The organism is Oligella sp. HMSC05A10 (assembly GCF_001808335.1).
GTDB lineage: Bacteria > Pseudomonadota > Gammaproteobacteria > Burkholderiales > Burkholderiaceae_B > Oligella > Oligella urethralis.
Genome location: NZ_KV792927.1, coordinates 1 through 172,172, shown reverse-complemented (window position 1 = coordinate 172,172; position 172,172 = coordinate 1). Strand labels below are relative to the sequence as shown.

Genomic DNA, 172,172 nt, shown 5'->3' with positions numbered 1-172,172 from the left:
GTTTAATCGGTGCGCCTCCGGGCTATGTGGGCTATGAAGAGGGTGGTTATTTAACTGAAGCAGTACGTCGTAAGCCTTATAGCGTGGTGCTGTTGGATGAGGTTGAAAAAGCACATCCGGACGTCTTTAACGTCCTCTTGCAAGTGTTGGATGATGGTCGCTTGACCGACGGTCAGGGTCGTACGGTGAGCTTTAGAAATACCGTTATCATCATGACCTCCAACCTTGGTTCGGAGCATATTCAACGCATGCAGGATGAGCCTTATGATGCGGTTAAAGCGGTGGTATGGGAAGAGGTTAAGCAGTCTTTCCGTCCAGAGTTCCTAAACCGTATTGATGAGGTGGTGGTGTTCCACTCACTGGATCAGAAAAATATCCAAGCCATTGCTAAGATTCAGATTGATCGTTTGGTTGAACGAGTTCAAGCCATGGAAATGGATCTGCAGATCACGGATGCTGCTTTAGCGGTATTGGCGGAGGCTGGTTTTGATCCGGTGTTTGGTGCTAGACCGCTAAAACGTGCAATACAGCAAAAGGTTGAGAATCCACTGTCCAAGTTGATTCTTGAAGGTAAATTTGCTGAAAAAGATGTGATTGTGGTTGATGCCAAAGACGGTGAGCTTGTGTTTAATAAGGCTTAAAGCTATATGTATTTGATTTAAGACAAATACGTAATCAGGAAAACCCTTAATAGTAAATTATTAAGGGTTTTTTTGTATTCACAAGATAGGGAGTTAAGGTACACTATTATGGACTTCTGAATTACTTTTGCCGTCTAGTCATATTAACGTCATTTTAGTAAGTTAGAATTCATTTTGTTTTTTAGTTTTACGAGAGTTATACATGTCTAAAGAAAACGGCGTTGTTAAGTGGTTTAACAATCAAAAGGGTTTTGGTTTTATTAAACCGGCTTCAGGTGGTCAGGATTTATTTGTACATCACACGGATATTGATACCGAGGGTTACCGTACCTTAGAGGAAAATCAGGAAGTTAGTTTTGTCGTTGCTGATGGCCCTAAAGGTCCTCAGGCCAAAGAGGTGACCCCAGTCGCTAAGTAGTCGCTTCGCTGATTGCCTAGTGCGATAGCTTAGTCGATAGCCTTTATTAGGGCTGCTTATTTCACACCCAGCTTGGATTTTATCTGAGCTGGGTGTTTTATTTGAGATCTAATGATAGGATAGTCGCTGATTTCACTAGACACTATAAATGATAATTGTTATCATTTCATTTGTTTGGAATGATGATAAGCAGCCCTGAGCTTTGCTTGTTTAAAGAATATCTTTAGAAAAAAGTGCATCCGGAATCGAATTATATTTACCCTGAATCAACTTGGAAAATCCGCCTATTAAGTGCTGTTTGCGTGGGCGCTTTATTTGCTGGTGTTTATTCCTTGATTAGTTATAGTTATGCTTTCAATGTCCCCGAGCCTAAAGGGCAGGAGGAGATTGTAGAGGTCGCGTTCTTTGAGCCAGAGGCGCCAATACCTTTAGGTGAGCAGTTGGAAGAACCAGAACCTGAACCCGAACCAGAACCGGAGCCTGAGCCCGAACCAGAACCGGAGCCGGAACCGGAACCGGAGCCGGAACCGGAACACGAACCTGAGCCGGAACCGGAACCCATTGTTGAGCCCAAACCGAAACCAAAACCGAAACCAAAACCCAAGCCTAAACCTAAACCAGTGGAGCGGCCTAAACCACAGCCCAAGCCTCAAGCACCACAACAATTTAAGTCGTTAACGAAGACGACGAAACCATTCGGCACACCCACCGGTCAGCCTAATGCGAAACCGGCTGCCCCCGTGAGTGGTCAAGCAGTTAATGTCTCGGCTTTGAATTTTGCGCGTCGTCCAAACTTGCGGGTGGACAGTAGTCATGGCTTTGCTCGTGGGCAAACGGTAGCAATTCGAGTGCGGGTGACGGTGGACGAGAAAGGGCGGCTGATGGATGTCAATATTTTATCGGGCGGTAATCCTCGTTTAAATCGTGATCTATTGCGTCAATTGCGTCAACAACTAGCCTTTAAGCCACATGTGGTCAATGGTGTGGCGCGTAAGGCACGGGGTGATTTCACCATTAATATTCAAGTGAGATAGTTTTTCTTTTTATTTAATTTTGAAGTGCAAATTATGAACCTAGTCAAAACCATTTTAAATCAAATTGCGGAGCCGGCAGCGCAGGCAAGTACGGAAGCTACGGCTAAGGCAGCTGAACAGCTAACCACTCAACAGAATATGCTGCATTTTGTAGAGCAAAGTGATGTTGTCGGCAAGACGCTTTTTGTGATTTTGTGTTTGATGTCTTTGCTGACGTGGTATTTGATTTTTGTAAAGGGTATCTCCAATCGAATTCAGAGTATTCGTAGTAAGCGTTTTTTAAAGCGCTTTTGGAACGCCAAATCACTCGATGAAGTGGCCGCTGATCTTGAGCAAAACGGCTATAACAATCCCTTTGGACGTTTAGCTCACCATGCGATTAAGGCCAGTCATTATCATCAGCAATACGGCGGTTCACGCTTATCGGATATCGGTAGCAGTGCAGATTTTACGATTCGCAATATGCGCCGTGTGATTGATGAGGAAACGGCTCGTATGGAAAATGGTTTGACCGTGATGGCTTCGATCGGTGCGACCTCGCCCTTTATCGGTTTATTCGGTACGGTTTGGGGTGTTTATCATGCCTTAATTAATATCGGGATGTCGGATGGGGTCAATATTAACGAGGTAGCTGGGCCTGTGGGTGAGGCTTTGATTATGACCGGTTTAGGTTTGGCGGTGGCCATTCCAGCGGTGTTGGCTTTGAATGCTTTTGTGCGTAGAAACCGTGTCATGCTGTCCAAAATTGATAGCTTTGCACACGATGTGTTTGCCTTTGTTTCTACGGGCGCCACCATTCAAACGACGGATAGCTTAACTGTGTCAAAAGCTGTGGCCACACCGGTACAGACTCAGCCTCAATCTATAAAGGAATAGCTCATGTCATCATTCGGAGGCTTTAGTTCGAATCGCCAACAAATGGGTACTGTCTCGGAAATCAATATGATTCCCTTGATTGATGTGATGTTGGTGCTGTTAATCATCTTTATGATTACGGCGCCTTTATTAACACATGCTATTAAAATTGATGTGCCACGTGTTAGTAGCCAACCTGCAGAACAGGATCCAGAAAGCATTGATTTAGCGATTAAGGCGAGCGGTGAAATGTATTGGAATAATGAGCCGCTTGATATGGATCAGTTAAGCGAAAAAATGACGCAATTGGTCAAGGAGCAAGAGGAAAAAACCATCAATCTGCGCATTCGCGCTGATGGTGAGGTGTTTTATGAGCACATTGCTCAAGTGATGGCTACTGCCAGAAACACCGGTGTTAAGCGCTTGGGCTTTATCACCACACCCGATGTGAGTAAGGCCGATCAACGGGCAATTGAGGCCACCAAAGCGTCTACGCCCACAGCTTCTAGTGCTGATGCGGCTAGCTCAGACACAAATGCAACGCCAACAAGTGAACATCGCTCGGCCCCCTCAACCGCTGTGCCAGCATCAGGCGCAGCTCAATCGAATGCGGCCACAGCAGATGCTGTGCCCGCTAATTAGCGATTTTCTTCCTGTTTGAGATCGTCGTGGCTGTAAAACTTAACGCCGATCTCAATTTTTTCTCGACCGTTTTGGCGTCGATGGTGGTTAGTATCTCGTAGCGAGTAAATACAGCCACAATATTCCTGCTGATAAAATTCTTCCCGTTTACTGATTTCAATCATACGCGCAGAGCCACCCCCTTTGCGCCAGTTATAGGTCCAATAAATGAGCTCGGGATAACGGGCAGCAGCACGTTGACCGCAGTCATTAATCTGCTGCATATTTTTCCAGCGCGAAATGCCGAGTGAACTAGTGATCGTATCGAAGCCATTTTCAGCGGCATAGAGAGCAGTACGCTCAAAGCGCATATCAAAACACTCCGTGCAGCGAATGCCGCGCTCTGGCTCCCACTCCATCCCCTTAACACGCTCGAACCAATTATCCGTATCGTAATCGGCATCTATAAAATCAATGCCATGCGTTTGGGCAAAACGGATATTTTCCTCCTTGCGAATCTCATACTCACGCTTAGGATGAATATTAGGATTATAAAAATAAATGCTGTAATCAATACCCGAGGCTAACATGGCCTCCATCACCTCGCCCGAACAAGGAGCGCAGCAGGAATGTAGCAGAACCTTGTGACGCCCCTTGGGTAAGGCTAATTTGGGACGTTCAATCTCCGTGACGCGTGGGGTGGCGGGTAATTCCGGTTTAGCGATAATCTTATCGTCCAAACGCGGGCGATTGCTGTTAGTCATTAGAATTCACTCCGATGTAAGGTTTGAGCTTCTGAGAAGACATGCTCCCAAAGCTCACGAACGGCTTGACGTTCATTTTGCATAGATTGTGGGTCGGTACGGGCACGCTCATCGCCTTGTAAGCGCAGGCTATGCTGCTTGGCACGATAAACACGATAAATATCCGCAACCTGATGGGCCAAAGGCTCAGGTAATAGACCGTAATTACCAGCCATTTTGAGTAAGGCAATATTACCCAAGTTTCTAGTTAAGTCGGGGTAGCGGTGACTATAGGCAAGCACAATATATTGCGTGATAAACTCAATATCCACCATACCGCCTTGGTCGTGCTTCAGATCAAAAAAAGCACTGTGGTTAGGGTAGCCCTCATGGATACGTTGCCGCATATCGACAATACCTTGCTTAAGTGTAGCTAAGTCGCGCTGGCGTAGCAAGATGGATTGCCTAATCGCTTCAAATCGTTGCCCGATACTCGCATCACCGGCAGTAAAACGAGCGCGGGTAAGCGCCTGATGCTCCCATAACCAAGCCGAGTGCAGTTGATAGTTTTCAAAACCATCAATCGACACCGCTAACAAGCCAGCATTGCCATCCGGTCTGAGGCGCGTATCAATATCATAGAGACGGCCGGAGGAGGTCATGGTACTGAGCCAATTGGTTAAGCGCCGTGCAAAGCGCGTGTATATTTCTATCCCTTGCACCGAGGCATCATCGAATAAAAACACTAAATCAAGATCGGACACATAGCCTAACTCCTTGCCGCCTAAGCGACCATAGGAAATAATGGCAAATTTTGGTTGCGCCGGCATGCAGCTGTTGTCATAACGTTGGCATACCAGAGGCCAGACCCGGCGCATGCTTTCGGCCAATAAATTATCGGCCAATAATGATAGAATATCCGCCAAATGCTCTACTGTAATAATGCCTTCAAGATCTTGCGCCAGCAGTTGGAAGGTGACCTGTTTTTTCAGATCACGCATCAGATTCATCTGCAGCTCCATATCCGGACTACCGTCCTCCAACACGCTCGCATCTAAATCTAATCGCAGTTGCTGCATGATGCTATCAATATCAATCGGTTGTAACAGCTCTTGCCAGTCAATTAGCTTATCCAGCACAATCGGGTGGCGGGTGATATAGTCGGCAATCCAAGGACTGGTATCGAGCATGCGGATAATTCGCCCGAGTACTTCGGGGTACTCATCGAGTAAGGCCATATAGGAGCTGCGCTGCACTACATTTTCGATTAAATCCATCAGGCGAGAAAAGGTATTTAACGGTTGTTTGGCTTGGTGCACCGCTTGAATCATTTTGGGAATTAATGAGTCTAAGCGATGTTTAGCTGGTTGGTTGAGATTTTTGATGCGGTAGCTTTGCTGTAAGCTAGTGAGCATGGGCTCAATGGCCGTGATAAAGGCAATATCCTCAAAGGTACGAGCGAAGGCTTGTTGCTCGGTTGCCGTGAGTTCAGCTTGGCTTGCGAGGATCTTAGGGGCGCTAGGATGGTCCGTTGTTGGACCTTGGCTTGTTTCGTTAGCACTGGCGCTTGGCGTGTCCTTATCCACCCCCACGAGCCTAAAGGCGGCTTTGAAAATGCGGCTCACCTCAGCACGGTAGTGTTGTAGCTTGCTGTTAAACTCATTTAAGCTTAAATCAAATAGCGCTGCTAACTGACTGAGCTCCTCGGCACCTTGCGGGAGGAGGTGGGTTTGCTGATCGGCTTTGTACTGCAATAAATGTTCAATGCGTCTAAAAAAGCGATAGACCTCGTCCAACAGCTGCTTTTCATCCTCGTCAATAATGCCCGCTTGTAGCTCGGCTTCCAATGCCTTAAAAAAGCTTGCTTGTCTCAGCGAGGGCATTTGCCCACCACGTACTAATTGTGCCAATTGCACAATAAACTCAATTTCACGAATGCCACCTTCACCTAATTTGATATTGTCTTGGTTTCCAAGCAGGGCTCGGCCATTGTTGCGTTGATGCCAATCCTCACGAATCTGTTCGCGCAAGCTACGTAATGCCGCCAAGGTATCAAAATCAAAGTATTTTCTGAACACAAAGGGTGATTGGATGCTTAAAAACTGCTGAATATAATGCTGCTCGCGGCTATTCTTAAAGGCTTTGAGCGGGATAGCACGCGCCTTTAACCAGGCATAGCGCTCCCACTCACGACCTTGTTTCACTAAGTAACTACTGAGTGCCTCTAAACTCCAGGCCAAAGCACTACCGTCGCCATCAGGTCGTAGGCGTAAGTCACAGCGAAAGACATAGCCCTCAGCCGTATGATCCGAGAGGATGTTGGCAATGCGCTGGGTGACTTTGCTAAAGAATTCATGATGGCTAATAACGCGTTTCTCTGCGCTTGCCAGGGTCTGACCTTCAAGCGGGTAGAGCATGATTAAATCAATATCCGAGGAGACATTTAATTCCTTACCACCCAGTTTGCCCATGCCGATAATTAACATCTCCACGGCTTCATTACGTTTGGGATCAAAGGGTATGCCGTGACGCGTAATCAATTGCAGCATGGCGGCACGATAAGCAATTTGCACGGCGACATCGGCAAAGTAACTTATTGTACTTAGCACCTCTTCAAGCGGTGCTAGGTGGCAAATATCACGTACCGCAAGGGCGCAAAAAACGCGCTTGCGCACCTGGCGCAAAACGAGTTTGCAGTTATCAATAGACAGCAGCTCCGCAACCTTTGCATGCTCCTTTAGCTCACGAAGATCGCTATGCTTTAATTGCTGAAACTCATTTTCAGTGAATGTTTGCAGCTCAGAAAACGCTGCTTTTAAGTAATTATCAACAGTTTCAGCGCAGAGTGGCGTTTGAATATCCTGGGCTAAACGTTCGCCGAAACCCTTTTCGGCGTTTAAACGATTGGCTAGGTATTGTGACCAGCTAGTGGCTTTATTGATGAAATCATATGGATTATTTTGCTCTAGGCTCATAGCAATGCTTCTTTAAAACGAATCTCACTAGCATATAATATTAAGCTTTACGGCAATCTGCAGTATGATTGGCGTTCTCATTAAATTATCTTGGCACTTAAGAGTTAGTTTTGAAGCGGGCTTTTTCCAGCGTATTACGTTTTACTACCTATCTACTTGGCATCCTGATTGGGCTTTTTCTGCTTATCAGCATCGTCCTAGTAGGCTATGTTACGCCACGTCTAGATCAATGGCGGGAGCCGATTCAAGCGATGGTGCAAAAGCATAGTGGCATGCCGATTGAGTTTGGCGGCATCTCTTTGAGTTGGGATGGGATACAGCCGCAATTAATACTGAGTGATATCCATTTTCGTAATCCCGTTAAAGCGCATACTACCCAGGCATTGCCTCCCGCTTCGGCAGAGGAGCTGCGACTGAGTCTGGCGCTGGGACTTAGATTTTGGCAAGGTGAATTGCTTAGTGTTAGCCTGAGTAATTCTCAGCTACCGGTATTTATTGATGGCGCAGGTGATGTGTGGGTGGGGCAGCATCGTTTGCCAATGAGTGATGTTAGCTTTAGTAAGTTGCCCGAGGGGGCGCATGATACGGAGGCGCCTGATAGTGCGACCTTTATTGCGGCACTGAGTAATTTTCTCACCCAGGATTTTAGTGAGCAAATTGATTTATTAGGGCGGGATAAACTGTTTAAATGGCTAAAAAAGCTCTCGATTGAGAATTTAAGGCTCAGCGTGCGTGATGCTTCCACTGAAAATGCGGCCTTTGATTTTGAGCTGTTATTGAAAAAAGCGCAGCTAACGATAGAGAATCAGCGCATTAAAAGCGAGCTTGTGCTACATGCGGATAGGGTATCTGAGCATGACATTATTATCGATAGTCTGATTGATTATCATGACTTTGAAGTGCAGAAAAACCGTGCGGTATCAGGCCATTTAAGTGTGCATGCACGTGACATCGTGCCTGATCAATTATTACCAATGGCAATGGCACAGTATCAAATTGAGCAGCTAGTGGTGCGCCAATTTGATCTCAAGGCGCAATTGCATCAGGGGTTTTGGGAGCGTTTTGAGAGCGCCGTGCAATTAAGCGATTTTGTCATGCCCCAAGCCCAGTTTAAAGGGCTTGACCTGAGTCTACGTGGTGAGGTTGCGGATGCCTTAGCCGCTGTGAGTAGGCAGGGTCATCAGCATGCACCACTGCATTTTCAGACCCGGTTGGAAGATGCTCGGGTGCATGCGAGGGATTATTTTCGCCATGAGTTTGAATTAGCGCAAGTCAGTATCAATGGCGCCTATGAATTGGATGATGCAGCCTTACCCGTCTTGTCCGTGCAGGCACTACGGGTGGACGATCCAAATGTGCAGCTAAAAGCACAAGGCAGTTGGCATGCAGTGCCAGATCACGCCAGTGGGCATCTACAGCTATCAGGTGATATTCAGCAGCTGCAGGCAGCTTATTTGCCACGTTTACTCCCTATCGTGATTGGGGCGGATGCCTTGGATTGGTTAGATGGGGCTTTTCTTAATGGTACCTTGGAACATGGCAATTTTGAAATTGATGGTTTAGCCGACCACTATCCCTATGGACGCTATCCACAGTCTGGTGTCAATCGCATTATTGCGCATTTTAAGGATATGTCACTGGACTTTGACCATCAAGCCACAGGGGATAAATGGCCGGTGCTGCATATGGAGCAGGGTACCTTTCAGTTTTTAAATGATCGCATGGTGATTGATGCGAATCGTGGCTGGATGAATAATTCAGCAGCTGAGAAAAGCATTGTCTATGATAATTTGCACGCGACGATTGACTCCCTTGAAGCAGACACAAACTTGCAAATCACAGCGGTTGCAGAGAGTTCGGCTGAGCAATTTTTGGGGCTGATGAAGGAAACGCCACTCAGTGCCTTATTGAATCATGCCTTAGATGAAAGTGAGGCCACGGGTGAGCTGCGCGCCTCTTTGCAGCTAGGCATTCCACTCAAGGCGATGGACAGTGCCACGATTGAGGGTACGCTAATCGCACAGGACGCTAGCTTTAGATTCACACCGGCTTTTCCAAAGGCGACGGCAATGAACGGACGCTTATCCTTTAATGAACGCTATTTGAGCGTCGATAATGTCAAAGCGCAACTGTTGGGTGGTCCGGTGCAATTGAGTGGTGATATCGGTCGTGTTGGTCATGCGTTTACGATGCGTGGGCAATTGAGTGGTGAAGGGATTTATGATTACTATTCATTGCCAGGCCTACGTCAGCTTAAGGGTTTGACGCCCTATGAATTTAGATTGCAATTCTTAGATAAGGAGGCTTTTGATGCGAAGCTGACTAGCGATTTAATCGGGCTGGCCATTGATTATCCTAAGGTGTATGTAAAAGCGGCAAGCCGTGCAGCGCCCTTAGTGGTGCAGTGGCAACGTCGTCCGGCTCAGGCTGCCAATCAGTTTATTGATCGTATCAGTGCGGATTATGATAAAAAAGCATTGCAGCTGAGCAGTGAGTTTTTTAGTGATAATCGTCAGGGCTTAGCATTTAGCCGGGGTGCCCTTGGCTTTAGTGAAGTGCCGGTATTGCCGGAGCGCGGCTTGTATTTGCATGGTAGTGTTGACACAGTTGATGTAGATGCGCTTAGCGATTGGATTAAACGCTTTGGTTTTGCTGATAGTGGTGACAGTGAGTCTACCCTTAGTGGCTTTGATGTGCGGGCAAAGGAGCTGCTCGTGGGCGGATTGACACTGCCTGAGGTGCGTGTGAGCAGTCAGCTAAAAAGTGTTAAACATTTACCCTTATCCTTGTCAGGTCCCACCATCACGGGACAGCTACAGCTTCAAGAAAGTAGCACGGCTAAGGGTGCTTATGATGTGAGGGCGGATATTCAGCACTTGCATTGGCGCTTAAATGAGCAAGCCCCCTCGCTAGTGGATGAGACGGCGAGTAGCAATAGCCCCATTAAAAGCTCAGCTGATAGTCCTTGGAGGCTTAATAGTTTACATTTAAACATCAAGGACCTAGCTTTTTATCAATATCATTTTAGGAATATTGAGGCTCAAGGTGAGGCAGAGGATACACGCAATTGGCGTCTAGATAAATTAGCTATTCAAGATCAGGAGGCGCATCTTTTTGGGGCAGCCTATTTGCGTCAAGTCAAAGACAGACTCAATGCGGATATTAGCTTTAATATCAATGCCTTAAATACCGGTGCTGTATTTAAGGCTTTTGCGCCTGGTGAGGAGTTACTCACGGGCCATGGCGATATTCAAGGGAGCGCAACCGTTCGCGATGTCCTGAATTTTGAGACTGAGCAGATGGAATTAAATGTGCTAGGCGTATTGCGTGATGGCCATATTAATCATGTTAGCAATGGTGCAACGCGAATTTTGTCCTTACTATCATTGCAGGCCTTAAGTAAGCTACCCGAGTTGCATAAGATATTTAGTTCCGAGGGGAAAAATGCCATTAATTACAGCTATTTACGCTTTCATCTGGGGCTAAAAAACGGTGTCTTATGGTTGCCCGACTTTAGACTGGATAGTCCGCTCCTCGCCATTGTGGCGCAAGGACAGGGTAATTTAGCGAGTAAAGTCATTGATTTGGATGTGGTGGCAGTACCGCATCTGGATATTAGTGGTGCTGCCGTGTTAACTGGGGTCCTAGTTAATCCGGCTGTTGGTGTGGCGGCATTTTTATCACAATGGCTTTTACGAAGTCCCTTAGAACAGGGTTTAACTCAGCGCTTTAAGGTGGGCGGTACACTGGATGAGATTCATATTGATGGGGTGCCGATTGAGCAGTCTAAAGCGAGTGAGACCAAGACTCAGATGCTAGAGTCTGATTCGACACCGACCATACCGGCAAGGCCACAAAGTGATACTAAAGAGGATAAAGGCTCTGAACTGAAGCAAATTGAGTTACCCTCAAAGCCGATTGAATTGGTGCCGGATCATGTCAAGCAACAAGAGACGCCAATTATTATCAATTAGTGATGGGCATAATAAAGCCGATTATCATTGACCCAAAATTCGAGTCTTGATAATCGGCTAGCGTGCTGTGAAACAGCAATTTATTTGCGACCGAATAGCAGACGATCAAAGATTAAACCGCCAAACATACTTAAGGCAGCAATCGCAGCCCAAGGGGCGGCCACATTTTGAAAAGCAATTAAATACAAGGCGGTACCCGTCAACATACCAATCACGGCACGTAAGGCCAGATAGGCAAAGTTTTCATCACTAAGGCGGCAGCAAGCGCCATCCATCTCGGCAAATCGCAGCTCACTATCCTGGCAGAGGCAGTTCTTAGCCGCCATAATCAGGGCACCAATTGCTCCGAAGAACATGGATAAAAAGCTCACTGACCAAGTAATTAAGGTAATAAATAAAGAAAAAACAATCAGCGCAATCACAAAGGTGCCGCTACTGAATAAAGTCTTTTTAGGCGCAGCTTGCAGCAAATCCTGCGCTTCAGTCGATGCCTCAGCAGCTGGTGTAGGGTCTACTTGATTTTCACTCATAAAAACTCCTATATCTTTATAAAATGTGTGGTCAGTAATGATATGTCTATTGATAAGTAGATAAGCACTACAATATATAATAAGCAATGGGTGGCGCAGTGATCCAGCCCAGGCTATCAATCCTGCACTCAGCCTACCTGCATTTTACACAGAAAATTACAATGTTGCATTCATCGCCATGGTAAAAATCAATACTTATCGTGTTTGAGTGATTTCGACAATCTATTTTATCTGGAGGCTGAAATGAAGTTGATTAAGTATGTATTGCTAGCCAGTCTTTTGCTGCTTAGTGCCTGCAGCAGCTCAGGCACAGGCGTGGGCATTGGTGGCGGCGTAGGCATTGGTGGTAGTAGCAATAGTGGTATCGGTGTTGGTATTGGGGGCGGCATGCGCTTCTAGTGATGCGTAGCGGCGATTGATTAACCGATAGCGGATGTTTTAGACAGTTAGTGTGAGATTTATAGCCCTTTCATGCGTTTACAAGGTAGAATATAGGGTTAAAATTTTATAAATATCTCATCAAACCATAAAATTAAAGGTTGAAATACAATGGAAGTTCAAACTCTTGAAGGCCTAGCTCGTCAAGTTGATCTCGTGTTATCACTTGATGCTATTGAGGCTGAAGTAAAACAGGAATTACAAAAAGTAGCCCGTAAGGTCAAAGTCGATGGATTCCGTCCCGGCAAAGCGCCTTTAGCGGTGGTTGAGCGCTCGCACGGCCCAAGTATCCGTTATGATGTGATTAATAGACGCGTTGGTGAAGAGTTTGATCGCGTTATCAAAGAGACCGATCTACGTGTTGCCGGTTTCCCTGAGATTGTCGATAGCGAAGCTGAAAAAGAAGACGGTAAGTTAGCTTTTACTGCTAAGTTCGAGGTGTTCCCAACGGTTGAGATCCCTGATTTAGGCACACTTGAAGTGACTAAGTACACCAGTGATATCGGCGAGCAGCAGCTTGAAGATACCTTAGCTATTTTGCGTGAGCAGCGTGCTGAGTACAAGCCGGAAGAGGGTCGTGCTGCGCAGGATGGTGATCGCTTATTAGTGGATTTCGTCGGTAAAATTGATGGTGAAGAGTTCCAAGGTGGCCAGGCTGAGGACTTTAATTTTGTCTTAGGTCGTGGCATGATGTTGCCAGAGTTTGAAGAAGCGGCCAAGGGTCTTAAAGCGGGTGAGGAAAAGACTTTTGAATTAAACTTCCCCGAGGATTATCAGGGTCAGGAAGTCGCTGGTAAGACTGCTGAGTTTACGCTTAAGCTTAAGGAAGTGGCTGTGCCTGAGTTGCCTGAGGTAGATGCCGACTTTGCTAAGTCTTTAGGTCAAGAAGACGGCGATGTGGCTAAGCTACGCGAAGAAATTCTTGCCAATATCAAGCGTGAGGGCGATAACCGCTTATTACAGCGCACCAAGTCTAGTGTTCTTGACGCTTTAGTTAATGCCACTGATTTTGAAGTGCCGACTGCCTTGGTGAATAATGAGATTAATGAGCGTATAAACAGTTTACGTGAGGAGTTCGCTGCTCAAGGCATGAAGGACTTTGATTTCTCTCAGATTCCTACTGAAACCTTTAAGCCTGAAGCTGAGCGTCGTGTGCGTTTAGGTCTATTAGTCGCTGAAATTGTTGAGCAGGAAAAACTACAAGCAACCGCTGAACAGGTGCGTGCACGCATTGAAGAGTTTGCTCAAAACTATGAAAAACCTGAAGAGGTTGTTGCCTACTACCTGAGCGACCAAAAGCAGCGTGCTGGTTTAGAGGCCTTAGTGCTTGAGGATAATATGATCGATTTCATCTTATCTAAAGCTAAAGTCACCGAGGAAGAGGTGCCTTTTAAAGAGTTAATGGGACAAGCTTAATGAATCGTCAGTTTACTGATTTTTATGCTTCCATTCATGGTGATGAGTCCGTGCGTCCGCACGGACTCGGCTATATCCCCATGGTGGTGGAGCAGTCGGGTCGCGGTGAGCGCTCTTATGATATCTATTCACGATTACTTAAAGAGCGTGTCGTCTTTATGGTCGGCCCAGTCAATGATCAAACAGCCAACCTAGTGGTGGCGCAGTTATTATTTCTTGAGTCTGAAAATCCTAACAAGGATATTTCGCTCTACATCAACTCACCAGGTGGTGGGGTGTATGCCGGCTTAGCCATTTACGATACGATGCAGTTTATCAAGCCTGATGTATCCACGATGTGTACTGGTTTAGCGGCTAGTATGGGTGCTTTTTTGCTAAATGCAGGCGCCGCCGGTAAGCGTTACAGCCTACCGAATTCACGGATTATGATTCACCAGCCCTTAGGTGGTGCGCAGGGTCAGGCCACTGATATTGATATTCAGGCGCGTGAGATCTTAAGTCTACGCGATCGTTTGAACGCTTTATTGGCTAAGCATAGCGGTCAGTCGATTGAAGTGATTCGTGAGCATACCGAGCGCGATCACTACATGGATCCCGAGCAGGCCAAGCAATTTGGTATTGTGGATAAAGTGTTGCTTAAGCGCGAGTAGTTTTTTGGCACGATTTTTTAAGTAGATAGATTATGACTAGAAGTGGCTCATCTTCGGATAAGCATGTGAAGTGTTCTTTTTGCGGTAAAGGTGCAGATGAGGTTAGGCACCTTATCAAAGGCATTAATAACTCTTATATTTGTGACGAGTGTATCTCAATGAGTAGCGATTTAATTGCTGATTCGGTACGTCAGACGGTCCATGATGATATGGCAAAGGAGTTACCAACGCCGCAAGAGATTAAGGCCCATCTTGATCAGTACGTGATTGGTCAGGACAAGCCTAAGCGTAATTTGGCAGTCGCAGTTTATAACCATTATAAGCGGATTCGTCATCAGCAGAATCGCACCGAGGATGAGGTCGAATTGGCTAAGAGTAATATTCTCTTGATTGGACCTACCGGATCAGGTAAGACCTTATTAGCTCAAACCATTTCACGCTTGTTGGATGTGCCTTTTGTGATGGCTGATGCGACCACCTTGACCGAGGCAGGCTATGTGGGTGAGGATGTGGAAAATATCATCACCAAGCTTTTACAAAATTGCGATTATGATGTAGAAAAAGCAGAGCGGGCGATTGTTTACATTGATGAGATCGATAAGATTACACGTAAGTCTGAAAATCCTTCCATCACGCGTGATGTCTCAGGTGAGGGGGTACAACAAGCCTTACTTAAACTGATTGAGGGTACGGTTGCTTCGGTACCACCGCAGGGTGGACGAAAACATCCTAATCAGGACTTTATTCAAGTGGATACGACTAATATCCTATTTATCGTTGGTGGTGCCTTTGATGGTCTTGATCGGGTGATTCAGAATCGTACCGAGGAGTCTGGTATTGGTTTTGGGGCGGCTGTTCACGCTAAGGAAGAGCGTGCGACCGGTGAGTTATTCCAGTTAGTTGAGCCTAGCGATATCATCAAGTTTGGCTTGATTCCTGAGTTGGTGGGTCGTTTACCGGTGATTGCTGCCTTACAGGAATTGGATGAAGACGCCTTAGTACAGATTTTAACGCGTCCTAAAAACGCCATTATCAAGCAGTATCAGCATCTTTTCGCAATGGAGGGTGTTGAGCTTGAAGTGACGGATGAAGCGTTGACTGCCATTGCTAAGCGTGCGATTGAGCGCAAGACAGGCGCTCGTGGTCTACGCTCTATTGTTGAAAATAGCCTGTTGGATGTGATGTTTGACTTACCGTCTTATCAAGAAATTGCCAAAGTCATCTTGACTGAGGAGGCCGTGGCAGGTTCAGCTAAGCCAATATTGGTTAAGGGGCAACGTAATCTAGTCGCCGCTGACGATGTAGCTAGCTCAATCTCTGATGTATCGTAGCGATAGCATATTACAAGTTTTTTAAAATTTGTTTGACAAACGCAGTTTGGGGCTTGAACTTTCATGTTTAAGCCCCATTATGTCTGAATAATAGTCTTTTGATGGGACAGGAATATATGTCAAATACTAATTTATTACCCGAGTCACCAATTACCTTGCCCTTGTTGCCATTGCGCGATGTGGTGATTTTTCCACACATGGTGATCCCACTATTTGTTGGTCGCTCGCGTTCAATTGCAGCCTTAGAGGAGTCGGTGGCACATACGGATAAGCGTATAGTGTTGGTGGCTCAAAAGTCTGCTAATCAGGATGAGCCAGGCCCCGATGATATTTATCAGATGGGCGTGATTGCTAATGTATTGCAGCTATTGAAATTACCTGACGGTACGGTAAAAGTCTTGGTTGAGGGGATTCAACGTGCGCATTTGCAATCGATTGACGATAGTCAGAGTTTTTTTGCGGCTGATGCCCTACCGGTGCTACCCGACGAAGAGGAGCGCCCTGATCTTGAGGCCATGCGTCGCACCATCACAGAGCAATTTGAGCAATATGCCAAGTTTAATAAAAAGTTAGCGCCAGAGCTCGTGTCCTCAGTGGCTTCCACAACGGATGTACATCGCTTAGCCGATTTAATTGCTTCACACTTAGCAATGAAGCAAGAGCAAAAGCAAGAGGCTTTAGAGACTTTAGATGTTAATGCGCGTTTAGAGTTATTGCTGAACCATATCGAGAGTGAAATTGAAATTCTCCAGGTCGAGCGCCGAATCCGCAGTCGCGTTAAAAAGCAGATGGAAAAGAGTCAGCGTGACTACTATTTAAATGAGCAGGTCAAAGCCATTCAAAAGGAATTGGGCGAGGGCGAAGACGGTGCTGATATTGAAGAGTTGGAGCGCAAGATTGAAGCAGCGCGGATGCCGGCTGAAGCCCGCAAAAAGGCTGAGGGTGAATTAAAGAAATTGCGTCTGATGTCACCGATGTCGGCTGAGGCCGGTGTGGTTCGTAATTACATCGAGACCTTAGTCGGCTTACCTTGGAAAAAACGCAGCAAAATTAATACCTCCTTAGCTGATGCGCAAGCAGTGCTCGATGCGGATCATGCTGGTTTAGAGCGTGTCAAAGAGCGTATTTTAGAGTATCTCGCAGTGCAACAACGAGTGGATAAAATTAAGGCGCCGATTTTGTGTTTGGTTGGTCCTCCGGGCGTAGGTAAAACCTCCTTAGGCCAATCCATTGCCAAGGCGACTAACCGTAAGTATGTGCGGATGGCACTTGGTGGTGTGCGTGATGAGGCGGAAATCCGTGGTCACCGTCGTACCTATATTGGTGCGATGCCGGGTAAAATTCTGCAAAATATGAGCAAGGTGGGTGTACGTAATCCCTTATTTTTATTGGATGAGATCGATAAGATGGGGATGGACTTCCGTGGTGACCCGTCCTCAGCCTTATTAGAGGTATTGGATCCCGAGCAAAATCACACCTTCCAGGATCACTATGCCGAAGTGGATTACGATTTGTCCGATGTGATGTTCGTAGCCACGAGTAATACGCTGAATATCCCACCGGCTTTATTAGACCGGATGGAGGTGATCCGTCTTTCAGGTTATACCGAAGATGAAAAAGTGGCCATCGCAAGTAATCACTTGATTCCTAAGCTGATGACGAATAACGGTCTTAACGATGGTGAACTCCGCATTGAGGAATCGGCTATCCGTGATGTGGTGCGATACTACACGCGTGAAGCGGGTGTACGTTCATTGGAGCGCGAGATTGGTAAGATTTGCCGCAAGGTGGTTAAGCAAATTGTGAGTGCTGAGGCTAAAGCTAAGAGCACCGCGACAGCCGCCAAAAAAGCGACGAAGGCAGCCGCTAAAAAAGCAGCTAGACCTCAGGCTATTGTGGTGACAGCGGATAACTTATCTGATTTCTTAGGCGTAAGACGCTTTAGCTTTGGTTTGGCCGAAGCTGAGAATCAAGTAGGTCAGGTCACTGGTTTGGCTTGGACTGAGGTGGGCGGTGATTTACTGACCATTGAGGTTGCTGTGGTTAATGGCAAGGGTCAAATTCAGCATACCGGTTCTTTAGGTAATGTCATGAAGGAGTCCATGCAGGCCGCCCGTACCGTGGTCAGAGCGCGTGCGCAACGCTTAGGTTTTGCGGATGGCATTTTCTCTAAAAAGGATATTCATATCCATGTGCCAGAGGGAGCCACACCAAAAGACGGTCCTTCCGCCGGTATTGCCATTACTACCGCCTTGGTTTCTGCGCTCTCCGGTATCCCGGTGCGTGCTGATGTGGCAATGACTGGTGAGGTCACCTTGCGCGGTGAGGTACTAGCCATTGGCGGTCTTAAGGAAAAGCTCTTGGCAGCCTTGCGTGGCGGCATTAAGAAGGTGCTGATTCCTCAGGAAAATGTTAAGGATCTGCAGGAGATCCCTGACAATGTGAAAAGTGGTTTAGAGATCATTCCAGTTAAGTGGATTGATCAGGTGCTTGAGGAGGCCCTTGAGTATATGCCGACCCCTTTAAGTGATGAGGAGATTGAGCAATTGGCCGCTGAGGCCGCAGCGAGTGCTAAGGTCAGTGGTGCGACAGATGATGCGGAGACGAAGTTAAAGCATTAATGCCTCACTGATAGGGTTAAAAGGTCGAGCGAATCATTTTCCTCGACCTTTAATTTTTGCAGAGTTATTGTGGGGCAGGGAAGCTGCTATAGCTGCGGATATTCGAGCTACCGCTGGTATTGTTGTTAATAATCGGCGCTGGAAAGGAGCGATTGCCCGTTGGTGCCACGCTAGGTGCCGGGGCAGGGCGGGTTAAATCAGAAATCGCTGCTTGGTTATTAGGGCTGACAGGTGCCGGAAAGCTAGTTGAGCCGCCGCTATCCCGGTCAGGGAATGTTGGCTCAACGATAATCGGTTGTGGGAAGCTACCTTGCTGGCCGCTATCACCAGTATCCGAGTAGGATTGCTCATTGGGTGCGGTCACCACTGGCGAGCCTTGTGGGCTAGGTGGTGCTTGTGGTACTGGGGGCACGGCATTTTGCAAATGTGGGTTGTCATGAATTAACTGACCTGGTGTGCCCATGAGCTCGGCCTCATCATCGCTCGTTTCTTGCTCTGCTGCTTCCTCAGCTTGCTCTGCACTTGCAGGCGCAGTGACGAGGCTGTCCATCGGGTTTTCTGCTGCGGCTTCATCGGCTTCAGCTGGGCTAGTGTCATCCGCTGCTGCACTAGGAGCGTTTGCTTGCTCAACGGTGGTTTCGATTGCAGGCTCTTGATTGTATTTAGGGGCGCGATTCAGAACCCTATAAAAAGAGCTTAAAATAAAAAGAATAATTAAGGCTGAGATGCCGAGTAAGACAAGGGTGGATAGCGATTTTTTCATCATGCATTAAGTAAAAAATCGCCGGCATGCAGAGCCGGCTAATCGATTGAATTATAGTTGGATTTTAGCATACTCGTCGCATTCAATCGCTAAATCACGCGTTCCCGCAGCACAGTGCTGGACTAAGGAAAATAGCGTATTAACAGCCTTTAGGTTTAAAATTCTCTAGTTTAAGTGTTAAAATAGCGAGTGCTAATTTGTGCGAAGATCCTTTTTCTTTGCGGCGCGGATCCTTTGTGTTCGCGTTTTTGTGTTTTAAGGTTCATAATGATTCATATAAGCTTACCCGACGGTTCTATCAAACAGTTTGAGCAACCCGTTACTGTGCATGAGGTCGCTGCCTCTATCGGCTCTGGTCTAGCCAAGGCCGCCTTGGCCGGTAAAATTACCCCTAGCGCTGAGCAGCAGACGAGCAAGACGGAGAGCGAAGGCCGTTTAGTTGATACCAGTTATGTGATCGACGAGGATGTGGCCTTATCGATTATTACGGCCAAGGATGCAGAGGGTTTGGACATTATCCGTCACTCGACTGCGCATTTGATGGCCTATGCAGTACAAGAGCTCTATCCTGAAGCACAGGTGACCATTGGTCCCGTCATTGATAATGGCTTCTATTATGATTTTGCTTATGAGCGTCCTTTTACGCCTGAGGATCTAGCAAAGATTGAAAAGAAAATGCACGAGCTCGCTACCAAGGATGAGGTGGTGACGCGTGAGCTTTGGGATCGCCAAGAGGCGGTAAGTTTCTTTAAGAGCATCGGTGAGGACTATAAGGCTGAGATTATTGCTTCGATTCCTAGCGATGAGCCGATTTCTTTATACCGTGAGGGTGAGTTTATCGATTTATGTCGTGGCCCTCACGTACCTTCAACCGGTAAGCTCAAAGTCTTTAAGTTGATGAAGGTGGCTGGCGCATACTGGCGTGGTGACTCGAATAACGAGATGTTACAGCGCATTTATGGTACCGCCTGGGCGACGAAGCAGGATCAGGATAATTACTTGCAAATGCTTGAAGAGGCCGAAAAGCGCGATCATCGTAAATTAGGCCGTGAGTTGGACTTATTCCACTTCCAAGACGAGGCGCCAGGACTGATTTTCTGGCACGCCAAGGGTTGGCAAATCTGGCAGCAGGTCGAGCAGTACATGCGTCGTGTCTACGTGGATAATGGCTACCAAGAGGTGAAGGCACCGCAGATTCTTGATGTCTCACTGTGGAAAAAGACTGGTCACTGGGACAACTATCAGGATAATATGTTCACCACCGAGTCGGAGAACCGTGTCTACGGATTAAAGCCGATGAACTGTCCGGGCCATGTGCAGATTTTTAATTCAGGCTTACACTCCTATCGTGAGTTGCCGATTCGCTATGGTGAGTTCGGTCAATGTCACCGTAATGAGCCCTCTGGCTCACTGCACGGTTTGATGCGGGTGCGCGGCTTTACTCAGGATGACGGTCATATTTTCTGTACTGAGGAGCAGTTGCAGGAGGAATGTGCTAAGTTTACCGAATTGCTGCAGCAGGTTTACCGTGATTTTGGCTTTACCGAGGTATTATTTAAGGTAGCAACACGACCTGAAAAGCGTATTGGTAGCGATGAGGTATGGGATAAGTCCGAAGCGGCCTTGATGGAGAGTTTAAAGAAATCCGGTTGTGAGTTTGAAATTTCACCGGGTGAGGGCGCTTTCTACGGTCCTAAGATTGAGTATACACTGAGAGATGCTATCGGTCGTCATTGGCAGTGCGGTACAATTCAGGTAGACTTCTCCATGCCTAAGCGTTTGGGTGCGGAGTTTGTGGCTGCCGATGATACGCGCCAGACCCCGGTGATGCTACACCGTGCTATCCTAGGTTCTTTAGAGCGCTTTATTGGGATGTTGATTGAGCATTATGCCGGTGCCATGCCACCGTGGTTGGCCCCTGAACATGTTCGGGTCTGTACGATTTCAGGTCAGTACGATGACTATGCCATGGCAGTGGTAGCACGTCTCAAGGACATGGGTTTCCGTGCCTCGGCGGATATTCGTAACGAGAAAATCAACAAAAAAGTGCGTGAAAATGCCATGCAAAAAGTCCCTTATATTTTAGTGGTAGGGGAAAAAGAACGAGACGAGGGTACCGTCTCTGTACGTGCCCGCGGTAACCACAACTTAGGTGTGATGCCGGTCGAAGATTTTATTCAGCGATTAGCTGATGATATTGCTTTAAAGCGTGATGTGACCGTTTAAAGCAGCTAGTTTAATTAATAACGTATTAGGAGATATTAATATCGCAACTGATAAACAACACCGCACCAATGCGGATATTCGTGCCCCTGAGGTTCGTTTAATTGACGTTGAAGGTGAGCAGTTAGGCATTGTTAAGATTCAAGAGGCATTGCGCCAGGCCGAAGAGGTCGGTTTAGATTTAGTGGAAATTTCACCAAATGCTAAGCCCCCCGTTTGTCGTCTGATGGACTATGGTAAGTTCCGTTATCAAGAACAAAAGCGTCAACAAGAAGCCCGCGCCAAGCAGAAAGTAATTCAACTCAAAGAGGTTAAGTTCCGTCCGGCAACGGATGAGGGTGACTTTCAGGTTAAATTACGTAATGTCAAACGTTTCTTAACAGATGGTGATAAGGTCAAAGTAAGCCTTCGCTTCCGTGGCCGCGAGATGGCGCATCAGGAGCTGGGTTTACAGATGTTGCACCGAGTGCGTGATGAGGTGGTTGATCTTGGTACACCAGAATCGATGCCCAAATTAGAAGGGCGTCAGATGGTGATGATCCTAAGCCCAGGTGGCGCTAAGAAGTAGTTTAGCGTTTGGCTTTAATGCTGCCGACATTAAGCTATCTTGTCACAAGCGATTTTATGCGATTAGCCCTAGTCCCTACGTATTTTGTTAGGGACTAAGGCTTATTTTTTGCTATCCGCTTTTATAAGCGATTTGAGGACGAATTGTGCATATTTTATTTATTATTGACCCGATTGAGAAATTAAGCGCTTATAAAGACAGTTCTGTTGCCATGATGCGGGCGTTATTGGCACGTGGTCATCAGCTAAGCTATTGTTTACAAGGTGATTTGTACCTACTTAATGGTAAGGTCTTGACCTCAGCCCAAGGCATAGAGATTCCTGAGGATGTGGATTTGCATCAAGCACATTGGTGGCGTCTTAGCGGCCCAAGGGTAGAAGCTGAGCTGGCTCAGTTTGATGCTGTCTTAATGCGTAAGGATCCGCCTTTTGATTTAGAGTATTTATATAGTACGCATCTTTTTGATTTGGCGGCAGCGCAGGGAGCACGTATTTTTAATAGCGGTTCGGCTTTGCGTAATCATCCCGAGAAGTTAGCAATTGCTGAATTTCCAGAATACACCGCGGCGACCTTAGTGAGTCGCTCGATGGATCGTTTACGCGCTTTTTATGATGAGCATCAGGATATCGTTATTAAGCCTTTGGATGGCATGGGAGGGAGCGGTATTTTCCGAGTCAAGCCAAATGACGGCAATTTTAGTACGATGATCGAAATGCTGACTGGTAATGGCGCGCAGAGCATTATGGCGCAGCAATTTATTCCTGCCATTAGCGAGGGTGATAAGCGTATTCTTATTATTAACGGGGAGCCGATTCCCTATGTGTTGGCACGTATTCCCAAAGCTGGCGAGCATCGCGGTAATTTAGCAGCCGGTGGACGTGGTGTGGCGCAACCGATAAGTGAGCATGATAAGGCCATGGCCAAGGATGTGGCTAAGCGTCTGCATGGTCGGGGTTTATTCCTGATCGGTCTAGATGTGATCGGTAAGCATATCACGGAGATTAATGTCACTAGTCCAACGTGTTTTGTTGAAATTACGGAGCAGACGGATTTCCACGTGGGCAATCATTTTGCCGAGCAATTGGAACAAGTCCTATCATCCTAAGAGGTATCTTATGGTTCGTATTGCGATCATTGCCCATGAGCCCATGGCATCGGCTTTGCTGGATGTGGCTTTGCATGTGTTTCCTGAAACCACAGATATTTATCCCTTTGATATTCAGGCAAATTGCTGCCCAGATGCCGTCAGTGAGCTGATTTTTGATGCGCTTTATGACATGGATGTGCGCAAGGTCTTGATTTTGACTGATTTATGCGGTGCCACACCAGCTAATATCGCCGTGCGGATTGCTAGTAAGTTAAATGAGCATGCAGTACCCACTGAGTTACTCGGGGGGGTAAATGCCGGTATGGTCCTATCAGCGATTGCCTATCGGGCACATGCGTTATCCGAACTTACGCAAAAGGTGATTGAGGGTGGTATTAAGAGTATTCGTAGTTTGGTTGAGGCCAGAGCCGATTAATTGATTTTCACAAGCGAATCGTAACTATGCAGACAGTTGATATTGTTATTAGTAATAAATTAGGATTACACGCCAGAGCCGCAGCTAAATTGACGCAATTGGCATCGAGCTTTAATAGTGAGGTTTTTATTCGTCGTGGCGAGCTACGAGTTAATGCTAAAAGCATTATGGGGGTGATGATGTTAGCAGCGGGTAAGGGCGTGACCATCACGCTAGAGGTCGAAGGTGAGGATGCTGAGACTGCTGTGAGTGCGATTAAGCAGCTATTTGATGATAAATTCGGCGAAGGTGAATAGTCCTATGGTAGTTAAAAGCATCGTGCAGGAGTTTTAATGGAGAGTTTGGCCACAGGCAAAGCGACGCTATTGCTTAAAGGAAAGGGGGTCTCCAAAGGGGTTGTGATTGGTCGCGCCATTATCGTGGATGAGAGCGATTTAGAAATTCCCCATTACTATCTTAATGCCGCTCAGTTAGATGCCGAATGTGAGCGTCTCGATCGTGCCATTCAAGCGGTTTATGATGAACTGGATCAGTTACAGCGTGAGCTTCCTCAGGATGCGCCAAAGGAGCTTGCTCCCCTATTGAATGTGCATAGTTTATTAGTCAGTGACCCGATGCTGGCGCAAGAGTGTAAAGTCTTAATTCGTGACAATGCCTATAATGCCGAATGGGCCTTGAGTGCTCAGGGGCAGCATTTAGCGCATCAATTTGAGGCGATGGATGACGCCTATTTGCGTGAACGGGCCTTAGATATTCGACAAGTTATAGAGTTAGTTATCAATGAGTTGCAGGGTGGTGGTAATAAGCCCATGGATCTGGTTTCCAAGATTTCCGAAGGGGTTTCCACGATTGTGGTGGCACGAGATATCACTCCTGCTGAGATGGTTAAACTGCGTGCTGCACACTTTGCTGGCTTTATTACCGATATTGGGGGACCTACCTCACACACAGCCATTGTGGCGAGAAGTATGGGTGTACCAGCGGTCTGTGGTGCGACCAATGCGCGTCATCTCATTCATGATCATGATTTAATTGTGATTGATGGTGAAAGTGGTGATATTGTTGTTAATCCCTCAGCCGAGGTTTTACGTTTTTATCAGGCTAAAGAAGAGCGTCTACTTGAGGATCGTTCACAGCTTTGGGAAAATCGCTTATTGCCTGCCATGAGTCTTGATGAACAAACCATCACCATTCTCGGTAATATTGAAAATCCGGAAGAAGCAGGGGAGGTATTGGCTCAGGGTGGCCAGGGTATTGGTTTATATCGTACCGAATTTCTCTTTATGGGTAATCGTGAGGGCCTGCCCTCAGAGGATGAACAATATGAGGCCTATGCCTCTGTCTTAATCCAAATGCAGACTAAGCCAGTGACGATTCGTACCTTGGACTTAGGCTACGATAAAAATATGCAGGGTGAGTTTTCCTCTGCGGTGAATCCAGCCTTGGGGCTACGCGCCGTGCGTTATTGCTTAGCGCAGCCGGAGATGTTTTTGAGTCAGCTCAAGGCCTTACTGCGTGCCGCAAGGCATGGTCATCTTAAGATTTTAATTCCTATGATTGCGAATCATCAGGAAATAGTCGCTGTTAAAAATTTATTGCAAGAGGCTGCTCATCGTTTAAGGGCTGAGGGTAAGGACTTTAGCGAGGACTATGAGCTAGGCGTGATGATAGAAATACCTGCAGTAGCCTATGTGGTGGATTTGATCTTGGCTGAGGTGGACTTTGTTTCTATAGGGACTAATGACTTAATCCAATACATGTTGGCAATTGATCGCATTGATAGTGATGTGGCGCATTTATTTGATCCCTTACATCCGGCTGTGGTGCGGATGATTGCGCATGTCATTGATACTGGTTTGAGTATGAATAAGCCGGTGTCGATTTGTGGTGAAATGGCAGGCGATAGTTTGTATACGCGCTTATTACTCGGTTTAGGCTTAAAGGAATTTTCCATGAGCCCTAAGCAAATCCCTGAGGTAAAGCATATTATTCGCCAAAGTCATATTGCGCAGACGCGCCAGCGAGTCATGCGCAGCTTGAAGCAACACCCAAGGCTTGAGTTGGATGCGCATGGCTTTATTGTGTAATGGTCTGTTATGTAATACGGTCGTTGTGGCAGTATAGCTCATCGACTTGTGTCGGGCCCTTGAGCAAATGCTTAGATCGTTCTGTAACGGGCGTACCAAACTGCTAACTCACGCTGTTGCAATAAAAAACCGGAGTCTCCATTAAAAGAAATTCCGGTTTTGAGCTGTGAGCTTAGCGCCTAAATGGCGCTGGTAGCTATGCTATTAGGATGTTAGTAGCGACTCTTCCTTAAAGCGATGACCTAAGTGTACATCCTCCATGATGCCCTGAGGGTCCTTGCCAGTTAGTAAATAGTGCAAGGTATCGTAGACCGAGCGTCGTTCATGACCAAAGGGGAGGGGATCCTTGCCGCGGAAGAAGAGCCCTTTACGCAAGTCACCGTTAAAGGCGTCAATTAATCTGTCATCGATACAGAACTGACCAATTTTGGAAATACCGTCACGTAGACCACACACACTTAAGCAGTTCACATCATTACGACAACGGCGTTGATCCGCTTTGGCCGCACCCTGTAAACGCTCAACGTTTTGTAAATACTTTTGTAGGAAGGGAGTCATTACGGCACGAGCAGGTAAGCCGGCCACTGAAATAAACTCTACCACATCCTCAGGATTAGCGCCTACCAGGGTTTCTTTAAAGTTTTCGTGGGCATCACCCTCGTGCGTGACGGCAAAGGCCGTGCCGATTTGCACTGCATTAGCGCCCCATGTTTTTAGGGCAGTGTGGATTTTCTTAACCTTGGCCATGCCGCCTGCAAGAATTAAAGGGATTTTTTCACTTTCTAAGCCAAGATTTTTGAAAACTTCTAAAGTTTCCTCAATAACACGGCTGAACGTAAAGCGATCGTTACCTAGGTCGGTTAATTGCGTGGCACCTAAGTGACCACCAGCGTGGTTAGGGTGCTCAATCACAATGGCATCAGGTAGGCGATTTTTCTTCATCCAGCGCTTTAAGACAATATTAATACCGCGGGACTCGGACAAAATAGGAAATAAACAAACATCCGGATGGTCTACCGTCAGATCAGGAAGATCGGTAGGGATACCAGCGCCCATCACAATAGCATTTGCACCGGATTCGCATGCCTGCTTAACTAAAACCTCATAGTCGGTTACCGCCTTCATGACGTTAACCGCAATCATGCCTTTGCCTTCTGAGAGTGCTAAGGCCTTTTTAACCTCACGGTCAAGCGCAATAAGATTTAAACGTGTGTGCTTGTCCTTGTGTGCATCTCGATTAGACTCTTCAAGTAAGTCCGGATGAAGATGGCGTAAATCAATACTCGCAATGGTTCCAATCGCCCCTTGGCGTGCTACGGCACTGGAAAGGCTGCTGGCAGAAATACCCACACCCATACCTCCTTGAACGATAGGGAGTAGTTTTTTGCCGCGAATAATTAGTGGATCATAAGGGTGTTGCATCAAAGTTTTTACCTTTATTGAGAACCGACATATAAATAAGTTGCTAAGCGTTTGTCAATTGTTTGTATTGCTTTAATCTCAGTCTGCCTATTTTAGTGCTTTTGCTACGGTTCTACAGTAATTAGCGTCGTATCGTGAGAAAGAATCTACTCTCTAATACCCGACTAAAATAGTGCGATATATTAAGGCTATATTGTATCTTAGCATTTTAACGCTAAGTTGACGATATATATATTGGGAATTTATCGGCTTATCAGCCAAGGTGAGGCGAAGAATGGTGTAATAACAACGAAAAATATCAGGCGCTAAGTATGAGTTGATGCATTGTAGCTTTCATTACTTTAAAAGTAAATAAATATTGCTATTAATAAGCAATAGCAATAATCGTTTGAACTTATAGCATGCCTCATTAAAATTAATTCATCAAATGTTGTACTAACAATTTATCCTAGAGAGGGGATAGTTATGAAAGCCAAGAAATTAACCTTATTAGCCGCTATTTTATCTGCCTTTGCATTAACTGCGTGTGATAAAGCTGAGGATAAAGCAGCGCCAGCGACACCACCAGCCACTGAAGCGCCTGCAAGCACGACCGCACCTGCCACCTCGACAGACTCTACGGCCGATGCTACTAAACCGGACACAGAGATGAATCAAGCAGATAAAGCAGCGCAACCGAAGTCTGATACCGCTGAAAAAGTTGAAGAAAAAATCGAATCTGCTAAGGAAGCGACCGCAGAGGCTTTAGAATCGGCCAAAGAGTCCACAGCTGAGGCCCTAGATTCAGCGAAAGAAAGCGCTAAAGATATGATGGAGAGCGCCCGTGAAAAAACAGCTGAAGCCGGCGATAAAATTAAGGAAGTAAGCGCCGAAGCTAAAGAAAAAACAGCTGAAGCCGGTGAAAAAATTAAGGAAGCCACTGCCGAAGCCAAAGACAAGGCTGACGAGGCCCTTGAAAATGTACGTCAAAGCTTTAGTGGCGAGACCGGTGTTGATGCAAGCGTTGACCCTAAAGAGCCGATTGAGCCTAGCGTGACGACACCTGCTGCCACAACGGATATGAATAGTACACAGGAGTCAACACCTAAGCCTAGTGATAATCCAGACTTAGTGGGTCAAGTCATTAAAGAGCATGAAGAAAATAAAGAAAAGAAAATCGAGACTCAACCCGTTGAGCCAGCAGCAGCGCAACAATCAGAGGCTGAAAAAGCCTTAGAAGAGGTTAAGGAAGCCGGCGTTAAAGTACGCGATGCGGTTCAGGAAAATGTCAAAAAAGCGGAAGATGCTATTAGCAACAGCACCCAGGAATCTACTACAGCACCAGTTGAAACGGACTCCCAAGCAGGTACGGTAAAACCACAGCAATAGTGTCCGCATTCTTTTGATAAGATTAGGTCCCGAGTTGTGTTAAGTCGCCTCGGGACTTTTTTTCATTTAAAATGGACGTGATAGGTTTTTAAATAAGGATGTACGATGAAAGCTCAGTCATTTTTTGAAGAGTTCCAAAAGGGGATTCAGGATTTAATTGCTAAAAGCCCAGCCGCTGATATTGAGAAAAATGTCAAAGCCTTTATGGCGCAAGGTTTTTCCAGATTGGATCTAGTGACTCGTGAGGAGTTTGATGTACAGGTTGCGATGGTTGAAAAGCTCCGTCAGCGCATTACTGCCTTAGAAGCCTTATTGGCTGAAAGGGATCAACACGAGAACAAGACTTCGCCAACAGAGGATTAAGTTGTGACTGGCCGTTAGCTAGACACGGCGTTGAGGCATACAAAGCAAAGGGGCTGGATTTGATATCAGCCCCTTTACTTGTTAGTAGCTTGAAGACAATCAGTTATCAAAGAAGTTTAGCACCGCATCTAAACCACTATGATTGATGCTAAAACGCGCTGCTTCTTGTACCTTAGGTTTAGCCATATAAGCCACGGAATAATGCACCTGAGACATCATCGGTAGGTCATTGGAGCCGTCACCAATGGCAATACACTGCTCGGGACTGGCACCTAATTGCTCCATTAGCGCAGCGAGGTAATTTTTCTTGGCTGCACCATCCAGAATATCGCCTAACACGCGACCACTGAGTTTATTATCCAGTACTTCCAATTGATTAGCATAGGCGTAGTCTAGCTTTAGTCGCTCTTTCAGGCGTGAGGTAAAGAAGGTAAAGCCACCGGATACTAAAAGGGTGGTAATACCATGCTTTTGTGCTGTTTCAATCAGCCTTTCAGCGCCGGGGTTTAAGCGTAAAATATCGCTATAAATCGTTTGCAGGCAATCGGCTGAGGTGCCTTCGAGTAGGGCCACTCGTTTGAGCAGGCTTTCGCTGAAGTTTTTAATTTCACCACGCATGGTGGCTTCGGTGATTTCTGCGACTTCCTTTTTGCGCCCAGCACAACCGGCAATTTCGTCAATACACTCAATATTGATAAGGGTAGAATCCATATCCATGGCGAGGATCTTAATATCGCTTAGTGAACGCAGTTGATCCAGCACGGCCCAATCTACTTTGTGTTGTGTGCACCATTGCTTAATCTCAGCTAATTGAGATTCATTGAAACCGTTTAAACGAATAACATGATTACGCACCTGAATCACTTGCTCGGCTTCTGCAATGGCAGCGATTTGTTCACGCAACTGTGAGTCTAAAATCGGTGACTGTAAAACCAAGTATCTCATTGACGCTTTCCTTGAAGATAAGATGTGTTTAGTAATAGCTCATTCTAGCGCAGGCACAGTAAAGGAATATTAATTATGCCTGGCTAGCCTAATCTGGTAAGTAATTCTTATTTAGTTTGCTACCGCATTTTGCGGGCTTAGCTGCAAGCGACCCAGTATGGATGCGATTTCTTGGATGCGTTGCTCCAGTTTCCAAGCTGCTTTAAGCTCAATCTGAATTCGTTCCGGTCCTTTAAAATGAATGTGCTTATTTTTTTGCACCAAATCAATCAGGCTGAGCGGATCGACCTGAGAGGATTGATTAAAGGTGATAATGGCTTGCTCATCACCAATATCCACCACGCTAATGCTAAATGGCTCTGCTAGTATCCGTAGACGATGGGTAGATAGTAGGTTTTTGACCTCGTCTGGCAAGCTACCGAAGCGATCGATCAGCTCCTCTTGCAGATTGCGCAAATCTTTCAGTGAGGCGGCATGTGCCAGGCGCTTATAAATGGATAGACGTGCATTCACATCAGGACAATAATCGCTAGGTAGTAGGGCTGACGCGTGTAGTCTGACCTCACAGCTCTGATCAAAGGGGGATTCATAGTTTGGTTCTTTGCCATCTTTCAGCGCTTTAATCGCTTTATTCAGCATCTCAGTGTATAGCGAGAAGCCGATTTCTTGAATATTGCCGGATTGCGCTTCTCCGAGAATTTCACCCGTACCACGAATTTCCAAGTCATGCATGGCAAGGTAGAATCCCGACCCCAGTTCCTCCATTGATTGAATCGCCTCTAATCGCTTACGCGCGTTACTGCTTATGGCATCTTCGCCCGGTGTTAGTAGGTAGGCATAGGCTTGATGGTGAGAGCGACCAACCCGTCCTCGCAATTGGTGCAACTGGGCGAGACCGAGCTTATCTGCACGGTGAATAATGATTGTATTGGCACTTGGTACATCAATACCGGTTTCAATAATGGTGGTGCACAGCAAAATATTGTAGCGTTGCTGATAGAAGCCTTTCATCACCTGTTCGAGCTCACGCTCGGACATTTGACCATGGGCTACGCCGATACGTGCTTCGGGCAAGAGTTCCTGAAGGTGGGCGGCTCGGTTCATAATGGTGGAGACTTCATTGTGTAGAAAGTATACCTGACCGCCGCGTTTTAATTCACGCAAGCAAGCTTCACGGATGGTCGAATTGTCTTCACGCCGGACAAAGGTTTTAATTGCCAAGCGCTTTTCGGGGGCGGTTGCAATTACTGAAAAATCACGTACACCTTCGAGTGACATGCCAAGGGTCCGTGGAATCGGTGTCGCCGTCAGGGTCAGAATATCGACTTCAGCCCGTAAGGCCTTTAAGGCTTCTTTTTGACGTACACCGAAGCGGTGCTCCTCATCAATAATCACTAAACCAAGGTTTTTAAATTTCGTCCCTTTGGCTAGAATTTTATGCGTGCCGACCACTATATCCGTGGTGCCTTTGGCTAGACTCTCTAATACCTGTTGTGTTTCCTTACCCGTACGAAAGCGTGATAGTTCAGCCACCGTCACCGGCCAATCAGCAAAGCGGTTGGCAAAGGTTTGTGCATGCTGTTCGGCTAAGAGGGTGGTAGGGCATAACAAGGCGACTTGTTTGCCGTTCGCCACGGCAATAAAAGCGGCGCGTAAGGCCACCTCGGTTTTACCAAAACCCACATCACCGCAGACTAATCGATCCATTGGTTGGTCGGACGTCAAGTCCGCAATTACCGCCTCAATGGCTGCTGCCTGATCCGGGGTTTCTTCAAACCCAAAGCCATCGACAAAGGCTTGGTAGTCGCTTAACGGTAATTTAAAGGCCACCCCTTCACGGGAGGCACGGTGCGCATAGAGATTAAGTAGTTCTGCGGCAGTATCTCGCACTTTAATAGCAGCTTTTTTCTTGGCCCGATCCCATTGCCCTGAGCCTAGGGTATGTAAGGGTGCATTTTCGGGATCGGCGCCACCATAACGTGAGATCACATGGAGTTGGGAGACGGGTACGTAGAGTTCACTGTGATCGGCGTATTCTAATTTCAGCATTTCTACCGGCCCCTCATCACCAACCTCCATATTGACCAAGCCAAGATAACGCCCAACCCCATAATTAACATGCACGACTGGGTCGCCGGCGGTTAACTCAGCCAGATCACGCACCATAAAATCGACGTTGCTCTGTCTTTCTTGTCGACGACGTTGTAGGCGTGAAACGGCAGTTTCGGGATAAAGATCGCCTTCAGTCAGTAACACGATGTGCTCTTCGGGCAAACTAAAGCCCTGATAGAGCGGGGCAACCACTAAAGAAAAAGGAGCTAAATCCTTTTTGTTGGCGCGGATTTGTTCTAGTGACTGAATCTTGGCATCGGGTGTGAGCGCCTGTTCGCTTAGAAGCTGGAGCAGGGTTTCACGACGTCCAGGGCTATCGGCGCAGAGTATGGTACGAGTACCTGTTTGCAGTAATAATTGCTCTAGCTTATAAAAGGGCTGTTGAGCACGTGATTGTACTGCTACGTCCGGACTTGCTTTGATACTAGGATGCTCTGCCTCGTTGTTCCAGTGAATGCGAGCAAACTTGGCCAAACCAGCAAAGAACTGCTCAACACTCAGGTATAAATCCTCTGGCGCTAATATCGGTCGTTCACTATCGTATTTTAAAAACTCATAACGACTGCGGGTATCTTCATGAAAAGACTGAATGGTACTTTCAAGCTCACCCACAGTCAGGCAAATGGTACCCTCTGGCAAGTAATCGAATAGCTTGGCAGGCTCAGCATAAAAGAGTGGCAAATAATACTCTACCCCAGCAAAGGCAATGCCATTACTGATATCGCGGTAGGGGATAGCCTTTGAGGGATCGCCTTCAAAGCGTTCGCGGAATTTAGCGCGGAAGTGGTTACGTGCACTCTCATCCATTGGAAACTCACGCCCTGGCAGCAGTTTCACTTCATTGACTGGGTAAAGACTGCGCTGCGTATCCACATCAAAGGCACGGATACTATCGATTTCGTCATCAAATAAATCGAGACGGTAGGGTACGGCAGAACCCATGGGGAATAGATCGATCAAGCTGCCACGAATACTAAACTCACCGGCGGCAGTGACTTGGGCGACATGCTCGTAATTAGCTAAAATCAATTGCTCTTTTAAGGCTTGTTCCTTAAGGCGTTGCCCCTTTTTAAAAGAAAAAGTATAGGCGGCAATAAATGATACGGGCGCTAAACACGCTAGGGCGGTGGTGACCGGCACCACTAAAATATCCACCTCATGTTGACCTAAGGCATGGAGTGCCAGCAGGCGCTCAGAAATCAGATCCTGATGCGGGGAAAAAGCATCATAAGGCAAGGTTTCCCAATCGGGGAAGTGTAAACAGTTTAAACTTGGATTAAATACCTTGACTTCATTGACAAGGCGTTTGGCCTGAAGTGGATCGGCGCAGAAGACGACAATGGTGTGCTCGCTTTGTTGAGCCATTAAGCTCAAGAAGTAGGCGTCGCCTGAACCGGCAGGGCGAGGTGCGACATAGCGTTGGCCTACTTTTAATTGCTTTAAAAGGGATTCAATGGATTGTTCTAGCTGTGAGGGGCGATCCGAAGTTGCAGACATACTGTGGTGTGTTTATAAGCGATGAAAATTTCTTGGGTGAGTGGATTACGCTCTCTATCTAAAAAAATAGCAGGAGGGCGTTCAATGCTTTTAAAAAAGCGAGGCTTATATTTTAGTACAGAGCTCATCATGCTGTCGCTTGTTGTATGATGTTAGCTGTTTTAGTTGTGAGGTCGCATAAAAGAGTAAAAAATGAGCTTAATCGCATTAATTCCAGCTGGCGGTGTGGGTGAGCGCGCTATCGATGAGCAACATCGCACGCCCAAGCAGTACCGTAAGATTGTCGGTAAATCGTTGCTACAACATTCCGTGGAGGCTTTATTAAGCGATCCGCGGGTTGAAGGCGTGCATATTGGTGTGGCCCCAGCAGATCCTTTGATTGAGGCGGAAGCTGCACAGCTCGGTACGCAGGTGAGTATTCACCGTAGTGGGGGTGAGAGTCGGGCGCAAACTGTGTTACAGACCCTATTGGCTATTGAAGAGACCCGGGGACTAAGCCAGGAGGACTGGGTGTTGGTACATGATGCCGCACGTCCGGGCTTAGCCACAGCGGCTTTGACGGCACTCATTGATACCTGCTTAGCGCAACAGTGTGGTGGTATTTTAGCCTTACCAGTACCGGACACGGTAAAGCGTATGCTTGCGACTGAGGCTAAGGCGGCTGATGCGATTGCTCGGATTCAGGAAACGGTGCCGCGTGACGGTCTTTGGCTAGCCCAAACACCGCAACTATTTAAGGCGATTGAATTAAAAGAGGCATTGCAACGGGCTTTAACGGAGTCAGCGGAGATTACGGATGAAGCGAGTGCCATGGAGTATGTCGGTCAGCAACCGTTATTGGTTCGTGGTCACGCCGAAAATTTTAAAATAACGTGGCCTCAGGATTTCCATTTGATGGCGCAGTATTTAACACAGGATTTGGAGTAAGTAGTGAAGATTCGTATTGGACAAGGTTTTGATGTACATGCATTGGTGGAGGGGCGTCCCTTGATTTTGGGCGGTGTGACTATTGAACATACTAAGGGTTTAATGGGTCACTCGGATGCCGATGCCTTATTACATGCGATTACCGATGCTATTTTAGGGGCCGCTGGTTTAGGCGATATTGGACGTTTGTTTCCGGATACTGACCCGCAGTTTAAGGATGCGGATAGTCGGGTGTTATTACGTGCAGCCTATGCGCAGGTTAAGGCAGCCGGTTGGCGCGTGGTCAATGTGGATGCGACGATTCATGCACAAGCACCAAAGATCAAGCCACACGCAGCGGCCATGGTGGCGAATATCGCTGCCGATCTCGAGATTGCAGAAGATTGTATCAATATCAAAGGCAAGACCAATGAAAAACTAGGTCATATTGGTAGAGAAGAGGGGATTGCGGCCAATTGCGTGGTGCTGTTAATGGCACCTTAAACCTATACCAGAAAGGCTCGCGCTTCTTGCATAGCAGACAAAAATGCTCCGAGTAGATGAAATACTCGGAGCATGCTCGACGGAAGAGTTATGGCTGAGACTAGGGTTTATTCAGCACTGACTTCAATCGCCATTGCTGCTGCATTAACCACCGCAGCAATGCGACCAATGTCTTGCATTTGCTCCGTGGTCCAACCGGCTTCTTTGGCAATTTTGTAGTGTGAAGCGACGCAGAAATGACATTTACCGATAATTGAGGCAGCCAAGGCAAAAACCTCAAAGCGTACTTTATCAATACCGCCGTGTGTGGCATAGGCATTCATGCGTAGTTTGGCAGGCAAGGATTGTAATTGTTGATCGCCGGCCATTTCACCGTAAGGATAATAGACATTATTCATCCCCATCAGGGCAGCAGCCGTTAAGGCAGCATTGGCATCTTCTTCACTAAGCCCTTGTTTAAATTGTTCAACCAAGAACTTGCTTTTTGCTGCATAGGCACTAGCCAAAGCAACACCCAGGGCATCTTCTGGTTTTAAGGAAGAGCGGGCAATGGTACCGTCAATATTTAAACGAATGTCTTTAGCAAAATCAGGGATAGCTTTTTTAATCGTATTTAAGAATTCCATTTTGATCTCCAATCAATTGTCTTTGATAGTTCAGGCTCTAAGTAAAAGTACCTGAAACCCTCAGTTTTTGGGCAATAAAAAGCACCCACAAAATCTTGGAGCCTAGGCTCGCTATCAAGGGGTGCTAGGTTTAGTAGAGCGACTGAGAAACTCAGTCGCTATGGTGCAAAGACGAGGCGATTATAGCGTGTCGCCACCGGCTTGACGGTTGCACGCACATAGTTCGTCAGTTTGTAAACCGTCTAGGATACGTAAAACCTCTTCAGGGTTACGACCAACGTTTAAGTTGTTAACTGAAACGTGCTGGATGGTGTTGTCAGGGTCAACGATGAAAGTAGCACGGTAAGCAACACCATTTTCAGGGTCACGGATACCTAATTGGTCGATTAAAGAACCAACCGTATCAGCGAACTGATAGTGACCTAATTTGTTTAAATCAGGGTGCTCACGGCGCCATGCTAATTTACAAAACTCGTTATCCACAGAACCGCCCATCAATACCGCATCACGGTCTTCAAAGTCAGAAGCGATGTTGTTAAAACCTACGATTTCAGTAGGGCAAACAAAGGTAAAATCCTTAGGGTAGAAATAGATAACTTTCCATTTGCCAGGGAATGAGCTCTCAGTGATCTCTTCAAAAGCTGATACGCCATTTTCCTCGTGATTGTTAAAACCTGGCTTAACACCAACAACTTTAAATGCTTCTAATTTTTCACCAATCGTTTTCATAAATAAAATCCTCTTAATAAATAGGTTTAAGAATACTGCTGTCATCGCAGTCAAGAAACACTATTGCTTGACCTGATAGTTATAATTATACACTATTAACTATTTTTGTCTAATAGTATATTTCTATGGCTAGGTTTAGGTAACTCTATTCTACATAAGAGTCCATGGGGTTCATTTTGTAATAAACTGATGGTACCACCAGCGGATTGCAGGAGGCGTTTACAGATAGCAAGACCTAAACCGGCACCATTCACATTACTACGTGCCGTATTGCCGCGAGCGAAGGGGCGCATCAGACGGGCAATTTCTTTGGGGTTGACACCTACTCCCTGGTCCGCCACATCAATCAATATACTCTGTCCCTTGGGATATAGCTTGACGCTGATGTTCAGCTCACCATTGTCAGAACGACCGTAGCGGCGAGCGTTTTCGATGAGGTTGCCAACCACGCGAATAAGATTGATCTCTTTAATATTGGCATAGATATTCGGTGTGATTTCGTAGGTCAAAGTGCCGTCTCGGGATTCGGTATACACTTGATCGCGCTCACATAGTTCAAGAATGGGTTGCGAGATATTGATCGCCTCTTTGGGTGACTCACCGGTTGGGCGTGCGTACTCAAGTAGTTGATCGATACAATGTTCAATCTGATCCATGTCGCCATCAATGCCGCTGCGTGCCTCATCATCTAGGCCACTTAATTCTAACTCAAGACGCATGCGGGCTAGGGGCGTGCGTAGGTCATGTGAAATGCCTGCCAACATCACCTCGCGGTCAGATTCAGCAGCTCGTAAATCCACCGCCATCTGATTAAACGCACTAAAGAGTTCAACAATTTCTGTCGGACCGGAATCGGTTGCTAAGGCGGTTATATTTTCACCGCGAGCCACCTTTTTACTGGCATTAGCTAATTGCTTGAGTGGCTTTGTCAGCATACGAACAGATAAGGCAGCACCGAATAGGGCAATACCTAGGGTGATGAATAACCAGCTCAGCCCTTCATTGAGTAAGTTTGGCAAAAGCTCCTGTCGATACTTAACCAGTAGCCAGTAAAGCTCATCCTCTACCCTAAAGCCTATCCAAAGGCCCTGTTCACCACTGAGTTCAGAGGCAATAATTAAGTCGGGCGTATGAATTAGTTGCGATAAGCGACCTTTGAGTAAACTCTCAAAACGTGACTCGCCAAAGGGGGTATAGGGGTCGCCTGGTTCACGTGGGAAGACTTGCGTGTCACCCGGTGTGGCTAACTGGATAGTGAGGGCTGAACGATTTTCTTTGGCGGCGTATTGAATGGATTTTTGGGCAATATTTAAGGCGCTGGCCGCCCGTTCCGCGAGTTGGTCAGCACGGTGCTCTTCGAGCGCATTAACAATCACCATGCCCCACACCGAGAGACTTAAAATCATAAAGGCCGTGATGATCAAAAAGGCACGACCAAAAAGACCTAAGCGCAGTTGCGGTCTACTGATGTGGGGCTTGCTTGCTTTAGGCGTTTTGGACGGAGAAGCCGCTTCAGTTTGAAGCGGCTCCGTGGATGCATCCTTTAGGGTATTACTTCTCAGTACTGACATCGCCACCATCCGGGATAAAGACGTAGCCTAAGCCCCAAACGGTCTGGATATAAACAGGCTTGGCCGGATTAGGCTCAAGTAATTTACGTAATCTGGAGATTTGCACATCTAAGCTGCGATCAAACGCCTCATACTCACGACCGCGCGCTAACTCCATCAATTTATCACGCGATAAGGGCTCCCGTGGGTGACGGGCAAAGACCTTGAGCACGGAGAACTCACCGGTGGTGATAGGTATCACTTCATCACCTTTGTATAAGGTGCGATTTGATAGGTTAAGCGTATAAGGGCCGAAATCAATGGATTCGTTAGTCTGGCTCGGAGCACCTGGGTGCTCATCGGCAGCACGACGGCGTAAAACGGCATTTAGACGCGCCAATAACTCGCGCGGATTAAAAGGCTTAGGTAGGTAGTCATCGGCACCCATCTCTAAACCGAGAATACGGTCAATTTCCTCAGATTTGGCGGTCAACATAATAATTGGCGTCTGATCGCCAGCGCCGCGTAAACGTCGACAGATGGATAGGCCGTCTTCCCCGGGTAGCATCAGGTCTAAGATCAATAGATCAAAACGCTCACGCTGCCAGTATTTTGTCATTTCCTTGCCATCTTCGGCGACAAATACATTAAAACCCTGTTCGGTTAAATAACGACGTAGAAGATCGCGTAGACGGGCATCATCATCAACAACGAGGATTTTGCGAGGGGAAGTAGTTTGAGTATTCATCTGTTTATCTTTATAAAAATTCAAGGGAATAATCGATTAAAATTTAATCAGCTAGTGACTGCTTTACCGACCAGATCGACGCTTAAAACTAGGGCATCAATTTAAAAATCGGCTGATAAAACAGTAAATAGTTAAAATAAAATATGTTAAGCCTAATTGTAAATCACGACTTGGATTAGTGTCTAATGTTAAGCAAAACTTAGATGAAACAAAGCGTTGCAAGATGCAAGCGAGTTCTTGCGCTGAAGCCGTGATTTTTCAGTAAAATAGCATCATGAAAAAGTATCTCTTAGCCATCGAAAGTGCCGCCTCCGAATCCAGTGTGGCCATCGTAGAAGTGCATCCCCAGCTTAACTCAGAGGGTCTAAGCGTTTATAAGGTAGCCCGTGAGTGGCTGGCTTATAATCGTTCGGGCTCATTGGATCATGCCGAGCAACTCTTGCCCTTGCTTGATAGCTTATTGGCTGAGGCGGCGATTACAAAAGCGGAGCTAGCGGCCGTGGCTTTTAATCAGGGGCCCGGTGCTTTTACTGGTCTGCGCATTGCGTGTGGCTTGGCGCAGGGGATGGCATTGGGTTTGGATTTGCCACTGATTCTGATTGATTCCTTGCGTGCCACCGCCCAGTTGGCGCTAGATTATTTATTAGCGACTAAGCAGATAGCTTGCACTAAACAAGACACGGCGGACAATAAAAAAAGTGTGAATGTTGATTATGTTGTTACACTTTTGGACGCGCGCATGAGTGAAGCGTATATGGCGATCTACCAATTAAGACCTGTATCTGACCGTGAGCAGGGTACCTTCGATCTCAAGTTGGTGCAAAAGCCTAGTCTTATTGCTATTAATGATGTGTTGATGTGGTTGGATGGGCAGCGGATGTATGATGATCGTCGTTTGTTTTTCTGTGGTAATGCACTGGCGGTCTATGCTGAGGAGTTGGCAAGGAGTTTTGAGCAGAAAAGCTTTGATTTTACGGTGCTACCCGATCAAGTGACGGAGTGGCCTAGTGCTGGGGTAATTGCTCAATTAGCAGTTAATAAATGGCAGCGTGGTGAGGCGATTGAAGCACATTTAGCAGCCCCTATTTATTTGCGTGACAAAGTCGCCTTTACTGAAAAAGAACGTGCCGCCGGCCTGATTGGTAATCCCGCGGCCGCATTGCCGGAGGCTACTCAATCCCTTACTGAGGATGAGCTTGATGTCAAGCCGTCTGCAGCTCACAGAGCATTTCAGCTAGCGCATGAGCACTATCAGCTGCGTCCAATGCGTGAGGAGGATATCGCCGCTGCCTTGTTGATTGAGCAGACGGTACAGGACTACCCTTGGACCCGGGGTAATTTTAAAGATAGTCTTCGTGCGGCTTATCCTGCCTGGGTGATTGAGCAAAAGAAGACGAGTGTTGAGCAAGCGGATGCGTCACAACGGATTGTTGGCTTTGCCATTCAAATGTTAGCACCGGATGTGGCGCATGTGCTTTTAATTGCTGTGGAACCGTCCCTGCAAGGTGCGGGTTTAGGTAGTTTATTATTAAAGACTTTGGAGCAAAATGCCTTAGCGCATGGTCTGGATAAGCAAATTTTAGAGGTGCGTGATTCGAATCTACAAGCCCAGCGTTTTTATTTAAGACATCGTTATGCGGTGATTGGCAAGCGCAAGGGCTATTATCGTGAAGTTAGTGGTAGCAGTGAGGATGCCATTGTGCTGGAAAAGCAGCTTAGTCCGGAGGATGCTGCCCTTGACGCCTTTGAGTTGATGGTGAGCACTGAACCATTGGATAAGGCTGCGCCATGATTGCTGATAGTTTAAATCCGATACAGCAGCAACTACTGACAGAGTTAGGCATTAATTATCTGTGGGGCAGGAGTTTAGCGCCTAATTTACAAAGGGTGCCAACACAGTCTGTGCCCAAGTCATCCGCACAGGCGCTAGCGGCAGTGGATGTAGGCGTAGATACAGTACAGGTGGCGACGCAAGCAGCGGAGGCGGCAAGCGCTGAATCGGCGCAAGCGGCTGCTGAAACGGCACGCAAAATGTTGCAACAAGCACGACATCGCCTACCGGAGCTGGCAAAATCCTCACCAGTGGTGGCTACGCCAGCCGTAGCTTCAGCCAGGACAGCATCAGAGGGGGCAACGCAAGCACAAGCCGCTGTATCCAGCGCTGAGCTTAGTTTGCAGGAGCTATCTTGGCAAGCGCTCATGTCCTATGCGGCGGAGTGCTATGGTAGTGCCCTTAGCGAGGCGAGCCGAGCGGCAATTTTTTCAGCCGAAGCGCAGGAACCTAAGGCGGATTGGCTATTTATTGAGCAATTACCTAGTACCTCAAGCTATCATCAAGCAGAGGCTGCCTCAGTTGATGCGGATAGACTTTTTGAGGCGATGTTGAGTGCATTGGCATTGCAGCGGCATGAGGTTCAGCGCTTACCATTGTTGCTGTATGATGCGGTGCATGAGCCTCGTACTGGCAAGGATCCGACCTCTGCATTGTCGCTGATTTTTATTGAGCAACTTAAGCGTATCCGCCCTCGATGTATTGTGGCGTTTGGTGATGCGGCGGCGGCATTACTTGCGGTGGATAGTGGTTTACTGGCTTTAAGACGGCAGGAGCTCGTGTTTGAGCACCCAGCGCTTGGCAGTATCCCGGTAGTAGCAACCTTTTCACCGCAATATTTATTACTTCATAGCTCAGAAAAGGCGCAAAGCTGGCAGGATTTAAAACGTGCCCGTCGGCTTATTCGCGCTCGGGGCGAGTGCCAAAGCGCCTTTTAACTAATAATATGCTGCTGTTGCCCATGCGCTGTTGAACCGATCTCGGAAAAGACCTGTGGATAGACCTTTTGATTATGCTTGGCAAGCAACATCACTAAGCCCATCATCACCACCACAAGAGCACCAAAGATATAAATAATGGTATAAATCGAGTAGTTCAGATGCACCATGACGGCATAGGCACCTACCATTAATAAAATATTTAATTGCTCATTGAAGTTTTGTACTGCAATGGAATGGCCTGCAGATAACAGCACATGACCGCGATGCTGTAATAGGGCATTTAAAGGCACCACAAAATAACCGGATAAGGCGCCGACCCAGATAAGTAGCGCAATTACTTGCCAGCCAGGTTGCACAAAATTCATCAGGAGCACGCTTAAACCCATTAATACTCCCACGGGTAATACGCTTAGCGTTTGTTCTAGTCTCACTCTAGAGGCGGCGACTGCACCAATGACGGTACCTAAGGCAGCGACCCCCATCAACATGGCAGAGCCCTCCAGCGTATAGCCTAGATGCTCCTCGCCCCATTTAAGAACGACTAGCTGTAAGGTGGCGCCAGCACCCCAGAACAACGTGGTCACCGCTAAGGAAATTTGACCGACGGGATCCTTCCAGAGAATGCGTACATAACCAGTAAAAACACCGATTAGGCGAATCGGATTACGCTCCTGACGTGGATACTTAAAGCGAGTGTCGGGAATCATGAGATTGCAGAGGGCGGCTAATAAATAGATAAAGCCGACCACAACAATGCCCGCTTCCGCTGGTGAGGCCGCAAAGAAATCAATTAATTTGATGCTCATCAAGGCGTTGGCCACGCTGTCGCGTGTTAAAAAGCCACCCAACATCACACCCACAATAATGGAGATAACGGTGGTTCCTTCAATCCAGCTATTACCCTTGACCAAGTCCTTAGGTGGCAGTAATTCAGTGACAATGCCGTATTTTGCCGGTGAATAGGTGGCGGCACCAATGCCAACAATGCCATAGGCTAAACAGACGACGTAGGCATTGGTGAGATTACTAAAGCCAAGGAGTGGGAAAGCAAACATCATCAGACAGCCGATGAGCTTGATGGAGTTAGTGATAAACATCACTCGGCCTTTAGGAATGGAATCGGCAAAGGCACCGACAAAGGCCGCTAAAATCACATAAGCAAAGGCAAAGAACCACTTCATGACCGGCGTCAGCCACTCCGGTCCCTGTAGTTCCATAATCAGTGCGATAGCGACAATAAACAAGGCATTATCAGCTAGAGATGAGAAGGTCTGCGCTAGCATGACCGTGTAAAAACCTCTCTTCAACTCAACTCCACCTGATACTGTTGTTCATACAATAAATAAGCGCAACTCAATCTGCTTTACCGTCAATTCTTAAAATGATTACTGTAACATAGCTATAAAATGAAATTTTATATTGATGCCAAAAGTCAGGATAAAGTCAGCGAATATACCTTGTGCTGCGATAAAATAGCTCCTTTGCTAAAAAGCATTCATGCTATTTATCCGAAACCATTATTTTAGTCAAATTTAAAGCGGAATTTTTAAAGCGTGCGCCTTACTCAAATTAAATTAGCCGGATTTAAATCTTTTGTCGATCCCACCACCATACCCGTACCCAGTCAGTTGGTCGGGATTGTGGGACCAAATGGTTGTGGTAAATCTAATATTATTGATGCCGTGCGTTGGGTGCTGGGTGAAACGAGAGCCTCCGAGCTGCGCGGTGAATCCATGCAGGACGTTATTTTTAACGGCTCGGATGAGCGCCGGCCGGCAGGTCGCGCCTCAGTCGAGTTAGTATTTGATAATAGCGAGGGGCGGGCGGTCGGTCAATGGAGCGTGTTTGCCGAAATCTCTGTACGCCGTATTCTGACGCGTGACGGTACCAGTAGCTACTATATCAATAACCAACAAGTGCGCCGGCGCGACATTCATGATGTGTTTTTGGGGACTGGTTTAGGCGCCAGAGGTTATGCCATTATTGGTCAAGGCATGATTAACCGACTGATTGAGGCTAAACCAGAGGAACTGCGTACCTATTTAGAGGAGGCGGCAGGCGTTTCTCGCTATAAAGAACGTCGTCGTGAAACTGAAAATCGTTTAGCCGATACTCGCGAAAATCTGACCCGAGTGGAGGATATTCTTAGTGAGCTAGCTAATCAGCTAAGGCGCTTAGAGGCGCAAGCCGAAGTGGCTACACGTTATCGTAGCCTACAAGCCGAGGGCGAGCAAAAGCAATTTGCCTTTTGGTATTTAAAAGAGCAAAGTGCGATTGAGGAGCAGACCACTAAAAAATTCCAAAGAGAAGCGGCTCAAAGTGCGTTAGAGGAGGCCTTAGCCTCATTCCGACAAATAGAAAAGGAGTTGGAGTACCGGCGCCAAGCACATTATCAAGCGGGCGATGCCTTACATAAGGCGCAAACGGCCCTCTATGAGAATAATGCCCAAGTGGCCAGTCTAGAAGCGGAGATTCGTCACGCGACTGAATCACGCCAACGTTTAGAGAGCAATAAGCGTCGCTTACAGCAACAAATTGAGGAGTGGGATGCCCAGTTTCAGCATTGTGCCGTGCAGTTGGAAGAGGTAGCTGGTGAATTAGAAGAAACCGCAATTCACTACGAGGAGAGTCAGGCGCGCTTAGAGCAAATTCAAGAAGAGCTCCCGGCCATTGAGGAGCGGGTCGCGCAATTTGATAGGAATAAAGAGGAACTACGTCTAGACTTATCTCGTTTAGAGCAAAAGCAGGCCTTAGCCCAACAGCAAAAAAGCGATAGTGAGCGTCAACTAGCGCAGTTAAGTAGTCGTCGTGAGCGCCTGCTGCAAGAACAGTCAGCCATGGTTGCACCCGAACACCTTAAATTGGATACGCTCAAGGCGGAGCGTGATAATTCAGAGCATCAATTAGCCGAGGCGCAGGCACAGCTGATTGAAATTGAAGAGCGCTTGCCTGGTTATGATGAGGAACGACGTCAAGCGGCACAGGAGGCGCAACAAGCGCAGCAAGTCGTGTCAAGGTTAGAAGCCCGTTTAGAGGCGTTACAAAGTCTGCAAGCCGATGTGATGCAAAATAAAGAGCTTGAGCCTTGGCTTAAAAAGCATGGCTTGCAGGCTAGTTCTCCCTTATGGCAAAAGATCCACATAGAGGCTGGCTGGGATATGGCTTTGGAGTCTGTGTTGGGGGAGCGTTTAAGTGCCTTGGAAATACCAAGCTTAGATGCGGCCGTCTCATTGGCAGCGGATCAGCCACCGACTCGTATGATGCTCTATCAAAAGCCTACAGCCATGCCGTTCAATGAGCAACACCCTAGCTTCAAGCCTTTATTAAGTTTAGTGCGTTGTCCAGACCCTGATCTTAAGGGGTTGTTAGCGCTTTGGTTGGACGGTGTGTTTGTGGTTGATACGCTACAAGAGGCTTTATCCAAACGTGAGCAGCTTGCCCCAGGAGCGCGTTTGGTGGTGCAGCAAGGGCATGTCGTTGATAGCTACGGAATGTTATTCTATGCGGCGGATAATGCACAAGCAGGCATGCTAGCGCGGCAACAAGAAATCGATAACTTACAGCGTGAGATTAAGGCGGAGCGCTTAATCAGTGAGCAATTAAGTACGAGCTTACAGCAAGCGGAGCGTCAGTGGCAGCATGGCAATCAAGCCTTGGGACCGGCACGTCAACGTGTCTCTGAAATGAGCCGTTTTTTACATGAGCATCAATTGGCCTATAGTCAATTAGTGCAAAAAATCGAGCAAGCCGATATGTTACAAAAGCGGCTAACGACGGATTTAGACGAGTTAGCCTTGCAGCACGAGGAGTACGCTGCGCGTATTGAGGGATTTAGTTTGGATTTGGAATCCAACCAGGAATTATTAGAGCAAAAGCGTGAGGCTTATGCCACCTTGAATTTAGAGGCCGAGGCGAGTGTTGCGGCAATGCGCGAAATTCGTCAGCGCACGCAGGAGCTCGAGCGCGCAACACGTGAAATTGAGTTTGAACAACGTAGTCTTAAATCCCGTGCCGAGGAGTTAACACGTAATCAGTCCTTAGCCAAGCAGCAAAGTGAGCAATCGAAACTTGAGTTGGAGTCGCTCGAAGGGGAGTTATTCGATATTGATCAGCAAAGCACCCAAGCCGCATTACAGGAGCTACTCGCAATACGTAAGGAAAAAGAGGAGACTTTAGCTGCTAAGCGCATGGAGCTAGAGGCAATCGAATTGCGTTTACGCGAACAGGATGAAAAGCGTCTGCAACTAGAACTCTCGATTGAGCCGCGGCGCCAAGAGATTACTCAGCTGCAATTAGATGAGCAGGCGGCGCGATTAGCCGCAGAGCAATTTACCGAGCAATTGGAGCGACACGAGCTTAATCGTACAAGCTTGCAGCAATTTATTGAAGCCAGCCCAGAATTGGCAAAAATGGCTACGGCAGAGGCACAAGCCGAGTGGTTGCAGGCTGAAACTCAGCGTATTTCGCGTGCCATAGAGCGCTTGGGTTCGGTTAATTTAGCCGCCTTGGAGGAGCTAGAGCAAGCTCAGCAACGCAAGGCCTTTTTAGATGCGCAGCAAGCGGATTTGCAGGAAGCCATTGATACCTTGGAGGAGGCAATACGTAATATTGACCGCGAAACGCGTCAGTTATTACAGGAAACCTTTAATTTGGTTAATGATCATTTTGCACAACTATTTCCGCAGCTGTTTGGCGGCGGGCAAGCTAAGCTCGTGATGACCGGTGAGGAAATTCTGGATGCAGGGGTGCAGGTGATGGCTCAACCACCGGGTAAGCGTAACAGCACCATTCATCTCTTATCGGGTGGGGAAAAGGCGCTAACCGCAACCGCCTTGGTTTTTGCTTTATTTAAATTGAACCCCGCACCGTTCTGCCTTTTAGACGAGGTGGATGCGCCGCTGGATGATGCCAATACCGAACGTTATGCTAATTTGGTGAGCTCAATGAGTAAGCAGACGCAGTTCTTATTTATTTCTCACAATAAAATCGCCATGCAAATGGCGAAGCAACTGGTCGGGGTCACGATGCAGGAGCAGGGTGTGTCACGGATTGTGGCGGTGGACTTGGATACGGCAGTACAAATGATGGGTGCTGACTAAACAGTGCTTTGATGCAATAGCTTACACATCAACGGGCTAAAATAGGGCAAAATATACGATTAGCTCTTTCTTTTATATATTTTATATACTTAGGCACGGATTTCGATAGGATTTTTAAGGTTGACGCATGAATAGTTTGCAAATTACGCTGATTGTCATCGGCCTCGTCATTATTGGTCTGGTGTTACTTTATAATTGGTGGCAGGATCAGCAGGCACAAAAGCGTTTAAATCGTCATTTTAATCAAAGTGACTCCGACCCTTTATTGGATGGTCAAGAGGGTTTTGCTAATCCTAAAGCACCGTTTCAGTCCACTCCTCACGTACTAAGTAGCGAGCGAGATGGTCCTAGTCTAGGTGCGATGCAGGCTGCTGAGGATGAGGGTTCTACCGTATCCTTTGGTGCCGCTGCAGCGGATTCTGAGCCGCAGCTGGCTGAGATGCCGACAGCGGCTGGTGAGCAGAGAGGCTCAGCGGTAGAGCATACTGCTTCAGCCCCTGTACCTTCTGCTACTTCACAGCAAGCGCGAGCTTCGGCGATCGCCGAGATGAGTGAGACGGGGCCAGATCCAATGACGGAAGCGGTGGTGGACTTGCGCTTCGAGCGTCCGCTACTAGGTCGAACCATTATCGAGCAGGTGATGCGTTTTCCCACTGCTGATGATAAGGCAATTCGCTATTTTGCAGAAACAGAAGACGGTATGTGTCACGCAGTGATTCGTCCAGATGTGCCTTATGTCGCCTTGCAACTGGCGGTCTTGATGTCGAACCGCTTAGGTCCTTTGCAGGATGTGCATTGGTCTGCAGCGATGATGATCGCCGATGAGATGGCTCAGCAGTTTGATGCCGATTTAGAGGCTCCTAGCTTTAAAGATCTTGAGCAGCATGCCTTGGGCTTAGATGATATGTGCGCTTCCTTAGATGCACAGGTGGGATTAAGCTTATTACTTGAGGGACCGCAGCCGCTTAAGTCAGTGGCGGAAATTGCTCGTAAGCGAGGTTTTGTAGATTATAGACAAACCTTGGCGTGGTTAAATAATCAGGGTCAGGTGTGTTTTTATATGTTGTTTGATGGACTGGCACTGAGTCAGGTGGAGTCCGCAAGCGTTGAGCGTCTTGAACTGTTATTGGATGTGCCTAACAGCCCAGCCGATCGTCATGCCTTTGGCAAAATGGTGGGGGCGGCACGTGACCTCGCCGGTTTATTACGCGCAAGCATAGTCGATGATCAAAATCAACCGCTTGAGCGTGATGATCTAGTGGCGGCAGTGGATGAGCAAATTTATGAGATCTATCAAAAGCTTGATGAGGTAGGTCTGAGCGCCGGTTCTGAGCGTGCGCGGCGAGTTTTCTCCTAGGCTTATAAAGCGCATTAGGGCATTTGTTAAATATGATGGCCGCGGTTATTCCTTGACTGCGGCTTTTTTAATTAAATTTTATGGCTATGTCAGAGTTACAACAAGAATTAGAGCGGCTGTATCAAGAGATTATGGCGCATGATTATGCGTATCATGTCAAGGATGCGCCAACGATTTCCGATGCTCAATATGATAGTTTAGTGCAGCGTGTATTGGCCATTGAGGCTGAGCACCCGGAGTGGATTAAGCCTGAATCACCGTCTCAACGGGTGGGAGCAGCGCCTCTCACGATGTTTGAAACGGTCACCCATGCGGTGCCAATGCTCTCATTAAATAATGGTTTTAATGACGGTGATATAGTTGCTTTTAATCGGCGGACTAGCGATAGACTACGAGCGCAACATTTGCTGATGGCAGGTGAGGAAATTGAGTATTTAGCGGAGTTGAAGTTTGACGGTTTAGCGATTAATTTGCGCTATGAAAAAGGTCGGTTGATTCAAGGCACCACGCGTGGCGATGGCATGCAAGGTGAGGATGTGACCGAAAATATTCGCACAATTCGCAGTATTCCTTTAATGCTCACTGGCGATGAGATACCCGAGGTGCTGGAGGTGCGTGGTGAGGTTTTAATGCATAAAGCTGATTTTCATAAGCTGAATGAGGCACAGGAAAAGCTTGGCATTAAGCCTTTTGTGAATCCGCGTAATGCGGCTGCCGGCAGTTTGCGTCAATTAGACTCTAAAGTTACGCGCAGCCGTCATTTACGTTTTTATGCTTATGGCTGGGGTCAGCTTGAAAGTACTGTGGTCTTAGCCCAGACGCAATCCGGGATGTTGGAGCGATTACGTGATTTCGGTTTTGCTATTTCACCAGATCGAGCTGTGGTCAAGGGGGTAGCGGGGCTACTCGATTTTTATCAAGGGATTGAAGCCAAGCGTGCCGCGCTGCCCTTTGATATTGATGGGGTAGTGTATAAGGTGAATCGTTTAGCCTTACAGGAAGCGCTCGGTTTTGTATCACGGGCGCCGCGCTTTGCCTTAGCGCATAAGTTTCCTGCAGAAGAAATGCAGACGCTGTTGGAGGGCATTGATATTCAGGTCGGACGTACTGGTGCCCTGACACCGGTGGCCAGGTTAAAACCGGTGTTTGTAGGGGGCGTGACTGTCACCAATGCCACCTTGCATAATGAAGATGAGATTCGCCGTAAGGATATTCGGATTGGTGATACGGTGATTGTCAGAAGAGCAGGGGATGTGATTCCTGAAGTATTGGCGCCGGTTTTGGATTTACGACCTGAAGATGCGCAGCCCTTTACCATGGTTCAGGCATGCCCGGTGTGTCACTCTAGCATTGAGCGTTTACCAGGAGAAGCGGTATGGCGTTGTACTGGGGGGTTATTTTGCCGAGCGCAGCGAGTGCAAAGTCTGATTCACGCTGCGAGTCGCAAAGCGCTTGATATTGAGGGTTTAGGCGATAAACTGGCCGAGCTATTAGTTGAAAAAGAGATGGTTAAGTCATTAGCCGACTTATATCGTTTAACAGCAGCATCAGTCGCTAGTTTAGAGCGCATGGGGCCTAAATCTGCGCAAAATCTGATGGATGCCATTGAAAAGAGTAAAGGGGTCAAATTAGCTAATTTTATTTATGCCTTGGGCATACGCCATGTGGGTGAAACCACGGCGCGTGACTTAGCCACGCATTTTGGCAGTATCACGGCCTTAGCTCAGGCGAGCCGTGAGGACTTGCAAGCGGTTGAGGATGTGGGTCCGGCGATTGCCGAGTCAATTCAGCATTTTTTTGCTGAGGAGCATAATCAACAGGTGATTCATGAATTAGCTGAATTGGGCTTGAATCCGGTGTATGAGCTGCGCTCAGGGGTGGCCGCAACAGGCACTGCGGATGCAGCTTCAGCGTCATCGCCGAATCAAGCGGTGCTAGGTAAAACCTTTGTCTTAACGGGTGCCTTAAGTCATTGGACCCGCGATGAAGCGGCGGCATTGCTACGCCAAGCCGGTGCTAAAGTGACTTCTTCGGTGTCTAAAAAAACTGACTACGTGGTAGCCGGAGCGGATGCTGGTAGTAAGCTGCACCGTGCCGAAGAACTGGGCGTGACAGTATTGGATGAGAATGCTTTAAAGGCGCTATTAGGGTTTTAGTGCGAGCAGCAGCGGCTTAAAATGCAACATGCCTCCACCAATGTATATCGTAACCTGGGGAGGCATGTTGACTACCTGACTACTACAATCAGAGCAAGGATTAGCTAGTCACTACTTCTTTTTAGCTGCTTCCTCTTTTTGACCGTCATCGTTTGATTCAACCACGGTGGCCGCTTTGCGTAGCTCTTCAACATAGGCTTGTAGTTGCTGTTGTTGGATCATTTGCTTTAAGCCAGGGGTTGCTTCATCCTTGGTAGGAGGCTCTACACTACGCTCGTCTAAGACCTCAATAATATGCCAGCCGAACTGACTTTTAACGGGTTCCGCCACAATTTCTTTAGGCTTGGCTGCAACCACGGCATCGGCAAACTCAGGTACGAAGTTTTGTGCTTCAGCCCAACCTAGATCACCGCCTTCCTTGCCTGAACCATGATCAATGGAATTTTCTTTGGCAGCGGTGGCAAAATCAATTTTCTTATCCTTGATTTTTTTCAGTAATTCCTGCGCCTCTTTTTCTTCTTTGAGTAGAATGTGGCGGATATTGTACTCTTTGGTATTTTTGCTGTCGGCAACGAGCTCATCATAGGCTTTATTAATATCTGCCTCCGAGGGATTATGATCTTCCATCCACTTGGCAATAAGGGAGTTAATCAAAATCTCCTTGCGTGAGTTTTCAATCAATAGGCGCGTTTGCTCGTCCTTGTCTAAGCCTTGTTTGACAGCCTCTTGCGATAATACCTCACCCGTAATTAATTGGTCTAAGATCAGTTTGCGGTTTTCAGGTGTATCCTCCATGCCGCGAGAGCTCATGGCTTTGATCATGGTGTCGATTTCCGCTTGCGGAATGGGTTGACCATTTACCGTGGCGGCGTTTTGTGCATAGGCTGGAAAGGCTAAGGCGACTGCTGCCGCTAAAATAAAGCGTTTCATAGAACTCCTAGTGATGGTTAAAAATAAAAATAAACTTGATTAGATGTATTAATCGTTGCTGCCAACTAGCTTTAGCGCCAAGGCATGAATGGGGAAAGGCATCAGATCCTGTAGCTCAGCGTAGACTAGACGTTGGCGCTGAACCCGAGTGATGCCATCAAATTTGGCTGAGCGCATGGTCACCGTAAAGTGATTGGCACCGTCGCGGTTACCGGCATGCTGAGCATGTAGATGTGAGTCATTACTAACCTCTAACTCAATTGGCTCTAATACGGCTAAGCGCTGACGAATCATCTCGACGCGCTCCTCAGCTAAACTCGAATGTATTTGCTCATTCATCTCAAACTCCAAATGTATATCAATGGACAGCCCAAGGCGTCAAAAGTTCATTAACATGATAAATTAAGCTTAAAGCAGTAGGCTAGCGCTACTGCTCCTCGTCTCGCATATACTTGGCCAGTACTAAGGACTGCCCGATCACAAAGACAATTAATAATATGGTCAAACCAAATACTTTAAAGGTAGCCCATTGATCAATCGTAAAATAACCGGAAAAAGCCACAAATAAATTAAGTATACCCATGAGTGCAAAAAATGCCGACCAGCTATAAGCTAATTTTGTCCATACGGGTTCGGGTAGGGTGATTTGAGTACCCATCAAGCGTTTAATTAGATTGTTATTACTGATGAGCAGCGCACCCGCAATAATCAAAGCAAAGATCCAATAAAGCACGGTGGGCTTCCACTTAATAAAATTCTCATCCTGTAAATAAATGGTTAAGCCGCCAAATAACACGATCACAATTAAATTTAGCCAATGACTGGCTTCGATCCTTTGCCGTTTAACTTTTAACCAGATAATTTGCAATACGGTCGCTGCCATTGCTACCTTGGTTGCGATATAAATATCACCGAGTTTCAGGGCGACAAAAAAGAGGATAAGTGGCAGGAAATCAAAAATAATTTTATTCATAAGGGCGATGGCTAATTTTTGTTAAGCCTCATAGTGTATCAGACTGCGCTGCTCATAACGCTAGCTACGGCTGAGTTTTAGCTTGATTTTTAAAATAAGTCTTGGCAACGAGGTGTTAAATGCTACTTTCTTTGCAAATAGCCTTCGGGCTTTTATTATGGAGCAAAGGCTTTCTGTTAAACTTAACACTTTATTAACAAAAACCAAGCATTAAACGGAGTATACATGGGGACTTTTAAACTCAGCAAACCCGCTCTACTGGTGGCGTCTTTATTAGCTGCCGGCTCAGTGATGGCGCAAACGGTCAATATCGGGGTGTCAGTGTCGGCTACTGGCCCAGCAGCTTCTCTCGGTATTCATGAGCGCAATACAGTTGAACTTCTACCGACTAAGGTGGGTGAGGTGGAGCTCCGCTACTTCGTATTAGATGATGCGACCGACACTTCTCAAGCCGTGCGTAATATGCGTAAGTTGATTAGTGAGCAAAATGTCGATGTGATGGTGGGTAGCACTGTTACACCTGGCTCACTTGGGATGGTAGACGTTGGTGCTGAGATGAAGGTGCCCGTGATCAGTTTAGCGGGTAATGCCGTGGTGGTTGAGCCGCAAGAGGGCGCCAAGATTTGGGCCTTTAAAACCCCACAAAATGACGCTTTAATGGCCGCTGCAATTCGTAAAAATATGGAAAAACGCGGTGTTAAGACAGTCGGCTACATTGGCTTTGCGGACGCCTATGGCACCGGTTGGTTAGCCGAATTGGAGCGTGCTTTAGAGGGCTCCGAGATTAAGGTTGTGGCCAAAGAGAGCTTTGCGCGTAATGATACCAGCGTCACCGGTCAGGTGATGAAGCTGATCTCAGCAAAACCAGATGCGATTTTAGTTGGTACCGCAGGTACGCCAGGCGCTTTACCACAGCGTGAATTAATTCAGCGTGGCTATAAGGGAATAACTTATCATACCCATGGCTCGGCAAATGGCGACTTTTTACGTGTGTGTGCTAAGGCATGTGAGGGCGTGGTATTACCGGTTGGACCGGTGGTGGTGGCTGAGCAGTTAGACGACTCACACCCCTCTAAAGCCGGTGGTGTAGAATACGCCAAGCTCTATAATGCTAAATTTGGTGAAAATTCCATGAATAGCTTTGGTGCGCATATGTGGGATGCCTCGATTTTGATTAATTCTGCCATTCCTCAAGCCATAAATACTGGTGCCAAGCCTGGTACTGAGGAGTTTCGTGCTGCCCTACGTGATGCCTTAGAAAATCACCAAGAGGTCATCGGTGTGCATGGCGTGTATAACACCTCTAAAGAGGATCATACCGGTCTTGACGAGCGTGCTCGTGTCTTGGTCAAAGTTCAGGATGGTAAGTGGGTGTATGATCCTGATTTAGAATAAATGAGACCTTAAATGTGATTGGCCGGACTGCATGTGGTCCGGCACATTCACAAGTGTTTGCTTGAATTGTTACTCATCAACGTCTTAAAAAAACTTTTCAAGTATAGATATAATCGAGCTCCGAAGCGGAGTTGATTTAAGTTTACCGCTTTGATAAGCAGCAACTGTTAGACTAAGTACAATTATGAATTGGGAAATCGCCAAAATCCTGATGCAGGATGGTTTGGTAACCGGGGTTATCTACGCCCTGATGGCTGTCGCCTTGGTACTCGTGTTTGCCGTGACACGTATTATTTTTATTGCTCAAGGTGAGTTTGTTTCTTTTGGTGCCTTGACTTTTGCCATTATGGTAAATGGTCAAACGCCTGCCACTATCTGGCTCTTACCAGTATTCGGTACACTGATTTTCTTGATGGAGCTGTATCGCTTTTTAATCAAGCGTGCCTGTTCGGCACCGCAGCTTTTAAAAGCAGCCTTGCTTTATCTATTATTACCCTTTGCCTTGGCTTTGTTAGTGCCACCTATTTTAGCGACGCAACCCTCCATCTGGTTAAAGGCCTTATTGACACTGTTGTTGATTGTGCCGCTTGGCCCTATGGTTTATCGCTTAGTGTTTAAACCGGTATCGGAGGCACCAGGCTTACTGTTGTTAATTATTTCCATTGCCTTGCACTTTGCCTTTGTGGGCTTGGGCTTAGTCTTTTTTGGCGCTGAGGGTTGGCGCGTTTCTGAGCCGTTTTTCGACGGCACAGTCGAGTTTTTTGGTCTGTCGTGGAGCTATCAAAGTCTGTTTGTGATTGCCATGACCGTGTTTATTATTATTGCCTTGTATATTTTCTTTGAAAAAACCATCTATGGTAAGGCCTTACGTGCAACGGCAGTGAATCGTAAAGGGGCGCGTTTGATGGGCATCAGTACTGGCTTAGCTGGTTATATCAGCTTTTGGATTACGGCGCTAATTGGTGTGGTGTCTGGTATTTTATTGGTCTCATTTATTACGATTACCTATGAAACCGGTTTTATGATTGGTCTTAAAGGCTTTGTTGGTGCCATTATCGGTGGTTTAGTGAGCTATCCAATTGCGGCGGTGGCGGCCGTTGCGGTGGGCGTGATTGAGGCCTTTAGTACCTTCTGGGCAAGTGACTATAAAGAAGTAATTGTGTTCACCCTGATTTTACCCGTGTTGTTAATTCGTTCATTAACCATTCAAAAGCATGATGAGGAGGAATAAGATGGAGCAATTAAAACCTTCTCATACAAACACTAAGCTACGTAGGTTTAATCCTTTGGTGTTGCTGTTTATTCTGTTTTTACTGATCTTGCCACAGTTATCGTTTGTGCCGGAGTTCTGGATTAATCAGATGAACAGTATCGGGATTTCGGCTTTGGTGGTCTTTGGTTTAGTGATTTTGACTGGGTCCGCTGGCATGACTTCTTTTGGTCAAGCCGCCTTTGTCGGTATGGGTGCCTATGCCACGGCGTATATGACGGTGAGCCTGGGCTATTCACCCTTTTTAGGATTGGCGGTTGGCCTTCTAATCACGGGTGTGGTGGCATGGATGTTAGGGCAATTGACGCTGCGTTTATCGGGTCATTTTTTACCTTTAAGTACGATTGCGCTGTGCCTGGTATTTTATTATTTATTCGGTAATATGAGCTTTTTGGGGCGTCATGACGGTTTGCCAGGCGTGCCACCAATTCATATTTTCGGTATTTCACTGCAACCGGCAAGGAATAATTTTTATTTGATTTGGTTCTGCGTCTTAGTGGCTTTGTGGCTCAGTCAGAATCTTTTAAACTCACGTACTGGTCGCGCCATCCGCGCCTTAAATCGCGGTGAGTTAATGGCTCGTTCCTTTGGTGTTAAAACCCATCATTACAAGATGCTGGCTTTTGTCTATGCTGCGCTCTTAGCTGGTTTGGCCGGTTGGCTATATGCCCACGAGCAGCGGGCGGTGAGTCCCAGCACTTTTGGTCTGAACTACGGTATTGAATATTTGTTTATGGCCATTATCGGTGGATTTGGTAGTTTATGGGGCGCTATTTTTGGTGCCGCCATGATCTTGATTCTGCGCGATCAAATTCAAAATATTGCGCCTAAAGTCATTGGTAGTAATATCAATGTCGAGATGGTGTTTTTTGGCGTGATGATGGTGCTCATCCTGCAATACGCCCGTAATGGTCTAATTCCTTTGCTAGTGCAGTGGTTTAGACGAATCAAGGATGCACGTCAGACGGAGACGCAGGCAGAGGGTGGCAGTACGCGTTTAGCCTATGGGGTTGAGCGCTTACGCTTAGAAAAGCCAGTTACCCCTTTAGCACCACGCCCTGAGAAGCAATCTCAGCCGCTTGCTATGGAGCAAGCGATCTTGCAGGTGCGCGATATTCGTAAGGAATTTGGCGGGCTAGTTGCGGTTAATAACATCAGTTTTGATATTAAAGCTGGTGAAATTATGGGCTTAATTGGTCCAAATGGTGCTGGTAAAAGTACCACGTTTAATTTACTTACTGGGGTCTTAGCCTTGACTTCCGGTCAGGTTTTGTTCAAAGGTCAGGATATATCCAATTGGCCGGCGCACCGTATTGCCGAGTTAGGCGTGGCGAGAACGTTTCAACATGTGCAGTTATTGCCCGATATCAGTGTGGTCGAAAACGTTGCCCTAGGTGCTCACTTACGTGCCAGTAGCGGTGCGATTCGTGGGGCCTTGCACTTAGAAAGTGAATCCGAGCATCAGCTATTGGATGAGGCGATGAAGCAATTACGTCGTGTCGGGCTAGAGGACTACGCCTTATTGCCCGTGGGGGGCTTGTCACTAGGGCAGCAGCGTATCGTGGAAATTGCGCGTGCACTCTGTCTGGACCCAAGTTTATTATTATTGGACGAGCCAGCAGCGGGCTTACGCTATAAGGAAAAAGAGGAATTAGCGACGGTCTTATGTGCTTTGCGTGATCAAGGGATGAGCATTTTATTAGTTGAACATGATATGGATTTTGTAATGCGTTTAACTAACCATCTGGTGGTGATGGATTTCGGTACGCAAATTGCCGAAGGGACACCGGCACAGGTGCAAACGAATCCGGCCGTCTTGGAAGCCTATTTAGGAGGCGTGGCAGATGAGTAATTCTTCAGAATTATTATTAGATGCGCAGAATATCTCCGTTTACTATGGGCAGGTGCAGGCGGTTGAAGAGGTCAGTCTAAAAATGCACCCTAGTCAAATTGTTACCGTGATCGGGGTCAATGGTGCTGGTAAAACCAGTTTGATGAATGCCCTGATGGGTAATTTACCAACGAATGCGCGCAGTACCGGCGTGGTTAATTATTTGGGAGAAAATATCTCAGCGCTGGAGGTTGAGCGACGGGTCGGGCGTGGCCTCAGTTTGGTGCCGGAAACACGCGAGCTATTTAGCTCCATGACGGTTGAGGATAATCTCATCTTAGGCGCCTTTAGATTCCGCTCGGACAAGGATGGTGAGCGTCAATACAAGCTCAAGGACATTTATGAGCTCTTCCCACGCTTAAAAGAGCGGCGTAAGCAATACGCCGGTACCTTATCTGGCGGTGAGCGACAAATGTTGGCCTTAGGGCGTGCCTTAATGACCAATCCTAGCTTATTGTTGCTGGATGAACCGAGCTTAGGCCTGGCACCCCTGATTGTGCGGGAAATTTTCCAGATGATTCAATATCTCAGAGAGCAGGGCACCTCCATTTTGCTGGTTGAGCAAAATGCGCGTGCCGCTTTGCAAATTGCGGATTACGCCTATGTATTGGAAATGGGGCGTTTAAGCCTCAGTGGACCGGCATCCGAGTTGTTGCATCATCCTGGTGTGATCGAAAGCTATTTAGGCTTAGGTAGCAGCCAAAAAGCAGCAAATTAAAGTTAGCCCCGTTTATTCATTGATAGACGGGGTTTTGTTTGCCTGTTGAGCACTCACCCTCATTGATTCTGTTGTTGCCAAGCCACCGTGGCGGGTTTTCTAGCGAGCTCAAAAAAGGCCTTGATATAATCCAAGACGGTATCGCTTTCACGCGTACCTAAATGGATCTGTTTGGGAATGCCATGCTCCCCTAAACGAATGGCTTTGATTGGTAGCTTTTCTGCATATTCTTCTACTAACCATTTAGGTAGGGCCGTGACCCCACGCTCGCTAGCAACCATTTGCAGCATAATATCCGTGGTTTCAATCGTACGATGGCGTCTGGGAGCAACGCCTGCGGGGATTAAAAACTGTTTAAAAATATCTAAGCGCTCAATGTCCACCGGATAGCTAATCAAGGTTTCAGCGATCAACTGTTGAGGCTCAATAAAGTCGTGCTTGGCGAGTGGGTGATGTTTAGCCACGACCAATACCTGCTCATAATCAAACACCGGCTCAAACTGTAGCCCGGGTCGATACAGCGGATCGGGGGTGACCAGTAAATCAATTTCATAATTAAAGAGACCGGCGATACCACCAAATTGGAACTTCTGCTTTACGTCCAGATCAACATTTGGCCACGCCTTAAGGTAGGGTGAAACGATTTTAAGGAGCCATTGGTAGCAGGGGTGACATTCCATGCCAATGCGTAGCGAGCCGCGCTTGCCGTGGGCAAATTGCTGCAACCTCTCTTCGGCCAGTTTCAGTTGGGGTAATACACGATTTGCGACCGCTAATAAATGCTGACCTGCTTGGGTTAATTGCAAGTTACGGCCCTCGCGGCGCCAAATTTCAGTACCTAGTAATTGCTCCAGCTTTTTCATGCTGTGACTTAAGGCGGATTGAGTCACATGCAGCACTTCCGCTGCGGCGGTCAGTGAACCTTGTGCCTCAACTTGCTGCACAATGGCTAGATGAATACGTTCGATCATTTGCTATGAGTAAAATTCATGGATGTATAAGAATATACCATTTTACTTCATGTGATGTCGTGGCTACAATAACTTCATGAAAAATCGCCATAGCATTTTGGTGATACAAACATATTTGATTTAGGATTTGATAGCAATGAGTAAAGAATTTGAGTTTCACATTCATCGTATCCGCTTTGATGAAAATTATTTACCCTCCAGCGAGACGCGACTAACCACGAACTTTGCTAATTTAGCCAGAGGCGAGCACCGTCAACAGAATTTACGTAATGCCATTGAGATGATTAATCGTCGTTTTAATAGTTTGGCAGATTGGGATAATCCTCAGGGCGATCGTTATTCGCTTGAGTTAGATATTATTTCAGCGGAAGTGGATATTGAAGGTGATGGTAAGGTGTTCCCATTGATTGAGGTCTTAGCAACCACCGTGGTTGATCATCAGACGAATCAACGCATACCGGGCATTGTGGGTAATAACTTCTCTTCTTATGTGCGAGATTATGATTTTAGTGTGCTCTTACCCGAACATAACAAAAATAAAGAGGGCTTTAGTGTGCCTGACGCTTATGGTGAGTTACACGGTAATTTATTTAAGGCTTTTTTAAACTCCAAAGCTTATAAAGACAATTTTAAAAAGCAGCCGGTGATCTGTTTGAGCGTGGCTAATACCAGGACCTATCGTCGCACGGATAATGTGCACCCCATCCTTGGGGTAGAGTACTTGCAAGATGAGTTTTCCTTAACCGATCAGTACTTTGCCAAAATGGGTTTAACCGTACGTTACTTTATGCCTAAGGGCAGCGTGGCGCCATTTGCCTTTTATTTTTCAGGGGATTTGTTGAGTGATTATTCAAATCTAGAGTTGATTAGTACCATCAGTACGATGGAAACTTTCCAAAAAATATACCGTCCCGAGATTTATAACGCAAATGCGGTGGCGACGAAGATCTATCAACCTAGCTTGACCAATGATAATTACTCCCTTACCCAAGTGGTATATGATCGCGTTGAACGTACGCAATTAGCGATTCAACAAGGTAAGTTTACCGAAGAGTACTTTATCAAACCATATCAAGAGACATTGTCGCAGTGGACGGCTGAATACGCTGTTTAATGATCATTGAATAAAATTAGTAGCATTTAGGTTGTTTATTATGAAAAAGTTATTACCCACCTCAACTGCCGGTAGTCTTCCCAAACCTTCTTGGTTGGCCGAGCCGGAAAAACTCTGGTCGCCCTGGAAGCTAGCGGGCGATGAATTAGCAGCGGCTAAGCGCGATGCCTTACTCCTCACCTTAAAAGAGCAGGAAGTGGCCGGCATTGATATCATCAGTGACGGTGAGCAAACACGCCAACATTTTGTGACGACATTTATTGAGCATCTTGATGGGGTCGATTTTGAAAAGCGTGAAACCGTCCGTATCCGTGACCGTTATGATGCCAGTGTGCCCACGGTGATTGGTGAGGTTGCCCGTTCTAAACCTGTATTTGTGGAAGCGGCAAAGTTTTTACGTCAACACACTCAGCAGCCGATTAAATGGGCTTTACCGGGTCCTATGACCATGATCGATACCTTATATGATGCGCATTATCAGAGTCGCGAGAAATTGGCCTGGGAATTTGCCAAGATCCTGAATCAAGAGGCTAAGGAATTAGAAGCCGCCGGGGTGGATATTATTCAATTTGATGAGCCAGCCTTTAACGTCTTCTTTGATGATGTGAACGACTGGGGGATTGCAACCCTAGAGCGTGCCATTGAAGGCTTGAAATGTGAGACGGCAGTGCATATTTGCTATGGTTATGGCATTAAGGCCAATACGGATTGGAAAAAAACGCTTGGTTCCGAATGGCGTCAATACGAGGAGTTTTTCCCTAAATTGCAGCAATCGACGATTGATCTTATTTCCTTAGAATGTCATAACTCGCATGTGCCAATGGATTTGTTGGAATTGATTCGTGGCAAAAAAGTGATGGTAGGAGCGATTGATGTGGCGACTAATGTCATTGAAACACCGGAAGAGGTAGCTGCTACCCTAAGAAAGGCCATGCAATTCGTGGATGCAGAAAATCTTTACCCATGCACTAACTGTGGCATGGCGCCATTATCGCGTGAGGTGGCAAATGCCAAGTTGCGTGCGCTCAGTGCTGGTGCAGCCATTGTTCGTAATGAGCTGTAAGCAGCTGCATAGCTACACGCTTTAATTTAATTAGCCCGCCCTGTGCGGGCTTTTCTTATGCCTGGTGGGAGTGTTAACATAGCCCTTGCCAATGATTCGAGTTGCTAACGAATGGTTGTGCTGAGCTCTGCTTGCAGCGCTCGATCCTTTAATAGCAAGTTTGCTTAATTCCATAGAGGACATCATTATGATTTCAAACATAAAAAGACGCGATTTTTTTAAGGTCGGTGCTGCCAGCAGCGCGATGTTATTGCCTAATTTAGCTTTTGCTGCCACTACCAAATCGGATGCGGCGCCGGTTGCTCGAGTTAATGAAAAAGAGCGTACTTTTGAAGTGACATTAAATCATCAATTACAGGAAGCGGGTAAAGTTTCTAAACTTTGGGTTCCACTTCCGCTTAATAGCGAATATCAGCAGTTAAAAAGCTTAATTCAACATAGCGGTAATTATGATGAGTTGGTACAAAGTGATTTTGAGATTCCAACGCTGTTTGCTCAGTTTAGCGAGCATCCCGCATCCATTAGTAGTGTGTTTACCATCACCACGCAAGAGCGTAACACTGATTTTTCCAAGGTGAATTACGACGATAGCTTAGCTTTGCCGGCCGAATTGGCTGAGTACTTAGAGCCGACCAGACATATCCAAATTGATGGCATTGTTAAGGAAAAGGCAGAAGAAATCACCAAAGGGATTAAGGGTGATTTAGAGCGTGCCAAAGCAATTTATACCTGGGTATGTAATAACATGACCCGTGATGAGAGTATCGTCGGTTGTGGTGTGGGTGATGCCAAGGCCTTACTCGAATCGGGCAAGTTATATGGTAAGTGTACTGATATTAGTTCAGTCTTTGTGGCCTTATGTCGTAGTGTCGGTATTGCTAGTCGTGAGGTGTTTGGTATCCGTGTAGGTGAGAGTCGTTTTAGTCCAGCTATGGGTAGTGGTAAGGACGGTGTTGCTAATATTACCGGTGCTCAACATTGTCGTGCCGAGTTTTACTTAAAAGGCTACGGTTGGATTCCATGCGATCCGGGCGATGTAACCAAGGTGCGTTTAGCTGAAAAGCTCAGCAATGATGATAGTAAAATTGTTCAGTTGCGCGACTACCTATTCGGCAATTGGGAAATGTGCTGGATTGCCTATAACTGGGGCCGTGACTTTGCCTTAAAGCCGATGCCTGCTGAGCATCCGCTGAATAACTTCGGATATCCCTATGCCGAAGTGGATGATAATGTGCAAGACTACTACTCGCCCAAAGAGTTTGCTTATGAGTACAAATCAGTTGAGCTCTAAGCAAACAACTGATACGGCGACGCTTCAGCCAACTCAAAAAGTGCCTGATAAACCAGCTAAGCTCTGGTTATTAGGCGCTTTTATTAGTGCTGTGGGGGCGACTTTTTGTTGTCTCCCTGCGCTATTGTTATTGCTATTTGGCAGTTCTTTTGGTTTAGTCGCTGTATTCACCTCATTAGAAGCATTGAGACCTATCTTAAGTGGCCTAGCCTTATTGAGCTTTGCGGTGTATGTATGGGCTCGGTTTTTCAGAAAGCAATGCGCCTTAAGGCATCGCCTGACGCTGCGCAGTCTGTGTTTTATCGTGCTGCTGTTTTTAGGCTTGATGTTGTTATTGTTTTACCCTGAAATTTTGGGGTTATGGTATTCATATGAGTAAAGTGTTATTGAGCATTTTAGCGGCCCTTAGTATTAACGGTGCCGAGCAAAGTTATGTGATCAAGGTGGAGGGTATGCATTGTCCACTGTGTACTGCCATGGTGCGTAAAGCCCTGCTTAAGGTAGAAGGGGTTAATACGGTCAAAGCAAGTCTTAGCGATAAGATGGCAAGGGTCGAAGCCAATGAGGAGGTAACGCGCGAGAGCCTGTTGGAGGCGATTGCTACCACCGGTTATGAAGGTGTTTTTGTCGAAGAGTAACGATAGTCGCGCCAGGGATGGCTTTACTGTCCAAGGCTGATTTGATATGCCCAAATTCCCAAGAGTGTAAAAAGCAAGGAGCCGATCAGGTGTAGGGCGATACTAAGCAGGGCATAGGCGATTTTGCCGCTTTGTAGTAGGGTGACGATTTCCATTGAAAAGGTAGAAAAGGTGGTGAGCGCACCACAAAAGCCGGTAATCAGAAAGAGTTTATAGTTAACGCTAAGCGTGCTATTGGCAAAAAAAGACACGGCAAAGCCGATGATAAAGCCGCCGATCCAATTGACGACTAAGGTGCCCAAAGCCACATTGGCAAGGTAGTGGTTTAATTGTAAACTGAGGCCCCAACGCAGCCATGCCCCAAGCATGGCACCGATACCAACGGCTAATATTGATAGATACATCGCTTCTTCTGCCTATTGTTATAGTCATTTAAAATACCGTAACTTAGTCAAGGATTTTAGCCGACTTTATCGCCAGTCGGAACATTCTTGCGGTCGGGCTTGGCCGTCTGGAAGCAGGAATCCCATCCCTTTAGGGAGGGGAGGAAGTCAACCTTGTAACGCAGATTAAAAAAATTGAATTGCCCGTGTTAAATTATTTTATTGTGTTTGCGACAGGCTTTATTGCCGCCACGCTCTTGCCGGCACAGTCGGAAGCGGTGTTATTGGGCATGCTGCACTTATCGCAACAATCGGCCATGCTATTGGTGCTGTTTGCTACGGTGGGTAATGTCTTGGGTTCGGTACTGAACTGGTGGTTGGGTACGCAGCTTGAGCGTTTTAAGGAGCGTTCGTGGTTTCCGGTGTCAGAACAGCGTTTAGTACAAGCGCAAGACTATTATCAACGCTACGGGTCTTGGATATTATTATTTTCCTGGTTGCCGATTATTGGTGATCCCATCACCTTTGTTGCCGGGGTGCTGCGAGAGCGATTCTATCGTTTTTTAATCCTCGTCAGCTTGGCAAAGGGCGGGCGCTACGTTCTGATCAGTTTAGCCTATGTCTATGCCCAAGCTTAGGAGTATCACAATGTCTATCGTTAGTATTCAAAACCGTTTATTTGAGCTGCGGGATAGCAGTTATGCCGAGTTTCAACGCCAACTCGTGCCGACCTTAGCGCCAGAACGCATTATCGGGGTGCGACTGCCGCAATTACGACGTTTAGCCAAGACGCTGAGTCAGGAAGCATCAGAGCCGTTTCTACGAGCGTTACCGCATTCATACTATGATGAAAATATGCTGCATGCCATTTTGCTATCGGAAATGCGGGCGTTTGAGGAATGTCTAGCGGCAGTGGAACGCTTTTTACCCTTTATCGATAATTGGGCTGTCTGTGATACGCTATCGCCCAAGGTGTTTAAGGAGCATCGGCCCGAGCTGTTGCTACCTATCCGTCGCTGGTCAGTCGCAGCGCATGGCTATCAAAGACGCTTTGCAATCACTATGCTAATGCGTCATTTTCTGGATGAGGATTTTAAGCCTGCCTATTTAGCCATTCCTATGGCTATGTGCTCTGATGAATACTATGTCAATATGGCCATCGCCTGGTTTTTTGCCACAGCCTTAGCTAAGCAATGGGCATCGACCATTGGCTTGATTGAGGAGCAACGATTAGCCCCTTGGGTGCATAATAAAACCATACAAAAAGCCCGAGAAAGTTATCGCATTACAACCGCTCAAAAAGACTACTTACTGAGTTTAAAGCAAGCGCCTAGAAAACAATCAGCCGGAGGTCTTGCTCATAACTGATTAGATGTGGCCTATGGCAACTACTAATAATAGCCAAGGGCTAAGCGGCAGTAGCGAGAATTTGTTAAAGTTAAACTAGATTTAATTAATGGCCAAAGGGGAAACGTCATGAGATCAGCAAATTATTTTTTCAAAGAGGATGAGCTCATTGATCAGCAGTATAAGGTCAAATCCTTGATATCGATTAATGACTATGCCCAAACTTACCGCGTGCGTAATCCGGCCTTTGAGGCCAAGGTATTAAAGCTTTTTTTAAAGGAGGCAAATACTGAACTCTCGGTGCTTGAACGCTTGGATAGCCCGCATGTGGTCAAGCTGGATAGCGTCGGGCAAGTCCGAGTGAATGGCAGCGATTATCCCTATGCTATTTTAGATTATGTTAATGGCGATAGTCTTTTCGAGCGCACTGAACGGCAGGAGATGCTCTCATTTATCGGTGCTTATAATGTCTTTTTAGGCATTATCAATGCCTTGATTTATTTGCGACGTTTACATCCCACCGTGGATCATTATCGTATTTTGCCTAAAAACATCATCCTGAATCTAGCTTCCAATGCCTTTTTGCCCGTGTTAGCGAATTTTAGTTCCAGTGGTGCTAAGGATATTGACTATACGCCGGATGAGATGTTTTTTATCGCTCCGGAAATGCTGCACAAGCAACGGCATGAGAGTACGGACCTATATTCAGCGGCAGCGATTTATTATTATTTATTGCATGGTCATGCACCCTTTAGTAAGGAGATGAATGCGCCTGCTATGCAAGCGATACCATTCGAAGAGGCCTTATTTAGGCAAAAGCAGAGTTTAGTGGATTTTCATGTGGACTTATATGATTCCACGCGCTACATCATTCGCAAAGCCATGCACCCTGATCCAACAGCGCGCTATCAGGATCCAGCAGAAATTCGCCGAGATTTATACAAAGATCCTCACGATCCCTGTTTTAGCGAGTACTTGGCCGCACTTAAGTGAGTGGTTTAGCGCGCAGTTTACGTTTTTTTGAGAAGTCGATGGAAGAGCATACGCAAAAACTCGGTGTTTGGATAAGTCTCTATTGTGTGAGCGCAGTTATCACTGGGGTAGGGGCGTTTTTATTTGCCTTGATTGGTCTTAAAAATCTCTCCGAGGCGCCCGCAGGTTTTACTTTACTGATTAGTTTGTTATTTTTAACAGCCTTGATTCATTTATTTCTGGTGTATCGCCTACTGGGGGTTAAAACAGCAGCGACGATTTATATGGTGTGGGCCTTTGAATTAGCAAATATTATCCTGACCTTGTTGGGCTTATCTGCTGCCGGTGCGCCAGTGCTGCTTTATCTGCTCATTAGAGCTGCATTTTTGTGTTATTTCTTTTTATCAAAGCGGGTGAGAGCGCTGTATGGCTTTAGGTCTAGCAGTGTCGAGAGTATTTAAAATGCGCATTGGCTTGTCGATGAACCGGACAAGCTAAGCCATGCAGGAGCGGTAGTGATATGATGCTGTCACTAAGCTTATCGGCGCTTCATTCAAACACATTGGGCGAAGCTTTTCAGTTATAATCACATGGGCAAAAATGATAAATAGATAGTTGAGGCAACGTGGTCGAACGTAAAAAAATTCATACGCGCCAAATGAGCATTGAGTCTTATGAGCGAAGTGATGGTCTTTGGGATATTGAAGCCAAATTAGTTGATTTCAAAAGCTATGATTTTACAAAATCGGATGGTTCAATCAAAAAGGCGGGCGATCCAGTTCATGATTTAAATATCTGCTTGACGGTGAATGACGAGGGTTTGATTGTTGATGCCGGGGTTTCCTATGCTGCGGCACCCTATGGTGATGTTTGTCGCGCCATTGAGGAATCGTATCAGCGGCTGATTGGGCTCCATTTACTAAAGGGCTTTCGGCACAAGGTGCGTGAGCAGTTTGCTAAAACACAGGGCTGTACGCATATGAGCGAGTTAGCGGTGCTGATTCCAACTGTTTTTGTTCAAAGCTTATCACGCAAACGTATCAATGATGCGGTTGATAGCGGTCGACGTCCGTTTCAGCTAGAGGGCTGTCATGCTTATGCCTTAGGGTCACCCGTTGTAAAGGAGTTTTATCCTCAATGGTATGTGCCAACGGTAGATTAATTAGTTGTAAATCACGCACTTTATTTTTAGAATAAAGTTTTTTCAATTATTTCTTATAGGTCATCTATGAATATTCATGAGTATCAAGGTAAGGAACTATTAAGAAAGTTCGGTGTTAATGTACCTCGCGGTATTCCGGCTTTTACAGTAGAAGAGGCTGTCAAGGCAGCTGAGGAGCTTGGCGGTCCGGTTTGGGTTGTAAAAGCACAGATTCATGCCGGCGGTCGTGGTAAGGGCGGCGGTGTAAAATTAGCTAAATCAGTGGATGAGGTGCGTCAACTTGCTTCCGAAATCCTCGGTATGCAGTTAGTTACTCATCAAACCGGCCCTGAGGGTCGCAAGGTGAAGCGTCTGCTTATCGAAGAGGGTGCTGATATCAAAAAGGAGTATTACCTAGGTATCGTCACTGACCGTGGTACTCAGAAAAATGCGGTCATGGCTTCTAGCGAAGGTGGTATGGACATTGAAGAAGTAGCGGCCAAAACCCCTGAAAAGCTACTTAAGGTGTTTGTGGATCCTGCCACTGGTTTGACGGCAGAGGATGCTGAGAAATTAGCACGCGGTATTGGTGTGCCTGAAGCCTCGATTGCAGAAGCAGTGGATCAGTTCCAAAAACTGTACCAAGCATATTGTGAGACTGACGCTTCTTTGGCCGAGATTAACCCGCTTATCCTAACGGGTGACGGTCATATTCGTGCCTTGGATGCGAAGTTTAACTTTGACTCGAATGCTTTATTCCGTCAGCCTGAGATTGTGGCTTATCGTGACCTAGACGAAGAGGATCCGGCTGAGATTGAAGCCAGCAAGTTCGATTTAGCCTATATTCAATTAGACGGTAATATTGGTTGTTTGGTAAATGGTGCTGGTCTAGCGATGGCGACCATGGATACCATTAAGCTCTTTGGTGGTGAGCCTGCTAACTTCCTCGACGTTGGCGGTGGCGCAACCGCTGAAAAAGTGACCGAAGCCTTTAAAATCATGTTAAAAAATGACGATGTTAAAGCCATTCTAGTGAATATCTTTGGTGGTATTATGCGTTGTGATGTGATTGCTGAAGGGGTGGTTGCTGCCTGCCGTGCGGTTAACTTAAATGTGCCTTTAGTAGTGCGCATGAAGGGTACCAACGAGGAGTTAGGTAAGCAAATTCTTGCTGATTCCGGTTTGCCAATTATTAGTGCTGATACCATGGCTGAAGCCGCAACCAAGGTTGTAGAAGCCGCCAAATAAGATAGAGGATTACAAATGTCAATTTTAATTAATAAAGATACTAAGGTGATCACTCAAGGGATTACCGGTAAGACGGGTCAATATCACACTCGCCATAGCCGTGAGTATGCTAATGGTCGTGAGGCCTATGTCGCTGGTGTGAACCCTAAGCGCGTGGGCGAGGATTTTGAGGGTATCCCTATTTTTGGTACGGTAAAAGATGCTAAGGCTGAAACCGGTGCCACTGTCTCCGTGATTTATGTACCACCTGCGGGCGCAGCAGCTGCGATTTTAGAGGCGGTTGAGGCTGAGCTAGACTTAGTGATTTGTATTACCGAGGGTATTCCTGTGCGTGATATGTTGGAAGTTCGCAATAAAATGCGTGCTTTAAACAGCAAAACGCTGTTATTAGGTCCTAACTGCCCGGGCTTAATTGTTCCTGAGGAGTTGAAAATCGGTATTATGCCGGCGCATATTCATCGCAAAGGTCGCATTGGCGTGGTGAGCCGTTCCGGTACCTTAACCTATGAAGCAGTGGCTCAGTTAACTGAGCTTGGTCTAGGCCAGTCCGCTGCCGTTGGTATTGGTGGTGACCCGATCAATGGTCTAAAGCATATTGACGTATTAAAAATGTTCAATGATGACCCTGAGACTGATGCGGTTGTGATGATCGGTGAAATCGGTGGTCCGGATGAAGTTGAAGCCGCACGTTGGGCAAAAGACAATATGACTAAGCCTATTGTTGGCTTTATTGCTGGTGTGACTGCACCTGCAGGTAAGCGTATGGGTCACGCCGGTGCCTTAATTTCTGGTGGTGATGATACAGCCGATGCGAAATTAGCCGTGATGGAAGAGTGCGGTATTAAAACCACGCGCAACCCGTCTGAAATGGGTAAATTATTGAAATCGATTCTTTAATTTAGTCCTATCAGCTATGTTAACCCTAGTCGCTTAGTCGCTGACTAGGGTTTTTTTATGACGATTTACTGCTTTTATAAGGGCAGGCAACAGCTGCATACGTTATAATTTTCGCTCCTTTCCACGATTAATCGGATCACAGTTCATGTTCGAATTTATTCAAATGATTCACTGGGGTGCAGTGTTTCAAATTGTCTTAATTGATATTTTACTCGGTGGCGATAATGCCATTATCATTGCTTTAGCTTGTCGTAATCTCGATAAGCATCAGCGTATTAGAGGTATTCTGTGGGGTACGGCAGGCGCCATTTTCCTGAGAGTGATACTGATTTTCTTTGCCATGTCCTTATTGCTGATCCCTTATTTAAAAATTGTCGGTGCGTTGTTACTGCTATGGATTGGGATTAAGCTATTGATACCTCATGAGGAGCATCACGAGGTTAAGGCCAGTGCTAGTGTGTGGGGCGCGGTACGTACAATTTTGGTTGCGGATTTAGTGATGAGTTTTGATAATGTCATTGCGATTGCCGGTGCGGCACAAAACACAGCCGATCATCATCAGATGTTTTATGTGATTTTCGGTTTGTTGGTGAGTGTGCCAATTATTATTTGGGGTAGCTCTTTAGTGCTTAAACTCATCGACCGTTTCCCTTGGGTCGTGGTCTTCGGTGCTGCCTTGCTTGGCTGGATTGCCGGTGGTCTCGTGGTGGGTGATGTTGCTACGAAGAACTTCTTCTTTGAGGGTGAGACAGCACCTGCGGTAGTGAAATATAGCGCCGAGCTGATTGGTGCCTTATTGGTGGTGGGTATTGGTTTATTGTGGGCTCGTATGAGCAAAAAACCTAAGCAAGACGCTTAAAAACTCTCCTTAGCTTGTTAACTAACCATCATGTGTGTGGCTTTGCTATGATTAAAGTCTGACCATGATGGTTAGTTGTTTTTAGTTAATGCATTTTATTGAGATTACATTGAAGTTACCTGAAAAAATCGTCATTGCTACCCGTGCCAGTCGTTTAGCTCTATGGCAAGCAGAATTTGTTCAACACGCCCTGCAAACTCAATACCCTGGTTTAGTGGTTGAATTGCTTAAGTTGACTACCAAGGGTGATCAGATTATTGACCGTAGCTTATCTAAAATCGGTGGTAAGGGTCTTTTTGTTAAGGAATTGGAAAGCGCATTGTTGGATGGTCGTGCCGATTTGGCTGTGCATTCACTAAAGGATGTGCCAATGGCATTGTACGAGGAGTTTGCACTGAGTACGATTTTAAAGCGTGCTGATCCGCGTGATGCCTTTGTTTCCAATCGCTATGAAACCTTAGACGATTTACCTGAGGGGGCGGTGCTGGGCACCTCCAGCTTACGTCGTGAGGCACAGATTCGTGCCCTTTACCCTCATTTAGTGGTGCAGCCTTTGCGTGGCAATCTAGATACCCGTTTAGGCAAATTAGATGCGGGTTATTACGATGCCATTATTTTAGCGGCTTCCGGTTTAGAGCGTTTAGGCTTAGCAGAGCGGATTCGCTCCTATTTGACCGTGGATCAAAGCCTACCCGCTGCTGGTCAAGGGGCTTTAGGGATTGAGATCTTAGCCAGTCGTGATGATTTGCGTGAGCTCTTAGCCTTTTTAGCATGCGCAGAATCCACTGCTACCGCAACGGCCGAACGTGCTATTTCTCAGGCCTTGGGGGGTTCTTGTCAGGTGCCGATCGCTGCGCATGCGGTGGTAGAGGATAATCAACTGTACTTACGGGCCATGGTCGCCTTACCTGATGGTACTGCCTCTTTAACAACAGAAATTCGTGGTGATTTAGCCGATGCTCAGCAATTGGGTGGTAGAGCGGCCGAGGATTTATTAGCAAAGGGCGGTCGTCGTTTGTTGGATGAGGCTTTAAAGCAGAGTGCAGCACGCAGTTTTTAAGCGCTGAGTTCATGTCCTTTGATTTAGTCATTAATACCCGACCTGCTCACAAGAGTCGCGAGTTAGAGGCATTACTGGGGGATTTTAAGCAGTTAAATTTACCGGCCCTTAGCTTAGTGCCGCTTGACTTCCAACTGCCTGCGACTTGGCAGGCGAATGATTTTATCTTTTTTGTGAGTCAATTTGCGGTAGATTGTTTTTTTTCATACTTACAGCAGCATGCCATCGGGTGGCCTCCGCATTTATATGCGGCGGCAGTGGGACCGGTGTCGGCAGATGCATTACTAGCGCACGGTCTAGCGCCGGAGAGGGTGTTAGTCGCACCTCAAGGTGAGGCGGATTCGGAGTCTTTTTTGGATTGGTTCGAGGCCCATTATCAAGTGCCGAAGCGGGTGATGATTGTGCGCGCTGAGCATGGTCGGGATTGGCTTTATCAGCAATTACAACAGCGCCACGTTGAAACTAGTTTTTTAGCCGTTTATAAGCGCACCGCCGCGGTTTGGAGCGAGCAAGCAAAGCAGCCTTTGTTGGATTTGCTAAGCACCAAGCCTGAGGCCCGTGTTTGTTGGTTGATGACGAGTCGTGATAGCGTGGATGCAGTCGTTGCTCAATGGCAACAAGAGCCGCTGCTAGCGCAGTATGCTTGGCAACATGATTTTCTATTTTTTCATGCCCGGATTGCTGAACATTTGCAGCATATAAAAATGCAACTCGCCCCAGCGCAAAAGACGCCCTTACGGATGCATTTCTGCCAAGCTGATAATGTGAGCATTGTTGCGGCGCTTAAGCGTTTAAGCGCCAAAGGATCCTATGTTGAATAAGCCAAGCGTCGATCACTTCGTCCTGTTAGATGATATGGAAAGCGAAAGCGCACTCCTGTTGAGTGATTTTGCGACGCATTGCAGTTTTGATGCCGCTCAGTTGGCAGATGTGGACCAAAGGTTGCAAGTGCTTTGGGATCAGGGTTTATATACTTTTTTCTATATTCCTTATGAGTTCGGGGTGGCGCTACTTAATCAAGCTTCGGCGCCTGCAAGTGCTCAACAGCTACATATTTTCTGCTTTAGAAAAAAGGAGCAGCTAAGCCGTAGTGCCCGGCAGCAGCTGTTAGCGCAGTATGCTGATACGCCGGCAGGGATTGCTGAGCCAAGATTAGCCATCGATGCCGAGACCTTTGCTCAAAAAATTGCAGCCATTCATGCGAGTATCGAACGTGGTGAGGTGTATCAAATAAACTTCACCAGTCGTTTAGACTTTAAAAGCTATGGTCATCCGATCACGCTATACCGCCGCTTGTGTGAGCAACAGCGGGTCCCCTATGGCGCATTGGCTCATTTACCATTAGCGGAACAGCCGTGGCTATTAAGTTTTTCGCCAGAGCTATTTTTAGATATTCAGGCCAATGGTGTGGTGCGGGCTAAGCCGATGAAAGGAACGGCGCCTATCTTGAATGATGCGCATGATGAAGCGCGTGCCCTTGCTTTAAAAAACGATCTTAAAAATCGTGCTGAAAATCTGATGATCGTCGATTTATTACGTAACGATCTGGGGCGCATTGCGAAGCTTGGTAGTGTAAAGGTGCCTGCTTTGTTTGAGGTTGACCGCTTTGGTGCGGTGTGGCAAATGACGAGTACGGTGGAAGCGCAGATGCCAGCTGATATAAGCTTTTCCCACTTGCTTAAAGCTGCATTTCCTTGCGGCTCCATCACCGGTGCGCCTAAACATATGAGCATGCAATTGATTGAGGCGCTTGAACAAAGGCCGCGCGGGATTTATACCGGGAGCATTGGCCTACTTGAAGCCAATCCAGAGGCTAGCAAGGCAGCAGGCGAGTTGTCCTTTTACGGTCAACTCAATGTGATGATACGTAGTTTCCATCTGCAGGAGGCGGATGGGTATTATCAAGGTGCCATGGGGGTCGGTTCGGGGATTGTGATCGATAGTCAGGCAGCCACAGAATACGATGAATTATATTGGAAAATGCGTTTTTTACTCGGTTTAAGGCCGGAGTTCAGTATTTTTGAAACCATGCGCTGGGAAGCGGGGGCTTGTCAGCTGCTAGCACGTCATAAAAAACGTTTGCTAAGCTCGGCCAAAGCCTTGAATTATCCTCTGGATGCGCAGTCGTTGGAGCAGGCCTTGAGCTATTTTTATAAGCAATTACCTAAGCAAGGCAGCTATCGACTGAAATTGAGTCTATGTCCTGTTCAACAACGAGCCGTGGAGCAGCAAAATACATGGATTTATGCGCTAGATAATGACTTTTATTTAGAGGCAAGTCTTTTTAGCTTGGAGGCGCTTGAGTCTCAGCAGTGCGTTTTAGTGACTAAGCAATCCATTGTTAGCGGGAATTATTTGAGTCGTCATAAAAGTGATCAACGAAGTGTGTATGATGCGGTATTAAAACAGGCGTTGGCACATCAGGCCTTTGATGCTCTGATGTTTGATAAGCAGTTGAATCTGCTTGAAGGTGCTCGTAGTAATGTGTTTTTAAAAATCAATGGCCAATGGCATACGCCGACAGCGAAGCTACCGATATTGAACGGTGTAATGCGTCAAGAGATATTAGCGCAACCTATGCACTATTTGGGCGTGGATCATGTGGTTGAAGGCAGGCTTCACTATGAGGAGGTGATGCAGGCCGATGAGATAGTTTTAACTAATGCTTTGCGGGGCGTATTGCCGGTCAATCGTTTAATCATTTAAGCTTTATCAATTTTGCGCTCAGTAAATCGTGATAAATTGCATTAAAGCTTAATCCAAGCCTGTGATTGGTATAGAATCAAAAAGATAGTAAAATCTTAAATCACATGTGAACTGGTCTTCACTGACTTATTTCACGATAAAAATATTATTCCTATATTTAGGGTAACAACTCATTCATCAGAAGGAAGTGCACTATGGCAAAAAGTCGTAATCCCAATCATCAGGGCGGAGATAGCCCCGAAGAGATTCATCAAACTGCTGATGCAGACATTCTAGCTACTGATGAGCAAGTTGATGATCAGCCAGCAGTATCCACGGTGACAGAGGCAGATAGCTCACAGAGCGCTGAGCCAACGGCAAGCCCAAGCAAGAAAAAGGGAAGTAATGCTGTGTGGTACGGTGTGGCGGGTGTGTTAGTCGCTGCTGCCGTTGCTGGCGTGTATTACTCCAATCAGAGTGAGGTTAAGGGTTTAACACCGGGTACGGTGAATCAGGCCACACCGGATGCGAGTTCGATTCAAGAGGTGCCGGCAGATCCTCAAGGCTTAGAGCGCAGTGATCCGCCCTTAAGTGCTGACGAAGTACCTGAGCCAAGTGCTTCAGAATCATTTAACACCGAGATGGGTGAGGAGGAGTCAAAGGCTAACTTTATGGGTGCCCAGGCAACTGCACCAGCGCCTGCTGAAGCGACGGCGTCTGGCGCAGCGGCCGCTGAAAACTCTGCAGATGATGTAGCCAGTGCGGCCGATGTGGTGGCCCACCAAAGCGGAGATCAGCTGAGCACTGAGTCAGCTGAGACCACGCAGGATGAGTCTGTAGCGACGGCCGATGAGCAAGCACCTGCAGACGAGAGCACCGCAGTTGTGCCTGGTGAGCAGGGACCAGTGGTTAGCCCGGAGGTAGGTATTGGTGCCTTTGAACAAGAGGAACTGGCCAAGGGTGAGATGGATACCCAGGATATGACCGCAACGGACGAACCGAATGCTACGCAGACATCGGCGGCTGAGGCGCAAGCGCAAGTAAACGCGGCGGAAGCTGAAGCAGAGGATACGACCTCAACAACGGAGGACGCAAGCACCACTAATTCTTCAACAGAGCCAGCGTCAGAGCCAGCAGCAACAGAGCCAAGCACTGAGGCACCCGCTGATACATTGCCACCCCCAGCAAGTGATGAAGCTAGCAGCAGGCCAGCCGCTGAACATGCGACTTCTGACAGCGACAAGGCTGCCGCTGAGCCGATGGCCGATTCTGGTAACGATAAGGCTGCTACTGAGCAGATGGCCGATCCTACTGTTTTAGCCCAATTAGAGCGTGAATATGAATTACTTAATGTGCGTCAGCAACAGGAAATTCATCGCCTCCAAGAGGAATTGGCGGGTATGCAACAACATTTGCAAGTACAAAATACCAGTGCTGAGAATTTATTGTTGAATGACGTTTCTCGCCTAATGCAATCGGCAGAAAATGAATTGCGTTTTAATGGCAATGTGCCTAATGCGGTCTCAATTTTGACGGTAGCTCAGCGCTTAGCGGCGGAATCTAAAAATAAAATGTTAGAGGGTTTAGTAGGCGCCATCGGTGCAGATATCGTGGCCTTAAAATCTAATGAATCCGCTACCGTTGATGATATGTTTAAGCAGGTGCAACAAGTCGCCAGTCTGATTGATGCAGCGCCATTAAATACGCCTGATTATGCGTCCCAGAGCCAATTGATGCTACCTACTGCTAAAGCGTCTGAAGCGGCAGCGGTTGAAGCAGCAGCTGAGACGAGCGAAACGACGGCGCTGGATGCGGACGCCAAGTGGTATGATCGTGCCTGGTCTCAGACTAAGAGCTATGCCTCTAAAGCCTATGGTGCGGTTGCCAGTGATTTAGGTGACTTGGTGCGAGTAGAAAAGCTCTCCGATCCAGACTCTGGTTTATTGTCGGTAGAGCAAGCGGGTATTCTGCGTAATAATTTAAAAATGCAGCTTAGCTTTGCCCAGCAGGGGCTGATGAGTAGACAGCAAGGTGTGTGGCAAACCTCATTGATGACGGTGGAGCAAGCCTTGGATCAGTATTTCCGTGCCGATGCAGCTGAAACACAGCAAGCAAAAATGCTATTAACTGAATTAAAAAAGGCCTCAGTGCAACCATCTATGCCAGATATTTCACATAGCCGCCGCGCCTTATCAGAAACTTATGAACAGCTTCGTGTTCAGCGTTCTTTCCAGGAGTAACAATGAAAACAGTCATTAAATTACTCTTATTAATTGCGATTGCCGTGTTTGCAGCAGTTAGCCTGCAAGACACCAGCGGTTATGTCAGTCTAGTGATTAACGATGAGCGCCGTACGGTGAGTTTAATTGTCGGTGTACTGATTTTAGTACTGGCATTTTTTGTGGCTTATCTTATCCTACGCCTTATTTCACATCTATTGAATGCGCCGAAGCGCTTTGATGAGTGGCGTGAAAAGCGTCGTACACGTCGTGATTTAGGTCTACTGGAGCGCGGCTGGATGGGTTGGCTTGAAGGTCGTGTGGATGTGGCCGAAAAGGATTTTAATAAATTACATAGCAAAACGCATAGTGAGCAGCGTCAGGTCTTAGCCAGTTTGGCGGCCGCTAAAGCCGCTCATCAGGTTAATGATGAGTTAAAACGGGATGAGATGTTGGCATTAAGCTTGGAAAAGGCCGTCAGTTATCCTGAACTTTATGATGCAGCAGCCACGGTGAAGGCTGAAATCTTATTAGATCAGCGCAAAAGCGATGAGGCGATTCAGATTCTAGAAAAGCTTAATGAAGCGCATCCTAATCAGATCCATATTCGTAAACTGTTGCTACGTGCCTATAAGCAAGCGGGTCGTTTGCGTGAAGTGATCAAAGAAGCGCGTTATCTTCTTAAAAAGAAGAAAATCGATGTAAATTATGCTGAGAATCTGATTGAAACCTCGGCCAATACCATCATTGCTTCACCCTCTGAGATGCTGTGGGAGTCAGTCTATGAGCAACTCAGTAGCGAGGAACAAAGTAGTCCTGCGATTGCGATTTCTGCTTCACGCCGTTATGCCGATAGAAATGACTATAAGCAAGTGATGAAGGTATTAGAAAAGGCTTACGAGACTGAGTATAACCCATTGATTCTTGATGAGTATTTATCAGTCGAAGCCAAAGAATACCAAGCCCAACGCTTGTCTAAGGTACAAAAGTGGTTGGAGAATGATCCAGAAAACCCGGACTTATTGCGGGCAGCAGGTCATTTATGCCTATTAGAGCAATTATGGGGACAAGCCGAGCGCTATCTGACTAAAAGCTTGGCCAAAAAGGCTGATTCGCGTACCCATGCCTTATTAGGTACCTTATATGATCGTCTGTCTAAACCTGAAGAGGCGCTTAAGCATTGGCGTCAAGGTTCTTCTGCGGTGATTGTGTTGCCGGGTTCTGCTGCTTTACCTTCGGCAGACACCACGAACGATCCTTTGAATCCACCGGATATGAAGAACTTAGATGGACCGGACGATCATTTTATTTCATCACGGTCAAAACTGCAGACTATTAATAAAGATGAGATGCCAGAGGATAAAGCCTAAGCACGGCATCGCCTAATATATTCATTTTTTTATGTTTAATTGTAATTTGAGGTGAATTATGAGTTTAGTAAATGTGCCTGCTGGCAGCAAGACGCCTGATGAATTCAATGTGGTAATTGAAATTCCGATGAACTCTGATCCGATTAAGTACGAAATCTGTGAGGAAACCGGTGCGCTGTTAGTGGATCGCATTATGCTTGCAGCAATGCATTATCCTTTGAACTACGGTTATATACCGCAAACCTTATCTTTAGACGGTGACCCGGTTGATGTATTGGTTAAAACCCCGTATCCAATTCAAGCTGGTGCGGTAATTAAATGCCGTACCATCGGTGTCTTAGAAATGGAAGACGAAGCTGGTGTAGATGCTAAGCTAATCGCTGTGCCTGTAGACAAGCTTTATCCGGTTTATGCCTCCATTCAGTCGATTGAGGATTTACCAGAGCTTGAGCGTGCTCAGATTAAGCATTTCTTTGAGCACTATAAAGATTTAGAAAAGGGCAAATGGGTTAAAGTGACCGGTTGGAACACGGCTGAGGTTGCCAAAAAGGAAATCACTGCCAGTGTAGAGCGCTTTAATGCTAAATAAGCCATAGTAAGCATTAGGAGCTTATTAAATTGCAAAAGCCACATCCATTGGATGTGGCTTTTACTTTTGCCCTTAAGCTAGAAGACCTGTGGCATGTGTTAGTTAAAGGAGTAGGTTGAGACTTGCGCCTCAACCTATGCATTTACACTATGATTTTAAGGCATCCAGCACAGCCTGCATGGTGTCTTTCGCATCACCAAAGCACATATAGCTGTTTTCTTTAAAGAAAAGCGGGTTTTGAACGCCGGCATATCCGGTATTCATTGAACGCTTCAAGATGACGACGTTTTCTGCTTCCCATACATGGAGCACCGGCATACCAGCAATTGGGCTATTAGGATCCGTTTGTGCGGCAGGGTTGACTGTATCATTGGCACCGATCACTAGGACAACATCGGTATCAGCGAAGTCGTCATTAATTTCGTCCATCTCTAGCACGATATCGTAAGGCACCTTGGCCTCAGCTAATAACACATTCATATGACCCGGTAAGCGACCAGCGACGGGGTGAATCCCGAAGCGTACATTAACCCCCTGAGCACGCAAGGTCTCAGTGATTTGTGCTACTGGATACTGTGCTTGAGCGACAGCCATACCGTATCCCGGCGTGATAATGACGGATTTAGAGCCTTTAAGCAATTCAGCGACTTCCGTGGCGCTCAACTCACGATACTCACCGTCCTCTTCGCCAGCGGCGGCAGCCGTACCATCGGTACCAAAACCACCGGCAATCACGGAGATAAAGGAGCGATTCATGCCCTTACACATAATGTAAGAAAGGATAGCACCAGAGGAACCCACTAAGGCACCGGTAACAATCAAGAGATCATTGCCTAGCATAAAACCGGCAGCAGCGGCAGCCCAACCGGAGTAGGAGTTAAGCATCGAAATCACCACCGGCATATCGGCACCACCGATTGAGGCTACCAAGTGCCAACCAAAAGCCAGTGCGATAAGGGTCATCACAATCAAGGCCAAGGTCGAGCCGTCTGCCTTAATAAATGCAATTAAGAGCAAGAATGACAGAATGAGGGCGGCTAAGTTGAGCTTATGCTTGTGCGGTAGGGATAAGGGCTTACTGCTGAGCTTGCCGTTTAGCTTGCCAAATGCCACAATGGAACCGGTAAAGGTCACGGCACCGATAAAGATACCTAAAAATACCTCCACTAGGTGGATATTGTGCATCTCAGGCGATACGGCGGCACGATCCATGTAGCTGTTAAAGCCGACAAAGACAGCGGCTAAGCCCACAAAGCTGTGAAGAATCGCGATCAACTCAGGCATCTCAGTCATTTCAACGCGTTTGGCGCGGTAAATACCGATCGCTGCACCGAGTAGCATAGCGATTAGAATCCATGCAATGCCATGCGTTTGCTCACTGAAAATCGTTGTGAATAAAGCGATGCTCATACCAGCCATACCGAAGATATTGCCACGACGGGCAGTCTCTTGGTTAGATAGACCGGCCAAGCTTAAGATGAAAAATAATGCTGCAATAATATAAGCAGCGGTTACTAATCCTGCTGACATAATCTATTCCTTAGCCTTTACGAAACATATTAAGCATCCGTCGGGTCACATAGAAGCCCCCGAAGATATTGATGCTGACGAGGAAAACGGAGATAAAGGCCAAGAAACTGGCAAATCCGTTAATATTGGACATCTGAATCACCGCACCCACAATAATAATGCCGGAAATGGCATTGGTGACGGACATCAGTGGCGTATGCAATGCATGGGTGACATTCCAAACGACATAGTAACCAACTACGCAGCTGAGCATAAAGACGGTTAAGTGATTGAGAAACTCTTGTGGTGCATAGTGGCTTGCCCATAGGTAAATCAATACACCAATCACCAGTAAGGCGAGTTTTTGCCATAAAGGCTTAGGCGCTTTTTCAGGCTTGGTGGCTGGGGCAGCCGCTGGAGCAGCTTGCTGTTGTGGTGCTGCCGAAACCTGAATCGGTGGCGGTGGGAACATAAGCTCACCTGCATGGGTGACGGTCATATTACGAATAATCACATCATCAAAATCAAGCACCGCTTGACCGTCTTTGGCTGGGGTAATGAGCTTAGATAGGTTAACTAAGTTGGTAGAGTAGAGCTGTGATGACTGACCGGCTAAGCGATTAGGCAAGTCGGTGTAACCAATCACAGTGACATTATTGTCCGTTACAATGACTTCACCCGGCACCGTGTATTCACAGTTACCACCACCTAAAGCGGCTAAGTCCACGATCACAGAGCCCGGTTTCATGGAATCCACCATCTCCTTGGTGATGAGCTTAGGTGAAGGCTTACCGGGAATCGCAGCGGTGGTAATGATGATATCAACCACTTTTGCCTGTTCAGCAAAAAGCGCCATTTCGGCTTTGATAAATTCATCACTCATCACCTTGGCATAACCGTCACCGGAACCACCGGCCTCCTGTGGGAAGTCCAATTTAAGGAACTCGCCACCCATGGATTCAATCTGCTCGGCGACCTCTAAGCGAGTATCGAAGGCCTTAACAATGGCACCGAGTGAACCAGCTGCACCAATGGCGGCCAGACCGGCAACGCCCGCACCGATCACCAATACTTGAGCAGGCGGTACCTTGCCGGCTGCGGTAATTTGACCCGTAAAGAAACGGCCAAAATGATGGGCTGCTTCAATCACAGCGCGATAGCCGCTAATATTTGCCATGGAGGAGAGAACGTCCATTGACTGGGCACGTGAAATACGCGGCACCATATCTACCGCCATGGCGGTGATTTTTTTAGCGCGAAGTTTTTCCACTAGCTCAGGGTTTTGTGCAGGCTGCACAAAAGAGACTAGGATCGTCCCTTCATCCATCGCGTCAATTTCGGCGTCGCTAGGCGCATTGATTTTGTAAACGATGTCACTTTTAAATACATCGTCGCGACTGACTACGCTCGCACCGGCTTCGGTGTAGGCGGCGTCGTCAAACTTTGCAAGCTGACCGGCGCCACTTTCTACCGCTACGTCATAACCGAGCTTAATGAGTTGTGTCACAGTCGTCGGTGTGGCCGCTACACGGGTTTCACCGGCGAATTGCTCCTTAGGAATCCCTATTCTCATCAATTCATACCTCGTTAAGATTAAAAGAAATCAAATGGTAAACATAAAAACTATCTTTCCCTAATAAATGATCATACTATAGGATTGTGCTCTGATGAGAGCAGATGTAGCTTTAAGTTGCTTATTTTTGACTAAATGTAAATAGCCGATACGTGTTTAATCGGCCGCTTTATCAAGGCATAGTAGAGATGGTCGCTAAGCGCTTTCCTATGCCTTGATGGCGATTATTTAAATTAATCAAGCTGCGTTTTTTAAGCGTTTAATTAGAATTGGCACGAACATAAATAGGACAGCGATACTTAAGAGGATGATGGAGAGTGGGGTCTCTAAAAGTACCATTGGATTGCCTTGAGCTGCCGCTAAGGCCACGCGCAACTGATTTTCTGCCATTGGCCCTAAAATAAGACCGATTAAGAGTGGCGCAATTGGAAAGTCATAGACCCGCATGACGTAGCCCATTAGTCCAATAGCGACCATACAATACAAGTCAAACGTAGAGCCAGATACGCCCCAAATACCGATCATTGCAAAGATTAAAATGCCCGCATAGAGTTGCGGTTTGGGAATTAAGAGTAATTTTACCCACATGCCGATCAATGGTAGATTCAACACTAATAGCATGGCATTACCGATATAGAGGGAGGCAATTAGCCCCCAAATTAACTCGGGATTGGAGCTAAATAAAAAGGGTCCAGGTTGAAGACCATAGTTTTGAAAGGCTGCAAGTAAAATCGCCGCCGTCGCTGAGGTCGGTAGACCTAAGGTCAACAAGGGTACAAGCACGCCTGCAGCGGAGGCGTTATTTGCTGCTTCTGGTCCCGCGACGCCCTCGATGGCACCGGTGGTACCGAATTCCTCCTTGTGGCGGCAGAGCTTTTTCTCTAGTGTATAGGAGAGCATTGTTGGAATCTCAGAACCACCGCCCGGAATGGCACCCATGGGAAAGCCGATAAAGGTGCCTCGTAACCAGGGCTTCCAGGAACGTCGCCAATCCTCCGCACTCATCCAACGTTTACCCTTGTTGATGCCGGTAATCTCGTCCTTTTGTTGATGATAACGACTGGCCACATAAATCACTTCACCAACCGCAAAGAGTGATACCAACACCACCGTTAATTCCATGCCATCAAGTAAAGAAGCAGCACCGAAGGTCATACGCGGCTGACCGGTCATGTGGTCAATGCCAATTACGCCAAAGGCTAAACCGATAAAGAGTGAAATAAAGCCGCGAACCCGTGAGGTACCCATCACCACTGAGACCGAGGTAAATGCCAAAACGGTGAGGGCAAAATAATCCGCTGGCTTCATAAAAAACGCCAGTTCAGCCACGGTCGGAGCGGCAAAGGTTAACATCATGGTCGCAAAGGTACCAGCCACAAAGGAGCCGATGGCAGCAGTTGCTAAGGCAGCGGCAGCACGACCATGGCGAGCCATTTTATTACCCTCCAGCGCCGTCATCATCGAGCCGGCTTCGCCCGGGGTATTGATAAGGATACTGGTGGTGGAACCGCCATACATGGCACCGTAGAAGACACCAGCAAACATAATAAAGGCCGATACAGGCCCCACGGAAATGGTCACTGGAAGGAGTAAGGCGATGGTGAGGGCAGGGCCGATGCCCGGTAAAATACCAATCGCAGTGCCTAGCATCGAACCGACCAAAGCCCACACTAAGTTCATGGGCTGAAAGGCGACTCCAAAGCCTTGCAGCAGTAGATTAATCGTTTCCATCTAAACACCTATGAAGGGAAAGAATTCACCCAGCTGTAAACCTAGATAACTAAAGAGTAGCCAACTTAATGTGCCGAGTAGTAAACCACTGATAAGATCTAGTAGTAATTTGTGTGAGCCGAAAGCGCGTGCAATCAGTGTAAAGCTCAACATGGCGGTCAGTGGTAAACCGAGTAGGCTAATGGTCAGTGCTGGCATCAGGCAGCCCAAGCTTGCGGTCAGAAATGCGCGCTTATTCATGGGCGTGTCGCCGGCGGCGTTTTCCGTGTCTTGCGCTTCGAATTTTTCACCGCGAGCAATTTGTATGGTTAATAAAATGCCCAAAATGACTAAGCCCAGTCCGGCCAGATTGACAAAAAGTCCAGGACCGATACCAGCGTATTGGGCGGTGCTGGACAAGCTACCAGCACTATACAGGCAGATTGCCCCTAAGATGATAACGGCGGCGCCAAGCCACCAAGGTTTGCTGTTGTTATCTTGCATAAGAGATAGCCCTTGATTTAAATAAAAAAGGCCGGTCGCTGATGAAGTCGCCGGCCTTATGCAGAAGCTGATTATTTAATTAAGCCGGTGTCTTTGAGGACGCCGTTGATACGCTCTTGTTCCGCTTTGATGAACTCACCGAACTCGTCTCCGGCCAAGAAAAACTGATCCCAACCTTGAGTTTTCATGGTTTCTTTCCAAGCCTCGCTATTGTTTAACTGCTCGAAGCGGCTAATCCATTGGCGGTAGTTTTCCTCCGGCATATTAGGTGCGCCTAAGAAGCCACGCCAGTTAGCTAGCTCGATATCAAAACCTTGCTCTTTAAAGGTAGGCACATCAAGCCCCTCCATACGCTCGGCAGAGGTAATGCCTAAAATCCTAACCCGACCCATGTCGGCGAACTGTTGGAACTCGGAAATACCCGAAATACCAGCAGCTAAGGTGCCGTTAACAATGCCAGTAATGGTTTCTGTACCGCCGGCTTGTGGGATGTAATTAATCTTACCCGCATCGGCACCGCTCGCTTTAGCTAATAAGGCAAGTGCCACGTGATCAATGCCGCCGGCTGAGCCACCGCCCACAGGGACTGAGCCTGGGTTTGCTTTGAGTGCAGCAGCAAACTGCTCAAGGTTTTGGTAAGGTGAGTCAGGGCGTACGGCCAGTACTAGGAACTCGGCCGTTAAACGGGCCATGGGCTTGAAATCCTCTAATTTAATTGGGGAGTTATTCATGGTGATCGAACCCACCGTGATGGCCCCGAAAACCGCTAGCTCGTCAGGCTTGCCATTGGCCTTGTTTTTGAATTCAGCTAAACCGATCGTGCCACCAGCCCCGCCGCGGTTCGTGTAGTTAACTGTGCCAGTGTAGATACCAGCTTTATTCATGGCGGCCATGGCTTGACGGCCGGTCCCATCCCAGCCACCACCGGGGTTGGCGGGTAGCATCACGCTAACTTGAGCGTGTGCGGTGGCAGCTACTAATAGGCTACTTATTAGCGTAGCTTTTATGACTTTAGTATGGATTTTCATGGGACCTCCTAAGGTAACAATGAAACGAGTTTGGGATTTTATTTAAGAATTCATTATTGCGGTTTTATTTTGCCAGTGCTGTGTTTGTGATGGCTTTAGGGATAAACCCCTGTTTGGGCAGTTGAGACGTGCTAAAACAGGGGTGAGGATTGATGCTGTGTATCAGTGAAGTCGCTGGGATGAGTTTTAGACTTTGATACTGTCAGGGTTGAGTAGGATGGCGCGATCAACCTGATCAAGTTGAGTGTGCCCACAAAACGCCATACTCACATCCAGCTCATTGGCGAGGATGTTTAAGGCTTTTTCTACCCCTGCTTGGCCAAAGGCCGCTAATCCATATAAAAAAGCGCGACCAATCATGACGCCATCGGCGCCTAGGGCTTTAGCTCTGAGAATGTCCTGGCCCTGATAAACACCGCCGTCCATATAGACTTCCATCTGACTTCCATGTTGCGTCAAGCTCTCCACAATAGGCTCCAAAGCTGAAATGGAAGAGGGAGCACCATCCAGTTGACGGCCACCATGATTGGATACCACAATGGCATCGCCCCCATGTTGATGCGCAAGTAGTGCATCTTCTTTACACATAATGCCTTTTAGAATCAGTGGCCCGTCCCACACCTCTTTAATCCACGCAATATCATTCCAATTGAGTTGAGGATCGAATTGATCGGCAGTCCACGAAGCGAGCGATGAGGTATCGGCAACACCGCTGACATGGCCGACAATATTACCGAAACTGCGTCGTTTGGTTTTACTCATATGCCAACACCATTCGGGACGTCTTAGCAAGTCGAGTAAATTAAGCATGGTGGGTTTAGGTGGGGTACTTAAACCGTTTTTGATGTCTTTGTGACGCTGTCCCATTACTTGTAAATCAAGCGTCAGCACCAAGGCTGAACAACCCGCAGCCTTTGCGCGACCAATGAGCCGGCGCATAAAATCGCGGTCTTTCATCACATAGAGTTGGAACCAAAAGGGCTTTGTGGTGTTTTCAGCTACATCTTCAATGGAGCAAATGCTCATGGTTGATAGGGTAAAGGGTACACCAAATCGTTCGGCGGCTTTGGCGGCAAGAATTTCCCCATCCGCACGCTGCATTCCCGTCAGTCCGGTCGGGGCCAAGGCTAAGGGCATGGCATAGTCAGTGCCCAGTAATTTGCCTTTGATGCTGCGGTTACTTAAATCGCGAGCGACTTTCTGCAGAAATTTTAATTTTTGAAAATCGGCGACATTGGTACGATAGGTGCTCTCGGTAAATGAGCCGGTATCCATGTAGTCATAGAACATGCGGGGCACTTTGAATTTGGCCACTTTACGAAGATCGTCGATGCAGGTGATTTTATTGATATTGAACATAAGAATGGTTAATTACTTTTCAAATGGAAATTGTCACTTTAAGATTAAATTTAATACGCAGCAATGGCTTTGTCCAGAATAACTTGCTTTTTAATTTAAAATATCCTAGAATCAATGCTTCTCTAATAAGAGCAGTCGGGGCGTAGCGCAGTCTGGTAGCGCACTTGCATGGGGTGCAAGGGGTCGAAGGTTCGAATCCTTCCGTTCCGACCAATAAAATCAAGGGTTTACAGCATATCGCTAGTAAGCCCTTTTTTTGTTTTTGGTGTTTTATCTAAACATTTATCTAAACAAAGTTTTTTATAGAAACACCTGTTTCTGATTTGTTTTGTCTTTTATCTAACCGCTTTGGTATTTTTTCTATTCTCTGCGGTTAGAAAATAACTTTATTGGTTCCGACTAGTGGATTTTAGGCTTACAATCTGTGCTGTAGCCCTTTTTTATGGGTTATCGATAAGTTATCTAGTGCATGTAGAGTACGCTTAGGAACCTAATAATTGCTGCATTTGCGCATCAATCTCTTGAGCCTGTCTACGAAAGTTTTGCTGCTTTTCCCGACTCCGTTTAATAATTTCCCATAATTCACCAACTTTTTCCTTGTTGCCGTTGTTTTTGTAGTGAGTAGTCTGCTGTAGCATCTCTGTAATCATCTTTTCCAAATGCTCGACTTCGGCTGTTAAGTAGCTTAAGCGAACCGAGTAAGCATTTAGGCAATTAGCTTTTTCTTGTTGTTCTATTTGTTTTCGTAACGCATCTGCTTGCAATGTTTGGGCATCAGTGGATGCTTTTAATTCTCTACCTTGTAAAAGTATAGCAATCAGTCCTAGCACAATGGCTATTGAATTGAATAAACCATCCAGTGTACCCATGGCTTCACCAAGAAGAGCAAAGCTATTTGGTAACTCCAATTGTGTTAAAAAATCCGGCAACCACGCATTGGGTATAACGCCAGTCAATAATGCGATAGTTAGCAGCCACAGCACTATAAAGGCGGCAAAAACCAAAGTAATATAGAATCTCATATTCTCATGTCAATACTTATTTATTCCACACGCTTTTTACCAAGCGCCCAGTTTGGCTATAGATACCCACCTGCTCAATAAAGCGTTGAAAGTCGGTATTTTCACTGACAATACGGTTAACCGATTGCCAATCAATATTAGTACGTTCACGGGCAGGGATCAAGATTTGGCTGTCGAATAATGACTGGGTGTTTAATAGCAGTACGCCTATGCCATGTAGGCTGCCAAGCATTTGTAACTCTGGTTCAACGTCGTTATTTAAGCCCGTGGCGACCAAATAACCAAAATTTGCCCAAGTGGAATTAGATACCGCTTGGAAAAAGCTCTCTCGAACATTACCTTTAGTCAGGTGCTTTTTTACCTCAAAAGACCAAAGACGCACGGAGCTGTTGTTACCGTAGCGTACACAATCTTTCACAACGGGATCCCAATGTTGATCAAGCGGTTCTACGGCAACTACATCAGGGTGTAACCAGTGATTACCGCCGCTACCGTGGCTGTTTTTAGAGGTTTTTTCATTAATGCGCTGGCAGTAAAGACCATGTTCTTTATGCAAAAACTCAATTAGGAGAGGGTACAGTTCCTGCTCACTGTAACTGGGTGTCAGTACGGGCAAATCGATTTCTTGAGCGTTTTCATCAGCATCAATTTCATTATTAAGCTCATCTCTTTGTTGTGGATTTGCATCCCAGTAGTATAGACGTGGCCTAGGCTTGTCTTGCGTCGCAATATTGGCGCACCGTTTTTTAGCTTCGACTGTGCGCTCGCCACCAATTTCTGCGGCTAACTGAACTAAGAGTTTTTCTTTGGTATCAAAGCGAGGATTGCTTTGCTTTTCAGCCATTTCTGTGGGGTACCGCTTTAGAAATTCAGCTGCCAAATCACGGGCAGTAAACCGTTGCATTGGATTATCACGCAAGGTTTCAATAATCATTTCTACGCGAGTTTTGTTCATTGCACGTCCTTATTAACCAACTCTTTTCCTTAAGTAACTCCTTTATTGCCTCGGAAACTAGCCGCTCCTCAGCATAAAGCTTCTTAAGCCTCGCATTCTTTTTATGTAGGCGTTTTAGCCCATTAAGCATTGATGAGTCCATGCAGGCATATTTGAAACGCCATTTGTAAAAAGCAGATTGGCTCATGCCGTGCTCACGACACAAATCAGCAACGCTCATGCAGCCTCGTGATTTAAATTTAGTAGGTGACAACTATCCTGACATAGAGAGGTCTGACCTACATCCTGCCAGACTAGCTTTATCGGAGTGTCTAAATAGAGCGATTTAAACGAACTGTCCGTGAATAGCTTTTAAATTTTTAAATATCTACATTTTTGACTCATTGGAGCAAGCTGAGCTGTTAGTCACTCAAAGACAACAGCAGTAAAACCATGCGCAGTCTAACATGACTATAGCTGGTGTATCCTTGCAGCTTGTGTGAGTTTAAAGCTATATCATTACGCTAAAGAGTGTATTTAAGAATAGGCATATAATACTGTGACCTACACCTAGTAGATTGCAAAACACAGAACATGGCATTCTAACACTTTTTAAGTCAAAAACGTTAAAAATAACTAACCAAAATTCAATAATTTTGCAGCTCGATGTAAGCAGTCTACAAAGTCTTGCATCAAGTAGGTATTTAACTGATCTACCAAATAGATCATACCGATGGAGCCGGGATGAATAGTTTTGAGTTTTGCCATTTGTATGATGCTTATCAAGTTAGTTTTGATTAAAGAATGAACTACTGACTCAGAGGCTGCGGAGATGTAATCACTATTTTGCATCAAATTTAGATTCATAAAAAAGGAATTAGACTGGATGTAGTAATCGATAGTGTTGATACCAGCAATGGTTAATAGTCTATCTAGTTGCTTGCGAATAGGTGTTTCTTTAGGCCAGATGATCCATGGGTATTCTTTTAATGCAGTCCAGGGCACATTTTTTTGTTTAGCAAGGGGGTGATCATAGCGACCAATAATTTTGACATGATCCTCATATATAACTTCACTCATGGTCAAGGTGTCTGGTGAATAATTATCCAAGCGACCGACCACTATATCTAAACGGTCTGTATGCAATTGTGGTAAGAGCTCCTGCATCAAACCTTCTCTAACAACAATTTTGACATTAGGCTGTAATTGTTGAAATATTGTCACTGCTAAAGGAATTAATGTGGGGGCACAGGCGGGTGTAATACCGATTCTGAAGGTTCGTGATGAGCCTATCTTAAGTGCGTGCAAATCTTCTTCCACCCGTTCAAGATTTTTAAGAATACGGTGTGCATATTCAATAAAGATTAGCCCGGCTGGAGTGGGTTTCATGCCTTTGCCAGTACGTTCAAACAATTCTGTACCGCTTTCAGTTTCGATTTCATTCAGCCAACGGGATAAAGCGGGCTGAGTAATATGTAGGCGTTCTGAGGCCTTAGTAAGACTGCCCGTCTCATCAAGGTATACCAAGAGTTGTAAATGTTGGAATTTGAGATTCTTAAATATGTTCATAGGTTATGTTTTGGTATGCGGTTTCATTATATCTGTATGATAACAAATCACTGTTAAAAAGCTCCTCTAAGTACTAATATCTTCTTTATAAATAATGGAGTTAACAATGCAACTATATAGTTTCTTTAATAGTTCTACGTCTTATCGTGTACGAATTGCTCTGGCAATTAAGGGGCTTGAGTATAAATACCTGCCATTAAATATCCGTATAGGAGAGCAGTGGCAACAGTCATTTAATAGTCTCAATCCCATGATGGGAGTACCTGTGTTAGAGGATGAAGGCTTTCGTTTAACACAATCAATGGCCATCCTTCAATACCTCGATGAAAAATACCCTGAACCTAAACTGCTACCAACCGAGATAGAGGAAAAGGCTAGGATTCTGTCTTTTTGTAATATTATCGCTTGCGATATGCATCCAGTTAACAATATGAAGGTATTGAAGTATTTAACACAGGAGTTGGGAGTTAGCGAAGACCAAAAGAATCGCTGGTATCAACACTGGATTACTATGGGTTTTAACGGGGTAGAACGTCAATTAGAACAAAGCTATACAGGCACTTTTTGCTTTGGTGAACACTTAAGTTTGGCTGATGTATGTTTAATTCCTCAATATGCCAATGCGTATCGTATGGGTTGTGACCTCGATGAGTTTGTTTTATGCAAAAAAGTCTATGACTATTGCACGGAATTGGAGGTATTTAAGGAAGCAGCGCCGAAACAGCAACCGGACTTCATTTAATAAATTATGTGAGATTTTTACTATAAATATCTAAAAGGAGAAAAACTTGAATACCAATAAGCAAAAAGTCATCATTGCCGGTGGTGGCATTGGTGGATTAGCTGCCGCCCTAGGTTTGGCTGAGTTGGGTTTGTCGGTCGTTTTGATTGAGCGTGCCCCTGAGTTTAAAGAAATTGGTGCCGGTATTCAATTGGGTCCTAACGCCTTTGCTGCACTTGATGCACTGGGTGCGGGAGATTTGGCACGTTCCAGAGCAGTATATACCGATCAAATTATTATGAAAGATGCGGTGGATGCTAAGACGCTAGTTCAATTTGATACAGCTGAACGTTTTCGAGAACGTTTTGGGAATCCATACGGCGTGATCCATCGGGCTGATATTCATGGTTCATTATTAGAAAACCTTGAAAAGAAAAATAATGTCGAATTTTACCCTTCCACTGAAATTGTTGATTACGAAGAATTGGTAGATGGGGTGAACGTCTTTACAAGCAATAAGCAGGAGTTTCAGGGTGATATTTTAATCGGTGCGGATGGTGTGCGTTCGGTTGTCCGCCAAAAGTTGATTGGCGACCCAGCAAGAGTCAGCGGTCATGTAGTGTATCGTGCAGTTGTGTCACAAGATAGGATGCCAGAGGAACTTCGTGTGAATGCGCCTTTCCTATGGGCAGGTCCACATTGTCACTTAGTTCATTATCCGTTACGTGGTGGCAAAGAATATAATTTAGTAGTTACATTCCATAGTCGTGAACAGGAAGAGTGGGGTGTAAGAGAAGGATCGCGCGACGAAGTGCTGTCTTATTTCCAAGGGATTCATGATGTTCCGGCGAAGTTGCTTGATTTGCCCACATCATGGATGCGTTGGGCCACGGCTGACCGTGAACCAGTAGAACGATGGGGTAGTGATCGCGTACAAATTCTCGGTGATGCTGCACACCCCATGATGCAGTACATGGCTCAAGGCGCATGTATGGCCCTCGAAGATGCTGTTACGTTGGCAGAAGCAGTGCGTGAAAAAAACTTTAATTTTAAAGAAGCTTTTGCTTTATACGAGTCGCTACGTATTCCTCGTACTGCGCGTGTGGTGTGGAGTACGCGTGAGATGGGTCGAATTTATCACGCAAAAGGTGTTGAAAGACAGGTTAGAAACGGTCTTTGGTCGCACCGTACACAAGAAGAGTTCTATGATGCCATTAGTTGGCTTTATAGCTGGGATCTAAAAAATTGCTTGAAGCAATCTCAAGAATGGCAATTAAAGTAGGGAGAAAAACTATGAGTCAATTAGGTACATTAGACGAGTTACCTCAGGACTATCGAGATAGTCTTGAAAAAAACAATTTGGTGCCATTATGGCCGAATATGCGAGCTGTGTTGCCCCACGGTAAACCTACTCGTCATACTGAAACTACTTTGTGGCGTTACGAAGACGTTCGTCCACTTCTTATGCGTGCCGGTGAGTTAACCCCTATGGAGAAGGCTGAGCGTCGCGTCTTGGTTTTATCGTGTCCTGGTCACGGATTGGAGAATATGCAAGCAACCCCAAGTATTTACATGGGGATGCAGTTGATTTTACCAAATGAAAATGCACCTAACCATAAACACACACCAAATGCTGTGCGTATTATCGTTGAGGGTGAGGGGGCCATTACAGTAGTTGATGGTGAGCCATGCCGTATGGAACGGGGTGACTTGATTTTGACACCATGTGGTCAATGGCATGAACACACACATGCGGGGAGCGAACCGATTGTATGGTTGGATGTCTTAGATTTGCCGTTAATTTACTATTTAGAGTGTTCATGGGCGATTGAGGGGAGTTCACAAACGCTACACCGTGACAATGATACTTCAGACACAGAGTATAGTTCTGCCGGTATAGTCCCCGATATGGAGGGGATTTCAAAAAATCTCAAAACACCACAACTTCGCTTCCCTTGGAATCGAACGAAAGAGAGTTTGGATAAATTAGCTAAACAATACATTAATCATGACTATGCTTTAGTTCGTTACATTAACCCTGAAAATGGTGCAAGTGTGTTCCCGACCATTGGTTTCGGTGCGATTCGACTTAATCCTCAGTCGGAAGCGATACTACCTAAGCAAACATCGGGTCGTATTTTTCATGTTGTTGAAGGTCAAGGCACGATGCAATTGGCTGTAGAAAACAAGCTAGCATGGGGTGAAAAAGATACTTTGGTGGCACCTGGTTACGAAAATATCACTTTTACAAATACTGGTAATGAGGCGGCTTATTTGATTTTTGCTGACGAGATGCCATTGCACAACTATTTAGGCGTTTATTAAAGACTTTTTAAAAGGATATATTTATGACAATCTTCAAAGAAAGAGTTAGCCCTTCATTAACTGTTAAAGATAGCGAGATAAAAATTCCTATATATCGTATTTTCTGCGTTGGGCGCAACTATCATGCACATGCAGCTGAAATGGGTGTATCAGTTGATAAAACTAAGAACGAGCCATTTTATTTCTTAAAGCATCCAAATAGCTATGTGCCTAGCGGTAGTTCAATTGATTATCCCTTATCAACATCTAACTATCACTACGAAATGGAATTAGCCATCGTGATTGGTAAAGAAGGCGTGAACATTGAGCGAGAAAAAGCTTGGGATTATGTGTATGGATTTGCGTGTGCTTTAGATATGACACGTCGTGATCTGCAGTTGATTGCGCGCGAAACTAGCAGACCTTGGGATTTAGGCAAGGATTTCGAACAATCTGCTGTGATCAGCGAAGTGGTCAGACTTGATCCTGCTCAGGTTGAAAAATCACAAATCAAGTTAACAGTAAATGGTGAAACTAAACAGGACTCTACTATTGATTTGTTAATTTGGAATATTCCTGAGATTCTTGAGCACTTATCTAAGTTTTATCATTTGGAGCCAGGTGATGTGATCTTAACTGGTACTCCGGAAGGAGTAGGTCCCGTTGTAAGTGGTGACTGTTTAGAAGGTTCAATAACAAATGTTGGCTCAATTTACTTGAATATCAAATAGTTTTATAAAGTTTGAGGGATAAAGACTGACTCTATAAAGAGTCGTTCTCTGTCCCAAAACATATTAAGGAGACACAGATGAAAAAATGGTCAAATCTTGCTCTTGGTCTAATGATCGGTTTAGGCGTTGTTGCTAGCTCACAAGCTGCCACGTACCGCATGGCGATGGTAACACCTCCGACCCATAATTGGACTAAAGTATCTGAACAAATGAATACAGAACTAAAAAAGATTAACGGTGGAAAAAATCAAATTCGTATTTTTCCGCTTAGTCAGTTAGGCACTGATAGTCAAGTGATCACCACGATGCAAACTGGTGGTGTTCAATTAGCTGTACTCACTAGCACGTCACTTTCTACTCGTGTTCCAGAATTTAATGCATGGTCAATGCCTTTTATCATTGATGATATTGAGCATGCTTATGCAGCAGCAAAGTCAGATAGTGGACAGGAAATGTTGAAATTGCTAGAAACACAAGGTCTTATCGGTATTGGTTATACCTTTGCTGGAATGCGGCAAATATTAAGTATAAAACCCGTTCACAGTGTGGATGACTTTAAGAACATGAAAATACGCTCAGTCCCTTCTGAAGTATACAGTGAATTCTGGCGTAAATTGGGTGCGGCACCAACGGCATTAGATCCGGCTGATATCATTTCAGCACTTAACACTAATCTTTTAGATGCGGTTGATGCAGACTTTGATTTGGCAGTAAGCATGAAGTATCAGGAGCAAGCGCCGAATCTGGTGGTAAGTAATCATATGCCTTTCCCAGGTGTGATTGTAGCCTCAAAGCGCTGGTGGGATACTTTAAATGATAAGGATAAACAAGACATTATAACTGCCTTCGAAAACGTAGAGCGTTGGGGAGTAGATCAACAAATTGAGGCTGAAAAAAACAATCTTGAAAAACTACAAGAAGATGGTGCAAAGATCATGGATATTGATATTACGGCCCTAAAAGATGTTGGTAAGCAGATGGTCGAAGATTACTCTGCCAAGTATCCATTAATTAAGAAGTTTTACGAAGAAAATAAAAAATAAGTTCGAATTGAGCCGCTATGTTTAATCCAAAATCATATTTAAATAAAGTTAATGATTTAATCGCTAAAGCAGAAGCTGTTTTAATTGTTATTTTTATGGCTTTACTGGTACTTATCATGGTGGCTCAAGTCGCCTTGCGTTATCTCTTCAATAGCCCGCTTTTTTGGGCGGAAGAGATATCGCTGCAGTTACTTATCGTGATTACCTTTTTCGGCGTATCTTATTTGACTTACAAGAAAAATCTTTTGCAAGTCGATTTGTTGCAGCATTACTTGTCAACTAGGATGAAAAAAGTTGTTAACTTTCTGTTGCTTTTAATGAATTTTTTTCTCTTGTTGTTTTTAGCTTATTTATACATTAATTGGGTTGGTGAGCCGTTAGTCCGAGCGGATGTTTCAGGTACCACCGGTTTGCCGCGTTGGCATAACTATGGTGTGGCCGCAGTCGCTATTTGTTTTATGGCTTTTCATCAGTTTATAAACGTTTTTAACGCGATTTTCGGTCAGCCTGAACTGGCGAAAGACGTTAAGGGTTTGATATAGCACTATTAAAGGAACATCGTATTATGATTACCTTAATTGTTTTTCTTATAATTTTGCTATCGGGTATACCGATTTTTAGTGCCTTATTGTTCGCCTCTTTTGCTTTTATTTACGAATTTGATCTGACGTTTTTATATGAAAACACGTTAGCGGATCAACTCTACGGTGCTTTGAATAAAAACGGGTTGTTGGCAATTCCACTATTTATGTTAGTTGGGGAATTAATGAATCGTGGAGGTTTAACTGAGAAGTTGATACTTGCTGCTGAGGTTTTAGTTGGGCGTATCAAAGGGGGTCTAGCGTATGTCAATCTTTTAACCAATGCTATGGCGTCATCGATTTTAGGTTCGGCCACTGCACAGATTTCAATTATGTCTAGTACAATGATTCCAGAAATGGTGCAACGAGGCTATAAAAAAGACTTTTCTGCTGCCGTAACGATGGCAGGAGGGCTATTAGGTCCTTTATTTCCACCATCAATGATTATGATTATTTATGGGGTTATTGCCTATCAGCCGATTTCATCATTATTTTTAGCGGGTATTCTGCCTGGCATTTTCATTGTTTTTTTATTTGCTTTGATGATTTTCATTATTGGTTGTTTTGTTGAGCTACCACGTGGTGATAAAATCAGCTTTAAAGAGGCAATTGTACGTTTGGGTGGTGCGATTATACCTGGACTAATTCCTATTTCAGTTGTCTTGCTAATTTTATTAGGTGTGACCACACCGACTGAAGCAGGTGCCATTGCTTCTTGTACCGCCTTCGTTATAGGATTTTTTGTCTATAAAAATATTAAAATAAAGGAAATCGGTTCTATTCTACTAAATGTAGCGACTTCGACTGCTACTATTACGATCTTGATTGCGACAGCTACACTTTTGGGTTGGGCACTAGGTTTTGAAGGTATCCCTGATATGATAGTTGAGGCTTTGGTCGGATTAACTGATTCTAGCTTTTGGTTTTTAATGTTGGCGTATCTCGTAGTCATGCTTTTGGGGATGTTCTTAGAAAGCATCAGTGTGATGATCGTGTTATTACCGATTTTAATCCCCGCGATTGAGAGTTATGGTATTGATCCGATTCATTTTGGTGTTATGGTGACCGTTGCTACGGTAGTTGGTGTCGTGACACCACCAGTCGGTGCGGGTTTATTTATTACAATGCAAAACACGCATTTAAGAATGGGCCAGGTATTCTATGCCTTTATTCCATTTCTGATGATATTATTTGTCGGCATGGTGATAATTGCGCTTTGGCCTGAATTGTCACTTTGGATTCCTGAAATGACTCAAGCGTGGAGTAAGTGATTCACCACTTATTTGATCGACTTTGAGCACATAAATTATGTTTATATAAATATATCTGAGGTAGATTCAGATTTATTTTGAGAGCAACAAAAAAACGGCGTCTCATCTAACACCAGGCGCCGCTTTCAAACTAAGTACTCACTTAGGACCGCCATTTACTCATCATACACATCGTAATCGAAGTATTCCTTAGAGATTTTGTCGTAGGTGCCGTCGGCACGGATCTCGTCAAAGGCGCGATTGAGGTCGACTAGTAGCTCTTTGTCCTCCTGTCATCAACGTAGTGTCACCCTGAAGTTGAACCTACCCCATTCTTAACACAGCCCGAAAGTAGAATGTGCTTTCAGCCTGTAGTCAACAGGACTTAAACGATTTAAAGACTCATGAGGTCTTTCGGTATTGTAAATGGAAATCCACTGTTTGGTGCACCAACGAACTGTCGGTCAATAGCTTTAAAGTTTTTAAATATCTACATCTTTGACACATTGGAGCAGGCTGAGTTGTGCTTTAAACTCAAGACGATGAACTGCTATTATAAGATCCTATCTGCGACCCTAAATGGGTTAAAAGTAAAAATTCAATGATCGGACAACTATCCTGATATAGAGAGCTGGCAGAGCACTAAGCTTAAAAAAATAGGGGTGATGGTAAACTCACCCCCAATCCATCACCTAATATGTTCCGCCTCTTCAAACTTATCCACCGTTCTCAGTGGCTTAAAGCGCCAGGCCATGGCAGCAACCACCCCTAAGGTGCAGAGACCTCCAAAGACGGCAGCAGGCACGGCACCGATTAAAGCGGCGCTGGTGCCCGCTCTAAAGGTGCCCAATTCATTAGATGAGCTGATAAACAGCATATTGACTGCGTTGACTCTACCACGTAAGTAATCAGGAGTAGAGAATTGTACGAGTGCCGAGCGTATATACACGCTGATCATATCGCCGGCACCGGCAACCACCAGTGCAGCAAAAGACAGCCAGAAGATGGTTGAGAAGGCAAAGACCAGGTTGGCAATACCAAAGACGGCAACGGCCGTAAACATGACTTTACCGACATGGCGATTAAATGGTCGACGGCTCAGGTAAAGCCCGGTACCGATTTCACCAATGGCCATGGCGCTACGTAATAGCCCCAAACCGGTGGAGTCAACATGTAAAACTTCCAGCGCGTAAATGGGTAAGAGAGCGACGACGCCGCCAAGCAATACGGCAAATAAATCTAAGGTGATCGTGCCTAAGATAATCGGATGCTTCCAGATAAATCGTAGGCCCTCTGAGAAGCGTTGAAGTACCGTGGTGGAGTTACTTGCGGGGGCGCTATGTTGCTCACTGAATAAGATCGGCACAAAGCTTAATAAAAAGATAGCGATGACAAAAAATAGGCAACAAACGGCATAGCTCAAACCACCGATATAAGCATAGAGTAAACCGCCGAAAACGGGACCGATGATGGTGGCTACTTTCATTAACATGCTATTGGTAGCCAGTGCTTGAGCGAGTCGCTCACGCGGCACAATTTGCGGTAATAAGCTTTGTAGTGCCGGTCCGTTAAAGGCACGTCCCACGCCGAAGAGTAATAAAACAATGTAGAAAGCATAGACCTTATCGTTGTCACTATAAGAGAGCCAGACCAATAAAGCACTACAGACTGCTAAAACAGCTAAGCTAATAGAGAGAACTGTTTTACGATTAAATCGGTCAATGAGGTCACCGGCATAAGGCAAAAACACCAGCATCGGGATAAATTGAGCCAAGCCGACATAGGCTAATGACATAGGGTCGCGGGTGATTTCGTAGATTTGCCAGCCAACCACGATAGCCTGAATTTGCATGGCAAAGACGGCACACATACGTGCAATCAGAAAGGGTAAAAAACCAAGTGTCGCGAAAATATTAGAAGGCTTCAATTTAATACCAATAATGTGTTTTTTAATTTTTAATACGCCGAAAGTACATGTGCTAGCTAGGGGTAACCTCATCAAAGCGATCAACTTGTCTAAGCGTTTTAATGCGCTTAGTAATGAGTGCGACGACAACTAAGGTGCAAAGACTACCCAATACCGCCGTCGGCACAGTGCCTATGAGTGCAGCACTGGTACCTGCACGGAAGCTGCCGAGCTCCGTCGCTGAGTTTGAAAAGAGCGAATTAACGGCATTAACGCGTCCACGTATATAGTCTGGCGTGGCATATTGCATCAGCGCCAAACGCACATACACGCTCACCATATCTGCCGCACCGGCCACCATCAGGGCGGCAAATGATAACCAGAAGATACTTGATAGTGAAAAGACTAAGTTAGCACAACCAAAAATCGCTACGGCTATTAGCATGGCTTTACCCACATGTCGTTCAAACGGATAGCGACTTAGATAAATACCGGTAGCGATTTGACCAACTGCCATCGCACTTCTTAGCAGTCCGAGCCCGGCTGAATCCGTATGCAAGATATCTTGCGCATAAATGGGCAGGAGTGCAATAACTCCTCCTAAAAGCACGGCGAATAGGTCAAGACTCATACTACCTAAAATAATCGGCTGCTTCCGGATAAAGCGGATACCTTCAGAAAATCGTTGCCACACCTTAGTGTCATTGTTTGTCGGTGTTTTATGCTGATCGCTATATAGAATAGGTACAAATTTGAGTAATAAAATGCCAAAAAGATAAGCGATGCAGCAGACCAGATACGTCAACACACCGCCGGCATAGGCATAAAGTACCCCACCAATAATAGGCCCGCTGATGGTCGCTATTTTTACCGTCATGCTATTGGTTGCAATGGCTTGAGCCAAACGCTCACGAGGAATAATTTGTGGCAAGATGCTTTGCAGAGCAGGCATCATAAAGGCACGGCTGGCACCGAAAAGCAGCAATGCCACATAAAAACCCATCACATTTGCACTGTTGCTCAATGACATACAGACCAATATGCCACTGCAAAGCGCTGCAACAAACCAACTGATTGCAAGAATGGCTTTACGGCTAAAACGATCAATCACATCCCCTGCATAGGGTAGTAAAAGTAGCATGGGGATAAATTGTACTAAACCGACATAAGCTAAGGATAAGGGATCGCGAGTGATGTCGTATACCTGCCAAGCCACAACAATGGCCTGTATCTGCATGGCAAATACAGCGCATAGTCTAGCTGCTAGAAAAGGCAGGAAACCGGGCGTGGCGTAAATAGTAGTCGACTTCAAGTGATGACCTGATGAAGAGGCTATTTTTGATTTTGAGCTTAGTTACTTGATCTTAATCGATGATGGTCATTCTAGCCATCAAAAAACGGCACTTACAAAGTGCCGTTTTAAAACATTCGTTTATTAATTACTCATCATACACATCGTAATCGAAGTATTCCTTAGCGATTTTATCGTAGGTGCCATCGGCGCGAATCTCGTCAAAGGCACGGTTGAGGTCGGCTAGTAGCTCTTTGTCCTCTTTGCGCACAGCAAAGGCCGTACCCTTACCAAAGATGGCCTCATCCGCAGAAGTAGGGATAGGATCGCCTAGCACTTCGTAGTCCTGACCACGTGGGCCCTCTAAAAACTGATCAGCCACGCCGCTATCGGCAAAGACCGCATCTAAACGACCTGTTACTAAGTCATTGGCCGCATCCTCAAAGGTTTTATAACGACGGATATTTGCTTCAGTGAAGTATTTTGTCGCATAAACGTCTTGAATCACGCCTTGCTGCACGCCGATAGTGAGTCCCTTAGTACCTTCTTTGGTCGGCTCAGCCTTAAGACCTTTTTTACCAAATAATGGGTTAGGAATTGACCAGACTTTTTGTGTAAAGGCCACGGCACGCTCACGTTCGGGCGTCACACTCATGGAAGAGGCAATCACGTCAAATTTCTTAGCGCGAAGGGCAGGGATGATACCGTCCCATCCTTGATTTTGGAAAGTACATGTCGCCTTTAAACGCTCACACATCGCCTTAGCGAGGTCAATATCAAAGCCCACAATCTCACCGCTCGGCGTGGTCGATTCAAAGGGAGGGTAGGTCGCATCGCTACCAAAGCGAATCGTACGCTCCTGCGCCTGAGCGAGACTACTAGCAAGCGCAAAGCTAAGCAACGTAGCGCCAAATAGCTTTTTTGTGATTGTCATCATCAAGTCCTTTTTCCTTTTGTATAAACGATTTTAAAAGTGATTTTAAAATGATAGCCTTTTTTACTGACGGCTACTATAAGGGATAAGCATAAGATATTAGCAAATTATTCAGTGCGAGGCATGGCTGAATCAGGAGTTATTTCTTCAAGTTGAGTTTTCTTACGATTTGTTGCGTATTTTCGGTAAAATCACCTCATTCATTTAAGAGGACCTATGTTTGATTTTGAAGTGATTTGGCAATATATGCCAAGAATACTCCATGGCGCCTTGCTCACGGTTGAGATTGGTGTGCTCTCTGTGCTTTGTGCCATTATTATTGGCTTGATTGGCGCCTTGATGCGACTGTCGGGTAGTGTGGTGTTGGCGTCTATCGCCGGTGCTTACTCAACCATCGTGCGTGCAGTACCCGATTTGATTTGGATGTTGATGGTTTATTACAGTGCGCAATTAGGTCTTAATGCCATTACCTCCGCTTTGGGATGGTCTGATGTTGAGATTAGTCCTTTTGCTGCGGGTGTCTTTACCTTGAGCTTTATTTTTGGGGCCTATTTCACAGAAACCTTTAGAGCCGCTATTTTAGCGGTGCCGGGTGGGCAGATTGAAGCCGGTTATGCCTATGGTCTGACACCTTTTCAAGTGCTGTATAGTGTGACTTTTCCGCTGATGATGCGTTATGCCTTACCGGGCGTGCGTAATAACTGGTTGGTATTGACCAAATCTACCGCCTTGGTGTCAATCATCGGTTTAGACGATATGACGCGGGTAGCTCAGCAGGCGGGCAGTGCTACGCAATCCTCCTTTGCTTTTAATATTGTGTCCGCTCTACTGTATTTATTGATCACCTATGTTTCATTAAAAGTCTTTGTGTTTTTAGAAAAGCGCTATCAACGTGGTGTCTTAGTAGGGGGTTCTGATGAGTGATACATTAGCGCTTTTTCTATTAGCTCTGCGTACCTGTTTAGATGCTGTGCCAGTGACGATTATGTTGACCTTGGTATCGGTATCGATAGGCTTTTTTATCGCCTTGCCCTTATCAGTTATATCATTAAAGAATTGCACTCTGCTGGGTCGTTTAACCAATGGCTTTGTGTATTTTTTTACTGGTACGCCACTATTAGTGCAACTGTATATTTTTTATTATGGTATTCCTAGTTTGGAACCGGTGCGTGACTTAATGCAGCAACCGGGTTGGGAGTTTTTAAAATCCGGGTATATCTGGGTTTTAAGTGCTTTAACGCTCAATACCGCAGCCTACTCCACGGTGATTTTTGCCGGTGCGATTAAAAACACCGATCGTGGTGAGGTTGAAGCAGCTATGGCCTATGGTATGAGTAGTTTTCAAGCCATGCACCGAATCATTATCCCATCGGCCTTAAGACGTGCCTTGCCCGCCTATAGTAATGAGGTGATTATGAGTATGCATGCGACGGCCTTGGCTTCCACTGTGACCATTGTGGAGATTGCCGGTGCCGCCAGCTATTTTAATAGTACCTATTATGAGCCCTTTATCGCTTATTCTGCCGCCGCGGTTTTATATTTGATTTTAAATACGCTATTGGTGGTCGGATTTAGACAAGTTGAGAAAAAGCATTTGCTGCACCTTAAATATCGTCACGGTAGTAATTAAGATGCTATCAATTTCTTTAGAACATAAATAATTTACTATCTAAAGTGTGTGGGCGACTACTCAAGCCCACAAAAAAGCGTTACACTAGCAGGGTGGAGCAGTGTAGCTATTGCGCTGCGGAGTTTTTTAACTGAGGTATCATTTTTTGATACGGACGTTGCTATACGTTAATTGTCTGGAGGTTCGTTATGGTAAAGATTACTAGACGACAATTCTTCAAGGCTACCGGTACAGCAGCGGCAGGGTCCAGTCTGACACTACTTGGTGCGGCGCCAACGCCCGCTATGGCAGAAGTTAGACAGTACAAATTAGCGCGTATGACAGAAACGCGTAATACCTGTCCTTACTGTTCAGTGGCCTGTGGATTATTAATGTACGGTATTGGTGATGGTGCTAAAAACGCTATTGACACGATCGTACACATTGAAGGTGACCCGGATAACCCGGTTAACCGTGGTGCCCTCTGTCCTAAGGGTGCCGGTCTGATTGACTTTATTCACAGCCCGAATCGCTTAAAGTACCCCGAGTATCGTGCTCCGGGTTCAGATAAGTGGGTTCGTATGTCGTGGGAAGAGGCCATTGACAAGGTTGCTCGTCTGATGAAAGACGACCGTGACGCAAACTTTATCGAGAAAAATGAAAAGGGCGAAACGGTTAATCGTTGGTTAACAACAGGTATGTTAGCTGCCTCTGCATCGCCTAACGAGGTGGGTTATTTAACTCACAAAGTTATTCGTCCGCTGGGGATGTTAGCATTCGATAACCAGGCTCGTGTTTGACATGGTCCGACGGTAGCAGGTCTTGCTCCGACGTTTGGCCGTGGTGCGATGACGAACCACTGGGTCGATATTAAAAATGCCAATGTTGTATTAGTGATGGGCGGTAACGCCGCTGAAGCACACCCCGTGGGCTTTAGATGGGCGATCGAGGCAAAAACACGCAATAAGGCGACGCTTATCTGTGTGGACCCGCGCTTTAATCGTACAGCATCGGTAGCCGATATCTATGCGCCAATCCGTACGGGTACGGATATTGTGTTCTTGGGCGCAGTCATCAAGTATTTATTGGATAATAACAAGATCCAACATGAATACGTACGTCACTACACTGACTTTAGTTTTGTGGTGCGTGAGGATTTTGATTTTAATGAGGGTATTTACTCCGGTTATAACGAGGAGACTCGTACCTATGACCGTAACACGTGGGAATACGAGATTGACGAAGAAACGGGTTATGTTAAAACTGACCCGAGCTTGACCCATCCACGCTGTGTTTATCAGCTGATGAGAAAGCACTATGAGCGTTATACCCCTGAGATGGTTGAGCGTGTCTGCGGTACGCCTAAGGATAAGTTCTTAGAGATTGTCGAGATTATCTCTTCTACGCATGTACCAAATCGTACCTTAACCATTCTTTATGCCCTAGGCTGGACGCAGCACTCCATCGGTTCGCAAATTATTCGAACCGCAGCGATGATGCAGTTACTCTTGGGTAATATCGGGATGCCGGGTGGTGGTGTTAATGCCTTACGTGGTCACTCCAATATTCAGGGCTTAACCGATTTAGGTCTGATGACTGATCTATTACCTGGTTACCTTACCCTGGCCAAGGACGGTGAGCAGCGCTTTGATGATTACATTAAAGCGCGTGCGCATAAGCCGATGCGTGAGAATCAGTTAAGCTACTGGGGTAATTACAAAAAGTTCTGGGTTAGTTTAAGTAAGGCCTGGTTCGGTAAGGCGGCAACAGCAGCCAATGATTACTGTTATGACTGGTTCCCTAAACTCGATAAGCCGTATGATATGTTACGTGCTTATGAGATGATGACGCAGGGCAAGTTTAACGGTTATATCTGTCAGGGCTTTAACCCATTAGCGGCGGCACCTCACAAGAAAAAGCAATCTGAGGCCTTTGCTAAGTTGAAGTTTATGGTGGTGATGGATCCTTTACGTACAGATACCTCTGAGTTCTGGCGTAATGCAGGCGAGGAAAATGATGTCGATACGGCATCTATCCAAACCGAAGTGATTCGCTTACCGACCAGTTGCTTTGCTGAGGAATCGGGTGCGCTAGTAAACTCCGGACGTGTCTTACAATGGCACTGGAAGGGTGCTAACCCACCGGGTGAAGCCAAGAGTGATATTGAGATTATGGCCTTGCTCTATAATCGCATTCGTGAGCTTTACCTCGAAGAGGGCGGCGCTTTCCCTGATCCAATCCTTAACTTGGATTGGCCGTACAGCACACGTTTAGATCCTTCAGCTGAGGAGTTAGCTAAGGAGATGAGTGGTAAGGCACTGCTTAACTTAACGAGCCCGAGCGATCCGAGCATTGTGACGCGTAAGGCCGGGGAGCAGCTTGCTGGCTTTGCCGAGTTACGTGATGACGGTTCAACCGCTTGTGGTTGTTGGATTTACTCTGGTTCCTTTACCGAGCAGGGTAATATGATGGCACGTCGCGACAATAGCGACCCAACAGGTATTGGTCAAACCCTTAACTGGGCTTGGGCATGGCCTGCGAACCGTCGTATTTTATACAACCGTGCCTCGGCTGACCCTAATGGCCGTCCATGGGATAGTGACCGTGCGCTTGTTTACTGGAACGGTAGAGCCTGGGTAGGCGCTGACGTACCTGACTATAAGGCGGATGAAGCACCGGCTAACGGTATGGGTCCATTTATTATGAACCCTGAGGGTACAGGTCGTTTCTTTGCACGTAAGGGTATGGCCGAAGGTCCGTTCCCTGAGCATTATGAACCGTTCGAGACGCCACTGGCCGTTAACCCGCTGAACCCGAATGAGCCTCGTGCGCTTAATAACCCGGGTGCCCGTGTGTTTAAGCGTGACCTGGAAGATATGGGTAAGGTCGACGAGTTCCCGTACGTAGGTACCACCTATCGTTTAACCGAGCACTTCCATTATTGGACTAAAAACGTCAAGCTCAACGCTATTGCACAACCAGAGCAATTCGTTGAAATTGGCGAGGGCCTAGCTAATAAACTTGGCATTAAGGCCGGTGATCGTGTTAAGGTTTCTTCTAAACGTGACTACATCAAAGCAGTTGCTGTGGTGACTAAGCGTATTAAAACGCTCACGGTCGACGGTAAGGAGTTACATCAGGTTGGTATCCCGTTACACTGGGGCTTTGTAGGTGTGGCTAAAAAAGGCTTCATAGCCAATAGTCTAACGCCAGCGGTCGGTGACGGTAACACTCAGACGCCTGAGTTCAAGTCCTTCCTGGTCAATGTTGAGAAGATTTAATCTATATTTTTCTTAACGGACTAGGTAGGTAGTCCCTTAAAACTGCTCTACAATTAACCATCTGTAGGGCAGTTTTTTATTGGAGTATGACATTGCAAAAAATTCGTTCTAAAGATGAAATTTTAGATGATAGTTCCTTTGCTTTTCCGCGCATTATTTTGCCTGAAGCGAAGTCTGTTTTTAGCTCACGTGCTGCGCGTTTAAGGCAGCTCGCTGAGGATAATCCACTACGTGATTATTTATTATTAATTGCTGTGATAACAGAGGCTCAAGCCGAGGTGGTGACGCGTTATGCCTTGCCGGAGGTGAGTGAGGAAAGGATCGAATCCTCGCAAAAGTACGGTATGCCAGCGTTACAACCAGCCACGATTGAGCGTGATCCCGTGTGGTTAAAGATACTGGCTGATATTCTGCAGTATTTGGTTCAGGCCGATTCCGTTCCGGAGGTGGCGGTGACGGTCGCACAAGCGATGTTAAAGCAAATTGATGATGAGCCAGCGGTCCTCGAGGCCATTGCCGATCGCGTGTTAGCGGATGAGGATGCAGATCCGGCCATGGCACCGGTGATCATGGCGGCTTTGCAGGTCTATTGGACACAGTTAGCAATTGATTTGGGCGAGGACAATTTACCGGTGGTACAAAAGGAATCCGGCGTCTGCCCATGCTGTGGTTCTTTGCCTGTTAGTAGCGTGGTGCAAATCGGTGCTAATCAAGGCATTCGCTATTTAAGTTGTTCCCTATGTTCTACCCTTTGGCATATGGTACGTGTGGTGTGCTCTACCTGCTTAAGCACTAAGGATATTAGTTATTATCATTTGGAGGGGCAGTCGGAAGCCATTAAGGCAGAGGCCTGTCCGAGTTGCCATAGCTATCGGAAGATTTTCTATCAGGAAAAGGATCTGAATGTGGATCCAATTGCTGATGATTTGGCCACATTGCAATTAGATATCTTGATGGCCGATGAGGGTTTGGAGCGCAGCAGCGGTAATCCATTTTTATGGCAAGCGGCTGAAGTAGGCGAAGAAGAGTAGTTATTGAGGGTGTTGTATGACGCAGAGAGTTTCATTTAGAGATTTACCAGCGCTTGATAAGTTGTTAAGTAGTGAGGTTTTTAAGCCTTTGCTGGCGGCGTATGGTCATCAATTGGTGAGTCAGCAAGCGCGGTTGGTATTAGAGGATTTGCGTCAGAACATTCAGCAAAACAAAGCCTTAGTGATTGACTTAAGATCACCTCACTTGAGTCGTGATTTTGCGCAGCTGACAGCGCGTGCTTTACAAAAAAAGACGCAATCCCAGCTGCGACCAGTGTTTAATCTCACTGGGGTGGTACTGCATACCAATTTGGGTCGTGCCTTATTGCCCGAGGTAGCGATTGAGGCCGTGGTTGAGGCCATGCGTGAGCCGATGAATTTAGAGTACGATTTAGCCTCGGGTGGGCGTGGCGATCGGGATGACCTTATTGAGGAGCTGCTCTGTGAATTAACCGGTGCCGAAGCCGCGACAGTGGTTAATAATAACGCTGCCGCCGTATTGCTTATGTTAAATTCCCTCGCTGCTGAGCGTGAGGTGGTGGTGTCACGCGGTGAACTGGTGGAGATTGGTGGGGCCTTCCGAATTCCGGATATTATGAAGCGTGCCTATGTCAACTTGGTGGAAGTAGGTACTACCAATCGCACGCATGCACATGATTATGAGCAAGCCATCGCTGATAACACCGCCATGTTGATGAAGGTGCATTGCAGTAATTATGAAATTAATGGCTTTACCAAAGAGGTGTCGGTGGCTGAGGTGGCAGCCATTGCGAAGCAGCATGGCTTAGCGTGCACCGTTGACTTAGGCAGTGGTACCCTAGTCGATCTCAGGCAATGGGGTTTGCCAGCGGAGGTCACCGTGCGGCAAACCATTGAGGCCGGCGCTGATATTGTGACCTTCAGTGGTGATAAGCTACTCGGTGGTCCGCAAGCTGGTTTGATTGTAGGCCGTGCCGATTTAATTGCAAAAATCAAAAAAAATCCACTCAAACGTGCACTACGCGTTGGCAAAATCACGCTGGCGGCACTGGAGCCAGTGTTGCAACTATACCGCAGTCCGGAGTTATTGGCAGAGCGTTTAACTACGCTGCGTTTATTTACTCGCAGCCCAGATGCGATCAAGCAAAGTGCGGCAAACCTGCAACAGACGCTTCAACAATGGGTGGGTCCTGAGTTTAGGGTGACGGTAGAGGCCATGATGAGCCAAATCGGCAGTGGCGCCATGCCAGTCGAGTTACTACCTAGTTATGGTTTAGCCATGCGTTATGTGGGCGAGGGGCGTCCTGGTCGTCATTTACTGGCTTTAGAAAAGCGCTTACGTCGCCTCTCTAAACCGGTGATCGGGCGGATTGCTGACGATACATTATTATTAGATATGCGTTGTTTGGAAAGGCATCAAGAAGCGGAGTTTTTGGCGCAACTGCAACAGGATTTGACGAGAGTTTAATTCATGATTATTGGTACAGCAGGTCATATTGACCATGGTAAAACGACCTTAATCCGGGCTTTAACGGGGGTTGAAACTGATCGTTTAGAGGAAGAAAAAAGACGCGGGATTTCGATTCAATTAGGTTATGCCTATACTCCCTTAGCTAATGGCGATGTGCTTGGCTTTATTGATGTGCCGGGACATGAGCGTTTAATTCGTACCATGGTGGCTGGCGCCACTGGTATTGATTTTGCCTTATTGGTGGTGGCTGCCGATGACGGGGTGATGCCGCAGACCCGTGAGCATTTAGCGATTCTTTCTTTACTTCATATTACGGCTGGTGCCAATGTGATTACTAAAGCCGCTGTGGTTGATGGGGCTCGTATTGATGAGGTCAAGCAAGAAATAGAGGCCTTGGTCGCCGGTAGTTTTTTGGAAAAAGCACCGTTTTTTGTAACGGATGCCTTAGCTGAGGACCATCTGGGTATTGATGAGTTACGTGAGTATTTATTTAAAGAGGCTGAGGCGCGCGGTAATCAACAGGCTGAGGGTCTATTTCGCTTGGCAGTAGACCGCGTCTTTAGCTTAAGTGGGCAGGGTACTGTGGTGACGGGTACTGTGCATGGGGGTGAATTGGACTTACGTGTTCAAGTAGCCCAAGCCGCAGGTGAGGTGATTGATTTAAGGCACTTTCCCTCAGCTCAGTCGCTACGAGTTCGCTCTATCCATGCGCAGGATCAACCTTCGCAAACGGCGCGTGCTGGTCAACGTTGTGCCCTCAATGTCGTTGGTATGACCAAGGATACCATTGAGCGCGGTGATTGGATTGCTGATGCGCGTAGCTTCACGCCCTCGTTTAATATTGATGTGAGCTTGCAGTTGCTGCACTCATCAGAGCAAAGAATTCAGACGTGGACGCCCTTGCATTTGCATATTGCGGCAAAGCATTATTATGTGCATGCGGTGCCATTAAGTCAGGATAGGGTTGAGCCAGGACAGCGTGCCATGGTGCAGTTGGTGTCCACCGAGCCGATTTGCAGTATGACCGGTGATCGCTTTATTATTCGTAATCCGCAGGCGGCGCAAACCATTGGCGGCGGTCGGATTCTGCATCCTAATGCACCCGATCGTAAGCGTCGCTCGCCCGAACGCTTAGCGTGGTTAGCGGGGGTGGAGGCTTTTTTAAACGGTGCCAGTATCGAGGTATTGTTAAAATTAGCGCCCTATGGTTTAAGTGAAAAAACACTTTTACGCTTAACCGCTAAGTCTTTGGATAAATTGACCCAGCCACCAGGTGTGTTGGCTTTGGTGCCGGGTGGTGCACAAGCGCAGACGATTTGGATTTTAGCGGATCAATGGCAGGCTTTAGCTGAGCAGGTGGTGCAGCGCTTAGCGGCTTTTCATGAGCAGTCCCCGGACGAGGTGGGGGTAGAGCTGTTGCGTATGCGACGTATGAGCTTACCCAAGGTGAGCGATGGCTTATGGCAGTTATTAGTGCGCTCGCTAATTGAGCAAGGGCGGATTGCTCGCACTCGCAGTTTATTGCATTTACCAGATCATATCCCGGTGTTATCGGCGCAAGAGGCGCAGTTAGCCGAGCAGATTTTACCGATGGTTGAAGCGGGTGGTTCTAATCCGCCATGGGTGCGCGATATTGCTAAGCAATTAGGGGCAGAAGAGGGTGATGTACGACAGGTTTTACGTCGCTTAAGCCGTCAAGGTGAAATTTTCCAAGTAGTGCATGATCTTTTTTATCACCGTAAGTCATTACAGCGCTTGGCACAGATTGTACTCAGCATGGAACCTCAAGATGATATTGGCACGGCCGAGTTTAGAGACGCATCAGGGCTGGGACGCAAGCGCGCGGTGCAGGTGTTAGAGTATTTTGATCGGGCTGGTTTAACGCGTCGGGTCAAGGAACGAAGATTAGTTCGCAACCGCTCTTTAGATTGGTTATAATAGAGCGTTAACTTCGTCGGAAGGTATGCGTAACCGGTGTTGCGGCTGGGCTTCAAATCCAGTTGGGGATGTCAGACATTCCCAGGTAGGTTCGACTCCTGCTACCTTCCGCCAATTTTATTTCAGATGGTGAGTCTCATGGCTGAAAGTAATACGACGCAATCTAATCAATCCCCTCGTTTAACCTCTTTATCGCATGGCGGTGGCTGCGGTTGTAAAATCGCCCCCGATGTACTGTCTAATCTGATGGCGAGTATGCCGACGGGGCAAGCTTTTCCAAATCTTTTGGTGGGCAATGAGACGGTCGATGATGCAGCGGTTTTTCGTTTAAACGATGAGCAGGCATTGATTGCGACTACAGACTTTTTTATGCCGATTGTCGACGATCCTTATGATTTTGGTCGCATTGCAGCGACCAATGCCTTATCAGATATTTATGCCATGGGTGGCACGCCCGTGATGGCCTTAGCCTTGGTGGCAATGCCGATTAATGTTTTACCGCATGATCAAATTGCTAAAATTCTTCAGGGTGGTGCCGATGTGTGTCAGCAAGCAGGTATTCCGGTCGCTGGCGGGCACTCAATTGATTCGGTTGAGCCGATTTACGGCTTAGCGGCGATGGGTACAGTGCATCCTGAGCAGATTAAGCGTAACTCAAAGGCTAAAACGGGTGATGTGTTGATTCTCACCAAGGGGCTTGGGATCGGTGTATTTTCCGCAGCACTTAAGAAAAACGCCTTGCCTGAGGCTGCCTATCAATTGATGATTGCCTCCACCACTCAGCTGAATACACCAGGTGCAAAGCTTGGTCCTATGGCGGCGGTGCATGCGATGACGGATGTGACGGGCTTTGCTTTATTAGGTCATGCGGCTGAGATTGCGCGTGCTTCGGGTGTTGATTTGCATATTAAGCTAGCGCAAGTACCATTTTTAGAGGGTGCACGTGAGCTTGCCGAGCAGGGCTATATTACCGGTGCTTCTGGTCGTAACTGGCATGCGATTGGCGAGCGTGTCGAATTAGCTGAGGGCATGACGGATGTCGATCGTGCGCTCTTAACCGATCCGCAGACCTCCGGCGGCTTGTTATTAGCTGTAAGTCCGGAGGCGGTGGATGAGGTGTTGGCGCTGCTTAACGCGGAGGGCTTTAACTTAGCCAGTGTGATTGGTGAGGTGGGTGCAGCGATTGCTGAACCTAAGGTTAAGGTAGCCTAAAAACTATAAGCGATGTTATTTTCAATGGCGTTGCCCTAGTGTAGCATTAGATAAACTATGAAGATTGGTGTTATCGGCGGTGGTAATATGGCTGCCGCGATTATTGATGGCATGCTGCTGCAGGGTAGTTGTCAAGCTGATGAGCTATTGATTTCTGTCAATTCGGAAGCGTCCTTGAACAACTGGCGTGCCAAGGGTGTACAGCAGGTACAAATTGGTGCTAGTGCGGCTTTTGCCGATGCCGATATTTGGTTATTAGCGCTTAAGCCGCAGATGATGCAGACGGTGCTGCAGGAGTATCAGCCGTTTTTTTCGGCTGATAAGCTGGTAATTAGTGTGGCGGCCGGTTTAAGTACTGCCTCCTTAGCTTATTTTCTCACACAGCGTGACGATTCTATATTGAAAATCATTCGCACCATGCCAAATACACCTTCCTTAGTGGGTGAGGGTGTGATTGCGGCCTATTGTGCGGCCGCCGTGACAGCCGCAGAGCGCACTCGTTTTGCAGCGATGTTTAAGGCATGTGGTCGAGTAGACTTCGTTGCTGAGGAGACCATGTTGGATGCGGTGACGGCCTTAAGTGGTAGTGGGGTGGCGTATGTGTATTTATTTGCCGAAGCGCTGATTGAGGGTGCTATTGCTCTTGGCTATGATCAAGCAACAGCCCGTCAACATGCGATTCAGACGCTTAAAGGTGCGACTCAGATGATGGCGCAGTCGTCCTTGCCAATTGCGCAGCTTAGAGCCAATGTCACCTCTAAAAAAGGGACGACGGAGCAGGCCTTATCCGTATTCGAGCGTGAGGATCTAAAAGCCATTGTGGCCATGGCAATGCAGGCAGCCTATGAGCGCGCCAAGGAATTGGCCGTGGAATTAAGTCCTCATCGATCTTCTTAATTTTTATCGTTGGAGTTTTTTGAGCCTTATGTCGCAAGTACAAGATACGCACTTTAGTGGCATGCAATTTGAACCAATCAGACCGCATCAACGCCTGATTGCTTTAGCGATTATGTGTGCCTTAGTGGCAGCGTCCAATTATTTTGTGCAACCACAGTTTCATATTAATGATTGGTTAACCTTGGGGGCTGTTACCTATCCCGTGACTTTTTTAGTGACCGATCTGATGAATCGTCGCTTTGGTCCGCAAGCGGCACGTCGAATTGTGTACTGGGGTTTTGCTGCGGCATTGATTGTATCGATTTATTTGTCAACGCCGAGAATCGCCTTGGCTTCCGGTACGGCTTTTTTACTGGCGCATGTGCTTGATATTTTCGTGTTTCATCGCTTGCGTCAACAGGCTTGGTGGTTGGCGCCTTTATTAGCGGGCGTGCTCGCTTCGGTTATCGATACCTTTGTGTTTTTTGCTGTTGCCTTTGTGGGTACGGGCGTGCCTTGGTTTACGCTTACCCTAGGTGACTTGCTACTCAAGGTGAGTTTGTCGATTATGCTGCTGGCTCCCTTTAGAGCGTTGATGTGGAACCTCGGTACGGCAAAACCCAAAAAAAATATGGTGGTTAGCAGTGACTAGCCTGTTGTTTGCCGACGCTGTGCTATTCAGCGTGGCTTTAAGGGCTTAAGTCAAGTAAGGCGCCTTGATAGCGGTGTGGCTAATCGATGATAATCGAATACTTCGCTATCATGGCAACCAGTTCGCTTAGCTCATAATCCTTGCTGACATGAAATTCAGCTAAGCGGCCATGACTCGCAACCTTAGGACAAAAATCCTCAACTAGGTGGTAGCGAAAGCGTAGACTGTAATCATCAAATAATATCACCGTGCCAGCTTCCGCACAGAGCAGACTATATAAAAAACAAGCTACTCGGAAGCGACCATCAATCATAATCAGATCGACCTGCAGCCCTTTTTGTTGGGCTAAGCGCCAAGGCGCCAGCATATACTCATGGTAGTGTTTAATTTTCCTATCATCCATTGGCTTACCCCATTGGCCAACCGGACCAATATCGCAATAGATGAGCTCCACCTGCTTGCTATCGGGGAGATGCGCTTGTACCTTGTGAATCCATTCAGCCGAAGAGTCAACGGCGATAATTTGCTTGGCGCCTAATTCATGTGCATGCCAAGTACTGGCGCCAGCGCCGTACTCTACATAGCAATTCGCCTGAGCGACATATTTTTCAAATATTGCTAAGCCTTTTTTATCAAGATGAGGGGTGCTATGTTGATGGTCGCTAGTGAGTAGGCTAAGCACAGTGTATCCTTTTATCAATTGAGAGTCGCTGCTGCCCTATGGCGGCAAAATAGTATGTTTATAGCATAATCACATTTAAAAAATATGAATTTGCATTGCTCAGTCGCTTGGGTCGTGAACGCTCATTAAAAATCACAGGTATATTAATCCTTAGTTTTGTGTCAAAAATTAAGTGTTATTGCCAATAGTTTCTTAACTAATTACGTATTATGATTGCCTCTTGTTTTACTTATAAGGGCACGAACTTATGGATTTTCTGCCTCAGCTTATACAGCAGCTGTTTAATGGTCTCTCACTAGGAGCCATTTACGCCTTAATTGCGATTGGCTATACGATGGTCTATGGCATTATTGGTATGATTAACTTCGCGCACGGTGAAGTTTATATGATCGGGGCATATGTTGGTTTGGTTACATTGACGGCGATAGGGGTTAATGGCTTTCTGCCTTTGCCTTTATTGATTCTGTTTATGATTTTAGTTGCCGCCGTGGTGACCGGTGTCTACGGTTATACCATTGAGCGAGTAGCGTATAGACCGGCGCGTAATAGTCCGCGTTTAGTTTCACTGATCGCGGCTATTGGTATGTCAATTTTCTTACAGAACTGGGTAGCCCTTGGTCAGGGTGCGCGTGATATGGCGGTACCTAATGTCATTTCCGGCGCATTTCGCTGGGATATGGGCGTTGGTTATCCCGTCATGTTCTCCTACTCACGCCTGTTGATTATCCTGGTCGTCTTTGTCTTAATGATTGCGCTCACGCTCTATATTAAGAATTCTCGTATGGGACGTGCTTCACGTGCCTGTTCACAAGATATGCAGATGGCTAATCTACTAGGTATTGATACCAACCGTGTGGTTTCCTTTACCTTTGTGTTAGGAGCGATGCTAGCCGCGGTGGGCGGTGTATTAATTGCACTGGCGATCGGTAAATTAAATCCATTTATTGGTTTTATTGCCGGTATTAAGGCCTTTACTGCGGCGGTATTGGGCGGTATCGGTAGTATTCCTGGGGCGATTCTAGGCGGGCTATTACTCGGTGTGGTAGAAACCTTAGCGGCGGCTTACTGGTCTTCTGAATACAAAGACATTGTGGCATTTAGCTTATTAGTATTGATTCTACTTTTTCGTCCGACTGGACTCTTAGGTAAACCTGAAGTGGAGAAAGTCTAATGGCTGAAAATCTTAAAACTGCAATTTTTTCTGCTGTATTAACCGCCATTTTAACCATTCCTATTTTCGGTTTACAGCTCGTACGTCAAGGCGCAAAGACGCACATTGTTCCTAATTGGGAATTTGTGTTGATGGGTATTGCTGCGGTCTTTGTGGTGCAACTCTTCCGTCCTTATCTCTTTAAAAGCTTTGCCAAGAATAAGCGCGGCAGTGGTTGGGCGATACCGGTATTAAAGCCGCGGACGATTAATTTACTGATTCTATTAGTGGTTACCGCTGCTGCAATTTGGCCCTTTTTCAGTTCCCGTTCTAATGTCGATATTGCGACGCTTGTCCTTATTTATGTGATGTTAGGATTGGGTTTAAATATTGTCGTGGGTTTTGCGGGTTTACTCGATCTGGGCTTTGTGGGCTTTTATGCGGTTGGTGCCTATACCTACGCCTTATTATTCCATTGGGCTGGTTGGGGCTTCTGGTCGGCTTTACCCGTTGCCGGTGGCATGGCTGCCTTGTTTGGTTATCTACTCGGTTTCCCAGTACTGAGATTAAGGGGCGACTATTTAGCCATTGTGACCTTAGGTTTTGGTGAGATTATTCGTCTTTTATTAATTAACCTTAGCCAATGGACGGGTGGTCCGGATGGTATTGCCAATATCCCTAAGCCAACTTTGTTAGGTCATGCCATGACGCGTCGCGCGCCGGCTGGTGAGGAGACTTTCCATCAGATGATGGGATGGGCCTATGATGCGAATCATGTGGTGATTTATCTCTATCTATTAGCTTTGGCTTTGGCGGTGATTACCTTATTAGTTTCTAATCGCTTGATTCGTATGCCCATTGGTCGCGCTTGGGAGGCCTTACGTGAGGATGAGATTGCTTGTCGTTCCTTGGGTCTGAATCCGACCACGATCAAATTATCCGCCTTTACCTTAGGTGCGATGTTTGCCGGTTTCGGTGGTGCGTTTTTTGCAGCGCGACAAGGCTTAGTTAACCCCGAGTCCTTTACCTTTATTGAGTCGGCCTTAATCCTTGCAGTGGTGGTGCTGGGTGGTATGGGCTCACAAGTGGGCGTGATTCTTGCGGCGATCTTATTAACCGCCTTGCCTGAGATTGCACGTCAATTTGCCGAATATCGGATGTTGATTTTCGGTTTAGTGATGGTATTGATGATGGTATGGCGACCTCAGGGTTTATTACCTGCACAACGTGCCCATGTGGAGATTAAGTAATGAGTGATATTGTTTTAGAAGCTCGTGATATCTGCATGCGTTTTGGTGGTTTATTGGCAGTTGATCATGTTTCTTTTGAGGTAAGGAAGAATGAGATCTTTGCTATTATTGGCCCAAATGGTGCAGGTAAAACCACGGTATTTAATTGCGTCAGCGGTTTTTATAAGCCAACTAGCGGTAACATCACGTTAAACTCAAAGGATATCACCGGCTGGACTAGTCATATGGTGGCTAGACAGGGCCTCGTGAGAACCTTTCAAAACGTGCGTTTATTTAAAAATCTCACGGTCTTGGAAAATCTGTTGGTAGCGCAACACAATAAAGGCGCCGGTTTTCTGCGCGGCTTATTGAATTTACCCAGTCATCGACGCGCTGAAAAGCAAGCTTTAGAAAGGGCGGTTTTTTGGTTGGAGTTTATGGGTATCAAGGAATTCGCTAATCGCGAAGCGGGTAATTTAGCTTATGGTCATCAACGTCGTTTAGAAATTGCGCGTTGTATGATTACCGAGCCTAAGCTCTTATTGTTAGATGAGCCGGCAGCCGGTTTAAACCCACAGGAAAAGATTGAGTTAGCTAGTCTAATCAATCAGTTACGTCATGATTATGATTTATCGGTGCTATTAATTGAGCATGATATGGGCTTGATTATGAATATTTCCGATCGTATTTTAGCAATGGAGTATGGTAAGCCTTTAATTACCGGTACCCCAGAGCAGGTACGTAATGATCCTGAAGTGATTAAGGCTTATCTCGGAGAGTAATCATGGCAATGTTAAAACTGGATAGTATTAATTCGGGCTACGGTGCAATTCAGGCCCTGCACGATGTTAGCTTACACATAGATGAGGGCGAGATTGTTACCTTAATCGGTAGTAATGGTGCCGGTAAGACCACCACGCTCTCAACCATTTGCGGTAATCCACGCGTTCGCACCGGTAGCATCCATTTTATGGGTGAGGATATTTCAGAGCTACCGACGCATGCCATTATGCGTAAGGGGTTAGCGATTTCACCGGAGGGACGGCGCGTTTTTCCGGACCTGAATGTACTCGAAAACCTCCAGATGGGTGGTTTCTTTTTAAACCGTGAGGAGATTGAGGCTGGGCTAGAGCATGTATTTGAGCTTTTCCCTCGCTTGCGTGAGCGTGCCACACAGCGCTCTGGCTTGATGTCGGGCGGTGAGCAGCAGATGCTAGCTATTGGCCGTGCCTTGATGAGTAAACCCAGAATGCTGCTGTTAGATGAGCCTACCCTGGGCTTAGCGCCATTAATTATTGAGCAGATTTTTGAGATTATCAAAACCATCCGTGATGATGGTATCACGGTGTTCCTAGTCGAGCAAAATGCTAATAAGGCCTTACAAATTGCTGATCGTGGCTATGTGTTGGAGACGGGACGTATTGTGTTGCACGATACGGGTGCTAATCTCTTGCTTAATGATCAGGTTGGTAAGGCCTATTTAGGTCATTGATGGAGTCGCTTGCGGTTAAAAGCAAAAAGCCCACCTGATGGTGGGCTTCTTACTATATCGCTTAGTCACGCTTAGGCGTAGTCTGCTCGGTCATATCATGACCGGTGGTGATGTCGTCGCTTTCTGCTTCATGTGGTGCTGCTTCAGCAGTGCTCGTATCCACAGCATCCGCTCGCTCCTCATCCACTAGTTCCACCTCTTCAGCCTGTGCCACCGCAGTGGTTTGAGCGCTCTGTTCAAAGCCCAAAGCAGTGCTCGTGGTTGTGGATTTTTCTTTGGCCAGTTGATAGGTAGCACGCTCTTTAACCGCGCTTAAGAACATTTCAATATTTTTATGCTCAGGCAACAGCTTAGCCTCAGCCTCTAAACCTAATAAGATATAGGCTAAATCAATATCTGCCGCACAGAAGCGACTACCACAGGTCCAACCACTAGCTGCCAGTGACTGATCGATGTAATTTAGTTGACGCTGCAGTTCCGGCATAATGTGCGTATTCAGGTAGTTTAAGACCGTTTTTTTCATAATTGAGCGAGCAAAAAACGGTACCCTAGATTGGCCTAATTTATGAATGATGCTCTGTTGTTCAACTAGCGGCAAAAGTGTAGCTTCTAGATAGTGCACCCATTGTAAATACTGGATATAGTCGGGGTGAGCCATTGGCGGACGCATACCGCAACGGTCATAGCTACTGAGCAAGTACTCGCGGGCAGCACCATGCGTCGCAATGCTAATATTCCCGTCTAAGAGAATAGGGGCCTTGCTTAAGGGGTGGGTTTCGCTATCAGAAGCCTCGTCGGCTTCTTGACGATGATTAAGTTGAAAGCTGAGACCAAGCTCACAAGCTAACCAGATACTACGAAAGGAGCCTGTCGAGGGAAGGTGAAAAATAGTGATCACGGTCATTATCTCCTTGGGAAATGGTAAATAAGGTTAAGCAATTTGTTGCGTCAATTAAAGTGAACGATATCCGTGCGCCTCCAGCAGCTTATCACTTAAGTAAGGCGACGACGCGCTGATGTAAGCCCTCAATATCATGACTATTGGAGGCGAGGAAAGCAGCTTTGCCATTGGTATCAAAAACATAAATCCCCTCCGCATGCATCACATCATAGAGCTCCGGATTGTTCGGATTTTTTGGCTTTTCAATTTGGTAAGCCACTCGATAACGTTTAGCAATGGCGGCAATTTCTTTTTCCGTTCCGCTTAGACCAATAGCACCTAGACCGAAAGCCTCTAGATATTTTTCTAAGCGGGCAGGGGTATCACGATGCGGATCGACACTGATAAAAATAACTTGCACCTGCGCTTGTTGTTGTTCGCTGAGCATGCTTTTCATCAGTGCCAGCTCCGCCATGGTGGTAGGACACACATCGGGGCAATAGGTATAGCCGAAATAAACTAAGACTACTTTTTGTTTAAACTGTTGCTCGCTTAAGCGCTGCTCATCGGTGTGCTGCAGCTCAAATTTTAAATCGGGCAGATGTGAGCGGGTTGAGTAAAATTGAGTTTCAGCCAAGGCCGAGTCAATAGGCGTTGCCATCCCCAGGCACGCTAGGGAGAGGGCAAAGGCAAGCGAGGATTTTTTTAATCGCTTTATCATCTTAATCTCTTATTAGCTTTGTTCATCCACCATACCGTGGTGTCGTAATAAGGCAGCAGGATCCGCTGGGCGTCCACGGAACTTTTCAAAAAACTCAGTTGCAGGCAAGGAGCCGCCAACGGCGAGAATTTCATTTTTAAAGTGTTCACCAGCTTGCGGGTTAAGCGTGCCAAATTCCTCTGTGGCATGCTCTTCAAAATAGCTATAGGCATCTGCTGAGAGCACTTCAGCCCACTTATAGCTATAGTAGCCAGCCGCATAACCACCCGCAAAAATATGGGAGAAATTATGCGGGAAGCGGTGCCAGCTAGGTGGCATCACGACCGCAACCTCCTGTCGAACCTCGTCCAGCAGCGTCAGCACATCGGCGATGGTTTGCTGCTCCAATTGCTGGTGTAGCAGCATATCAAATAAGGCAAACTCCAACTGCCGTACGGTTTGCATACCGGTTTGGAAGTTTTTTGCGGCGATAATTTTGTCAAATAACTGGCGTGGCAAAGGCTCACCACTTTCTTGGTGACGGCTTAGCTTTTGCATCACCGGCCACTCATAGCAGAAGTTTTCCATAAACTGTGAGGGCAACTCGATCGCATCCCATTCCACACTAGCAAATGGTGAGGCAGAGGGCTCATCCACCTTGGAAAGGAGTGCATGCAGTGCATGACCCATTTCGTGGAATAGCGTCACCACATCATCTAAACGCAGTAGACCAGCTTTAGCGCCTTGGGGTGGGGTAAAGTTACATGTTAAATAGACCACCGGCGTGATTAACTCACCCTGATGACGTTGGCGAGTGCGCTCATTAGCTACCCAAGCACCACTTTGTTTGGCGTTACGGGCGTGTAAGTCAGTATATAAATAACCGATTAACTGATCTGCCTCTTTGAGGGCAAAGACCTTGGCGTCTTGATGCCACGTTTGGGCCTCCGTGGCTTCGAATTTGACCTTAAAGAGATGCTCAATAATCGTAAATAAACCATTTAATACCTGGTCTTCAGGTAGGTATTGTTTAACTTCTTCATCCGAATAAGCGAATTTCTTTTCGCGTAATCGCTCGGAGACATAGGCTAAATCCCATGGCTCCAACGCTGCCATACCCAGCTCTTGACGGGCAAAGGCGCTCAGTTCGGCCATATCTTTTTCGGCAAATGGCTTAGCTTTGGCGGCTAAGTCACGAATAAAATCGATCACTTGCTGCGGGCTGTCGGCCATGCGTTTTTCTAATTGCATGGTGGCAAAATCCTTAAAGCCAAGTAATTTAGCAAGCTCAAGCCGTAGTTTTAGTAATGTTTCAATATTGTCAGAGTTATCAAACTGCTTATCACCTTGCTCTGAAGCAATGGTGGCATAGCCTTGATACATGCGTTGGCGTAGCGCTTGATTGCTAGCATACTGCATCACAGGGAGATAGGAGGGCATTTTTAAAGTAAAGGTCCAACCTTTGCCACCGGCCAAGTCATTGGCCGCTGCTAATACTTGCTCTGGGATGCCAGCTACTTCTTCAGCATCTTCGGTGTGGTAGCTCCATTTGTCGGTTGCATCCAAAGCGTTTAGGGCAAATTGCTGACTGGTCATGGCGAGTTGCTCACTCATCTCCGCATAGCGAGTTTTGGCTTCACCTTCTAAGCTTACGCCACTGAGTTCAAAGTCCTTGAGCGCTTCGGTGATAATGCGTTGACGAGTTTTGCTAAGCGCTTGGAAAGCCTCACTTTGGTGGAGCATTTGATACTGTTCAAATAGCGCCTTATTCAGACCAATCCAGGTCGAAAACTCAGACACTTGCGGTAATAGGGTATTGTAGGCGCTACGAACGGCATCGGTGTTGTGTACATTATTTAAGTGATTGACCACATTCCAAGCACGCCATAAGCGAGCCGTACCGTATTCCATAGGTTCGATAAAGTTGTCCCAGTTGGGTTCCGCTACGGTGATTAATTGCTCAATCAGCGCTTTTGCTTCTTTGAGTAAAAACTCAATGGCCGGTACAATATGCTCGGGCTCAATCGCCTCATACGGCATTAATTGTTCAAGCGGCGTTAATAATGGGTTGTTACTAAGTTGCTCCGTCATACTTAAGACAGCTCCTCTAGACCATGTTGTTGCATCGTCGCTTGAATGGTATTAACTAATAGCATGGTGATGGTCATGGGACCCACGCCACCCGGTACCGGGGTGATGGCTGCCGCCACTTTGGATGCCTCATCAAAATAAACGTCACCCACTAGCTTGCCATTATCCAGGCGATTAATACCCACATCGATGACCACGGCACCGGGTTTAATCATGTCGCCGCTAATCATCATGGGTCGACCGGTGGCGACCACAAGCACATCGGCGCGCTTGGTGTGAGCGGCCAAATCCTTGGTTTTGGAATTACAAATGGTGACGGTCGCACCGGCTTTTTGTAAGAGTAGGGCAATGGGTTTGCCAACAATATTACTGGCACCGACAATCACTGCTTCGGCACCGCGCAAGGTGACGCCCTGATCCTCTAGCATTTTCATGATGCCATAGGGGGTGCAAGGAATGAGCTGCGGTTCACCGGTCATTAAGGCGCCCGCATTTAAGCGGTGAAAGCCGTCCACATCCTTTTCGGCTTTGATATGTTGAATTATTAACTGGCTATCTAAATGATCCGGTAAGGGTAACTGCACCAAGATGCCATTCACCTTAGGATCCTCATTTAATTGATGAATTTTTGCCAATAACTCTGCTTGAGAAATATCGCTAGGCAAGCTCACAACCTCGGAATCCAAGCCCATTTTGATAAAGGTGTTGTGCTTATTACGCACATAGACTTGGGAGGCAGGATCCTCACCTACCAAGACCACGGTTAGCGAGGGCGTGATGCCTTTTGCCTTAAGTGCTTCAATGGTGGGCGCTAAACCCTGTTTGATTTTTTCTGATAAAGCTTTGCCGTCAATGATACTAGCGTTCATACAAAAACTTGGATCCTTTAGATAATTACTTCTTTAAAACGATTTTCATGAGGTCTGCAACGGTGCTGACCTCGAGCTTTTCCATGATATTGGCACGATGTGCTTCTACCGTTTTGATACTGATACTGAGGTCATCGGCAATTTGCTTATTCAGACGACCAGCCACAATACGCTCAAGTACTTGCTCTTCACGTGAGGTAAGGCGGGCTAATAAACTGTCTACCGCTTGTTGAGAAATCGCTTCCTGCATTTGTTCATAAGCCTGATCGAGGAAACGCGCAATGACGGGTTTGATATCTTCAAGATTAAAAGGCTTTTCAATAAAGTCTACTGCGCCTTTTTTCATGGTTGAAACCGCCATATTCACATCGCCATGGCCGGTGATGAAAATAATGGGTAGGGTGGCTTTACGCTCTAATAACTGCTCTTGTAGTTGTAAGCCAGACATACCCGGCATCCGTACATCAGTGATTAAGACACTGACAAGATTAGGATTGTAATGCTCTAAAAACTCCTCACCACTGGCAAATGTCTGTACTCGGTAGTTTTGAGTTTCTAGTAGTAGACGCAGTGAATCTCTAACAGCATCGTCATCATCAACAATAAAAATTACACTATTACTATGGTCTATCATAATTAATTTATTGCTCCATTTTGTGAAATTGAGTTATCAGCTTTTCTATAACAGGGAATTCTGAATGTAAATATTGTACCGCCACTGGGATTATTTTCAGCCCATAATCTACCGCGGTGTGATTCTATAATTGAGCGACAGATATTTAAGCCAATACCTAGCCCCTCTTTTTTGGTACTGTAAAAGGGTTCAAATAAGCGTTCAGGATCCTTGAGGCCATGGCCACTATCAATGACTTGCACCTGAATTTCCAAGCCCACTTGGGATATATTCACATACAGTGTCTCGTGCTCACTTTGACTCATCGCTTCGATGCCATTTTTAACCAGATTTAGGAGTACCTGCTCAATTAATATTGGATCGGCATAGACCTCAGGCAGGTCCTCGGGCAGATTCACCTCAATTTGCTTACTATATTTGCGACTTTCAAAAAAGGCTAAATCCATTGTGTTTTCAACTATGGTATCAATTTTAACGGCTTGACGTTCGGGCTCATTACGGCGCACAAAATCACGGATACGACCGATAATTCGTCCGGCCCGTTCGGCTTGAGAAACGGATTTATCCAGTACCTGTAATAAGCGCTCTTGATCCAGATGCTCACTTTTAATTAAGGCGGCAATGGCTGAGTTGTAATTGACAATGGCAGTGAGTGGCTGATTCAGCTCATGGGCCAAAGAACTTGCCATTTCGCCCAGTGTGCTTAAACGGCCGCTTAACTGCACCTTTTCCTGCTGCGCACTGAGTTTTTGCTCATACTCACGGCGCTGAGAAATATCACGTGCTACTTGTAAACGTACCTTACGCCCATCAGTCCAGTTTAAGGTGCGATGTTGCACTTCAAACCAGGCACCGATCTGTGCGATGTAGAGCTCGTTATTTGCCAAGGGATCATTTTCATGATGTGCGGTGGCGGCATTATAAAGTAAGGTATGGCCATGTGCTTCTGAACCCCAAAGTCGACGATAGGTACGATTGGCAAAGAGTAGTTCGGTGCCATTGGGCGTATCGGCGACTACCGAAATCGTATCATCCAGACTTTCCAATACTGTCATAAAGCGTTCGTGCGCTGCTGTTAAAGCCTCACGAATACGCTTAGGTTCCGTAATATCGGTCATTGAGGTCATCCAACCGATTTGTTCACCATTTGGGTCCATCAGCGGGGACACATACAGACGGGCCGTAAAAATAGAGCCGTCCCGGCGCTTTGCCTCCATCTCCATGCCCGAGCTTGGGGTCTTGCCACTTAAGACGATATCTAGGTATTTCTCATGTTGTTCGAACTTATCCTCCACCCAATAGGGATAGGGGAAAAGCGTGCCTAGTAATTCAGATTCATTCCATCCAACCATACGGCAAAAAGCGGGATTCACATACACCACACGACCCTGCAAATCTAAAACGCGCATCCCGGTGGACATGGAGTTTTCCATGGCACGTCTAAAGGTGGTTTCTAAAAAGAGCTGCTCCTCAGCCTCAGAGCGGATACGGGTGTAATGCCACAGGGTTAGTAAACTGATGACGATGGTAAATGACATGGCCACCACCAGAAAAATCAATAACTGGTGCCTGACCTCCTCCGTGTTTGAATAGAGAATGGCGTGCTGATGTTGAATCTTTTGAATTGCCATAAAGGCAAAAATCACTAAGACATAGAGCACTAATACAAAGACCGGAATGATCCAATGCATTCTACGCTTATTTTCGTTTTTAAGCGTTTGGGGCAAAATAAGCGAAAGATGGGAGTTTGACGCCATATCAATCTACTAAAAACTACTCACTAAACCGTGTAAAAGGATTGTGATGCCGAAATTGTATATAAGCGTTTCATTTTAACAAGTTTAGTAAGACGAACTTAGTAAAGTAGTCAGCTTAAAAAAATACTTTATTGAGCTAGCTGGACCCGTGCTAAGTGAATGCTGAATTTGAATATTTCACTTTACGAAATATGATATTGCTATATGAAAAATCCTTGACAAACTATCGGTTTTTTCTAGAATTAGCCTGTACGAGTTTAAATTTGTTTGAGGTTAATCATTAGGACAGTGCTGTCTTAGGTATTTAACCGATCGCATTTTTAATTAAAGTTGTATATCCTATAAATTATTAAAGTCATTTTATAAATTAGCGATGACTTAATTCAACCACTATTAGAGGAGTCTCGAATGGATAAAGATTATTCGGCAACCAGTATTCCAGATATTGATGAGGTCGAAACCCAGGAATGGTTGGAATCGTTGGAGGCAGTATTAGACCGTGAGGGTACAGAGAGAGCGCACTTTTTAATCGAGAAGCTAACGGATTTAGCACGCCGTTCGGGTTCAAATATCCCTTATTCTCCTTATACAGCCTATTTAAATACCATTCCTCCTGGGCAGGAGCCACCTAATCCGGGTAACTTAGAATTGGAAGCACGCATTCGTGCCTATATTCGTTGGAACTCTGTGGCAATGGTGGTAAAAGCGAATCTTCATGAAACTGAGGGTGGCGGTGGTTTAGGTGGCCATATGGCTTCATACGCTTCTTTAGCGACCATGATCGAAAGTGGTCAAAACCATTTCTGGCATGCTGAGTCTGAGGACCATGGCGGCGACTTGGTGTATTTCCAAGGTCATTCTTCACCGGGTATTTACGGTCGTGCTTATTTAGAGGGCCGTATTAGTGAGGAGCAGTTGGATAACTTCCGTCAGGAGGTTGATGGTAAGGGTCTATCTTCTTATCCTCACCCGCACCTAATGCCTGATTTCTGGCAGTTTCCGACGGTATCCATGGGCTTAGGCCCGATGATGGCGATTTATCAGGCGCGTTTCTTAAAGTATTTACATGCACGTGGCATTGCCGATACCTCTAAGCGTAAGGTTTGGGTATTCTGCGGTGATGGTGAGATGGATGAGCCAGAGTCTTTAGGTGCTATTGGTCTTGCTGCGCGTGAAAAACTGGATAATTTGATCTTTGTGATTAACTGCAACCTGCAGCGTCTAGATGGCCCAGTACGTGGTAACGGCAAAATCATCCAAGAGCTTGAGGGTGAATTCCGTGGTTCTGGTTGGAATGTGATTAAGCTGATTTGGGGTAGCTATTGGGATCCATTATTGGCGCGCGATAAGGACGGCATTTTACGCAAGGTCATGGAAGAGACCATTGACGGTGAATACCAAGCCTATAAGGCCAATGACGGTGCTTATGTGCGCAAGCATTTCTTCGGCAAGGATCCACGTCTTTTAGAGATGGTTAGCCGCATGAGTGATGAGCAGATTTGGCGTTTAAATCGCGGCGGTCACGATCCTAACAAGGTATATGCTGCCTTTGATGCGGCGATGAAAACTGAGGGTCAGCCTACAGTGATTCTTGCCAAAACGATTAAAGGCTATGCCTTGGGTGAAACAGTTCAGGGTAAGAACCCTTCGCATCAGCAAAAGAAACTAGAGGAAGAGGCGTTACGTGATTTACGTGATCGCTTAAATATTCCTATTCCAGATGACAAGATTAGCGAGATTCCATACTTCCGTCCATCTGAAGACTCTGCCGAAATGCGTTACTTGCGTGAGCGACGTGAGCAGTTAGGCGGTTTTTATCCGCGCCGTCGTCGTGATGCTGATGAGCGCTTAACGGTACCGGGCCTAGAGTACTTTAAATCGGTGACTGAGCCCACCCCGGAAGGGCGTGAGATGTCTACTACACAAGCCTTTGTGCGTTTCTTAAACCAATTGCTACGGGATAAGCAATTAGGTCATCGGGTGGTGCCGATTTTATCGGATGAGGGTCGTACCTTCGGGATGGAGGGTTTATTCCGTCAAATCGGTATTTATGCCCCAGAGGGTCAGAAGTATACGCCGGTCGATAAAGATCAAGTGATGTACTATCGTGAATCAGAATCCGGTCAGCTTTTACAAGAGGGTATTACCGAAGCGGGTGCGACGTGTTCGTGGATTGCAGCAGCCACGTCTTACTCTACCAGTAATCGCATTATGATTCCGTTCTTTGTGTATTACTCAATGTTCGGCTTCCAACGTGTGGGCGATTTATTGTGGGCGGCCGGTGATATTCAAGCGCGCGGCTTCTTATTGGGTGGTACCGCAGGTCGAACCACGCTTAACGGCGAGGGCTTGCAGCACGAAGACGGTCATAGCTTATTGCTATCTTCTACCATTCCGAATTGTGTATCCTACGATCCCGCCTTTGGTCATGAGGTGGCTGTAATTATGCAGCATGGTCTAAAACGTATGGTTCAGGATCAGGAAAATGTCTTCTACTACATCACCTTGATGAATGAAAACTATGCTATGCCTGGTCTTAAAGCGGGTGATGAAGAGGGCATCCTCAAGGGTATGTATCGCTTTAGCGAGGGCAAAGGCGGTGAGCACAAGGTTAACTTACTCGGATCCGGTACGATTTTGCGTGAAAGCATTGCAGCGCAAAAGCTACTCGAAGAGGATTGGGGGGTTGCCGCTGATGTGTGGAGTGTGACTAGCTTTACCGAGTTACGTCGCGAGGGTTTAGATGTTAATCGTCAAAACTTATTAAATCCGACCGCAACACAAAAAGTGCCTTATGTGACGCAATTATTAAGTGAGTCTGAAGGCCCCATTATTGCAAGCACTGACTATATGAAGGCAGTGGCCGATCAGATTCGCGAATTTATCCCTCAAGGGCGTAGCTACCGTGTCTTGGGTACGGACGGTTTTGGTCGCTCTGATTTCCGTCATCAGCTGCGTAAGCACTTTGAAGTGGATCGCTATTTTATTACCTTAGCGGCACTCAGAAGCTTAGCGGATGAGGGTAAGATTCCGATGGATAAAGTGGTTGAGGCCATTGATAAATATGGCATCGATGCGAATAAACCTAACCCACATCACGCTTAATGGAGAAACATCAAGATGAGTAACTTAATTGAAGTTAAAGTTCCTGACATCGGCGATTTCGATGAAGTGGATGTGATCGAGGTGTTAGTAGCCGAGGGTGACCGTATTGAGGAGGATCAAAGTCTGATTACGGTTGAATCCGATAAAGCATCCATGGAAATCCCTTCGTCTGCTGCGGGTGTTGTTAAATCACTTAAAGTTAAAGTCGGCGACAAGGTGAGCGAAGGTACGGTATTACTTGAGCTTGAGCCAGATGCCGGGGTGGCATCTGCATCTGAGCCAAGCGCCACAGCTGAGAATAAAGTGAGTACTGAGACGGCAGCCGACACGTCAGCGCCTGTAGCAGCGGCTTCAGCGTCTGCCGCGCCAGCTGATGCGAGTGGTGGGGTGGTGCAGGTCGTCGTACCTGATATTGGTGATTTTGATGAAGTCGATGTGATTGAAGTCTTAGTCAATGAGGGAGATACCGTTCAGGAGGAGCAAAGCCTGATTACGGTTGAATCTGATAAGGCTTCGACGGAGATCCCAAGCAGCCATGCCGGTCGAGTTGTGGCACTACGGGTTAAGGTAGGCGATAAGGTTGCCAAGGGTAGCTTGATTCTTGAGTTGGCAGCAGCGGATGGCTCTGAGGCTGCAGCACCCGCCAGCTCAACCGCTGCCCCTACGCCAGCAGCAGCCGAACCTACAACAGTCAAAGCGCCCACCGAGGCAACACACGCTTATCCAATTCAGCGTGCTGAGTTGGGTGATGATAGGGAATCGCCTACGGCTTCCTATGCCTTATCAGCTCAGGAATTCCGTAATTTACCGCATGCCTCACCATCGGTCAGAAAGTTTGCCCGTGAATTGGGTGTTGACTTAACCGCTGTGAACGGTACAGGTTCGCGTGGCCGAATTGTGTTGGATGACGTCCGTCAATTCGTTAAAAACGCCTTATCCGTTGGCTTTAGCCAGCCAAGTGCAACCACTGAAACTAAAGCGGTTGCTGGTGGTGGTCTACAAGTGCTTGATTGGCCGAAGATTGACTTTGCTAAATTTGGTGAGGTTGAAACACAGCCATTGTCACGGATTAAGAAGATTTCAGGTGCTAATCTTCACCGTAACTGGGTCATGATCCCTCATGTGACTAACAATGACAAAGCGGATATTACCGAGCTAGAGGAATTCCGTAAATTAATGAACAAAGAGCATGAGCGTGAAGGGGTGCGTTTCACCATGCTGGCCTTCTTAATCAAGGCCGTGGTCGCCACCTTGAAGAAATTCCCAGAGTTTAACGCCTCATTAGATGGTGATAACTTGGTGCTTAAGAAGTATTACCATATTGGTTTTGCTGCCGATACGCCAAATGGCTTAGTCGTGCCTGTACTGCGGGATGCGGATCAGAAGTCGATCGTTGAGATTGCGATAGAGATGAATGAGTTAGCGAAGTCTGCTCGTGAGGGTAAGCTCTCACCAAGTCAAATGCAGGGCGGTTGCTTTACCATTTCTTCTTTAGGTGGTATTGGTGGTACTGATTTTACGCCGATTATTAATGCCCCTGAGGTGGCGATTTTAGGCGTATCTCGTTCTGCTATCGAACCAGTTTGGAACGGTAAGGAGTTTATACCTCGTCTGATGTTGCCTCTCTCCTTATCCTATGATCACCGTGTGATTGACGGGGCAGCAGCAGCTCGTTTCAATGCGCATTTGGCTAAGCTGATGTCTGATTTCCGTCGCGTTTCACTTTAAGGGAGTAAAAAACAATGAGTAAAATTGAAGTTGTTGTTCCCGATATCGGTGATTTCGATAATGTCGATGTGATTGAGGTTTTAGTCGAGGTCGGTGAGGAAATTCAAGTTGAGCAAAGCTTAATTACGGTTGAGTCAGATAAGGCCTCAATGGAAATCCCCTCATCGCATGCGGGTAAAATCGTTGATTTAGCGGTTAAGGTTGGCGATAAGGTGTCCCAAGGTAGCGTCTTATTGACGTTGGAAAGTACAGCGGCAGCGGAGACTGCCGATAGTAGCTCCAAATCAACGACTACCACTCAAGCGAGCGCCGCTGCGGCTCCGGCCAAAGCTGCTAGTGCGGCGGCAGTCAGCGCCAAAGCAGGTGAGGGCGCTTATGATGTGGTGGTACTTGGCGCAGGTCCTGGTGGTTACTCGGCAGCCTTTAGAGCGGCTGACTTGGGTCTCAAGGTGGCATTAATTGAGCGCTATTCAACCCTGGGCGGCGTCTGCTTAAATGTGGGTTGTATTCCATCTAAGGCTTTGTTACATAATGTCTCCGTACTTGAGGCGGCTAAGGGTTTATCTGCGGCGGGTATCCATTTTGCTGAACCGGAAGTGGATCTGGATAAGTTGCGCGAAGCTAAAGATCAAGTGATTAATAAGCTCACGGGTGGTCTTGCGTTTATGGCTAAGGCGCGCAAAGTAGAGGTGATCGTTGGTCATGCTAGCTTTAAGGATGATCATCACTTTGTGGTACAAAAGGAAGATGGCTCCTCACAAGAGGTGGCTTTCCATCATGCGATTATTGCGGCTGGTAGTGAATCGGTTAAATTGCCATTCCTTCCTGAGGATGAGCGTATCGTCGACTCGACCGGTGCTCTGCAATTACGTCAACAACCTAAAAAAATGCTAGTCATTGGTGGCGGTATTATTGGTTTGGAAATGGCCACCGTGTATTCAGCGCTTGGTGCACGTATTGATGTGGTTGAAATGATGGATGGTTTATTTGCTGGTGCGGATAAGGATTTAAGCCGCGTTTGGCAAAAGCGTAATCAGCATCGCTTCGATAATTTAATGCTTAACACCAAAACTGTGAGTGCCGAAGCCAAGGAAGACGGTATTTATGTGAGCTTTGAAGGGGATAAGGCGCCAACAGAGCCGCAGCGCTATGACTTAGTGTTGCAGGCAGTGGGTCGTCGCCCTAATGGCGCTAAAATAGACGCCGATAAAGCTGGTGTTGCGGTGGATGAGCGCGGCTTTATTGCGGTAGATGCACAAATGCGCACCAATATACCGCATATTTTTGCGATTGGTGATATTGTGGGGCAACCGATGTTGGCGCACAAGGCAGTGCATGAGGCGCATGTGGCGGCCGAGGTAATTGCCGGTAAGAAAACCGTGTTTGATGTGCGGGTGATTCCTTCTGTTGCCTATACCCATCCCGAAATTGCTTGGGCTGGTTTAACCGAGGAGCAAGCAAAAGCACAAGGGGTTAAGGTTGAAAAAGGCTTATTCCCATGGGCTGCTTCTGGTCGCGCTATTGCGAATGGCACCGAAGATGGTTTTACCAAGTTGTTATTTGATGCCGAAACTAAGCGCATCCTGGGTGGGGCGATTGTGGGTGATCATGCCGGTGATTTAATTTCCGAGGTGTGTTTAGCCATTGAAATGGGGGCCGATATCGATGATATTGCTGCCACCATTCATCCGCATCCAACCCTTGGTGAGTCTGTTGGTATGGCAGCAGAAGCGGCACATGGCGTTTGTACTGACTTACCGCCAGTAAAGCGTTAAAATAGAGCTGTTTAGGCTAAGCGTAAGAAGCTTTAATTAAACATTAAATGCCTCTTACGCTTTTTTTATTTTCTTAAATATCCGTAGTTAATGAGCATCATCCCCACCTCCCACAGCAGTCTTAGTACATGGCTAAGTTATTTAGAGCATTTACACCGTCAGGAAATTGATTTAGGTCTAGATCGAATTAAGCAAGTGGCAGCACGCCTACCCATCGAGTTAGATAGTATTAAAATAGTGGTCGGCGGCACCAATGGTAAGGGTTCCACCTGTGCTATGTTAGAGTCGATTTATTTGGCTGCTGGCTATCGAGTGGGCTTATACACCTCACCCCATCTCATCCGCTTTAATGAGCGCATTCGTCTCAATGGCTTAGAAGCTAGCGATCAGCAAATTGTGGAGCAACTCGCCATCATTGAAGAAGCGCGTGGTGATATCAGTCTCAGTTATTTCGAATACACGACCTTAGCGGCGATACTGCTTTTTAAAGCAAACGATATACAGGTATCGATTTTTGAGGTGGGCTTAGGCGGCCGGTTGGATGCGGTTAACATCATTGATGCCGATTGCTCGATTATCACGTCGATTGCGATTGATCATATTAATTACTTGGGTGATACACGAGAGCAAATCGCTTGGGAAAAAGCACATATTTATCGCCAGGGCAAAGTCGCCATCTGTGCCGATCCAGAGCCGCCACAAAGCTTAATTGATTATGCGCAGGAAATCGGCGCCGACTTACAGTTATTTGGACGTGATTTTAATTATACTGGCGATCAGATCCAGTGGACCTATATTGGTAAGAATCAACGTCGCCACGCTTTAGCATATCCTGCCTTAAGAGGAGCCAATCAATTAATTAACGCAGCCGCTGCCTTGACAGCCGTTGAAGCGTTAAAAATGTCTGCACCAGTGCCGAATCAGTCGATTCGTGAGGGTTTATTAAGGGTTGAATTAGCAGGCCGTTTTCAAATCCTACCGGGTCAACCAACCACGGTACTGGATGTGGCGCATAATCCACATGCGGCTGCCGTGCTACAGCATAATCTCCATGCCATGTCCTATTTCCCCTATACCACGGCGGTATTCGGTATGCTGGACGATAAGGACGTCAGCCAAGTCATTAAATGCTTGGAAAAAACGGTGGATTATTGGTATTGTGCAAGTTTATCCGGCACCCGTGGTGTCTCAGGACAGGCATTAGCTGATAAAATAAACAGTTTAATCAGTAAAGACAAAGACGGCTTACCGGAGGTTAGGGTCTTTGATAGTCCACATCAGGCCTATGAAGCGGCTAAGGCTCGTAGCAACCCCGAAGACCGGATTGTGGTTTTTGGTTCATTTTTAACGGTCGCAGATGTGCTGGCGCATCTGCCATCATCGAATTAATCTGAGGTTATAACTAGTATGGCATTTTTCGGTTCAGGTAAAAACCAGCGTCAGGAGGTTCAGTATGAACAAAGACGCAGCAGCTCCAGACAGCAGCAACGCTATCAAAACGATCGTGAACTTAGAGAGCAGCGTATTAAATCTCGCAATCGTTTAATTGGTTCGGTGATTCTGGTGCTAGCGGCGATTATTATTTTACCGCTCGTTTTAAAAACGGATGATAGTGGTAGCAGCAGTGAAAACACTAGCCCCTTAATCCAACCGGGTTCACCCATTGGTCAAGGTAGTGGTTTAGTGGTTGAGAGCTCACCTGGGGTACAAACACCAAGTGACCCTCACTTAGCCACCCAAAGTCCTGAGGTTGCGGAGCAGGGCACTGAGTCTAGTGCTACTGGTATAGAAGGTGAAGAGCAAGAAACGCCTGTCGCGGTTGCTGCTGCAAATACTCAGAACGAAACAGGTTCTGAAAGTACCGATTCATCTACGGTCTCCGTTGCCGAAGCCACAGCCACTCAGAGTGCGGCGCAAGAGGCAGCTGAGCGTGAGCGCGCCGAGCAGGCGGCAGCCGAACGTGAACGGGCGCAACAGGCACGTGCTGAGCAGCAAAAGCAGCAACAACAAAAGCAGCAAGCCCAAGCAAAGCAACAAGAGCAAGCCAAACAGCAGCAAAAAGCTAAGAATCAAATTGATGATAAAAAGCGCACCGATGATGGTAGTAAGGCTTTAGCCATTCTTGAGGGTAGAACCCCAGCCGCCAGTAGTTCGGCGCCAGCGGCTAGCACCGGAGGTGAATTTAGTTTGCAGGTGGCTTCTTATAGCTCGGCAAATGATGCCCGGGTACAGCGTGATCGTTTAAGAGGATCGGGCGTATCTAATGCTTATGTACAAAGTGCCACCGTTAACGGTAAGCAAGTATATCGTTTGCGGGTCGGTCCTTTTTCAACCCGCGAGGCAGCACAGGCAGCACAAACCCGTTTACGCGCGCTTAACTTCAGTGATAGCTACGTCACGGGTCGCTAAATCTGCTTGTCTTTAGTTGAATCATGGCAACTTTTGATTATGTTGTTTTAGCGGTGATCCTCGCATCAGGTCTACTCGGCTTGATGCGAGGCTTCCTCAAGGAAATTTTTTCTCTTCTGGCTTATATCTTAAGCTTTTTGGCTGCCATCTGGTGGGGCCCTCACTTAATTCCTACGCTCGCTCGCTATATCGATCAGGCAATTTTAACCGTGGGCTTAGCCTATTTTCTGGTCTTTATTGCCAGTTTATTATTGTTAGGTCTACTCAATAAAACACTCGGTGCCTTATTGGATGCGACTGGCCTAGGTTCGGCTGATCGCGGTTTGGGTTTTTTATTCGGTATCTTCCGCGGTGTGATTATTGTTTTAATTCTTGTTTTAATCGCAGGTTGGAGTGCTTTACCACAAGAACCATGGTGGGTTGAGTCAAGTTTTGCACGGATGTCGGTCGATGCAATTCGAATGATAAAAACTTGGGTGCCGGAGGGGATTGCGGTTTATTTACCCTATTAAAAGGGTTTAAAATATTGTTCTTAGTGTTTTTTTAGGCGTATTTTCATGTGTGGCATTATTGGCATTCACGGTTGTTCCCCAGTCAATCAATTACTTTATGATGGTTTATTGTTATTGCAGCATCGCGGTCAAGATGCCGCCGGTATTGCAACCTACCAAAATAATCAATTTCATATTTTCAAAGCACAAGGCTTAGTACGTGATGTGTTCCGCACGCGTAATATGCGTTCTTTACCGGGTAATAGCGGTATCGGGCAGGTGCGCTATCCAATTAGCGGCACCCCAAGCGATACCGAGGAAGCGCAGCCATTCTATGTAAATGCGCCTTATGGTATTTGCTTTACGCACAATGGTAATTTAACTAATTCGGATGAGTTACGTGAATCCTTGTTTAAGCACGATCGTCGCCATATCAATACCAGCTCTAATAGCGAGGTATTACTCAATGTTTTTGCCCATGAATTATATGAGGCAAGTAAAAGCAGCAGTTTACAGGTGTCTGAGATTTTTGATGCAGTAACGGCGGTGCATCGTCGTGTCAAAGGCGCCTATGCCGCAATTGCGCAGATTGCTGGTTACGGTCTATTAGCTTTTAGAGATCCAAATGGTATTCGTCCGCTTAGTTTAGGCACACAGGAAACGCCGCAGGGAGTTGAGTGGATCCTAGCCTCTGAGTCGGTCGCCGTTGAGGGGATAGGATTTGAGTTCGTGCGTGATGTAGCGCCCGGTGAGGCTATTTTTATTGATACCGAGGGTAAACTGCATTCGCGTTTATGTGCTGATAATGCGCAATTAAGTCCTTGTATTTTTGAGTACGTTTATTTTGCGCGTCCCGACTCTACCATTGATGGGGTTAATGTCTATAACTGTCGTTTACGCATGGGCGAGTTGTTGGCCCAAAAAGTGGCACGTGAGCTACGTTTATCGGAAGTCGATGTGGTGATGCCGATTCCGGATTCCTCCAGACCAGCGGGTATGGAATTGGCCTCGACGCTCGATTTGTCCTATCGTGAGGGCTTTATCAAGAATCGTTATGTTGGTCGCACCTTTATTATGCCGGGTCAGACAGTGCGTAAGAAGTCGGTCCGCCAGAAGCTAAATCCGATGAGCATTGAGTTTAAAGGTAAAAATGTGCTGTTGGTGGATGACTCAATTGTACGTGGTACCACTAGTCGTGAGATTGTGAGCATGGCGCGTCATGCAGGTGCCAATAAGGTGTTTTTTGCGTCCGCTGCGCCGGCAGTTCGTTATCCTAACTTCTATGGCATTGATATGCCAGATCAGAGCGATTTGATTGCCTATGGTAAATCGACTGAGCAGATTGCGCAAGAAATTGGTGCGGATGCGTTGGTCTTTCAAGACTTGGACGATCTAAAGTTAGCGATATCCGAATTAAACCCTAAGATTGAGCGCTTTGATGCGTCGTGCTTTGATGGCGATTATGTCACCGGTGATGTGGTTTTAGCTGGTTAGTAGGTTTATAGGAAATGGCGCTGCGATAGTTTTTAGCAAGCGCCATTTTAGTGAATGTGTGTCGAGACGGGTGAACCCGACAGCGCTTAATAATGAATCGCTAGCCTTAAGGGCATAGATATCCGAATGATAAGAGTGGCACAATCAGGCACAGCCTAACATAGCTATAAGCTATGTGTATCCCGAGGCTTAAGCTGCTTAAAGTATCGAATAACTCGTTTGTCTTACTTAGTAAGGAAGCAAATAAAAGCCGCTGCTCCTGAAATTCAGTGAATAGCGGCTTTTTAGATTCTAGCTTTTTGATTATATCAGCTCAGTGTTTATGGACTAAGTTTACAAGGTTTCCACCTTGGTAGTGCGGGATGCTGTGTCGTGAGCTTGACCACCACAACCACCGCAGCAGCTAAATGCTTCATCATCTACTTGCTCTGGCCTTGTAGAATCCGATTTGCCTAGTAGTCCTTTCACTACTTGTAATAAAATAGCTAGCCCGCCTACGATAAAGACTACATCACCAATGGTACGTAACCAGCGTAGTGTTTCTAAGAAATCTTGTTGTAAGAATCCTTCACTACGTGCATACCACATTCCTTTAGTCACGCTTGCGTAGAATTGGTATAAACCAATTGGTAACAAGCTGATGGCGATCATGAGTACTAAACCAATGTTTAAACCCCAGAAGCCGATTTTCATTAGTTTGTCGCTAAATACCATATTCGGACGTATATAACGTAGCACCATCAAGACAAAACCGAGCGATAGGAAGCCATAGACACCGAAAAGTGCCGCATGTGCGTGAACCGGCGTAGTGTTAAGGCCTTGTAAGTAGAACAAAGAAATGGGTGGGTTAATGAGGAAGCCGAAAACACCTGCGCCAAGCATGTTCCAGAAAGCAACTGCCACGAAACACATGAGCGGCCAACGTAGTCTTTCCATCCAAGGTGATTTATCCTTAAGACGCCAGTTTTCCCAGGCTTCATAGCCCAAAAGGATCAAAGGAACCACTTCTAATGCACTAAACGCTGCACCAACGGCCATGACTGGGGTTGTAGTGCCCGCAAAGTACAAGTGGTGGAAGGTACCAGGAACACCACCTACTAGGAATAGTGTGGCCGCAATAAGTGTGGCAACAGTGGCCAAGCGTTTAGATACTAAACCGAGTGATACAAAGACAAGTGCTAAGGATGCGGTAGCAAATACTTCAAAGAAACCTTCTACCCATAAGTGTACAACCCACCAACGCCAGTATTCCATGATCGGAAGTGGTGTATGTTCACCATAGAATAAACCAGTGCCATAGAATAAACCAATCGCAACAACAGAGGCAGTAAAGATTGCTAGTAAATGCTTGTCACCTTTCTGTCTTAAGCCATTGATCAGTCCACGCATCATTAGAACTAACCAGAAGGCAATGCCGACAAATAGTAAGAACTGCCATACACGACCTAAATCTAGGTATTCATAACCCTGGTGTCCCCACATAAAGTTTAGGTGTTCAGGCATATGACCGGCAATAGCGATGTAGTTACCTATAAATGAACCAACCGTTACAATGAGTAGGGCTGCGAATAGGATATTAACACCCAAGCGCTGATACTTAGGATCTTTAGCACCATTAATAATGGGTGTTAAAAAGAGGCCAGCTGTCAGAAAGCCACTGGCAATCCATAATACAGCACTTTGTAGGTGCCAGGTTCTAAGTAATGAATACGGGAACCACTTAGATAGTTCAATGCCGTAGAAGTGTTGACCCTCTACTGTATAGTGCGCTAGGGCGCCACCTAAAAATATCTGGAAGATAAATAAAACGACTGTCAATAAAGCATACTTCCATAGCGCTTTTTGTGAGTCAGTCAGTGCCATAGCAGTAATCGGATCGCGTTTAGGCGGTACCGTATCGTCTTCTTCTTCATTGCGCAAGAAAGCCCAGCCCCAGACTAAAAAGCCGATACCAGCGACTAGAAAAATAATTGAAATAATCGACCAGACGATGTTCTCAGCAGAAGGGACGTTGTCAATGAGTGGTTCAGGTGGCCAGTTGTTGGTGTAGGTGACGTCATGACCAGGACGATCTGTGGCTGCAGTCCATGCTGTCCAGAAAAAGAAATCAGTTAGTCTTTCACGGCGCTCAGGATCCGGCAGCGTGTTTTCCTTCATGGCAAAGCTCTCGCGAGACGATCGCAAACTCGGCTCATCACCATATAGATCTTGATAGTAACCAGCAATATTTTGAATCGCTTGAACACGACGCTCAGAAAGTGTCACAGTATCAGTTGCTTCATCGTATGTATTTGTACGATACTCGGCTTTTAAATGAGTCTGTAGAATAGCTTGTTGGGTAGGTTCCAACTGATCATAACTCTGACCATACTCGTCTTGAGCAGCTAGTTCTAACCAAGCTAATAACTCACGATGGAGCCAGTCAGCAGTCCAGTCAGGTGCCTGGTAGGCGCCATGACCCCAAATTGAACCGATCTGCATGCCGCCGGTACTTTGCCATGCGGATTGACCTCGCAAAATATCCTCTTTACTCATGAGGACTTGCTCGCTAGTTTCTACCTTAAACTGTGCCGGCATGGGTGGCACATTGCGATAGATTTCGACACCGTAGTAACCCAGAATAGATAAAGTTACCATGAGGGTTGCTATCAGAGTCCACCAGAGTTTTTTATACTGTCCCATAGGGTACTCCTTGGAAATTCCGAGTAATTTCGGAGCTAAAAAAAGATAAGTAAATCAGCGTTTTCTTTTTTACTTACAACTAAGATGTATTTAATATACATCTTTAAGGTAAAGTATACAAACTTTTACTTCTTTTGACTATGGCTATGACGTTGATTGATTAAATTAATTACTCAGAATGTCTTTAGACCATGAGCTAAATGTATTTTTAGCATTTGAGCTTTAAGGAGCGAAGGAAGCGGGGATGGTGCTAATGTGTTGAATTGAAGGAGTATGGTCATGGCCTTACTGCTGACTAAGCTAAGAGCCTAGCTACGCCTTAGAAATAGCAATTGGCAAGGCCTAACTTAGCTTCTTAGCCTAATGAATGCAGAGACGAGTTCGAGGCGTAGTACTAAAACACTGGCTATTGCTTGGCCCTTAAGCCTTTCTAAACAAACTAAAAATCAAAACAATAGTTAATAGCGCAAATAGTATTAAAGCCCAAAGCGCATACTCCACCCCAAAGAGCGTGACGGCGGCGTCCATGCAAGTAGCATAAATACCAAATAACCAGGGAATAGCACTATCTAAGCCAGTGTGACGTGAAATAAAGACATCGGCAAAGCTCATATCACATGAAAAGCTTTGGCTGGCAACAGTGGCTTGATGCCAAGCTGCCCACATACCGCTAATAGAAAAAACAGCAGCGATTGCGGTGATGATTTTTTGATAACTCAGTGAATTTGAAAAATTTACCAATAAACAAATCAAGGCAATCAGAATAAAAATCAAGCGTTGTAATACACACCAAGCACAAGGTAGCATCCCTAGTACGTGCTGACTAAAGACCGCAAACGCCACAGCGGCGATGCAAACAAAGGCGATAAGATTAAGTAAACGAGGTTGCGATAGTGGCATAGATCACGCTCTACTCACAAAGGGAATACTGACAATTAATTGGAATAGACCATTCCACATAATCTGAATCCCAATACAAATTAACAAAAAGGCGACCAAACGCATCACTACAGCCATGCCAGTTTGACCCATTTTAGTCATAATGCGCACCGCGAAGCGATTAGCCATATACAGTAAAAAGCCGATGGTAAAACACCCCAAGATGATGCCAAAGACCGCAAACACCTGCTCCGTGCTGCCGCTACTACCCTTGAGCGAGGCACCTACGGTGATGGCTGCGGCAATGGAACCGGGGCCTGCGGTAAGGGGAAAGGTGAGCGGGTAAAAGGTACTCGCTTTCATCTTCACCTTATCAATATTAAAATCATCAGCTAGTTTTTCATGGTGACCGCTATCGGGGTCCTCCGCATTGAGTAACTTCCAGCCCGCATGCACCACAATCAAGCCCCCCGCAAGCTGCACGATGGGGATAGTGATGCCAAACATTTTTAAAAAGACATTACCGAAGAGAGCAGAAATTAATAAAATGACAAAGCTGTATATACCGACCTTGCGGGCGATAAGGCGGCGCAACTCCTTGGTCGCACCCGCTGTCATGGTCCAAAACACTGGTGTCACATAGAGCGGGTTCAAGATCGGCAATAAGGTACCTAGTACCAGTAAAAAACTACCGATGGTAATAGTAAAATAAAGCATTAATTTGCGGCGTGATGTGTGGTGGATGGGAGGAGCTCATTTAAGGTCTCCATAATAGCACGTTCAAAGTCTAATTGTGATTGCAAATTCTCCAAAGCAGCCCCCTGAATAATAAAAATATCCTCTACGCGTTCGCCTAAGGTGAGCAGGCGCGCCATGCGCAAATTAATCTTAAACTGACTAAAAATATGGGCTAAGCTATAGAGAATGCCTGGGGTATCGGTGGTATTTAGCTGTAAACGCCAGTAGCGTCCATTTTCTTCGCGATCAAGCTGCACCCGAGGACGTACCGGAAAGCTGCGTGAGCGGCGTTGCCCAGCCGAGGTGGTAGGTAAGCGCTCATTATCAATCGCCGGTTCTGTCAAGGGTTGTGCTAAATCCAACTTTTTAGCGAGTTCGGCTTCAATGATTTTGGCAAAGCCAGTGGCATCGCCCGCAAAGCGCGAGCTTTCAACCAGGAAGCTATCCAGCGCATAGCCATTGACGCTAGTATGAATTTGCGCTTCGTAAATATTAATTTGTTGCTCATGAAAGTAGGAGGCAATGCGCTCAAAGAGTGCATCCTGATCCTTAATAAAGACCAGTATTTGCATGGAGTCCGCTCGCTCCGTGGGTCTTGCTCTAACAATGGCATGCTCGGTATTTGTGTGCTGATACAGGTGCAGGGTATGCCAGGCAATATCCTCTGGTTCATGTCGAAGAAAGTAGGCATTATCCATTTTTGACCAAAATTGCTCGCGCTCATCATCGTTCATGCCTGCAGCTTTAATTAAGGCATCTGCTGCTTTTTTGCGCTGCTCAAGGAATTTGTTGCGATTAAAATTATTATCACCTAGCGCACTGGCGCAGAGGTAATAGAGGTTTTCAATCAACTTCGCTTTCCAGCTATTCCAGACCTTGGGGCTGGTGCCACGAATATCGGCCACCGTCAGTAAATAAAGTGCAGCCAGCCGGCTTTGTGTACCAACACGGGCAGCAAACGCACGAATCACTTTTTCATCAGATAAATCTCGTTTTTGGGCTACGTTGGACATCAGAAGATGCTCGGCAACTAGAAACTGGAGCAGCTCAATTTCCTCTTGTTCAAGATTGTGTAGCTTAGCAAAAGCGGTAACTTCCTTGGCCCCTAATTCTGAATGATCACCGCCGCGTCCCTTAGCAATATCATGGAATAAGGCAGCAATATACAGCAGCCAACGATCCTCAAAGTTTTCCATCAATTGATGCGCTAGCGGATTTTCATCGTTAAACTCCGGCATCGTAAAGCGGCGAATATTACGAATCACCATCAGTGAGTGTTGATCCACGGTATAGACATGATATAAATCATGCTGCATCTGACCCACCACCTTTTCAAAAGCAGGGATATAAGCGGGTAAGACATTCAGATAATTCATCATGCGAAAGCTTTGCACGATGCGTTTTGGTTGCTTTAAGATTTGCAAAAATAACCAATGATTCACCGGATTATTTCTAAACTGCTCATCAATACGATCGACGGCGTCCCAAATTAAACGCTGGGTTCTGACGGAGATGGTTTGGATTTGCGGGTGCTGTTGAAATACTAAAAAGGTTTTTAAGAGGAGCGGGGGTTTACGTAAAAAAGCATCCTCCCGAATCACATCTAGCTCCTCATCGATGATTTTAAAATCGCCCTCGAGTAGTTGCTCTGTTTCAACCCGATTTTCAAAAAAATAACTTTCAAAAATCTGCATCATAAAGCCGGTGATCACATAGACCGTACGTGCATCTTGATAATATCTTTGCATCAGTACTTCACTGGCACGCTTACTCGCTTCGGGTTGAATGGCAAACTCGCGCGCTAATGCAATTTGCACATCGAACAGCAAACGGTCGTCATTTTTACGATTAAGCAGATGCAATTCAATTCTTAAGCGCTGATAATTGCTTTCCGCAGCTTTCATTTGCAAGGCTTCATTATCCCTCATCAAACCCGCGCTGACGAGGCGGTGCCACGAAGACTTGATGCCAGCCGCACGGGCAATCCAATGAATCAATTGAATATCACGGATACCACCAGGCGATTCCTTGCAGTTGGGCTCTAAAGCATAGGGCGTGTCGGCATAACGTGCATGTCGCTGCTTGTACTCCAAGGCTTTGGCACGGTAGAAAGAGGCCGGATTAAATTCCGCCTTAAAACGTTGTTGTAGTCTATGAAAAATCGCCGATTCACCAAGCAGCCAGCGTGACTCTAATAAGCCGGTGGCAATGGTTACGTCTTTTTGTGAGGCTTCTACGCATTCATCAATGGTGCGTACGCTATGGCCTACCTCTAGCCCCAAATCCCATAAGGTGGCGATAAATACTTCCAGTTGATCCTGCTCGCTAGGGCTTGGTGGGCTATTTAGCAGAATTAATAAATCAATATCTGAGCAAGGATATAACTCACCGCGACCATAGCCTCCCACGGCGCATAAGGCAGCATTGGCGGGTAGGGGATAATGAGCCGCCATTTGATGTAAGACTTTGTCTACAATACAACTCAGTTGCTGCAGCAATTGATCAGGACGACTCCGATCCTGCTTATACAATGCAATTGCCGCATCGTATTGTTGACGCAATTGCTGCTTAAACTGAATGCTGTGGGCGGTGAGATTCATCGCAATTACTCAGCGGGCGGTTCAGGCATGCCGGGTGAGGTGGATAGGACTTCGTAACCATCATCGGTCACGATTAATTGATGCTCCCACTGTGCGGATAGGCTACGATCCTTGGTGACCACGGTCCAGCCATCGCCCAGTACAGACGTATGATATTTACCGGCATTAATCATTGGTTCAATCGTAAATACCATGCCTTTTTCTAATTTAAGACCGGTGCCAGGCTTACCATAATGTAGTACCTGTGGATCCTCGTGCATAACCTGTCCGATACCATGGCCGCAATAGTCACGTACGACAGAGAAACCGGCAGCTTCGGCATGGCTTTGAATTGCATGACCAACATCACCTAAGGTGGCGCCAGGCTTGACCGCACGAATGCCTTTCCACATGCATTCAAAGGTGGTCTGAACGAGGCGTTGAGCCAAGATGGAGGGCTTGCCAATCATAAACATACGACTGGTATCACCAAACCAACCATCCTCTTCAATGGTAATATCTAAGTTGATGATATCGCCGTCTTTGAGCTTTTTATCGCTAGGGATGCCATGGCACACCACATGATTAATGGAGGTGCAGATAGCCGCTGGAAAGGGTGGGTTACCATAGCCGACCGTGGCCGAGCGAATGCCTAATTCCTTAATCCTTTCGCGAGTTAGATGCTCAATCTCAGCAGTAGTGATTCCGGCCTTAATAAAAGGGGTTAAATAGTCTAAAATACCGGCAGCTGTCTGCGCGGCGCGACGAACTTTTGCAATATCGTCAGAGTTTTTTATGGTTGCCATTAAATCGTTTCCAAAATATTAAACAATCGTATATAATTATACACTTTATTTTCTACGGCAAAATCACTCTAAAAGTGGCTGTGGAAAGTATCATTTTAAATTATTTACTATTTTTAATCGCGTGTGTGCCACCCGAGGGTGTTGGTATAAGCTTTTTTAGTTTAATCGCTTAAGCCAATCCTGAGCCCACACAAGACCAAACCCTTTGGAGTTGATATTATGTCATTAATGCGTGAAATGCTAGAAGCTGGTGTACACTTTGGTCACCAAACTCGTTACTGGAACCCGAAGATGGCTCCTTATATTTTCGGTCAGCGTAACAAAATCCACGTTATTAACTTAGAAAAGACAGTACAAAAGTACATCGAAGCGATGGAATTCCTACGTGCTGCTGCTGCCCGCGGTGAGGAAATCTTATTCGTAGGTACTAAACGCGCTGCGCGTGAAATTATTGCTGCAGAAGCAGAGCGCGCTGGTTCACCTTATGTTAACAACCGCTGGTTAGGCGGTATGATGACTAACTTTAAAACAGTTAAGTCTTCAGTTAAGCGCTTAAAAGATATGGAAGCGGCTGAGGCTGATGGTAGCACTGAGCTGATGAGCAAAAAAGAAGCGCTTATGTTTACGCGTGAGTTGGATAAGCTCGAAAAATCAATTGGTGGTATCAAGGACATGGCTAAGTTGCCTAGCGTGATCTTTGTAATTGACGTTGGTTACCACAAAATTGCTATTCAGGAAGCTCGCACCCTTGGTATTAAGATTGTTGCCGTAGTGGATACTAACCACTCACCTGACAATATTGACTACATCATCCCGGGTAACGATGACTCTGCAAAAGCCATCGCTTTATATGCACGCGGTGTTGCGGATGCGATTATTGCCGGTCGTGAGGAGCGTGACGGTGCTTTAGTTGAAATGCTTCAAGATGAGCAGCAAGCAGAAGAAGCTGCACAAGAGGAAGTCGTTGAGACTGAAGACTCAACTGAAGAGTAATTTACTCAGTTGTTTTATAACGCCTTAATTTTGTCATTAAATTAGGGTACATTTGACTGGAACAGTTGGGCTGTTCTAATAGAGACAATGAATAGCCCCGTCTTTCGATACGGGGCTTTTTTTTTACTTTTGGAGAATTACATGGCTGCAATTACCGCTGCAATGGTGAAAGAACTACGTGAAAAAACCGACGCACCAATGATGGAGTGTAAAAAGGCTTTAACTGAAGCTGACGGCGATATGGCGCGTGCAGAAGAGATTTTGCGTGTTAAATTAGGTAATAAAGCCAGCAAAGCTGCTAGCCGTATTACGGCTGAAGGCTTAGTCGGCATTTATGTCGCTGATGACGCTAAAACTGGTGCGCTAGTTGAGGTTAACTGCGAAACTGACTTCGTATCTAAAAACGATGATTTTATCGCCTTTGTTAATGATGTGACTAAGCTTGTTGCAGAAACGAATCCTGCTGATTTAGAGGCTTTAAATGCGACCCCGTTCCGTGACGGTACGGTTGAATCTGTGCGTGCGGCTTTAGTTGGTAAGATTGGCGAAAATATCTCTGTACGTCGCTTTGAGCGTTTTGAAACTGAGGATAAATTAGCGCAATACAACCACGGTGGTCGTATCGGTGTATTAGTTGATTTCAGCGGTGCGGATGAGGTTGGTAAGGATCTTGCCATGCACGTAGCTGCCTCTCGTCCTAAGGCTTTAGATGAAGCGGGTGTACCGGCCGAGTTAATTGAAGCAGAGCGCTCAGTAGCCAAACAAAAAGCAGAAGAGGATGGTAAGCCTGCCGATATTATCGAGCGTATTGTTGAAGGTACCGTTGCTAAATTCCTCAAAGAGGTTGCTTTAGTATCTCAGCCTTTTGTTAAGGACGATAAGCAATCCGTTGCCCAAATGCTTAAAGCGAATAACGGTTCAGTAAAAGCCTTTACGCTGTATGTGGTTGGTGAAGGGATCGAGAAAAAGCAAGAGGATTTTGCTGCTGAAGTAGCCGCTGCTCAGTCTTCTCTCTAATTCAATTGCTTAATTATCAGCCGCTAGTTACTTGGTCGGCTGATAATCATAGAAACCGAGATTTATAAGATCTCGGTTTTTTTATGCTTGACCTTATTCGATCAGTAATCTTTGATAAAATGGGGCAAGTCTTTTTATATGGTGCGCAAATGAGTAGTGAAATAGCTTATAAACGAGTCTTATTAAAGCTTTCCGGCGAAGCGTTGATGGGTGATGATGCTTTTGGTATTAATCGTCAGACCATTAGCCGCATGACCCAAGAGGTAGCTGAAATCGCCAAGATGGGCGTGGAATTAGCAATTGTTATCGGTGGTGGTAATATTTTCCGCGGGGTAGCGCCAGGGGCTCAGGGTATGGATAGAGCAACGGCTGACTACATGGGTATGTTAGCCACGGTGATGAATGCCTTAGCGCTGCAGGATGCGCTTAAGAGTCACGATGTGGTGGCGCGTGTGCAGTCTGCCATCAGTATTGATCAGGTGGTTGAGCCCTATATTCGTCCAAAGGCTTTACGCTATTTGGAAGAGCACAAGGTGGTGATTTTTGCCGGCGGTACGGGTAACCCATTCTTTACCACGGACACGGCTGCGGCCCTACGTGGTGCTGAAATTGGTGCTGAAATCGTACTTAAAGCAACTAAGGTAGATGGCATCTATAGCGCCGACCCTAATAAGGATCCTAAAGCTACCCGTTATAGCAATATCACCTTTGACGAGGCGATCGCTAAGCGCCTTGAGGTGATGGATGCAACGGCCTTTGCTTTATGTCGTGATCAAAAGTTACCCATTAATGTCTTCTCCATCAATAAGCCTGGCGCCCTTGAGCGTGTGATTCGTGGTGAGGATGAGGGTACCTTGGTGCACGTCTAGTTTAAGAATAATTAGTAAAGAGATAAAAGTATGAGTACAAGTGAGATTATTAAATCGGCTGAAAGCCGAATGGGTAAATCAATCGAGAGTTTAACGACGAATCTAGCCAAAATCCGCACTGGTCGTGCCCACAGCGGTCTATTAGACCATGTGCAGGTGGACTACTACGGTTCCATGGTGCCTGTTAGCCAAGTGGCTAATGTCACTGTGATTGATGCGCGTGCCTTAAGTGTACAGCCATGGGAGAAAAATATGCTTTCCGTGGTTGAAAAGGCGATTCGTGAGTCAGATTTAGGCTTAAATCCTGTGCCTATCGGTGATTTAATTCGGGTGCCGATGCCCGCTTTAACTGAAGAGCGTCGTCGTGAATTAACTCGCGTTGTGCGTGCTGAAGGCGAAGATGCAAAAGTCGCTATCCGTAACCTACGCCGCGAGGCCAATGACGGTCTTAAGAATTTGGTTAAGGACAAAGAGATCTCTGAGGATGACGAGCGTCGCTATCAAACCGTGGTGCAGGACTTAACCGATAAGTTCGTCAAAGAGATTGATGCCTTAATTGCACGCAAAGAGGAAGAGGTGATGACTGTTTAGTGCAGTTATTATCTCCATTTGTAGGTGTCAATGATTAGTTCAACGCAGGCTGTGCCTGCCGTATCCGCCATTCCACAGCATCTCGCTGTGGTGATGGACGGTAATGGTCGCTGGGCGACAGAGCGTCATTTGCCACGTACCGCAGGCCATATTCGAGGCGTTAATGCGGTACGTCGTATTGTGCGTTATTGTGGTGACAAGGGTATTAAGTACCTAACCTTATTTAGTTTTAGTTCTGAAAACTGGCGCCGTCCCAAAGAAGAGGTGGACTTATTGATGCGCCTTTTTTTGCGTTCTTTGCAAAAAGAGGTCAATAATCTGCATAAAAACGGGATTCGCTTACGCGTTGTGGGTGATATCAGCGCCTTTAGTCCGCAAATTCAGCGCTTAATTGCAGAAGCCGAAGAGCGAACCAAGGACAATGACTTACTTCATCTCACCATCGCCGCAAACTATGGTGGTCGTTGGGACATTTTGACTGCATTTCAACGCTATATGCAGGCGCACGGTACGCATCCCGATACTGTGGTGGATGAGGCGGTCTTCGATCGCTATCTTAGTATGGCGTGGGCACCCGAGCCCGACTTATTTATTCGTACTGGCGGTGAGCAGCGGATTTCCAATTTTTTAATTTGGCAATTAGCCTATACTGAGCTTTACTTTACTTCGACGTATTGGCCGGATATCAAGGCTGAACATCTGGATGAGGCCTTGGCTTGGTATGCTGGGCGTGAGCGTCGTTTTGGGCAGACCAGTGCTCAATTATTAAGCTAGTTTATTTCCACGGTTGAGAGTGTTATGTTGCGTGAACGCCTGATAACGGCAGTGGTTTTATTATTAATACTTGCCGTGTTGTTAGCGCTAGAGCAAAGTGTTTATTTTGCCATTTTTTGTGTGATTGCCTCAGGTTTAACCTTGGCAGAATGGTGGCGTATCAGCATGGATACACGCTATCAAATGGCTGCTTATGCCGTGGCTGCTGGGCTGACCCTGCTCGCAATTTATGTTACGTTAAAGCTACCGACAGGTGTTGCGGACAGTGCGCCGTTGACGGCGAGCCTATTATTTGAATTAGGCTTTATTTTTAGTGTGATTAGTGCCTTTATCTGGTTAGTGATTGTGCCTTTTGTCTTAGCTAGGGCACAAACGGATCGTAAAGCACAGCCCGTTTTTCATAGCCTCTTTGGTTTATTCACAGTTGCTGCGACCGCCTTGGCCTTGGTGTTTTTTGTGCAATATTTAGGCTCTTGGTTTGTGTTGTCCTATTTTATCTTAATATGGTGTGCCGATAGTTTTGCTTATTTTGGTGGACGCTATTTTGGTGGCCCTAAATTAGCGCCGGCCATCAGTCCGGGCAAAACTCGCTCTGGTGCTCTTTGCGGTATTGCGGCAGCAACAATTTGGTTAGTGCTGAGTGCTTATGTCAGCCCCAGTTCCTTTGGTGGTATCTTATTACAGCAAAGCAATCTCTTTGTCGTGGTGTTGAGTGCGTGTGTACTCAGCATTTATTCAATTATGGGCGATTTATACGAATCGCTGATGAAGCGCCGTGCCGGTCTTAAGGACTCTAGTCGAATCTTACCCGGTCATGGCGGGGTCTGGGATCGCTTGGATTCAGCGTTGGTCGTCACACCATTAACCTTTTTATTAATCTATTTATTTCAAGCTTAGGATATCAGGGGTGATCTAGATGGCACAAGCTCAACGGATTTGCATACTTGGCGCGACTGGCTCAATCGGTGAAAGCACCTTAGATGTGATTGCAAGCCACCCTGAGGCTTTTGAAGTATACGCCATGAGTGCCTTTAGCCAAGTTGAGAAGCTAGTTGCCCTCAGTATTAAGCATCAACCCAAGGTCTTAGTCCTACCGCATGCGGCAGCGCGGCAACAATTTATTGCCTTATGGCCTAGTAATCAGCCGCTACCTGAAATCCGTCTTGGTGCTGAGGCCTTAGTTGATACAGCCATTGATACGGCGGTCGATACCGTTGTTTGCGCTATTGTTGGTAGTGCTGGTCTAGCCTCTGCCTTTGCCGCTGCCCAAGCGGGTAAGCGTATTTTGTTGGCCAATAAGGAGGCTTTGGTTGCTTCGGGTCAGCTGTTTATGGAAGCGGTAAAGCAGAGTGGGGCGCAATTACTGCCTATCGATAGTGAGCATAATGCGATTTTCCAATGCATGACACGGCCCATTCAAGCCTCACAGATTAAGGAGATCATTCTAACCGCTTCGGGTGGCCCCTTCAGAGATACAGATCTTAGCTTACTGGATAGGGTAACGCCAGCGCAAGCCTGTAAGCATCCTAATTGGTCCATGGGTCGTAAGATTTCCGTCGACTCGGCGACCATGCTTAATAAGGGACTGGAAGTGATTGAGGCGAAGTGGCTATTTGACATGCCCTTAGAAAAAATTAAGGTGGTGGTACACCCAGAAAGCATTGTCCACTCCATGGTGCATTATGTGGATGGCTCGATTCTGGCTCAATTAGGTCACTCGGATATGCGTATCCCGATTTCCTATGCCTTAGCTTACCCAGAGCGGCTTACTAATCAGGCGCCGGACTTTGAGTTAAGTGATTTGTGTCAGTTGAATTTCAGACTGCCGGATTTGGCTCGTTATCCCTGTTTGGATTTGGCCTATCAAGCCATGAATGCGGGGCAGCAAAGTACTATTGTATTAAATGCGGCGAATGAAATCGCCGTTGCCGCCTTTTTAGATCGGCGTATTCGCTTTACTGATATAGCGCGTTTGATTGCGCTGATGTTGGAACAAAACTGGTCTTCTGCGGTCGATTCGATTGAAGCCGTGCATGCCCTAGACCATGAGGTGCGTCGTCAGGCCACCGCACATTTAATGCAATTTAGCGCCTAAAGGCGTGCTAGCGCAGCGAATGCGTTTAAGCGCTGATAGCGCAAGGATGTATTATTTTAATTAGCTTACTTAACTTTTTTCATGCTAAGCACTGTTATTAGTTTTTTAATCACCATCAGTATTGTCGTCGTTTTTCATGAATGGGGACATTATTTGGCGTGTCGTCTTTTTGGTATTCATGTAGAGCGTTTTTCACTTGGTTTTGGTCAGGTGATTTATAAAAAAACCGATCATCGGGGCTGCGAATGGGTGCTGAGTGCCTTACCCCTGGGTGGTTATGTGAAGCCCTTATCGGTTGCCTCGGAGCAATATGGCGCCTTAATGGATAGGCCTGAGGGCTTGCTTGCTAAAGCGATTGAGGCAGTCTCACCGTGGCATCGCTTTGTGGTCTATGCGGCTGGTCCATTATTTAGCTTTATTTTGGCTATTCTAATTTATACCGGACTGAATCTTAAGGGTGAACAACAGGTGGTGGCCATGTTAGCTGAACCGCCTGCGGCGTCGCTAGCAGCAGAGGCCGGTTTGCGCCGGCATGACTTAATTGTGGCGGTGAATGGTAAACCGGGCTACAGTTGGACTCAGGTGAGTGAAGCATTATTGGAACCCATGCATTTTGGCGGCGAGACGCAGTTGAGCGTGATTCGGCAAGTGGATCGCCACTCCTTAGCGGATCATATGAGCGATTTAACACAGCGCTTAGCTTCCTATCCTAGAGAGAATCTGTTGCTTCGCTTTAACTCAGTGGATGGCACCCTGGAAAATCGAGATTTAATGCGTGAAAGCGGTCTGATACTGGATACCACACGGGTTAAGGTGATGGAGGTGATTGCAGATAGTGCGGCTGCGCAAGCAGGCTTGCGTGAGGGCGATATTATCAGCGGTTTTTGTGAGCCTGTACCTGCCGTTAGTAGCGGTGATACGCCTGAAGCACCAGCAGATGACAGCTTCGGTCTGGCTGCTTTGATGCAAGCGTTTAAAGCGCATCCTGAACAGTCTCTGTGTTTATCTGTGGAACGAGATGGAGCTTTGCTACAGCTCGCTATTACTCCAGAACGGGTCACTAGCGAGGGACAAAGCGTTGGGCGAGCTGGTGTGCGCCTAGCGGCTGACTTGCCGACGATTACGGTGCGTTATGGGCTGGTGGATAGTGTTAGTCGTGCTATCAGTAAAACTTATGATTTAGCTGCGATGTCTGTTAATGCCGTCATCAAGATCGTTACAGGTGATATTTCTTGGCGCAATCTAAGTGGCCCGATTACCATTGCCGATTATTCGGGTAAGGTAGCGCAAGCAGGGGTTTGGCCTTTTATTTCATTTATTGCTTTGATTAGTTTGAGCATTGGGGTACTTAATCTACTCCCTGTGCCGGCCTTAGATGGAGGCCAGATGGTCATTTGTGTGATTGAGGGCTTACGTGGTAGACCCTTGCCTGAGGTCGTGCTGCAGCATATCCATCAACTAGGCTATTTACTTCTTTTAGTATTGATGGTATTGGCCTTTAGCAGCGATATTTTCAGACTTTTGTAAAAAAATGATAAATCCACGTTAATCAAGTGGCATAATTGAGTAGTTTTACACTTTATTTGACTTTGCTAACAAGATTGGCTAATTTGTCATAAACTTGTAAATCGGCTTTCTATGATGCCGTTATCGCTTTTTATTCTTAGGCAGTTTTTTTAGAGATAAAGGATTGTTGATGCGTTTACGCCCTAACTTTACCCATAACCAAAAATCCTTAGCATTGAAATTATCAGCACTCTCCTTCGCAGTGCTATTGCCACTCAAGGGTATGGCTTTTTCACCTTTTGTGGTGCAGGATATTCGCGTGACTGGTTTACAAAGTGCTGAGCCGGGGATGGTCTTTAGTTATTTGCCGGTCGGTGTGGGCGGTACCTTTACAGAAGCGCAGGCTACAGATACGGTACAACGTCTTTATGCCACAGGTTTATTTGATGATGTAAATATCACGACGCATAATCGTATTGTTAATATTCAAGTCGTCGAGCGTCCAATCATTACCTCAGTGATTTATGAGGGGATGAATGCTTTTAATGATAAGCAGCTAAATAGTAGCTTACTAGAGGTAGGCTTTGGTGAGGGTAGACCGTTAGATCCAGCCTTACTCGATCGCGCCAAGGATGAGATCCGCTCACAGTATATTCTTAAGGGGCATTATGGTGCCTCAATTGATCATATTTTAACCCCTTTACCTGGTAATCGTGTGGGCATTAGTTTTCAGGTGCAAGAGGGTAGTCGAGCCCGTATTCGCGATATTAACTTTGTTGGTAACGATACCTTCAGTTCCTCCACGTTACGTAAAGAAATGGTACAAACCACACCGGGGTATATGACCTGGTTTACTGGTAGCCATCGCTTTACGCGTGAGGGATTGGAGCGTGATACGCAAAATATCCGTGATTTTTATTTGAATCGCGGTTATTTAGATTTTCATATTAGCCAACCCCAGGTAAGTCTTTCAACCGACCGCAAGGATATCTCACTTAACTTTACAGTCGATGAGGGTAAGCCATACACCATTCGTAAGCAGCAGTTAGCTGGTGATCTATTGGGTTTAAATGAAGAGCTGCGTCAATTGATTGTGCAGCGTGAGGGCCAGGTCTTTGATAATAGCCGTGCCCAAGAGACGGTGCGTCGTATTCAACTACGTTTAGGTGAGTTAGGTTATGCCCTAGCCGATGTGAATGTGCATCCGATTACCGATCCAGAGACTCAACAAGTGGATGTGACGTATTTTGTTAGTCCGGGCAAGCGTATTTATGTACGCCGTATTAATATCGGAGGTAATGTACGAACACGTGACCAGGTGATTCGTCGTGAGATGCGCCAGCAGGAGTCGGCTTGGTATGATGAGGCACGCCTGAGTACCTCGCGCGATCGCATTGATCGCTTAGGTTATTTTAATACCGTTGATATTACCCAAGTGCCGGTGGCTGGTACTGACGATCAGGTTGATATCAATGTGGACGTCAAGGAAAAGCCTACTGGTTTAATTAACCTTGGTGTGGGCTATGGTTCGACGGACAAGCTATCATTTATGGCTGGGGTGAGTCAGGATAATATTTTCGGCTCCGGTACAGACCTAAGTTTACAGATAAATACTGGTCGCTATAATCGTGCTGCTATCTTAAGCCACACCGATCCTTATTTCACGCGCAGCGGCATTAGTCGTACGACCTCACTTTATTTCCGTGAAAATCGTCCTTATAGCGACTATGTATACGATCAGGACGAGCGTACCTATAGAATTCGTACTTACGGCTTTGGTATGAATTTTGGTGTGCCGATTTCGGAAAATGATCGCATCTTCTTAGGTGCTACCTTTGAGCAAAACCGCATTACACTACCTGATCGCTCAATTAATAACATTGTCATTCCTGAGGCGTATCGTGAGTTCGTTAAGCACTACGGTGAAAAGAGTAACGTGTTCTTATTAAATGCCGGTTGGACCAAGGATACGCGTGATAGCGCATTAGCGCCAACGCGTGGTTATCGTACAAGTCTAGATGCGGTGGTTGGTGTGGGTGATTTAAACTATTGGATCACCAGTGCTTCCGGACAGTACTATCTGCCTTTAGGTAAGAGCTTTACCCTTGCCTTTAATGCGGCTGTGGATTATGGTCGTTCATTTAATAAAAACAAACCCTTCCCGGTCATTAAGAATATGTACGCTGGTGGTATCGGTTCAGTGCGAGGTTATGAGGGAGCTTCACTCGGTTCGCGTGACCCGGTGTCTGGTGACTATCTAGGTGGTTCTAGTCGTGTGTTAGCGAATGTACAGCTATACCTACCATTCCCCGGCACCAATCAGGATCGTACCTTGCGTTGGTTTGTGTTTGCCGATGCGGGTAAGGTCACAACCACCGGCTCCACCACTTGCTATACTGGTAGCTCACGCTATGGCGGGGTGGTAGAGGATCCATGCGGTTGGCGCTACTCGGCAGGCGTGGGTTTATCATGGCAGTCGCCTTTAGGTCCTTTGGAGCTCTCTTACGCTAAACCGATTAAATCTAAACAGGGTGATGAGAAACAACAGTTCCAGTTCCAAATTGGTACATCTTTCTAAGCAGCGAGTCGTTACAAACTGTTTAAAAACAATTAGCGATGATTTTTTATAGCGTATATCATGTTATTTTTATAAAGACTCATCGCCTTTAAAATTTTTTCAATCAGAGGTGTTTATTAGATGAATACTACGTCAAACCAAGGCTTTATTTTGCCTAAGCTGCAATCTTTTTTAGTGTCTGCAACCGTTGTTTCTTCCTTGGCTTTTGCATCTGCCGTATCGGCACAAGAAGCGCAGGCGCCCGTGACCGCCGATGGTATTAAAATCGGTTTTGTTAACACTGAAAAGATTCTGCGTGACTCTAAGCCTGCCAAAGAAGCTCAAACTCAAATTGAGGAGGAGTTTGGTAAGCGTGACGAGGAGTTGCAGAAGTTAGCGGATAATCTACGCAAAAAATACGAGGACTTTGAAAAAAATGCACCGGTGATGTCTGATGCGGATCGTTCCAAGGCGCAGCGTGAGTTAACCGACTTAGATACGGATTTGCAGCGTAAACGTCGTGAATTCCAAGAGGATTTCAATCGTCGTCGTAATGATGCCTTTTCAACCATCGTTGAAAAAGCAAACGTCGCCATTCACGAACTGGCCGCCTCTGAATCTTATGATTTAATTCTACAAGATGCGGTGACTGTTAGTGAGCGTATTGATATCACTGATAAAGTGATTAACGTCTTAGATAATAAATAGTTGTTTCTTTTCTTATGTCACACAGCCTTAGTCTTCCTTTAGATAAATTATTAGCACAGGTTAATACCGAGGGGCTAGCCTATTCAATTTTAAACACTAGCACGCAAGCGATGCCGACGATTCGAGGCTTGGGTTCTTTGTCGCATGCGGGCAGTGAGCAGATTAGTTTTTTATCTAATCCGCGAATGTTTAATCTACTGCTAGAGACTAAGGCGGGTGCAGTGATTCTGCCACAACAGGGCGTTGATAAGCTGCCTGCTACGGTGCCTTTTGTGGTGGTGGTGTGTGAGGATCCCTATCTACTCTATGCGCGAATTTCTCAATACTTTGATGATAGTCGCATTGATTTAGTACCTAAAGTAATTCATCCTACCGCAGTCATTGATGCGACAGCAGAAATTGCTGAGGGTGTGGCGATTGGTCCCTATGTGGTGATTGAAGAAGGTGTGAAAATTGGCAGTGGCTCCGTGATTGGAGCGCATTGCGTGATTGGCAAAAACTCCTCCATTGGCAAAGATACGCGTTTACATCCCCATGTGACTTTATACCGTGGTACGCAAATTGGCGATCGTTGTCTATTACACAGTCATGCAACCTTAGGTGCCGATGGCTTTGGCTTTGCCCCTGATAATACGGTAGAAAAGGGCGCTTGGTGCCGTATTGCCCAATTTGGTAATGTGATCGTGGGTAATGATGTAGAAATCGGTGTATGTACCTCCATTGATCGCGGTGCCCTAGGCGACACCATTATCGGTAATGGCGTCAAGCTTGATAACCAAATTATGATTGGTCATAATTGCGTGATCGGTGATCATACCGCCATGGCCGCCTGCGTAGGTGTTGCGGGTTCAAGTATTATCGGTAAGCGTTGTACCTTAGCTGGTGCAGCCATGCTGGCAGGGCATTTAGAGCTAGCTGATGATGTCCATATTTCAGGTGCTACTGGCGTGATGTCCAGCATTAATAAACCAGGTCGCTACACCTCCGCTTATCCTATTGAAGAGCATAGCGAGTGGCAAAAAAATGCAGCAGTGATTAAAAATTTATATAAGCTGCGCCGACGCGTACAAGAATTGGAAAAAAAGCTCTAATACAGCGTCATGTAGCGTAATAAATTCAAGTTATTAAAAATAATAAATCGTTTGGGAAAGAAAAATGAGTCAAGAATTGCAATTAGATATCGCCGGTATTATGAGCCGTTTGCCACACAGATATCCGTTTTTATTAGTTGATCGTGTGTTGGATATTGTACCGGGTGAGAGTATTGTTGCCATTAAAAATGTCACCATTAATGAACCGTTTTTCCAAGGCCATTTTCCTCATATGCCAGTGATGCCCGGTGTCTTAATTGTGGAGGCATTGGCTCAGGCAGCCGCTTTATTTACTTTTATCTCTGAAGACGGTAAGCCCTTGGATCCTGAAAAAACCGCCTACTACCTCGTGGGTGTGGATAATGCGCGTTTCCGTACACCGGTCGTGCCGGGCGATCAACTAATGCTGCATGTAAATGCTGATCGTATTAGTAAGGCACTCTGTAAGTACACGGCCGAAGCTCGGGTTGATGGCAATGTGGTGGCCTCAGCAAAAATTATGTGTGCGATTCGCAAATTAGATTAGTTCGTCTTGCGTTAAGCACACCTTTTTATAGAGATTTTCAGACAGGTTTTTATGGCTAATATTCATCCTACCGCAATCATTCATGAGGGCGCAAAGCTACATGAAAGTGTAAAAGTTGGCGCTTACTCCATTATTGGTGCAGATGTCACCATCGGTGAAAACACGGTGGTTGGTGAGCATTGTGTGATTGATGGTAAAACGACCATCGGTAAAAACAATCACTTTTATCGTTTTTGCTCCATTGGTGGTGTGCCCCAAGACAAAAAGTATGGTGGTGAGCAAACAGCGCTGCAAATCGGTGATGGTAATATGTTCCGCGAATTCGTTACCATTAATATCGGTACCGTGCAGGATGTCGGGGTGACCGTGATTGGTAATAATAACTGGATTATGGCGTATGTACATATTGCGCATGATTGTCAGTTAGGCAATGAGATCATCATGTCCAATGGCATCCAATTGGCAGGTCATATTCATATTGGTGATTGGGCGATTATTGGTGGATTAGCGGCTGCCCATCAGTTTACTCATATCGGTGCTCATAGTATGACGGGTGGTATGAGTGCTATTCGTCAGGATATTCCACCTTATGTCTTGGGTGCGGGTCAACCTTATAAACCGGCTGGTGTTAACTCTGAGGGTTTAAGACGTCGTGGCTTTACGGCGACACAAATTCAAGCCATTCGTGAAGCATATAAGTATATTTATCTGCGCAGCCTGAAAATCGAGGATGCCTTGGTGGAGATACGTAAGCTTCAACAAAGCAGTGCGGAGGATGTGGCCAAGGTATTGGAGCCCTTTATTGATTTTTTTGAAAAATCATCTGCTCGCGGCATCGGTCGCTAATCAAGCATTATGACACACAGGATTACCATGGTCGCAGGTGAGCCCTCTGGGGACTTGCTTGCGGCTCGTGTGATTGAAGGTCTTAAAGCTCATGAGCAAGGACTGAGATTTCGTGGGATTGGTGGTCCGCATATGCAAGAAGCTGGTTTGGCCTTGGATTACCCAATGGATGCCTTATCGGTATTCGGCTATATTGATGCCATCAAGCAGTTACCACGTCTAATATCAATTTATCAAGGCTTTAAGAAAAAGACCTTGGCGCATGCGCCTGATGTTTTTGTGGGGGTGGATGCACCGGACTTTAATTTACGGCTAGAAGAGCAGCTTAAAAAATCCGGCATTCCGACGGTGCAATTTGTTAGTCCCTCGATCTGGGCATGGCGCTATCAACGCATCGAACAGATTAAGCGAGCCGTTGATCATATGTTGGTGCTGTTCCCCTTTGAAGTCGATATTTATGAAAAAGAGGGGGTGCCGGTTACTTTTGTGGGTCATCCCTTAGCCCAGCAAATCCCTAAGACGCCAGATGCTCGTGCGGCACGTATTCGTTTAGGATTAGATCCAGATAAGCCATTGTTGGCTATTTTACCTGGTAGTCGACAATCTGAATTAAAGGCGTTGAGCCAGGTTTTTTTACAAACCGCACAAAAATTACATCAAAAATACCCCGAGCTGCAATTTGCCGTACCTCTAGTGAATGAGGCGCGTAAGCAGCAATTTATTGAGCTAAGTAAGGGGATTACCCTGCCAAATCTACATCTTTTTGAACAAAAGCAGGCTCAGCAACCGGTTTCGCGTGATGTGATGGAGGCCTGTGACGCTGCACTATTAGCCAGTGGCACGGCATCCTTAGAAATGGCTCTATATAAAAAGCCGATGGTTATTGCCTATATACTTTCACCTTTGATGGTTAAGGTTATGGCATGGAAATCGGGGCAGTCGGCACCCTTATTGCCATGGATAGGTTTACCTAATATTTTATTGCGTGAGTTTGCAGTGCCGGAGCACTTACAGGAGGCAGTGACGCCCGAACAGCTAATGGCTTCTTGTGTGCGTGCGCTCGAAGATAAAGCATATATCGCAGCCACCAAGGCAAAATTTGAAGCGCTTTATAACACCCTAGCCATTGATACTCCTCGTTTGGCCGCAGAAAGGATTTGGCAAGTTGCCACTGCCCGATAGTGATTATGTCTAGTATTAAAACTTTCAATCCGATGAAGCTCGATGCAGGCGTGCTAATCGTTGGTATTGACGAAGCGGGCAGAGGACCTTTAGCTGGTTCGGTGTTTACCGCCGCAGTGATCTTAGATCCGAATAAAGCAATCGAGGGCTTAATGGATTCCAAAAAGCTCTCTGAAAAAAAGCGTGATTATTTAGCAACAATAATTAAAGCGCAAGCGCTAGCCTGGAGTATCGCTTCGGCTAGCGTTGAAGAAATTGATCGCTTGAATATTTTAGAAGCCACAATGTTGGCGATGACGCGTGCTTGGCAGGGAATCAAGCAAGCCCATCATTATGTATTAATTGACGGTAATCAAATTCCTAAAGCCATGCGTGCAACGCTGCCAGATAATCTGTTAAGCACTCAGCACGTTGAAGCCATTGTGAAAGGGGATGATTCAGTACCGGCGATTGCTGCTGCCTCCATCCTTGCTAAAACCGCAAGGGACGCAGAGCTTTATGCCTTGGATGCACAATATCCCGATTATGGTTTTGCTCAGCACAAAGGCTATGCTACCAAACTACATTTAAGTCGGCTTGAAGCATTGGGACCATGTCCTATTCACCGACAAAGCTTTGCGCCTATTAAGCGTTTTTTGCAGCAGCCACAATCATAGTGCACTTAGCATTCCTCGTCCCAGGAGTTGTATTATGTTTTCTGACGCTAAGCTAATCGATTCAAAAAACAATGCCTTTTTTAAGCGCTTAGTTAAAATCTCACAGAATAAAGAAAAAGCACTGTGCTTGTTGGAAGGGATTCATTTGTGTCAGGTTTTTTTAGCTAAGGCGGATGGTTGGCAGCTAAAAGCAGCCATTTTTCAAGCCTCTGCCTTAAGTAAGGCGGCTAATGAGGCGAATAGTGAACTAATGCAGCTCTATCAGTGCTTAAATACTAGCCCTACGATATTAGCGGATCAGTTATTTAAGCAATTATGTGATGTGCCGAGTCCGCAAGGGGTGATCTTTTTAATTGAGCCAGCGCAACGCCCCTTGGATGAGCTTTTAGTGGACAAAACCATGGTTCTAGTTGATAGGGTGCAGGATCCGGGGAATTTGGGCACGATCATCCGTACCGTGGCGGCAGCCGGTATTAAGCAGTTAGTACTCTCCAGTGGCACGGTCAAAGCCTGGTCGCCGAAAGTGTTACGTAGTGCTCAGGGTGCACATTTTGCGATCACTATTTTTACTGAGGTAGATTTAACGGTCTTAGTAAATAAGCTCAAGCTACCAATTTATGCCACTGCCTTAAGTGATGCAGCCAGGTCCTTGTATGCGCTGGATTTGGCTAGGGAATGTGCTTGGCTCTTGGGTAATGAAGGGCAGGGCGTGAGTCGAGAGTTATTAGCACAAGCCACGGCGGAAGTTTTTATTCCTCAAGCTGAGGCGGTCGAATCCTTAAACGTGGCAGTGGCTTGTGGCATTATTTTATTTGAGCAACGTAGACAGCGTTTAGCCCAATTAGCTAGTAGCTTTTACGGTCAAGATTAAGAATTTTTAAGACCGTGGTTGAGATTTCTTCAATGGATTTGGTGGTGGTTGATAGCCATGCGATATTTTCACGACGCATCATCCGCTCCGCTTCAGCCACCTCATATTTACATTGATCGAGTTCGGCATAGGCACTGCCGGGACGACGCTCTTGTCGTACCTCGTACAAACGCTCAGGATTAATCGATAAGCCAAAGAGCTTATGACGGTGCGGTAATAAGGTATCTGGTAAGGTGCCGCGGTCAAAATCCTCGGGAATTAAAGGAAAATTTGCCGCCTTAATTGAATACTGCATAGCCAGGTATAAACTTGTTGGGGTTTTACCACAACGTGAAACACCAACAAAAATCACGTCCGCATGCTCTAAATCATGCACAAACTGACCGTCATCATGGGCCAGCGTGAAGTTGATCGCTTCAATGCGACGACGATATTCGTCGGAACTGGCACTCACATGCGAACGACCGATCGCCGGGTTAGATTTGGTCTGTAGACTCTCTTCTAGCTGGCGCACACAGGCCCCAAAAATATCCATATAGATGCAATTGCTATGGCGCAGGTGAGTGTTAATGTCCTCATCTACAATGGTGCTAAAAACAATGGGCGGTAGCTTATCCAGCTCAGCCGTGCTATTAATTCGTGTCGCAATTTCTTGGGCGCGTTCAACCGTATTCACAAAAGGCTCACGCTCTTGTTGAAAGGTAAATTTATGAGTAAACTGCGACAACACTGAATGTCCGAAAGTCTCAGCAGTGATGCCAGTGCCATCAGAAACGATGAAAACAGTGCGCTTTTGTAATTGCATAGATAAAACCTTTTCCCTGGAGTGAAGAATGGGCTACAATGATAGCCTAATTAGATGACGGATTGATGATGTTTACACTTTATCTCAAGTAGTATTGTTACACCAAAAGGCCTATTTGTTCAGCAAAACGTGTTTTTTTGAACAAATAAGCTTTTTTATCTTTGAGGTATGTTTTATGACTTACGTTCTTCCTTTTGAGCAGTGTCGCATGTGTGACGTCGATGTGGTCGGCGGTAAAAACGCATCACTCGGTGAGATGATTAGCCAGTTGGCTTCCGCAGGCGTACGTGTGCCAGGTGGTTTTGCTACCACCGCCCAAGCGTTTCGTGACTACTTAAAGCAGTCCGATCTTGATAAGCGTATCAGCGAGCGCCTTGCTCGTTTAAATCCAGATGATGTGCGCGAGCTTGCCGAAGCTGGTCAAGAAATCCGTCAGTGGATTATCGAGACACCGTTCCATGCGGAGCTTGAGCAGCAAATTCGCGAGGCTTATGCTGAGTTGGATGCTGATGGCAAGGGTACTTTTGCAGTGCGTTCTTCAGCCACAGCCGAGGACTTACCAGATGCTTCATTTGCTGGTCAGCAGGAGACCTTCCTTAACGTTGCCGGCATTGATGACGTGCTTGATAAAATTCACCACGTATTTGCCTCTCTTTATAACGATCGTGCGATTTCTTACCGTGTACACAAGGGCTATCGTCATGATGACGTGGCTTTATCGGCAGGGGTTCAGCGCATGGTGCGCTCTGATAGCGGTAGCTCGGGCGTGATGTTTACCCTGGATACCGAGTCAGGCTTTGAGGATGTGGTGTTTGTAACCTCATCCTACGGTCTGGGTGAAACGGTGGTGCAGGGTGCGGTTAACCCTGACGAATTCTACGTTTACAAACCGACTTTAGAGGCCGGTAAGTATCCGATTGTGAGCCGTCACATTGGTTCTAAATTGATTAAGATGGAGTTTAAAGAGCATCGTGCACCAGGTGAAAACGCTGTACGAACCGTCGATGTTCCTACCTCCGAGCGCAATCGCTTCTCTATTACAGATGAAGAAGTGATTGAATTAGCTAAGTACGCAGTTATTATTGAAAAGCACTACCAGCGTCCAATGGATATTGAGTGGGGTCGTGACGGTATCGACGGTAAGATTTACATCTTACAAGCCCGTCCTGAGACTGTTAAATCTCAACAATCAAAGCAGGATGTACAGCAGCGCTTTAAGCTTAAAACCACAGGTGATGTGATTTTGACTGGTCGTGCCATTGGCCAAAAAATCGGTGCTGGTAAGGTTCGCATTATTCATGATGTGTCTGAGATGGATCAGGTACAAGCCGGTGATATTTTAGTAACCGATATGACCGATCCAAACTGGGAACCAGTGATGAAAGTGGCTTCCGCTATTGTGACTAATCGCGGTGGTCGTACATGTCACGCTGCGATTATTGCGCGTGAATTAGGTATTCCTGCGGTTGTAGGTTGCGGTGAAGCAACTGAGCTACTTAAAAACGGTCAGGAAGTGACGGTTTCTTGTGCCGAGGGTGATGAGGGTCGTATTTATGACGGTTTATTAGAAACTGAAATTGAGGAAATCAAGCGTGGTGAAATGCCTGAGATCCCCATCAAGGTGATGATGAACGTCGGTAACCCGCAGTTAGCCTTTGACTTCTCCCGTATCCCTAACAAAGGTGTGGGTCTAGCGCGCTTAGAGTTTATTATTAATAACAATATTAATGTCCACCCTAAAGCGGTATTAGACTACCCCAATGTTGATCCTGAATTAAAGCAAGCAGTAGAGTCAGCAGCACGTGGTTATGCTAGCCCACGCGCTTTCTTCGTTGAGAAATTAGCCGAGGGCGTGGCCACCATTGCCGCCGCCTTCTATCCGAAGACAGTGATTGTACGTATGTCAGACTTTAAGTCTAATGAGTACCGCAAATTAGTTGGTGGTTCACGCTACGAGCCTGAGGAAGAAAACCCGATGTTAGGCTTCCGTGGTGCATCACGTTACTTAGCCGATGACTTTGCTGAGTGTTTCCGCATGGAGTGCGAAGCACTGAAAAAAGTACGTGATGAAATGGGCTTGGATAATGTTGAATTAATGATCCCATTTGTGCGTACTGTGAGTCAGGCAGAGCGTGTGATTGACTTATTAGCAGCCAATGGCTTAAAACGTGGTGAAAACGGCTTGCGCGTGATTATGATGTGTGAGGTGCCGTCAAATGCCATTTTAGCTGAGCAGTTCTTAGAGCACTTTGATGGCTTCTCCATCGGTTCGAACGATATGACCCAATTAACTTTGGGCTTGGATCGTGACTCCGGTATGGAGATCCTGATGGCTGACTTTGATGAGCGTGATGAGGCGGTGCAGTTTATGCTGTCTCGTGCAATTCAAGCGTGTATCAAAGCCGGTAAATATGTCGGTATTTGTGGTCAAGGCCCGAGTGATCACCCAGACTTAGCCTTATGGCTCCAAAAAGAGGGAATTGTTTCCATGTCACTTAACCCAGATACGGTGGTTGATACATGGCAAAAACTTGCTGAGCAGCAAGGCTAATTCTATTCTTTAGTTTAAAGCCCGATGCTTTTATATTCCCACTAATCCTTGCTGGTTTAGTGGGATTTTTTTATGTGATAATTCATCTTCAGGTAAACTACCTTTGCTATGATGAAAATTGATAGGAGATATTGATGTCTGAATTAATGATTGAGGATTTGACCGTAGGTAATGGCGAAGAGGCTAAAGCGGGTCAAGAGGTGACAGTACATTACACTGGTTGGTTATTGGACGGTGGTCAAAAGTTTGACTCCAGCAAGGACCGCAATCAGCCTTTTAGTTTTCCTTTAGGCGCAGGTCATGTGATTAAGGGTTGGGACCGTGGTGTACAGGGAATGAAGGTCGGTGGTGTGCGTAAGCTGACGATTCCTGCCAGCTTAGGCTATGGTGCCTACGGTGCTGGTGGTGTGATTCCGCCTAATGCGACCTTAGTGTTTGAAGTCGAGTTATTAGCCGTTAATTAGTTTTTGTTAAGGCGCTTCTATGTGGATTTGGTTTGCGATTGCTGTGGTGGCGGTGATATTAGAGTTGCTTAGCGGCACCTTTGTATTATTGCTAATCGGTTTAGGTGCTTTTGCTGCCGGTATTGCGACGTGGTTAGCATTGGATTTTATTGTGCAATTAGCCGTGTTAGCCATTGTGCCGGTATTGGGGATTTTCATTATGAAGCGCATGGGCAAGTTTCATCTGCGTAATCCCTTAGCCAGTGAGTCAGATGCTAATCTAAATCTGGATATAGGTCGTTCTGTTTTTGTAGAAGCATGGCATGCTGAGCGTCGTCAAGCACAAGTTAGCTTCAGGGGCGCCACATGGCAGGTTAAACCGGCGGAGCACTATACAGCGCTTAGCCCCGGCAAGCATCGTATCGTAGCTGTGCGAGGCATTGTTTTAATTGTAGAACCTTTTGGAGAGATCTAGTTGTGGCTGATTTACTAAGTTTTTGGCTAATCCTACTGGTATTAGTCGTTATTTTTCTCGTTAAGTCTGTTGCCATTGTGCCTCAACAGCATGCTTGGGTGGTGGAGCGCTTGGGGCGCTATGACCGTACTTTAAGCCCAGGACCACGTTTAGTGATTCCCTTTATTGAAAAGGTGGCTTATAAGCATTCACTTAAAGAAATTCCCCTTGATGTCCCCAGTCAGGTATGTATCACGCGGGATAATACGCAATTGCAGGTGGATGGGGTGCTGTACTTCCAAGTGACTGATGCTATGTTGGCATCCTACGGTTCTTCTAATTATATTTTAGCGATTACCCAGCTTTCTCAAACGACCTTACGTTCGGTTATCGGTAAGATGGAGTTAGACCGCACCTTTGAAGAGCGTGAATTGATTAACAGCAAAGTGGTTTCTTCATTAGATGAGGCAGCCACCAACTGGGGCGTGAAGGTATTACGCTATGAAATTAAGGATTTAACGCCACCTAAAGAGATTCTGCATGCGATGCAGGCACAAATTACCGCTGAGCGTGAAAAGCGTGCCTTGATTGCGGCCTCAGAAGGGCGCCGCCAAGAGCAGATTAATATTGCTGAGGGTGAAAGAGCGGCTGCGATTGCACGTTCTGAGGGTGATCGTCAGATGCAGATTAATCAGGCGCAGGGTGAGGCCGAAGCCGTCGTAACGGTAGCTGATGCAACGGCCGAAGCGATTAAAAAAGTCGCCCAAGCCATTCAGGAACCTGGCGGTATGGCTGCGGTTAACTTACAGGTAGCAGAAAACTATATTTCTGCTTTCTCCCAATTAGCACAAAAGGGTAATAGTCTGATTATCCCGTCGAATTTATCGGATATCAGTAGCTTGGTTGCGAGTGCCATGACGGTGGTAAAAAATAACGACAAGCAGTAAAAATTAAAGGCTGTTATTCTAGATGAATAGCAGCCTGATTGTTTAGCGCGTATCATTTTTCATAATCCGGGCCTTTTCTCGCTCCCAATCACGTTCTTTAATGGTGGCGCGTTTGTCATGTTGCTTTTTACCCTTGGCTAGGCCCACGGTCATTTTTATGAGGCCGTTTTTGTAATAAAGGTTTAAGGGCACCAAGGTAAAGCCACGTTGCTCTACGCGACCAATTAATTTATTAATCTCGTGCTTGTGCATCAGCAGTTTGCGGGTGCGACTGGCGTCTGGTCGGATATGGGTGGAGGCGGTACCAAGTGGGCTAATCAGCATATTGAGTACAAATAACTCGCCATTACGAATCACAATGTGGCTTTCACCGATTTGCGTGCGTCCAGCACGGATGGCTTTAACCTCCCAGCCCTCAAGCACCATGCCGGCTTCAAACTCTTCCTCGATAAAGTAATCGTGTCGTGCTTTTCTATTATCAGCAATCCTGGTCATTCTATTTAATTCTGTGTTTTATTTGCTATAGGGCGTTAAAATATAGCCCACCTGTAAAATTTTTGTCAATTATCTATTCTAATCAGAAGAGTAGCTTTTTGCCATCAATCATTCTATTTATCGATTTTATTTCTATGCATACCGTCAAACGCAGTGTCTTAGTCCCTTATAGTGCCGAGCAGATGTTTAATTTAGTGGCTGATGTCGATAAGTACGAGGAGTTTATGCCTTGGTGTGGCGGCTCAGAGATTAAGGAGCGCTTCGATGGCGGACTCGTCGGCTCAGTGACCATCGCACTGTCAAAGATTAAGCATACCTTTACGACACGTAATACCCACGACTATCCGCATCAAATTCATCTGGATTTAGTGGATGGGCCTTTTTCATCACTGACTGGGGATTGGATCTTTACCCCCTTGGCCGAGGATGCCTGTAAAGTGGAGTTTACTCTAAATTACGCTTTTAATAGCCGACCGTTGGAGTTTATTTTAGGACCCATTTTTAATAAAGTGGCTAACAGTTTTATTGATTCCTTTACCAAAAGAGCAGAGCAGCAGTATGGTGAGGCATTCTGATTCAGCGCTGTTCACGATAGAGATCGTGTATGCAGCCACCCCTGATCGTATTTGGCAACAGCAATTGCAGCTGACAGCGCCTGTGACTATAGCTGATGCCTTACAGCAAAGCAATATATATAGGGAGTTTCCCGAGCTTAGGAGCCAGCTTCATGGTGTTGGCATCTTCGGCTTAGTAAAATCGTTGAGTCACAATGTCGCAGCAGGTGACAGAGTTGAAGTCTATAGAGAATTAAACTTTGATCCAATGGAGTCGCGACGGCGTCGGGCCGCCCATAGAAAGGCCGGTATTCTCAAAAAGAAGCATTTAAAGCCTGACCGCTCCCGACGTTTCGAATATATCGAACATAAAGATAATGAGCTTAGGAGGAGAAAGTATGAGTGATGTGGTGTTGTTTTCAACAATTGAAAGTGGTGATAAATTAATCGCCGTTGCTACCTTGAATCGCCCTCAGGTATTAAATAGCTTGGATCTGCAGATGGCAGAGATGCTTTATACACAATTAAAGCAGTGGGAGCAAGATGAGCAAGTCGTGGCGGTGATATTGGCTGCGGCCGGTGAGAAGGCGTTTTGTGCGGGTGGTGATATTACTAGCGTGTATCAGGGGATGCTTGAAAACCAAAGCGGTGAGCCCTTGGCTAATCAATATGCGGTTGATTTTTTCAGCACCGAGTATCGCTTAGATTATTATCTACATTGCTATCCAAAGCCTGTGATTGTGTGGGGTCGCGGCATTGTAATGGGTGGTGGTATCGGACTTTTGTCTGGTGGCAGTCATCGTATTGTCAGTGATGATGCCCGTTTAGCCATGCCTGAGGTGACGATTGGCCTATTCCCGGATGTGGGTGGTAGTTGGTTATTACCACGGCTTAGCGGTCATAGCGGTCGTTTTTTAGCGGCCACCGGTGCCATTGTCAATAGCGATGATGCCTTATTTAGCGGCTTAGCCGATTATGCCATGACCAGCGATGCTTGGGATACTTTTGTTAAGGCCCTTGCTGCCCAAGTTTGGCCTAGCTACCCATGTAAGCGTCGAACCCGTATTGAACGTGATGATTTAATTCATGATGTCTTAAGTCAATTTGCTTATACTACCCCACGTGTTGAAGGACCATTGCAACAGCATGCAGCCTTGATTGATGAGATATGCGATGTGCGTGACTATAAGCGGGTTTATGAAGGTATCGCTAAGTTAGTTGAGCATGACAATGAATGGCTCTCACGTGCTGCGACCACGATGTTACGTGGTTCAGCTTTTGCTGTGGCATTAGGACTGACGCTACAGGACTATAGCAAGCACATGTCCTTAAAGGAGGTGTTTGAGTTAGAGTATATTGTGGCCTTACATTGCTCTGCCGACGGTATGTTCCAAGAGGGGGTTCGTGCCTTATTAATTGATAAGGATCGCAAGCCTCAATGGCGCTATCAAGCCATTGATGAAGTCGATATCAATAAGGTCTATGAGTATTTTGAAGCTCCGTGGTCGGCTGGAGCTGCCGAAGCATTTAAACTAGATTAAGTGATTAGGGGATGTCTTTAAAGGCATCCCCTAAGTAGTTACACCGTTAGTTTTCAGGTTTTTCAAGCGAGTAGGGTGGTGCCTGTACGTTGAGCACTGGGCCGTCAGCAGCGCCCAGATGCAGAGGTTCTGTCTGCGTGCCATCAACCGCTTCTAAACGTGTTTCAAAGAGTACCCACGTGCCTTCTGCGGCAGGCAATCTGGCGATGTTGACCACTTGACCCACGGGTTGATCAGCTTGATAGATATCTGTGCCAACCTGAATGTCGTCGCTGCTGTTGCCACTGAAGCCGATATAGCTGCGACGCTTGAGCGTGCCACGATAGTGACTGCGTGCTACCACCTCTTGACCGGGGAAGCACCCTTTTTTAAAGCTAACGGCACCTATTGCATCATAGTTAATGCTCTGCGGAATAAAGGCTTCGTAATTTGCCTGCTCCACCCAAGCCACGCCATTCATAATATCTAAGGCTGACCAATAAGCTGCGGCAGCAGGTGCCCATTCAAAATCACTTTGTTGAGGTAGGTATTGGTGCGTGGTGACTTCTGCGCTTTGCTGACCGCGTGAGATCACCAGATAGCGTTGTTCAGTGGCTTTTGAAGGGAAGCGAATCCATTGCTGTAAATCATGCTGATAAACGGCAAAATTCGCCTTCTGAGCAAGCTTTTCTGGCGCAATTTCCAGCTCATGATTGCTAGACCATAAAGCCAGCATTGAGCTGGGCACCTCTTCTAATACTACCTTATTGCGAAGAATAAACATTTTTAAACGCTTTAAGGTCGTGTCCAACAGATCTTTTTTTAGAAGTAAATAATAACTATCATCCGCCTCGGCATCTTGCCAGCAAATAAAGCTAGCTAGGCTACGACCCTTGGCATTACACCAGGCGCTAAGCCGTGCTTGTTCCGTACTAACTTGCTTAATATCCTGGGTGAGTTGATTTTGTAAAAACTCAGCGGCATCGGCGCCACTTGCCTTAACTAGGGCAAAATCATCCAATAGCGCATAATTAACTACTGGTAAAGAAGAATCAGACATAAATAGCTCCACGATGTTTAGCGTAAATTATTGCTTTGTTACAGTATGCCATGCTTTTAGTGATTGGGCTTTGATCGTCGTACTCAGTAACGCTTGTTCGACTTATTTACAAAGGCTTAAGACTGCTTGAGTGCAAAGCAAACACCAAACAATCGAAACTGTTAAAATTGATCCTTTCATAAGGGAGTATTTTTACTACGGGTCGTATGTCAAAGATTTTAAAGTACCTCATATTACCAGTTGTCGTACTGAGCCTGATTCTGAGTTCAGTCGCGGCATACTATGCTTATCACTGGTCTAAAACCCCAGTTACGCTGAATGACAGTGTTTATGATTTTCATATTAAACGTGGTGATAGCTTACGTACTGTGGTTAGCTTGCTTGAGCGTGAGGGTATTCTCAAGCATGCACCGTTATTGATTTTATACGGTCGTTACACAGGACAGGATCGTATGATTAAAGCGGGTGCTTATGAGATTAAGTCCGGTGACACGCCCTTGGATGTGTTGGAGCGCATTGCCAGTGGTGATATGAGTCAACGTCGCATTGCATTGATTGAGGGGCATACCACCAAGCAGTTTATTGAGCGTATTCAGGCTAATCCAGACATTACAGTGACCTTGGATGCCACTAAGCCCGAGGAATTGTTAGCTAAATTGGGCAGTAGCTATAACTCGCTAGAGGGTATTTTTTACCCCGACACCTATGTGTTTGTACCGGGTGATACGGATTTTGATATCTTACGTCGAGCGTATGTGCAGTCTCAAAGTCATTTGCAAGCGGCTTGGGATAGTCGTAATCCAGACAGTCCTTATAAAAATCCCTATGAACTCTTGATAATGGCCTCCATCATTGAAAAGGAAACAGGTTTGGCTAGTGATAGGGATACCATCGCCGGTGTTTTTACTAATCGCTTGAAGGCCAATATGCTATTACAAACCGATCCAACGGTGATTTATGGGATGGGTGATAAGTATCAGGGGCGCATACGTAAGGTAGATTTACAGACGGATACGCCGTGGAATACCTACACCCGCGCTGGTTTACCACCGACACCCATCGCCAATCCGGGTTTAGCGGCATTGACAGCGGCTAGTCAGCCGGCTGAGCATAGTTTTTACTATTTTGTGTCGCGTGGGGATGGTAGTAGTGAGTTTGCAGAGAATTTGCAGCAACATAATCGAAATGTTAAACGTTTTATCTTAAATAAAGGGGATTAGGTGAGGGGTTTATTCTTAACAATTGAAGGCGTGGACGGGGCCGGTAAAAGCAGTCATATGGATTTGATTGCCACAACGATCGAGTCCTTTGGTTATGAGATCATCCGTACTCGCGAACCTGGTGGTACCCCCTTAGCTGAAACCTTACGGCATTTGTTGCTGAGCGAGGACATGAGTTTAGAAACCGAGCTGTTATTGATGTTTGCCGCGCGCCAAGAGCATTTGAATCAGGTAATTAAGCCCGCGCTATTGGCTGGTAAGGCAGTGGTTTGCGACCGCTTTAGTGACTCCACCTTTGCTTATCAAGGGGGTGGGCGGCAGATTGAGGCCAAAAAAATTCAATCCTTAGTCGAGTTAGTGCACCCTAATTTACAGCCGGATTTGACCTTGTTGTTTGATTTGCCTTTAGAGATTGCACGTGAGCGTATTGCAGCAGAACGTCAATTGGATCGTTTTGAGCAAGAGGAAGAAGTGTTTTTTAAACGGGTGCGAGACGCCTATTTAGCTCGAGCAGCGGCCGAAACGCAGCGCTTTCTTGTGATAGATAGCAGTCAGCCCATGGCGCAGGTTGCTGAGACACTTCAGCAAAGCCTCACTGAGCGCTTACAAGCCCATCTGTTACACCCGCCTATCAAATAATATGAGCTATTCAACACCGCAATTTTTACCTTGGCAGGAAGCGCTTGCCGAGCAATGGTTAGGGCAAAATGAGCGTTTTACTCATGCTTGGCTAATTCATGGCGAAGAGGGTATTGGCAAGTTTCAGTTTGCACATGCCGCAGCCGCTGCCATGCTGTGTGAGAGCCCTAAGGTCTCACACCAGGCCTGCGGTGCCTGTCAATCTTGTCGTTGGTTAGCGCTTAATCATCACCCCGACTTGCGGATAGTGGTGCCCGAAAGTATGTATGAGGCACTGGGTTTAGCACCAAACGAAGAGGAGGCGAGTAGTAGTGAAGCGACTAAAAGTCTTTCCAATCAGATCCGGGTGCAACAAATTCGGGCCTTAGAGCAAAAGAATTTTTTCACCCTTAGCACCCATCGTGGTGGTGCTAAGGTATTAATTATTTATCCGGCTGAGCGATTAAATACTGAGTCGGCTAATGCGATTTTAAAAATTCTGGAAGAGCCCATCGGCGATACCCGCTTTTTAATTGTTAGTAACAGCATAAAAAAGCTTTTACCAACTATTGTGTCGCGCTGTCAACGTTTGCATTTAGCGATCCCGGACCATGAGAGCAGTGTTGCGTGGTTAGGCTCAGAGGGTGTGGCTGATCCTGAAAATGCCTTGGCGGCAGCGGGTGGGGCACCTCTTAAAGCAAAGCAGCAAAGTGCATCGGCTTATGAGCCTTTGCGCTATTGGCTAGGCGATTTTGTACAGAGCCTGGCTGCACGTGAGATACCGGATATGCAGTCCTATGTTGATAAGCTGGATAAAATTGCAGCTGAGCAATGGCTTGATAGTTTGCAGCGTTTTTTTGTGGATTTACAGCTATATCATCACGGTTTAGAGGCGCGCTATTTTCCCGCATTAGCGCAATCCACACAGCAAATAGCTGCTGCTTTGGATGCGCATAAAATAGCCGATTTATTTGATTTTTTGAGGCAAGAGCAGGCGACTGCGGCGCATAGTTTTAATAAGCGTTTATTAATCCAAGCATGTTTACAACGGGTGATGCTCCTGTGCTTGGCGCGATCATCTTAATTTTTTTCATTTTATTATGTTTATCGATTCACATTGTCATTTAGATTTTCCCGAGTTAGTTGAGGATCAGGCGCAAGTGCTTGCTGCCATGAAACAAAATGATGTGGGTTTAGCACTTTGTATCTCCGTATCGGTGCCAAACTTCCCCGGTGTTTTAAAGCTGGCAGAGGAGCACGATCATTTATGGGCCAGTATCGGTGTGCACCCACAATATGAGGATACGCCGGAGCTCAGTGAGGAGGATTTTGCCGAGTATTTGAAGCACCCAAAAATTGTGGCGGTCGGTGAGACTGGTTTAGATTATTATTGGGGCAAAGAGCCTTTGGATTGGCAAAGAGATCGTTTCAGAACCCATATCCGTGCAGCCATTGCTGCCGATGTGCCATTAATTATTCATACCCGTGAAGCCAAAGAAGATACGCTACGTATCCTGAAAGAAGAGGGGGCTGAGCGTTGCGGTGGTGTGATGCATTGCTTTACCGAGGATTGGGCAATGGCTCAAGAGGCAATGGCGCTAGGATTTTATATTTCCATGTCGGGTATTGTCACCTTTAAAAATGCGCAGCAGGTTCAGGAAGTGGCGACTAAAACTCCGCTTGATCGTTTATTAATTGAGACGGACTCTCCCTATCTGGCGCCCGTTCCTTATCGAGGTAAGCGTAATGATCCCTCCTTAGTGATTTATGTGGCCGAAAAAATTGCCGAATTGAAACAAATTTCGGTGCAAGAGGTCAAAGAGGCAACCACGGAAAACTTTTTCAACTTATTTAAAAAAGTGCAACGCCCTGCGCTGTAGTCACAACGCGTTTTTATTAGGAATGATTTTCATGCGATTACGTATTACACAACAAATTTTTGCTTTTATTAGTGCCTTGATGCTGTTGTTATGTGTGCAAAGCCCAGCACTTGCGAATGACTGGTGGGTTGATGTGCGTAACGACCGCGTTAGTAAACTCCTTGATGCCATCGAACGAGGTCAGGATCCTAATATATTAAATGGTGACGGCCACACTGCTTTAATCTATGCGTATCGAGAAGGTGCCTTAAAAAGCTTTGAGGCCTTGGCAACTCACCCTAAAGTCGATATTAATAAGCAAAATAGCTACTATGAAACGGCCATCATGTATCCTGCTTTGGCCGATGATTTAGCACGGGTACAACTGTTGGTAAAGCATGGTGCTCAATTGAATAACCTCGGTTGGTCACCGATTCATTATGCAGCGATTAAGGGTAATGCTAAAATCGTCAAGTATTTATTAGATCATGGCGCATGGCCTAATTCACCTGCACCAGACGGCTCCAATCCCTTAATGATGTCAGTGAGTGCCCGCAATGTTGAAGCGGTGAAGGCCTTGCTTGAAGCTGGCGCAGATCCGCGCGCAGTTAACTTTGATGGCATCAGCGCCTTGGATATTGCCAAGAAAATGAATCATCGCGAGATATTAGAATTACTCTCTAAGTAATGGCATTGGCTTAAAATTCACCAGGGAGATACCCGATCATATTAGTCGGGTATCTGCTATAATTGACACTATATTGAATTCACTAGTTAAAGGATTGGCGTAATCATGTTGGTAGATCGATTTAATCGGCGCATTGAGTACTTACGCATTTCCTTAATCGATAAATGCGATTTGCGCTGTACCTACTGTATTCCTGAGGGTTTTACAGAGTTTGAGCATGCAGAAAACTACCTGAGCTTTGATGAAATCGAACGGGTAGTGGCGGCCTTTGCTCGTTTAGGTACCTCACGCTTCAGATTAACTGGCGGCGAACCACTACTACGCAAAAATGTGGTTGATTTAGTGCGCCGTCTCGCTGCACTTGATGGGGTAGAGGATCTTTCCATGACCACCAATGCCACGCAGCTCGCTCGCTATGCCCACGCCTTAAAGGACGCCGGCTTAACTCGATTTAATATCAGTTTAGATTCATTAAGTCCTGAGGTGGTTAAAAATATTAGCGGTAGTGACTCCTTGCCTAAGGTGTTGGCGGGTCTAGCAGCGGTGAAGGCAGCTGGTTTTGAACGGACCAAGATTAATATGGTACCCCTGGCTGGGATTAATACACAGCACATTGAGCAGATGATTCGTTTTTGTATGGATCATGGCTTCACCCTGCGTTTGATTGAGGTGATGCCCATGGGCGTGACGGGGCAGCGTTTAGACTACGTCAATCTACAGTCAATCATTGAGGAGGCGCAGTCCAAGTTTCATTTGATCGAGTCCACGCGGATTCAAGGTGGCGGGCCAGCACGTTATTGGGAAACGGCAGATGGCAGTTTTTCGCTAGGTTTTATCACGCCGCGCTCGCAGCATTTCTGTGAAACCTGTAATCGCGTTCGTATGACCGCTGATGGGGTATTACATCTGTGCCTTGGCCAAAATGATAGCTTCGACTTAAAGCCTTATTTACGCAGTGGCTGTTCCGATGAGGAGTTAGAGGAGGCGCTGCGATTAGCGATTGAACTAAAGCCTGAAAAGCACGAGTTTAACGAAAAACCTGAGCAGATTATCCGCATTATGGCCAAAACCGGTGGTTAACATCGGCATTAAAAACTAAAAGCTAAAAGGCTCCGTCATATGATCGCGGAGCCTTTAGTGTGTTAGGCGTGAGGCTGCATTATAGGGGTTGCCATTTTTCCCCCGGATAGACGGCATTACATATTTCTGGTCTGCATCGAACCTTTAAACCGCTAACGGACTCAATACAAAAGGGGACTGAAGCAAAAATGCCATGAACTTTTTGCTTACCCGCTTCGTCCTTTAGCCCGCCTAGGGTTTCAGCAATGGCTTTAGGACGTCCAGGTAGGTTCAGAATCACGCTACTGCCACGTAATACACCCACTTGCCGGGAGATAATGCCGGTTGGAATAAAGTTTAATGAGATTTGGCGCATTTGCTCACCAAAACCAGGCACGACACGTTCGGCCACAGCTAAGGTCGCTTCAGGCGTCACATCACGAGGGGTGGGACCGGTACCGCCGGTGGTTAGGATCAAATGACATTGCTCCTCATCGGCTAATTCTCTCAGGGTCATTGAAATTAGGTCTAACTCATCTGGAATGAGGCGCGGCACATACTCGATAGGATTAATAACCGCCGTATCTAACCATGCCTTGAGTCCAGGTAGTCCCTCATCCTCATAGATCCCCTGTGAAGCTCGGTCACTCACCGAAACAACACCAACTTTTAGTGTTTGTAGTTCAAAAGCGAAATCATTTTGCTGACTCATTAACTATAGTCCTCATATACAATTTACAATCAGTACCGTTAACTATATCATGCTGTGCACTAAGGATAGGCTTTATCGACAATTGCCGTAAGAGCCTTTCCTTTAGGTGGGGGATGTAAGGCAAGTAT

The 172,172-nt window shown here is 46.3% G+C and carries 151 protein-coding genes, 2 tRNA genes and 2 pseudogenes; 107 read left to right on the top strand and 48 right to left on the bottom strand.

Annotated elements, in window-relative coordinates; translation table 11 throughout:
- From HMPREF3144_RS11875 to HMPREF3144_RS06330, 5 genes are all read left to right on the top strand, one after another.
- The coding region (locus HMPREF3144_RS11875; RefSeq protein ID WP_246823914.1) for an AAA family ATPase at positions 1-641 on the top strand (641 nt) is incomplete at its 5' end.
- Positions 642-843: 202 nt separating this feature from the next.
- The gene (locus HMPREF3144_RS06345; protein ID WP_018026304.1) at positions 844-1,059 is read left to right on the top strand and encodes a cold-shock protein; all 216 of its coding nucleotides are present in this window, start codon (positions 844-846) and stop codon (positions 1,057-1,059) included.
- A gap of 233 nt (positions 1,060-1,292) precedes the next feature.
- Complete coding sequence (locus HMPREF3144_RS11700) at positions 1,293-2,093, top strand: energy transducer TonB (RefSeq protein WP_168163059.1); 801 nt, start codon at positions 1,293-1,295, stop codon at positions 2,091-2,093.
- A 33-nt stretch (positions 2,094-2,126) separates the two neighbouring features.
- Positions 2,127-2,969 (top strand): MotA/TolQ/ExbB proton channel family protein, encoded by an 843-nt coding sequence (locus HMPREF3144_RS06335; protein ID WP_036557243.1) that lies wholly within the window; start codon positions 2,127-2,129, stop codon positions 2,967-2,969.
- Positions 2,970-2,972: 3 nt separating this feature from the next.
- Positions 2,973-3,590 (top strand): ExbD/TolR family protein, encoded by a 618-nt coding sequence (locus HMPREF3144_RS06330; protein WP_070476982.1) that lies wholly within the window; start codon positions 2,973-2,975, stop codon positions 3,588-3,590.
- Here the strand turns inward: HMPREF3144_RS06330 and HMPREF3144_RS06325 are convergent.
- Positions 3,587-4,333 carry an epoxyqueuosine reductase QueH gene (locus HMPREF3144_RS06325; protein WP_246823912.1) on the bottom strand — a complete coding sequence of 249 codons (747 nt, stop codon included), beginning with the start codon at positions 4,331-4,333 and terminating at the stop codon, positions 3,587-3,589. The two genes, HMPREF3144_RS06330 and HMPREF3144_RS06325, sit on opposite strands and share 4 nt — an antisense overlap.
- Positions 4,333-7,287, bottom strand: coding sequence for a bifunctional [glutamate--ammonia ligase]-adenylyl-L-tyrosine phosphorylase/[glutamate--ammonia-ligase] adenylyltransferase (gene glnE, locus HMPREF3144_RS06320; RefSeq protein WP_070476980.1), 2,955 nt, complete (start codon positions 7,285-7,287; stop codon positions 4,333-4,335). Before glnE ends, HMPREF3144_RS06325 begins: the two co-directional genes overlap by 1 nt.
- A 110-nt stretch (positions 7,288-7,397) precedes the next feature.
- Between glnE and HMPREF3144_RS06315 the strand changes: the two genes are divergently transcribed.
- The gene (locus HMPREF3144_RS06315) at positions 7,398-11,261 is read left to right on the top strand and encodes a YhdP family phospholipid transporter (protein ID WP_070476978.1); all 3,864 of its coding nucleotides are present in this window, start codon (positions 7,398-7,400) and stop codon (positions 11,259-11,261) included.
- A gap of 80 nt (positions 11,262-11,341) precedes the next feature.
- On the opposite strand, the gene HMPREF3144_RS06310 is transcribed toward HMPREF3144_RS06315, so the two are convergent.
- Entirely contained in the window at positions 11,342-11,791 is a 450-nt protein-coding gene (locus tag HMPREF3144_RS06310; RefSeq protein ID WP_018026311.1) for a hypothetical protein, read from the bottom strand.
- A 243-nt stretch (positions 11,792-12,034) separates the two neighbouring features.
- Here HMPREF3144_RS06310 and HMPREF3144_RS11695 point away from each other — a divergent pair, with 243 nt between their 5' ends.
- From HMPREF3144_RS11695 to lon, 5 genes are all read left to right on the top strand, one after another.
- Complete coding sequence (locus HMPREF3144_RS11695; protein WP_168163058.1) at positions 12,035-12,190, top strand: hypothetical protein; 156 nt, start codon at positions 12,035-12,037, stop codon at positions 12,188-12,190.
- 150 nt (positions 12,191-12,340) lie between these two features.
- Positions 12,341-13,645 (top strand): trigger factor, encoded by a 1,305-nt coding sequence (gene tig / locus HMPREF3144_RS06305; RefSeq protein WP_036557230.1) that lies wholly within the window; start codon positions 12,341-12,343, stop codon positions 13,643-13,645.
- Entirely contained in the window at positions 13,645-14,295 is a 651-nt protein-coding gene (gene clpP / locus HMPREF3144_RS06300) for an ATP-dependent Clp endopeptidase proteolytic subunit ClpP (protein ID WP_018026314.1), read from the top strand. Before tig ends, clpP begins: the two co-directional genes overlap by 1 nt.
- Positions 14,296-14,324: 29 nt before the next feature.
- On the top strand, positions 14,325-15,626 hold the full coding sequence (gene clpX / locus HMPREF3144_RS06295; RefSeq protein WP_168163061.1) for an ATP-dependent Clp protease ATP-binding subunit ClpX: 1,302 nt from the start codon (positions 14,325-14,327) through the stop codon (positions 15,624-15,626).
- A 116-nt stretch (positions 15,627-15,742) separates the two neighbouring features.
- On the top strand, positions 15,743-18,247 hold the full coding sequence (gene lon / locus HMPREF3144_RS06290) for an endopeptidase La (RefSeq protein WP_018026316.1): 2,505 nt from the start codon (positions 15,743-15,745) through the stop codon (positions 18,245-18,247).
- Positions 18,248-18,311: 64 nt separating this feature from the next.
- Here the strand turns inward: lon and HMPREF3144_RS06285 are convergent, their stop codons facing one another.
- The gene (locus HMPREF3144_RS06285) at positions 18,312-19,013 is read right to left on the bottom strand and encodes a hypothetical protein (RefSeq protein ID WP_070476974.1); all 702 of its coding nucleotides are present in this window, start codon (positions 19,011-19,013) and stop codon (positions 18,312-18,314) included.
- A 264-nt stretch (positions 19,014-19,277) separates the two neighbouring features.
- Here HMPREF3144_RS06285 and thrS point away from each other — a divergent pair, with 264 nt between their 5' ends.
- The 6 genes from thrS (at position 19,278) to ptsP (ending at position 25,411) form a co-directional block, all read left to right on the top strand.
- Positions 19,278-21,236, top strand: coding sequence for a threonine--tRNA ligase (gene thrS, locus HMPREF3144_RS06280; protein WP_070476971.1), 1,959 nt, complete (start codon positions 19,278-19,280; stop codon positions 21,234-21,236).
- Positions 21,237-21,249: 13 nt separating this feature from the next.
- The gene (gene infC / locus HMPREF3144_RS06275) at positions 21,250-21,801 is read left to right on the top strand and encodes a translation initiation factor IF-3 (protein WP_225792292.1); all 552 of its coding nucleotides are present in this window, start codon (positions 21,250-21,252) and stop codon (positions 21,799-21,801) included.
- A 145-nt stretch (positions 21,802-21,946) separates the two neighbouring features.
- Positions 21,947-22,906, top strand: a complete 960-nt coding sequence (gshB, locus tag HMPREF3144_RS06270; RefSeq protein ID WP_070476969.1) for a glutathione synthase — start codon at positions 21,947-21,949, stop codon at positions 22,904-22,906.
- A gap of 10 nt (positions 22,907-22,916) precedes the next feature.
- Entirely contained in the window at positions 22,917-23,324 is a 408-nt protein-coding gene (locus tag HMPREF3144_RS06265; RefSeq protein ID WP_070470350.1) for a PTS sugar transporter subunit IIA, read from the top strand.
- Positions 23,325-23,350: 26 nt separating this feature from the next.
- The gene (locus HMPREF3144_RS06260) at positions 23,351-23,620 is read left to right on the top strand and encodes an HPr family phosphocarrier protein (RefSeq protein WP_018026322.1); all 270 of its coding nucleotides are present in this window, start codon (positions 23,351-23,353) and stop codon (positions 23,618-23,620) included.
- A 36-nt stretch (positions 23,621-23,656) separates the two neighbouring features.
- The gene (gene ptsP, locus HMPREF3144_RS06255; RefSeq protein ID WP_070476967.1) at positions 23,657-25,411 is read left to right on the top strand and encodes a phosphoenolpyruvate--protein phosphotransferase; all 1,755 of its coding nucleotides are present in this window, start codon (positions 23,657-23,659) and stop codon (positions 25,409-25,411) included.
- Between the two features lie 204 nt (positions 25,412-25,615).
- On the opposite strand, the gene HMPREF3144_RS06250 is transcribed toward ptsP, so the two are convergent.
- On the bottom strand, positions 25,616-26,833 hold the full coding sequence (locus tag HMPREF3144_RS06250; protein WP_036557209.1) for an NAD(P)H-dependent flavin oxidoreductase: 1,218 nt from the start codon (positions 26,831-26,833) through the stop codon (positions 25,616-25,618).
- Positions 26,834-27,298: 465 nt separating this feature from the next.
- Between HMPREF3144_RS06250 and HMPREF3144_RS06245 the strand changes: the two genes are divergently transcribed.
- Entirely contained in the window at positions 27,299-28,201 is a 903-nt protein-coding gene (locus tag HMPREF3144_RS06245) for a prolipoprotein diacylglyceryl transferase (RefSeq protein ID WP_070476965.1), read from the top strand.
- Between the two features lie 105 nt (positions 28,202-28,306).
- The gene (locus tag HMPREF3144_RS06240) at positions 28,307-28,564 is read left to right on the top strand and encodes an accessory factor UbiK family protein (protein ID WP_018026327.1); all 258 of its coding nucleotides are present in this window, start codon (positions 28,307-28,309) and stop codon (positions 28,562-28,564) included.
- A 99-nt stretch (positions 28,565-28,663) separates the two neighbouring features.
- On the opposite strand, the gene serB is transcribed toward HMPREF3144_RS06240, so the two are convergent.
- Complete coding sequence (gene serB / locus HMPREF3144_RS06235) at positions 28,664-29,509, bottom strand: phosphoserine phosphatase SerB (protein ID WP_018026328.1); 846 nt, start codon at positions 29,507-29,509, stop codon at positions 28,664-28,666.
- A gap of 111 nt (positions 29,510-29,620) precedes the next feature.
- Positions 29,621-33,118 carry a transcription-repair coupling factor gene (gene mfd, locus HMPREF3144_RS06230; protein ID WP_070476963.1) on the bottom strand — a complete coding sequence of 1,166 codons (3,498 nt, stop codon included), beginning with the start codon at positions 33,116-33,118 and terminating at the stop codon, positions 29,621-29,623.
- 192 nt (positions 33,119-33,310) lie between these two features.
- Between mfd and ispD the strand changes: the two genes are divergently transcribed.
- Entirely contained in the window at positions 33,311-34,045 is a 735-nt protein-coding gene (gene ispD / locus HMPREF3144_RS06225; RefSeq protein ID WP_018026330.1) for a 2-C-methyl-D-erythritol 4-phosphate cytidylyltransferase, read from the top strand.
- A 3-nt stretch (positions 34,046-34,048) separates the two neighbouring features.
- A complete protein-coding gene (gene ispF, locus HMPREF3144_RS06220) occupies positions 34,049-34,528 on the top strand; it encodes a 2-C-methyl-D-erythritol 2,4-cyclodiphosphate synthase (protein ID WP_070476961.1) in 480 nt (159 codons plus the stop codon).
- Positions 34,529-34,635: 107 nt separating this feature from the next.
- Here ispF and HMPREF3144_RS06215 read toward each other — a convergent pair whose 3' ends face one another.
- From HMPREF3144_RS06215 to ompR, 4 genes are all read right to left on the bottom strand, one after another.
- Positions 34,636-35,154, bottom strand: coding sequence for a carboxymuconolactone decarboxylase family protein (locus tag HMPREF3144_RS06215; protein ID WP_070476960.1), 519 nt, complete (start codon positions 35,152-35,154; stop codon positions 34,636-34,638).
- Positions 35,155-35,334: 180 nt separating this feature from the next.
- Positions 35,335-35,883 carry a peroxiredoxin gene (locus HMPREF3144_RS06210; protein ID WP_018026333.1) on the bottom strand — a complete coding sequence of 183 codons (549 nt, stop codon included), beginning with the start codon at positions 35,881-35,883 and terminating at the stop codon, positions 35,335-35,337.
- Positions 35,884-35,978: 95 nt separating this feature from the next.
- Positions 35,979-37,454 carry an ATP-binding protein gene (locus HMPREF3144_RS06205; RefSeq protein WP_102705629.1) on the bottom strand — a complete coding sequence of 492 codons (1,476 nt, stop codon included), beginning with the start codon at positions 37,452-37,454 and terminating at the stop codon, positions 35,979-35,981.
- The gene (gene ompR / locus HMPREF3144_RS06200; RefSeq protein ID WP_018026335.1) at positions 37,435-38,181 is read right to left on the bottom strand and encodes an osmolarity response regulator transcription factor OmpR; all 747 of its coding nucleotides are present in this window, start codon (positions 38,179-38,181) and stop codon (positions 37,435-37,437) included. The genes HMPREF3144_RS06205 and ompR overlap by 20 nt, the downstream gene beginning before the upstream one ends.
- Before the next feature lie 274 nt (positions 38,182-38,455).
- Between ompR and tsaB the strand changes: the two genes are divergently transcribed.
- Together tsaB and HMPREF3144_RS06190 are read left to right on the top strand one after the other, a co-directional pair.
- On the top strand, positions 38,456-39,973 hold the full coding sequence (tsaB, locus tag HMPREF3144_RS06195; protein ID WP_070476959.1) for a tRNA (adenosine(37)-N6)-threonylcarbamoyltransferase complex dimerization subunit type 1 TsaB: 1,518 nt from the start codon (positions 38,456-38,458) through the stop codon (positions 39,971-39,973).
- Positions 39,970-40,950: a uracil-DNA glycosylase family protein gene (locus HMPREF3144_RS06190; RefSeq protein WP_070476958.1), complete on the top strand. Its 981-nt coding sequence runs from the start codon at positions 39,970-39,972 to the stop codon at positions 40,948-40,950. Before tsaB ends, HMPREF3144_RS06190 begins: the two co-directional genes overlap by 4 nt.
- Here HMPREF3144_RS06190 and lplT read toward each other — a convergent pair.
- A complete protein-coding gene (lplT, locus tag HMPREF3144_RS06185) occupies positions 40,947-42,260 on the bottom strand; it encodes a lysophospholipid transporter LplT (protein ID WP_048768436.1) in 1,314 nt (437 codons plus the stop codon). The two genes, HMPREF3144_RS06190 and lplT, sit on opposite strands and share 4 nt — an antisense overlap.
- A gap of 246 nt (positions 42,261-42,506) precedes the next feature.
- Between lplT and smc the strand changes: the two genes are divergently transcribed.
- The 3 genes from smc (at position 42,507) to ligA (ending at position 49,565) form a co-directional block, all read left to right on the top strand.
- Positions 42,507-46,052 (top strand): chromosome segregation protein SMC, encoded by a 3,546-nt coding sequence (gene smc, locus HMPREF3144_RS06180; RefSeq protein ID WP_018026339.1) that lies wholly within the window; start codon positions 42,507-42,509, stop codon positions 46,050-46,052.
- A gap of 127 nt (positions 46,053-46,179) precedes the next feature.
- Positions 46,180-47,409 (top strand): cell division protein ZipA C-terminal FtsZ-binding domain-containing protein, encoded by a 1,230-nt coding sequence (locus HMPREF3144_RS06175; RefSeq protein ID WP_070476956.1) that lies wholly within the window; start codon positions 46,180-46,182, stop codon positions 47,407-47,409.
- Positions 47,410-47,495: 86 nt separating this feature from the next.
- Positions 47,496-49,565, top strand: coding sequence for an NAD-dependent DNA ligase LigA (gene ligA / locus HMPREF3144_RS06170; protein WP_083290410.1), 2,070 nt, complete (start codon positions 47,496-47,498; stop codon positions 49,563-49,565).
- A gap of 111 nt (positions 49,566-49,676) precedes the next feature.
- On the opposite strand, the gene HMPREF3144_RS06165 is transcribed toward ligA, so the two are convergent.
- The 3 genes from HMPREF3144_RS06165 to HMPREF3144_RS06155 all read right to left on the bottom strand — a co-directional run bounded on the left by HMPREF3144_RS06165 (position 49,677) and on the right by HMPREF3144_RS06155 (position 51,468).
- Positions 49,677-50,495 (bottom strand): peptidylprolyl isomerase, encoded by an 819-nt coding sequence (locus HMPREF3144_RS06165; RefSeq protein ID WP_070476952.1) that lies wholly within the window; start codon positions 50,493-50,495, stop codon positions 49,677-49,679.
- 48 nt (positions 50,496-50,543) lie between these two features.
- The gene (locus HMPREF3144_RS06160) at positions 50,544-50,834 is read right to left on the bottom strand and encodes a BolA family protein (protein WP_018026343.1); all 291 of its coding nucleotides are present in this window, start codon (positions 50,832-50,834) and stop codon (positions 50,544-50,546) included.
- An 88-nt stretch (positions 50,835-50,922) separates the two neighbouring features.
- Entirely contained in the window at positions 50,923-51,468 is a 546-nt protein-coding gene (locus tag HMPREF3144_RS06155) for a septation protein A (RefSeq protein WP_018026344.1), read from the bottom strand.
- 225 nt (positions 51,469-51,693) lie between these two features.
- Here HMPREF3144_RS06155 and HMPREF3144_RS06150 point away from each other — a divergent pair, with 225 nt between their 5' ends.
- The 4 genes from HMPREF3144_RS06150 (at position 51,694) to HMPREF3144_RS06135 (ending at position 56,742) form a co-directional block, all read left to right on the top strand.
- Complete coding sequence (locus HMPREF3144_RS06150; protein WP_018026345.1) at positions 51,694-52,863, top strand: ABC transporter substrate-binding protein; 1,170 nt, start codon at positions 51,694-51,696, stop codon at positions 52,861-52,863.
- A gap of 184 nt (positions 52,864-53,047) precedes the next feature.
- Complete coding sequence (locus tag HMPREF3144_RS06145) at positions 53,048-54,094, top strand: branched-chain amino acid ABC transporter permease (RefSeq protein ID WP_070476950.1); 1,047 nt, start codon at positions 53,048-53,050, stop codon at positions 54,092-54,094.
- A gap of 1 nt (position 54,095) precedes the next feature.
- Complete coding sequence (locus HMPREF3144_RS06140; RefSeq protein ID WP_070470376.1) at positions 54,096-55,985, top strand: branched-chain amino acid ABC transporter ATP-binding protein/permease; 1,890 nt, start codon at positions 54,096-54,098, stop codon at positions 55,983-55,985.
- Positions 55,978-56,742 carry an ABC transporter ATP-binding protein gene (locus HMPREF3144_RS06135; RefSeq protein WP_070476948.1) on the top strand — a complete coding sequence of 255 codons (765 nt, stop codon included), beginning with the start codon at positions 55,978-55,980 and terminating at the stop codon, positions 56,740-56,742. Before HMPREF3144_RS06140 ends, HMPREF3144_RS06135 begins: the two co-directional genes overlap by 8 nt.
- Before the next feature lie 59 nt (positions 56,743-56,801).
- Here the strand turns inward: HMPREF3144_RS06135 and HMPREF3144_RS06130 are convergent, their stop codons facing one another.
- Complete coding sequence (locus HMPREF3144_RS06130) at positions 56,802-57,713, bottom strand: LysR family transcriptional regulator (RefSeq protein ID WP_070476946.1); 912 nt, start codon at positions 57,711-57,713, stop codon at positions 56,802-56,804.
- A 136-nt stretch (positions 57,714-57,849) separates the two neighbouring features.
- Here HMPREF3144_RS06130 and HMPREF3144_RS06125 point away from each other — a divergent pair, with 136 nt between their 5' ends.
- The 5 genes from HMPREF3144_RS06125 to HMPREF3144_RS06105 all read left to right on the top strand — a co-directional run bounded on the left by HMPREF3144_RS06125 (position 57,850) and on the right by HMPREF3144_RS06105 (position 61,819).
- Complete coding sequence (locus HMPREF3144_RS06125; protein WP_018026350.1) at positions 57,850-58,827, top strand: DUF1852 domain-containing protein; 978 nt, start codon at positions 57,850-57,852, stop codon at positions 58,825-58,827.
- Positions 58,828-58,867: 40 nt separating this feature from the next.
- Complete coding sequence (locus tag HMPREF3144_RS06120; RefSeq protein WP_018026351.1) at positions 58,868-59,890, top strand: methionine synthase; 1,023 nt, start codon at positions 58,868-58,870, stop codon at positions 59,888-59,890.
- A gap of 187 nt (positions 59,891-60,077) precedes the next feature.
- Positions 60,078-61,181 (top strand): transglutaminase-like domain-containing protein, encoded by a 1,104-nt coding sequence (locus HMPREF3144_RS06115; RefSeq protein WP_180963781.1) that lies wholly within the window; start codon positions 60,078-60,080, stop codon positions 61,179-61,181.
- Positions 61,156-61,560 carry a hypothetical protein gene (locus HMPREF3144_RS06110; RefSeq protein ID WP_083290409.1) on the top strand — a complete coding sequence of 135 codons (405 nt, stop codon included), beginning with the start codon at positions 61,156-61,158 and terminating at the stop codon, positions 61,558-61,560. Before HMPREF3144_RS06115 ends, HMPREF3144_RS06110 begins: the two co-directional genes overlap by 26 nt.
- Positions 61,553-61,819, top strand: coding sequence for a heavy-metal-associated domain-containing protein (locus HMPREF3144_RS06105; protein WP_048768448.1), 267 nt, complete (start codon positions 61,553-61,555; stop codon positions 61,817-61,819). The genes HMPREF3144_RS06110 and HMPREF3144_RS06105 overlap by 8 nt, the downstream gene beginning before the upstream one ends.
- Before the next feature lie 23 nt (positions 61,820-61,842).
- Here HMPREF3144_RS06105 and crcB read toward each other — a convergent pair whose 3' ends face one another.
- Entirely contained in the window at positions 61,843-62,223 is a 381-nt protein-coding gene (gene crcB, locus HMPREF3144_RS06100) for a fluoride efflux transporter CrcB (protein WP_018026355.1), read from the bottom strand.
- Positions 62,224-62,408: 185 nt separating this feature from the next.
- Between crcB and HMPREF3144_RS06095 the strand changes: the two genes are divergently transcribed.
- From HMPREF3144_RS06095 to ppa, 14 genes are all read left to right on the top strand, one after another.
- On the top strand, positions 62,409-62,840 hold the full coding sequence (locus tag HMPREF3144_RS06095) for a YqaA family protein (protein WP_036557155.1): 432 nt from the start codon (positions 62,409-62,411) through the stop codon (positions 62,838-62,840).
- A gap of 10 nt (positions 62,841-62,850) precedes the next feature.
- Entirely contained in the window at positions 62,851-63,570 is a 720-nt protein-coding gene (locus tag HMPREF3144_RS06090; RefSeq protein ID WP_018026357.1) for a DNA alkylation repair protein, read from the top strand.
- A gap of 108 nt (positions 63,571-63,678) precedes the next feature.
- Positions 63,679-64,542 carry a serine/threonine protein kinase gene (locus HMPREF3144_RS06085; protein WP_070476944.1) on the top strand — a complete coding sequence of 288 codons (864 nt, stop codon included), beginning with the start codon at positions 63,679-63,681 and terminating at the stop codon, positions 64,540-64,542.
- Positions 64,539-64,982, top strand: a complete 444-nt coding sequence (locus tag HMPREF3144_RS06080; protein ID WP_036557127.1) for a hypothetical protein — start codon at positions 64,539-64,541, stop codon at positions 64,980-64,982. The genes HMPREF3144_RS06085 and HMPREF3144_RS06080 overlap by 4 nt, the downstream gene beginning before the upstream one ends.
- 164 nt (positions 64,983-65,146) lie before the next feature.
- Positions 65,147-65,683 carry a DUF2889 domain-containing protein gene (locus HMPREF3144_RS06075; protein WP_083290408.1) on the top strand — a complete coding sequence of 179 codons (537 nt, stop codon included), beginning with the start codon at positions 65,147-65,149 and terminating at the stop codon, positions 65,681-65,683.
- Positions 65,684-65,749: 66 nt separating this feature from the next.
- Positions 65,750-66,910 carry an ADP-forming succinate--CoA ligase subunit beta gene (sucC, locus tag HMPREF3144_RS11570; protein WP_036557122.1) on the top strand — a complete coding sequence of 387 codons (1,161 nt, stop codon included), beginning with the start codon at positions 65,750-65,752 and terminating at the stop codon, positions 66,908-66,910.
- Positions 66,911-66,925: 15 nt separating this feature from the next.
- Complete coding sequence (gene sucD / locus HMPREF3144_RS11565) at positions 66,926-67,807, top strand: succinate--CoA ligase subunit alpha (RefSeq protein ID WP_036557119.1); 882 nt, start codon at positions 66,926-66,928, stop codon at positions 67,805-67,807.
- Between the two features lie 145 nt (positions 67,808-67,952).
- Positions 67,953-68,666 (top strand): TerC family protein, encoded by a 714-nt coding sequence (locus HMPREF3144_RS06060; protein WP_018026363.1) that lies wholly within the window; start codon positions 67,953-67,955, stop codon positions 68,664-68,666.
- 88 nt (positions 68,667-68,754) lie between these two features.
- Positions 68,755-69,726 (top strand): hydroxymethylbilane synthase, encoded by a 972-nt coding sequence (hemC, locus tag HMPREF3144_RS06055; protein ID WP_083290407.1) that lies wholly within the window; start codon positions 68,755-68,757, stop codon positions 69,724-69,726.
- An 11-nt stretch (positions 69,727-69,737) separates the two neighbouring features.
- Positions 69,738-70,547: a uroporphyrinogen-III synthase gene (locus HMPREF3144_RS06050; protein WP_070476942.1), complete on the top strand. Its 810-nt coding sequence runs from the start codon at positions 69,738-69,740 to the stop codon at positions 70,545-70,547.
- A complete protein-coding gene (locus HMPREF3144_RS06045; RefSeq protein WP_070476940.1) occupies positions 70,537-72,432 on the top strand; it encodes a bifunctional chorismate-binding protein/class IV aminotransferase in 1,896 nt (631 codons plus the stop codon). The genes HMPREF3144_RS06050 and HMPREF3144_RS06045 overlap by 11 nt, the downstream gene beginning before the upstream one ends.
- A 194-nt stretch (positions 72,433-72,626) precedes the next feature.
- On the top strand, positions 72,627-74,651 hold the full coding sequence (locus HMPREF3144_RS06040) for a uroporphyrinogen-III C-methyltransferase (protein ID WP_070476938.1): 2,025 nt from the start codon (positions 72,627-72,629) through the stop codon (positions 74,649-74,651).
- Between the two features lie 2 nt (positions 74,652-74,653).
- Positions 74,654-76,000 (top strand): heme biosynthesis HemY N-terminal domain-containing protein, encoded by a 1,347-nt coding sequence (locus tag HMPREF3144_RS06035; RefSeq protein WP_070476936.1) that lies wholly within the window; start codon positions 74,654-74,656, stop codon positions 75,998-76,000.
- Positions 76,001-76,058: 58 nt separating this feature from the next.
- A complete protein-coding gene (gene ppa / locus HMPREF3144_RS06030) occupies positions 76,059-76,589 on the top strand; it encodes an inorganic diphosphatase (RefSeq protein WP_070476934.1) in 531 nt (176 codons plus the stop codon).
- A 147-nt stretch (positions 76,590-76,736) separates the two neighbouring features.
- Here ppa and pntB read toward each other — a convergent pair whose 3' ends face one another.
- From pntB to HMPREF3144_RS06000, 6 genes are all read right to left on the bottom strand, one after another.
- The gene (gene pntB, locus HMPREF3144_RS06025) at positions 76,737-78,119 is read right to left on the bottom strand and encodes a Re/Si-specific NAD(P)(+) transhydrogenase subunit beta (RefSeq protein ID WP_070476932.1); all 1,383 of its coding nucleotides are present in this window, start codon (positions 78,117-78,119) and stop codon (positions 76,737-76,739) included.
- A 10-nt stretch (positions 78,120-78,129) separates the two neighbouring features.
- A complete protein-coding gene (locus tag HMPREF3144_RS06020; RefSeq protein WP_070476930.1) occupies positions 78,130-79,671 on the bottom strand; it encodes a Re/Si-specific NAD(P)(+) transhydrogenase subunit alpha in 1,542 nt (513 codons plus the stop codon).
- A 237-nt stretch (positions 79,672-79,908) separates the two neighbouring features.
- Positions 79,909-81,402, bottom strand: coding sequence for a tripartite tricarboxylate transporter permease (locus tag HMPREF3144_RS06015; RefSeq protein WP_070476928.1), 1,494 nt, complete (start codon positions 81,400-81,402; stop codon positions 79,909-79,911).
- Complete coding sequence (locus tag HMPREF3144_RS06010) at positions 81,403-81,885, bottom strand: tripartite tricarboxylate transporter TctB family protein (RefSeq protein WP_070476926.1); 483 nt, start codon at positions 81,883-81,885, stop codon at positions 81,403-81,405. It lies immediately after the preceding gene.
- Between the two features lie 71 nt (positions 81,886-81,956).
- The gene (locus HMPREF3144_RS06005) at positions 81,957-82,913 is read right to left on the bottom strand and encodes a Bug family tripartite tricarboxylate transporter substrate binding protein (protein WP_018026374.1); all 957 of its coding nucleotides are present in this window, start codon (positions 82,911-82,913) and stop codon (positions 81,957-81,959) included.
- A gap of 186 nt (positions 82,914-83,099) precedes the next feature.
- A complete protein-coding gene (locus HMPREF3144_RS06000) occupies positions 83,100-84,272 on the bottom strand; it encodes an alpha-hydroxy acid oxidase (RefSeq protein ID WP_070476924.1) in 1,173 nt (390 codons plus the stop codon).
- A 136-nt stretch (positions 84,273-84,408) separates the two neighbouring features.
- On the opposite strand from HMPREF3144_RS06000, the gene HMPREF3144_RS05995 reads away from it, so the two are divergent.
- Positions 84,409-84,485: transfer RNA gene (locus HMPREF3144_RS05995), tRNA-Pro, on the top strand.
- 269 nt (positions 84,486-84,754) lie between these two features.
- Here the strand turns inward: HMPREF3144_RS05995 and HMPREF3144_RS05990 are convergent.
- The 4 genes from HMPREF3144_RS05990 to HMPREF3144_RS05975 form a co-directional block, all read right to left on the bottom strand.
- A complete protein-coding gene (locus HMPREF3144_RS05990; RefSeq protein ID WP_036557089.1) occupies positions 84,755-85,294 on the bottom strand; it encodes a hypothetical protein in 540 nt (179 codons plus the stop codon).
- Between the two features lie 16 nt (positions 85,295-85,310).
- Entirely contained in the window at positions 85,311-86,249 is a 939-nt protein-coding gene (locus HMPREF3144_RS05985) for a COG2958 family protein (RefSeq protein ID WP_070476922.1), read from the bottom strand.
- A complete protein-coding gene (locus HMPREF3144_RS12015) occupies positions 86,218-86,469 on the bottom strand; it encodes a transposase (RefSeq protein WP_083290406.1) in 252 nt (83 codons plus the stop codon). The genes HMPREF3144_RS05985 and HMPREF3144_RS12015 overlap by 32 nt, the downstream gene beginning before the upstream one ends.
- Positions 86,470-86,864: 395 nt before the next feature.
- Positions 86,865-87,797, bottom strand: coding sequence for a LysR family transcriptional regulator (locus HMPREF3144_RS05975; protein WP_070476918.1), 933 nt, complete (start codon positions 87,795-87,797; stop codon positions 86,865-86,867).
- A gap of 106 nt (positions 87,798-87,903) precedes the next feature.
- On the opposite strand from HMPREF3144_RS05975, the gene maiA reads away from it, so the two are divergent.
- The 7 genes from maiA to HMPREF3144_RS05940 all read left to right on the top strand — a co-directional run bounded on the left by maiA (position 87,904) and on the right by HMPREF3144_RS05940 (position 94,448).
- Positions 87,904-88,539, top strand: a complete 636-nt coding sequence (maiA, locus tag HMPREF3144_RS05970; protein ID WP_070476916.1) for a maleylacetoacetate isomerase — start codon at positions 87,904-87,906, stop codon at positions 88,537-88,539.
- A 46-nt stretch (positions 88,540-88,585) separates the two neighbouring features.
- Complete coding sequence (locus HMPREF3144_RS05965) at positions 88,586-89,800, top strand: 3-hydroxybenzoate 6-monooxygenase (protein ID WP_070476915.1); 1,215 nt, start codon at positions 88,586-88,588, stop codon at positions 89,798-89,800.
- Between the two features lie 11 nt (positions 89,801-89,811).
- Complete coding sequence (locus tag HMPREF3144_RS05960; RefSeq protein WP_070476914.1) at positions 89,812-90,843, top strand: cupin domain-containing protein; 1,032 nt, start codon at positions 89,812-89,814, stop codon at positions 90,841-90,843.
- 23 nt (positions 90,844-90,866) lie between these two features.
- Positions 90,867-91,553, top strand: coding sequence for a fumarylacetoacetate hydrolase family protein (locus HMPREF3144_RS05955; protein WP_070476913.1), 687 nt, complete (start codon positions 90,867-90,869; stop codon positions 91,551-91,553).
- Positions 91,554-91,630: 77 nt separating this feature from the next.
- Entirely contained in the window at positions 91,631-92,596 is a 966-nt protein-coding gene (locus tag HMPREF3144_RS05950; protein WP_070476912.1) for a TRAP transporter substrate-binding protein, read from the top strand.
- Positions 92,597-92,613: 17 nt separating this feature from the next.
- Positions 92,614-93,138, top strand: coding sequence for a TRAP transporter small permease (locus tag HMPREF3144_RS05945; RefSeq protein ID WP_070476911.1), 525 nt, complete (start codon positions 92,614-92,616; stop codon positions 93,136-93,138).
- 23 nt (positions 93,139-93,161) lie between these two features.
- Positions 93,162-94,448, top strand: a complete 1,287-nt coding sequence (locus tag HMPREF3144_RS05940) for a TRAP transporter large permease (RefSeq protein WP_070476910.1) — start codon at positions 93,162-93,164, stop codon at positions 94,446-94,448.
- 155 nt (positions 94,449-94,603) lie between these two features.
- Here HMPREF3144_RS05940 and HMPREF3144_RS11870 read toward each other — a convergent pair.
- From HMPREF3144_RS11870 to HMPREF3144_RS05925, 5 genes and pseudogenes are all read right to left on the bottom strand, one after another.
- A pseudogene (locus HMPREF3144_RS11870) lies at positions 94,604-94,720 on the bottom strand (transporter substrate-binding domain-containing protein); the annotation flags it as partial.
- 42 nt (positions 94,721-94,762) lie between these two features.
- Positions 94,763-94,873, bottom strand: a pseudogene (locus HMPREF3144_RS12010) (integrase core domain-containing protein); the annotation flags it as partial.
- 242 nt (positions 94,874-95,115) lie between these two features.
- Positions 95,116-96,354: an MFS transporter gene (locus HMPREF3144_RS05935; protein WP_070477093.1), complete on the bottom strand. Its 1,239-nt coding sequence runs from the start codon at positions 96,352-96,354 to the stop codon at positions 95,116-95,118.
- Between the two features lie 52 nt (positions 96,355-96,406).
- Positions 96,407-97,645 carry an MFS transporter gene (locus HMPREF3144_RS05930; RefSeq protein WP_070476909.1) on the bottom strand — a complete coding sequence of 413 codons (1,239 nt, stop codon included), beginning with the start codon at positions 97,643-97,645 and terminating at the stop codon, positions 96,407-96,409.
- Positions 97,646-97,772: 127 nt separating this feature from the next.
- Positions 97,773-98,558 carry a transporter substrate-binding domain-containing protein gene (locus HMPREF3144_RS05925; RefSeq protein WP_018026575.1) on the bottom strand — a complete coding sequence of 262 codons (786 nt, stop codon included), beginning with the start codon at positions 98,556-98,558 and terminating at the stop codon, positions 97,773-97,775.
- 216 nt (positions 98,559-98,774) lie between these two features.
- Here HMPREF3144_RS05925 and HMPREF3144_RS05920 point away from each other — a divergent pair, with 216 nt between their 5' ends.
- The 10 genes from HMPREF3144_RS05920 to HMPREF3144_RS05870 all read left to right on the top strand — a co-directional run bounded on the left by HMPREF3144_RS05920 (position 98,775) and on the right by HMPREF3144_RS05870 (position 110,607).
- Positions 98,775-99,482, top strand: a complete 708-nt coding sequence (locus HMPREF3144_RS05920) for an ABC transporter permease (protein WP_070476908.1) — start codon at positions 98,775-98,777, stop codon at positions 99,480-99,482.
- Positions 99,475-100,188 (top strand): ABC transporter permease, encoded by a 714-nt coding sequence (locus tag HMPREF3144_RS05915; RefSeq protein WP_070476907.1) that lies wholly within the window; start codon positions 99,475-99,477, stop codon positions 100,186-100,188. The genes HMPREF3144_RS05920 and HMPREF3144_RS05915 overlap by 8 nt, the downstream gene beginning before the upstream one ends.
- Before the next feature lie 188 nt (positions 100,189-100,376).
- The gene (fdnG, locus tag HMPREF3144_RS05905; protein ID WP_141742738.1) at positions 100,377-103,448 is read left to right on the top strand and encodes a formate dehydrogenase-N subunit alpha; all 3,072 of its coding nucleotides are present in this window, start codon (positions 100,377-100,379) and stop codon (positions 103,446-103,448) included.
- An 86-nt stretch (positions 103,449-103,534) separates the two neighbouring features.
- Positions 103,535-104,479 carry a formate dehydrogenase accessory protein FdhE gene (gene fdhE / locus HMPREF3144_RS05900; protein ID WP_083290405.1) on the top strand — a complete coding sequence of 315 codons (945 nt, stop codon included), beginning with the start codon at positions 103,535-103,537 and terminating at the stop codon, positions 104,477-104,479.
- Positions 104,480-104,495: 16 nt separating this feature from the next.
- Complete coding sequence (gene selA, locus HMPREF3144_RS05895) at positions 104,496-105,926, top strand: L-seryl-tRNA(Sec) selenium transferase (RefSeq protein ID WP_018026581.1); 1,431 nt, start codon at positions 104,496-104,498, stop codon at positions 105,924-105,926.
- Between the two features lie 3 nt (positions 105,927-105,929).
- The gene (gene selB, locus HMPREF3144_RS05890; RefSeq protein ID WP_070476905.1) at positions 105,930-107,867 is read left to right on the top strand and encodes a selenocysteine-specific translation elongation factor; all 1,938 of its coding nucleotides are present in this window, start codon (positions 105,930-105,932) and stop codon (positions 107,865-107,867) included.
- 18 nt (positions 107,868-107,885) lie between these two features.
- A tRNA-Sec gene (locus HMPREF3144_RS05885) sits at positions 107,886-107,981 on the top strand.
- Positions 107,982-108,005: 24 nt separating this feature from the next.
- Positions 108,006-109,079: a selenide, water dikinase SelD gene (selD, locus tag HMPREF3144_RS05880; RefSeq protein ID WP_070476904.1), complete on the top strand. Its 1,074-nt coding sequence runs from the start codon at positions 108,006-108,008 to the stop codon at positions 109,077-109,079.
- Between the two features lie 57 nt (positions 109,080-109,136).
- A complete protein-coding gene (gene proC / locus HMPREF3144_RS05875; protein WP_070470438.1) occupies positions 109,137-109,976 on the top strand; it encodes a pyrroline-5-carboxylate reductase in 840 nt (279 codons plus the stop codon).
- A 28-nt stretch (positions 109,977-110,004) separates the two neighbouring features.
- Positions 110,005-110,607, top strand: a complete 603-nt coding sequence (locus HMPREF3144_RS05870; protein ID WP_083290404.1) for a queuosine precursor transporter — start codon at positions 110,005-110,007, stop codon at positions 110,605-110,607.
- 79 nt (positions 110,608-110,686) lie between these two features.
- On the opposite strand, the gene HMPREF3144_RS05865 is transcribed toward HMPREF3144_RS05870, so the two are convergent.
- The gene (locus HMPREF3144_RS05865) at positions 110,687-111,289 is read right to left on the bottom strand and encodes a hypothetical protein (protein WP_018026585.1); all 603 of its coding nucleotides are present in this window, start codon (positions 111,287-111,289) and stop codon (positions 110,687-110,689) included.
- A gap of 247 nt (positions 111,290-111,536) precedes the next feature.
- Between HMPREF3144_RS05865 and livH the strand changes: the two genes are divergently transcribed.
- The 4 genes from livH to HMPREF3144_RS05845 are packed head-to-tail and all read left to right on the top strand — an operon-like array spanning position 111,537 to position 115,160.
- Positions 111,537-112,460 carry a high-affinity branched-chain amino acid ABC transporter permease LivH gene (gene livH / locus HMPREF3144_RS05860; protein ID WP_018026586.1) on the top strand — a complete coding sequence of 308 codons (924 nt, stop codon included), beginning with the start codon at positions 111,537-111,539 and terminating at the stop codon, positions 112,458-112,460.
- Positions 112,460-113,689, top strand: coding sequence for a high-affinity branched-chain amino acid ABC transporter permease LivM (locus HMPREF3144_RS05855; protein ID WP_018026587.1), 1,230 nt, complete (start codon positions 112,460-112,462; stop codon positions 113,687-113,689). Before livH ends, HMPREF3144_RS05855 begins: the two co-directional genes overlap by 1 nt.
- Positions 113,689-114,450: a high-affinity branched-chain amino acid ABC transporter ATP-binding protein LivG gene (livG, locus tag HMPREF3144_RS05850; protein ID WP_018026588.1), complete on the top strand. Its 762-nt coding sequence runs from the start codon at positions 113,689-113,691 to the stop codon at positions 114,448-114,450. The genes HMPREF3144_RS05855 and livG overlap by 1 nt, the downstream gene beginning before the upstream one ends.
- Positions 114,451-114,458: 8 nt before the next feature.
- Complete coding sequence (locus tag HMPREF3144_RS05845) at positions 114,459-115,160, top strand: ABC transporter ATP-binding protein (RefSeq protein ID WP_026156850.1); 702 nt, start codon at positions 114,459-114,461, stop codon at positions 115,158-115,160.
- A gap of 61 nt (positions 115,161-115,221) precedes the next feature.
- On the opposite strand, the gene HMPREF3144_RS05840 is transcribed toward HMPREF3144_RS05845, so the two are convergent.
- The 6 genes from HMPREF3144_RS05840 to HMPREF3144_RS05815 all read right to left on the bottom strand — a co-directional run bounded on the left by HMPREF3144_RS05840 (position 115,222) and on the right by HMPREF3144_RS05815 (position 122,091).
- A complete protein-coding gene (locus tag HMPREF3144_RS05840; protein ID WP_070476903.1) occupies positions 115,222-116,064 on the bottom strand; it encodes a glutathione S-transferase family protein in 843 nt (280 codons plus the stop codon).
- An 85-nt stretch (positions 116,065-116,149) separates the two neighbouring features.
- Complete coding sequence (locus HMPREF3144_RS05835) at positions 116,150-116,761, bottom strand: SCO family protein (protein ID WP_018026598.1); 612 nt, start codon at positions 116,759-116,761, stop codon at positions 116,150-116,152.
- A 12-nt stretch (positions 116,762-116,773) separates the two neighbouring features.
- The gene (locus HMPREF3144_RS05830; RefSeq protein ID WP_036557056.1) at positions 116,774-118,831 is read right to left on the bottom strand and encodes a M3 family metallopeptidase; all 2,058 of its coding nucleotides are present in this window, start codon (positions 118,829-118,831) and stop codon (positions 116,774-116,776) included.
- 2 nt (positions 118,832-118,833) lie between these two features.
- Positions 118,834-119,700 (bottom strand): bifunctional methylenetetrahydrofolate dehydrogenase/methenyltetrahydrofolate cyclohydrolase FolD, encoded by an 867-nt coding sequence (gene folD / locus HMPREF3144_RS05825; protein ID WP_070476902.1) that lies wholly within the window; start codon positions 119,698-119,700, stop codon positions 118,834-118,836.
- A gap of 25 nt (positions 119,701-119,725) precedes the next feature.
- Entirely contained in the window at positions 119,726-120,337 is a 612-nt protein-coding gene (locus HMPREF3144_RS05820) for a response regulator transcription factor (RefSeq protein ID WP_172471596.1), read from the bottom strand.
- Positions 120,337-122,091, bottom strand: a complete 1,755-nt coding sequence (locus HMPREF3144_RS05815) for a PAS domain-containing sensor histidine kinase (protein WP_026156852.1) — start codon at positions 122,089-122,091, stop codon at positions 120,337-120,339. The genes HMPREF3144_RS05820 and HMPREF3144_RS05815 overlap by 1 nt, the downstream gene beginning before the upstream one ends.
- A gap of 408 nt (positions 122,092-122,499) precedes the next feature.
- Here HMPREF3144_RS05815 and aceE point away from each other — a divergent pair, with 408 nt between their 5' ends.
- The 7 genes from aceE (at position 122,500) to purF (ending at position 133,093) form a co-directional block, all read left to right on the top strand.
- Positions 122,500-125,196, top strand: a complete 2,697-nt coding sequence (gene aceE, locus HMPREF3144_RS05810) for a pyruvate dehydrogenase (acetyl-transferring), homodimeric type (RefSeq protein ID WP_070476901.1) — start codon at positions 122,500-122,502, stop codon at positions 125,194-125,196.
- Between the two features lie 15 nt (positions 125,197-125,211).
- Positions 125,212-126,924 carry a dihydrolipoyllysine-residue acetyltransferase gene (aceF, locus tag HMPREF3144_RS05805; protein WP_070476900.1) on the top strand — a complete coding sequence of 571 codons (1,713 nt, stop codon included), beginning with the start codon at positions 125,212-125,214 and terminating at the stop codon, positions 126,922-126,924.
- Positions 126,925-126,938: 14 nt separating this feature from the next.
- The gene (gene lpdA / locus HMPREF3144_RS05800; RefSeq protein WP_018026605.1) at positions 126,939-128,699 is read left to right on the top strand and encodes a dihydrolipoyl dehydrogenase; all 1,761 of its coding nucleotides are present in this window, start codon (positions 126,939-126,941) and stop codon (positions 128,697-128,699) included.
- A gap of 90 nt (positions 128,700-128,789) precedes the next feature.
- Positions 128,790-130,088, top strand: a complete 1,299-nt coding sequence (gene folC, locus HMPREF3144_RS05795) for a bifunctional tetrahydrofolate synthase/dihydrofolate synthase (protein ID WP_036557038.1) — start codon at positions 128,790-128,792, stop codon at positions 130,086-130,088.
- A gap of 18 nt (positions 130,089-130,106) precedes the next feature.
- Complete coding sequence (locus tag HMPREF3144_RS05790) at positions 130,107-131,108, top strand: SPOR domain-containing protein (protein ID WP_070476899.1); 1,002 nt, start codon at positions 130,107-130,109, stop codon at positions 131,106-131,108.
- A 23-nt stretch (positions 131,109-131,131) separates the two neighbouring features.
- A complete protein-coding gene (locus HMPREF3144_RS05785) occupies positions 131,132-131,620 on the top strand; it encodes a CvpA family protein (protein ID WP_070476898.1) in 489 nt (162 codons plus the stop codon).
- A 45-nt stretch (positions 131,621-131,665) separates the two neighbouring features.
- Positions 131,666-133,093 (top strand): amidophosphoribosyltransferase, encoded by a 1,428-nt coding sequence (gene purF, locus HMPREF3144_RS05780; protein ID WP_036557028.1) that lies wholly within the window; start codon positions 131,666-131,668, stop codon positions 133,091-133,093.
- Between the two features lie 333 nt (positions 133,094-133,426).
- Here purF and HMPREF3144_RS05775 read toward each other — a convergent pair whose 3' ends face one another.
- From HMPREF3144_RS05775 to map, 5 genes are all read right to left on the bottom strand, one after another.
- On the bottom strand, positions 133,427-135,775 hold the full coding sequence (locus tag HMPREF3144_RS05775) for a nitric-oxide reductase large subunit (protein ID WP_083290403.1): 2,349 nt from the start codon (positions 135,773-135,775) through the stop codon (positions 133,427-133,429).
- 420 nt (positions 135,776-136,195) lie between these two features.
- Positions 136,196-136,675: a disulfide bond formation protein B gene (locus tag HMPREF3144_RS05770; protein ID WP_070470463.1), complete on the bottom strand. Its 480-nt coding sequence runs from the start codon at positions 136,673-136,675 to the stop codon at positions 136,196-136,198.
- Between the two features lie 3 nt (positions 136,676-136,678).
- Complete coding sequence (locus HMPREF3144_RS05765) at positions 136,679-137,371, bottom strand: MarC family protein (protein WP_070470465.1); 693 nt, start codon at positions 137,369-137,371, stop codon at positions 136,679-136,681.
- Entirely contained in the window at positions 137,371-139,992 is a 2,622-nt protein-coding gene (locus HMPREF3144_RS05760) for a [protein-PII] uridylyltransferase (RefSeq protein WP_070476897.1), read from the bottom strand. The genes HMPREF3144_RS05765 and HMPREF3144_RS05760 overlap by 1 nt, the downstream gene beginning before the upstream one ends.
- Positions 139,993-139,997: 5 nt before the next feature.
- Positions 139,998-140,777 carry a type I methionyl aminopeptidase gene (gene map, locus HMPREF3144_RS05755; protein WP_070476896.1) on the bottom strand — a complete coding sequence of 260 codons (780 nt, stop codon included), beginning with the start codon at positions 140,775-140,777 and terminating at the stop codon, positions 139,998-140,000.
- Between the two features lie 219 nt (positions 140,778-140,996).
- On the opposite strand from map, the gene rpsB reads away from it, so the two are divergent.
- The 16 genes from rpsB to HMPREF3144_RS05675 all read left to right on the top strand — a co-directional run bounded on the left by rpsB (position 140,997) and on the right by HMPREF3144_RS05675 (position 157,059).
- Positions 140,997-141,770 carry a 30S ribosomal protein S2 gene (gene rpsB, locus HMPREF3144_RS05750; protein WP_018026615.1) on the top strand — a complete coding sequence of 258 codons (774 nt, stop codon included), beginning with the start codon at positions 140,997-140,999 and terminating at the stop codon, positions 141,768-141,770.
- A 141-nt stretch (positions 141,771-141,911) separates the two neighbouring features.
- The gene (gene tsf / locus HMPREF3144_RS05745) at positions 141,912-142,787 is read left to right on the top strand and encodes a translation elongation factor Ts (RefSeq protein WP_018026616.1); all 876 of its coding nucleotides are present in this window, start codon (positions 141,912-141,914) and stop codon (positions 142,785-142,787) included.
- 149 nt (positions 142,788-142,936) lie between these two features.
- Entirely contained in the window at positions 142,937-143,656 is a 720-nt protein-coding gene (gene pyrH / locus HMPREF3144_RS05740; protein WP_026156853.1) for a UMP kinase, read from the top strand.
- A gap of 30 nt (positions 143,657-143,686) precedes the next feature.
- On the top strand, positions 143,687-144,247 hold the full coding sequence (gene frr, locus HMPREF3144_RS05735; protein WP_018026618.1) for a ribosome recycling factor: 561 nt from the start codon (positions 143,687-143,689) through the stop codon (positions 144,245-144,247).
- 30 nt (positions 144,248-144,277) lie between these two features.
- Positions 144,278-145,021 carry a polyprenyl diphosphate synthase gene (uppS, locus tag HMPREF3144_RS05730; protein WP_070476895.1) on the top strand — a complete coding sequence of 248 codons (744 nt, stop codon included), beginning with the start codon at positions 144,278-144,280 and terminating at the stop codon, positions 145,019-145,021.
- A gap of 24 nt (positions 145,022-145,045) precedes the next feature.
- Entirely contained in the window at positions 145,046-145,918 is an 873-nt protein-coding gene (locus tag HMPREF3144_RS05725; protein ID WP_070476894.1) for a phosphatidate cytidylyltransferase, read from the top strand.
- A gap of 19 nt (positions 145,919-145,937) precedes the next feature.
- Positions 145,938-147,116, top strand: coding sequence for a 1-deoxy-D-xylulose-5-phosphate reductoisomerase (dxr, locus tag HMPREF3144_RS05720; protein ID WP_070476893.1), 1,179 nt, complete (start codon positions 145,938-145,940; stop codon positions 147,114-147,116).
- Positions 147,117-147,197: 81 nt separating this feature from the next.
- Positions 147,198-148,643 carry an RIP metalloprotease RseP gene (gene rseP / locus HMPREF3144_RS05715; RefSeq protein ID WP_070476892.1) on the top strand — a complete coding sequence of 482 codons (1,446 nt, stop codon included), beginning with the start codon at positions 147,198-147,200 and terminating at the stop codon, positions 148,641-148,643.
- A gap of 169 nt (positions 148,644-148,812) precedes the next feature.
- Positions 148,813-151,200 (top strand): outer membrane protein assembly factor BamA, encoded by a 2,388-nt coding sequence (gene bamA, locus HMPREF3144_RS05710; protein ID WP_036559842.1) that lies wholly within the window; start codon positions 148,813-148,815, stop codon positions 151,198-151,200.
- Positions 151,201-151,320: 120 nt separating this feature from the next.
- Entirely contained in the window at positions 151,321-151,887 is a 567-nt protein-coding gene (locus HMPREF3144_RS05705; protein ID WP_065421000.1) for an OmpH/Skp family outer membrane protein, read from the top strand.
- 14 nt (positions 151,888-151,901) lie between these two features.
- On the top strand, positions 151,902-152,978 hold the full coding sequence (lpxD, locus tag HMPREF3144_RS05700) for a UDP-3-O-(3-hydroxymyristoyl)glucosamine N-acyltransferase (RefSeq protein ID WP_018026625.1): 1,077 nt from the start codon (positions 151,902-151,904) through the stop codon (positions 152,976-152,978).
- A 76-nt stretch (positions 152,979-153,054) separates the two neighbouring features.
- Positions 153,055-153,504, top strand: a complete 450-nt coding sequence (gene fabZ / locus HMPREF3144_RS05695; RefSeq protein ID WP_026156854.1) for a 3-hydroxyacyl-ACP dehydratase FabZ — start codon at positions 153,055-153,057, stop codon at positions 153,502-153,504.
- A gap of 51 nt (positions 153,505-153,555) precedes the next feature.
- Positions 153,556-154,350 (top strand): acyl-ACP--UDP-N-acetylglucosamine O-acyltransferase, encoded by a 795-nt coding sequence (gene lpxA / locus HMPREF3144_RS05690; protein WP_070476891.1) that lies wholly within the window; start codon positions 153,556-153,558, stop codon positions 154,348-154,350.
- A gap of 9 nt (positions 154,351-154,359) precedes the next feature.
- Complete coding sequence (gene lpxB, locus HMPREF3144_RS05685) at positions 154,360-155,532, top strand: lipid-A-disaccharide synthase (protein WP_026156855.1); 1,173 nt, start codon at positions 154,360-154,362, stop codon at positions 155,530-155,532.
- Positions 155,533-155,537: 5 nt separating this feature from the next.
- Positions 155,538-156,188 carry a ribonuclease HII gene (gene rnhB / locus HMPREF3144_RS05680; RefSeq protein WP_083290402.1) on the top strand — a complete coding sequence of 217 codons (651 nt, stop codon included), beginning with the start codon at positions 155,538-155,540 and terminating at the stop codon, positions 156,186-156,188.
- Positions 156,189-156,222: 34 nt separating this feature from the next.
- Complete coding sequence (locus tag HMPREF3144_RS05675; protein ID WP_070476890.1) at positions 156,223-157,059, top strand: TrmH family RNA methyltransferase; 837 nt, start codon at positions 156,223-156,225, stop codon at positions 157,057-157,059.
- Here the strand turns inward: HMPREF3144_RS05675 and HMPREF3144_RS05670 are convergent.
- Positions 157,034-157,864 (bottom strand): posphoenolpyruvate synthetase regulatory kinase/phosphorylase PpsR, encoded by an 831-nt coding sequence (locus tag HMPREF3144_RS05670; RefSeq protein WP_018026631.1) that lies wholly within the window; start codon positions 157,862-157,864, stop codon positions 157,034-157,036. The genes HMPREF3144_RS05675 and HMPREF3144_RS05670 overlap by 26 nt on opposite strands.
- A 175-nt stretch (positions 157,865-158,039) precedes the next feature.
- Between HMPREF3144_RS05670 and ppsA the strand changes: the two genes are divergently transcribed.
- The 4 genes from ppsA to HMPREF3144_RS05650 all read left to right on the top strand — a co-directional run bounded on the left by ppsA (position 158,040) and on the right by HMPREF3144_RS05650 (position 162,259).
- Entirely contained in the window at positions 158,040-160,415 is a 2,376-nt protein-coding gene (gene ppsA, locus HMPREF3144_RS05665) for a phosphoenolpyruvate synthase (protein ID WP_026156857.1), read from the top strand.
- 134 nt (positions 160,416-160,549) lie between these two features.
- Entirely contained in the window at positions 160,550-160,879 is a 330-nt protein-coding gene (locus HMPREF3144_RS05660; RefSeq protein WP_018026633.1) for an FKBP-type peptidyl-prolyl cis-trans isomerase, read from the top strand.
- Positions 160,880-160,898: 19 nt separating this feature from the next.
- Complete coding sequence (locus HMPREF3144_RS05655) at positions 160,899-161,333, top strand: NfeD family protein (RefSeq protein ID WP_070476889.1); 435 nt, start codon at positions 160,899-160,901, stop codon at positions 161,331-161,333.
- Between the two features lie 2 nt (positions 161,334-161,335).
- Positions 161,336-162,259 (top strand): SPFH domain-containing protein, encoded by a 924-nt coding sequence (locus tag HMPREF3144_RS05650; protein ID WP_018026635.1) that lies wholly within the window; start codon positions 161,336-161,338, stop codon positions 162,257-162,259.
- A gap of 42 nt (positions 162,260-162,301) precedes the next feature.
- Here the strand turns inward: HMPREF3144_RS05650 and smpB are convergent, their stop codons facing one another.
- Positions 162,302-162,754 carry an SsrA-binding protein SmpB gene (gene smpB / locus HMPREF3144_RS05645; protein ID WP_018026636.1) on the bottom strand — a complete coding sequence of 151 codons (453 nt, stop codon included), beginning with the start codon at positions 162,752-162,754 and terminating at the stop codon, positions 162,302-162,304.
- A 134-nt stretch (positions 162,755-162,888) separates the two neighbouring features.
- Between smpB and HMPREF3144_RS05640 the strand changes: the two genes are divergently transcribed.
- Genes HMPREF3144_RS05640 through HMPREF3144_RS05630 form a run of 3 tightly spaced genes read left to right on the top strand, consistent with a single transcriptional unit; the run spans position 162,889 to position 164,849 of the window.
- A complete protein-coding gene (locus HMPREF3144_RS05640) occupies positions 162,889-163,329 on the top strand; it encodes a type II toxin-antitoxin system RatA family toxin (protein ID WP_026156858.1) in 441 nt (146 codons plus the stop codon).
- Positions 163,313-163,714 carry an RnfH family protein gene (locus tag HMPREF3144_RS05635; protein ID WP_018026638.1) on the top strand — a complete coding sequence of 134 codons (402 nt, stop codon included), beginning with the start codon at positions 163,313-163,315 and terminating at the stop codon, positions 163,712-163,714. The genes HMPREF3144_RS05640 and HMPREF3144_RS05635 overlap by 17 nt, the downstream gene beginning before the upstream one ends.
- The gene (locus HMPREF3144_RS05630) at positions 163,707-164,849 is read left to right on the top strand and encodes an enoyl-CoA hydratase/isomerase family protein (protein WP_018026639.1); all 1,143 of its coding nucleotides are present in this window, start codon (positions 163,707-163,709) and stop codon (positions 164,847-164,849) included. The genes HMPREF3144_RS05635 and HMPREF3144_RS05630 overlap by 8 nt, the downstream gene beginning before the upstream one ends.
- A 46-nt stretch (positions 164,850-164,895) precedes the next feature.
- Here HMPREF3144_RS05630 and HMPREF3144_RS05625 read toward each other — a convergent pair whose 3' ends face one another.
- Positions 164,896-165,888, bottom strand: coding sequence for a CAF17-like 4Fe-4S cluster assembly/insertion protein YgfZ (locus HMPREF3144_RS05625; protein ID WP_036559832.1), 993 nt, complete (start codon positions 165,886-165,888; stop codon positions 164,896-164,898).
- Between the two features lie 206 nt (positions 165,889-166,094).
- On the opposite strand from HMPREF3144_RS05625, the gene mltG reads away from it, so the two are divergent.
- From mltG to moaA, 6 genes are all read left to right on the top strand, one after another.
- Entirely contained in the window at positions 166,095-167,108 is a 1,014-nt protein-coding gene (gene mltG / locus HMPREF3144_RS05620; RefSeq protein ID WP_018026641.1) for an endolytic transglycosylase MltG, read from the top strand.
- Entirely contained in the window at positions 167,109-167,747 is a 639-nt protein-coding gene (gene tmk / locus HMPREF3144_RS05615) for a dTMP kinase (RefSeq protein WP_018026642.1), read from the top strand.
- A 1-nt stretch (position 167,748) separates the two neighbouring features.
- Complete coding sequence (gene holB, locus HMPREF3144_RS05610) at positions 167,749-168,810, top strand: DNA polymerase III subunit delta' (protein WP_070476888.1); 1,062 nt, start codon at positions 167,749-167,751, stop codon at positions 168,808-168,810.
- A 16-nt stretch (positions 168,811-168,826) separates the two neighbouring features.
- Positions 168,827-169,606 (top strand): TatD family hydrolase, encoded by a 780-nt coding sequence (locus HMPREF3144_RS05605; protein WP_070476887.1) that lies wholly within the window; start codon positions 168,827-168,829, stop codon positions 169,604-169,606.
- Between the two features lie 31 nt (positions 169,607-169,637).
- Complete coding sequence (locus HMPREF3144_RS05600; RefSeq protein ID WP_083290401.1) at positions 169,638-170,273, top strand: ankyrin repeat domain-containing protein; 636 nt, start codon at positions 169,638-169,640, stop codon at positions 170,271-170,273.
- A gap of 105 nt (positions 170,274-170,378) precedes the next feature.
- On the top strand, positions 170,379-171,353 hold the full coding sequence (moaA, locus tag HMPREF3144_RS05595) for a GTP 3',8-cyclase MoaA (protein WP_070476886.1): 975 nt from the start codon (positions 170,379-170,381) through the stop codon (positions 171,351-171,353).
- Between the two features lie 79 nt (positions 171,354-171,432).
- Here the strand turns inward: moaA and mog are convergent, their stop codons facing one another.
- Complete coding sequence (gene mog, locus HMPREF3144_RS05590; RefSeq protein WP_070476885.1) at positions 171,433-172,044, bottom strand: molybdopterin adenylyltransferase; 612 nt, start codon at positions 172,042-172,044, stop codon at positions 171,433-171,435.
- Positions 172,045-172,172: the final 128 nt, after the last annotated feature.

Excerpts from the sequence above, each read along its gene's own strand:
- HMPREF3144_RS06345 (WP_018026304.1), top strand. The coding sequence starts at position 844 with ATGTCTAAAGAAAACGGCGTTGTTAAGTGGTTTAACAATCAAAAGGGT.
- HMPREF3144_RS06335 (WP_036557243.1), top strand. The coding sequence starts at position 2,127 with ATGAACCTAGTCAAAACCATTTTAAATCAAATTGCGGAGCCGGCAGCG.
- HMPREF3144_RS06330 (WP_070476982.1), top strand. The coding sequence starts at position 2,973 with ATGTCATCATTCGGAGGCTTTAGTTCGAATCGCCAACAAATGGGTACT.
- HMPREF3144_RS06325 (WP_246823912.1), bottom strand. The coding sequence starts at position 4,333 with ATGACTAACAGCAATCGCCCGCGTTTGGACGATAAGATTATCGCTAAA.
- glnE (WP_070476980.1), bottom strand. The coding sequence starts at position 7,287 with ATGAGCCTAGAGCAAAATAATCCATATGATTTCATCAATAAAGCCACT.
- HMPREF3144_RS06310 (WP_018026311.1), bottom strand. The coding sequence starts at position 11,791 with ATGAGTGAAAATCAAGTAGACCCTACACCAGCTGCTGAGGCATCGACT.
- HMPREF3144_RS11695 (WP_168163058.1), top strand. The coding sequence starts at position 12,035 with ATGAAGTTGATTAAGTATGTATTGCTAGCCAGTCTTTTGCTGCTTAGT.
- tig (WP_036557230.1), top strand. The coding sequence starts at position 12,341 with ATGGAAGTTCAAACTCTTGAAGGCCTAGCTCGTCAAGTTGATCTCGTG.
- clpP (WP_018026314.1), top strand. The coding sequence starts at position 13,645 with ATGAATCGTCAGTTTACTGATTTTTATGCTTCCATTCATGGTGATGAG.
- lon (WP_018026316.1), top strand. The coding sequence starts at position 15,743 with ATGTCAAATACTAATTTATTACCCGAGTCACCAATTACCTTGCCCTTG.
- HMPREF3144_RS06285 (WP_070476974.1), bottom strand. The coding sequence starts at position 19,013 with ATGATGAAAAAATCGCTATCCACCCTTGTCTTACTCGGCATCTCAGCC.
- thrS (WP_070476971.1), top strand. The coding sequence starts at position 19,278 with ATGATTCATATAAGCTTACCCGACGGTTCTATCAAACAGTTTGAGCAA.
- HMPREF3144_RS06265 (WP_070470350.1), top strand. The coding sequence starts at position 22,917 with ATGGTTCGTATTGCGATCATTGCCCATGAGCCCATGGCATCGGCTTTG.
- HMPREF3144_RS06260 (WP_018026322.1), top strand. The coding sequence starts at position 23,351 with ATGCAGACAGTTGATATTGTTATTAGTAATAAATTAGGATTACACGCC.
- ptsP (WP_070476967.1), top strand. The coding sequence starts at position 23,657 with ATGGAGAGTTTGGCCACAGGCAAAGCGACGCTATTGCTTAAAGGAAAG.
- HMPREF3144_RS06250 (WP_036557209.1), bottom strand. The coding sequence starts at position 26,833 with ATGCAACACCCTTATGATCCACTAATTATTCGCGGCAAAAAACTACTC.
- HMPREF3144_RS06245 (WP_070476965.1), top strand. The coding sequence starts at position 27,299 with ATGAAAGCCAAGAAATTAACCTTATTAGCCGCTATTTTATCTGCCTTT.
- HMPREF3144_RS06240 (WP_018026327.1), top strand. The coding sequence starts at position 28,307 with ATGAAAGCTCAGTCATTTTTTGAAGAGTTCCAAAAGGGGATTCAGGAT.
- serB (WP_018026328.1), bottom strand. The coding sequence starts at position 29,509 with ATGAGATACTTGGTTTTACAGTCACCGATTTTAGACTCACAGTTGCGT.
- mfd (WP_070476963.1), bottom strand. The coding sequence starts at position 33,118 with ATGTCTGCAACTTCGGATCGCCCCTCACAGCTAGAACAATCCATTGAA.
- ispD (WP_018026330.1), top strand. The coding sequence starts at position 33,311 with ATGAGCTTAATCGCATTAATTCCAGCTGGCGGTGTGGGTGAGCGCGCT.
- HMPREF3144_RS06215 (WP_070476960.1), bottom strand. The coding sequence starts at position 35,154 with ATGGAATTCTTAAATACGATTAAAAAAGCTATCCCTGATTTTGCTAAA.
- HMPREF3144_RS06210 (WP_018026333.1), bottom strand. The coding sequence starts at position 35,883 with ATGAAAACGATTGGTGAAAAATTAGAAGCATTTAAAGTTGTTGGTGTT.
- HMPREF3144_RS06205 (WP_102705629.1), bottom strand. The coding sequence starts at position 37,454 with ATGTCAGTACTGAGAAGTAATACCCTAAAGGATGCATCCACGGAGCCG.
- ompR (WP_018026335.1), bottom strand. The coding sequence starts at position 38,181 with ATGAATACTCAAACTACTTCCCCTCGCAAAATCCTCGTTGTTGATGAT.
- tsaB (WP_070476959.1), top strand. The coding sequence starts at position 38,456 with ATGAAAAAGTATCTCTTAGCCATCGAAAGTGCCGCCTCCGAATCCAGT.
- HMPREF3144_RS06190 (WP_070476958.1), top strand. The coding sequence starts at position 39,970 with ATGATTGCTGATAGTTTAAATCCGATACAGCAGCAACTACTGACAGAG.
- HMPREF3144_RS06175 (WP_070476956.1), top strand. The coding sequence starts at position 46,180 with ATGAATAGTTTGCAAATTACGCTGATTGTCATCGGCCTCGTCATTATT.
- ligA (WP_083290410.1), top strand. The coding sequence starts at position 47,496 with ATGTCAGAGTTACAACAAGAATTAGAGCGGCTGTATCAAGAGATTATG.
- HMPREF3144_RS06165 (WP_070476952.1), bottom strand. The coding sequence starts at position 50,495 with ATGAAACGCTTTATTTTAGCGGCAGCAGTCGCCTTAGCCTTTCCAGCC.
- HMPREF3144_RS06160 (WP_018026343.1), bottom strand. The coding sequence starts at position 50,834 with ATGAATGAGCAAATACATTCGAGTTTAGCTGAGGAGCGCGTCGAGATG.
- HMPREF3144_RS06155 (WP_018026344.1), bottom strand. The coding sequence starts at position 51,468 with ATGAATAAAATTATTTTTGATTTCCTGCCACTTATCCTCTTTTTTGTC.
- HMPREF3144_RS06150 (WP_018026345.1), top strand. The coding sequence starts at position 51,694 with ATGGGGACTTTTAAACTCAGCAAACCCGCTCTACTGGTGGCGTCTTTA.
- HMPREF3144_RS06145 (WP_070476950.1), top strand. The coding sequence starts at position 53,048 with ATGAATTGGGAAATCGCCAAAATCCTGATGCAGGATGGTTTGGTAACC.
- HMPREF3144_RS06140 (WP_070470376.1), top strand. The coding sequence starts at position 54,096 with ATGGAGCAATTAAAACCTTCTCATACAAACACTAAGCTACGTAGGTTT.
- HMPREF3144_RS06135 (WP_070476948.1), top strand. The coding sequence starts at position 55,978 with ATGAGTAATTCTTCAGAATTATTATTAGATGCGCAGAATATCTCCGTT.
- HMPREF3144_RS06130 (WP_070476946.1), bottom strand. The coding sequence starts at position 57,713 with ATGATCGAACGTATTCATCTAGCCATTGTGCAGCAAGTTGAGGCACAA.
- HMPREF3144_RS06125 (WP_018026350.1), top strand. The coding sequence starts at position 57,850 with ATGAGTAAAGAATTTGAGTTTCACATTCATCGTATCCGCTTTGATGAA.
- HMPREF3144_RS06120 (WP_018026351.1), top strand. The coding sequence starts at position 58,868 with ATGAAAAAGTTATTACCCACCTCAACTGCCGGTAGTCTTCCCAAACCT.
- HMPREF3144_RS06115 (WP_180963781.1), top strand. The coding sequence starts at position 60,078 with ATGATTTCAAACATAAAAAGACGCGATTTTTTTAAGGTCGGTGCTGCC.
- HMPREF3144_RS06110 (WP_083290409.1), top strand. The coding sequence starts at position 61,156 with ATGAGTACAAATCAGTTGAGCTCTAAGCAAACAACTGATACGGCGACG.
- HMPREF3144_RS06105 (WP_048768448.1), top strand. The coding sequence starts at position 61,553 with ATGAGTAAAGTGTTATTGAGCATTTTAGCGGCCCTTAGTATTAACGGT.
- crcB (WP_018026355.1), bottom strand. The coding sequence starts at position 62,223 with ATGTATCTATCAATATTAGCCGTTGGTATCGGTGCCATGCTTGGGGCA.
- HMPREF3144_RS06090 (WP_018026357.1), top strand. The coding sequence starts at position 62,851 with ATGTCTATCGTTAGTATTCAAAACCGTTTATTTGAGCTGCGGGATAGC.
- HMPREF3144_RS06085 (WP_070476944.1), top strand. The coding sequence starts at position 63,679 with ATGAGATCAGCAAATTATTTTTTCAAAGAGGATGAGCTCATTGATCAG.
- sucC (WP_036557122.1), top strand. The coding sequence starts at position 65,750 with ATGAATATTCATGAGTATCAAGGTAAGGAACTATTAAGAAAGTTCGGT.
- sucD (WP_036557119.1), top strand. The coding sequence starts at position 66,926 with ATGTCAATTTTAATTAATAAAGATACTAAGGTGATCACTCAAGGGATT.
- HMPREF3144_RS06060 (WP_018026363.1), top strand. The coding sequence starts at position 67,953 with ATGTTCGAATTTATTCAAATGATTCACTGGGGTGCAGTGTTTCAAATT.
- hemC (WP_083290407.1), top strand. The coding sequence starts at position 68,755 with ATGCATTTTATTGAGATTACATTGAAGTTACCTGAAAAAATCGTCATT.
- HMPREF3144_RS06050 (WP_070476942.1), top strand. The coding sequence starts at position 69,738 with ATGTCCTTTGATTTAGTCATTAATACCCGACCTGCTCACAAGAGTCGC.
- HMPREF3144_RS06045 (WP_070476940.1), top strand. The coding sequence starts at position 70,537 with ATGTTGAATAAGCCAAGCGTCGATCACTTCGTCCTGTTAGATGATATG.
- HMPREF3144_RS06040 (WP_070476938.1), top strand. The coding sequence starts at position 72,627 with ATGGCAAAAAGTCGTAATCCCAATCATCAGGGCGGAGATAGCCCCGAA.
- HMPREF3144_RS06035 (WP_070476936.1), top strand. The coding sequence starts at position 74,654 with ATGAAAACAGTCATTAAATTACTCTTATTAATTGCGATTGCCGTGTTT.
- ppa (WP_070476934.1), top strand. The coding sequence starts at position 76,059 with ATGAGTTTAGTAAATGTGCCTGCTGGCAGCAAGACGCCTGATGAATTC.
- pntB (WP_070476932.1), bottom strand. The coding sequence starts at position 78,119 with ATGTCAGCAGGATTAGTAACCGCTGCTTATATTATTGCAGCATTATTT.
- HMPREF3144_RS06020 (WP_070476930.1), bottom strand. The coding sequence starts at position 79,671 with ATGAGAATAGGGATTCCTAAGGAGCAATTCGCCGGTGAAACCCGTGTA.
- HMPREF3144_RS06015 (WP_070476928.1), bottom strand. The coding sequence starts at position 81,402 with ATGGAAACGATTAATCTACTGCTGCAAGGCTTTGGAGTCGCCTTTCAG.
- HMPREF3144_RS06010 (WP_070476926.1), bottom strand. The coding sequence starts at position 81,885 with ATGCAAGATAACAACAGCAAACCTTGGTGGCTTGGCGCCGCCGTTATC.
- HMPREF3144_RS06005 (WP_018026374.1), bottom strand. The coding sequence starts at position 82,913 with ATGAAAATCCATACTAAAGTCATAAAAGCTACGCTAATAAGTAGCCTA.
- HMPREF3144_RS06000 (WP_070476924.1), bottom strand. The coding sequence starts at position 84,272 with ATGTTCAATATCAATAAAATCACCTGCATCGACGATCTTCGTAAAGTG.
- HMPREF3144_RS05990 (WP_036557089.1), bottom strand. The coding sequence starts at position 85,294 with ATGAGATTCTATATTACTTTGGTTTTTGCCGCCTTTATAGTGCTGTGG.
- HMPREF3144_RS05985 (WP_070476922.1), bottom strand. The coding sequence starts at position 86,249 with ATGAACAAAACTCGCGTAGAAATGATTATTGAAACCTTGCGTGATAAT.
- HMPREF3144_RS12015 (WP_083290406.1), bottom strand. The coding sequence starts at position 86,469 with ATGAGCGTTGCTGATTTGTGTCGTGAGCACGGCATGAGCCAATCTGCT.
- HMPREF3144_RS05975 (WP_070476918.1), bottom strand. The coding sequence starts at position 87,797 with ATGAACATATTTAAGAATCTCAAATTCCAACATTTACAACTCTTGGTA.
- maiA (WP_070476916.1), top strand. The coding sequence starts at position 87,904 with ATGCAACTATATAGTTTCTTTAATAGTTCTACGTCTTATCGTGTACGA.
- HMPREF3144_RS05960 (WP_070476914.1), top strand. The coding sequence starts at position 89,812 with ATGAGTCAATTAGGTACATTAGACGAGTTACCTCAGGACTATCGAGAT.
- HMPREF3144_RS05955 (WP_070476913.1), top strand. The coding sequence starts at position 90,867 with ATGACAATCTTCAAAGAAAGAGTTAGCCCTTCATTAACTGTTAAAGAT.
- HMPREF3144_RS05950 (WP_070476912.1), top strand. The coding sequence starts at position 91,631 with ATGAAAAAATGGTCAAATCTTGCTCTTGGTCTAATGATCGGTTTAGGC.
- HMPREF3144_RS05945 (WP_070476911.1), top strand. The coding sequence starts at position 92,614 with ATGTTTAATCCAAAATCATATTTAAATAAAGTTAATGATTTAATCGCT.
- HMPREF3144_RS05940 (WP_070476910.1), top strand. The coding sequence starts at position 93,162 with ATGATTACCTTAATTGTTTTTCTTATAATTTTGCTATCGGGTATACCG.
- HMPREF3144_RS05925 (WP_018026575.1), bottom strand. The coding sequence starts at position 98,558 with ATGACAATCACAAAAAAGCTATTTGGCGCTACGTTGCTTAGCTTTGCG.
- HMPREF3144_RS05920 (WP_070476908.1), top strand. The coding sequence starts at position 98,775 with ATGTTTGATTTTGAAGTGATTTGGCAATATATGCCAAGAATACTCCAT.
- HMPREF3144_RS05915 (WP_070476907.1), top strand. The coding sequence starts at position 99,475 with ATGAGTGATACATTAGCGCTTTTTCTATTAGCTCTGCGTACCTGTTTA.
- fdhE (WP_083290405.1), top strand. The coding sequence starts at position 103,535 with ATGACATTGCAAAAAATTCGTTCTAAAGATGAAATTTTAGATGATAGT.
- selA (WP_018026581.1), top strand. The coding sequence starts at position 104,496 with ATGACGCAGAGAGTTTCATTTAGAGATTTACCAGCGCTTGATAAGTTG.
- selB (WP_070476905.1), top strand. The coding sequence starts at position 105,930 with ATGATTATTGGTACAGCAGGTCATATTGACCATGGTAAAACGACCTTA.
- selD (WP_070476904.1), top strand. The coding sequence starts at position 108,006 with ATGGCTGAAAGTAATACGACGCAATCTAATCAATCCCCTCGTTTAACC.
- proC (WP_070470438.1), top strand. The coding sequence starts at position 109,137 with ATGAAGATTGGTGTTATCGGCGGTGGTAATATGGCTGCCGCGATTATT.
- HMPREF3144_RS05870 (WP_083290404.1), top strand. The coding sequence starts at position 110,005 with ATGTCGCAAGTACAAGATACGCACTTTAGTGGCATGCAATTTGAACCA.
- livH (WP_018026586.1), top strand. The coding sequence starts at position 111,537 with ATGGATTTTCTGCCTCAGCTTATACAGCAGCTGTTTAATGGTCTCTCA.
- HMPREF3144_RS05855 (WP_018026587.1), top strand. The coding sequence starts at position 112,460 with ATGGCTGAAAATCTTAAAACTGCAATTTTTTCTGCTGTATTAACCGCC.
- livG (WP_018026588.1), top strand. The coding sequence starts at position 113,689 with ATGAGTGATATTGTTTTAGAAGCTCGTGATATCTGCATGCGTTTTGGT.
- HMPREF3144_RS05845 (WP_026156850.1), top strand. The coding sequence starts at position 114,459 with ATGTTAAAACTGGATAGTATTAATTCGGGCTACGGTGCAATTCAGGCC.
- HMPREF3144_RS05840 (WP_070476903.1), bottom strand. The coding sequence starts at position 116,064 with ATGACCGTGATCACTATTTTTCACCTTCCCTCGACAGGCTCCTTTCGT.
- HMPREF3144_RS05835 (WP_018026598.1), bottom strand. The coding sequence starts at position 116,761 with ATGATAAAGCGATTAAAAAAATCCTCGCTTGCCTTTGCCCTCTCCCTA.
- HMPREF3144_RS05830 (WP_036557056.1), bottom strand. The coding sequence starts at position 118,831 with ATGACGGAGCAACTTAGTAACAACCCATTATTAACGCCGCTTGAACAA.
- folD (WP_070476902.1), bottom strand. The coding sequence starts at position 119,700 with ATGAACGCTAGTATCATTGACGGCAAAGCTTTATCAGAAAAAATCAAA.
- HMPREF3144_RS05815 (WP_026156852.1), bottom strand. The coding sequence starts at position 122,091 with ATGGCGTCAAACTCCCATCTTTCGCTTATTTTGCCCCAAACGCTTAAA.
- aceE (WP_070476901.1), top strand. The coding sequence starts at position 122,500 with ATGGATAAAGATTATTCGGCAACCAGTATTCCAGATATTGATGAGGTC.
- aceF (WP_070476900.1), top strand. The coding sequence starts at position 125,212 with ATGAGTAACTTAATTGAAGTTAAAGTTCCTGACATCGGCGATTTCGAT.
- lpdA (WP_018026605.1), top strand. The coding sequence starts at position 126,939 with ATGAGTAAAATTGAAGTTGTTGTTCCCGATATCGGTGATTTCGATAAT.
- folC (WP_036557038.1), top strand. The coding sequence starts at position 128,790 with ATGAGCATCATCCCCACCTCCCACAGCAGTCTTAGTACATGGCTAAGT.
- HMPREF3144_RS05790 (WP_070476899.1), top strand. The coding sequence starts at position 130,107 with ATGGCATTTTTCGGTTCAGGTAAAAACCAGCGTCAGGAGGTTCAGTAT.
- HMPREF3144_RS05785 (WP_070476898.1), top strand. The coding sequence starts at position 131,132 with ATGGCAACTTTTGATTATGTTGTTTTAGCGGTGATCCTCGCATCAGGT.
- purF (WP_036557028.1), top strand. The coding sequence starts at position 131,666 with ATGTGTGGCATTATTGGCATTCACGGTTGTTCCCCAGTCAATCAATTA.
- HMPREF3144_RS05775 (WP_083290403.1), bottom strand. The coding sequence starts at position 135,775 with ATGGGACAGTATAAAAAACTCTGGTGGACTCTGATAGCAACCCTCATG.
- HMPREF3144_RS05770 (WP_070470463.1), bottom strand. The coding sequence starts at position 136,675 with ATGCCACTATCGCAACCTCGTTTACTTAATCTTATCGCCTTTGTTTGC.
- HMPREF3144_RS05765 (WP_070470465.1), bottom strand. The coding sequence starts at position 137,371 with ATGCTTTATTTTACTATTACCATCGGTAGTTTTTTACTGGTACTAGGT.
- HMPREF3144_RS05760 (WP_070476897.1), bottom strand. The coding sequence starts at position 139,992 with ATGAATCTCACCGCCCACAGCATTCAGTTTAAGCAGCAATTGCGTCAA.
- map (WP_070476896.1), bottom strand. The coding sequence starts at position 140,777 with ATGGCAACCATAAAAAACTCTGACGATATTGCAAAAGTTCGTCGCGCC.
- rpsB (WP_018026615.1), top strand. The coding sequence starts at position 140,997 with ATGTCATTAATGCGTGAAATGCTAGAAGCTGGTGTACACTTTGGTCAC.
- tsf (WP_018026616.1), top strand. The coding sequence starts at position 141,912 with ATGGCTGCAATTACCGCTGCAATGGTGAAAGAACTACGTGAAAAAACC.
- pyrH (WP_026156853.1), top strand. The coding sequence starts at position 142,937 with ATGAGTAGTGAAATAGCTTATAAACGAGTCTTATTAAAGCTTTCCGGC.
- frr (WP_018026618.1), top strand. The coding sequence starts at position 143,687 with ATGAGTACAAGTGAGATTATTAAATCGGCTGAAAGCCGAATGGGTAAA.
- uppS (WP_070476895.1), top strand. The coding sequence starts at position 144,278 with ATGATTAGTTCAACGCAGGCTGTGCCTGCCGTATCCGCCATTCCACAG.
- HMPREF3144_RS05725 (WP_070476894.1), top strand. The coding sequence starts at position 145,046 with ATGTTGCGTGAACGCCTGATAACGGCAGTGGTTTTATTATTAATACTT.
- dxr (WP_070476893.1), top strand. The coding sequence starts at position 145,938 with ATGGCACAAGCTCAACGGATTTGCATACTTGGCGCGACTGGCTCAATC.
- rseP (WP_070476892.1), top strand. The coding sequence starts at position 147,198 with ATGCTAAGCACTGTTATTAGTTTTTTAATCACCATCAGTATTGTCGTC.
- bamA (WP_036559842.1), top strand. The coding sequence starts at position 148,813 with ATGCGTTTACGCCCTAACTTTACCCATAACCAAAAATCCTTAGCATTG.
- HMPREF3144_RS05705 (WP_065421000.1), top strand. The coding sequence starts at position 151,321 with ATGAATACTACGTCAAACCAAGGCTTTATTTTGCCTAAGCTGCAATCT.
- lpxD (WP_018026625.1), top strand. The coding sequence starts at position 151,902 with ATGTCACACAGCCTTAGTCTTCCTTTAGATAAATTATTAGCACAGGTT.
- lpxA (WP_070476891.1), top strand. The coding sequence starts at position 153,556 with ATGGCTAATATTCATCCTACCGCAATCATTCATGAGGGCGCAAAGCTA.
- lpxB (WP_026156855.1), top strand. The coding sequence starts at position 154,360 with ATGACACACAGGATTACCATGGTCGCAGGTGAGCCCTCTGGGGACTTG.
- rnhB (WP_083290402.1), top strand. The coding sequence starts at position 155,538 with ATGTCTAGTATTAAAACTTTCAATCCGATGAAGCTCGATGCAGGCGTG.
- HMPREF3144_RS05675 (WP_070476890.1), top strand. The coding sequence starts at position 156,223 with ATGTTTTCTGACGCTAAGCTAATCGATTCAAAAAACAATGCCTTTTTT.
- HMPREF3144_RS05670 (WP_018026631.1), bottom strand. The coding sequence starts at position 157,864 with ATGCAATTACAAAAGCGCACTGTTTTCATCGTTTCTGATGGCACTGGC.
- ppsA (WP_026156857.1), top strand. The coding sequence starts at position 158,040 with ATGACTTACGTTCTTCCTTTTGAGCAGTGTCGCATGTGTGACGTCGAT.
- HMPREF3144_RS05660 (WP_018026633.1), top strand. The coding sequence starts at position 160,550 with ATGTCTGAATTAATGATTGAGGATTTGACCGTAGGTAATGGCGAAGAG.
- HMPREF3144_RS05655 (WP_070476889.1), top strand. The coding sequence starts at position 160,899 with ATGTGGATTTGGTTTGCGATTGCTGTGGTGGCGGTGATATTAGAGTTG.
- smpB (WP_018026636.1), bottom strand. The coding sequence starts at position 162,754 with ATGACCAGGATTGCTGATAATAGAAAAGCACGACACGATTACTTTATC.
- HMPREF3144_RS05640 (WP_026156858.1), top strand. The coding sequence starts at position 162,889 with ATGCATACCGTCAAACGCAGTGTCTTAGTCCCTTATAGTGCCGAGCAG.
- HMPREF3144_RS05635 (WP_018026638.1), top strand. The coding sequence starts at position 163,313 with ATGGTGAGGCATTCTGATTCAGCGCTGTTCACGATAGAGATCGTGTAT.
- HMPREF3144_RS05630 (WP_018026639.1), top strand. The coding sequence starts at position 163,707 with ATGAGTGATGTGGTGTTGTTTTCAACAATTGAAAGTGGTGATAAATTA.
- HMPREF3144_RS05625 (WP_036559832.1), bottom strand. The coding sequence starts at position 165,888 with ATGTCTGATTCTTCTTTACCAGTAGTTAATTATGCGCTATTGGATGAT.
- mltG (WP_018026641.1), top strand. The coding sequence starts at position 166,095 with ATGTCAAAGATTTTAAAGTACCTCATATTACCAGTTGTCGTACTGAGC.
- holB (WP_070476888.1), top strand. The coding sequence starts at position 167,749 with ATGAGCTATTCAACACCGCAATTTTTACCTTGGCAGGAAGCGCTTGCC.
- HMPREF3144_RS05605 (WP_070476887.1), top strand. The coding sequence starts at position 168,827 with ATGTTTATCGATTCACATTGTCATTTAGATTTTCCCGAGTTAGTTGAG.
- HMPREF3144_RS05600 (WP_083290401.1), top strand. The coding sequence starts at position 169,638 with ATGCGATTACGTATTACACAACAAATTTTTGCTTTTATTAGTGCCTTG.
- moaA (WP_070476886.1), top strand. The coding sequence starts at position 170,379 with ATGTTGGTAGATCGATTTAATCGGCGCATTGAGTACTTACGCATTTCC.
- mog (WP_070476885.1), bottom strand. The coding sequence starts at position 172,044 with ATGAGTCAGCAAAATGATTTCGCTTTTGAACTACAAACACTAAAAGTT.